The organism is Spirosoma arcticum (assembly GCF_054779955.1).
On sequence record NZ_BAAGXG010000006.1, the window covers coordinates 1 to 230,686 of the forward strand.

At 54.4% G+C, this 230,686-nt stretch carries 201 protein-coding genes (1 of these 201 cut by a window edge); 100 read left to right on the plus strand and 101 right to left on the minus strand.

Annotation, left to right across the window (positions count from 1 at the left end):
* Positions 1-302 precede the first annotated feature (302 nt).
* On the plus strand, positions 303-821 hold the full coding sequence (locus ACYVHB_RS14440) for a GreA/GreB family elongation factor (RefSeq protein WP_461052459.1): 519 nt from the start codon (positions 303-305) through the stop codon (positions 819-821).
* Here the strand turns inward: ACYVHB_RS14440 and ACYVHB_RS14445 are convergent.
* Entirely contained in the window at positions 808-1,914 is a 1,107-nt protein-coding gene (locus ACYVHB_RS14445) for a hypothetical protein (RefSeq protein WP_461052460.1), read from the minus strand. The genes ACYVHB_RS14440 and ACYVHB_RS14445 overlap by 14 nt on opposite strands.
* 112 nt (positions 1,915-2,026) lie before the next feature.
* Between ACYVHB_RS14445 and ACYVHB_RS14450 the strand changes: the two genes are divergently transcribed.
* The 8 genes from ACYVHB_RS14450 to gnd all read left to right on the plus strand — a co-directional run bounded on the left by ACYVHB_RS14450 (position 2,027) and on the right by gnd (position 8,358).
* Positions 2,027-3,145 (plus strand): Gfo/Idh/MocA family protein, encoded by a 1,119-nt coding sequence (locus ACYVHB_RS14450; RefSeq protein ID WP_461052461.1) that lies wholly within the window; start codon positions 2,027-2,029, stop codon positions 3,143-3,145.
* 139 nt (positions 3,146-3,284) lie between these two features.
* A complete protein-coding gene (gene gcvH, locus ACYVHB_RS14455) occupies positions 3,285-3,668 on the plus strand; it encodes a glycine cleavage system protein GcvH (protein ID WP_461052462.1) in 384 nt (127 codons plus the stop codon).
* Between the two features lie 114 nt (positions 3,669-3,782).
* Positions 3,783-5,114: a dihydroorotase gene (locus tag ACYVHB_RS14460; protein WP_461052463.1), complete on the plus strand. Its 1,332-nt coding sequence runs from the start codon at positions 3,783-3,785 to the stop codon at positions 5,112-5,114.
* Complete coding sequence (locus ACYVHB_RS14465) at positions 5,111-5,665, plus strand: DUF4199 domain-containing protein (RefSeq protein WP_461052464.1); 555 nt, start codon at positions 5,111-5,113, stop codon at positions 5,663-5,665. The genes ACYVHB_RS14460 and ACYVHB_RS14465 overlap by 4 nt, the downstream gene beginning before the upstream one ends.
* Positions 5,666-5,678: 13 nt before the next feature.
* Positions 5,679-6,197 carry a DUF4199 domain-containing protein gene (locus tag ACYVHB_RS14470; protein WP_461052465.1) on the plus strand — a complete coding sequence of 173 codons (519 nt, stop codon included), beginning with the start codon at positions 5,679-5,681 and terminating at the stop codon, positions 6,195-6,197.
* Between the two features lie 114 nt (positions 6,198-6,311).
* Positions 6,312-7,031, plus strand: coding sequence for a gliding motility-associated ABC transporter permease subunit GldF (gldF, locus tag ACYVHB_RS14475; protein ID WP_461052466.1), 720 nt, complete (start codon positions 6,312-6,314; stop codon positions 7,029-7,031).
* Positions 7,028-7,393 carry a VanZ family protein gene (locus ACYVHB_RS14480; protein WP_461052467.1) on the plus strand — a complete coding sequence of 122 codons (366 nt, stop codon included), beginning with the start codon at positions 7,028-7,030 and terminating at the stop codon, positions 7,391-7,393. The genes gldF and ACYVHB_RS14480 overlap by 4 nt, the downstream gene beginning before the upstream one ends.
* A 68-nt stretch (positions 7,394-7,461) precedes the next feature.
* On the plus strand, positions 7,462-8,358 hold the full coding sequence (gene gnd / locus ACYVHB_RS14485; RefSeq protein ID WP_461052468.1) for a phosphogluconate dehydrogenase (NAD(+)-dependent, decarboxylating): 897 nt from the start codon (positions 7,462-7,464) through the stop codon (positions 8,356-8,358).
* A 79-nt stretch (positions 8,359-8,437) separates the two neighbouring features.
* On the opposite strand, the gene ACYVHB_RS14490 is transcribed toward gnd, so the two are convergent.
* The gene (locus tag ACYVHB_RS14490; protein ID WP_461052469.1) at positions 8,438-9,346 is read right to left on the minus strand and encodes a DNA/RNA non-specific endonuclease; all 909 of its coding nucleotides are present in this window, start codon (positions 9,344-9,346) and stop codon (positions 8,438-8,440) included.
* A 105-nt stretch (positions 9,347-9,451) separates the two neighbouring features.
* On the opposite strand from ACYVHB_RS14490, the gene ACYVHB_RS14495 reads away from it, so the two are divergent.
* Positions 9,452-11,572 carry a tetratricopeptide repeat protein gene (locus tag ACYVHB_RS14495; protein WP_461052470.1) on the plus strand — a complete coding sequence of 707 codons (2,121 nt, stop codon included), beginning with the start codon at positions 9,452-9,454 and terminating at the stop codon, positions 11,570-11,572.
* A 102-nt stretch (positions 11,573-11,674) separates the two neighbouring features.
* On the opposite strand, the gene ACYVHB_RS14500 is transcribed toward ACYVHB_RS14495, so the two are convergent.
* Both ACYVHB_RS14500 and ACYVHB_RS14505 read right to left on the minus strand, forming a co-directional pair.
* The gene (locus ACYVHB_RS14500) at positions 11,675-12,343 is read right to left on the minus strand and encodes a Uma2 family endonuclease (RefSeq protein WP_461052471.1); all 669 of its coding nucleotides are present in this window, start codon (positions 12,341-12,343) and stop codon (positions 11,675-11,677) included.
* Positions 12,344-12,402: 59 nt separating this feature from the next.
* Entirely contained in the window at positions 12,403-13,326 is a 924-nt protein-coding gene (locus ACYVHB_RS14505; protein ID WP_461052472.1) for an RluA family pseudouridine synthase, read from the minus strand.
* 278 nt (positions 13,327-13,604) lie between these two features.
* Between ACYVHB_RS14505 and ACYVHB_RS14510 the strand changes: the two genes are divergently transcribed.
* From ACYVHB_RS14510 to ACYVHB_RS14525, 4 genes are all read left to right on the plus strand, one after another.
* Positions 13,605-16,769 carry a SusC/RagA family TonB-linked outer membrane protein gene (locus ACYVHB_RS14510; RefSeq protein ID WP_461052473.1) on the plus strand — a complete coding sequence of 1,055 codons (3,165 nt, stop codon included), beginning with the start codon at positions 13,605-13,607 and terminating at the stop codon, positions 16,767-16,769.
* A gap of 14 nt (positions 16,770-16,783) precedes the next feature.
* Entirely contained in the window at positions 16,784-18,271 is a 1,488-nt protein-coding gene (locus ACYVHB_RS14515; protein ID WP_461052474.1) for a SusD/RagB family nutrient-binding outer membrane lipoprotein, read from the plus strand.
* 26 nt (positions 18,272-18,297) lie between these two features.
* The gene (locus ACYVHB_RS14520; RefSeq protein ID WP_461052475.1) at positions 18,298-19,134 is read left to right on the plus strand and encodes a glycerophosphodiester phosphodiesterase; all 837 of its coding nucleotides are present in this window, start codon (positions 18,298-18,300) and stop codon (positions 19,132-19,134) included.
* 95 nt (positions 19,135-19,229) lie between these two features.
* A complete protein-coding gene (locus tag ACYVHB_RS14525) occupies positions 19,230-21,686 on the plus strand; it encodes an alkaline phosphatase family protein (RefSeq protein WP_461052476.1) in 2,457 nt (818 codons plus the stop codon).
* Positions 21,687-21,775: 89 nt separating this feature from the next.
* On the opposite strand, the gene ACYVHB_RS14530 is transcribed toward ACYVHB_RS14525, so the two are convergent.
* The 4 genes from ACYVHB_RS14530 to ACYVHB_RS14545 all read right to left on the minus strand — a co-directional run bounded on the left by ACYVHB_RS14530 (position 21,776) and on the right by ACYVHB_RS14545 (position 26,202).
* Complete coding sequence (locus tag ACYVHB_RS14530; RefSeq protein WP_461052477.1) at positions 21,776-23,701, minus strand: glycoside hydrolase family 3 protein; 1,926 nt, start codon at positions 23,699-23,701, stop codon at positions 21,776-21,778.
* 44 nt (positions 23,702-23,745) lie between these two features.
* Entirely contained in the window at positions 23,746-24,531 is a 786-nt protein-coding gene (locus tag ACYVHB_RS14535; protein ID WP_461052478.1) for a LytR/AlgR family response regulator transcription factor, read from the minus strand.
* Between the two features lie 82 nt (positions 24,532-24,613).
* The gene (locus tag ACYVHB_RS14540) at positions 24,614-25,762 is read right to left on the minus strand and encodes a sensor histidine kinase (RefSeq protein WP_461052479.1); all 1,149 of its coding nucleotides are present in this window, start codon (positions 25,760-25,762) and stop codon (positions 24,614-24,616) included.
* Positions 25,763-25,848: 86 nt separating this feature from the next.
* Positions 25,849-26,202 (minus strand): DUF3244 domain-containing protein, encoded by a 354-nt coding sequence (locus tag ACYVHB_RS14545; protein ID WP_461052480.1) that lies wholly within the window; start codon positions 26,200-26,202, stop codon positions 25,849-25,851.
* A 216-nt stretch (positions 26,203-26,418) separates the two neighbouring features.
* Between ACYVHB_RS14545 and ACYVHB_RS14550 the strand changes: the two genes are divergently transcribed.
* Positions 26,419-27,258: an SdiA-regulated domain-containing protein gene (locus ACYVHB_RS14550; protein ID WP_461052481.1), complete on the plus strand. Its 840-nt coding sequence runs from the start codon at positions 26,419-26,421 to the stop codon at positions 27,256-27,258.
* Between the two features lie 80 nt (positions 27,259-27,338).
* Here the strand turns inward: ACYVHB_RS14550 and ACYVHB_RS14555 are convergent, their stop codons facing one another.
* On the minus strand, positions 27,339-27,701 hold the full coding sequence (locus ACYVHB_RS14555; RefSeq protein WP_461052482.1) for a hypothetical protein: 363 nt from the start codon (positions 27,699-27,701) through the stop codon (positions 27,339-27,341).
* A 134-nt stretch (positions 27,702-27,835) separates the two neighbouring features.
* Here ACYVHB_RS14555 and ACYVHB_RS14560 point away from each other — a divergent pair, with 134 nt between their 5' ends.
* From ACYVHB_RS14560 to ACYVHB_RS14570, 3 genes are all read left to right on the plus strand, one after another.
* Positions 27,836-28,858 (plus strand): S66 peptidase family protein, encoded by a 1,023-nt coding sequence (locus tag ACYVHB_RS14560; RefSeq protein ID WP_461052483.1) that lies wholly within the window; start codon positions 27,836-27,838, stop codon positions 28,856-28,858.
* Between the two features lie 93 nt (positions 28,859-28,951).
* A complete protein-coding gene (locus ACYVHB_RS14565; protein ID WP_461052484.1) occupies positions 28,952-29,404 on the plus strand; it encodes an SRPBCC domain-containing protein in 453 nt (150 codons plus the stop codon).
* A gap of 10 nt (positions 29,405-29,414) precedes the next feature.
* On the plus strand, positions 29,415-29,897 hold the full coding sequence (locus ACYVHB_RS14570; protein ID WP_461052485.1) for a group II truncated hemoglobin: 483 nt from the start codon (positions 29,415-29,417) through the stop codon (positions 29,895-29,897).
* A 17-nt stretch (positions 29,898-29,914) separates the two neighbouring features.
* Here the strand turns inward: ACYVHB_RS14570 and ACYVHB_RS14575 are convergent, their stop codons facing one another.
* Together ACYVHB_RS14575 and ACYVHB_RS14580 are read right to left on the minus strand one after the other, a co-directional pair.
* Positions 29,915-30,241: a GNAT family N-acetyltransferase gene (locus tag ACYVHB_RS14575; RefSeq protein ID WP_461052486.1), complete on the minus strand. Its 327-nt coding sequence runs from the start codon at positions 30,239-30,241 to the stop codon at positions 29,915-29,917.
* A 217-nt stretch (positions 30,242-30,458) separates the two neighbouring features.
* Positions 30,459-33,137 carry an MGH1-like glycoside hydrolase domain-containing protein gene (locus tag ACYVHB_RS14580; protein WP_461052487.1) on the minus strand — a complete coding sequence of 893 codons (2,679 nt, stop codon included), beginning with the start codon at positions 33,135-33,137 and terminating at the stop codon, positions 30,459-30,461.
* Positions 33,138-33,778: 641 nt separating this feature from the next.
* On the opposite strand from ACYVHB_RS14580, the gene ACYVHB_RS14585 reads away from it, so the two are divergent.
* The 4 genes from ACYVHB_RS14585 to ACYVHB_RS14600 all read left to right on the plus strand — a co-directional run bounded on the left by ACYVHB_RS14585 (position 33,779) and on the right by ACYVHB_RS14600 (position 37,124).
* Entirely contained in the window at positions 33,779-35,560 is a 1,782-nt protein-coding gene (locus ACYVHB_RS14585; protein WP_461052488.1) for a tetratricopeptide repeat protein, read from the plus strand.
* 105 nt (positions 35,561-35,665) lie between these two features.
* Positions 35,666-36,112 carry a nuclear transport factor 2 family protein gene (locus ACYVHB_RS14590; protein ID WP_461052489.1) on the plus strand — a complete coding sequence of 149 codons (447 nt, stop codon included), beginning with the start codon at positions 35,666-35,668 and terminating at the stop codon, positions 36,110-36,112.
* A gap of 1 nt (position 36,113) precedes the next feature.
* Positions 36,114-36,221 (plus strand): hypothetical protein, encoded by a 108-nt coding sequence (locus tag ACYVHB_RS14595; protein ID WP_461052490.1) that lies wholly within the window; start codon positions 36,114-36,116, stop codon positions 36,219-36,221.
* Between the two features lie 111 nt (positions 36,222-36,332).
* The gene (locus ACYVHB_RS14600) at positions 36,333-37,124 is read left to right on the plus strand and encodes a hypothetical protein (RefSeq protein ID WP_461052491.1); all 792 of its coding nucleotides are present in this window, start codon (positions 36,333-36,335) and stop codon (positions 37,122-37,124) included.
* Positions 37,125-37,129: 5 nt separating this feature from the next.
* On the opposite strand, the gene ACYVHB_RS14605 is transcribed toward ACYVHB_RS14600, so the two are convergent.
* The 4 genes from ACYVHB_RS14605 to ACYVHB_RS14620 form a co-directional block, all read right to left on the minus strand.
* A complete protein-coding gene (locus tag ACYVHB_RS14605) occupies positions 37,130-38,299 on the minus strand; it encodes a serine hydrolase domain-containing protein (RefSeq protein ID WP_461052492.1) in 1,170 nt (389 codons plus the stop codon).
* Between the two features lie 80 nt (positions 38,300-38,379).
* Complete coding sequence (locus tag ACYVHB_RS14610; protein ID WP_461052493.1) at positions 38,380-39,876, minus strand: M28 family peptidase; 1,497 nt, start codon at positions 39,874-39,876, stop codon at positions 38,380-38,382.
* A 36-nt stretch (positions 39,877-39,912) separates the two neighbouring features.
* Complete coding sequence (locus tag ACYVHB_RS14615) at positions 39,913-40,365, minus strand: hypothetical protein (protein WP_461052494.1); 453 nt, start codon at positions 40,363-40,365, stop codon at positions 39,913-39,915.
* Positions 40,362-40,952, minus strand: a complete 591-nt coding sequence (locus tag ACYVHB_RS14620; protein WP_461052495.1) for an RNA polymerase sigma factor — start codon at positions 40,950-40,952, stop codon at positions 40,362-40,364. Before ACYVHB_RS14620 ends, ACYVHB_RS14615 begins: the two co-directional genes overlap by 4 nt.
* Positions 40,953-41,102: 150 nt before the next feature.
* Between ACYVHB_RS14620 and ACYVHB_RS14625 the strand changes: the two genes are divergently transcribed.
* Positions 41,103-42,254, plus strand: coding sequence for a CaiB/BaiF CoA transferase family protein (locus ACYVHB_RS14625; RefSeq protein ID WP_461052496.1), 1,152 nt, complete (start codon positions 41,103-41,105; stop codon positions 42,252-42,254).
* Positions 42,255-42,260: 6 nt separating this feature from the next.
* Here ACYVHB_RS14625 and ACYVHB_RS14630 read toward each other — a convergent pair whose 3' ends face one another.
* Both ACYVHB_RS14630 and ACYVHB_RS14635 read right to left on the minus strand, forming a co-directional pair.
* Complete coding sequence (locus ACYVHB_RS14630) at positions 42,261-43,349, minus strand: hypothetical protein (protein WP_461052497.1); 1,089 nt, start codon at positions 43,347-43,349, stop codon at positions 42,261-42,263.
* A gap of 8 nt (positions 43,350-43,357) precedes the next feature.
* Positions 43,358-44,803, minus strand: coding sequence for an MBOAT family O-acyltransferase (locus ACYVHB_RS14635; protein WP_461052498.1), 1,446 nt, complete (start codon positions 44,801-44,803; stop codon positions 43,358-43,360).
* 192 nt (positions 44,804-44,995) lie between these two features.
* Between ACYVHB_RS14635 and ACYVHB_RS14640 the strand changes: the two genes are divergently transcribed.
* Positions 44,996-45,277, plus strand: coding sequence for a hypothetical protein (locus tag ACYVHB_RS14640; protein WP_461052499.1), 282 nt, complete (start codon positions 44,996-44,998; stop codon positions 45,275-45,277).
* Between the two features lie 115 nt (positions 45,278-45,392).
* Here the strand turns inward: ACYVHB_RS14640 and ACYVHB_RS14645 are convergent, their stop codons facing one another.
* The 5 genes from ACYVHB_RS14645 to ACYVHB_RS14665 form a co-directional block, all read right to left on the minus strand.
* Positions 45,393-46,574 (minus strand): DUF748 domain-containing protein, encoded by a 1,182-nt coding sequence (locus ACYVHB_RS14645; protein WP_461052500.1) that lies wholly within the window; start codon positions 46,572-46,574, stop codon positions 45,393-45,395.
* Positions 46,575-46,699: 125 nt separating this feature from the next.
* Complete coding sequence (locus ACYVHB_RS14650; protein ID WP_461052501.1) at positions 46,700-47,479, minus strand: pentapeptide repeat-containing protein; 780 nt, start codon at positions 47,477-47,479, stop codon at positions 46,700-46,702.
* 121 nt (positions 47,480-47,600) lie between these two features.
* Positions 47,601-47,948, minus strand: a complete 348-nt coding sequence (locus tag ACYVHB_RS14655) for a hypothetical protein (RefSeq protein ID WP_461052502.1) — start codon at positions 47,946-47,948, stop codon at positions 47,601-47,603.
* Positions 47,949-47,968: 20 nt separating this feature from the next.
* Positions 47,969-48,772 (minus strand): PD-(D/E)XK nuclease-like domain-containing protein, encoded by an 804-nt coding sequence (locus ACYVHB_RS14660; RefSeq protein ID WP_461052503.1) that lies wholly within the window; start codon positions 48,770-48,772, stop codon positions 47,969-47,971.
* Between the two features lie 90 nt (positions 48,773-48,862).
* On the minus strand, positions 48,863-49,552 hold the full coding sequence (locus ACYVHB_RS14665; RefSeq protein ID WP_461052504.1) for a hypothetical protein: 690 nt from the start codon (positions 49,550-49,552) through the stop codon (positions 48,863-48,865).
* 255 nt (positions 49,553-49,807) lie between these two features.
* On the opposite strand from ACYVHB_RS14665, the gene ACYVHB_RS14670 reads away from it, so the two are divergent.
* From ACYVHB_RS14670 to ACYVHB_RS14715, 10 genes are all read left to right on the plus strand, one after another.
* Positions 49,808-50,176 carry an XRE family transcriptional regulator gene (locus ACYVHB_RS14670; protein ID WP_461052505.1) on the plus strand — a complete coding sequence of 123 codons (369 nt, stop codon included), beginning with the start codon at positions 49,808-49,810 and terminating at the stop codon, positions 50,174-50,176.
* 199 nt (positions 50,177-50,375) lie between these two features.
* The gene (locus ACYVHB_RS14675) at positions 50,376-53,573 is read left to right on the plus strand and encodes a SusC/RagA family TonB-linked outer membrane protein (RefSeq protein ID WP_461052506.1); all 3,198 of its coding nucleotides are present in this window, start codon (positions 50,376-50,378) and stop codon (positions 53,571-53,573) included.
* 27 nt (positions 53,574-53,600) lie between these two features.
* Positions 53,601-55,388, plus strand: a complete 1,788-nt coding sequence (locus ACYVHB_RS14680; RefSeq protein WP_461052507.1) for a RagB/SusD family nutrient uptake outer membrane protein — start codon at positions 53,601-53,603, stop codon at positions 55,386-55,388.
* Positions 55,389-55,621: 233 nt separating this feature from the next.
* Positions 55,622-57,121: an outer membrane protein assembly factor BamB family protein gene (locus tag ACYVHB_RS14685; protein WP_461052508.1), complete on the plus strand. Its 1,500-nt coding sequence runs from the start codon at positions 55,622-55,624 to the stop codon at positions 57,119-57,121.
* Positions 57,122-57,225: 104 nt separating this feature from the next.
* Positions 57,226-57,693, plus strand: coding sequence for a hypothetical protein (locus ACYVHB_RS14690; protein WP_461052509.1), 468 nt, complete (start codon positions 57,226-57,228; stop codon positions 57,691-57,693).
* Positions 57,694-57,831: 138 nt separating this feature from the next.
* Positions 57,832-58,827, plus strand: coding sequence for a mevalonate kinase family protein (locus ACYVHB_RS14695; protein ID WP_461052510.1), 996 nt, complete (start codon positions 57,832-57,834; stop codon positions 58,825-58,827).
* A gap of 1 nt (position 58,828) precedes the next feature.
* On the plus strand, positions 58,829-59,695 hold the full coding sequence (gene galU, locus ACYVHB_RS14700) for a UTP--glucose-1-phosphate uridylyltransferase GalU (protein ID WP_461052511.1): 867 nt from the start codon (positions 58,829-58,831) through the stop codon (positions 59,693-59,695).
* A gap of 108 nt (positions 59,696-59,803) precedes the next feature.
* Positions 59,804-60,520 (plus strand): 3-keto-disaccharide hydrolase, encoded by a 717-nt coding sequence (locus ACYVHB_RS14705; protein ID WP_461052512.1) that lies wholly within the window; start codon positions 59,804-59,806, stop codon positions 60,518-60,520.
* 75 nt (positions 60,521-60,595) lie between these two features.
* Positions 60,596-61,465, plus strand: coding sequence for a hydroxypyruvate isomerase family protein (locus tag ACYVHB_RS14710; protein ID WP_461052513.1), 870 nt, complete (start codon positions 60,596-60,598; stop codon positions 61,463-61,465).
* Positions 61,466-61,664: 199 nt separating this feature from the next.
* On the plus strand, positions 61,665-64,952 hold the full coding sequence (locus ACYVHB_RS14715) for a T9SS type A sorting domain-containing protein (RefSeq protein ID WP_461052514.1): 3,288 nt from the start codon (positions 61,665-61,667) through the stop codon (positions 64,950-64,952).
* A gap of 62 nt (positions 64,953-65,014) precedes the next feature.
* Here ACYVHB_RS14715 and ACYVHB_RS14720 read toward each other — a convergent pair whose 3' ends face one another.
* Complete coding sequence (locus ACYVHB_RS14720; protein ID WP_461052515.1) at positions 65,015-65,914, minus strand: glycosyltransferase family 2 protein; 900 nt, start codon at positions 65,912-65,914, stop codon at positions 65,015-65,017.
* Positions 65,915-66,040: 126 nt separating this feature from the next.
* Here ACYVHB_RS14720 and ACYVHB_RS14725 point away from each other — a divergent pair, with 126 nt between their 5' ends.
* Together ACYVHB_RS14725 and ACYVHB_RS14730 are read left to right on the plus strand one after the other, a co-directional pair.
* Positions 66,041-66,310, plus strand: coding sequence for an ArsR/SmtB family transcription factor (locus tag ACYVHB_RS14725; RefSeq protein WP_461052516.1), 270 nt, complete (start codon positions 66,041-66,043; stop codon positions 66,308-66,310).
* Between the two features lie 94 nt (positions 66,311-66,404).
* Positions 66,405-67,511 carry an alkene reductase gene (locus ACYVHB_RS14730; protein ID WP_461052517.1) on the plus strand — a complete coding sequence of 369 codons (1,107 nt, stop codon included), beginning with the start codon at positions 66,405-66,407 and terminating at the stop codon, positions 67,509-67,511.
* A 57-nt stretch (positions 67,512-67,568) separates the two neighbouring features.
* Here ACYVHB_RS14730 and purQ read toward each other — a convergent pair whose 3' ends face one another.
* The 10 genes from purQ to ACYVHB_RS14780 form a co-directional block, all read right to left on the minus strand.
* Entirely contained in the window at positions 67,569-68,255 is a 687-nt protein-coding gene (gene purQ / locus ACYVHB_RS14735) for a phosphoribosylformylglycinamidine synthase subunit PurQ (protein WP_461052518.1), read from the minus strand.
* 56 nt (positions 68,256-68,311) lie between these two features.
* Complete coding sequence (locus tag ACYVHB_RS14740) at positions 68,312-69,229, minus strand: bifunctional metallophosphatase/5'-nucleotidase (protein ID WP_461052519.1); 918 nt, start codon at positions 69,227-69,229, stop codon at positions 68,312-68,314.
* Positions 69,207-69,950 carry a 5'-nucleotidase C-terminal domain-containing protein gene (locus ACYVHB_RS14745; RefSeq protein WP_461052520.1) on the minus strand — a complete coding sequence of 248 codons (744 nt, stop codon included), beginning with the start codon at positions 69,948-69,950 and terminating at the stop codon, positions 69,207-69,209. The genes ACYVHB_RS14740 and ACYVHB_RS14745 overlap by 23 nt, the downstream gene beginning before the upstream one ends.
* A gap of 73 nt (positions 69,951-70,023) precedes the next feature.
* Positions 70,024-71,178 carry a hypothetical protein gene (locus ACYVHB_RS14750; RefSeq protein ID WP_461052521.1) on the minus strand — a complete coding sequence of 385 codons (1,155 nt, stop codon included), beginning with the start codon at positions 71,176-71,178 and terminating at the stop codon, positions 70,024-70,026.
* A 296-nt stretch (positions 71,179-71,474) separates the two neighbouring features.
* Complete coding sequence (locus ACYVHB_RS14755; RefSeq protein ID WP_461052522.1) at positions 71,475-71,906, minus strand: hypothetical protein; 432 nt, start codon at positions 71,904-71,906, stop codon at positions 71,475-71,477.
* Between the two features lie 101 nt (positions 71,907-72,007).
* Positions 72,008-72,529, minus strand: a complete 522-nt coding sequence (locus ACYVHB_RS14760) for a hypothetical protein (protein WP_461052523.1) — start codon at positions 72,527-72,529, stop codon at positions 72,008-72,010.
* A gap of 587 nt (positions 72,530-73,116) precedes the next feature.
* On the minus strand, positions 73,117-74,604 hold the full coding sequence (locus ACYVHB_RS14765; RefSeq protein WP_461052524.1) for a SusD/RagB family nutrient-binding outer membrane lipoprotein: 1,488 nt from the start codon (positions 74,602-74,604) through the stop codon (positions 73,117-73,119).
* Positions 74,605-74,659: 55 nt separating this feature from the next.
* Positions 74,660-77,923 carry a SusC/RagA family TonB-linked outer membrane protein gene (locus tag ACYVHB_RS14770; protein WP_461052525.1) on the minus strand — a complete coding sequence of 1,088 codons (3,264 nt, stop codon included), beginning with the start codon at positions 77,921-77,923 and terminating at the stop codon, positions 74,660-74,662.
* A 478-nt stretch (positions 77,924-78,401) separates the two neighbouring features.
* Positions 78,402-79,883, minus strand: a complete 1,482-nt coding sequence (locus ACYVHB_RS14775) for a glycoside hydrolase family 130 protein (RefSeq protein ID WP_461052526.1) — start codon at positions 79,881-79,883, stop codon at positions 78,402-78,404.
* Positions 79,884-80,060: 177 nt separating this feature from the next.
* The gene (locus ACYVHB_RS14780) at positions 80,061-82,412 is read right to left on the minus strand and encodes a glycosyltransferase family 4 protein (protein WP_461052527.1); all 2,352 of its coding nucleotides are present in this window, start codon (positions 82,410-82,412) and stop codon (positions 80,061-80,063) included.
* A 286-nt stretch (positions 82,413-82,698) separates the two neighbouring features.
* Between ACYVHB_RS14780 and ACYVHB_RS14785 the strand changes: the two genes are divergently transcribed.
* Positions 82,699-85,056: an efflux RND transporter permease subunit gene (locus ACYVHB_RS14785; RefSeq protein ID WP_461052528.1), complete on the plus strand. Its 2,358-nt coding sequence runs from the start codon at positions 82,699-82,701 to the stop codon at positions 85,054-85,056.
* Between the two features lie 43 nt (positions 85,057-85,099).
* On the opposite strand, the gene ACYVHB_RS14790 is transcribed toward ACYVHB_RS14785, so the two are convergent.
* Entirely contained in the window at positions 85,100-85,402 is a 303-nt protein-coding gene (locus ACYVHB_RS14790) for a DUF4286 family protein (RefSeq protein ID WP_461052529.1), read from the minus strand.
* 92 nt (positions 85,403-85,494) lie between these two features.
* Here ACYVHB_RS14790 and ACYVHB_RS14795 point away from each other — a divergent pair, with 92 nt between their 5' ends.
* Both ACYVHB_RS14795 and ACYVHB_RS14800 read left to right on the plus strand, forming a co-directional pair.
* Positions 85,495-85,929 (plus strand): cytochrome B, encoded by a 435-nt coding sequence (locus ACYVHB_RS14795; protein WP_461052530.1) that lies wholly within the window; start codon positions 85,495-85,497, stop codon positions 85,927-85,929.
* Between the two features lie 244 nt (positions 85,930-86,173).
* Positions 86,174-86,710 (plus strand): C40 family peptidase, encoded by a 537-nt coding sequence (locus ACYVHB_RS14800; RefSeq protein WP_461052531.1) that lies wholly within the window; start codon positions 86,174-86,176, stop codon positions 86,708-86,710.
* Between the two features lie 68 nt (positions 86,711-86,778).
* Here the strand turns inward: ACYVHB_RS14800 and argB are convergent, their stop codons facing one another.
* The 3 genes from argB to ahcY all read right to left on the minus strand — a co-directional run bounded on the left by argB (position 86,779) and on the right by ahcY (position 90,068).
* The gene (gene argB, locus ACYVHB_RS14805) at positions 86,779-87,561 is read right to left on the minus strand and encodes an acetylglutamate kinase (protein WP_461052532.1); all 783 of its coding nucleotides are present in this window, start codon (positions 87,559-87,561) and stop codon (positions 86,779-86,781) included.
* A gap of 26 nt (positions 87,562-87,587) precedes the next feature.
* Positions 87,588-88,577, minus strand: coding sequence for a Rossmann-fold NAD(P)-binding domain-containing protein (locus ACYVHB_RS14810; protein WP_461052533.1), 990 nt, complete (start codon positions 88,575-88,577; stop codon positions 87,588-87,590).
* 180 nt (positions 88,578-88,757) lie between these two features.
* Positions 88,758-90,068 (minus strand): adenosylhomocysteinase, encoded by a 1,311-nt coding sequence (gene ahcY, locus ACYVHB_RS14815; RefSeq protein WP_461052534.1) that lies wholly within the window; start codon positions 90,066-90,068, stop codon positions 88,758-88,760.
* Positions 90,069-90,289: 221 nt separating this feature from the next.
* Here ahcY and ACYVHB_RS14820 point away from each other — a divergent pair, with 221 nt between their 5' ends.
* Complete coding sequence (locus ACYVHB_RS14820) at positions 90,290-90,769, plus strand: MarR family winged helix-turn-helix transcriptional regulator (protein ID WP_461052535.1); 480 nt, start codon at positions 90,290-90,292, stop codon at positions 90,767-90,769.
* 82 nt (positions 90,770-90,851) lie between these two features.
* Positions 90,852-91,718 (plus strand): GNAT family N-acetyltransferase, encoded by an 867-nt coding sequence (locus ACYVHB_RS14825; RefSeq protein ID WP_461052536.1) that lies wholly within the window; start codon positions 90,852-90,854, stop codon positions 91,716-91,718.
* A gap of 104 nt (positions 91,719-91,822) precedes the next feature.
* Here ACYVHB_RS14825 and ACYVHB_RS14830 read toward each other — a convergent pair whose 3' ends face one another.
* The 8 genes from ACYVHB_RS14830 to ACYVHB_RS14865 all read right to left on the minus strand — a co-directional run bounded on the left by ACYVHB_RS14830 (position 91,823) and on the right by ACYVHB_RS14865 (position 97,855).
* Positions 91,823-93,094 (minus strand): MFS transporter, encoded by a 1,272-nt coding sequence (locus ACYVHB_RS14830; protein WP_461052537.1) that lies wholly within the window; start codon positions 93,092-93,094, stop codon positions 91,823-91,825.
* A 142-nt stretch (positions 93,095-93,236) separates the two neighbouring features.
* Positions 93,237-94,172: a hypothetical protein gene (locus ACYVHB_RS14835; protein WP_461052538.1), complete on the minus strand. Its 936-nt coding sequence runs from the start codon at positions 94,170-94,172 to the stop codon at positions 93,237-93,239.
* The gene (locus ACYVHB_RS14840; protein WP_461052539.1) at positions 94,172-94,726 is read right to left on the minus strand and encodes an NADH-quinone oxidoreductase subunit B; all 555 of its coding nucleotides are present in this window, start codon (positions 94,724-94,726) and stop codon (positions 94,172-94,174) included. Before ACYVHB_RS14840 ends, ACYVHB_RS14835 begins: the two co-directional genes overlap by 1 nt.
* Positions 94,727-94,759: 33 nt before the next feature.
* On the minus strand, positions 94,760-95,308 hold the full coding sequence (locus ACYVHB_RS14845) for a hypothetical protein (protein WP_461052540.1): 549 nt from the start codon (positions 95,306-95,308) through the stop codon (positions 94,760-94,762).
* A gap of 8 nt (positions 95,309-95,316) precedes the next feature.
* A complete protein-coding gene (locus ACYVHB_RS14850; RefSeq protein WP_461052541.1) occupies positions 95,317-95,784 on the minus strand; it encodes an NADH-quinone oxidoreductase subunit A in 468 nt (155 codons plus the stop codon).
* An 89-nt stretch (positions 95,785-95,873) separates the two neighbouring features.
* Positions 95,874-96,494 carry a porin family protein gene (locus ACYVHB_RS14855; RefSeq protein WP_461052542.1) on the minus strand — a complete coding sequence of 207 codons (621 nt, stop codon included), beginning with the start codon at positions 96,492-96,494 and terminating at the stop codon, positions 95,874-95,876.
* 136 nt (positions 96,495-96,630) lie between these two features.
* A complete protein-coding gene (locus tag ACYVHB_RS14860; RefSeq protein WP_461052543.1) occupies positions 96,631-97,191 on the minus strand; it encodes a YqgE/AlgH family protein in 561 nt (186 codons plus the stop codon).
* A gap of 73 nt (positions 97,192-97,264) precedes the next feature.
* Positions 97,265-97,855 carry a DUF4230 domain-containing protein gene (locus ACYVHB_RS14865; protein ID WP_461052917.1) on the minus strand — a complete coding sequence of 197 codons (591 nt, stop codon included), beginning with the start codon at positions 97,853-97,855 and terminating at the stop codon, positions 97,265-97,267.
* Between the two features lie 196 nt (positions 97,856-98,051).
* On the opposite strand from ACYVHB_RS14865, the gene ACYVHB_RS14870 reads away from it, so the two are divergent.
* Genes ACYVHB_RS14870 through ACYVHB_RS14880 form a run of 3 tightly spaced genes read left to right on the plus strand, consistent with a single transcriptional unit; the run spans position 98,052 to position 101,471 of the window.
* Positions 98,052-99,068, plus strand: coding sequence for a dipeptide epimerase (locus tag ACYVHB_RS14870; RefSeq protein ID WP_461052544.1), 1,017 nt, complete (start codon positions 98,052-98,054; stop codon positions 99,066-99,068).
* An 11-nt stretch (positions 99,069-99,079) separates the two neighbouring features.
* The gene (locus tag ACYVHB_RS14875; protein ID WP_461052545.1) at positions 99,080-100,153 is read left to right on the plus strand and encodes an aminotransferase class I/II-fold pyridoxal phosphate-dependent enzyme; all 1,074 of its coding nucleotides are present in this window, start codon (positions 99,080-99,082) and stop codon (positions 100,151-100,153) included.
* Positions 100,137-101,471 (plus strand): serine hydrolase, encoded by a 1,335-nt coding sequence (locus ACYVHB_RS14880; RefSeq protein ID WP_461052546.1) that lies wholly within the window; start codon positions 100,137-100,139, stop codon positions 101,469-101,471. The genes ACYVHB_RS14875 and ACYVHB_RS14880 overlap by 17 nt, the downstream gene beginning before the upstream one ends.
* Before the next feature lie 65 nt (positions 101,472-101,536).
* Here ACYVHB_RS14880 and ACYVHB_RS14885 read toward each other — a convergent pair whose 3' ends face one another.
* From ACYVHB_RS14885 to ACYVHB_RS14900, 4 genes are all read right to left on the minus strand, one after another.
* Positions 101,537-102,376, minus strand: coding sequence for a sugar phosphate isomerase/epimerase family protein (locus ACYVHB_RS14885; protein ID WP_461052547.1), 840 nt, complete (start codon positions 102,374-102,376; stop codon positions 101,537-101,539).
* Positions 102,377-102,525: 149 nt separating this feature from the next.
* Positions 102,526-103,422 carry a 2-oxoadipate dioxygenase/decarboxylase family protein gene (locus ACYVHB_RS14890; protein WP_461052548.1) on the minus strand — a complete coding sequence of 299 codons (897 nt, stop codon included), beginning with the start codon at positions 103,420-103,422 and terminating at the stop codon, positions 102,526-102,528.
* Positions 103,423-103,561: 139 nt separating this feature from the next.
* On the minus strand, positions 103,562-104,311 hold the full coding sequence (locus ACYVHB_RS14895; RefSeq protein WP_461052549.1) for an acyl-[acyl-carrier-protein] thioesterase: 750 nt from the start codon (positions 104,309-104,311) through the stop codon (positions 103,562-103,564).
* Between the two features lie 101 nt (positions 104,312-104,412).
* A complete protein-coding gene (locus ACYVHB_RS14900) occupies positions 104,413-104,682 on the minus strand; it encodes a type B 50S ribosomal protein L31 (protein ID WP_461052550.1) in 270 nt (89 codons plus the stop codon).
* Positions 104,683-105,201: 519 nt separating this feature from the next.
* On the opposite strand from ACYVHB_RS14900, the gene ACYVHB_RS14905 reads away from it, so the two are divergent.
* The 8 genes from ACYVHB_RS14905 to ACYVHB_RS14940 all read left to right on the plus strand — a co-directional run bounded on the left by ACYVHB_RS14905 (position 105,202) and on the right by ACYVHB_RS14940 (position 111,501).
* The gene (locus ACYVHB_RS14905; RefSeq protein ID WP_461052551.1) at positions 105,202-107,694 is read left to right on the plus strand and encodes a ribonucleoside-diphosphate reductase subunit alpha; all 2,493 of its coding nucleotides are present in this window, start codon (positions 105,202-105,204) and stop codon (positions 107,692-107,694) included.
* A gap of 86 nt (positions 107,695-107,780) precedes the next feature.
* On the plus strand, positions 107,781-108,455 hold the full coding sequence (locus ACYVHB_RS14910; protein ID WP_461052552.1) for a hypothetical protein: 675 nt from the start codon (positions 107,781-107,783) through the stop codon (positions 108,453-108,455).
* Positions 108,456-108,460: 5 nt separating this feature from the next.
* Positions 108,461-108,880 (plus strand): UPF0175 family protein, encoded by a 420-nt coding sequence (locus ACYVHB_RS14915; RefSeq protein WP_461052553.1) that lies wholly within the window; start codon positions 108,461-108,463, stop codon positions 108,878-108,880.
* The gene (locus tag ACYVHB_RS14920) at positions 108,867-109,355 is read left to right on the plus strand and encodes a DUF3368 domain-containing protein (protein ID WP_461052554.1); all 489 of its coding nucleotides are present in this window, start codon (positions 108,867-108,869) and stop codon (positions 109,353-109,355) included. The genes ACYVHB_RS14915 and ACYVHB_RS14920 overlap by 14 nt, the downstream gene beginning before the upstream one ends.
* Positions 109,356-109,435: 80 nt before the next feature.
* On the plus strand, positions 109,436-109,639 hold the full coding sequence (locus tag ACYVHB_RS14925; protein WP_461052555.1) for a hypothetical protein: 204 nt from the start codon (positions 109,436-109,438) through the stop codon (positions 109,637-109,639).
* A gap of 95 nt (positions 109,640-109,734) precedes the next feature.
* The gene (locus ACYVHB_RS14930) at positions 109,735-109,974 is read left to right on the plus strand and encodes a DUF433 domain-containing protein (RefSeq protein WP_461052556.1); all 240 of its coding nucleotides are present in this window, start codon (positions 109,735-109,737) and stop codon (positions 109,972-109,974) included.
* Positions 109,975-110,058: 84 nt separating this feature from the next.
* Positions 110,059-110,319: a DUF5615 family PIN-like protein gene (locus ACYVHB_RS14935; protein WP_461052557.1), complete on the plus strand. Its 261-nt coding sequence runs from the start codon at positions 110,059-110,061 to the stop codon at positions 110,317-110,319.
* Between the two features lie 141 nt (positions 110,320-110,460).
* Positions 110,461-111,501 carry a sugar phosphate isomerase/epimerase family protein gene (locus ACYVHB_RS14940; RefSeq protein WP_461052558.1) on the plus strand — a complete coding sequence of 347 codons (1,041 nt, stop codon included), beginning with the start codon at positions 110,461-110,463 and terminating at the stop codon, positions 111,499-111,501.
* Positions 111,502-111,608: 107 nt separating this feature from the next.
* Here ACYVHB_RS14940 and ACYVHB_RS14945 read toward each other — a convergent pair whose 3' ends face one another.
* On the minus strand, positions 111,609-111,980 hold the full coding sequence (locus ACYVHB_RS14945) for an HPF/RaiA family ribosome-associated protein (protein WP_461052559.1): 372 nt from the start codon (positions 111,978-111,980) through the stop codon (positions 111,609-111,611).
* 147 nt (positions 111,981-112,127) lie between these two features.
* The gene (locus ACYVHB_RS14950; RefSeq protein WP_461052560.1) at positions 112,128-113,279 is read right to left on the minus strand and encodes an acetamidase/formamidase family protein; all 1,152 of its coding nucleotides are present in this window, start codon (positions 113,277-113,279) and stop codon (positions 112,128-112,130) included.
* A 198-nt stretch (positions 113,280-113,477) separates the two neighbouring features.
* Here ACYVHB_RS14950 and ACYVHB_RS14955 point away from each other — a divergent pair, with 198 nt between their 5' ends.
* Positions 113,478-114,434, plus strand: a complete 957-nt coding sequence (locus ACYVHB_RS14955; RefSeq protein WP_461052561.1) for an ABC transporter substrate-binding protein — start codon at positions 113,478-113,480, stop codon at positions 114,432-114,434.
* 92 nt (positions 114,435-114,526) lie between these two features.
* Here the strand turns inward: ACYVHB_RS14955 and moaA are convergent, their stop codons facing one another.
* Entirely contained in the window at positions 114,527-115,507 is a 981-nt protein-coding gene (moaA, locus tag ACYVHB_RS14960; protein WP_461052562.1) for a GTP 3',8-cyclase MoaA, read from the minus strand.
* A 238-nt stretch (positions 115,508-115,745) separates the two neighbouring features.
* On the opposite strand from moaA, the gene ACYVHB_RS14965 reads away from it, so the two are divergent.
* From ACYVHB_RS14965 to ACYVHB_RS14985, 5 genes are all read left to right on the plus strand, one after another.
* Positions 115,746-116,285 carry a hypothetical protein gene (locus ACYVHB_RS14965; RefSeq protein WP_461052563.1) on the plus strand — a complete coding sequence of 180 codons (540 nt, stop codon included), beginning with the start codon at positions 115,746-115,748 and terminating at the stop codon, positions 116,283-116,285.
* Between the two features lie 126 nt (positions 116,286-116,411).
* A complete protein-coding gene (locus tag ACYVHB_RS14970; protein ID WP_461052564.1) occupies positions 116,412-117,533 on the plus strand; it encodes a hypothetical protein in 1,122 nt (373 codons plus the stop codon).
* A gap of 56 nt (positions 117,534-117,589) precedes the next feature.
* Positions 117,590-119,809, plus strand: a complete 2,220-nt coding sequence (locus tag ACYVHB_RS14975; protein ID WP_461052565.1) for a TonB-dependent receptor family protein — start codon at positions 117,590-117,592, stop codon at positions 119,807-119,809.
* A gap of 190 nt (positions 119,810-119,999) precedes the next feature.
* Positions 120,000-120,905 (plus strand): hypothetical protein, encoded by a 906-nt coding sequence (locus ACYVHB_RS14980; RefSeq protein WP_461052566.1) that lies wholly within the window; start codon positions 120,000-120,002, stop codon positions 120,903-120,905.
* A gap of 18 nt (positions 120,906-120,923) precedes the next feature.
* Positions 120,924-122,432 (plus strand): phosphatase PAP2 family protein, encoded by a 1,509-nt coding sequence (locus tag ACYVHB_RS14985; protein ID WP_461052567.1) that lies wholly within the window; start codon positions 120,924-120,926, stop codon positions 122,430-122,432.
* Positions 122,433-122,498: 66 nt separating this feature from the next.
* On the opposite strand, the gene ACYVHB_RS14990 is transcribed toward ACYVHB_RS14985, so the two are convergent.
* The 7 genes from ACYVHB_RS14990 to ACYVHB_RS15020 all read right to left on the minus strand — a co-directional run bounded on the left by ACYVHB_RS14990 (position 122,499) and on the right by ACYVHB_RS15020 (position 130,400).
* Complete coding sequence (locus ACYVHB_RS14990; protein ID WP_461052568.1) at positions 122,499-123,800, minus strand: lanthionine synthetase LanC family protein; 1,302 nt, start codon at positions 123,798-123,800, stop codon at positions 122,499-122,501.
* Positions 123,801-123,861: 61 nt separating this feature from the next.
* The gene (locus tag ACYVHB_RS14995; protein WP_461052569.1) at positions 123,862-124,842 is read right to left on the minus strand and encodes a T3SS effector HopA1 family protein; all 981 of its coding nucleotides are present in this window, start codon (positions 124,840-124,842) and stop codon (positions 123,862-123,864) included.
* A 13-nt stretch (positions 124,843-124,855) separates the two neighbouring features.
* Positions 124,856-125,983: a phosphotransferase gene (locus ACYVHB_RS15000; protein WP_461052570.1), complete on the minus strand. Its 1,128-nt coding sequence runs from the start codon at positions 125,981-125,983 to the stop codon at positions 124,856-124,858.
* Between the two features lie 88 nt (positions 125,984-126,071).
* The gene (locus ACYVHB_RS15005) at positions 126,072-127,082 is read right to left on the minus strand and encodes a hypothetical protein (protein ID WP_461052571.1); all 1,011 of its coding nucleotides are present in this window, start codon (positions 127,080-127,082) and stop codon (positions 126,072-126,074) included.
* Positions 127,083-127,145: 63 nt separating this feature from the next.
* On the minus strand, positions 127,146-128,321 hold the full coding sequence (locus ACYVHB_RS15010) for a hypothetical protein (RefSeq protein ID WP_461052572.1): 1,176 nt from the start codon (positions 128,319-128,321) through the stop codon (positions 127,146-127,148).
* 62 nt (positions 128,322-128,383) lie between these two features.
* Positions 128,384-129,949 (minus strand): S8 family serine peptidase, encoded by a 1,566-nt coding sequence (locus tag ACYVHB_RS15015; protein ID WP_461052573.1) that lies wholly within the window; start codon positions 129,947-129,949, stop codon positions 128,384-128,386.
* A gap of 16 nt (positions 129,950-129,965) precedes the next feature.
* Positions 129,966-130,400, minus strand: a complete 435-nt coding sequence (locus ACYVHB_RS15020; RefSeq protein WP_461052574.1) for a protease pro-enzyme activation domain-containing protein — start codon at positions 130,398-130,400, stop codon at positions 129,966-129,968.
* Positions 130,401-130,733: 333 nt separating this feature from the next.
* Here ACYVHB_RS15020 and ACYVHB_RS15025 point away from each other — a divergent pair, with 333 nt between their 5' ends.
* The 10 genes from ACYVHB_RS15025 to rhaT all read left to right on the plus strand — a co-directional run bounded on the left by ACYVHB_RS15025 (position 130,734) and on the right by rhaT (position 144,204).
* A complete protein-coding gene (locus ACYVHB_RS15025) occupies positions 130,734-132,845 on the plus strand; it encodes an alpha-1,4-glucan--maltose-1-phosphate maltosyltransferase (RefSeq protein WP_461052575.1) in 2,112 nt (703 codons plus the stop codon).
* 130 nt (positions 132,846-132,975) lie between these two features.
* Positions 132,976-135,123: a bifunctional aldolase/short-chain dehydrogenase gene (locus ACYVHB_RS15030; protein ID WP_461052576.1), complete on the plus strand. Its 2,148-nt coding sequence runs from the start codon at positions 132,976-132,978 to the stop codon at positions 135,121-135,123.
* Positions 135,124-135,168: 45 nt separating this feature from the next.
* Positions 135,169-136,443, plus strand: coding sequence for a sugar isomerase (locus ACYVHB_RS15035; protein ID WP_461052577.1), 1,275 nt, complete (start codon positions 135,169-135,171; stop codon positions 136,441-136,443).
* A 65-nt stretch (positions 136,444-136,508) separates the two neighbouring features.
* Positions 136,509-137,942 carry an FGGY-family carbohydrate kinase gene (locus ACYVHB_RS15040; RefSeq protein WP_461052578.1) on the plus strand — a complete coding sequence of 478 codons (1,434 nt, stop codon included), beginning with the start codon at positions 136,509-136,511 and terminating at the stop codon, positions 137,940-137,942.
* A gap of 12 nt (positions 137,943-137,954) precedes the next feature.
* On the plus strand, positions 137,955-138,707 hold the full coding sequence (locus ACYVHB_RS15045; protein ID WP_461052579.1) for a (Fe-S)-binding protein: 753 nt from the start codon (positions 137,955-137,957) through the stop codon (positions 138,705-138,707).
* A 93-nt stretch (positions 138,708-138,800) separates the two neighbouring features.
* Positions 138,801-140,159 (plus strand): lactate utilization protein B, encoded by a 1,359-nt coding sequence (locus tag ACYVHB_RS15050; protein WP_461052580.1) that lies wholly within the window; start codon positions 138,801-138,803, stop codon positions 140,157-140,159.
* Between the two features lie 38 nt (positions 140,160-140,197).
* Positions 140,198-140,653 (plus strand): hypothetical protein, encoded by a 456-nt coding sequence (locus ACYVHB_RS15055; protein WP_461052581.1) that lies wholly within the window; start codon positions 140,198-140,200, stop codon positions 140,651-140,653.
* Between the two features lie 391 nt (positions 140,654-141,044).
* The gene (locus ACYVHB_RS15060; protein WP_461052582.1) at positions 141,045-141,695 is read left to right on the plus strand and encodes a LutC/YkgG family protein; all 651 of its coding nucleotides are present in this window, start codon (positions 141,045-141,047) and stop codon (positions 141,693-141,695) included.
* Between the two features lie 350 nt (positions 141,696-142,045).
* Entirely contained in the window at positions 142,046-143,062 is a 1,017-nt protein-coding gene (locus tag ACYVHB_RS15065) for a GntR family transcriptional regulator (RefSeq protein ID WP_461052583.1), read from the plus strand.
* A 107-nt stretch (positions 143,063-143,169) separates the two neighbouring features.
* Entirely contained in the window at positions 143,170-144,204 is a 1,035-nt protein-coding gene (gene rhaT / locus ACYVHB_RS15070) for an L-rhamnose/proton symporter RhaT (protein WP_461052584.1), read from the plus strand.
* 75 nt (positions 144,205-144,279) lie between these two features.
* On the opposite strand, the gene ACYVHB_RS15075 is transcribed toward rhaT, so the two are convergent.
* Positions 144,280-145,521 carry an ABC transporter permease gene (locus ACYVHB_RS15075; protein ID WP_461052585.1) on the minus strand — a complete coding sequence of 414 codons (1,242 nt, stop codon included), beginning with the start codon at positions 145,519-145,521 and terminating at the stop codon, positions 144,280-144,282.
* A 157-nt stretch (positions 145,522-145,678) separates the two neighbouring features.
* On the opposite strand from ACYVHB_RS15075, the gene ggt reads away from it, so the two are divergent.
* Positions 145,679-147,493 (plus strand): gamma-glutamyltransferase, encoded by a 1,815-nt coding sequence (gene ggt / locus ACYVHB_RS15080; RefSeq protein WP_461052586.1) that lies wholly within the window; start codon positions 145,679-145,681, stop codon positions 147,491-147,493.
* A 76-nt stretch (positions 147,494-147,569) separates the two neighbouring features.
* Here ggt and ACYVHB_RS15085 read toward each other — a convergent pair whose 3' ends face one another.
* From ACYVHB_RS15085 to ACYVHB_RS15160, 16 genes are all read right to left on the minus strand, one after another.
* Positions 147,570-148,169 (minus strand): DUF4142 domain-containing protein, encoded by a 600-nt coding sequence (locus ACYVHB_RS15085; protein WP_461052587.1) that lies wholly within the window; start codon positions 148,167-148,169, stop codon positions 147,570-147,572.
* Between the two features lie 16 nt (positions 148,170-148,185).
* Entirely contained in the window at positions 148,186-148,767 is a 582-nt protein-coding gene (locus tag ACYVHB_RS15090) for a DUF4142 domain-containing protein (RefSeq protein WP_461052588.1), read from the minus strand.
* Positions 148,768-148,870: 103 nt separating this feature from the next.
* On the minus strand, positions 148,871-150,049 hold the full coding sequence (locus tag ACYVHB_RS15095; RefSeq protein WP_461052589.1) for a PA14 domain-containing protein: 1,179 nt from the start codon (positions 150,047-150,049) through the stop codon (positions 148,871-148,873).
* A 142-nt stretch (positions 150,050-150,191) separates the two neighbouring features.
* On the minus strand, positions 150,192-150,926 hold the full coding sequence (locus ACYVHB_RS15100; protein WP_461052590.1) for a DUF72 domain-containing protein: 735 nt from the start codon (positions 150,924-150,926) through the stop codon (positions 150,192-150,194).
* 45 nt (positions 150,927-150,971) lie between these two features.
* Positions 150,972-151,556: a hypothetical protein gene (locus ACYVHB_RS15105; RefSeq protein ID WP_461052591.1), complete on the minus strand. Its 585-nt coding sequence runs from the start codon at positions 151,554-151,556 to the stop codon at positions 150,972-150,974.
* Between the two features lie 98 nt (positions 151,557-151,654).
* Entirely contained in the window at positions 151,655-153,013 is a 1,359-nt protein-coding gene (locus ACYVHB_RS15110; RefSeq protein WP_461052592.1) for an APC family permease, read from the minus strand.
* A gap of 4 nt (positions 153,014-153,017) precedes the next feature.
* Positions 153,018-153,950, minus strand: coding sequence for a heme-dependent oxidative N-demethylase family protein (locus ACYVHB_RS15115; protein WP_461052593.1), 933 nt, complete (start codon positions 153,948-153,950; stop codon positions 153,018-153,020).
* 8 nt (positions 153,951-153,958) lie between these two features.
* Positions 153,959-155,029, minus strand: coding sequence for a mandelate racemase/muconate lactonizing enzyme family protein (locus ACYVHB_RS15120; RefSeq protein ID WP_461052594.1), 1,071 nt, complete (start codon positions 155,027-155,029; stop codon positions 153,959-153,961).
* A complete protein-coding gene (locus tag ACYVHB_RS15125; protein ID WP_461052595.1) occupies positions 155,019-156,083 on the minus strand; it encodes a DUF1611 domain-containing protein in 1,065 nt (354 codons plus the stop codon). Before ACYVHB_RS15125 ends, ACYVHB_RS15120 begins: the two co-directional genes overlap by 11 nt.
* A 94-nt stretch (positions 156,084-156,177) precedes the next feature.
* Positions 156,178-157,293 (minus strand): carboxylate-amine ligase, encoded by a 1,116-nt coding sequence (locus ACYVHB_RS15130; RefSeq protein ID WP_461052596.1) that lies wholly within the window; start codon positions 157,291-157,293, stop codon positions 156,178-156,180.
* Between the two features lie 85 nt (positions 157,294-157,378).
* On the minus strand, positions 157,379-158,287 hold the full coding sequence (locus tag ACYVHB_RS15135; RefSeq protein WP_461052597.1) for a flavin reductase family protein: 909 nt from the start codon (positions 158,285-158,287) through the stop codon (positions 157,379-157,381).
* Positions 158,288-158,339: 52 nt separating this feature from the next.
* Positions 158,340-159,551 (minus strand): fumarylacetoacetase, encoded by a 1,212-nt coding sequence (gene fahA, locus ACYVHB_RS15140; RefSeq protein ID WP_461052598.1) that lies wholly within the window; start codon positions 159,549-159,551, stop codon positions 158,340-158,342.
* Between the two features lie 84 nt (positions 159,552-159,635).
* On the minus strand, positions 159,636-160,073 hold the full coding sequence (locus ACYVHB_RS15145; RefSeq protein WP_461052599.1) for a MarR family winged helix-turn-helix transcriptional regulator: 438 nt from the start codon (positions 160,071-160,073) through the stop codon (positions 159,636-159,638).
* 53 nt (positions 160,074-160,126) lie between these two features.
* The gene (gene phhA, locus ACYVHB_RS15150; RefSeq protein ID WP_461052600.1) at positions 160,127-160,852 is read right to left on the minus strand and encodes a phenylalanine 4-monooxygenase; all 726 of its coding nucleotides are present in this window, start codon (positions 160,850-160,852) and stop codon (positions 160,127-160,129) included.
* A gap of 118 nt (positions 160,853-160,970) precedes the next feature.
* Positions 160,971-162,092 (minus strand): 4-hydroxyphenylpyruvate dioxygenase, encoded by a 1,122-nt coding sequence (gene hppD / locus ACYVHB_RS15155; RefSeq protein WP_461052601.1) that lies wholly within the window; start codon positions 162,090-162,092, stop codon positions 160,971-160,973.
* Positions 162,093-162,173: 81 nt separating this feature from the next.
* Entirely contained in the window at positions 162,174-163,361 is a 1,188-nt protein-coding gene (locus ACYVHB_RS15160) for a homogentisate 1,2-dioxygenase (RefSeq protein WP_461052918.1), read from the minus strand.
* Positions 163,362-163,664: 303 nt separating this feature from the next.
* Between ACYVHB_RS15160 and ACYVHB_RS15165 the strand changes: the two genes are divergently transcribed.
* Positions 163,665-164,582: a nucleotidyltransferase family protein gene (locus ACYVHB_RS15165; RefSeq protein ID WP_461052602.1), complete on the plus strand. Its 918-nt coding sequence runs from the start codon at positions 163,665-163,667 to the stop codon at positions 164,580-164,582.
* 103 nt (positions 164,583-164,685) lie between these two features.
* Here ACYVHB_RS15165 and ACYVHB_RS15170 read toward each other — a convergent pair whose 3' ends face one another.
* Positions 164,686-165,666: a DUF937 domain-containing protein gene (locus tag ACYVHB_RS15170; RefSeq protein WP_461052603.1), complete on the minus strand. Its 981-nt coding sequence runs from the start codon at positions 165,664-165,666 to the stop codon at positions 164,686-164,688.
* 61 nt (positions 165,667-165,727) lie between these two features.
* Complete coding sequence (locus ACYVHB_RS15175) at positions 165,728-166,798, minus strand: Gfo/Idh/MocA family protein (RefSeq protein WP_461052604.1); 1,071 nt, start codon at positions 166,796-166,798, stop codon at positions 165,728-165,730.
* 48 nt (positions 166,799-166,846) lie between these two features.
* On the opposite strand from ACYVHB_RS15175, the gene ACYVHB_RS15180 reads away from it, so the two are divergent.
* On the plus strand, positions 166,847-167,770 hold the full coding sequence (locus ACYVHB_RS15180; protein WP_461052605.1) for a hypothetical protein: 924 nt from the start codon (positions 166,847-166,849) through the stop codon (positions 167,768-167,770).
* A 17-nt stretch (positions 167,771-167,787) separates the two neighbouring features.
* Here ACYVHB_RS15180 and ACYVHB_RS15185 read toward each other — a convergent pair whose 3' ends face one another.
* On the minus strand, positions 167,788-168,003 hold the full coding sequence (locus ACYVHB_RS15185) for a hypothetical protein (protein WP_461052606.1): 216 nt from the start codon (positions 168,001-168,003) through the stop codon (positions 167,788-167,790).
* A gap of 167 nt (positions 168,004-168,170) precedes the next feature.
* On the opposite strand from ACYVHB_RS15185, the gene ACYVHB_RS15190 reads away from it, so the two are divergent.
* From ACYVHB_RS15190 to ACYVHB_RS15205, 4 genes are read left to right on the plus strand one after another with little or no spacing between them, the layout of a single operon-like run.
* Positions 168,171-168,602 carry a hypothetical protein gene (locus tag ACYVHB_RS15190; protein ID WP_461052607.1) on the plus strand — a complete coding sequence of 144 codons (432 nt, stop codon included), beginning with the start codon at positions 168,171-168,173 and terminating at the stop codon, positions 168,600-168,602.
* 10 nt (positions 168,603-168,612) lie between these two features.
* On the plus strand, positions 168,613-169,047 hold the full coding sequence (locus ACYVHB_RS15195) for a hypothetical protein (protein ID WP_461052608.1): 435 nt from the start codon (positions 168,613-168,615) through the stop codon (positions 169,045-169,047).
* Between the two features lies 1 nt (position 169,048).
* Complete coding sequence (locus tag ACYVHB_RS15200; RefSeq protein WP_461052609.1) at positions 169,049-169,408, plus strand: hypothetical protein; 360 nt, start codon at positions 169,049-169,051, stop codon at positions 169,406-169,408.
* A 49-nt stretch (positions 169,409-169,457) separates the two neighbouring features.
* A complete protein-coding gene (locus ACYVHB_RS15205) occupies positions 169,458-169,871 on the plus strand; it encodes a hypothetical protein (protein ID WP_461052610.1) in 414 nt (137 codons plus the stop codon).
* Between the two features lie 10 nt (positions 169,872-169,881).
* Here ACYVHB_RS15205 and ACYVHB_RS15210 read toward each other — a convergent pair whose 3' ends face one another.
* Both ACYVHB_RS15210 and ACYVHB_RS15215 read right to left on the minus strand, forming a co-directional pair.
* Entirely contained in the window at positions 169,882-170,913 is a 1,032-nt protein-coding gene (locus ACYVHB_RS15210; RefSeq protein ID WP_461052611.1) for a galactitol-1-phosphate 5-dehydrogenase, read from the minus strand.
* A gap of 81 nt (positions 170,914-170,994) precedes the next feature.
* Positions 170,995-172,608, minus strand: coding sequence for an McrB family protein (locus tag ACYVHB_RS15215; RefSeq protein WP_461052612.1), 1,614 nt, complete (start codon positions 172,606-172,608; stop codon positions 170,995-170,997).
* Between the two features lie 103 nt (positions 172,609-172,711).
* On the opposite strand from ACYVHB_RS15215, the gene ACYVHB_RS15220 reads away from it, so the two are divergent.
* Both ACYVHB_RS15220 and ACYVHB_RS15225 read left to right on the plus strand, forming a co-directional pair.
* Positions 172,712-173,596, plus strand: coding sequence for a hypothetical protein (locus ACYVHB_RS15220; RefSeq protein WP_461052613.1), 885 nt, complete (start codon positions 172,712-172,714; stop codon positions 173,594-173,596).
* A gap of 161 nt (positions 173,597-173,757) precedes the next feature.
* A complete protein-coding gene (locus ACYVHB_RS15225; RefSeq protein WP_461052614.1) occupies positions 173,758-174,372 on the plus strand; it encodes a hypothetical protein in 615 nt (204 codons plus the stop codon).
* Positions 174,373-174,391: 19 nt separating this feature from the next.
* Here ACYVHB_RS15225 and ACYVHB_RS15230 read toward each other — a convergent pair whose 3' ends face one another.
* Both ACYVHB_RS15230 and ACYVHB_RS15235 read right to left on the minus strand, forming a co-directional pair.
* Positions 174,392-174,856 carry a cupin domain-containing protein gene (locus ACYVHB_RS15230; RefSeq protein WP_461052615.1) on the minus strand — a complete coding sequence of 155 codons (465 nt, stop codon included), beginning with the start codon at positions 174,854-174,856 and terminating at the stop codon, positions 174,392-174,394.
* Between the two features lie 43 nt (positions 174,857-174,899).
* Positions 174,900-175,790, minus strand: coding sequence for an NmrA family NAD(P)-binding protein (locus ACYVHB_RS15235; RefSeq protein WP_461052616.1), 891 nt, complete (start codon positions 175,788-175,790; stop codon positions 174,900-174,902).
* A gap of 198 nt (positions 175,791-175,988) precedes the next feature.
* Here ACYVHB_RS15235 and ACYVHB_RS15240 point away from each other — a divergent pair, with 198 nt between their 5' ends.
* On the plus strand, positions 175,989-176,969 hold the full coding sequence (locus tag ACYVHB_RS15240; protein ID WP_461052617.1) for a helix-turn-helix domain-containing protein: 981 nt from the start codon (positions 175,989-175,991) through the stop codon (positions 176,967-176,969).
* Positions 176,970-176,979: 10 nt separating this feature from the next.
* Here the strand turns inward: ACYVHB_RS15240 and ACYVHB_RS15245 are convergent, their stop codons facing one another.
* The 5 genes from ACYVHB_RS15245 to ACYVHB_RS15265 form a co-directional block, all read right to left on the minus strand.
* Entirely contained in the window at positions 176,980-179,106 is a 2,127-nt protein-coding gene (locus tag ACYVHB_RS15245; protein WP_461052618.1) for a pyrroloquinoline quinone-dependent dehydrogenase, read from the minus strand.
* A 320-nt stretch (positions 179,107-179,426) separates the two neighbouring features.
* Complete coding sequence (gene thrA / locus ACYVHB_RS15250) at positions 179,427-181,898, minus strand: bifunctional aspartate kinase/homoserine dehydrogenase I (protein WP_461052619.1); 2,472 nt, start codon at positions 181,896-181,898, stop codon at positions 179,427-179,429.
* Positions 181,899-182,144: 246 nt separating this feature from the next.
* Complete coding sequence (locus ACYVHB_RS15255) at positions 182,145-182,966, minus strand: SGNH/GDSL hydrolase family protein (protein WP_461052620.1); 822 nt, start codon at positions 182,964-182,966, stop codon at positions 182,145-182,147.
* Between the two features lie 217 nt (positions 182,967-183,183).
* Positions 183,184-184,491, minus strand: a complete 1,308-nt coding sequence (locus tag ACYVHB_RS15260) for an MFS transporter (protein WP_461052621.1) — start codon at positions 184,489-184,491, stop codon at positions 183,184-183,186.
* A gap of 129 nt (positions 184,492-184,620) precedes the next feature.
* Positions 184,621-186,627 carry a glycoside hydrolase family 97 protein gene (locus ACYVHB_RS15265; RefSeq protein WP_461052622.1) on the minus strand — a complete coding sequence of 669 codons (2,007 nt, stop codon included), beginning with the start codon at positions 186,625-186,627 and terminating at the stop codon, positions 184,621-184,623.
* A 296-nt stretch (positions 186,628-186,923) separates the two neighbouring features.
* Between ACYVHB_RS15265 and ACYVHB_RS15270 the strand changes: the two genes are divergently transcribed.
* The 4 genes from ACYVHB_RS15270 (at position 186,924) to ACYVHB_RS15285 (ending at position 190,350) form a co-directional block, all read left to right on the plus strand.
* Entirely contained in the window at positions 186,924-187,643 is a 720-nt protein-coding gene (locus tag ACYVHB_RS15270; RefSeq protein ID WP_461052623.1) for a ferritin-like domain-containing protein, read from the plus strand.
* A 15-nt stretch (positions 187,644-187,658) separates the two neighbouring features.
* Positions 187,659-188,402, plus strand: a complete 744-nt coding sequence (locus ACYVHB_RS15275) for a ferritin-like domain-containing protein (RefSeq protein ID WP_461052624.1) — start codon at positions 187,659-187,661, stop codon at positions 188,400-188,402.
* 190 nt (positions 188,403-188,592) lie between these two features.
* Positions 188,593-189,951 (plus strand): neutral/alkaline non-lysosomal ceramidase N-terminal domain-containing protein, encoded by a 1,359-nt coding sequence (locus tag ACYVHB_RS15280; RefSeq protein WP_461052625.1) that lies wholly within the window; start codon positions 188,593-188,595, stop codon positions 189,949-189,951.
* Positions 189,952-189,957: 6 nt separating this feature from the next.
* On the plus strand, positions 189,958-190,350 hold the full coding sequence (locus ACYVHB_RS15285; protein WP_461052626.1) for a VOC family protein: 393 nt from the start codon (positions 189,958-189,960) through the stop codon (positions 190,348-190,350).
* A gap of 12 nt (positions 190,351-190,362) precedes the next feature.
* On the opposite strand, the gene ACYVHB_RS15290 is transcribed toward ACYVHB_RS15285, so the two are convergent.
* From ACYVHB_RS15290 to ACYVHB_RS15315, 6 genes are all read right to left on the minus strand, one after another.
* The gene (locus ACYVHB_RS15290; protein ID WP_461052627.1) at positions 190,363-191,574 is read right to left on the minus strand and encodes an ATP-grasp domain-containing protein; all 1,212 of its coding nucleotides are present in this window, start codon (positions 191,572-191,574) and stop codon (positions 190,363-190,365) included.
* A gap of 112 nt (positions 191,575-191,686) precedes the next feature.
* Positions 191,687-193,150, minus strand: coding sequence for a leucyl aminopeptidase family protein (locus ACYVHB_RS15295; protein WP_461052628.1), 1,464 nt, complete (start codon positions 193,148-193,150; stop codon positions 191,687-191,689).
* 20 nt (positions 193,151-193,170) lie between these two features.
* The gene (locus tag ACYVHB_RS15300) at positions 193,171-194,262 is read right to left on the minus strand and encodes an alpha/beta hydrolase-fold protein (RefSeq protein ID WP_461052629.1); all 1,092 of its coding nucleotides are present in this window, start codon (positions 194,260-194,262) and stop codon (positions 193,171-193,173) included.
* Positions 194,263-194,294: 32 nt separating this feature from the next.
* A complete protein-coding gene (locus ACYVHB_RS15305) occupies positions 194,295-195,032 on the minus strand; it encodes an HNH endonuclease family protein (protein WP_461052630.1) in 738 nt (245 codons plus the stop codon).
* Positions 195,033-195,038: 6 nt separating this feature from the next.
* Positions 195,039-196,331 carry an AAA family ATPase gene (locus tag ACYVHB_RS15310; protein ID WP_461052631.1) on the minus strand — a complete coding sequence of 431 codons (1,293 nt, stop codon included), beginning with the start codon at positions 196,329-196,331 and terminating at the stop codon, positions 195,039-195,041.
* Between the two features lie 152 nt (positions 196,332-196,483).
* Positions 196,484-198,265 (minus strand): ABC transporter ATP-binding protein, encoded by a 1,782-nt coding sequence (locus ACYVHB_RS15315; RefSeq protein ID WP_461052632.1) that lies wholly within the window; start codon positions 198,263-198,265, stop codon positions 196,484-196,486.
* Between the two features lie 196 nt (positions 198,266-198,461).
* On the opposite strand from ACYVHB_RS15315, the gene nusB reads away from it, so the two are divergent.
* From nusB to ACYVHB_RS15355, 8 genes are all read left to right on the plus strand, one after another.
* A complete protein-coding gene (nusB, locus tag ACYVHB_RS15320; RefSeq protein WP_461052633.1) occupies positions 198,462-199,598 on the plus strand; it encodes a transcription antitermination factor NusB in 1,137 nt (378 codons plus the stop codon).
* 101 nt (positions 199,599-199,699) lie between these two features.
* The gene (locus tag ACYVHB_RS15325) at positions 199,700-200,002 is read left to right on the plus strand and encodes a YtxH domain-containing protein (RefSeq protein ID WP_461052634.1); all 303 of its coding nucleotides are present in this window, start codon (positions 199,700-199,702) and stop codon (positions 200,000-200,002) included.
* A gap of 82 nt (positions 200,003-200,084) precedes the next feature.
* Positions 200,085-200,537 carry a DUF1573 domain-containing protein gene (locus ACYVHB_RS15330; RefSeq protein WP_461052635.1) on the plus strand — a complete coding sequence of 151 codons (453 nt, stop codon included), beginning with the start codon at positions 200,085-200,087 and terminating at the stop codon, positions 200,535-200,537.
* 12 nt (positions 200,538-200,549) lie between these two features.
* A complete protein-coding gene (gene yajC, locus ACYVHB_RS15335; protein WP_461052636.1) occupies positions 200,550-200,858 on the plus strand; it encodes a preprotein translocase subunit YajC in 309 nt (102 codons plus the stop codon).
* Between the two features lie 106 nt (positions 200,859-200,964).
* Entirely contained in the window at positions 200,965-201,669 is a 705-nt protein-coding gene (locus tag ACYVHB_RS15340; RefSeq protein WP_461052637.1) for a hypothetical protein, read from the plus strand.
* A 107-nt stretch (positions 201,670-201,776) separates the two neighbouring features.
* Entirely contained in the window at positions 201,777-202,376 is a 600-nt protein-coding gene (coaE, locus tag ACYVHB_RS15345; protein ID WP_461052638.1) for a dephospho-CoA kinase, read from the plus strand.
* Between the two features lie 51 nt (positions 202,377-202,427).
* The gene (locus ACYVHB_RS15350) at positions 202,428-204,095 is read left to right on the plus strand and encodes an amidase (RefSeq protein ID WP_461052639.1); all 1,668 of its coding nucleotides are present in this window, start codon (positions 202,428-202,430) and stop codon (positions 204,093-204,095) included.
* 63 nt (positions 204,096-204,158) lie between these two features.
* Positions 204,159-206,417 carry a PAS domain-containing sensor histidine kinase gene (locus ACYVHB_RS15355; RefSeq protein ID WP_461052640.1) on the plus strand — a complete coding sequence of 753 codons (2,259 nt, stop codon included), beginning with the start codon at positions 204,159-204,161 and terminating at the stop codon, positions 206,415-206,417.
* Between the two features lie 60 nt (positions 206,418-206,477).
* Here the strand turns inward: ACYVHB_RS15355 and ACYVHB_RS15360 are convergent, their stop codons facing one another.
* Positions 206,478-207,785 (minus strand): RagB/SusD family nutrient uptake outer membrane protein, encoded by a 1,308-nt coding sequence (locus ACYVHB_RS15360; RefSeq protein WP_461052641.1) that lies wholly within the window; start codon positions 207,783-207,785, stop codon positions 206,478-206,480.
* Between the two features lie 18 nt (positions 207,786-207,803).
* Positions 207,804-210,968 carry a SusC/RagA family TonB-linked outer membrane protein gene (locus ACYVHB_RS15365; protein ID WP_461052642.1) on the minus strand — a complete coding sequence of 1,055 codons (3,165 nt, stop codon included), beginning with the start codon at positions 210,966-210,968 and terminating at the stop codon, positions 207,804-207,806.
* A gap of 337 nt (positions 210,969-211,305) precedes the next feature.
* Between ACYVHB_RS15365 and ACYVHB_RS15370 the strand changes: the two genes are divergently transcribed.
* The 3 genes from ACYVHB_RS15370 to ACYVHB_RS15380 all read left to right on the plus strand — a co-directional run bounded on the left by ACYVHB_RS15370 (position 211,306) and on the right by ACYVHB_RS15380 (position 218,541).
* Positions 211,306-214,419 carry a SusC/RagA family TonB-linked outer membrane protein gene (locus ACYVHB_RS15370; protein WP_461052919.1) on the plus strand — a complete coding sequence of 1,038 codons (3,114 nt, stop codon included), beginning with the start codon at positions 211,306-211,308 and terminating at the stop codon, positions 214,417-214,419.
* Between the two features lie 88 nt (positions 214,420-214,507).
* Positions 214,508-216,130, plus strand: coding sequence for a RagB/SusD family nutrient uptake outer membrane protein (locus tag ACYVHB_RS15375; protein ID WP_461052643.1), 1,623 nt, complete (start codon positions 214,508-214,510; stop codon positions 216,128-216,130).
* A 161-nt stretch (positions 216,131-216,291) separates the two neighbouring features.
* Positions 216,292-218,541, plus strand: a complete 2,250-nt coding sequence (locus ACYVHB_RS15380; protein ID WP_461052644.1) for a DPP IV N-terminal domain-containing protein — start codon at positions 216,292-216,294, stop codon at positions 218,539-218,541.
* A 104-nt stretch (positions 218,542-218,645) separates the two neighbouring features.
* On the opposite strand, the gene ACYVHB_RS15385 is transcribed toward ACYVHB_RS15380, so the two are convergent.
* Positions 218,646-219,047 carry a hypothetical protein gene (locus ACYVHB_RS15385; protein ID WP_461052645.1) on the minus strand — a complete coding sequence of 134 codons (402 nt, stop codon included), beginning with the start codon at positions 219,045-219,047 and terminating at the stop codon, positions 218,646-218,648.
* A gap of 27 nt (positions 219,048-219,074) precedes the next feature.
* Positions 219,075-220,016: a tetratricopeptide repeat protein gene (locus ACYVHB_RS15390; protein ID WP_461052646.1), complete on the minus strand. Its 942-nt coding sequence runs from the start codon at positions 220,014-220,016 to the stop codon at positions 219,075-219,077.
* Positions 220,017-220,218: 202 nt separating this feature from the next.
* Here ACYVHB_RS15390 and ACYVHB_RS15395 point away from each other — a divergent pair, with 202 nt between their 5' ends.
* A complete protein-coding gene (locus ACYVHB_RS15395; RefSeq protein WP_461052647.1) occupies positions 220,219-222,711 on the plus strand; it encodes a zinc-dependent metalloprotease in 2,493 nt (830 codons plus the stop codon).
* Positions 222,712-222,802: 91 nt separating this feature from the next.
* On the opposite strand, the gene ACYVHB_RS15400 is transcribed toward ACYVHB_RS15395, so the two are convergent.
* Both ACYVHB_RS15400 and mdh read right to left on the minus strand, forming a co-directional pair.
* Complete coding sequence (locus tag ACYVHB_RS15400; RefSeq protein ID WP_461052648.1) at positions 222,803-223,462, minus strand: hypothetical protein; 660 nt, start codon at positions 223,460-223,462, stop codon at positions 222,803-222,805.
* A gap of 161 nt (positions 223,463-223,623) precedes the next feature.
* Complete coding sequence (gene mdh / locus ACYVHB_RS15405) at positions 223,624-224,559, minus strand: malate dehydrogenase (protein ID WP_461052649.1); 936 nt, start codon at positions 224,557-224,559, stop codon at positions 223,624-223,626.
* A gap of 235 nt (positions 224,560-224,794) precedes the next feature.
* Here mdh and ACYVHB_RS15410 point away from each other — a divergent pair, with 235 nt between their 5' ends.
* The 4 genes from ACYVHB_RS15410 (at position 224,795) to ACYVHB_RS15425 (ending at position 228,932) form a co-directional block, all read left to right on the plus strand.
* Complete coding sequence (locus tag ACYVHB_RS15410; protein WP_461052650.1) at positions 224,795-225,271, plus strand: YkvA family protein; 477 nt, start codon at positions 224,795-224,797, stop codon at positions 225,269-225,271.
* Positions 225,272-225,341: 70 nt separating this feature from the next.
* Entirely contained in the window at positions 225,342-225,551 is a 210-nt protein-coding gene (locus ACYVHB_RS15415; protein ID WP_461052651.1) for a Sec-independent protein translocase subunit TatA/TatB, read from the plus strand.
* A 193-nt stretch (positions 225,552-225,744) separates the two neighbouring features.
* On the plus strand, positions 225,745-227,190 hold the full coding sequence (gene gatA / locus ACYVHB_RS15420; RefSeq protein ID WP_461052652.1) for an Asp-tRNA(Asn)/Glu-tRNA(Gln) amidotransferase subunit GatA: 1,446 nt from the start codon (positions 225,745-225,747) through the stop codon (positions 227,188-227,190).
* A gap of 110 nt (positions 227,191-227,300) precedes the next feature.
* The gene (locus ACYVHB_RS15425; RefSeq protein ID WP_461052653.1) at positions 227,301-228,932 is read left to right on the plus strand and encodes a lytic transglycosylase domain-containing protein; all 1,632 of its coding nucleotides are present in this window, start codon (positions 227,301-227,303) and stop codon (positions 228,930-228,932) included.
* Positions 228,933-229,016: 84 nt separating this feature from the next.
* On the opposite strand, the gene ACYVHB_RS15430 is transcribed toward ACYVHB_RS15425, so the two are convergent.
* Complete coding sequence (locus tag ACYVHB_RS15430) at positions 229,017-229,313, minus strand: antibiotic biosynthesis monooxygenase family protein (protein WP_461052654.1); 297 nt, start codon at positions 229,311-229,313, stop codon at positions 229,017-229,019.
* Between the two features lie 145 nt (positions 229,314-229,458).
* Between ACYVHB_RS15430 and ruvA the strand changes: the two genes are divergently transcribed.
* Positions 229,459-230,046: a Holliday junction branch migration protein RuvA gene (gene ruvA, locus ACYVHB_RS15435; protein ID WP_461052655.1), complete on the plus strand. Its 588-nt coding sequence runs from the start codon at positions 229,459-229,461 to the stop codon at positions 230,044-230,046.
* Positions 230,047-230,178: 132 nt separating this feature from the next.
* Positions 230,179-230,686, plus strand: partial view of a T9SS outer membrane translocon Sov/SprA gene (sov, locus tag ACYVHB_RS15440; protein ID WP_461052920.1) — the start only. 7,106 nt of this gene lie beyond the right edge of the window; the window shows 508 of its 7,614 coding nt (coding positions 1-508); its start codon is at positions 230,179-230,181; the stop codon falls past the right edge of the window.

Here is a 230,686-nt window from a genome sequence, read left to right on the forward strand (position 1 = left end):
TCACCTCTTCCATTTCGAACAGAGCCGTTAAGCCCCGTGCTGCCGATGGTACTGCCGTCAAAGGCGGGAGAGTAGGAAGGTGCCACCTGTTGATATTTAGAAAAGCGAGCCGCTTGTCTCTTGACGAGCGGCTCGCTCTGTTTGTACCCTATTTCACTTATTGAATTTAGTATAATACACAGCCATAAGTAAACTCGACGTGTTTGTGAATTCCTTACATTAGCTGGAGGCATGAACAAGTTGAAAGTGCGCAAGTTTTGGGTATTGTAAGCTTACTTGTACACTTAGAACTCATTACTGATATGAGCAGCGCTTTTCTTAAAAACGAAACTGCCGACGCCCCGGTGGTTATTCCTGCAAGGGCACCCTTGCCGCTGGGCACTACTAATTACGTCACTCCCCGTGGCTTGGCGCTCCTGCGGGATGAATTGACTGAACTGGAAGTTGAACACGCCCGTGTACAGACTAATACTACTGAAGAAAATGAGCGTATGCGGCAATTGGCATTATTGAACGGGCGGATTAGTAATCTCAATCAGCGAATCGCCAGTGCGCGGGTGGTTGACCCGCAACACCAACCCCACAACGAAATACGCTTTGGTGCAACAGTGATCCTGCGTACTCTAACTGGTAAAAAATTGGGTGAGGAACGCCATTTTACACTCGTTGGGGTCGATGAGGCCGATGCGAGCCACGGTCGTATTGCGTTCACCGCCCCCATTGCCCGCGCTATGCAAGGTAAACGTGTTGGCGAAACAGTAAGTCTCCGAACGATACGGGGTGAAGATGTTATGGAAATTACCGCTATCACATATGGGTAGACGGCTCGGATGTTTTTGCTGTTGGACTAAGTGCCACGTTGTTGAGAAAGGTGGTATCTAACCTTTTCAACGTTAGAAGATGAATCTGCGCCGTTTTTAGCTGATTCCAGCCGCGTAAAAATGCCCAGTAAGGGACGCCACGAGCATGGTTTTGCCTTGCTATCCGGGCCAGAACAGACCAGTGGTGTAACACGATTCGATATGCCTGCCAAAGGGAGTTTCCATTGCCATATACATGGTGTGGGGCTGCTCCCGCCCCATTAAATTCGAGAATGGAGAAATTGAGACCCGCTTTAAGATCCTCAAGCGACGCACATTTGATGTCATAACGTCCGAAAAAAAATTGCCCAGTATAGTGGCTCAGCGCATCGAAGACGCCCAGAAGCCGCTCATCTTTCTCGTGGGCAAGACTTACCAATCGACCACCTCTGGTTTGGTTCAAGGCGTTACTAAGGTGATACGCAGTGCCGTCGGGAACGACATAGTCCAAACGATTTGCGTGTTTGGCTCGCATTTCATCTAACCGGAAACTAACCTGTGGGTACTGCTGAATTAACTCCCAAAGCGTTGATCGTCCGTTGCCAACTACCTCCGGAAATTCTTTGCGAACAAATCCAGTGATGGTGCCGGTTGACTCGTTAGGAAACCGGTAATAGAATACGCTAACTTCAATAGGATACACGATTAATTCCTGAACGATATAATCTACCGGCATTTGCGCGTGGTATACTCGTAACTCGTCTGCTGAGTTAATAACCCGGAAAAGCAATCCCATCATCCCTATGTCTGGCTTCACGGCCACTGGGTAGGTATCGAAGTGAGCTGCCACCATCTCTTCTAAGCTGTCAGCGGGTAGTGTTGGTGAAATATACAGACTCTTGGGACATAAGTGGGGCGGTAACTGTTCGTACATTTCCCGCTTGGTTTCTCCCTCGAAACCCCCAAACGTGAGCGTTGGATTAGCGGGCGTGAAGAACCACCACGAACGCGCCCGCAGACAATGCCATAGCCAGATAGGAATTAGTGGAATTAGCTTCACCCGGTAATCCCAGGTCTCCCAATGCGTCAGTCGATACCATATTTTTTTGATCATTATACTACGTAAAGTCGTTGTTGCCCCTGTAGGTTTATGAATCAGGTGAGTAGTCAGCCTGTAAGTTACTTTAGTTGCTTATTTTTACGGCTCAGCGCAACTCAATTTCTTAATGATTACGTCATCTATACCAACTTTGATTGACCCATTGCCACGGCCACAGCATCCACTGCGGGTACTGGTTGTTGGCTGTGGCAATATGGGCGCGTCGCACGCCATCGCTTATCAATCGCTCCGTGAATTTGCCATCTGCGGTATCGTATCAACCGGTGCCAGTAAACACATACTCAACGACCGGCTCGGCGGTGGTTACCCGCTGTTCAACGATTATGTTACGGCTCTTAAAGAAACCCAACCTCACGCCGTCTGCATCTCAACCTATCCTGACACGCATGAGTCGTTTGTGATAAAGGCACTTGAACAGGGATGCCACGTGTTCATCGAAAAACCATTAGCCGACACCGTCGATGGAGCGAAACGCGTGGCGGAAGCTGCTCAAAAAGCGGGCAAGAAGGTGGTAGTGGGCTATATTCTGCGGCATCATCCATCCTGGGAGAAGTTCGTGGCCGTAGCGCGGGAGATGGGCAAACCGCTGGTGATGCGGATGAACTTGAACCAACAGAGCCACGGCCCAATGTGGACCGTGCATCGGAATCTGATGAAATCGCTGAGCCCAATTGTAGATTGCGGGGTGCATTACATCGACGTTATGTGCCAGATGACCCGATCTAAACCCGTGCAGGTCAATGCCATTGGAGCACGGCTCACGGATGACATCCCAACTGATAATTACAACTATGGTCAGCTACAGATTCGCTTTGCCGATGGCTCGGTGGGCTGGTATGAAGCGGGCTGGGGGCCAATGATGAGCGAAACGGCTTTCTTTGTGAAAGATGTGATCGGGCCGAAGGGATGCGTGTCGATTGTGGCCAGAGACGCCGGAGCTACTGGCAAGTCAGACAACGTAGATGCCCACACCAAAACTGAATCCCTGCGAGTGCATTATGCTGACCTTAACCGCAATGATGAGTTCAGTCGACCCGATACCTGGATCGATATGCAGGATGAGCCGGACCATCAGGAACTCTGCAACCGCGAACAACGCTACTTTCTGCGGGCCATTCAGGATGACCTCGACCTGACGGATCACCTCCAGGACGCCATCAGTAGTTTGCAGATTGCTTTCGCCTGCGACGAGTCCGTTCGAACGGGGATGCCCGTGCGGATGTGATGAGCTAACCCGTTTAAAGCATAGCACATAATGCATAGTTAGTTGATACAGCTTGGTTCGCTGGGCAACTGCATTGCCGGGCGCTTGCAAATCCGACCCTGACTACCGTATTTTGCGCGTCTACAATACGCTCCTAACAATGAATTTCCCCGCAGGATTAAGTTATACGCAGGACCACGAATGGATCAGGATGGAAGACGACGGCACGGCCGTAGTTGGGATCACTGATTTTGCTCAGCATGAACTGGGCGATATTGTTTATGTGGACGTTAGCAGCATGGGTCAGTCTCTTTCAAAAGGGGATGTGTTCGGCTCGGTAGAAGCCGTCAAAACCGTGTCAGACCTGTTTTTGCCCATCGACGGCGAGATACTGGAGTTGAATGCGGCCATTGAAAAGTCGCCGGAACTGCTCAACAGCGATCCGTACGGAGAAGGCTGGATTATCCGCTTAAAACTGGCAGATTCGGAAAACACGGATGGATTGTTGACGGCTGATGCGTATCAGGAGTTAGTAGGTGCCTGATTTATTTTCTGACTAAATGTGAGAAGGCTCCAGCAGGCAATTGGCTCGTGGAGCCTTTTTTACGAACAAACTTCACCTCAACCCTCACCTTAACTAAGGCGAAAGGGCAAGGCCATGCAAATTCTGATTCGTTCCGCCCATGTTGTTGATCGTGCTTCGCTATTCGACGGGCAGGTATGCGACATATTAATCGAAAATGGCCTGATACGTCAGATTGGCACGGGCTTAGCGATGAACGAGAACACCCGAGTTGTTGAAGCCAGCAATCTACATCTATCACCAGGTTGGGTCGATATGCGGGTGTCGGCGCAGGATCCCGGCTTTGAGCATAAAGAAGACCTGACGAGCGTTTGTCGGGCGGCTGCCGCCGGGGGCTTCACCGACATCGCCGTGCTGCCCAATACCCAGCCTGTGGTAGATACGAAAGACACGCTCGGTTACGTCCGGCGGCTCAGCGAGGGTCAACCCGTCAGCGTTCATGTCATTGCGGCCATCACCCAAAAGACGGCTGGCGACGATTTTGCTGACATGCTGGACCTGCACCACGCCGGGGCCATTGCCTTCTCTGACGGGCATCATCCGCTCCAGAATCCCGACTTGTTGCTAAAGACATTACAGTACCTGCAACCCATTGACGGTCTATTAATGAACCGCCCCGAGGAAGAACTGCTGACTCGCTTTGGGCAGATGCACGAAGGCGTTCAAAGCACGATGCTGGGGTTGAAGGGAATGCCTTCCTTGGCCGAAGAACTCATGGTTGAGCGCGATCTGCGCTTGCTTGATTATGTAATTGGGAAGGAACAGGGGAGCACAGAAAAAAAGGAAACAGAGAACGGACCTGCTGCTGGCTCTCCTGCTAACTCCCTTCTTCATTTTTCCACCATCTCCTCTGCCCGTTCGGTTGAATTAATCCGGCGGGGCAAGGCGCAGGGAATGCCGGTGAGCTGCGACGTGGCGGCTCATCAACTGATATTCGATGATTCGGCAATGGCTGGATTCGACACAAACCTGAAAGTAAATCCCCCGTTTCGCTCAACCGACGACGTGGCCGGGCTATGGGCAGGACTGGCTGACGACACCATCGACGCCATCGTGTCGGATCATACACCCCAGGATTCCGAAAGCAAGAACCTGGAATTTGATCAGGCCGAATTTGGCATAACTGGATTGGAAACGCTCTTTTCAGCGGTTATTACTCATAATAAGGGTTTGTCGCTGGCGCAGATCGTGGCCAAGCTTACCGCCCGGCCCCGACAGATTTTGCGGTTGCCACCCGTATCGATTGCTGAGGGGCAACCCGCCCGTCTAACGCTCTTCGACCCGGCCGGAACGTGGACGTATGACCGGACGTTATCGAAGTCGAAAAATTCACCATTTCTGGGTCAAACACTCACCGGCCGCGTTGTTGGGACCGTGTATCAGGGTCAGTTTATTTCTGCCGTATGAACACCATAAAGGCTTACTTTAACCATCCACTGCTGAAGTTTCCGTTCCTTGCGGGATTAGCAACGGGGATATTGTGTTTCTTCTATTTTCTGGGCCTTTACGCCCTCGGCGTACCGCCGTTGGGTAACATTCGGGTGCTCGATTATGGCATCCACATCATTATGATTGGAGCTACCATTTGGTACTACCGACGAAAAATTGGTCAGGGGCGGCTCCACCTTTGGGAGGGTCTCACTATTGGTTACGTATTGAACACCGTAGCGGCTTTAGTAACGGGCTGGCTCGTTTACCTGTTTGTGACGCAGGTTGACCCCGGTGTTTTTGCCGAGTACGTTATTAATTCCAAAAAGCTGCTGCTGGAGGGCAAAAAGCAGCTTGTCGATCAGTTTGGACCGGAAACCTTCAACGAGCAGTGGGCCAAGGTGAGCACCATGCAGCCCGGCGTCCTGCTGCCCGACGAACTGACCAAAAAAACGGCGCTCGCCGTGCTGCCGGTGTTGATTATATCGCTCATCTTCCGCAAACAGGATTACGGTGTGTTAAATCCTTAAACTAAAATAAGCCATGAACGACCAAGTTTCCACTGCCCGCGTTGCCCTGAAATGGGGTATCATTCTCGGCGTTGCGCTGATTATTTATTCATTGATCCTGTTTTTAACCGACAGTGTTGGCAACAGCAAACTGGGACTTATCTCCTTCGCGCTCAGTATTGGCGGGCTTGTTCTGGCCATGCGCGACTACCGGACGCTGAACGGCGGGTACATGAGTTATGGCGAAGGCCTGAGCGTAGGTACGCTGACATCGGGTGTGTCGGGCCTGTTATCGAGTTTATTCTCGGTGTTCTACACCACCGTAATCGACACGGGCGTTATGGAACGCATGATCGACCGGACGCGCGACCAATTGGAAGAGAGCGGTTTGTCCGATGAACAGATCGACCAGCAAATAACGTTTGTCGAAATGTTTCAGAGTCCCGGTCTGACGTTTGCATTTGGCGTGATTGGTGCTGTGATCTTTGGGTTGCTGCTGTCGCTAATCATTGCGGCCATCATGCGCCGGAACAAAGCAACTCCGTTCGAGTAAGTACTGGTATGTACGTTTTTGAGTGTGTGCATAGTTAGTAGCCGGTGTGGAATACTCGGACACGCACGGACTCAACTACTAAAACACCAAAACACGTACACACATCGATTTTTCATGCTGGCTATTTTTCGTAAAGAGGTCAATCAGTTCTTCTCGTCGCCCATCGCCTACATCATCATGGCTGTGTTCCTGACGGCGGTGGGCCTGTTACTGTGGGTGTTTCCCGATACGAGCCTGCTCGAAAACGGGTATGCTGACATGGGCGCGTTTTTCAGTCTGACGCCCTACGTCCTGCTATTTATGGTTCCGGCCATCACGATGCGCTCCATCGCCGACGAAGTCCGGGCCGGTACGCTCGAATGGCTGCTAACCAAGCCAGTCAGCCGTTGGGGCGTTGTGGTTGGTAAATTCGGAGCGAGCTGGCTGCTGGTTGTGCTGACGCTCGTGCCCACGCTGCTGTATTACGCAACGCTGTACCGGCTTGGCGCTCCGGTCGGCAATATTGACTCGGCCGGGGTTTTTGGATCATACATCGGGTTAGCGCTGCTGTCGGGGGTGTTTGTAGCCATTGGGTTGTGGGCATCATCGCTCAACGATAATCAGGTGGTGGCCTTTGTGCTGGGTGTATTTTTCTGCTTTCTGTTCTACGTAGGCCTGAGTGCGCTGGCGGGTTTGCTGGCACCGGGTGGCCTGGCCTATTACCTGTCTTATTTCGCCCTCGATGAACAGTACCGTGCGCTCGGCCGGGGCCTAATCGACTCCCGAAACGTTGTGTATCTAAGTAGCCTGATCCTCTTTTTTCTGTTTTTAACTGTCAATCAGCTAAGCCGGTGAATGTATTTGGAATGAAGCGGACAAAGCTGCTGTACTATGCGGCTCTGGCCTGGACGCTGGTCATTTTTGCGGGCTGTTCGATACCCGGTAATGGTTTGCCGCCCAGCCTGACTACTGGAGACAAAGTAATGCATACTCTTATTTTTCTGGGCTTTGGTTTTCTCTGGTCCCAGGCGGGCTATGGGGCGTGGACGGTGTTGCTGGCGGGCGTGGGGTACGGCATGCTGACCGAAATCTGGCAGGGTATCATGCCGATTGATCGTTCGTTCGACTTATACGACGCCCTCGCCGACACAATTGGAACGGTCCTCGGCATTGGATTGGCGTGGGTGATGAAAAAAGTGGTAACTCGTAAGTCGTAATAGTGAACGTTGGTGGAACGGGGTTTGGGAAAAAATCACCAATTTGACCGCTTAAATCATTGATCGTTATGCATATTGGATTCATTGGCTTGGGAAAGATGGGATTTAACCTCGTCGGAAACTTAGTCCGCCACGGCCACACGGTTGTTGGCTATGATATTAATGAGGAGTTAGTCAACGCCGTTCGGGAGACGGGTGCTCAGGGCGTTACGTCGCTGCAGGATATGTATAATGCGTTGCCCGAAAAACGCGTCTTGTGGCTGATGATTCCAGCCGGGCCGCTCATCGACAATGTCATTGAGCAGTTGCTGGTTGTGATGCAGGCCGGTGATGTACTGATCGACGGTGGAAACTCCCACTACCAGGACTCGATCCGGCGGCACGCCTACCTGAAAGAAAAAGGAATTGGCTTTTTGGACTGCGGCACGAGTGGCGGCATCAGCGGTGCCCTCAATGGCGCCTGTACAATGGTTGGGGGCGACGCCGACGTGATTGAGCCGCTGCACGGTGTGTTTAACGATATTTCGGTCGACAATGGCTACCTCTACACAGGGCCGGGGGGCAGCGGGCACTTCACCAAAATGGTGCATAATGGCATTGAATATGGCATGATGCAATCCATTGCCGAAGGGTTCGAGGTGCTCAGTAAAAGCCCGTTTCCGTTCGATTTTGAAGCCGTCGCCCGAATGTGGAGTAATGGCTCGGTCATTCGCGGCTGGCTAATGGAACTGACCGAGAATGCTTTTAAGAAAGACGCGAAGCTGGACGAAATCAAAGGCCGCATGTTCTCATCAGGCGAGGGCAAATGGACCCTCGAAACGGCCCTTGATCTGGGCGTACCGACGCCCGTCATTGCGCTCTCGCTCATCATGCGTTATCGTTCGCTACAGGACGATACCTTCACCGGCAAAGTAGTGGCAGCGCTGCGTAATGAGTTCGGCGGCCACGCTGTGGCTAAGAATTAATTAGTCTGCCAGTCAGTGAGTCGGTCGGTTGATTAGTCTGCCACTCATCAACTGACCGACTCACTGACTGGCAGACTAATCAACTGTTTCCCCCGTCGATTCGCGCTTCAATAACGCGCTGGACCTCGGTCGGTACAGTCGACAGGAAGTCGTAGCCGGTCAGACTTTCCAGGGCGTCGATGCTGGTGACGTAGGCCTGCCAGGGCTTATCGGCGGCTGACTGGGTGTTGGGTATATTTACGGCAATAACGCGGGTGTTGGTCGTAAGCGCAAACGTATCGTCGGCACTGGTTGGAACTACGAGCAAAATCTTCCATAGAGTAGCCGGTACGGTCAGTTTGCCGCCCGCCAATGTTGTTGCGTAACCATTCTGCCCGGTGCCTCCCGTGCCCGACGCACCCGCAATAATGTACACGTCGTTGCCCGCATCCATCAGCTTTCGTTCGTACTCTTCCAAGTTTTTCCAGACTTCCCGATTGTGGCGGGGCGCTTGTGGCACGATGTTGGTTAGGAGAAACGTGGTGGCATTGTCGGCAGGCGTCGCGTCGCGGTCATCGGAGGGGCACAGGTGACCTCTGTCGAAGCCGGTGTTGGTGTAATCGGATGTCCGAACCGGTCCCGTCCCGGCCGGTGCGCCAGTGCGATACCAGCCCGTCGGCAGCAATGGGTCAGGTCGGAAGTCGTTGGTGCGGGGGGCGTTGCCTTTCCAGACCGGGCTAAGGTGCCAGCTTACCCAGTTTGCAATGCCCCGGTCACGGCTATAGGACAGCACATATTGGGGGCGGCTAATGAGGTAATTAGTAGGATCACTACTTGTTGCCCCGCTCGGATTGCCAAGGGCCAGGTTATCAGCCCGTGACAGTGCGGTCCCGGATGCACGGGGCGGAACGGGCCGAATCGACAAACAGCCGGAAAGCCAGAGGGTAACGCTGACTGTGTAGAAAACGGATTTAAACAGATGAAGCACTGGAATTGATTTTACTGACATTCTTAATGAACTTTACAACGAATAAAACGTAACCAGGCTACGTAGTCTATTGAATGACTGAGTAGCCGCAAAATTGACCTAAAATAAATTGAATCATCTGCTGTTATGGCTAAAAAAAAGCAATCAACCGGCGGTCCGTCGTCACGGCCGGGCCACGATAGGCCGGAGCCATCCAGTCGGGGCCACGATAGGCCTGTCCGGCCGGTAGCTCCCAAGCCTTCGCTAACCGCGTCCGGCGTACCCGCCCGACCCGTGTCGGCCCCAACCCGCCCGACCCGCTCTGCCGATACCATCCAGCGCCCGACACCGACAACACCAGCAAGCCCCGCCTTACCCATCGAGTCGCGTCCGGTGGCCTGGTGGCCTCCGCTGGTGTTGGCGTTGCTGGGTGCGTTGTTGTATGTCAATACGTTCGGTCATAAGTACGCACTCGACGACATTGCGGCCATTAGCCAAAATCTGTTTGTTAAAAAAGGTATCGCTGGTATTCCCGATCTGCTCCGTACGGAGTTTTGGCACTTCAGCAACATCTCGCTCGGCTACTACCGGCCGCTCTCACTCATCACGTTCGCACTCGAACAGGAGTATTTCAAAGACAGTCCCAACATCAGCCACATGATTAACGCCGGGCTGTATGGCGTGACGGGTCTGGTCATTGGCGTGTTGCTTCAGAAATGGTTGCCTAAACAAACCATTCCGGCTTTTCTCATCGGTTTGGTATTCATTGCGCACCCGCTGCATACGGAAATTGTCGCCAACATTAAGGGGCGCGACGAGATACTGAGTTTTTTGTTCATCGCGCTGATGCTGCTTTCCTACTGGCGCTACCTGGAAACCAATCGGTGGGGCTGGATCGTGGGGGCCTGTCTGTCGCTTTATCTGGCGTTTTTGTCCAAAGAATCGTCCATTGTGAGTTTGGCCCTGATTCCGGCTATGCAGTACTGGTTTGCCCGTCGCAACGTGTGGCAGTCACTTACCAGTCTGTGGCCGTTTCTAATCGTGGCAGCCCTTTTCTTCTACCAAAAAAAGCTGATGATTGGTACGCTGAGTGGTAATCCACCAATCGACTGGGCTAACTATCCCTACGCGATTCTGGGTACGCAGAAGTCCACCATGTTCAAGTTTGTATTGTATTACCTCCGGCTGCTGGTTCTGCCCCACCCGTTGGTGTACGACTATTCGTACAATGTCATTCCAACGGGTAGTAAGGGCGACCTGATGACGTGGATGGGCTTTTTTACACTGGTCGGGCTTGTCGTTCTTGCTTGGAAAGGGTTTGTTAAACGGACGCTGTGGGGCTTCGGGCTGTTCTGGTTCTTCGTGACAATGGCACCGGGGCTTGGCTTTATCTGGTTCCGGGGCGGCATCTTTGCCGAGCGCTTTACCTATGCCGCTGTCATGGGTTTTGGTTTCGTGCTGGTCTGGGCCGTAAACGCAATTTTTCAGAAACTGAGCGTTCCTAAAGCTGTGAGCAACAGCGTCCACTATGGTCCCGATGGTAAAACGTTGGTAGGGTCGTCTGAGATATTCACCCCGGCTAACAGATACCTTCAATACGGGCCGCTGGCCGTAATTCTGTTGACTGTCGGCTTATATTCGTTCAAAACCGTGGAGCGCAACCGCGACTGGGAGAATAACTTTGTGCTATTCAATTCGGCACTCCCCTACGCCCCCAATAGTTGCCAAGTGCAGCGGCACGTAGCCAACGAGTGGATTGAGAAAGGCTTGAAAGACCGGGCAAGGGCCGATTCGATTGCAACTGCCGTCAACGGAATTAAGCCTAAGCCGTCGCTGGAGCAGGTGAAAAAAGGCCAGATTCTGATTGACACGAACATTGCCCACGCCAACAAACACGGTCGCTGGGCGCTTGATCACCTCCAAGAATCGACGCGCATCTATCGTGACTTCGGCGAAGCATATTTCTCGATGGCTTACGTATTTCAGAAGATCACGCCCAATGTCGACTCGGCGAAGCACTATTACAAGGAAACGATTCGGGCGGCCTCGGCCTACGCCCCAGCTTATAATAACCTCGGCGTGATTTACCAGACGGAAGGTATAGCTCAGAATAACCGGCAAAAATTGGAACTGGCTTCGTACTATTACAACCGGTCGATGGTCGTAAATCCTGCTTACGTCGATGGTCAGAACAACCGCGCCAGCTTAATGAAAGCGACCGGCTTAGACGTGAAATCATTGCCGGATTCGGTGATAAAAAACAACTAATGCGCTACGCGCCACTGTCGTTAAAAAAGCCTGCTTTCCAACGGAAAGCAGGCTTTTTTGCTAAATTGTATTTTTTGCTACGGTGCGTTTTTGGGATCCCTGCTAATCTTTGTTCAGCAGTGCCCGCAGCGTCTCTTCGTTGGCTTCCTGCTCAAAAATGGCCCGAACGGGAATGCTGAAGCCCGGCACAGTTAGGGCAGTTAGTGCGTCGGTGAGGTGGAGGTTACCGACCGCATCGAACGCCATGAATTTCTCATCTAATCGAAACTGCTCGACGGTTTGGCGTATTGGGTCAACCAGCCAATATTCCCGGACCCCATGGGACGCGTAATCCTCGAATTTGATGCCTCTATCCCGCTTGGCGGTGCCTTTGGACAGGATTTCAACCACTAAATCCGGGGCGGGATGCTTCATTGTTTCGTCGTCAAACTCGTCAGCTACTTCTTTACGCCAAAAGCAAATATCCGGTTCGTAGTCGTTGCGGGTGAGTACAACGAGGGCCTTTTCTGTATCAACCTCACCCAAATTATTCACTTGAACATACACGCGTAGCAACGTCGTTAGATTTCCACTCGCCCGTAGATGCCGACGCTTAACGGGTGAGTGCATAATTACTTCGCCGTTGATAAACTCCGCTTTCACATCGTCCTGAAGCCACTCGTAGAATTCCTGACGACGCTTCTTTTCGTCATCAAGCATTCGCTGGACGCGGTTAATAATCAACTGTGCATCAGGCGCATCAAATAGATCGGCAACAAAGTCGCTCATCATGGCGTCAATGGTTTATTCCTTAAAATTACGACGTTTTCGATAGGTACGCAATTTCCCGACTACTCGTCTTGGGGCTGCTTCACCATTGCCAGAAACAACTTCGGTATGGGTGCATCGAACTGTAGTCTTTCGCCCATGATGGGATGCTCAAAGTTCAGCCGCTCAGCGTGCAGACCCAGCCGCCCAATGGGGTTGGTGGTTGCGCCGTATTTAGAATCGCCCGCAATGGGGTGGCCAATGTCCTGCATGTGTACCCGAATCTGATTTTTGCGGCCGGTTTCCAACTCCAGGTCCAGCAACGCGTAATTTTCGTTGGCCTTCAGCACGGCATAGTTCGTGACCGATAGCCGCCCGCTGTCGGGGTTCTGACTCGAATACACAATCAGGGCTTTGCTCTCATGCAGATACGATGAGATGGTGCCGGTTGGCAGTTCCGGTACGCCCTCCACCAGTGCCACGTAAGTCCGCTCTTTGGTCGTGTCGTTCCAGGACTCCTGCATCAGCCGCTGCACCTTTTCGCTCCGGGCAAACATCATCACGCCGGAGGTTTCGCGGTCGAGCCGGTGAATGATGAATACCTTATTGTTGGGGTTCTCCCGCTTGACGTAATTACTCAGAATCCCGTAGGCCGTGCGGTCGCGCTCCTTGTCGGTGGACATGGACAGCAACCCCGCCTGCTTGTTGATGACGATCAGAAACTGGTCTTCAAACAGAATCGTCAGCCCCCGGTACTGACTGATTTCGGGAGCACGGTTGGCCGCTACGGTAACCACCTGACCCGGCTGTAGCGGATGGTTGAACTGCGTATAGACCTTGCCGTCGATCAGAATTTGCTTGTTGCTGAGCAGCGACTTGATGTTGTTCCGGTTTTTGTGGGGCAACTGAGCAGTTAGAAATGCCATCAGCTCGCCAGGTTCGGTAACGGTATGCTGCGTACTTAGGCGCTGACCACGCTGCCGTTTTGGTTTGTCGGTGTTGTCCATTAGTTATCGAGTATCATTGATTTCCTAAGCATTGACGGGAGGCTGGACAAAGGTACGGGTACTGGCTTACTATGGGAAGTTGTTGGGGCCATATCAGTAAACCCGTTCGGTGAAAACAGAAGTTAGGTTAAGCGATTATTACGTTTATGTTGCTTTATCGCTCAGTTCCTCTGCCGATTGCTAACACACAGGTAATTAACTATTTAGTAACAAGACAGAAGACAATTGAACTACAAAGGGCGGATAGTTTTGGGGTGTACAACCCATATTCCATTCGGATGAATCTCAAACTATCTACTTTTCTTTGTGTGTTGTTTATCAGGTTACTGTTGCCACATGACTTGTTTGCGCAGTCAGCGACGCTCAACGGCACCGTCACCGACGACCAGAACCAGGCCCTGCCGGGTGTCAACGTGGTCATTAAAGGCACGACGATCGGCACCCTGACTGACGCCAACGGACTTTTTAGTCTAACGCCCGCTAAACCCCTGTCGTCCGGGGATGCGCTGGTGTTTAGTTTCATCGGCTTCACCAACAGCGAAGTGCCAGTTGGCAGTCAACGCACGTTTACCGTTCAGCTTAAAGCCACCAACCAGACTCTGAACGAAGTAGTCGTAACCGCATTGGGCATCCGGCGGGAAGAAAAATCGCTTGGATTTGCGGCCCAGACCGTCAATGAAAACGCCGTTAAAGACGCTAAATCCAACAACTGGCTCAACACGCTGTCGGGCAAGGTGGCCGGGCTGAACATACAGGGTACCGGAGCGGGTCCGATGGGGTCGTCGCGCATCACGCTCCGGGGCGAATCGTCGCTCAACCTCGACAATAACCAGGCGCTCATTGTGGTGGACGGTATTCCGGTCAGCAGTCGAATCACCGGCACCGGCTACAACTCCCACCTCTCGGCGGACAGCCCTGTCGATTATGGGTCGAGCGTGTCGGACCTTAACCCCGACGACATCGAAACCGTGACGGTGCTCAAAGGGCCGGGGGCCACCGCGCTCTACGGTACCCGCGCGGCCGGGGGCGCACTCATCATTACTACCAAGTCGGGTGCCCGCAAAGACCGGGGCATCGGCATCACCGTCAACAGCAATTTCAACGTCGACCAGGTTAACCGCTGGCCCGACTACCAGTTCGAGTACGGCGAGGGCCGCACCAACGCCTACTTCTCCTACGGCGACAGCCCCGACGGCGTGAACACCGGCACGACGGTAGCCGCCGGGCGGGCCTGGGGTCCCCGATTCAACGGTCAGTCGTATTATCAGTACAACCCGAACTCGCCCGACGGTAAGCCAACTGAGCGAACACCCTGGGTGGCCAACCGCGATTACATCTCCGGCTTTTTCCAGACCGGAACGACCTTTTCCAATAACGTGTCGCTGGAAGGCGGTGACGAAAACGGCTCCGCGCGGCTGTCGCTGACGTACCTCCAGAATAAGTGGATTCTGCCCAACACGGGCTTCAACCGGTTAAATGCCGCCCTGTCGGTGAATCAGAAGGTAGCCGGTCGGCTCAAGCTGAACGGGCGGGCCAACTACAGCAACAAGCGCAGCGACAACCTGCCCGCTGCCGGTTACAACAACCAGTCGATCATGTATTTTCTCATCCTGGGTACCACCCCCAACATCCGCCCGGAGTGGTTCAAACCCTACTGGCAGCCCGGATTGACGAACGTGCAGCAGCGCAACCCGTTCAATCCCACGCCCGACAACCCGTACTTAGACCTGTATGAGATGCTCAACAAAATGAATAAGCACGGGCTGATCGGGAACGTATCGGCCAATTATCAGCTCTCCGACAAGCTGGATTTGCTGGTGCGTAGCGGGCTGGATATGTCGTTTGAGTACCGCTCGCAGCAACGGCCTTTCAGCATGACCCGCTACCCACGCGGCATGTTCCGAGAGCAGAATGTGTTCAGCTACGAGTCGAACACGGACTTTTTGCTGACCTACCGCAATACCCTGCCCCGCCTGTTCAACGTGACGGCCTCGGCGGGGGGCAACGCCATGCGGCAGACCTACGATTTTGCCGGACTCTACGCCGATCAGTTGGCCCAGCCGGGTATCTACCAGATTTCCAACAGCTTGGACCAGGCCGTGGCCGATCCGCAGAAAACCAAACGGGCCATCAACAGCCTGTACGCATCGACCCAGTTTTCCTACGACGAGAAAATATTCTTAGACATTACAGGCCGCAACGACTGGTCGAGTACGCTGCCCGCCGGGAATAACTCGTTCTTCTATCCGTCGGTGAGCAGCAGCTTTCTGCTGAACGAACTCTTCACGCTCCCATCGGTGGTTTCGTTCGCCAAAGTGCGGGCCTCGTGGGCGCAGGTGGGTAATGACACGCGCCCCTACCAGACGGCCAAATACTACGACCGGGTGTACAGCAACAGCTTCACTAATCCGCAGACGCTGTTCAATGCCAACCTGAAACCCGAAATTACGTCGAGCTACGAGATCGGTCTCGACTGGCGGCTGTTCGGCAACCGGTTTGGCGTGGACGTGGCCTACTACGACAACAAGAGCCGCAACCAGATTCTGGCTATCCCCCTCGACCCCGTTTCGGGCTTTGCCAACGCGGTCATCAACGCGGGCCTGATTAACAGCCGGGGCGTTGAGGTGAAGCTGACGGGCAAACCCGTCGTGAGCAAAAACTTTAGCTGGAACACGACGCTGCTCTGGTCGCGCAACCGCAGTTACGTGCGCGAACTGGCCGATGGAATCACCAACCAGGTCATCTACGCCCACAATACCAACGTGTCGATTGAGGCCCGCGTGGGTGGACTCATGGGTGACATGTACGGCCGGGGGTTCCAGCGCGCGCCCGACGGTCAGATTATCTACTCGTCGGTGGGTTTGCCCGCTCCACTCGACCCTACACTCAAGAAGTGGGGTAACGCCTTTGCCGACTGGAAAGCGAGTTTATCCAATGAGTTCATCATCCGTACGGTCCGGGTCAGCGTGTTGCTCGATGGGCAGAAGGGCGGCAGCATGTATTCGCAGACCAGCCACAAAAACAACACGCTGGGCAAAACCCGTGTCACCCTGCCTGGTCGCGATGGCGGCATTGTTGGGGCGGGCGTCGTGCGGCAACCCGACGGCAGTTTCACGCCCAACACGGTGAACGTACCGGCCAGCGCCTACTACGACAACTATTACCAGATTACGAACGCGGAGACCAACATTTTTGACGCGTCGTTTCTCAAGATTCGCGAAGCGCGGGTCGAGTTTAACCTGCCGCCGAGCCTGTTGCGCCGGGTTGGAGTCAGGCAAACCAGTTTAGCCATTTTTGGCCGCGACTTAGTCAACTTCACCCGGTTCCCCGGTTTCGACCCCGAAGGCGGCAACCTCAACAGCGGCACCCTGACGCCGGGCGTCGAGTTGGCTCAATTTCCCTCCACCCGCAGCATGGGAGTGAATCTTACCCTCAAACTGTAATTCAGTCAATTTCCATGAGAATTCATAAACGAATATACAGCCTGCTTTTTCTGGCATTATCCGGTCTTTTTGCCGCCTGCACCGAAGGGTTTGACGAACTAAACACCGATCCCAACCGCCCCAAGGAGATCACGCCGGGCGTTATGCTGGGGCAGTTGCAGTACCGCATCGTCAACGAGTCGGTAAACGCGGCCCGCACCTTTACCCACGAGTTGATGCAGGTTGATGCGCCCCGCGCCAGCACGAGCGGGGCCGGGCTGCACCGCTACGTGGTCAATCCGGGGGCGGCCGTCTGGGGTCGGTTTTACGCCTACCTAACTGACATTGAGGATATCTACGCTATTGCCGACCGCCTGAACGAGAACAATTACAAAGCCATTGCGCTCGTCTACAAAAGCTGGGCCTATTCCATCCTGACCGACCTGTACGGCGACGTACCGTATTCGCAGGCGACCAAAGCCACGGAGGGTAACTTCAAGCCCACCTTCGATAAGCAGAAGGACATCTACGTCCAGATTCTAAAAGACCTTGAAACGGCTAACGGCCTCTTCGACGACACCAAAGCGCTGACCTACGCCGGTGACCTGGTCTACAACGCCAACGCGCTGACCGGTGGGCGGAACCTGGGCATTCAGCGGTGGAAGAAGTTCACGAATTCGCTGCGACTGCGGCTGTTACTCCGCATCTCGAAGCGCGAAGGCGAAGTAGCTGTCAATCAACAGTTAACCGCAATTCTGGCCGACCCGGTCAATAATCCGGTGTTCACCGCCAACGCCGACGACGCGATATTCCGGTATCCCGGTACGTTTCCGTACTATAACCAGTACTTCAACGCGCGGCAGGTGGACTGGCGGGACGGTAATTACTTCACCCGGTTTTTTCTGGGTAAACTGAACGCCGACAATGACCCCCGCCGGGCCATCTGGGTTATTCCCGTCACGGTGAGCGGTGCGCCGGTCTACCAGGGTATCGAGAGCGGGTACGCCACGACGACGGAATACGCCGTGGGCCGCAATTCGAGCTACACCGACGCGCTGAAAACCTTGCCGCAGTTGGGCGTGATGATGACCTTCGCTGAGGTGGAGTTTATTAAAGCCGAGCTAGCCCTGCGGGGTCTGGCGACGGGTAAAACGCCGAAAGTACACTACGAAACGGGTATTGCAGCTTCCATGACGCAGTGGGGCGTAGCAACGCCCGCCGGTTTTCTTCAGCAGCCGGGCGTCGTTTACGATGCGGCCGCTGCCACCGAAAAGCAGTTGGAGCAGATCATGTTGCAAAAATATTACGCCTACTTCTTCGTAGATTACCAGGCCTGGTTCGAGAAACGCCGGACAGGGTATCCGGTGCTGCCGCGCGGGGCGGGTATCCCCGCCGAAAACAAGTTTCCGTACCGGGTGCCGTACCCGACGTATTTGCAATCGCTCAATCCCGAAGGGCTGGCCGGAGCCGTGGCGTCGATGGGTGGCGATAACAGCGACATTAAAGTGTGGTGGGATAAATAAAGGCCGCGTCACCGGGCTACGATATCATGCAACGAATAACCCTGGTTCTACTGATTTCAGCGAGTTTTTTCACTCGCCCAACCCCCGCCCAAACCACTGGAGTCGCCATGCCGAAACAAGGCTTGTGTGCCCACCGGGGCTGTTTGGATTCACATCCCGAAAATACGCTGCCCGCGTTTAAACAGGCTGTCGCGCTGGGTGCCCAAATGATTGAGTTCGACATCCAACTGACCAAAGACAGTGCCTTAGTCATTATGCACGACGAAACCGTTGACCGAACCACCAACGGCACGGGCAAAGTATTCAACCTGACGCTGGCCGAAATTCGCCGATTGGATGCGGGCGTCAAAAAAGGACAGTCCTTTGCCGGAACGCTCATCCCAACGTTTGCCGAGGTGCTGGCGATCATGCCCCGGAACGTGTGGTTAAACTGCCATCTTAAAGGTGGGGCGGCTGTTGGGAAAGCCGCAGCTACCCTTGTCGTGAAGGCCGGACGGGTTCATCAGGCGTTTCTGGCCTGTAGCGAAGATGCGGCTGTCGGAGCACGTCAGGTGAGTCCGACGATTCTGATTTGCAATGCCGACAATCGGTACAGAAAAGACACGCGGACGTACGTTGACGCAACGATTCGCCAGAAAGCCGCATTTATTCAACTGCTGCGCGACGAAGGTGAAGACCGCACAAAGGCTATGGCGGATCTGAAAAAAGCGCAGGTTCGGATCAACTATTATTACGCGAAAGACCCCGCCGAATTGCCTGCTTTGATCAACGCCGGTGTTGATTTTGTGCTGGTTAATAATCTGGAGCAGTTTATTCCCGAAGCCAAGAAATTAGGTATTGAACCCGTGCAGCCCGTGTTTTAATTTTTTGGTGTAATTGTTTGTCATCCCGACCGGCGGACCGGTCGGGATGACAAACAATTACACAGAAGCTCTGCAACTCAAACGACTGACTCATCATGAAGCTATTCCTAACCCTGGTCCTTAGCCTGTTGTGCGCTGCCGGTTTGCGGGCGCAGAAAACTCCTGACCTCAAAAAACTCGACGCGATGCTTGAAGCCCGGCGCGTGATGCTGCCCAACGGCTGGAGCCTGACCCCTGCCGGACGGTCGCTTGAGGTGGGTGATCTGCCGCTGAACATCGCGGTGTCGGCTTCGCAAAAGTTGATGGCTGTGACCAACAACGGGCAGGGCACCCAAACGATTCAGTTGATTGACCCCAAAGCCGAAAAGGTGCTGCACAGCGTCGAAATTGCCAAGTCGTTTTACGGCCTGAAATTCAGCCGCGACGAGAAATTTCTGTATGCATCGGGTGGCAACGACAACCGAATCCTGAAATACGCCATCGCCGACAATAAACTCACGCTGGCCGACAGCCTCGTGTTGGGCAAACCCTGGCCCGAAAAAATTTCGCCCGTGGGCTTAGATATTGACGATGAACGCGGATTGTTGTATGTAGTGACGAAGGAAAATAGTTCGCTGTACGTTTTCGATCTGGCCACGAAAGCCATTGTATATCAGGATAGACTCGGTCACGAAGGCTACACCTGCGTCCTCTCGCCCGACCGCAAAACGCTGTACGTGTCCCTGTGGGGTGGCCGCAAAGTCGGCGTATTCGATACCCAGGCCCGGAGAATGACCCGCACGATTCCCGTGTCATATAATCCCAATGAGCTGATCCTGAACAAAAAGGGAACGTTAATCTTCGTGGCCAACGCGGGCGACAACAGCGTGTCGGTGATCGACGCGAAAGCGGGCAAGGTAATCGAGGTACTCAACGCGGCTCTGTACCCCAACTCACCGGCGGGGTCGATGACCAACGGCGTGGCGCTGTCGGCCGACGAGAAGGCACTGTACATCGCCAACGCCGACAACAACTGCCTGGCCGTGTTCGACGTGAGTAAGCCGGGCAAGAGCGTCTCGAAGGGATTTATTCCGGTGGGCTGGTTCCCAACCAACGTGCGGGTGGTGGGCAAGCGGGTGTTCGTGACCAATGGCAAAGGGTTTACCTCGTTTGCCAATCCGCTGGGGCCGCAGCCGGTAAACCGGGCCGTGCGCTCCGAGTCGCACGTGGGCGAGCAACCGCGCAACAACCGAATGCAGTACATCGGTGCGCTGATGAAAGGCACAATGAGTATTATCGACGAGCCAAACGAGGCCTCACTGGCCCTCTACGCCAAAAAAGTGTACACCAACACCCCGTATAAAAAAGACCGGGAATTATTGACTGAAGGTGAAGTAAACAACCCGGTTCCGATGAAAGTGGGTACTCCCTCACCCATCAAACACATCTTTTACATTATCAAAGAAAACCGCACCTACGATCAGGTTTTTGGTGATATGAAGGGCGGCAACGGCGACTCAACGCTCTGTCTGTTCGGGGAGAAATACACGCCTAATCAGCACAAATTAGCGCGCGAATACACCCTGTTCGATAATTTCTATGTCGATGCCGAAGTCAGTGCCGACGGCCATAACTGGAGCATGGGTGCCCATGCCAACGACTATTTAGAGAAAACCTGGCCCACGGGCTACGGTCGGCGTGGGGGCGTTACCGAGGGCTTGGGTCGGCGGGAAATTGCCAACAATAAAGATGGGTTCATCTGGGATTTTTGCAAACGGGCCGGGGTTAGCTACCGGACCTACGGCGTCTTTGTAGACGGCAATAAGGGCAATATTCCAGCGCTGGACAAGGACCACGTCTGCTCGTATTTCGCAACCTACTACCAGCAGCAGGTAAAAGATACCACCCGCGTCAATCAGTGGAAGCGGGATTTCGACTCGCTCGTCGTCGCCAATGCGGTTCCGACGGTAAACACCATCCGGTTAGGTGCCAACCATACGCAGGGCTTAGCCGTGAATCGACCAACGCCCTACGCCTGCGTTGCCGATAATGACCTGGCCGTCGGGATGTTTGTGGAACACCTTAGCAGGAGTAAAATCTGGAACCAGTCAGCCGTATTTATTCTGGAAGACGACGCCCAGAACGGCCCCGACCACGTCGACGCGCACCGCTCGCCCGCGTTGATTATCAGTCCGTACGTGAAGCGTGGCTTTGTGGACCATACTATGTACTCGACGTCGGGTATGCTGCGCACGATTGAGTTAATTGCGGGTTTGCCACCGATGAGCCAGTACGACGCCGGGGCTACGCCGATGTTTCGCAGTTTTACGGCCATGCCTGACAATACGCCTTACCAGTCGGTGCCGAGCAACGTGGACCTTAGTGCCGTAAACACGGCTTACACGCCCAGCGCGAAGAAATCGGAAGGGCTGGACTTTTCGGACGTGGACAAGATCGACGATAAACTATTCAACGAAATTCTCTGGAAAGGGCTGCGGGGCGAACTGGCGGAAGTGCCTGCTCCCCGGCGCAGTGCCTTTGTGCGCGTCGTGGACAAGGACGGCGACGATTGAACGACAAGGGCGCTACGTAGCATTCGCATCGTAGCGCCCTTGTCCCTTGTTTGTAGCTTGACTTACTGCCCGGCCCGGCTTATGGTGCCTTACTTACCAGAGGTCGATGCGCTGGTCGAACCCGCTGGGTAGCGCAGGCCGTAGCCGAATTTATAGAGCGGGTCCTTTGAGTCGTATGGCAGATCTTCTTTCTGATTCCGAACGGTCTCCATCGACGACGGTAACTCGAATGGTAATTTGCCTTCGGGCTTCGCCCTGCCAAAGATGACGTCCAGCACGGCCGCGTCGCTGGCCCCGTAGTTGGCCAGCAGTGCCTTTGCCCCGGCGCTGATTTCGGGAATGACGGCCGGCCGGTCTAAGTAGATGTCCACAATGGTTGGCACAGTGCGCAACAGCGTCAGGATATCTTCTTTTTCTTTATCCTTGAAGTCAAGATCACCGTGGTGGAAGCCCCTCGCCATTGGGTTTTGCGTGTCAACCGGCACCCAGGGTGTTTTCAGCCGAATAATGGCCACGTCGGCGTCTTCGGGTTTCTCAACCACCGTACCGTATTGAGCGGCCACGGCAGCATCCACGTTTTTAACGAATAGTTTCAGCTTGCCCGCCGTCAACGGCAGCGTTCTTTGCTCATTCTTGAGCAGCGTCATGGCCCGGCGCTGGGCCGCTTCGCCCGCCCGCCGAAATTCGGACTTACCAACAATTTTCGACGCGTTGTCCGCATCCACGTACGGATTGTCGAACAAACCCAACTGAAACTTTTGCCGCAGTAACCGCCGAACGGACTGATCAATCCGGGTTTCGCTCAGCTTGCCACTTTTGACCAAACTGACCACTAATTCCGGGCAGTGTTCGCCCCCAAACTGGTCAACACCCGCGTTAATGGCTTTCAGCACCCGGTCTTCGCGGCTGAGGTTTTCAACGCCCCAGGCGCGGGCGGGCCACGTGACGGGTCCCATTTTGGTGTCGGTAATCAGCCCCCAGTCGGTGCAGACGACGCCGTCAAATTTGTACTTGTCGCGCAGCAGCCGCGTAATAATGTCTTTGTTATAGGACATCGCTACGTTCTCGCCAGTCTGGTCGGTGGGAATACCGTAATAGGGCATGATAGCGGCCGTGTTGGCGGCAAACGCGGCCTCGAATGGAATCAGGTGGTAATTGAAATTTTTACCGGGATAAACCTGGCCTTTCTGAAACTCAAAGTGTGGGTCAAGGCCTTCTTTCTGCGGGCCACCACCCGAAAAGTGCTTGGTCATACAGGCCACGCTGTTCGGGCCGAGTGCCGATTTGTTCCCTTGCGTGGCCTGATAACCCCGTACGTAGGCTTCGACAAGCTTAGCCGACAGCCGGGCATCTTCGCCGAAGGTGCCACTGACGCGTGCCCAGCGCGGTTCGGTGGCGAGGTCGGCCATGGGGTGCAGGGCTTCGCGGATGCCCACGGCCAAATACTCCTGCCGGGCCATGTCGGCGAATTGCTGCATCAGCTTTTCGTCGCCGATGGCCGCAAAACCCAACTGCTCCGGCCACTGCGAAAAGCCGTTGGCCGACATGGCGAAGATGGTGGTGCTAAAATAATGCCGGGGATCGGAGGCAATGGTAACCGGAATTCCTAATCGGGAGCTTTCGGCCAATTTCTGGATGGCATTGTGCCCCATCGCCAACTCCCGCACCCCCGGAACCGTCCAGAGGTTGAAGTGCGTCATTTTGCGCTCGGTTATGTTCTCAATCGCGCTGGGCATCATGGCCGCCGGTCCCTGCCCGCCGGGCTTCTTGTCGATGCTGCCATCGCTGTTGATAATCGTCCCGTTGATAAATAACATACCGGCCTTTTCTTCCACGGTCATCTGCCCGATCAGGTCGGTGATGCGCGTCTCGATGGGTTGTTTCGGGTCTTCGTATGAATCGAGTTTGCCATTTTTGTTCAGGTCGCGCGGGGGAGCGGCCGGTGGCGAAACGGGTCGGCCGCCCGTGAGCGTGAGGGCAAGCCCAACCGTGAATAAAGCGGAAAGTGTATTCATCGTTTTGTTGTGATTGGTTGATAGTCAGCTTTGCTTTTGCAGTTTCATTTTCCCAGCCACTCCTTAAACTCAGTCATACGGTCGCCACTGACAAAGACTTCCTGTCGGGATTTGGGGGTCAGATCGAGTTTGAGTTTACCGGCCGAGAAGGTGTGGATGGTCTGAATGGCGGGCAGCGAGACTAAAAACTGGCGGCTGATGCGGAAAAAACGCCGGGGATTGAGCAGTTGCGTCAGCTTATCCAGACTGTAGTCGACGGGCAGGTTCAACCCGTCTTTGGTAACCAGGAAAACAATCTTCTCTTCTAAATAGAAATAAGCAACTTCAGTCGTTTCGATGCTGCGGATTTTGGTGCCGACCGTAATCATGAACCGTTCTTTATAATCGGTCGATTTGGGTTTGCCGATCAGGCTGAGCAGCGTTTCCAAATCGGGGGCGGGCGGACTTGCCGAAGTCGACTCAAACTGTTTTTTTAGCGCTTTAAACTTCTCAACGGCCGCCACCAACTCGTCGTAATTGATGGGTTTGAGCAGGTAGTCGATGCTGTTGACTTTAAACGCCTGAATCATGTATTCGTCATAGGCCGTCGTGAAAATAACGGGTGTCGTCAGGTTAGCCTGCTCAAAAATACGGAAGCCCAAATCATCTTCGAGGTGAATATCCATAAACACCAAATCGACTATCGGGCGCTCAACCTGACCGAACCAGGCCACTGCATCGGCTACGGACGGAATTCGGGCCAGCACGTTGATGGTGGAGTCGTATTTTTGGAGCATACCTTCCAGTCGTTTGGCCGTCAGGTTCTCGTCTTCGATGATGACTACGTTCATTTTTTAATTAGCGAATGAGTGAATGATGAATGAGTGAATAGCTAAAACCAAACATTCGCTAACCCACTCATTCGCTCATTCACTAATTGAGTAGAGGAATCTTGACCACAAAATCGCCGTCGTTCTCGCTGATAAAAACGGGCCGGTCGGTGAGCAGGGCGTAGCGGTTGATGATGTTTTGCAGCCCGACGCCGGTGGATGCTTCCGACTGCGGGCGGAGTTGCCGGTTATTACAGACTAACAAGCAGTCACCTTCCAGGCCGATTTGCACCCGCAACGGTTCCTTTGCCGACATTCGATTGTGCTTCACCGCGTTTTCGACCAGCAATTGCAGCGTCAACGGGGCAATGCTATAGCGGCTCTGGTCGGCTTCGGGTACGTTGACGACCACGTCGAATTTATTCTCGAAGCGGATATTCAGCAGAAAGCGGTAAGCCTGAATAAATTCCAACTCGGTTTTGAGCGAGACGCGCTCGTTGTCCTTCTGTTCGAGGATGTAACGGTACGCCCGCGACAACTGGTCGATGAATTTTTCCGACAATTCAGCATCAGCATGTACCAGCGACGACAGAATGCTCAGACTGTTGAACAGAAAGTGCGGATTCACCTGACTTTTAAGGGCCGCAAACTGGGCCTGCACATTCTCTTTTTCGAGTCGTTCGGCCCGCAATTGCATATCCTGCAAGCGACGATTTGTCCGGCGGTTGGCCGCTAAGTAGAACGCCGATAGCAGGGCCATAACGGTCAGCCCATTGTTAATGCGTGCCCGTTGTTCGCGGCTGGCCCGCCAGAAATTCTCTTCGGCGGGGGTGGGTTTGGGTTTGGGCGGGCGCTGGGTCTGGATGCGGTAGGTAGGGAATTGCTCCTCCAGAAAATCGTCGAAGGTGCGCCAGAGGGCATAAAAGCCAAAATTGAACGTAAGGGCCATGAAGCTGGCGACAAACAACGTAGCGAGTTGGGCCGGAATCCTGAAGTCTACCAGGAAACCCTCGCCAAACCAGTCGAACAACCGCCGTTGAATCCATTCGGTGATGCTGATCCAGATGTAGAAAAACAATACGGACAGCAGGATTTCCATGACAAAGAATGGAATCCGGCTTACCCGAAACGCCCAACTGGGGTTACTGATGTTCACGTACAGCCGAATGGGCCAGTACACCACGAACACGCTGAGGGCGAGTTGCCATTTCTGCCGGTTCGTCAGGCGGTACGATAGTATCGTGTTGGTCATTTCACAAAACTACGGATTGGCGGGAACCCGTAAAAAAAGAAACCGGTGGAATGCCGGTTTCGGTGGGCGGAATGACGCCATTTGATTTACGAACGAATAGCGACTAATTTCTGAGCGGGCTGTTCATCGACGACAAACGTTTTGACGATGGTGTCTTTGCCAATAGCAACGGCTAACTGATACGTTCCGTTGGCGAGTTGGGCGATGTTAAATTGCTGATACAGACCGTTGCGCAGATCTACGTTGTCACTGTAGAGCACGTGGCCGTCGGCGTCGCGGAGGGTTATGGAGGCCGTGGCTTTTTCACGGGCCACTACTAATTTTACTTTTTGATCGGTGGTGACCGAAATGCTCGTTTCGGGCGTTTTCGAGGGAGTTTCTTGAGCGAACGATGCGGTTCCGGCTACCAGACCCAGCATTAAAAGGAGTGTATTTTTCATGGCTTATTTTGTTTCTGATTCGTTTGAACAGAACAAAGGTGCAGCCCGGCTATCGCTCCCAAAACTAAATTTCGCCGAATGGCGAATTTTTCACTAAGAATCTGATTTTTAGGTGGTTAAGTGCCAAAAATGAAACAGCTCGTTCCAGCAAAATTCATAAAAACTGGCAGAACCGAGTGGAAAGAGCCGTATTTTTGCGCCTAAACGCTACCTGAAGTGAAACATTTCTTACTTGGATTAACCCTCTTGCTGATAGGCTGCGGTCCGTCGTCCACTAAAACGGATCGACAGCCCGAAGCCGGGACCGTTACTCCGCCGTTCAAACTGCCGTATGATCTTACGACGCCGGACGAGACTGTAACCTTGCCCAATAAATTGAAGGAGATATCGGGCCTGACGTATTACAAGGATAACAAATTGCTGTGTGTGCAGGATGAAGAAGCCGTTGTATATGTCTACGACACCAAGGAAAAGAAAGTGGTGCAGGACTTCGGCTTTGGTGGCTACGGCGATTTTGAGGGAATCGAGTACGTCAACGGCGAGGTGTACGTGCTCGAAAGCAACGGCAATTTATTTCGATTTGAGCCAGAATCGACCCAAATCGGTCGTACTAAAACCGATTTGCCCGCTAATACGGAAGTGGAAGGTTTAGGTTACGAACCCAAAACGAAACGGTTGCTTATTGCCGTCAAACAGGGCGGGGGGGCGTCAAGCGACAAGGCCACTTACTCATTCGACCTGCTGAACAAAGCGGTGTTCAAGGATATGCAGTTAAACGACGAGCAACTGAAGGGGGCAGGTATCAACCCCAAAACGTACAAACCGTCAGGGATTGCCGTGCATCCGGTCACGGGCGAGTGGTACGTGCTAAGTTCGGCCGGGAAACGCCTGCTCATTACCAACCGGAAGGCGCAAATCCTGCATTCCGAATCCCTCGATCCGAAGCTATTCCGTCAGCCCGAGGGCATTTGCTTCGCGCCCAACGGCGACCTGTACATTGCCAGCGAAGGCAACGGGAAAAAAGGGTCGGTGATGACGTTCGGGTATAAAAAGTAGAGACCGCACCGGCGGACCGGCATAATTGCGTCTCCTGCCCGGATGGTTTTCTATCGAGCAGGAGACGCAATTATTCGTCTCTACGAAACCAAAAAATCCATTGCCTGCTTCAGTGTCCGTTCGTTGCCCGTGTTGGGGTCGTTGTACGAACGCTCGCCCACTTCAATGTCGAGCTCTTTGCCAATGAGTTGTTTCGTATCTAACTCGGCACCTTCTTTTACATCGATGCCGACCCGTTCGAACAGGTTGACGATGTTTGTCATACCGGCCGGTGACTGATAAAAGCGGTGCGATACGAAACCGTCTTCGTTCTCGAAGCGAACGGCGAAGAACGGAACGCTTTTGTTCTCGCTCGTACCTTCTTCAATGTCCGTAATCGTTACATGTTGCTTACCGTCGGCAAGCAGGGGCTTGTCCTGCCCTTTTTCTACAGCGATTTTCATACCGTTGTGACTATATTTTGTTTGTATTATAAACCATCTATAGTTGTAATTGTTTGGCAGGTTGCTCCAAAAAACGGGTAGTTTTGGTGATTCATAAATCCGGTTAGTCTCCGTCCGTCAACTACCCCTTTCCAATGCCATCCCGCCGTTCGCTGCTCAAAGCTGCCGCCCTTGCGCCGTTCATTTCTGCGCCACAAACGTCACCCGCTGCGCTAAAGCCGCCCCGGCTCAAACCCGGCGATACGGTTGGACTGGCGTGTCCGGCGGCACCGGCCTACAGCCGCGAAACGGTGCGGGTGACTATCGAATCGCTGGAAGCACTGGGCCTGAAAACGAAACTAACTCCGCATTTCTACGACCGCTATGGCTACCTCGCCGGGCGCGACGCCGACCGGGCCGCCGACATCAACGGTCTGTTTGCCGACCCGTCAGTGAAGCTGGTGATGGCTATGCACGGCGGCTGGGGCTGCGCCCGGCTCCTGTCCCTGCTCGACTACGATCTTATTCGCCGGAACCCTAAACTGCTGATCGGCTACAGCGACATTACGGCCCTGCTGCTCGGCATCTACGCCAAAACCGGCCTGACCACGATTCACGGTCCCGAAGGAGCCGCCACCTGGAATACGTATACAGTCGACTGGTTTCGGCGGGTGCTGATGAATGGTGAAGCTGTTCAAATGCGGAACCCAGCTAAAAAAGAGGATACGCTGGTTCAGACGAAGGAACGCATTACGACGTTGCGGCCGGGCACAGCGCGAGGGCAGCTTGTGGGTGGTAATCTGACCGTGCTGTGTCACCTGATCGGTTCGCCGTACCTGCCCGACTGGCGGGGAAAGATCTTGTTCGTGGAAGACGTTCGCGAAGATGTATATAGCGTAGATCGGATGCTAACGCACCTGAAACTGGCGGGTATTCTGGGTCAGGTAGCTGGGTTTGTATTCGGCCAATGCACCAAGTGCGAAGCGGGCAGCGGGGGCTACGGTTCGCTGACGCTCGAAGAAGTCCTGACCGAACACATTGGTTCGCTGAGCGTACCGGCTTACGCAGGAGCCATGATCGGCCATATCCCTGACAAATTCACCGTACCGATTGGTGTCAACGCGGAAATGAACGCTGACGCAGGGACCATTCAGTTATTGGAAAGCGCTGTTGTGTGAAGTAAGATTAGGTAGACTCGGTTGTGGCTGCTGACATAAGGTTGTCACCTGTCACCGCTTATCTTGCCGAATACGATTAACCAAACGTCTAACATGGCAAACCAGTTAGTTATCCAGAACAGCATCACTATCGACGCATTACCAGCAGTGGTGTGGGATGCGCTCACTAACCCCGAACAAACTAAGCAGTATATGTATGGTTGCGAAGCCGTCACTGACTGGAACGTTGGCAGTCCGTTGCTGTGGCGGGGGACGCATGAAGGTCAGGAGATGGTCTTCGTTAAAGGCTATGTCGTCGCTATTGAGCCAGAAAAATTTCTATCATACACCACCATAGACCCCAATTCAACCATTGACGACACGTCGGAAAACTACCTCACCGTAACATATGATCTGGCAGTCGAACAGGGGCAAACTGTCCTGACTGTTACCCAGGGCGATTACACGACCGTGGCCGAGGGCGCACGTCGCTACCAGGAAGCGGTGGCTGAAGGTGGTTGGGCATCCATATTGCTTGCTATCAAAACAGTAATCGAGCAACCATAAACTATTTGTCATGAATGAACGAGTTATCCCCTCGCTGTATACCTGGGCTGGCGAAAACGGTCGGTTGGAGCAGTTGACCGACTTATTCTACAAAAAAGTTGCTCAGGATGAGTTGCTGGCTCCTGTCTTTCGCCACATGTCAACTGAACATGCCCGGCACGTGGCGCATTTCATCGGCGAAGTGTTTGGCGGACCAGCGTCTTATACGCAGGACGATGGAGGAAGTCACGCTCGTATGGTGGAACATCATGTGGGCAAGCACCTCACCGAAACGCAGCGCCGACGCTGGATTGCGCTATTGCTCGACAGTGCCGATGAAGTAGGCCTGCCCGACGACCCGGAGTTCCGTTCGGCCTTAGTCGCGTATTTAGAATGGGGCAGCCGCCTGGCAGTGCTTAATTCGCAGACTACTCAGAATCCGGTAGCTATAAACGAGCCGATGCCCCGTTGGGGTTGGGGTGAACCGGGCGGACCTTATCAGGCTGATACGTAATCGTTGTGTTGGCGATTCTACGACCGGGGTAATTGCCATTGCCAAATTGCCCCGTCGTCCGGGTCTTCAATGGCCTGAACGAAGGCCATGCCGCACTTTTTCAGCACCCCAACCGATGCGTTCTCTTCGGCCAGCGTATGCGCCTGCACAATGTTGACGTCGGGGTGCTCGAACGCCCGGTTAATTAGCCCATTGGCCGCTTCGGTAGCGAGTCCCTGGTTGCGATACGGCTCGTAGATTGATATCCGATTTCTACTATACCCTGCTCGTCGGGTGGACCTTTGTAGCCACCCATACCCACTAAAACTTGATCGGCTGGGTGAACAAACAGGTATAACCACCACGGGCTTTCGTCCGGGCTGTTTTTTACTTTGTTGTACGAATAACGATACGGGTCCATTCCAAATTCAGGATCAAATACAGCCGGAACCTGCACGTTCAAATGGCTCCCCAATTCATTCATACCCGCGAAGAGTAGTTCGTAGGTGGGTAAGTCAATGGGTAGGAGGGTCAGGCGAGGTGTGCTGATAGAAGGCATGATCGATTTATATGATATCAAACTCATTTCCCCGCAGCCAGCACCGCCACGTTCTCGGTCCGGTATTTATGGACGTACTCGATCAGGTCGGCCACCAGGCCCGTCCAGCCCGTTTGGTGGCTGGCTCCCAAGCCCGCACCTACGTCGCCGTGGAAATACTCGTAGAACAGGTATAGGCCCTGAAAATGCGGGTCGTGCTGCATCTTCTTGTCGTTGCCATAGGCCGGAATTAGGCCGTCGACTCCGCGCCGGAAAATGTTAATGAGCCGCTCAGCCACCTGAACCGTCGCTTCCTTCACGCTCATTACCTGTCCTGAATTAGTTGGGTACTCGATCTCGAAATCATCGCCGTAATACTGGTAAAACTTCAGCAGCGAGTCGATGAGTAGAAAATTGACGGGAAACCAGATCGGCCCACGCCAGTTGGAGTTGCCGCCGAACATGCTCATTTCCGACTCGGCCGCCACGTAACGCACCTGAAAAATTTCGCTGTTCAGTTCGAACTGGTAGGGCGTTTTTTCGTGGTATTTGGACAAGGCACGGATGCCGTAGTCAGACAGAAACTCAGTCTCGTCAAACATCCGCTTCAGGATCATTTTCATACGGTGGCCCCGTAGCAGACTCAGCAGGTGCGTTTCGCCCTTGCCCGGCTCGTGCCAGCGCGACACCAGCGACGCCAGATCGGGCCGGTTAGTGAGCACCCACTCCACCCGCCGTTTGAAATCGGGTAGTTTCGAGAGCAGAGCCTCGTCTAAAATCTCAACGGCAAACAACGGAATCAAACCCACCATCGAGCGGATTTTGAGCAGCCGGGCGTTCTGGTCGGGTGTGTGCAGCACGTCGTAATAAAACTGGTCGACCTCGTCCCACAGGCTGATGTTTTGCTTGCCGAGGTTGTTCATGGCCGACGCGATGTGCAGAAAGTGCTCGAAAAACTTGCTGGCCATGTCCTGGTAACTCGGTCGCGTCAGCGAAATCTCGCAGGCAATGCGCAGCATGTTCAGCGTATACATGGCCATCCACCCCGTGCCGTCGGCCTGCTCAATGCGCCCACCCATCGGCAACGGCTGCGAGCGGTCAAACACGCCGATGTTGTCTAAGCCCAGGAAACCCCCGCCAAAAATATTGTTGCCCTCAACGTCTTTGCGGTTTACCCACCACGTGAAGTTCAGGAGCAGTTTATGGAACACCCGCTCCAGAAATGCCACATCGCCCACGCCGTTGCGTTCCTTATCAATCTCGTACACTTTCCACGTCGCCCAGGCGTGAACGGGTGGGTTCACATCGCTGAAATTCCACTCGTAAGCCGGAATCTGGCCGTTGGGGTGCATGTAATATTCGCGCAGAATAACGGCCAACTGCCGCTTGGCAAAGTTGGGGTCGAGCCGGGCGAGGGTGAGCGTATGAAAGGCGAGGTCCCAGGCCGCAAACCACGGGTATTCCCATTTATCGGGCATGCTCAGAATGTTGGCCGTGTACATGTGCTTCCAGCCTTCGTTGCGGGCGTACACGCGTCCCTGAAACGGCACAGGCATTTTGGGGTCACCCTTGAGCCACTCGTTGACGTTGTAGTAGTAAAACTGCTTGTTCCAGAGCATACCGGCATAGGCCTGCCGCTGAATGGCCCGCAGTTCGGAGTCTGTCACGTTTTGCTGTAGGTCGTCGTAAAACGCTTCGGTGTCGGTCAGGCGTTGCTGATAGATGTCGTCGAACTCGGCAAACGGGCGGGTCAGCAGGGTCTGATCGCTGAACCGGAGCCGGATGGTGGTGCTGCCCCCCGCCGGAACCTGACGGGTGTACTGCGCCGACGCTTTGGTGCCGATCTGATTGGGGTTTATGAAGTTCTTTTTGCCACCCGATGTAATGAAGTTATTGATCCCGTCCTTGGGATACTTAGCCACGTTGGGCCGTCCGTAGAGTCGCTCGGTATTAGTGTCGTTGTCGCAAAACAACAGCGCGTCGGCGTCTTCGCAGTAGAGTTTATACTTGCCCAACTGCTTATGATTCACCTCAATTTGACTTTTACCGATGCCGTTGAGCATGGGCCGGTTGTTGTACTGGTCATAGCCCCACGACCACGTATTGCGAAACCAGATGGTGGGCAGCAGCGTCAGCGGGGCGTCCTGCGCCGAGCGGTTATGGGCCGTAACCGTCACCAACCAGTCGTTCTGGTCGGCTTTAGCGTACTCGATGAAAATGTCGAAATACTCGTCTTTATCGAAAATGCCGGTATCGGTCAGTTCAAACTCGGGTTCCTGCCGACCTCGGCGCTTGCTTTCGACCACGAGCCGGTTGTAAGGGTACTCCTGCTGCGGGTATTTGTACAGCATTTTCATGTAGGAATGCGTGGGGGTGCTGTCCAAATAATAGTACAGTTCCTTCACATCTTCCCCGTGGTTACCCTCCGGTCCCGACAGCCCGTAGAGCCGCTCCTTCAGAATGTTGTCTTTATGATTCCAGAACCCCAGCGCAAAACAGATGTGGCCCTTGTTGTCCGAAAAACCACCAATGCCTTCTTCGCCCCAGCGGTAAGCACGGGAGCGGGCCATGTCGTGGGTAACGAAATTCCAGGCGTCGCCGTAGGGGCTATAATCTTCGCGAACAGACCCCCAGGCGCGGTCGGAGAGGTAGGGTCCCCATTTTTTCCAGCCTTTATTATCGGCTCGTTCGTAGATGCGTTCGCGTTCGGCTATGGCGGTCATGTTTGTTGTGGAATGTCAACGGATAAGTCAGATGTGTAGCTTTTAACAAAGCTGACATCAAATATAGGAGGAGTATGTCTTTACCTGAAACTTTACGTGCTATCTGGCTACAACTGCTTTTGCTAACCAGCAGACTACACGGGTTGTTCATGAAACAACGTGTTCGGTTAGGCTGGTGCTGCAGTACATACGGCTAAACTGATTAATGGGTTGTCGGTCAACGGTGAATCAACCGAAAACACCATCGACCCGGTTGCTGAACAGGCACAACTTCTGAGCCAACGGCCGGACGCTTCGTGCTCAAGCGCCAGCATAATCTGATTGACCCATAAAAATCAGTCTGCGTTTCAACGGTCCTGAAAGCGGCATCACTGGCGACGTTCAGACTTCCCGAACCAATCTCGAAGCGTGACTACCAAACAGGTAAGTGCCTGTCCCTGAAATGACCGTTCCCTAAAACGCGTATTTGAGTAGGTAAACAATGGATGATTAACTCGTTACTTCATGGAAAATTAATCATGAATTGATATGCTCAACCCGAAGAGCGAAGCCGGAAAAACAGCATTAGTTAAGCTCAGGCAGAAATAAGGGTCATTTTTTGCTGATTTGTTAGCTGCTTCAACCGATAAACTACCGCGATTGTGAACGTACGTTTTACACTTCCCCTCTTTCTGCTGGGCACGCTTCCCGCCCTGGGTCAGCACGACCACAGTGCGCACGGTACGGGTGCTCAATCGGCTGCGCATTGCCGCCCGCCCGAAATTCGCAAGACTGCGCTGCCACCACCCCGCCTGATGGAGGGCATCGGCAGGAGTCACCTGAAAATCACGACCAAGTCGGACTCGGCGCAGCGGTATTTCGATCAGGGTTTGTCGCTGCTGCACGATTTCTGGGACTTTGAAGCGTACCGGGCTTTCGAGTACGCGGCCAAACTCGATACCACGGCCGCCATGCCGCACTGGGGGATGCACGTGTCCATTCAGCCCTTCGACCAAAAGCGGCAGGGAGACAGGAAAAAGGCGCTGGAACAGGTTAAGAAGCTAAGTAAAAGCGCATCCGAACATGAGCAGTTATACATCAAAGCGATTGAGGCTGAGGCCGGAGCCACCGAAGCCAAGAAAAGTCGGGAGGAGGTAAAACGGGCGTTTATTGCTGAAATGGACAACCTGATTCACCGGTATCCCGACGATGTCGAAGCCAAGTTAATCCTCTGGCTGGGGGCAATCGGTGGTAGTTATTCGGCCGATGGCAAGCCGGAAGAGAACACCATGTATGCGCAACTGATGCTGGAAAAATTGCTCGTCTCGCATCCCGATCACCACGCCGTGCACCATTACTGGATTCACCAAATGGAAAACTGCTGCCCGCAGCAAGCCTTAGCCAGTGCCAACAAACTGGCGTCATTAGCTCCGGCGTCGGGCCATATTGTGCACATGCCGGGACACATCTACTACCGGCTGGGCGATTATAAAAAGGCCCGGCAATCGTTTCTGGCCGCCATGCGGGTCGATTCAAGCTACATGGCCGCGCAGGGTATTCACCGGCTCGATACCTGGAATTACGATCATAACCTTTCTTATTTGATTGCCAACGACGCCGAGGAAGGCCGCTACCGCGAAGCCATGGGCATTCTGAACCGACTGCTCGACAAATCAGGGGTGCAGGATACCGCTCGGGCGCAGGACTTTAAAAAATGGGCGTACCGAAACAGGAGTAACGGTCCGGTGTCGTTGGCCATGCGCTTCGGCAATTTCAGCCAGGCGGCTGAGTACGAACGTCGCCTGATGGCCGATACGGCAGCTCAGCATCAGAGCATGGGCGACAAAGATTACGCCGAGTACCGGAAGAAACCGCAGCGCCGGAACGAAATTGCTTATTTACTGGGTATGGATGCGGTTGAAAAAGGCAATGCGAATCTGGCCCGGCAGTACGCCAACGAACTGGATGCCGACCTGTGGCGATTGGCTAAGCACGACAAAGACCTGAATGGATGGAATGAAAAGATCCAGCATTTAACCTCCGTTGAGTTACAGGGCAATCTGTTCAGTCTCCAGGGCGATACGGCCCAGGCGTTTCGGTTGCTGAAGGAAGCCGTGAAGCTGGAAAAAGAACTTGGGTATAACGAACCGCCCCCATATTATTACCCCACTCAACTGACGTTGGCGAAGGCGTATCAGCGGGCGAAGCAGTGGCAAAAAGCGCGGGATACGTACGGTGAGTTGCTAAAAGATCGGCCTAACAGCGGCTTTGCACTCTTCGGCCTGGCGCAGGCCTGGGAGGATGAAGGCAATAAGTCTGAAGCCACCAAAGCGTACCAAACGTTTCTGACTACCTGGAGCGATGCCGACGCCGATCTGCCGCAGGTGAAAAGGGCCAAAGCTTGGATGCGTGTGAATAGCGGGCAATTATCAACGAGGAAATGATACGACAGAAAAAGGCGGACTTCCGGGTCTTTCGGTGGCACACAGGCTAAAGCAGAGTAGTACCCCGTACTTCCATCCATTCCTACACAACGCATGCAGCCACTCATGAAAATCCTGCTTTCTGGATTAGTCTCGGTCATTACACTCTTCACCCCACTGTACGCGCAAACGACCGCTGATGAAGAACAGGTGAAGAATGTAATCGTTGACGCGTTTCAGGCCCTGGCGGATCTGGATATGGCTAAATTCAGAAGCTATTGCCAACCCGACTTTATGCTGTTGGAAAACGGCGAAATCTGGACGGTGGATACCCTTGAGGCCCGCATGAAGCCACGCATCGGGAGCGGAATGAAACGAATTAACACCGTTGACTTTGAGCGGGTTACGGTGAAGGGTAACGTAGCCTGGGTGACGTATAACAACCAGGCTGATATTGACGCAAAAGGGCAGAAGAGAACCATAAAGTGGCTGGAAAGTGCCGTGCTAGAAAAGGAAAGGAGAGGCTGGAAAATGACGCTGCTTCATTCAACGGTGTTGCTGAGGAAGAACTGAATTGTTCTCACCGCTGTGGCGGCAGCACTTTCGAATAAGCCCGTCTGAATGGGTCTGGCGGTCGCTGACCTCCGGCAAACGGCAGCCCATGCAACGGAGCCAGCCGTAGCCTGACCAAGCCACGCCGGACTTGACAAACGAACTGGTTTGAAACCCCGTTTTTGTTGCAAAAGTCGCATAAGTGGTTAATTTTGATGGCTTATTGACGCCTTCATCACGTATGCACTATTCGATTTCGTTTGTCTTTTTTGTAGCAGTATTATTCGCTTCGGTCGGCTGTAAACCGTTTCTCGATCAGAACGTTTATCCCGCCGATTCGCTCCGGGTTAATCCTGGGAATGGCGTTGTGCTGCGGGGCGACATCACCGGGTTTGTAACGCTATACGACGAGTTTGGTACGATCAAACCCAAAAGCGACAGCATGATTGTGTCGCTCGAAGGGCTGCAAACCGCGTTTCCCGTTCGTACCCGGCCCGAAGGCCGGTTTATTATTGCCAATGCTTTTGCAGGAAACTACAACCTGAGCTACAACAAACCGGGCTATGGCAACTACAAGCAGATTGGCATTGCGCACGCGGGCGGCTCGCCAACGCTCGTTTCTCCGGTCACGATTTGGGAACGGTCCACAACCGCACCGTCGAACCTGACGGTGGCCATCAGCGGCCTCAACTTAACCTTATCGGGGGTGACTGTGCCCGTTCAGCCGGTGGGAACGGCGGAGGTGGAGCAACGGCGGGTGCGGCTGTTTCTCGGTCGCGATGCACAGGTGAGTCATCTCAACTACGTAACGACGATGGGCCAGACCACTGTACCGCCCGGCGGTACGGGTGCGTTTGCCGCCAAACTATTGGCCGACGATCTGCTGGCGTTCAAACCCGGTGAGCGTGTCTACGTCATCGCATACGGCATCACCGCCCTTGAAAACGCCTACGACGACCCCGACACGAAGCGAAAAGTGTACACCGGCATCAACCCAGCGCCCTCGAACGTGGTGAGTTTTGTGTTGCCGTAGGGAGTCTACCTGACTGCTGCCAGCACCCGCTTAATCAGTTCATTTGGATTGCCGTTATGCCAGCGCCACACAATAACGATGTCGTGTTCCAGGTCGACCCAAACGGTGTTTGATCCCGCGCCAAGGGCAGCATAACTGGTCGTTGGTGCGTCGGGCCAGGGCTTCTTGTCCGATTCACCCGTGCCCGTGTTGAGCCACCACAAGTAGCCATAATCCGGTCCGACGGGTCCGGGTGTGGTGGCCTGTTTGACCCAGTTTGCCGAAACAATCTGACGGTCTGCCCACCGGCCCTGCCGCAGAAAGAGGTAGCCGAAGCGAGCCAAATCGCGGGCGCTGATTCGCAGTCCACCGCCCCAGCGGGTGCCGCCACTGACCGAAGGCATCGGTTTGCCGTCAATATCCGCAACGGCCGTTGGGTAGGGAATGTACTGCCAGGTGTCTGATGCGCCGATGGGGTTCATAATCTCGTCGCGGACAACGTCGGGGATGGGTTTTTTCCACAGCCGCAGCAGCGACAGCGCCATCCGGTTAATGCGCACGTCGTTGTATTCGTAGTACGTGCCGGGTGCCTGTAATGTACGAGGCTTGCGTTCGCCCCGGCCAAAAGCCTCTTTGCCAATGAAGTCGCTGTTTTTGCCCCACAGTTCGCCTTCCCATTCGCTGGTCTGGCGGAGGTGATGCTCCCACGTAATGGCCCGGTTCTGCGCCGATTCGTACCCGCCGTCGTGAATCAGCTTCGCGACGGGCTGGTGGATATCGGGTATCAGGCCGCGCTCGTGACTGATGCCAACGACCGTTGAAAGGACGCTTTTGGCTGCACTGTAGGTCGGGTCGGCGCGTTGGGTGTCGCCCCACTCAGCCACAATGTAGCCGTGGCGGAGGATGATACCATTAGTAGCGGCCCGGCTGGTGGGCATGGGACCAAGGAGTTTGCCGAAGATCTCTTCCTGCGTCGAGAAATCCGGTTTCATCTGCGTCGTCTCCTGCGTTTTGGCAAAAGCTACCGCCGAATCGAGCCGGGCCGCATCCATACCGACCTTCGCTGGTTCGCGACGCGCCCAGGCATCGCCCCTCGCTGGGAAATAGGTCGTTGCGGTAGTCGCGGGCCGGTGACAGGCAACTGTCAGGCTCAACAAATAATAAGCGAAAAACAGACGCATAAAAAGTCGTATCATGCTATGATTGGTGTCTGAGTCAGCCTCTGGCTGGCTCGTGTGAAACCGTAAACAGGGTCAGCCAGAGGCTAACCCATACATCACCTTTCCAACTTGAAATCCTTATCCACGGCGGGCCGCTTCGGGCGGTTGGCAATGTCCCAACCGGTGAGGTACATCCAGCGGGTGATGTTGGTCACTTTGCCGGTGTCGATGCGGTCGGGTTCGTCCTTGGGTGTGTGGTAGTCGGGGTGAAGCAGGCTCGTGAACGCAATAGCCGGGATGTTGGCGCGGGCGTAGGGGAGGTGATCTGAGCGGAAATACCAGCCTTCGGGGTGGTCGGGCTTGTCCCAGAGCGTGTCGAGCTTGAATCGCCCCCCGGATGCTGTGTTAGCTGCTAATGCCGCATTCACCAGTTCAGCGGAGTTGCGGTGGGGGGGCTGTTGGCCCAGAATACAGGCGCTGTCGGGCGCATTCCGGCCAATCATCTCGGCATTCAGCACCGCCACAATCGACTCGCGCGGCACCGTCGGCTGGGCCACGTAGTAACGTGATCCCAGCAGCCCCCGTTCTTCAGCTCCGTGGAACACGAACAGCGCCGACCGCCTGGCGGGTTGCTGCACAAATGCCCGCGCCAGAGCCATCGTCGCCACGCAGCCGCTGGCGTTGTCGTCAGCCCCGTTCCAGATCGAATCACCCGCTACCGCCCGCCGAACGCCGTCGTGGTCCTGGTGAGTGCTGAACAGCACGTGTTCATTCTTGAGCGTAGCATCCGTGCCCGGTACTTTAGCGACAATGTTGACCGATGGATAATTGAAACTTTCAACGTTTACCACATTTGTAAACTGCTGGCCGGGTTGTTTGATCCAGTCGATGGCGCTGGCGGGTAGCCAGACGGTGGGAGCCTGCGAAAAAACGCGCGTGTTTGGTCCGCCGGGCAGATCGTAGCGACCCCGTTCGAGACCCGTTGTCCAGCGCTCAAAATAGGACTGTGCAGCCCCATCGGAAACCCACACCACCGCCACTGCACCCGCTTTGATGAGGTCGGTGGCCCGTCGGCTCATGGTTCCGAACAGATGTCGCCGGTAGCTCAGTTCGGGCGGTCCCGTTCCCGAGAACTGGAGCGCTACGGCTTTGCCCCTGATGTCAGCCTTCGCCAATTCATCGGGTGTGCCGATGCCGACAAAAACCAACGGCGCATCGACCGACGCAATGGCCGGGGCCAGCAAAAAAGCATCCTGCCCGTGGGTGAGTTGGTGAGTGCCAATGTTCAGGCGGCTGGTTTCGGTGATGCGCGTCCGCTGAATGTGGAAAAACTGGAAGAACGTGCCATCATCGCCAGCGGGTTGCAAACCCATCGCCCGAAGTTGCTCGGCAATCCAGACCGACGCTTTGAGTTCATCTAACGAGCCTCCTTCGCGGCCCCGGAAGTGGTCGCCCGCCAGCGCGAACAAATCCCGTTTGATGTCGCTTTCGTGGATGGCCGACAGCGCGTTGGCCGATTTGCCCGCACCGGATTTCGATTGTGCGTGTCCGGTAAATGAATTGGCCAAAAACAAAACCAGCAGACTGGTTGACAGGTAACGGTAACGAATCATCGGCGTTCGATCAAAAAGTAGTTGGGTGAAGCAAAGCTACTTCCTGACGGGCGAATGATTGACGTATGCATTGTAAAAAACGGGAATGCACGACGTAGGCTGATAAGTACGCTGCATTGCAGGCTTCGACGGACCGACGGGCGCGGGTTTCGTTGGTTGTTTTGGCGCGAAGTAGATAAAATAGATTGCCATAGCCAGCATGAACAGGATAGCCGCCGTGGTGGTCGCGATCCAGAGGGGCCACAGCCGTTTGCGGTTCGCCGACGCATGAACCCGTTGGTGAAGCGCATCGCGCAGGTCGGCCAACTGGGCGGCAGCGGGTCGGCCCGATGCGTTGGTGGCCGTTTGGTGCATAGCTTCAAGGCCCAACAGAGCATCGGCATAAAACGGGTCTTCGAGCAGGATGCGCTCCACGCGATGCTGCGCCGGGCCGCTCAAAAGGCCCGCCTGATACGCCCGCAGATCGTCGAAGGTGAGTTGGTCGTTCATGGTTGCTGGCTCATGCAAAGTTTCAGATTTCGGCGACCATTTTGCAAATAACTTTTCACTTGTTTCAGGTCGTACCCCGTCAGCCGCGCTACGTCGGTGTAGCTCTTTTTTTCTAAATAAAACAGCGTCAGGCACGTGCGTTGTTCCGTGGGCAGCGTTTGCAGACAGACTTCCATCCGGGTCAGGTCTTCTTCGAGGTCCGGGTCGTCCGACTCGTCGCTGGTCAGTTCAGCGAGGTCGTCGGGCGTGCCATCGCCTGTGTCGTAGGTCAGTAGCGCGGCCGTTGGGTGAGCCTGTTTTTTGCGAAGCTGCATCAGGCAGTAGTTGCGGGCCACGCTGTGCAGCCAGGGCTGAAACTGTTGCACGTCGTGCCGACGCAGGTCCGTTATCAACTGCTCGAAGAGGTGCATAACGGCGTCTTTGGCTTCGTCTTCGTCGCGCAGGTAGTTGTAGCACACTGCATAAACGAGTTCCATGTGTCGTTCATAGAGATCGCCCAGCACCGCCAGATCGCCCGTGGCACGGTAAGCCGCCACGTATTCACTGTCCGTAGTAAGTTTGGGTTTGCGAAACCGTTTCAGAAACATGCGTGGCCGGGCTATCTGGTTCTATGATGCAGTGAATGGCTATATTCCACACGGGAAACGTGTTTAACTGGTTTGTAGTTTGTGGTTTGTAGTTGGCTGACGCACGAACCGGATGCGTCAGCCAACTACAAACCACAAACCTAAACCTTCATGCCCAACCGAAAACCTACCACTGGCCCGCTGCTTGGCCTGCGCATTCTCGACCTCACCCGGCTGTTGCCCGGTCCGCTCGGCACCATGCTCATGGCCGATATGGGCGCTGAGGTTATTAAGATCGAAGACCCGAACGCACCGGATTACGTCCGGGCGTTTCCGCCGTACGTCAACGGCGAGTCGGCTAATTATCTGGCGTACAACCGCTCGAAACGAAGCGTATTGCTGGATTACCAAACACCCGAAGGTCGTGACCAATTCTTGAATCTTGTCAAAACCGCCGATGTTGTAGTCGAGCAGTTCCGGCCGGGTCACCTCAACCGGTTGGGCATTGGTTACGCAGCCGCCCGCGCTGTCAATCCGCGCATTATCTACGTGTCGGTTACGGGTTATGGGCAAAGCGGTCCCTACGCGCATCTGGCGGGTCATGACCTCAACTACATCGCGCTGGCTGGGGTCCTTGACCTGACCGGCGACAGCAACCCCGACGGCGGACCAACGGTGCCGGGTGTCCAGTTAGCCGACATTGCGGGTGGATCGTACATGAGCGTAGTGGGAACACTCTCGGCCCTGTATGCCCGCGAACGCACCGGCGAAGGGCAGCACGTGGACGTGTCCATGACCGATGCGGTGATGCCGCTACTGTCGGTAGCCTACGCAGGTTATGCCGGAACGGGTACGGCTCCCAAACGCGGGACGCTGCCGTTGTCGGGTGGGTTGCCTAACTACGGCGTTTACCGCTGCCGCGACGGGAAGTACGCAGCGCTGGGAACGCTGGAACCGAAATTCTGGCAAAAGTTCTGCACGTTGATTAACAAGCCCGATTGGGTTCGTTTCCTGTTGCCAACCAATCCACTGCAATTAATTGACTTCAAAGCGCAGATACAGGCCGTTTTTCTGGAAAAAGACCGCGACGAGTGGACGCATTTTGGGCTGGCGCACGACCTGCTCATTACGCCGGTGAACACGCTGGACGACCTCGACACTGACCCGCATCTGACGGACCGACAGATGATCGTGACGCAGGATCATCCCGTAGCAGGACCGTTTCGGAGCATCGGTGTCCCACTGAAATTTTCGGGAACGCCCGCCCAACCCGCCTGGCCCGCGCCGGGGTTAGGCGACGACACCGATGATGTATTAGGATAGGGTTATTCAGCCTTCTTTCGACCAGCGGGCCGCTGTTTGGTTGACCTGCCGGAGCCAGAACCGCCTTCCCTGCCGGTTCCAGTGCCCGTCGCCGAGGTGATACCAGTCGGGGTGCTGGCGAACGGAGTCGATGGTTGAAATAACCGGCAACTCCAAGTGCGGGTTGGCTTCGATCCGCTCAATCTGGTGATTATACGTGCCGTAGGTGGGATCTAAAACCGTTACTTTGTTGGGAATCAGGCACAGGTACACTTCATCGAAACCCATCCGCAGGTAGTGTTGCCGTGTGGTATTAAGGTTGTTGACGAGTGTATCCAATCGCTGGTCAGAAATGGGCCGAAACGAGCTGAGTATATAGGCTGAGTCGGCTTCGGGCTGGTAGAACAGGTGTTTGTGGTCTTTCGAGATAACCGCTCCCGTTACTCGCCCAAACAAACTAAGCATCAACTGCGCCTTGGCTTCTTTAAACCGGGTGGCCAGCTCACCGTTGAACAGGATGAACTCGAGCCGCTGGTTAATTTCCTGACCAAACTGAGCTAATAACCACTCCGTTACGCCAGACCGGGCCACCCCCAGCTTATCCACTGGATTGACAGTCTTGCTTGCCACCCGCGTTCCGGCAGGGGTAGCTGGTGTCGCCACAACGATTCCTTCGTCAATGTACATTCGCTGATAGTCAGGCCAGTACATGCGTTCCTGAAGCACCCGCTCAATGTACTGAAGCACTAAAATGTTCTTTTTGGTGGTGTCGAGGGGTTCTACGGCGGGCGGTGGACTGCCGACCCAAACGTGCACGTTGCGGTTACCGGCGTAGTAGCTGGTGTCGATATCGGTGAAGCTGTCGCCGATGGTGTACAGATTCACATCGTGGTAATGTTTGGTGGGTTTGTCGGCATCCGTGAGGGTTTTGTTAACTATGTAGTCAGGTTCTTTGAAAGCCGGTAGGTTGGTCAGATTGTACAGATCGCCGTAGTTGTACTGATTCGGGATGTAGCCCCGATTATCGAGCCACCGCTGTATTTTCGGCGACAAGGCCAACACGAGCAGGCCACCCGAGGCAAATAGAAACGTCCAGCGTAGAACCGTGCTTATCATTGGTGAAGTCAGAACTGGAAGTAAATGAATTGATTGGCCGTGAAAACGCCGAAGAAATAACAAAGCAGGATCAGCAGCGCGAAGGCTGACCAGAACTGCCCATTGTTTACCTGTTTGCTGAACTTGATCCAGCGGGGTTCCAGCAGCAGGCTACCCATCAGTAGCGCACAAAAAGCCAGTTCGGCGGGCTGAACGGGTGTTTGAATAGTGGGTGATCCGTTGACCGTCAGAATTTTGCCAAGAATCAGAAAGGCATCGCTGGTGCTGGCCGCCCGAAAAAATACCCACGTCAGGGTGACTAAGCCGAAGGTCAGCAACTGGTTGAGCCGGTGGCCCGCCAGCCCCAGCCCGTTCAGTTGCGCTTCTTCCCGCACCGTTTCCACCTTTTCGGAGCGACGACGCGACCAGAGCTGCCCCACGACAAGGTAAAAGCCGTGCAGAAGCCCCCAGATGATAAACTTCCAGTCGGCACCGTGCCAGAGTCCGCTCAACCCAAAAACAGCGAAAGTATTCAGATACGTGCGGGCGGGCGTACCCCGGTTGCCCCCCAGCGGGATGTACACGTAGTCGCGAAACCAGGTCGATAGTGAAATATGCCAGCGACGCCAGAAATCGGCAATGGATGCGGCTAAATAGGGGGTGTCGAAGTTTTTCATCATCCGAATCCCCAGCACCTGCCCCGCCCCGATGGCAATGTCGGTGTATCCCGAAAAATCGCAGTAAATCTGGATTGAGTAAAATACAGCCGCCAGCAGCAGCGTCGATCCGTTGCTACTGGCGGCATGACCAAAAGCCGGGTCAACGACCAGCGCCATACGGTCGGCAATGACTACTTTTTTGACGAAACCACCTGCCATCAGCAGCAGACCGTAACGCACACGTGCCCAGTCGAAGGGTTGAAATGCGTGGAACTGGTGGAGTATGTTCTGGGGTCGCTCAATGGGTCCCGCCACCAACTGCGGGTAAAACAGGACGTAAAGTGCGTACACGCCGAGGTTATGTTCGGCTTTCTGGTTGCCCCGGTACACTTCAATCGTGTAGCTGACGGACTGGAACGTATGAAACGACAACCCAATGGGCAGCATAATGCCGGGAATCAGGTCGCCGAGCATGGGAACGGAATTGGTCAGGCCAAAACCGGACAGGACCGCCGTAATCTGCTCGTTGAAGAAATCGTAGTATTTGAAAAAAGCCAGCAGGCCGACATTCGCTATCAGGCTGACGATCAGTAAGAGCCGTCGTCGGGGACCCTGCGCCCGTTCGATGTACAGACCCGCCACGTAGTCGATTCCGATCACCAGCCCCAGAATGAGCAGGTACACCGGAATGAACGCCATGTAGAAATAGCAACTAACTACCAGCAGCAGCACCCATCGTCCGCGCAGTGGCAGACTGAAATAGAGCAGTGTGGTAAAAGCAAAGAAGAGAAGGAAATGGAGCGAATTAAACAGCATTCAGAAAAACTACGGGTGAGCATCTACAAAGTTCTGCCTTAAATTGGTCCGAACCAAATTAGGGTAACTACCTGTGTCTCGATGCCTGTAACTTCCTACAAATATTCTTTGTCCAGAAATTAACGCTTTACCCTATACCGCAACCTTACCCAACCAATAACCGTTTACTGGGTATATCAATAGATCAACGTTATGAAACGTACTGCCTATTTTATCAGTCTACTGAGCATTGGACTTATCATAAATGCTCAGGCTCAAAGCGGCCAGTCGCCAACGATTCAGCAATCGACCTCGACGGTAGACACCCGGCAGGCTAACCCCGCCCGGCCAAAAGTAAAGAAGACGACCCGTCAACAGCGGCAGCGCATGGAAACCGGCCTGGATACCACCCTGCCCAACGGCCACAACCAACGGCCACTACGGCCCGATTCGTTGCGCCGGGGCGGGGCCACGCGCGTTGACACCATCCGGTAGGGTGGTGCGGCCAGGTATCCTGGTGGTGCGGCATACCGACGGCCACGTCCGGGTGTGAAAGTTTCTCTCGCACCCGGACGTGGCCGTCGGTATGCCGCACCACCAGGATACAACACTACGCTTTTTCCCGTTTGCGTTCTTCCCGCTTCTCTTTGCGTTCTTCCTTACGTTCCTCACGCTTCTCCTTTCGCTCGGTTTTCCGCTCGGCACGCTTGGCTTTGAAGTCGTCTTTTATGTCTTTGAGAGCATCCTGTAGCGTGATGTTGTTGTCAAATTCGCCCCGGAACGCTTCAATATAGGCGTTGCGTAACACACCGAACAGGGTTGGCCAAACGGCCGTTTTAATGTTCTCAATCGTGCCGTTGAGCGGAATTCGGGTGGCTACCTGGTCTTTTTTCTGATTTTTCAATACTGCTGTGCCCGCCTGTGCCAGTAACTCGGTGAAGAATTTACCCACTGACCGGCCCTCGTTCTCGTCGAGTTTAAAGATTTTCATTTCCTTCGTCAGTGGCTTCAGGTAACCATTCAGCTTGCCGTTCAGCATGGCCATTTCGCTGAATACGCTCATCGTGCCGCGCTCGAAGTCGAGGTTCGCGTAGGCGCGAGCCAGCGGATTGACTTTCACCAACTGCACATCGGTAAACCGGAGATTGTAATCGAAATCGGGCAACTGCTTGAGCAGGTTCATGTTGGCCGAAAACGTCATCTTGCCGCCGTATCCCGGCACATCACCCGACGCGACTACGGGCGATGGCAGTTTTTTTCCCTGATCGACTACGTTACGGATATTGCGGATTTCGGCGTTGAGGTTTTGCAGCGACAAGTCGGCGCGGGGCTGCGTCACTAAGCTTGTCAGGTTGATTTTACCGTTAATAACCGAAAAGCGGTTGACGTTGATGGGCAGTAGTTTTTTCAGGTATTCCGTCCAGTCCACTTCGGCCCCCGTCTGGTTAGACGCTTCGTCCTCGCTGAAGGCGAAGTTAAGTTCGGGTTCGTAGGCTTCGACTTCACTCACCAATTTGCCTTTGAACAGCGATGCCCACTCAATCGACAGGTCGGTTTTGGGCATGTACAAAAACGGCTTTTTAATGTTGCCGGCCACCTTGCGGATGCGCAGGCCGTCGATCTGGTAAGCTCCCCGGATAAGCTGAATATCAATATCCTCGACCTGACCCGTATAGCCGCCCATGTCGGCCAGTGTTTTGTTGACGTACCGAAGCACGAAATACGGCAGCAATAGCCGGGCAACAATCAGCAGAACGACGAGGGCAATCAGAATTTTGGTGGCGCGTTTCAAAACAGTACATGAATTGGTAATGTACTGATAACGCAAAAAAGAGGGGTTAGAGCCCTCAAACGTTGCCAAAATTTTAACCGGGGGCCGAAGCCTTTAGCAACGTTTGAGGGCTCTGAACCGATCAACTAATTTCCATTCGGGGCAAATTTGCGCCCGCCGAGCGTTGTGTATTTGAAATCGGTTGACCCTTCAAAACGGACATTATCGAAGTTAGTGCCGCGCGGAAAATTGGTGTATTTGAAATCGGCAGTGCTCGAAAAGCGGGCCTGCCGGAAATCGGTGCTCTCGTCAAACTTCGTGTATTTGAAATCGGCGTACCGCTCGAAGTTTACCTTTTCAAAGACTGATAATTCATCGAATTCGGTGTATTTAAAATCAGCATACCCCCGAAAGGTTGACCCGCTGAAGTCGGCCGCGCTGCGGAATTTAGCGTATTTAAACAGCGCGTCGTCGCGGAAGGTATTGCCCGTGACGATAGCCCGCTGCCGGAACGTTGAGTATTTAAAAGCCGCGTCGCGCTCAAACGTGCAGTTTTCAAGGGTTACGGCTTCGGTGAAATCGGCGTTGTAAACGGTATTGCTCATTTTCACTAACCGTCGCTCGTCTGACTCGTCCGTCCGGTAGGCCAGCACGTTGCCGGTGAAGGTGCAGTTTTTAAACGACAGCGGCACGTTGACTACGCTCAGAAACTCCTGCGAGTCACCTTTCCAGCTTCCCTCTCGCCACTCTCGCCGGTTAGCCAGGTTGGTTAGGTCGAGGTCACCGGTGATGGTCGCGTTCTGGTACGAAACAGATTCGTTACGATTGATTTTGGCGATGATGTCGTTGGCGCTGACCGTTGTTTGAGCCAGCACGGGCGCTACGGCGACGAAAGTCAGCAGGAGTGAAGTAAGTAGGGTCTTCATAATTGGTCGTTGGGGTTGTGTTTGGATAAGGATGCAAACCCATACGCGAAGGTTGCCTGCGCCCAAAACAAAAACGCCGAACCCAGCAACAGGTTCGGCGTTCGTACTGACAATTTTCCGGTTAATCCAGCCACATTACCTTGTCGTAGGCAATTTCGTAGTCCATCTCCTGAAGTGGCGTTAGCCCCGCGAAGTGGCCGGTTTCGTCGGTCTGGACGGCATTCCACAGGCCTGACGCGTCGCGCAGCAACAATTTATAGCCGTAGAGGGGATGCAGCGTAGCGCCGTCGGTGCGGTGGTCCCATCCGGTTTGCAGTTCAATGGCAAACGCAATCCGGTCCATTACCTCACCCATCTGACTGGCCAGACTACCGGCCCCGTCTAATTCTTCAATCCACAGTACCAGCCCGTCGGTCCCCCAGTCGAAGTGAAGTTGATCGGGCGTTAGGGTTATGATGGAAGCGTTCATCGTAGTTGAGTTTGTGGTTATTATGCACTCATCGGCCAGGCTGTCGGGGGGGCTATCACCAGACTTTCCTGCTCCTGTTGCCATTTGCGGAGCCAAAACCGATACTTTTTGCGCCCGTACTCCATAAAATTCGGAATCGACGTTGCATCAACCGCGAACAGCTTGTGCGGACGCTGCTTCATCACCCCGATGAACACGAACCGGAATTGCCGCGTCGTAGCCCACTCATCATAATCCGCGTTGCGCAGGCTGTCTACGTAAAAAGCGGCCTGCCGGTCGTAATCATAGGTATAGCACGATTCTAAGAATTGAGCCTGGGTCCGGGCCGAAGTTGTCTTCACATCAATGATTAATGCGTTCCGGCGTTTGGGGCTGGTGTACACCATGTCGAGCCGCGCTTTGCAGGCAACGCCCGTTGTCGGGTCGGTGGAGAGCACGACGCGCTCCCGCTCCGACAGCCGCAGATAACGCCGACAAAACGTATCCTGACGAATCGTTTTCATCAGAGCGTTCAGCTGCCCGGTTCGTTTAGCGTCCAGCGCATCAGAATCAGCAGCCATCGCCAGACCTCCGGGGGTTAAATCCGGCAGAAGTTGCTGCAAGACGGTGCTAATCGTTTCAGGTTCGAGCAGATGCTGGTGAAACGTTCGCCCAAAAACCTTTGCCTTGTCGAGATTGCGCGCCGGAGCACTGCTGATACTGTATCCGAGGTGTTCTTCCTTGAGCCGTGTCAGGTCCGAGTTGGACACGCGCGGTATGGAACGATACTCGTCACCAGGCACAAGGTATGGCGCAGACAAAGGACTGGAAATGGGTGAAATCACAGCGGTTGTGTGTTTAAGTGTCTACGGTGTTTAGGTGCATGAGTTCGCCGGAACCAATGCATCTAAACACACGGAAACGTAAGCCTTGCTTCAGGCCTGTCCTGCTGGCAGCAAAGCCGTCTCTTCGGCGATGTTGGCAAAAGGATTGTAATAATTCATCGCCGTTTTGATGTTAGCAATGTCGGTGAGGGTTTCCTGCCGGAAGATTTTAGCCTCCTGCGCAAACTGCTGCAATTCCTTTGTCTGCTCCACATTGGCCATCTTGTAGGAGAACGTGGCAATGTAATAGACGCCTTTGGGTTGGCTCTTGGTATATTCTTTCTTCTCAGCAATGGCCGTAATCACGACGTCGGCCAGCGTGAGATCGTCGTAGTAGAGCGGTTCGATAAGCCGGAAGATATTGTCGACGGAGTAGCCATGAAACAGCACCGCCGAGACGCAGTTCTTCTCGTCCATAAAGAAAATCTCCGCCCAGTTCTTGGTGCCCATGTTCAGGATATTGTCCGTGAAAATGCGCCAGGCAATGGGTTGGAAGGTGAGTGTACGCCCCATTTTTTCGGTGCCGTTGATGTTGAACACGCCTTCTTTGGCGTCGAAGCGGTACTGACGGGGATGCCCTTCGAGGTACTTGTACTTACTGACCACTTCACCGGTCAGTTCGTGAACCTTTTGGTACGACTTCAGGCGGTCCGGCGATTGATGATCGGAAACCCGTACCTCTGCGGTTCCGGCGGTTTCGCTTTGAATTGTCTCGATTTGGCCGTTGTTTTGCGTGTTCATTAGTATTTGTTGTTTACTGTTCAAGCAGGGGACCCATTTTGAGGTCCCTTTTGCCTTTTTCAGGGGTGCCGTTTACTGGTTTAAATATACACAGTTTCGTGTAATTTACAAAGCCTGTTTTCGCTTTTGTTAGTACCCGGTTCAGTCCACTAAATAATTGCTTGAAGAGCTATATTTCAACGATTTTTCGCCCTAAATTGTTCCGGCGTTTGTCGGTTCCATTCTTTACATAAGTTTGTGTAAACGTAGTCGCCCATGACCATCCATATTCGCCTGCAACAGCTCATTGATGCGCTCGACGTCAGCGTCCTTGAGTTTGCCCGGCAATTGGGCGAACGCCGGGGCGAGAAAGTCTACCATATCCTGCACGGGCGGCTGAAACCCCGCTTCGACACGCTCGAAAAAATAGTGGCTGCTTACCCGCAGGTCAACGCGGACTGGCTGCTGCGGGGCGAAGGATTGATGTTCAAGCAGCTCAACTCCCCGTCGGCCGCGATCACGACCGAGGAGCGGCTCCGAAACGTGGAGTTCCTCCTGTTTCAACTCAATGAGCGGGTAGCACTACTACAGGCCACGAACGATCAGTTGCTGGCCGAATTGATGACGCTTAGAACGGCTCCGTAGGCATTGCTACAGACTGAGTTGCCATTAACTATCTCCTTTGTAGTTGTATTATTTTGTTAACACAACCTGTGTATATACAGGTATAATTTAATTATTCCACTATTTATTTAAATATACTTGATATCACCGAAGAAAATTATTTACCTTACCTATGCAGAATTACATCATATATCTCTAACCTAAATTAATTCCATTATTTATGAGGCACATTTTCTGTTCAACAGCACGGCTGTGGCTATCGATGAGTCTGCTGCTCATCGGTTCAATCGCTTTTGGCCAGGGCGCTCTCCGGACCGGTAAGGTGACCGGACAGTCCGACGGCACGGGTATTCCCGGCGTCAACGTATCGGTGAAAGGAACAACCCGAGGGGTCACAACCAATGCCAGTGGGGAGTACAGCATTCAGGCCGACAACGGGGCCGTGCTGGTTTATTCGTTCATTGGCTACAAAGCACGCGAGGTAACGGTGGGCAACCAGACTACCATCAGCGTGACGCTTACTGAAGACATCTCAACTTTAAACGAAGTTGTTGTGACGGGCTACAGCGCCCAGTCCCGGCGCGACATCACCGGTGCCGTGGCAACCGTTAGTACCAAAGACCTGCTGTCAATTCCTGCCACCGACGTATCCCAGCAGTTGCAGGGCCGCGTGGCCGGTGTAACCGTCACCAACGATGCTACGCCAGGTGGCAGCGCTACGGTGCGGATTCGGGGCTTTGGCACGATTGGCAACAACGACCCGCTCTACATCATCGACGGTGTACCAACGCAGAACCTCGGCACCATCAACCCAAACGACATCGAAACGTTTCAGGTGCTGAAAGACGCATCGGCCTCGTCCATCTACGGGTCGCGTGCGGCCAACGGGGTCGTTATCATCACCACTAAAAAAGGCAAGGCGGGCGTGTCGCAGATCACGTTCAACGCATACTACGGTCAGCAGCAGTGGGCCAAAAAAGGCGAAGTACTCAATGCAACCGAACTGGGCCAATATCTGTACTTAGCCGACGTGAACGCGGGCAAAACACCGTCGCACGGGCAGTACACCTACGGAGCCAATGGTCAGGTGACTATCCCGGCCTACGTATTTCCGAGCCGGGGTGCCGAAGGGTCAGCCGACGTGGACCCGGCTAAGTATTCGCTCACGCCGAGTAACATTTACCCCATTACGCGTTCGGCCAATACCAACTGGTTCGATGAAGTATCGCGGACGGCCCCCATCCAGAGCTACCAGCTTGGCGCAACGGGCGGCTCCGAAACGGGCCGTTATGCGCTGTCGGTCAACTATTTCAATCAGCAGGGGACGGTCAAGTACATTGGCTATGACCGCTACTCCATCCGGGCCAACACGGAGTTCAATGTGAAAAAGCGCATTCGCGTTGGCGAAAACCTGACCGTTGCCTACAGCAGCCGTAAGGGTGGATTCAACAACAACGAAGAGCAGAACGCGGTATCGGGGTCCTACAAGCACCATCCGCTGCTGCCTGTGTACGATATCGCCGGGAATTTCGCCGGTAGTCGGGGGCTGAACTTGGGCAACAACTCGAACCCGGTAGCGACGCTGTTTCGCGAGCGCGACAACCGCCGGAACAGCCTGCGCGTATTCGGCAACGCTTATGCCGAGGTCGACCTGCCCGCTGGCCTGACCGCCCGCACCTCTATCGGGATTGATGCCAACGGCGACCGCAACAAGTTTCTCGGTCGCGCCAATCCAGAGTATATCGAGGGGAATTTTAACATTAACCTCGCCGATGAAAACCGCTACAATTACCAGTGGGTGTGGACCAATACGCTGAGCTACGCTAAGACCTTCAATACGGTCCATAAGATCGACGCGTTCGTTGGTACAGAAGCCATCCGGCAGTATCAAGAATTTTTCAGAGCGGGTCGGAGTGGTTTCTTCAATGAGCAATTAGCCATTCAAAGCTATCTCGATCTCGGGGCGCAGTCGTCGGCAAGCAACGAAGGACGCGTTGAACAGGACTACACGCTGTTCTCGATCTTCGGTAAGGTTAACTACGCCTACGGCGACAAGTACCTGCTCCAGGGTATTCTGCGGCAGGATAAATCGTCGCGTTTTTTGTCGGCTTCCAACAGCGCCCTGTTCCCGGCGGTAAGCGCGGGCTGGCGAATTTCGGAGGAGAACTTCTTCAAGAACAACATCGCGTTTGTTAACGACATGAAGATCAGGGTTGGTTACGGAATAACCGGAAACCAGGCCATTGGGGATTATAACGCCTACACGACCTTCCAGTCAACCACGTTTAACTCGGCTTATCCAATCAACGGCAGCACGGGTACGGCAACGGCGGGCTTCGATATTCGTCGCTTCGGTAACCCCAATGCCAAATGGGAATCAACGGCTTCGACCAATATTGGTTTCGACCTGGCCCTACTGGCGAGCAAATTAGACGTGAATTTCGACGTCTGGAGCCGCAAAACGACGGATATGCTCTTCACTACGCCCTTCACCTTCACGGCGGGTGACGCTGACGTTCCCTCATACAACGTGGGCAGCATGCAAAACCGGGGGGTCGACTTAGCCATTGGGTACAAAGACCGCGCCGGTGCTTTTCGCTACGGGGTGAGCGTTAACGTGGCTACCTACCGCAACAAGGTGCTGAAACTCGACGAAAGTCCAACGACGCGCTACTTTGGCTACAATTCGCGCGTGCAGGGGGGTGGCGTGACGGTTACGCAGGCCGGACTGCCCATCTCGTCGTTCTACGGGTACAAGGTGCTGGGTATTTTCCAAACCGAGGAAGAGGCTAAAGCGTGGGCACCCTACGGTGATTATAACCGGGCGGGTAAATTCAAAATTGCCGACGTAAACGGCGATAACATTATCTCCGACGCTGACCGGACCATCATTGGTAATCCGCACCCTGATTTCACTTACGGTATAAACGTGAACCTCGGCTATAAAAACTTCGATCTGACGCTGTTTGGCAGTGGTTCGCAGGGGAACGATATTTTCAACTACACGCGGTACTTTGCCGATTTCAACACCTTCCAGGGCAACCGGTCCCGGCGGGCGCTCTACGACGCCTGGTCGCCAACGAACACGGGTGGCACCGTGCCTATCCCCGACGCGAACGATGCCGTCAGTAGCCGTCCATCGACCTACTTCATTGAAGACGGGTCGTACTTCCGCCTGAAAAACCTGCAGGTGGGCTACACGCTGCCCGCAGCGCTGCTGTCGCGGATTGGTCTGGGTGCCTGCCAGGTGTACGTGCAGAGCCAGAACCTGCTGACCTTTACTAAGTACACGGGTCTGAACCCGGAGATCAGCATCTCCAACAATACCGAAGCGGACCGCAACCGGAACCTCGGCTTCGATGGGGGTTTCCTACCGGTGTCACGAACCCTTCTGTTTGGCTTAAACCTATCGTTCTAATCAACTCAAGACAACTCGCATATACTTATGCAACCATTTCATAAAAAGTTAACTGTTTCGGCCCTGACGCTCACGGGCCTGCTGGCGCTGAACGCGTGCAACGATAAATTTCTGACTCGCCAGCCGCAGGGTCAGTACAGTCCGGCTTCGCTCACCAACAGCAGCGGCATTGAAGGTCAGTTGATTGGTGCCTACGGAATGCTCGACGGGCAGGGTATTGGTGGTCAGGACCCCTGGAACAACGAAGTGCAGAACTGGGTCTTTGGCGGGCTGACGTCCGACGATGCCTACAAAGGAACCGACGCTGGTGACCAGCCCGAGCAGACGTTCCTCGAACGCTACGACTTCCAGCCGACGAGCAGTCACATTCGCAACAAATGGCGGGGGCTGTATGAAGGCGTTGCCCGAACGAACAACGTGCTCGATAACCTCGTGAACGTGAAGGACATCACCGAAGCCCGCCGGACGCAGATTGCGGCCGAGGCAAAATTCCTGCGCGGTTATTTTCACTTCGAGGCTCGCAAGATTTTCCGCTACGCGCCCTACATCGACGAGACGATCTACGACGTGGGTGACCCGAACTCGACGAAGATACCGAACGACAAAGAGATCTGGCCGAACATTGAAGCAGACTTTACCGCTGCTGCTGCCGGGCTGCCCGAAACCCAGTCGGAACCCGGTCGGCCGACCAAGTTTGCGGCTCAGGCCCACTTAGCCAAGACGTACATGTTTCAGGGCTTCGATGTAGCCACGGGCGCTCCGAATGCGGCCAAGCTGACGGCCGCTAAGGCAGTGCTTGACCAAATTGTGGCCAGCGGTCGATTCAGTTTAATCCCGCAGTACTCGCAGAATTTCGATGCCAATACGCGCAATAATGCAGAGTCGATCTTTGAGGTGCAGTACGCGAAGTCAGCTTCGGACGAAGGGGCAGCTACGGCCGGGATGGGCCTGGCCCACCCGTATGCGTCGCCCTGGGGTTGCTGTGGATTTTATCAGCCTTCGCAAAACTTAGTGAACGCCTACAAAACGGACGCCAACGGGTTGCCACTGCTCGACACGTTTAATGACGTGGACGTGAAAAGCGATCAGGGTGTTGCGCTCGATGCCGCCTACACGCCGGACGCGGGCCGTTTTGATCCACGCCTTGACTGGACGGTGGGTCGCCGTGGGATTTTGTACAAGGATTTTAAGATTCACAACAGCGACTTCATCCGCGATCAGACCTACGCCGGACCGTATTCGCCCAAGAAGCACGTTGCATCTAAAGCGAATACGCTGACGGGCGTTGGCTGGACAAACCTGACGGCCAACAACTACCGCCTGATTCGGTACTCGCATGTGCTGCTGTGGTTAGCCGAAGCGGAGACCGAAGTAGGGAGCTTAGCCCGCGCCCGCGAGTTGGTTAATTTAATCAGAGCACGGGCTGCTAACCCCGCCGACTTCGTGAAAAAAGCCATTCAGGGACCCACCCGCGATGCGTATACGGAAATGGCTGAACCGGCTGCTAACTACGTAATCGCGCCATATCCGGCCACGGCGTTCGCCAGTAAAGAACTGGCCCGCAAGGCTATTCGGTTCGAGACCCGGCTGGAGTTCGCCATGGAAGGTCACCGCTTCTTTGACCTCGTCCGCTGGGGCATTGCTGAGCCGACTCTGAACGCGTATATAGCGAAAGAAGGCGAAAAAAGAGCCTACAAAAAAGGGTCGCGTTTTGTGAAAGGCAAGAACGAGTACTTCCCCGTGCCGCAGGAAGCCATCGACAACGCGTTCAAATCCGGAGCGCCGACGCTGATCCAAAATCCGGCGTATAAGTAAAATCGGTAAGGTGTAAGCAGGTGTAGGGTGTAAGGGTCTCTAACGGGATCACTTGCACCCTACATTTGCTTGTACCAAAGTTGTGTAGGCTTTTGCTTTTAATGCCCATTCGGTCCGGTGCAAGCGTTTATGTATCCTGGGTGGTGGTATCCTGGACGGCCACGTCCGGGCGAGATAAGGTCTATTTACGCCCGGATGTGGCCGTCCAGGATACGCATAAGTTAAATAGTCAAATGAATCAATTGCCCTGGTGCCTGTTCGTTGTCCTTTCCTTGCTGATTGGTTGCACCAGTCGGCCGGATAACTGGCAAACCACGTTAAACGGTGTACTGGCGAGTTCATCACCCCGCGTCGCTGACCTCAACGGCGACGGCGTGCAGGACGTTGTGCTGGGGGGTGGGGGCCAGGAATGGGCGCACTCCGACTCGGCCGTGCTGGCCTTTGATGGCCGGGATGGGCACCTGCTTTGGCATACGGCCGGGAGAAACCAAGTCTTTGGCTCAGCAACATTCCTGGATATAAACCGCGATCAGACACCCGACGTTATCATTGGGGGGCGTTCGGCCGAACTACAGGCCATTGATGGCAAAACGGGTCGCCTGATCTGGGAGTTTTTTAAGACCACCGACTCCATGGCGCATAAACGGGCGGGGTGGTTTAACTTCACCAACGCCCAGCTCATCCCTGACCAGGATGCTGACGGTCTCGACGATCTGCTGATTGCCAACGGGGGAGATGCGAGTATCAACGATGCCAAAATGCCCCGACCTGTTGGCCGATTACTCATTCTAAGCAGCCAGTCGGGAAAAATTCTGCACGACGCGCGCGTTCCCGACGGGCGGGAGACGTACTGTTCGCCGGTGGTGGTGAAACGCGGTTCGGACCCGGCCAACTGGTTACTGCTGTTCGGTACTGGTGGAGAAGCCATTAGCGGCAGTTTCTACAAAGCTACGTTGGGCGATCTGTTCAGAAATGACTTGTCTGGTGCTAAACGGCTGGCTACCGAAGCCAGCAAGGGCGTTGTCGCTCCGCCACTCGTCTGCGATCTGAACCGTGACGGCACACCCGACTACGTCATCAGCACGGTTGCCGCCCGGACGCTGGCCATCGACGGCAAAACGGACCGCGTGCTGTGGACGTTCGCACAACCCGGTGCTGAAACCTACAGTATGCCCGCCATTGGCTACTTCACAGGTAACGATTTCATCCCGGATTTTTTTGTCTGCTACGCCATTGGCAAGTATCCAAATTACGGGCGGGGCATTGAGTTTTTGCTCGATGGGGCTACGGGCCGCCCGGTGGATGAGTTTGCCACGCTGGGTTTCAGCTATGGCTCCCCACTGACGCTCGACATGAATAACGATGGCTACGACGATGTTGTCCTGAACGTTAACGAAGATGCCGACCCGCACGGTCCCCAATCGTACGTAGAAAGCCGGTTAATTGGGTTTGATTTCAAGAATAAGAGCCAGTTACGCATCAGCGACGCCCTGCCGGGGGCCAATTTTGCTATTACTCCGTACATTGGCGACATAGATGGCGATGGTAGCGTGGATGTGTTATACGGGTCGCTGGCCGCTACGACGGTGAGTTACCCCGGTGCACGAGCGAGCCGCATACCGCCCCCACTGACCTATTTCGTGCGCCGAGAACTGAGTGGCCTGCCCCCCAAAGCAATCCGCTGGGGAGCCTACATGGGCGCTAAGGGAGATGCGATTTTTACTGAGCCATAAACCAGAACCGTTTACTGGAGTCTGCTCGGTCCATGCTCAATGCGCCAGTCTTCCCAAACAACCCGCTCGGCTTTCGGGTTATACCTCGAAAAACAACGAACGCCATGGCAACGACATCACCATTCGATCCGGATAAAGTTGATCCTGAGTTTTACTCCCACGATCCTAATCAACATGGCGACTCGGACTACGGCCGCGAGTCGGAAGGCGTTGGCAACGCTCAGTACGGTGCCGTCACGACGAAAGATCGCGGAGAAACGTCGCAGCAACTGGGTAATGCCCGCGAACAGAACGTGAATATTGGCGATCCTGACCTGCCTGAAGGCGAACAATATGGAACCACCCAGGAGTGGGACGTGAACGCCGACGCGGTGCAGACCGACCAGCCGAAAGGCCGGATGATGAGCGACGAAGCGAGTAAAAAGTTGGACGAAGTCGCCGATAATCCATCCGACGATGCGTTGTTTCACCGGGGCGATGCCACCTATCTCGAACCGGGCGACGATCCGAATCAGGGTTATGATCCGCACAACAAAGGCTACGACGGAAAAGATAAAGTAGACCCCAAGTAAATAAGGGTGGGCTAAGAGTGCCCGCAGCGAGCGACCGAATAAATTTTCGGTCGCTCTTTTTATTTTTGTGGGTAGTTAAAATCAGCCGTTTCGCTTTGTTTCGTAAACTTGTCCCAACCTTTCGACCAATCGTAATCCTTGCTCATCGAAACCCGTGCCTACGCCCGGGCGGGCCTGCTCGGCAACCCGTCTGACGGCTTTTTCGGCAAAACCATCGCCATCACCGTCCGCAATTTCGGCGCATCGGTTACGCTGTACCCGTCGCCCGAATTACATATTGAACCCCAGCCCCAGGATACCAACGTGTTTCGGAGTTTGCATCACCTGCGCGACGCCGTCAGTACGCTCGGCTACCACGGAGGTGTTCCGCTGTTGAAGGCGGCCATTAAAAAATTCGCCGAGTACTGCGAGGCTGAGCACATCCGGCTACCCAACCAAAACTTTTCCATCCGCTACAGCACGTCGATTCCCCGGCAGGTGGGTTTGTCCGGTTCCAGCGCCATCATCGTCGCCACGTTCCGGGCGCTGATGCAGTTTTACAACGTCGAGATTCCGCTGCCGGTGCTGCCCAACTTAGTGCTCGCCACCGAAGCCGAAGAATTAGGGATCACGGCCGGGTTGCAGGACCGCGTCATTCAGTGTTACGAAGGCTGCGTGTACATGGATTTCGACCGCCTTACCATGGAGCGGCAGGGGCACGGGCAATACGAACCCCTCGACCCGCGTCTGCTGCCCAAACTTTACATTGCCTACAATACCGACCTGGGCAAGCAGTCGGGGCGGGTGCATAATGACGTTCGGGCGCGGTGGCTTAAAGGCGAGGCACTCGTGGTGGAAACGATGAACGCCATTGCCGACGTAGCCCGCGAAGGGCGCGAAGCCGTACTCCGGCAGGATACCGACGCGCTCAATGAACTCGTGAACCGGAATTTCGACCTGCGCACCCGCATCTACACCATTAGTGACCGCAACCAAAGCCTCATCGACCGGGCGCGGGCCTGCGGAGCGTCGGCCTCGTTCACCGGTTCGGGTGGTTCCATCATCGGTTTCTACCGCGACGATGCGATGCTGAACCGACTCTTCGTTGGACTGAAAAAAATTAATGCCCGCGTTATAAAACCGTACGTTGTCTGACATGATTAAAAAAGCCGTTATTCCCGCTGCCGGACTTGGCACCCGGTTTTTGCCCGCTACCAAGGCGCAACCCAAAGAAATGCTGCCCATCATCGACCGCCCCACCATTCAGTACGTGGTGCAGGAAGCCGTCGATTCGGGCATCGAAGACATCCTGATTATTACGGGCAAGGGCAAGCGGGCCATCGAAGATCATTTTGACCGCAACTTCGAGCTGGAAACCCGGCTCGAAGAGAAAGAAGACCAGTTGCTGCTGGATGAGATGCGCCGACTGTCGGATATGGCCAACCTGCACTACGTTCGGCAGCGCGAGCTGAACGGCCTCGGCGATGCCATTTGCTACGCCCGCCATCACGTTGGTAATGAGCCGTTTGCCGTGCTGCTGGGTGATACCATTATGGATTCGGTGATTCCTGTGACGCAGCAACTGATCGACGCCTACGCCCAGTATGGCGGGTCGGTGATTGCGGTGGAAGAGGTGCCGCACGACAAGGTGAATCGCTACGGCATTGTGGGGGGGAGGTCGCTGAGCGACCGAATTTTGGAGTTGGATACGTTAATTGAGAAACCGGCCCTGGGTGAGGCCCCGTCTAATTTAGCCATTGCGGGCCGCTATATCCTGACGCCCGACATTTTCACGATGCTGGAGCAGACGCCGATGGGGAAAAACAATGAAATCCAGTTAACCGACGCGCTGTTGCTCCTCCTCAAACGCGAGAATCTGTACGCCTACCGTATCGAAGGAAAGCGCCACGACATTGGTAATAAACTCGACTTTTTGAAGACAACCGTCGAGTTTGCGCTCAAACGACCCGAGTTCGCCAAGCCGTTCCGGGCGTTTCTGGAAGAGATTATCGGTCGCCAGTGAGGTAGTTGTGAACCGGCTTCGTCTTTGTTGTATCGGAGGGGTACTTCACGGGATTACCTTTCTTTTTCGTTATCACCCCGTATACATCACGCTAAACAACGCTCGATTATGAACTACCTGCGCGTATCAGCGGCTGCCCTGCTGGCCCTCGCCCTGATTTCCGGCACGAACCCGGCCGAAGCTCGGCCCGAAAAACCCAAAAAGGGTAAGTGGGAAACCCTCTTCGATGGCAAATCCTTTACGGGCTGGCATACCTACCTCAAAATGGGTCAACCCGTTTCAGACAAGTGGTCGGTCGACGATGGGGCGATTCACTTAACAGCCGGTGGGGCAGGCGACCTTGTAACCGACAAAGAGTACGGCGATTTTGAGCTGGAAGTGGACTGGAAAATTGCCGAGGGCGGCAACAGCGGTATCATCTTCCACGTTCACGAAGACCCCAAATTCAAAGCGACCTACAACACGGGTCCTGAAATGCAGGTCCTGGATAACGAACGTCACCCCGACGCTAAGCAGGGCCGCGATGGCAACCGCACGGCCGGAGCGCTTTACGACCTGCAAAAGCCTGTTACGCCAATGGCCGCCAAACCGGCTGGTGAATGGAATAAAGCCCGGTTAGTGATCAGCAAAGGCAAAGCTGAACAGTACCTGAACGGCAAGAAAACCGCCGAATACGCCACGAGTGGCCCGGAATGGGATAAGATGGTGGCCGAAAGTAAATTCAAAGGCTGGGAAGGCTTTGGCAAATACCAAACCGGTCACCTCGCCCTGCAGGACCACGGCAACAAGGTCTGGTATCGCAACATCCGAATAAGGGAACTGTAAAACAATGGGCGAATTGGTGAATGAGCGAATAAATCGCCAGCAACACTCATTCGCTCATCTACTCATTCACTCATTATGATACGCCGAACGGCTCTCAAAACCCTGACCGGCAGCGCACTCACCCTGTCGCTGACCGACTCCCTCGCTACTGCCATGACCCAATCCGAACCGGTGGCTCCACTCCTGAAGGGCCGCATCAACCACTCGGTGTGCCGGTGGTGCTACAGCAAAATTCCGCTGGATGATCTGTGCAAGGCTGCTAAGGAAATAGGTATCAAATCCATTGAACTGACCGGACCGGATGAGTGGGCGACGCTCAAAAAGTACGGCCTCACTTCAGCCCTGCCGAACGGGGCGGGCAAAGGCATCGAGCAGGGCTTCAACGACCCTAAACTGCACGACGAACTCGTGGCCAGTTACGAAGCTATTTTCCCAAAACTCAAAGCCGCAGGTCTGAACACGGTGATCTGCTTTTCGGGTAACCGCCGGGGCATGAGCGACGAAGAAGGGGCGAAAAACTGCGCCGTGGGTTTGAAGCGGCTGATGCCCAGCGCCGAAAAGAACGGTATCACCATCATTATGGAGTTGCTCAACAGTAAGGTTAACCATAAGGATTACATGTGCGACCACACGGCCTGGGGCGCGGATCTGTGCAAGCGCGTCGGCTCGAACAATTTCAAACTGCTGTACGACATTTACCACATGCAGATCATGGAGGGCGATATCATCCGCAACATTCGGGAGTATCAGCAGTACATTGGTCACTACCACACCGGCGGTAATCCCGGCCGAAACGAGATCGACGAGACGCAGGAGATTTACTACCCCGCTGTCATGAAAGCCATCGTCGAGACGGGATTCAAGGGGTATGTGGCGCAGGAGTTCATTCCCAAGCGCGACCCGCTGACGAGCCTGAAAGAAGCCGTGCTACTGTGCGACGTGTAGGGTAGCTAACCGGATAAAAGTAGAGAGGCAGGCCACAACGGTCTGCCTTTTTTTGTGGGTTGTACTGACTATCCATCCATCCTTAATAAATTAATAACACCGATTAGTATATATCTGACTCACCTTTCCAACCTTCATCCTATATAGAAGGGTCAATGCCCGATGGTGGGCATGGTGTTCACTTTTCTAATCCAGTTTTATGAAAAACAAGTATGTACGAATGGATAACCGGTTGTGGTTGGCATTGGTGTGGTTAATGAGCGGAACGCTTGCTACCCAGGCGCAAACGGTGCAGCCCCCCGTCATTGAGTGGCAGCGGGTGGTGGAAGCTAACAGCGCCAACGATGTTAATAGTCCAGAGTCAAGACCCACTATCGTAAAAAATAGTCAGGGTGGCTATTCTGTCCTGACATCGGACCGTCGATTGTTGTCCTTAACGTCTGCTGGTACTATCATCACTGATACGCCAATTACACGCGTTTTCACCAACGTAGGGACATTACTTCCTTTTTCAACGGCTGGACTGGCTCCAACATCGGATGGTGGGGTAGTATTGGGGGTTAATGATAATCTGGACTGGTCACTGCAAAGGCGAGATGCCAACGGAGCACTCGTGTGGGTAACCCGCATGACAGCAAGAAACACAGATAATGTCTTCTATTTGCTGACCAGCATAGTAGCCAGTTCAGATGGTGGCTTTGTGGTATTTGGAACTGCCGGTCCCATAAGAAGAAACGGCACGAACTCGGTGTTTGCTGAGAAATTTGACAGAAACGGGGTCAGTGTGTGGAGCAGGGGAATAAGCTTTAATAATTCCATTAACACGTCTATTAGTCAAGCAATTGCTACCCCAAACGGTGACTATATACTGGTTGGTGGGACTTCCTCCTTTCCTAACTTCGATATGCCTCGTGGCTGGGCTGCTAAACTCGATGGGCAGGGTAACACCGTCTGGCAAAAGCAATACGAAGAGAGAAGGTCACTGAACAATGTGATTCTCAGTCCGTATTCCAACGGATCATTCATCGCTTATGGTGGTGTTGTCAACAATCTTAACGCCAACGTTACGAGTACGCTTAATATTGGTCCCGATGGTGATCCCGGCGGGGGCTTCTTCGGTTCTGTCCCAGTGGTTGGGACCTCATCTAAGCTGGTAGCGGTTCCGGCCAGGAATGGGCAACCTCCTTATCATACCCTCCTGGAAGCCATGTCCCAAAACGCAGGCGATTTTCGGTTGATTAACATCGCCCAATTTGACCAGCCCGTCTGGAACAGAACGCTGGGCGGATCGGGCAACGATACGCCACAGGACATAATCATTACCGATGACGGCGGGTACATTGTGGTTGGCACAACCACCTCAACCGATGGCGACGTGCAGGGTAAAACTAATAATAACCCGGCTACCTGGATTGTGAAGCTGAAAAACGCGGCTCCCGCTAATGCCTTCACGTTGCTTCAACCAACCTACAACTGCCAGACAGGAGCCATTACGTTCAACACCAGCGGGGGCGACGGCTCGGCCATCACTTATAACGCACCAGGCATCAGTCGCTCGTCAGCTACCAGCAACAGCGGTACGGTTGAGCCGGGATTGCGTAACGATCCTAAGCCCATCACCATTACCGCCACGCAGAACGCGCAGACGGCCAGCTATGTGTTTGATTTGAAGGCCTCCTGCTCTGTTGGGGGCAATCCTTTAGCACCGGCTCTTATCACGTCCATTCCCGATTTTACATTCACGGTTGGTGAAGGCGTAAACGAACGGGTGGACCAGTACTTCAATCGAGATCCGCAGGGCAACTTCAGATTTACGGCAGGCGGTCTGCCTCCCGGTTTACTATTCTTCGAAACACCCAGTACTGGAGAAGTTCGTTTGTACAGCACTCCAACCGCCACTGGCGTTTACACTGTGACCGTTACCGTCACTAACCCCAAAATACCATCGCCGAATAACTCAACATCGACCACGTTCAAAATCACCATTGTCGATAAGCCCGTCGTCAATCCACCCACGGGCGGAGCGCTGGCGCTGACTCAGCCTACCTACAATTGCCAGACGGGTGCAATCGTGTTCAACACGAGCGGGGGCGACGGTTCGTCTATCATGTATAATGCGCCGGGGATCAGCCGCTCATCGGCTACCAGTAACACCGGCACCGTTGAGCAAGGATTGCGCAATGATCCCAAACCCATCACCATCACGGCTACCCAAAGCGGCCGTACGGTTAGCTATACGTTTGATTTAACGGCTGCCTGCGGCAACCAGCCTACCATTCTCCCTCCCGTTGTCAACGGGCCTGTTCTTGTCCTGACACGCCGGATCGACAGCGGGAGGCCGATAGAGCCTTTCGTCCTAAGCCAGTACTTCAGCGATCCAACGCCACCCCATGCCGGTTACCGATCCAATCTGCGCTTCAGCGTGGACGAATCTACGCTCGGCTTTTTCTCCAGGTTGCCCCCCGGTTATATCTTCAAGGATTTAAGTGCCGTGGAGTCGCCTTATGCGTTAATCGCCGGTAGGGGAGGGGTTGTTGGCACCTACAACATAATTGTAACCGCCACGAATCTGAATCTGCCACCGCCGAACAATTCGGTTTCGACGACGCTCTCCATTAATATCACTGATAGACCTGAAAGTAACCCGGATAATGAGTTGCGGCTGACGCAACCTGATTACGATTGCCAGACTGGACGGATTGCATTTAGCACGGTATTCCGCACGGATGGTCCCTACGACTCACCCCTTGTGTACAACGCGCCGGGCGTTATTCTCTCGTCGCCGACCAGCGATACCGGAATCGTTGAGCAGTCTTTGCGCAATGACCCCAAACCCATTACCATTACGGCCACGCAGGGTAACCGGACCGCGACGTATGTCTTCGATCTGAAGGCCTACCTCAGTGCATATTGCACCGGTACGCAGCCACCGGTCGATCCACCCACTGGCGGAACGCTGGCGCTGCTGGCTCCCACCTACGACTGCGCAACGGGTGCGCTCACTTTCCGCAGCAGCGGGGGCAATGGCTCTACTATCGAGTACGCGGCAGCGGGTATTACGGGCTGGACCACCAACCCCAACCAGTTCGTGGACAAGGACTCCCGCACGGCCAGCGACGTGAAGCCCTTCACGCTGATGGCCCGCCAGAACGGGGTGATGGTGAGCTACATCTGGGATTTGAAAGCGGCCTGCGGACGGAGTCAGGCACGGGTAGGCACCGGAGAGCGGGTAGCTGAGTTGAGTGTAGTCGTGCTGGGCAACCCGGTGAGTGATGCCGCAACGGTAGAGGTACGGGGGGCGGAAGGCAAGCCGCTGACTTTGCGTCTGATTGACCTACGGGGCCACCTGGTCGAGAGCCGGTTGGTAGAGCAGGCGGGGGCGGTTGAGCGACAGCGGTTCGATGTGTCTCAATCAGGATCGGGCCTGTTGTTGCTCCGGGTAAGCAGCGGCACTCAAAGCCGGACCGTGAAGATTATGAAGCAGTAGAAAGAGCAAATCAGGCAGGTCCGTGTCCCGGATTTAGATCTGCGGGAGACGGACCTGCCTGATTAGATCAGTTTGTAGTTCTTATACTCGCCGATGCGCCGACCGGTTACTTTGTCCAACCAGTAGGCCACGCGTTTTTTCAGCGTCATCTCGCCACTAATCCGGCTGGGGTCGAAGTCGTAATTGCCGGTTGCGATCCAGTCAGCCATTACGGCCGGGTGCGTGCCGGTGAAGGGAACGACCCGTTCAATGGCGTAGTAGTTTACTTCGTGTTGCTGACTCCCGAACTGTTTTTCTACCTGCGCATCATCGTGGTAAAACTTGGCGAAGTAGCGGGCCTTTTGGCTCATTTCTTTCGGGGAACGCACGTAACTGTAGTGGTAAACCGGTATGCCGATGTGCCGAACCCACAACTTATCACCTTTGAAACCGGGTTTCTGAGCAGACTGAGGGGGATGTTTGCGGAAACCCTGCGAATCACGGTAGGAGCGCACGTTTAACCCGCTCCGAAAGATTCGGATCTCCTTTTTATGTTGATAGCGTGTGCCGTTCAGGTAATTGTAGCTGCCGTAGAAATTTAGAAAATCGAACAGAAAACCCTCGGTGCGGCTATCCGCGTCGGCTCCCTCAATAGCTGCCCGGATCGTTGGCAGGTCATTTTCGTGGATGATCTCATCGGCCTGAATATGAAACAACCAATCGCCGGTGCAGGCATCGAGCGCTGTGTTGGCCTGTTGGGCAAAAATCGTTCCTCCCTTTCGCATCTGCTCATCCCAGACGGTGTCGACAATCTTGATTCTGGCATCATTGAGGGCTTCAATAGCCTCCCGCGTACCGTCTGTTGAGTCGCCAACTGCTACAATGAATTCGTCGCAGATGGGTAGAATGGATTGGATGGATTCCAGAAAAGGATATTGATAGGTAAACCCGTTTCGGATGTACGAAAAACCGCTTACTTTCATCAAAAAGAGTGTTAGAGTAGATTGACAAAGGTAGGCGAATCTGCCCGGCAGTTCGCCCCGGCACCATACTGAAACGGATTTTGTTAATTTTGTACGCAGTCGAACCAATATCGTCTGCACAAGTATATGGAAGATCGCTTTGTTGAAAAAGCCACCGGAGCCATCGCCGACAAGTACCGGCTGTCGATCCTGATGGAACTCTCGCGCAGGGGAACGCTCACCTCCACTGACATTCAGGAACTAACGGGTCTTTCGCAGCCCTGCGTGTCGCACCACGTTAAACTCTTAACAGATAGCGGATTAGTTAACGCACAGAAAGAAGGCCGCAACTTGAACTTGACGCTTAATAAAGTGTCGTTGCAACAGCTATCGGGCTTCTTAGAAAAACTCGTTTAAGTTTTTTAATCACAAACATCTAAACTTTTAAATGTTTGGATGCGTTTTCTGAGTGTATTCAACCGCATAAGCCGTTTAAAACGGTCCGAATTTTATGGCACAAAAACTTTTTAGTGAAGCGAAACTTGGCAATCTGACGCTTCAGAACCGCATTGTCATGGCCCCCATGACCCGCGCCCGCGCCCTTAGCCAGGGTGTTCCCAGCGATATTGTCGCTACCTATTATGCCCAGCGTGCTACGGCTGGTCTCATCATTACTGAAGGTACGTCGCCCTCACCCAATGGTCTCGGCTACGCCCGGATTCCGGGTTTGTACAGCCCAGAGCAGATAGCAGGCTGGAAAACCGTAACGGACGCCGTTCATGAAAAAGGGGGCAAAATCTTCGCGCAGTTGATGCACACCGGCCGGATATCGCACCCCGCCAACCTGCCCGCTGGTACCGAAATGGTTGCCCCCTCGGCCATTGCCGCTAAAGGTGATATGTGGACCGATACGCAGGGTATGCAACCCCAGCCTGCGCCCCGTGAACTGACGACGGAGGAGGTAAAGGAATCGATTCAAGAGTATGTGCAGGCTGTTAAAAACGCCATTGAAGCTGGCTTTGATGGCGTCGAACTTCATGGCGCTAATGGTTACCTGATTGAGCAGTTTCTGCACCCGTCCGCCAATCAGCGCACCGATGAGTACGGTGGCAGCGACGAGAACCGCAGCCGATTCTTGCTCGAAGTGGCCCAGGGCGCAGTAGATGCTATTGGGGGCGACAAAGTTGGGGTTCGTCTGTCGCCCTACGGAGTTGCCGGTGATTTGTCCAACTACGACGGCATCGAAACGTTCTACAATCGGTTAGTGGAGCAATTACACACCATCGGGCTGGTTTATGTGCATTTGGTCGACCATGCGGGCATGGGTGCACCGCCGGTGCCGCCGTCGGTTGTGGACGGCATCCGCGAACGGTTCAAAGGAACGCTGATTCTGAGCGGTAGCTACGACGCGGCCCGCGCTGAGGAAGTACTCGAAAGCGGCTTAGCTGACTTAGTGGCGTTTGGTCGCCCGTTCATCGCGAATCCCGACCTGGTAGAGCGCCTGAAAACGGGTGCCGAACTGGCCCAGCCGGACCCTGCTACGTTCTACGCTCCCGGCCCGAACGGTTTCGAGCAGGGTTTCATCGACTACCCGGTGCTGGAAGAAGCGCAAGCGTAAAAATAGTCATAAGTCGAAGGATGGGGCGGCCCCGTCCTTCGACTTATGACTATTTACTCACACTAACACCGCTTTCAAAATCTGATCGAGAATTAGTCGGCCGTCGGTATTGCCAAGGGTGGGGTCGGCGGCCCGTTCGGGGTGGGGCATCATGCCGAAAATGTTTTTGCCTTCATTGGTTACACCCGCGATGTTTTCCAGACTGCCGTTTGGATTGGCTGCATCGGTGATAGCACCAGTTTCGTCGCAGTACCGGAACAGCACCTGCCCGTTGTCGTTGAGTGATTTGAGCGTGTCGGCATCGGCGAAATAGCGACCCTCGCCGTGCGCCATTGGAATTTTGTAAGCCGGACGATCTAATCCGGCTGTCAGCAGGGCGTCGGGCGATTGGGGCGTCAGGTAAATGTTTTTACAGACGTACTGCTGGTTGGCATTCCGCAGCAGCACCCCTGGCACAAGCCGCGCTTCGGCCAGCACCTGAAACCCGTTGCAGATGCCCATTAAATAACCACCCCGGTTAGCGTGGGCAATAACCTCGTTCATAATGGGCGAAAATCGCGCCACGGCCCCCGTGCGAAGGTAATCGCCGTAGGAAAAACCACCAGGCAGAATAATAAAATCGCAGCCCTGCAGGTCGTGGTCTTTGTGCCAGAGTTTAATGACCTCCTGGTCCATCAGGATTAGGGCATCTACTGCGTCCTGATCGCAGTTGGAGCCGGGAAATACAACAACGCCAAATTTCATAATATCCGTTTCTACTGGCTAAGATATCTTTTTTACGCCAAATTTGCCCAATTAGTTCAGGGTTTCACGGCCATCGACTGCCCCGCTACCAATGCTTTGCCGCGCTCGAACGTCAGGTCGATCCTGCCGAGGTTGATGCCCGCAAAACCTACCTGATTGATCCAGACCGGCATCCCATCGGCGTTATTGACCGTAACCGGGGCATCCAGAAAGGTGTGCGTATGACCACCAATGATGCCGTCAATGTTGCGCGTTTTGGTAGCCAGTACGTTATCCGACACAGTCGGGCCATCATACTTGAAACCGAGGTGCGACAGGCAAATGACGTAATCGCATTTCTGCTCATTGCGAAGCCGGGCCGCTACGTCGTTACCCATTTCAATGGGGTCGAGGTATTTCGTTTCCCGGTACGCATCTTTTGGCACTAGGCCTTCCGGTCGAATGCCCAATCCGAAGACGCCTACCCGGATGCCGTCTTTACTGAAAACTTTGTAGGGCGTCGTCCGTCCGTCGAGCACCGTGTTTTTGAAGTCGTAGTTGGCAATCAACAGCGGAAACGTCGCTTTGCCAAACTGCGTGACCATATTGTCAATGCCCCCGTCGAAATCGTGGTTGCCAATGGTTCCGGCGTCGTAGCCGAGTTGATTCATGGCCAGAATTTCGGGTTCGCCTTTGTAGACGTTGAAGTACGGCGTCCCCTGGAATATGTCGCCCGCGTCGAAGAACAGCACGTTTTTCTGGTCCTGCCGAATCTGCCGAACCAGCGTTGCCCGGCGGGCCACCCCGCCCCGGCCCGCGTTCCGGCTGCCGTCCATCGGGAACGGGTCCAGTCGGCTGTGTACGTCGTTGGTGTGCAGAATGGTTAGCGTCGTGGCTTTTTTGGCCGCGAGGGCTTCGGGCATTACCGAGCCGACGACAGCGGCCGTCCCGAAGAGTTTCAAAAATTGGCGTCTATTCGAGACTAATGCGTCCATCGGAAGTGGGAGTGAGCGGTTGACCAGATTTGCCCTGTTGCCGGAAATAGTCAATCAGGGCGTCGCGCATGAGGTAATTGATATTTTCACGCTTAACAGGATTTCGCAGGAAACCGGCGTTGTCGCCCCCGTCGGCCACGTAATCGCTTGTAACGATAGTGTACGTTTGATCGGGCTGGAGGGTCCGGCCGTTTGTGAACGTCACCGACTGCGCTTTGCTGTCGCGCAGTTTAGCCCGCAACCCGCCAACAACCAGCTTATTGCCATTGGCAAAGTGGTCCAGCATCTGCTGAAGCATGTCGCCGGTAACGGTTAGCACCACTAATTGATTATCGAACGGCATGACTTCAAAAATGGAACCGGTCGTGATGTTTCCCTGGGGCAGGTTGTTACGAATCCCGCCGAAATTCAGGTGTGAACAGTCAATAGGTTTGCCGTAGCGTTGGGTGGCCTGTTGCAGGAGCGCGTCGGTGAGCAGGTCGTTGAGCGGACCGTCGGGCTGGCCTTTTTCGATGCGCCCGGTTGAGCGGGTCAGCACCTCGTTCATGGTTTTGTCTAACCCCTGCCGGTACGGCGTCAGAAATCGGGCGACGCTGCTGTCAGCCGGGGCAACTACCGAGTCGACCCCAATGCGGCTGGCGGTGCGGTTGGTGAGGTGGTAGCCCGGATTGCAGGCTGCTCCGACAAAGGCAATCAGCAGGGGCAAAAAGTGCTTTTTCATACGAATGCAAAGATAGCGGAATGCCCTTGCTTAACGATGACCAGATCCTTATTAGGGGGCTGTCCTGTGGCCGCTAAATTGCATTTCCCGGTAGCAGAATCGTGGTGCGTTCGGGTTGATAATACACGCGCCGGGGTCGTCCGAATCCGCCAATGCTAAGCTGAAGATTAATCAAACCACCCGACAGAGGCTTAGGAGCCAACACGGGACTAAGGGATAATTTGGTCCGCACGAACCCGAAACGATCCACCACCCGGTCGGGTCGGTTGGCGTTACCGCCAAACTTAACATCCCATATCAGGCCCGCCGTGGGCATGTGGCCTGTTAGCGAAAACCCTTTATAGCGCTCATCATTGCGGTCGCGGGGCGACAGGTCCAGTAGTCGATAGCCAATAAAAGGAAGCAGTCGGCTGCGGGCACCATCGTAGAGGGTCCGCCCAAACCCAACGTCGGCTAAGGTAGTCCGAACCCGCATGTCGGCCGCCCATTCCTGGTCATGTTCGGTAAAGCCGGTTCGCAGGGTCGTGTTGTGGTGACTTAAGTGGAGCAGCACGGTGGTTCGGCCAATGGCAAGGTCAACGCCGTATACGAGTCCGGTCTGCGTGGGTAGAATCTGGGTTAATGCACCCGTTGGTGCCAGCATGCTCCCGCCAACCAGAACACCCAGGCCTATTTTGGCGGGCCGGAACGTCGTTACTAAGTCCGGCACGTCGTAGAGCCGCTGAATCACTTGCCGCTGCCAGCGCTGTAGGACGCCGAGGTCGTCGCCCCCGCCCGTCTCCGACCGAAACTGGTTTACTTCGGCTCCGAGTTTGGCGTTGGTGAGGTACTCAATCTGTTTGGCCTGCGGCTTAAACCGACGGTCGGCCTTCAGCGCAATGAGTTGAGCTTTCATTTGCCGGGCATAAATCTCGACCAGATCGAACAGGACCTGATTGTAGGCTAATGTTCGCTCATTATTGGCCGTTTCCGACACCCGCGACAGGTTCCGAAACATCAGACAATACGCGTCGATGGCGGGTGGATTACCGGGGATCGTTGGACGCACGTCGTAACCAATCTGGTAGTAAAATTCTGAACCACCCAGACCGGATTGTTTAGGCGCGTGAAAGTCAGATAGTTGCAGCCGACGAGTTGCGCTCCAGTGCAGCGTATCAATCGCCGTCTGCTGCGCCGGGCAGAGCAGGGGCGATAGGATCAGCAGGAGCAGCAACAGCGGGAAACGCATGGACAGAGGTAGTGAAACGAAGGAGGTTAAATGTAGAAAGCGTTTGTGGTTTTACGAAAGTTTTTCGCAAAAAAGCAACAACGCCCGGTCGGAGACAGCCGACTGTTGCTGCTTTTGGAAGCATAAACACGGGTCAGAGCCTGTCGCTTAGGGGTAGTTCAAAATCGGGTAGCACCGTTTCGCCAGTTAGTAGGATGATAAACGGATTGGTTACTTAAATTAGATTGTTCTCAGAGCGCGCACAAAAAAGGCGAATCCACGTGGATTCGCCTTTTTGTGCGCGCTCTGAGAACAGCCTACGAATTGCCCAGCGTCCGGTCTGGCTCGTTAACGCGGGTTGCGGGTATGGCACCTTCGCTCGTACTTCTATTCCAGTCGGCGTCGGCTACTTTGTCGTCTTCCGTCAGCGAATCGGCGGGCTGTCGGTAGGCGATCATCGGGTTATCTTCATCAGTCGATGCATCTTCAGCATCGGCAGGTAACGACGACTGCGTAACCGAAACGCGGCCGCTCGTGTCGTCGTCGGTTTCAGCCGCCAGCGTTTTCGCGTCCGCAGCGTCGCCCGGCACATCGACGCTGCCGCTGTCGGCCACGCGTGAGGGCAGATCGTTTTCTAAGTTTTTATCATTCAACTGCGCCAGTTCGGGATGAATACCCATTGTGCTGTGCATTTGCTGAGCCGCGTTGGACTCAGTACTTTCTTTGCGGGAGTTGCTGCTTACGCTCATAACGTTGATTGGTTTAGATGAGTAATGGTTAATGAAGAATGCAAAATGGATAATGCAGGGAATGTTCATTGCACATTATACATTAACCATTGTTCATTTGATTAGTAAGAAGGCTGGTTGTTGAGGTCTGTTCCGGTTTCGGCGACGTCTTCTTCCCGTTCGATCTGTTCCTTCTCATCCGTAATTGCCTCATCTTCATCGGCGTCATCCTGCTCCTTGGCTGCTTTCTGAGCATTTGGCACACCAACTTTATCGGCCGACGCATAGTCATCGGGTCCGCTGGTGGTTACGTCTACCATGGCAGTTTTCGTCTGACCTTCACTGGCAGCCGCGTTACTGATGGCTTCGTCGGTTACATCCATAGCGCTGTCGTCCTGATCGCCCATGCGTAACACGCCGTTTTTGCCATCCATGTCCATGCCACCAAGGCCCCGGTTGTTGCGGCCGTCCTGCCCGCCCCGCACCTGCACACTGTCAAGGCCGTTGGCCGAGTTCTGGATGACATCCCGGTTCTTATTGTCCTGCACGATCAGGTCAGCATCGGCATCATCGGAGCCAAACGGGCCTTCGGTGCGGCCTATGATCTGCGCGTCCTCGCGCTCTACGTCTTTCTCGTTTTCCATGGGGTTGAGTCGGTTAACTGCATGGAATAACTGTGTTTCCACCAAAAAGTTTGTGGGTAGAAATGGTGCACCATCTCAGCTTCGTCGGCACTTTACTCAGGTGTATCTGTCTTTACAATAGCCCGCGCAAAGGGGTCCTACCTACCGAAAAATCAATTTAACTACCGAATAATATACTTAAGGCAGCCGTGCATCTGACGAAACACTGATTTTGCTGTAATTTGATTTTTAAAAGGATTGTACGTGGGTCCGGCGTAGCGGTTTAGCTCAAGTTTTGGTAAGATTTATTTCCACCCGCTGCCTGTAGTACGTTGCAGCACATCAATTGATTTAATAGAGGTAGCCCGTTCGGCAATCCCATATATAGACCTTTAATAGTTGGATAAAGCGTAATGCAAAAAGCGGGCTGACGATGTTGGCCCGCTTTTTTTATGGATTGCCCAGGGTTACTTAAGTCGCGTAATTCCCGTTGCTCAACGTTCTCCAGCCATTCTGCATAGTCTTACCTGATTTTCTCAAACTGCAATTTTGGACATGAAAATCCCCGCTTCTGTTCGGAAGCGGGGATGAATATATTGGGTATTTTACTATTTATCCCACCACACGCGGGAGTTTGTTTTGTCGCCGTTTTGCAGGCGACCGGCTGCTTCTTCATACGCGCCCGTGTTCAGGGTAGGCTCCGTGTTTGGGTAGCCGTACCGACGGGGAATCTGCTTGCTGTCATTAACGGCATACTGCGTAGGCTTCAGATCGGGGTAGCCCGTCCGGCGCCATTCCGACCAGGCTTCCGTACCGTTTGGATACAGGGCAATCCAGCGCTGGTCGCCAATCTTGGCCAGTATGTCGCCCGCTGTCGGGGCAACAGCCGCACTGGCCGTGTAGGCAGCAAACGCAGCGGCATTATACACGCCCCACTGCTCCCACGATGCCCGGATTGCATCATTATAGGCAGTCGCGGCATCGGCAGAGATCCAGCCACGGGCAGCCGCTTCGGCTTTAGCCAGCAACATCTGAGCCGCCGTAATGACGTAGCTGGGCTGCGTTTTGGCCAGCACTTGTACACTGGGCAGCGCGTAGTCAGGGTTGTCATTGGTATAATTAATCAACAACTCGCGAGTTAAGCCATAGGGCAGCCCTTTATAATCGCCGTTCTCTGATGGGGTAGCGTAGGCGGGCAGACGCGGATCGCTCAGCGCTTTCAGCTTATCCACCAGCACGTCGCTGACGCCATAGTCGCTGCGCCCATCGAACAGAGCGTTGTCGGGGTTACGAAACTGGTTAACGTCTGTGAACTTAATGATTGCGTTATCGGCGTTGGTGCTAATGTAGCCCGCTGCGTCGCCGTAAGCTGCGGTAAATTCGGTTTGCGCCGTAGTCGGGTCAACTTTCGTCAGGCGCATTGCTAGCACCATCCGCAACGAGTTGGCAAACTTTTTCCATTTAGCCGCACTACCCGCAAACACAATGTCGCCATCAAATGCTTTACCCGTGTCGAACTGAGCGCTGGCTTCTTTCAACTCCTTGAACAGATCGGCGTAAATAGCCTGCTGCGGATCATATTTTACCTGTGTATTTTTCTTCAGCGCGTCGAAATACGGCACGTCGCCCCAGCGATCCGTGATGACAGAAAACATGTAGGCTTTCAAAATCCGGGCTACGGCCAACTGGTTGTTGTTGGAGCCAAACTGGGCCACGTATGCCTTCGTAGACTCGTCGGTGTTGTAATCGATAATCGTTTGCAGGTCCTGCAACGTAACCGAGTAATACCGGAACCAGTCAGAAAACGTGGTGGAATACTGAGAACTCTCCGGATACTGACTCTCCGACCAATACTGCACAAACAGACGGGGTTCGGGATCAAGCACCGTCAGCCGACCGCCAATGCCTTCCAGCAGGGCACCCGTGGGCGTCGTGGGTGGAACGCCGAGTATAGCTTCCGTCAGCAGAGCCGACGTCACGGGCGTGACGGCGGAATTGGGGTTGACATTCTGATTTCCAAAATCACTGCAACCCACCATCAAGCTCAATCCTGTCAGCAGACTAAGCGTCAATAATCTATTTCTACTGGTAGTCATTTTGTTTGAATTAGGAGCGTAACCTGATTAATCAGGTTACGCTGACAGGTTTATGTTAGAAACTTAAACGGACGTTGAAACCCAGCGAACGGGTGCCCGGCTGCTGACCATTTTCGCCGAAGCGGTCGGCCAGTTCTGAGGGGTCGATGTTTGGATTGGCTGCGTAGATCAACCACGGATTCCGGGCCACAACGCTTACATTAACCCCCTGAATGTACTTGTTCGGCTTGAGCGGTAGGGTGTAGCCAAGGCTCACCTCGCGCAATTTTACGTACGAAGCACTGAACACCGAGTTGTCGATAATGCTGTTGTTGCCAAACTGGTGGTAGTAGTCGTAAGCAGGGACGTAAGTATCCACCGCTTCGCCAGCTTCGCTGACGCCCCGCACCCGAACACCACCCCCGTCGGCTACGTCGTCGCGGACGTTTTTGCCATTCTCATTAATGGCAGCCGTTTCAGCGTACAGACCCGAGTAGGTACCCCAGAAGTTGGACAGCGAGAAGTACTTACCGCCTTTCTGAAAATCGAGGCTCAGGCCCAGCGCGAAGTTCTTGTACCGCAGTGTGTTTACGAAACCACCGGTGAAATCAGGTAGTACGGAGCCGAAATACTGGTTTGGCGCAAACTGGTACGTACCATCGTCATTCAACACCGGCTGACCGTTGTTATATACGATGCCATTTCCCCGGAGTTGACCCCAGCGGTTGTTACCGCCATTATCCACACCAGTCGAGTGAATAACGTACGAATAGCCGAACTGGTCATTGGTCGAGTACGACTGATTGATAGCGCCAAAGGGCGTCGACGACGTAGCCTGAATCGAGTTAACGCCCGGTGCTAAACTAATGATCCGCGAATTGTTACGGGCAAAGTTCAGCGTCACGTCCCAGTTGAAGTCTTTGCCGACAATGGGCTTACCGTCCAACTGAATCTCGATGCCGTTACGCTCAATCCGGCCCGCGTTAATAACCTGCTGCTGAAAGCCACTGACCGTTGTTACGTCCACGTTCAGAATTTCGTTGATCTTGTTCTCGCGGTAGTATGTAAACGCCAGACCGGCCCGGTTCCGCAGGAAGCGCAGGTCAACCCCAGCTTCAAAAGCCGACGACAACGACGGAATAATGTTGGCGTTGGTCAGCAGGTTGGGGGTCGTAATCAGGCTGTTCGTATTGCCGTATTTGAACTGATTAACCTGGTAGGTAAGGGCTAACTGATACGGACTCAGGTCCGATCCCACCTGCGCCCAACTTCCGCGCAGCTTACCAAACGACAGAAAGGGCAGGGCAGTCCGGGTCAGTTCGGAAAACACAAAGCTGCCCCCCACCGACGGGTAGAAATACGAGTTATTGTCAGCAGGCAGCGCCGAACTCCAGTCGTTACGGCCCGTTACCTCCAAAAACACCAGGTCGCGCCAGCCCAGCGAAGCCCGCCCGTAGATACTGCGTACCGTTTTAGTGTAGCGGTTATTGGTCTGACTGGCCGTTCCAATTGAGTTACCAATCGTGTAGAGATCCGGTACGAACAGGCCGCCTGTTGTAGCCAAAATAACGCTGGTATACCGGTTATCGCGGATATTGCCGCCCACGTTGGCACTCAGCGTGAAGTCGTCGCCAAACGCATCGTCGTAAGACGCCAGAAACTCGTAGTTGTCCTCCCGGTCCGTAATTTGGCCCGTCTCATACTCGGCTTTCAACCCGGTTTGCGCGGCACTAATTTCCAGCACGTTCGGCGTTTTGTTCTCGTAGTTGGTGTTGCGCTGATTCCGGCGCAGCCAGCCCTGCACCCGGAAGTGGTCGTTGAACTTATACGCTAAGTTCACGTCCCCAAAAATCCGGTCGCGGTTGTTTTGGAAATCAATGTTATCCAAATACGAGTACCAGTTATACCAGTAATTACCCCGGTTGAAGTTGAGCGTATTAAAGTTGGTTGTGGCCGTGGGGTTGTTGTGATTCCAACTGGCAAAGGCGCCCGTGGGCGTTTTGAAGCCCCGCAGTTCACGCAGCTTGCTCATGTCCAGGTCGCGGTGGAACCACTGGTTGAACGACCCCGATCCCGACAGGTTCGAGTAAGCATCGTCAAACTCACCGCCCAAGCGCTCGGTTGTGTAGTTCAGGTTCAGACCGGCCGTCAGGTTCTTCCCCAGGTCGAAGGTCGTAGCCGCCGTGATGTAGTTCCGCTTGAGTGAGGTGTTGGGCAGTACGCCCGTTTGATCGAGGTTGTTAAATGACAGCCGCATGTTATACCCCGTACCACCCGCCCGCAGACTGACGCCATTGTTGAGGGTCCGGCCGGTGTTGTAGAAATTGCGAACGTTGTCGGGCTGAGCCGTGTAAGGGGCCGTCTGGAACGAGTAGGGGTTGCCCGGATACCAGGCGTACCAGGGAATGTATTCGCCCCCGTCCATACGCGGTCCCCATGACGCGTCGTCCGAATAATCGTGGTATCGCTTCCCGTTGAGGGCTTGCCATTCGACCGGATTGCCAGCCGCCCACGTAAACGTGCGAAACTCCGCCGAACCTCCTCCGCCATACTCGTTCTGATACTTTGGAATAACGTTTACCTGATCGAAGGTTGTGGTGCTGTTGATGTCCACGCCAATGCCTTTGCGGTTCAATCCTTTTTTGGTCGTAATCACAATTACCCCCGCATCCCCGCGCTGCCCGTAAAGAGCCGTTGCGTTGGGTCCTTTCAGCACCGAAATGTTTTCGATATCGTCGGGATTGATGTCCAGCGAAGGTGGTGTATCCGCATCGCCCGTCATGGGTGTTCCATCCACAACGTACAACGGATTCTTGTCGACCAACGAAGCTGCCCCCCGAATACGAACCACCGCCCCGGAACCCAATTTGGAACCGGCCTGGCTAAGCACCTGCAGACCCGCTATTTTACCAGCCAGCGCATTACCGGCGTCGGGTTGCCGAACTACCTGTAGCTGCTCCTGGTTGATTTGCTGCGTGGCAAACGAAACCGATTTAGCATCCCGTTTGATGCCCAGTGCGGTCACGACAACTTCCTGCAACTGAGCCGCGTCCGTTACCAGCCGCACATCAACCGTTGTCCGGTTACCAGCGGCTACTTCCTGCGTAGTGAAGCCGATGAAACTGAAGACCAGCGTCGAACCCGCTGGAGCGTTAAGTTGGTACGTGCCTTCTGCATTTGTACTGGTGCCGCGCGATGTACCTTTCACTGCGATGTTGACGCCGGGGAGGGCCGACCCGTCTTCTGCCGACGCAACCTTACCCGTGATGGCCACATCCTGAGCCAGCACCGGAATACTGAATAGGAGCAGTAGAAACTGCACCATTAAAAGTTTTTTCATAAATGAGTTTGCGTTGATAAATGTTAGATTAAGAAATAAAACTAATATCAAAATTGTGCAAAAATTTCTATATCGCAAAATTTTGTAGTCTATCTGTTCCACAGAATTATCAGTAGATAATGTAGAAAAGAACAAACTATTCTATCTTCTTGGTTTGTATCACGCTGAAAATCAGCTTTATTGCTTGTATTTGTGTGATTGAGTAGTTTCCCATGACCAACATTTTGTTTCCCGCTCCGCTTACTACTATCTCTGCCTAAACCGTATTTTTGACTAAGACATGAACGCTATCTCTTATGACATCACTTATTAGATTAGTTATATTTACTTAAGTATTCACTGCAATAGTTTGAGTAGTCGTTATTTAATTACTCAACTTTTCATACATCTGCATTACGGATTTCTACTCATAGTTTGGTATAACAAAAAACGCGGCCCGTTAATGGACCGCGTTTTTTGTTATACCAAACTATTTTCGTCACTGTGCCACCAAGTCCGCTGTCTCCTGCTTCCCCGTCAGTTCGGCCAGCAGTTCATCCACATTCACCGTCGCGAAACTGCTGGCATAATCAGCCATGGCGTAAGGTATAATGAGTTCATGGCCGCTCACCAAACCGCCACAACTATACACAACGTTTGGTACGTAGCCCTCGCGTTCATTTTCTTCGGGGCTGAGAATTGGCTCCTTTGTGCGACCAATGACTTTGCTGGGGTCGTTTAAATCGAGCAGAAACGCGCCAATTGCATACTTCCGCATCGGCCCAACGCCGTGGCTGAGCACTAACCAGCCCGCTTCCGTTTCGATGGGCGACCCACAGTTACCTAATTGAACGTATTCCCAGTGGTAGGTTGGTTTCAAGATCAGCTCCTTGGTCTGCCAGAAATACAGATCATCGGAGTACATCAGGTAGATGTTTTCGCCGTCCTGCCGCGAAATCATGGCGTATTTCCCGTTGATCTTGCGCGGGAACATCGCCATACCCTTATTGGATACCTCGGCCCCGTTGAGCGTACTGACACTGAAATGGGTGAAATCCCTGGTTTCGAGCAGTTGCGGAAACGTTACTTTACCGTTGTAGGCCGTGTACGTGGCATAATACGTTACCTCGCCATCGTCGTCGGTAAAACGCACAAACCGGGCGTCTTCGATGCCATTCGTTTCGTTCGGCGAGGTCGGGAAAATGCACCGTTCGTCTAAACTCTGGTCGTCGTCGAAATTGATTTCGTAGTTCGATTTGGCTAACGCCAACAGGCCACTGGCAATGGTTTCGTACTCAGCGTTGTAGCGATACTGAGCCGAAACGCGCTTAATCTGCGCTTCGAGTTCGGTCAGGCTAAACTCCTCGTCCAAACCCGCCATCATTTTCTCCTGAATGCTGTTTTCCAACCGCAGTTCGTACAGTTTGCGCTGAAACTGCGCCCGGCTAAACCGGTGATTCTGAACAATGTCGGGCGCGGTAACGTAGCGCGAGGGCTTGCGAAGTACAATTTTGCCTTCTTCGTCAATGTAGCCCATCCGAAACGAGATGGACGAAACGTGTCCCTCCCCCGTTGCCCGCAAACTCAGAATGAATCGTTTAAACCCCGGCGGCACGTTGGTTTGATCGGGGTGCCAGATCATCGACGGGTTGAACAGCGCGGCCGATTCGAGCGAATATTCCATCGTAAAATACGCCCCCAACAGCAGTTTGCGCTCCACCGTCAGCGGCTCGTCGGTCAGTAAATGGGTTTTAATCTGCTCAAACCGCTGTAGGAGAAACCGTTCGAGTTTGTGGTGACGACCGCCAAACTCGCGAATCACTTCATTGAGTTTTTGGTCAGCTTCGTCGTCGGACATCGAACCAACGCGGGCAATAATCTTCAGGGTGCGGGTTGTGCTGCCGAATTCAAACGGACGGAATAGCACGCGGGTAGGGTCGGGCCGGAGAACAATACCGGTCCGGGTAGCTCTTATACTCATTGGATCTAATTACGGCGTTTTTTAATAACACAAAATAGAACGAACCAAACGCCGAAAGCAAGATAAAAATGGGGTAAGTAGTAAGTGTGTAAGTGGCAAGTGAGTAAGTGGCTGGCGCAAATAGGTCTCGCGCCAGCCACTTACTCACTTGCCACTTACACACTTACTACTTATTTCCTACCCTTCCGCCAGTGACGTAAGTGTTACGTTCACCGCTTTCGTTTCGGTGCGTTGTTTCTGCGTGTTATACAGTTCGGCTAATGCCAGCAGGTAGGACAGGGTTGATTCGGCACCCTGATTTTTGTTGACGCGGTCAATGTGTAGTCCGTCGCGGCAACCGCCCGTTTGCTGGTCGTAGAGCGGCAGGCCGAGGTCGTTCAGGCCAGTGAACCATTTGAAAACACGAATCGCAATGCGGTGCCATTCCGCATCGCCCGTTACGGCCAAAGCGGCTAAACAGGCCGAAATCGTACTCTGTGCTTCCAGCGGCTGCTGATCGAAATAGGCGCGTGCCTTCCCTCTGGGGTAAAACCCGTTAGAGCCAATAGGTTGAAAATGACCGCGCTCAGCCGTTTGCAATTTAACCAACCACCGCAGCGATGTCAGGCTAATCTGCACTAAGCGCTCATCGCCCGACCGGATCAGTACGTGAGCCATTACGGCGTTGTCGTAGGAGAGTGTATCCTCAAACCAGGGCCAATCTTCGGTAGCCGTCTCGGAGTAACGGAACATGAGTTTGTCGAGCAACTGCCGCTGAATGGTTTTGGCCAGCCGGTCGTCGTTAAACTTTTTCTGGTATTCGTAGATACCCAGCAACGCAAACGCCCACGACCGGGGCGACGCCATGTGTACCACGCTGGGCAGCACTTTTTCGAGCAGGCTCATGGCCCAGGTCACCGTATTGCGGTCGGCAGCGCGGCCAATGCAGGTGCCCAGTGCCCAGATTGTTCGGCCGGTGCTGTCGTCGGAGCCGAACTCTTCGAGCCAGCGCCGGTCATAGCTCATGAAATTGCGAAAACGCCGGTGCTCTTCGGTATAGGCGTGATTAATGAACGCACAGTAATTGTCGGCAGCCTGCGCCAGCTTTCGGTCGCCCAGCCCCGTTTCCTGAAGCATCAGGGCCAGAATCAGGGCGCGGGCGTTGTCGTCGGCGCAGTAGCCTTCCTCATAAAACGGCAGGTGGTGCCGGGCGTGCTGCACAATACCCGTCGAGTCGGTTAGGCGAAACAGGTGATCGAGCCGGAGGGTGGGGAGCTTAAATGTCGCACTGCCGTGCCCACCCATGGCGTAGGGCGAATGGCTATTGATGGTGCTCATCCGCTCCTGTCGCGCCTGAGCAAACGAATCGGCATATTGCTGAATGACGTGCTCCCAAATCATCTCACGACCCACTAAGTAGGCCCGTTTGCGCATGGCATGGCGCGTCGGCTCATCCACAAGTAAGTTAATAATCTGGTCGGCCACGGCTTCCGAATTGCTAAACGGCACCAGTACACCCCGCCCGTCGGCCAGCAGTTCTTCGGCGTGCCAGTAGGGCGTGGATACCACCGCTTTGCCGCAGCCGAATGCGTAGGACAGCGTACCGGACGTTATCTGCGCCGGGTTGAGGTAGGGCGTGACGTAAATGTCGGCCGAGCCGAGGTATTCGAGCAGGTCGTCCAGTTCGACAAACTGGTTGTAGAACCGCACGTGATCGCGGACACCACAGTCGGCGGCTAATTTTTTCAGGCTGTCGCGGTATACTTCGCCTTCGTTCTTCAACAGGTTCGGGTGGGTGGCTCCCAGCACCATGTAGACTACGTTCGGGAACTGCTCGACGATGCGCGGCAAGGCACGGATCACATTTTCGATGCCTTTGTTGGGCGAAAGCAGGCCAAACGTCAATAGCGTCTGCTTGCCCTCCATGCCAAACTTATCTTTGTAAAAATGCGGGTCTACAAAGGGCATGTCGGGAATACCGTGCGGTATCAGGTCGATCTTGTCTTCGGGAATTTCGTAGACGTTAATCAAAAAATCCCGGCCTTTCTCCGACATGCAAATCACCCGCGACGATAGATCGGCGATGCTCTTAAGCACCAGCAACTGGTTCTCGTCCGGCGTCTTCAGAATGGTGTGAAACGTGGTAACGATGGGCATTGTCAGATTACGCAGCAGCGTCAGGATGTAGCTCCCGGCCGGTCCGCCATAAATGCCGTATTCGTGTTGCAGGCACACCACATCGGTGTCTTTCGAGTTCAGAAATTCGGCCGCCCGGCGATAGGCTTCCTGATCGTGCTGGTAGAAATCGTACCGAACTTCGGTGGGGTAATCATACCCATCCGGCGTGTCGTTGACGGAGACAACCAGCGCATTCGACTTGGGGATGAACGAGTTATAGGATTTGTAGAGATCGCCGGTGAACGTGGCAATACCGCACTGGCGGGGCAGGTAATCGCCAATGAACGCTACATTTTTAGGATTGTGCGTCCACAGCGCTGTGTCCGGTCCATTATACTCCAGTGATTCGGTAGAGGTGGTTAGTGTCTTCATAGTGCAATGGGCTGTTATTCAATCCCCACCAATGAGCCATTGGCTCCCGTTACTCACTCACCGGTGTTACCTACCATAAGCTAAATTAAGGCAGTTTTGTTTGGTAAAACGATGTAAATCGACAGTATAATAGAGTATTGTTAACTATAAAACGAATTTTATTACATAAAACAGTATTTTAACAATACAATCTGTTGATAAACTACGTATCGTACAAAATTCCCTTCATGCTGCTTGCCCTCTCTTTTTCTCCTAACTTGCGCTTTTATATTGCGCTTGCCGCCCGATGTTCTGGAACCGTGTTGCTTCGTTTATTCTCTCCAATCGAGTTGTTCTGTTGGTCGTTGTGCTGCTCAGTACAGCCTTCATGGGCTACCAGGCCAGTCGGGTTAAACTCTCCTACGAATTAGCCAAAATCCTGCCCGTTACTGATGCCGAATACCAGCGGTACGAAGCCTTTAAGTCCCATTTTGGGCAGGATGGCAATGTGATGGTGCTGGGCATCGAGTCCGATAGTATGTACCGGCTTGGTTTCTTCCGGGACTGGTTCGCCCTAAGCCAGACGATCAAACGCATCGACGGGATCAAAGATGTGGTGGCCAACGCCAACCTGTACGACATCGTCCGCGACGACACCGCGCAGACCTTCCGCATTGTGCCGCTGGTGCCGCGCCCACTCACCACGCAGGCGGGCGTTGACAGTGTCCGGGACCGCATTGCGCGGCTACCGTTTTACCGGGGATTGGTGAGCGACAGCAGTGGCCGGGCGCACCTGATGGCCGTCACCTTCGATCAAAAGCAACTTAACACAAAGAACCGGATTGCCATTGTCCGGCGCGTTGAAGCGGTAGCCGATTCGTTTGGCACGGCGCACCGGTTGCCCGTGCATCTGTCGGGAATGCCCTACATCCGCACCGAGTTTACGGCTAAAGTCAGTCAGGAAATGAGCCTGTTCATGGGTCTGGCGTTTCTGGTTACGGCCCTGATTTTGTTCTACTTCTTCCGGTCGCTGACGGTCGTGCTGATCGCCCTGTCGGTGGTGGCGGTGGGGTGCGTCTGGGCAACGGGCTACTTAGTGCTGCTCGGCTACGACATTACGCTGCTCACCGGCCTGATTCCGCCCCTAATTATTGTCATTGGCGTACCAAACGCCGTTTTCCTGCTCAACCGCTACCACGAAGAACTAAATGCAGGCCGCACCAAAGCCGATGCGCTGACCATTGCAACCAGTAAAGTGGGCGAGACGACATTTTTTGCCAACGTTACGACCAGCATCGGTTTCTTCGTTTTTTACTTCACGGCCAGCCCTCTGCTGCTCCAGTTCGGTTTGGTGGCTGCGTTCGGTATCATGACCACCTTCGTCGTTTCGCTGGTGCTGATTCCCATCATCTTTAATTACTTGCCAACGCCTTCGCCGAAGCAGCGCGGGCATCTGGACCGACGGCAAATAAATGGATTTCTGAGGTGGGTGGACGACCTTGTGCGTCACCGCCGAACCGCCATTTATACCTTTATTGCTGTCGTGACCATACTGGGCGCTGTTGGTGCCCTGCGCATCAACGCCATTGGCTACGTGGTCGATGACCTGCCCAAGAACGACCCGATCTACACGGATCTCAAATTCATCGAAAGCCGGTTTAAGGGGGTAATGCCGTTTGAGGTGAGCATTGATACGAAGCGCCCCGGCCGGGTCCTGACGCCCCAAACGCTGACCAAAATACGACTCCTGGAACGCGAGTTCAGCAAATACGGCGAGTTTACGCGGCCCCTGTCGCTGGTGGAAGCGGTCAAGTTTTTCTACCAGAGCTACCGCGGTGGCGACTCAAAATATTATGCCCTGCCCGGCGCCCTTGAACTGAGCCGGTTAGCGGCTTACCTGCCCAAGCAGCAACCTGGTCAGAACAACAACACAGCCTCCAACTTTAAGGCGTATTTAGACAGCACCCGGCGCTACACCCGCGTCAGCTTTCAAATGCCCGACGTCGGCACCGTGCGCACGACCCAGCTTCTGAATGAACTTCAGCCCAAAGCCGACGAGATTTTCAACGTTGACCGCACCACCGGCAAACGCGTGGCACCCGATGAGGAATACGACGTCAGAATCACGGGCAACAGTGTGGTGTTCACGAAAGGCAATGATTATCTGCTGAAAAACTTAGCGGAGAGCACAGTACTGGCCATTGTGCTGGTGTCAGTTATCCTGGTCATTCTCCTGCGCGACGTCCGGCTGAGCCTGATTGCGATTCTGCCGAGCGTGGTGCCGCTTATTGTCACAGCGGGGATTATGGGGCTGTTCGACATTCATCTCAAACCGTCAACCATCCTTATTTTCAGCATTGCGTTCGGTATCTCGTCCGACGGCACGATTTATTTCATCACCAAATACCGCGATGAACTGCGCTCGGGCAAGCTGACCGTCGACGAAGCTATCTCCCGAACCATCCGCTACACAGGAATCAGCATGTTCTACACGGCCATCATCCTGTTTGCGGGCTTCGCCATCTTCACGGCTTCCACGTTTCAGGGCACCGTAGCGCTGGGTATTTTAGTCTCCATCACATTGCTGATGGGCATGGCCTCCAACCTAATCCTGCTCCCCGCGTTTTTGCTAACAGTCTCTAAGAGAATGATGAATGATGCATGATGCTCCTTCTGGGCGCATTTATCGTTCATCATTCATCATTCCCTTAAACCTCTTCCAGCAGCGTGTCGAACGAAACATACTGCCCACCAAAGCGGTGCTGAATTTGTCGCTGCATGGCATCGGCGTGCTTAGCCTGATACGTTTCATAGTCGGCCATTGTGCCGAAATTTAGCTGTACCGAGTAGGTGACGCCCCCATTATCCAGTTCAGTCAGGAGTCGTAATACTTTGTGGCCAACAAGAAGACCAGTGTCCATCACGGCCGGTAGGTGAATGGTTTTCATCCAATCCAGCCAATTCGGTCCGGCTTCAAGCGCAACGCTGTAGGTTGTGTTGTAAAGAATCATACCGGGCAAACAACCGATTAGCGGTGTAAGTTGGGCATTTGGTTGTTTCTTTGCCCAATAAACCAACTCGTTCGCAAAAAACGTTTTCCCGTATGTATTCTGGATTAGTACACGCTCACTCAGGGTTGCGCTGGGTTGCTCTTATCCTGCTTGTAGTTGCTGTAGTCGTAGCTATTGGCAAATGGCAGGGCCGTAGTGGCTACACCGATGGCAACCGTAAACTGTATCTGTTTACCCTGATTGCTGTTCACACGCAGTTACTCATCGGCTTAGTGTTGTTTTTTATTAGCCCCAAAGTGAATCTTAACTTGCTGAGTGAAAAGCTGTACCGGTTCTATACCGTCGAGCACACCGCCGGGATGCTGATTGCCATTGTGCTGGTTACCATCGGCTACTCCCGGTCAAAACGCGCCACCGACGCCGTAACGAAGCAACGGCTCATCGGCATTTTTTATGGAATTGGCCTGCTGTTGATTCTGGCGTCAATTCCCTGGCCATTCCGCATTGCGGGAGCTGGCTGGTTCTAAATCCGCCGTCGGCTGAAGTCTCTTTAACGACCGTCATCATCGCCTACCTGAACACGCAGGGGCATTGGTGACGGTCTTTTTATTATGTACCAATCCCTATCTTACCGGACTTATTTTCAGTACGTTGACCGGATTGGCACGTGATATCAGCGGAGTTGATCGTGGATTTATTTCCCCATTTGTTTGGCAGCCAACGCCCGAACACCTATTTTTATGGAACCTAACCTGCCTTTAACCCATTTTTATGACGAAGAAAATGCTCCTGACAGCATTTGCTGCTGTTTCGTTTAGCTGCCTTCAAGCTCAGAATGTACCCACCGTAGCAAACACTCAACCCGCCATAACATCCGATGAAGAAAGTTTTTACGCTAAAATTCCGCTCGTAAGTAACGTTATTAATTACGCCCGGAAACACCTCGCCATCCGCTACCGTTCTGGTGGCACCACCACGCACGGTTTCGACTGTTCTGGCTTCACCCGATTTTGTTTCAGTAAGTTTGGCATATCGCTGCCCCATTCGAGCGCGGCACAGGGTCACGTTGGTCAGGCGGTTGATAAAAATGATGCCCAACCCGGCGATCTGATTCTGTTCAAAGGGCACAGCGCCAGCGGGACGCGAATTGGTCACGTTGGGCTAATTACTGAAGTGGTCGGCAACCGGATCAAGTTCATTCATTCGGCCTGGAGCGGGGGCGTCCGCTACGATTATCTCCACGCCGACTATTACCAACGCCGGTTCATGGGTGTCCGACGAGTAGTGACGCTACTGGCAGAGAAGTAAAGCCACAGTAGGCGTAATACGGGCTTCAGCCCGTTTTTTTATGACTTTACTCACGCGTGAAGTCCGCATTACAGCGCCAGCATTGTTCCAGCCCCTTGGGCTACGGCAGCCGTCACTTCATCGGCATGGCATATAATGACCCGCGAAACGCCGTTGCTGAGTGCAGTGAACGCATTGTCTAACTTTGGAATCATGCCTTTATTAATGGTGCCAGCCGATTTTTGTTCAGCGTAGAGGGCAGGTGTCAGTTGGCTAATGACACTGTCGTCGTTGGCTGGGTCGGATAGAACCCCCTTCTTCTCAAAACAGTAGATCAGCGTCACCTCATTGTGGTGTGTCATATCGACCGCAATGGCTGAGGCCATCGTGTCGGCGTTGGTGTTCAGGAGGTCTCCCGCCCGGCTGTACGTAATGGGCGCGAAAACGGGCGTTAATGCCTGCCGTAGAAAAGACTGAATCTGCCCCGAATCAACTTCGTCAATGTCGCCCACCATCCCATAATCAATGTCGCCGACGGGTCGCTTGTGAGCCAGCACCGTACTGGCATCGGCACCGGTCATGCCAATAGCATTGACAGTCAGTGCCTGAAGTTTAGCCACGATCTGCTTATTTACTAGGCCGCCGTACACCATCGTCACCACGTCGAGCATGGGTTGGTCGGTAATGCGCCGACCATCGACCATCGTCGTTGGTATACCCAGCTTTTCGGCCACCTGCGTCGCAATTTTCCCCCCGCCATGAATGAGGATTTTACTGCCCGGCAGTTGGGCGAAGGCCGTGAGAAAACGGTTCAACGAGGCCGGGTTGTCGATGACGTTGCCGCCGATTTTGATAATGGTGAGGTTATTCATCTTCCCCTGCCGGTCCGCCGGTGCGGTTACAAATTTTTCAGGATTTCTTTCAACACTGCCTGCGCTGACCATTCCCGGTTAGCGGCCTGCTCAATGACCAGCGATTGTGGGCTGTCGAGGACGGCGTCGGATACTTTCAGGTTGCGCCGAACGGGCAGGCAGTGCATAAACTTACCGGTATTGGTCCGGTCCATATCATCCATCGTGACGGCCCAGGCCGGGTCCTGCGTCAACACCTGACCATACTCTCTGTAGGACGACCAGTTTTTGCCGTAGATAAAGTCGGCTCCGTCAAAAGCTTCGTTCCGGTCATAAATCACGCGGGCGTTGCCGATGAATTCGGGCGCAAGTTCGTAGCCTTCGGGGTGAGTCACAACGAATTCTACATGGCCCGAACTGGCGCGGGCGTTCATCCACTCGCAAAACGAGTTGGCTACGGCCTGCGGCAACGGCTTAAAATGCGGCAACCACGTCAGCACCACTTTTGGCCGACCCGGAGCGCCGGACAGTACCGTTTTCGCTTCGTCAATAGTGATGCAGTCCGCCAACGACTGAAGCGGGTGACGCGTCGCTGATTCGAGGTTAACGATAGGGACCGGACGGCGTTCCCGGGCTGCGTACTTAGCGAACTGATGCATAACCTGCTCCCGGTAGTCCAGGTCACGGTCTTTGAGTTCGGCAAACGCACGGATACCAATGATATCGCAGTAGCGGCCAATGACAGCGGCTGCTTCGCGGACGTGTTCAGCTTTGTCGCCGTTCATCAACACGCCTTCTTCCATTTCCAGTCCCCAGCTATCCTGACCAACATTCATCATCATCACGTTCAGACCGAGGTTCTGGGCCGCTTTCTGGGTACTCAGCCGAGTGCGCAGGCTGGAATTGAAGAAAATCAGACCGATGGTTTTGTTTTTACCGAGGTGCTGATCGGCGAAGGGATTGGCTTTGGCGTCGCGGCCGGACTGAATCAGGGCGTCGAGGTCAGCGACGTCGGCGAGGGATAGGAAATTAGTCATTTAAACCGCACCGGCGGACCGGTAGAGATAGGAGCGAATTTTACAGAGAGCACTTTCGGGTGGTCAAATTTAATGGAAAGATTATGATCGAGCCGTTTGGCTGTTCAATACCAATAACTATAACAAAAAGCGCGGCTCCGTTTTAGGGAGCCGCGCTATATATCATACATCTTACATTTATCAATACCGGTACATCTCTGATTTAAACGGCCCTTCGACCGTTACGCCGATGTAGTCGGCCTGTTCCTGCTCCAGCGGTTCAAGCCGGGCACCCACGTGGGCTAAGTGCATGGCCGCTACTTTTTCGTCTAACTTCTTGGGCAGTACGTACACTTTGTTTTCGTACTTGTCCGAGTTGGCCCATAGTTCGAGTTGCGCCAAGGTCTGGTTGGCAAACGAACACGACATCACGAACGAGGGGTGGCCCATGGCGCAGCCGAGGTTCACTAACCGCCCTTCGGCCAGCACGATGATTTCTTTGCCGTCAATTTCGTACATGTCCACCTGCGGTTTGATCTGACTCTTGCTGTGGCCGTAGTTCTCGTTCAGCCATGCCATGTCAATCTCATTGTCGAAGTGGCCGATGTTGCAGACAATCGCTTTATCTTTCATGGCCCGGAAGTGTCGGTCTTTGATAATGCGGACGTTACCCGTTGCAGTCACGAAGATCTGCGCACGGAGTACGGCCTCATCCATCGGAATCACCTCGAAGCCGTCCATGGCCGCCTGCAACGCGCAGATCGGGTCAATTTCCGTTACCAGCACCCGGCACCCCGCTCCCCGCAGCGACTCGGCTGAGCCTTTGCCCACGTCGCCGTAGCCCGCTACAACGGCTACCTTTCCCGCCAGCATCAGGTCCGTTGCCCGGCGAATGGCGTCGACCAGCGACTCGCGGCAACCATATTTGTTGTCGAATTTCGATTTTGTTACTGAATCGTTGACATTAATGGCGGGTAGGTGTAAGGTGCCGTTTTTCATGCGCTCATACAGGCGATGAACGCCCGTCGTCGTCTCTTCCGACAGGCCCCGGATGTTCTGAATCAGTTCAGGATACGTGTCAAACACCATGTTGGTCAGGTCGCCACCGTCGTCCAGAATCATGTTGAGCGGCTGGCGGTCTTCGCCGAAGAACAGCGTTTGCTCAATGCACCAGTTGAATTCTTCTTCGGTCATGCCTTTCCAGGCGTACACCGGAATTCCGGCGGCAGCAATGGCGGCAGCAGCGTGGTCCTGCGTCGAGAAAATGTTACACGACGACCAGGTTACGTCGGCACCCAATTCAACAAGCGTTTCGATAAGCACCGCCGTTTGAATAGTCATGTGCAGACAACCGGCCACGCGGGCACCTTTAAGCGGCTGTTGAGGGCCAAACTCGGCGCGGAGTGCCATCAGACCCGGCATTTCCGCTTCGGCGAGCCGAATTTCTTTGCGGCCCCACTCAGCGAGGGCAATGTCTTTAACCTTGTAGGGGACGTACGTGGAAGTTTGCATTCGATAGCTTTTAGATGTATTGGCCTACGCTTACCGGATAAAAGCGCATAAGCCAACTTGATTTCTTAGTAAAGTACAAAACTACGGAACTCCGGCAAAAATGCCTATTCAAATTGTAAGAGTTTACTGAGCAGGCGTTCATAAAAAATAGTGTGTGCTGTGACGAGCGTATTAATTTTTGTCTTAACTATGTAAGTACTTACGTAATAACTTACCTGTTTATGGATTTTATGGCTGAAATGGCCGAACTGGCCCTTGCCAGTCGGCTCCGGCGACTAAGTGACACCTACTGGCAAGGCGTCACGGCAATGTATCGGCAGTTTGGGGTAGACTTTGATGTCCGCTGGGCTACCATTTTCGTACTTATTGCCCGGCAGGGGCCGGTGGCCGTCATGGAAATTGCCGACCGATTAGGTATTTCGCATCCGGCGGTAATCCAGGTTATCAACGAACTCGAGAAGCGGGAGTTGATTGTCTCGGCCAAATCGGAACAGGATGGTCGGAAGCGATTGCTGACGTTAAGCGAAACCGGACAGGCAATGCTGCCTACCCTGCAACCGCTTTGGGATGCGTTCATCGTGGTTAACCGGGAAATGATGGCCCACCAGACGCACAATCTGCTACTGTCGCTCGGCGAAATGGAAGCGCAATTAGCCGAGCGGAGTTTCTTCGACCGTGTTCAGCATCAGTTAAATAAGTGATAAAAGTTTGTGGTTTGTGAGTTTGTGGTTCATGCGTCAGCAACTACAAACTCACAGACCACAAACTATAAACCCAATTCTAATGAACGACGTATCCATAATTCCCTACAAACCCCGCTACCAACCCGATTTTAAACGCCTGAACGTCGAATGGATTTCACAGTTTTTTACTGTTGAACAGCACGACCTCGAACAACTTGACCAGCCCGAAACGCACGTTTTACCTAACGACGGACAGATTTTTTTTGCCCTGATCGATGGTGAAGTTGTTGGCTGCGTGGCGATGGTTAATATGGGCGCAACCGGTTTTGAACTGGCTAAAATGGCTGTTTCTCCAAACGTTCAGGGTCAGGGTATTGGTAAAAAACTGTGCTTAGCAGCTATCGATTATGCCCGGCAACTCGGCGTTAAAACCGTCTGGCTCGAATCCAACCGGGTGCTGACACCTGCCCTGACGATGTACGAGCGCGTGGGGTTTCGGGAAGTGCCCCGCGTTGAAACACCCTACGCCCGGGCTGATATTCGGATGGAAATTAACATGCAGGAGTTTGTCAAAATGGCTTTTATCATTGCGGATGACTTGCCGGTTGGTTTGGCAATTAACACCGGTGCATTGCTGGGAGCAACGCTGGGTAATAAACTGCCCTACATGATTGCTGAGGGCTTACCGGATGGTTCTGGTGTGATGCATTTGGGATTGTCGTGGTTGCCCATGCCCATCTTAAAAGCTGATCGCACGGCGATTAAAGCAATTGCTGACAGTGCGCGAAACGCCGGTTTACTTGTTACAAACGTATCGGAGCCAGCACAAACGGCCCGGACATTCGAGGACTACCGGCAGCAGTTAGCCGATGTTGCCAATGATGAGTTGGTGTATTTAGGCGTGGGTTTGTACGGTGACAAAAAAGTGGTGAACAAACTGGTTGGAAAGCTGACATTGTACCGGTGAAGAGTTATGGAGTTTGTAGTTTTTGGGTTTGTGGTTTGTAGTTGGCTGACGCATCCAGTGTTCGCGTCAGCCAACTACAAACCACAAACCCAAAAACTACAAATTCATTCTTCTAAGTAATCCAGGTCTTTGCCGTGCGTTTCGGGAATGGTCAGAATGGAATAAAAGCCGATGGCGAAGCAGACCAAGCCTACTATGGCTCCGGCGTTGACGATATCCACGGATGGTTTCAGGGCCTGGTACGAGAGTGTCATCGGAATGACTAAGCCCCGCACCATGTTCGGAACGGTGGTAGCGGCCGTGGCGCGGATGTTGGTGCCGAACTGCTCGGCCCCGATGGTCACAAACATGGCCCAGTAACCGATGCCAACCCCCATGGCTAAGCACAGTCCGTAGAGCATCGTTGCGCTCGTGATGCCGACGAACAGATAAACTAAGCTGAATAGCAGGGCAATGCCCATGAGCAGTGCCACGCCCTTTTTGCGTGATTCCAGCGCTTGACTGATGAACCCGCTGGCGAGGTCACCCACGGCCAGCCCAACGTAGCACCACATGATAGCCAGCCCCGGCTGAATTTCCTCGGCGATACCCAGTGCTTTGCCAAATTCATTGCTGAACGTTGCCAGAATGCCAATGACGAACCATGTAGGCAGACCGATGCCGATGCATTTGATGTAGCGGCTAAACCGGTCGGCGTTGGTGAAGAACGAGAAGAAATTACCCCGGCTGACGCCCGTTTGCTCAGTTACGTTTTTGAACATGCCCGATTCAACCACGCCCACCCGCAATAGCAACAGGCCGAATCCTAATCCGCCACCCACGAAAAACGCCGTTTGCCAATCGAAGAGTTTGACGGTAAAATAAGCCACTACGGCCCCGAATAGACCAACGCCCGCCACCAGCGACGTACCAATGGCGCGTTTCTCCTTCGGCAGTACTTCGCTCACGAGCGTTATGCCCGCCCCCAGTTCGCCCGCCAGCCCAATGCCCGCCACGAACCGCATCAGGGCGTAGTACGTCGTTGGTTCCATGAAGGTTACGTGGCTGACGAACCCACAGGCGATGTTGGCAATGGAGTAGGTAATGATGCTGCCAAACAGTACCGACAGCCGTCCGCGTTTGTCGCCCAAAATTCCCCACAGCACGCCACCAATGAGCAGACCGCCCATTTGCCAGTTCATGATGGAGGTGCCAACCGTCGAGATCTGATCGGGCGAGAGGCCGAGGTCTTTGAGACTCGGCACCCGGACAATGCCGAAGAGCAGCAGGTCGTAGATGTCGACAAAGTAACCGAGCGCGGCCACGATCACGGGTAAGCTAAACAAGCCGGTCGGCGCTGTTTGCGGTTCGGACGAAGAAAGGGTAGGGACGGCCATGTGACAAATTAAAGGAAACAGTACAATAATACGAAACCCACGTCTGAAGGCGTGGGCTGATACAGACGTGACCGTGAATCGCTTGAGAACAGGGCTGATACAGATCCTGAACTGATACCGGCTGATTAACCGGCGATCTATATCAGCTCACGCCTTCAGACGTGGGCAGCGTTTCAAATGTTGGCGTCACTCGCGCAACCGGCGCGGGTTTGGGCAGTGTTTCATAGACCTGATAAGCCGTTCCCAGCGACCAGACTTTCAGGCCAACGCGGGCGAAAACCAACGCCTGCTGCACCACGAGCATAATCAGGATTGTGGGCCAGTTGCGCATGGTAATGAGGTCATCGACCAAAAAGTAGATGCCGAACAGGCCCGTTCCGATTCCGATGAGCAGCCAGTAGCGGCCGTAGGTTTCGCCCAGATTTCGCCACACGAGCCGCCCGGCCCGCCCAAACGCCCGAAATGCGTTCTGCTCATCTTCCCGAAACATCAGCACTTTGGCGTAATCACCAATGCAAAGCAGCAATGTAGCCGTCAGCACGAACAGTCCGAAAAATACCAGACCGATCCAGAACAGACCCCGCTCAGTCAGCGTGTCGCTGAGTAGGGTGCCGATCAGCGAACCAGCAACGAGCCAGATGCCCGCTCCAACCAGCACGAAGAGAAACGTAACGCCGAAAAGCCGTAGAAATCGACCGGCGTACTGACTACAGGCAGCCCAGAACGTAGTCATGTGGAACGGAACGGCCCTGGGAAGCCCCGGCGACTGCGCAAACTGAGACAGGATGCCACCCGCCACGAACACACTCAGAAATACGTACAGAACACCCAGCCAGCGTCCCACGCTCATCAGCGGACTAATGGCCCGTGCGCTGCGGTGCATAAAGTCCGAAAAAACGGTGTAGTCGAAACCGGTTAACAAATTCAGAAACGCCGGTGAATTCTGGTCCTCCACCTTCAGCGTATTATAAAGCGGCAACGCGGCCAGCAGCACCAGCACGAGCGTGATGCCGTAGAGCAGCCCAACGAGCCGAAGCAAGCCAAGCGTTTGGCGAAAGGAAGCGGACAGAATAGCCATCAGAAGGGTGACGACGCCTTGTCAAAATCGGGCTTGTCATCGGCCGAAGCTACAACTTCTTTGTTACCCAGCAACGGGTGCTCGGTCCGAATTTTTTCCTGTAGCTTCAAAAAGCCGTCGATCAGAGCTTCGGGGCGGGGTGGACATCCGGGCACGTAGACGTCGACGGGGATGATGCGGTCAACGCCTTTTACCACATGGTAGCCGTGCTGCCAGTAGGGGCCACCGCAGTTGGAACACGACCCCATCGAAATCACGTAGCGCGGTTCGGGCATCTGCTCGTAGAGCCGCCGGATGCGGTCGGCCATTTTGTAAGTCACCGTGCCGGACACGATCATGATGTCGGACTGCCGGGGAGAGGGGCGTGGAAAAATGCCGAACCGCTCCAGGTCGTAATTGGCCGCGAAGGCCTGCATCATCTCAATGGCGCAGCAAGCCAGCCCGAAGCTCATGGGCCACAGCGATTTCTCCCGCGACCAGTTCAGGAGTTCTTCAGACCGCATCAACAGGACGCTGGCTTCACCGGATTTGTCAGATGCGCTGACTGAGTTCATAAGCGTATAATATGGATACGGTAGGCCAACGTTTCATTGCGGCACGCGGTTCAGCACGTCATTCTGATATTCGTAGGTAAACGGTTGGAGTTGACGGCGCAGACTTTCCGCCCTTTCGTTGGGTGTTTGTCCGAAGGGTCGAATCATTCGGCGGCTGATTGGCCCAATTTTTCGCCCGATGAGCGCTCCTATTCCGGCTCCGGCACCAACGACTATCGCTAAATTAAGGCCGTACACAATTGGGCTACGAAACCCATTCTTCTTACTGGACCGAATCGTTGCGAAACCAGCAAGCCCGCCACCAATAATTGCTCCTTCGAGGGTACTCTTGCGTCGGTTATAACGAACAGTCACTTTACGGATACCAGCGAGCGGAAATCTCGCGGTACGGTTCTGGGGTATTGGATTTGCGTGTTCTACGTAAAGATACTGATCCGTCACATCGTCAAGCACCCCGCTGAACCGATTTCCTGCCTGCGTGACGATCCGTACTTTGTAGGTTTCGACTGAGAACTTTTGAGCAGCTACAGTAGCGGAGCAGGACAGAATCAGCGTAACTATCAGCACCGGGCAACGTAGCATAAGCAGTCTCACCGCTGGTAGCGGTCGTTTACGGACTGGTATAAAGCGGGGGGCACCTTTGTCTCCATAGTCGGTAGTTTCGGTTGGGGTCTTACCCAGTCGAGGTAGCCTTTGGCCCAGACGTAGGCCAGTCCCAGCGCCAGCACCGCCACGAACAAAATGGCTTCGGTCAGGGCGAACCAGCCCCACAGCCCGCCCGTTTCGCGAATGAGCCGCTCTTGCCCGAACACCGTAGCCCACGGAAACAGAAACACCAGCTCAACGTCGAACAGCACAAACACGAGCGCCACTACGTAGAACCGGATGTTAAACTGCACATTGGCGTTGCCCACCGGCTCCTCCCCCGACTCATAGGTGCTGTTTTTCTCGACGTTCGGGCGGTGCGGGCGCAGCAATCGGGCCACAAACAGCACGACGCCGATGAACGCAAACGCGGCCAGGATAAACAGCAGAATAATGCCGAAGTGGGAGAGCATAGGAGAGGTAGTTTTTGAATTTGTGGTTTGTAGTTGGCTGACGCATCCAGTGTTCGCGTCAGCCAACTACAAACCACAAACTCAAAAACTCATTTTTTCTTTTTCTTATACAAATTGTAAACAATTGATGCCTGCAACGCCCGGTTTTTGTAGGTAGCCAGCGGCTCCGGCGACACGTTGGTGAGACCATGCATGTACCGGACGTGCAGACTGAATTTGTCGAGCATGTCCAGGAAGTCGTAGTGCGCTCCAACGGCAAGGCCAAGGTCGTTTTTGGCACCGGGGCCGCCCGGTTTTCCCGCGTTGATCGCGTAGCTGAACTCCGGCCCGGCCTGAAACGTCAGGCCCTCGGTGGGGATGTAGCCCAGCATCACCGGCACACTAATGTAGTAATACTTGTTCTTCCGGGTGTCCCGGTCTTTCCGATCAGAGGTTCCGATGCGCTGGGTTTGGAGCGACCCCCCTTTAACGGCAAACAGCACCTCCGGCTGAATTACGAAGCGTTGAAGGCGGTAGCGGTACATGACGCCGGTAAGGGGTTCTAAACCTCGCTTCGGAATATTGGGCGTGATGCCCGAAACGTTCAGCGAACTGAGTGCCCCCCCAACTTTAAGACCAAAATGCCCGCCAGTGGGGTTGTTGCTTTGCGCCCGAACGAGCAGAGACGAGGTTAACAGACAGGCAATAAAGAGTAGTCGATACGTGTGCATACGAAAACGGATGGAAAGAAATGATGACCACCCTATAACGGCTGATTCATAGGTCGGCGTTGCCGAATTAACCACAAAATTGGTTAAAAAAAGTTAAGATGTGGCCTGCCCCACGAATGCGCCCACCGGATCATGGTCAGTTCAGGCGTGGGTCGACGGGGTAGTGGGCAATGGACTTGTATTCGCCCCCCATGCGTTTGAGAACCCCGCGCCAAAACTCGCCGGTGGGCGTGTCGAAGAGAAAATCGGCGTCGGTACGGCTAACAATCCAGGCTTTCTGCGTCAGTTCGTCGGCGAGTTGGCCCTCACTCCAGCCTGAATAGCCAATGAAAAAACGGGCGTCGCGCTCGGTGAGCGTTCCCACATTGACGGCCTGCTTGATCTGCTCAAAATCGCCACTCCAGTACAGCCCGTCGAGGATGCGAATCGAGTTGTCGATCAGGTCGGGTCGGCGGTGAATAAAATGCAGGGTGTTTTGCTGCACCGGACCACCCACGAACAGGGGCAGATCGGCGCGGATTTCGTCGATAACGTCGCTTAGGTGAACGTCCGTCAGTTGGTTGAGCACTAACCCAAACGTACCGGCATCGCTGTGTTCGCAAACCAGTACCACACTACGCTCAAAATTGGTATCGCCCATGAAAGGCTCGGCGATCAGCAGGTTGCCGTTGGTGACGGATGGGAGATTTGCATTCATGAGCGTGACGTAAATAAGCGTGATTCGTTAAAAACGACGTACGGGCAATGATGTTACTAAAATCAGGCCAAATTTATTGCCGAAAAACCAGACCCACCCGCCGACCCGAAATTCGCGTCAGCAGGGGCCGCAACATCCGGTCAGCGTTTTGGCGGGTCTGTTCCAAAATGCCCCCGCTCAGGGCCGACTGCCGAATCTGACGTTCGGCCTGCCGGTAGGCGTCGCTGACCAACTGCGAGTTGTCTAAAAACGCAAATCGCGTATCGTACACTCTGGAGCGGTCGTGGTTGATTTTCCAGCTACAAAGTTCGGGATCAGGCAACCGCACCGTAACGGAGTCGCCGGTGGTGGTGATGTCGGCCATCGAAATTTTGGTCAGGTCAATGCAGCCCGTAGCTTCTCCTTCCACAATCAACAGGGCGTTAGCGTTGGGCAGAAAGGTGTTTAGCTGCTCATGTTCGACAATATCCTTGAAGGTGTACCGAACCAGTTCGAGTTTTCCCAGCGCCTTTACTTCCCGCAAAACAATGCCTTGCGCGGGGTCCTCGCGCCGAAAACGGCTTAACGCATTGCTTCCGCGAACCTGCTCCCAGATGGCAATCAGGCCCGCTACCACCAGAACGAGCAGGAACAGACGAATAAGGGTAGTGACGATCCGGGACATGGGCGGGGTGGGCTCCGGTTGGTTAAACTGCGCAAACGGGCGTGAAACTGGACACATTGGTAACGTCAGGATCAACAGCGAGCGTATTACGAACGTGCCGCTTAGGCAATCGTGGTGAGTATTTTGCAGTCTGCTGCGTCACCCTAAACTTTGCACAACGTCATCATACAGGCTGCATCGTTTCTACCTTTGCCTCATGCAACTACGTTTTCACCGCGTTGATCTTCGCCTGAAACACACCTTTACCATTGCCCACGACAGCCGCGAGGTGCAGCCAACGCTGATCGTTGAACTGCGTAACGAGCTATATCGTGGGTACGGCGAAGCAACGGCTACTCCGTACTATGGCGTTACGATAGACGGTATGGTGGCCGCTCTGGAAACAGTGCGGTCACTTATCGAAGCCCACGACCTGACTGATCCTGAAGCATTCTGGGCGGACATGCAGCCGCACCTGTCCCAAAATCCATTCGCGCTCTGTGCGCTCGATCAGGCGGTCTGGGATTTATGGGCGAAGCAGCAGCAACAGCCGTTGCACAAACTGTGGAACCTCAATACAGCTAACAATCCAATTACCAATTACACTATTGGTCTCGATACGCCCGACCGAATGATCGGCAAGATGCAGGAATGGCCGTGGCCGCTCTACAAAATCAAACTCGGTCGCCCGCAAACCGACATCGCGACCGTTCGGGCGATGCGTCAGCATACGAACGCAGTGTTCCGGGTGGATGCTAACTGCGGCTGGACGGCTGACCAAACGATTAGCTTCGCGTCGGAACTGGCGAAATTAGACGTTGAATTTATCGAGCAACCCCTGCCCGCCGACGATTGGGCCGGGGCGAAGCGCATTTATGAGCAAAGTGCGCTCCCCATTATCGCCGACGAGAGCTGCATTACGGAGAACGACGTAGACCGGTGCGCGGGCTATTTTCACGGTGTCAACATTAAGCTAATGAAGTGTGGCGGATTGACGCCCGCCCGGCGGATGATTGCCCGCGCCCGCGAACTTGGGCTGCGCGTGATGGTTGGGTGCATGACCGAGTCGAGCGTGGGCATTTCGGCCATTGCGCAACTGCTGCCCCTGCTCGACTACGCCGATCTGGACGGATCGCTGCTGATTGCCAACGACCCCGCCACGGGCGTTACTTTCAACAACGGGCGCGTTGTGTACGCGCCCGAAAACGGAACCGGGGCACAGATGAATAGTTAAAAAGCGAAAGAGTGAAAGAACGAAAGAGCGACCCGTTCACCATTGACCACTTACCCAGCCGGACCATTAGCCATGAGAGTAGGCCATACCTATTTTTCAGCGGTACGGCTTACCTCGGCCTGCCACAGCATCCGACTTTTCAGCAGTTGCTGATGGAGAGCGTAGCCCGCTATGGGACAACCTACGGGAGTTCGCGCAACGGCAACCTGCGCCTGACTATTTACGAAGAAGCCGAAGCCAGATTAGCCGCAATGGTGGGTGCGCCCCACGCGCTGACGATCTCATCGGGGATGCTGGCGGGACAGGTGGTTGTTAACTATTTGCGGGCGCAACAGATGACGTTTATCTATGGTCCCGGTACGCATCCGGCCCTTTGGGAAGGCCCGATTGTTGACCTGCCAACGGGTTCATTTGCCGACTGGACTGCGCACTTGTCCGGGAAATTCAAAATGCTGCCAACCGGCCCAAACGCTGTTTTAATCAATTCCGTTGACGCGGTTCACTCCAACTATTATGATTTCGACTGGATTCGCAAATTGTCCGATGACCAGCCGATTACGCTTATCATCGACGATTCGCATGGGCTGGGCGTGTTGAATGGGGGACAGGGAATCTGGCCGCAGATTGAGCCGAAACCCAACGTCAACCTGATTGTGACGGGGTCGCTGGCGAAGGGAATGGGGTTGCCCGGCGGGGTGATCTTCGGTGATGCCAATACCCTGAAAGCGCTACGCCAGACAGCATTTTTTGGAGCCTGCTCGCCCATGCCGCCTGCCTATTTAGATGCGTTCGCCAAAGCGGATGCGCTTTATGCCGAAGGCCGTGAACGGCTCCGGCAAAACCTGCTGCTGGCCGAGAAATTGCTACTGCCGACGGGCCTGTTCAGCCATGCCACGGGTTACCCGCTCTTTTTCACCGAGCAGAATGACCTGTATCTTTTCCTGCTGGAACGGGGCATTTTTGTGTATTCGTTCTCCTATCCAACCCCTGCCGACCGGGCCAATACCCGCATTATAATCAGCGCTTTTCATACCTTTAGTGATATTCAAACCTTAGCCAACGCGGTCTATGAGTACGTTTTTTGAACCGCATCGGCTGGTAGGTGGGACCGGCAGAGACCCAAAGAACATGGGTAAGAGAAACGTAGTCTATGCGCTCTGTGCTGTCCTCTGTGTATCCGTGTTTAGTTCTTTCGCTCAACCAAAGACCGACAAACTCCTCCGCGACCTGCTCAAAAAAAGCCCCGAACTGTTCGGGCCAATCCTGCGCGACCCGGCTAAATACGATGTGCAGGTGCTGTATACCCAGATCAACCGCGATCCTCAGAATCGGCCGTCGTTCAAGACGTATCGCTACCGGGTCGATAAAAACCGCTATTTCTACCCGGCCAGTACTGTTAAACTGCCCGCCGTACTGTTGGCATTAGAAAAGCTGAACGAGCTGAAAACGGGCCGCGAAAGCCCTAATCGAAACATGACGATGCTCACTGATTCGGCTGAGGCTGGACAAACTGCCGTCAGCCGTGATTCGACGGCCCAAAATGGGTTGCCATCCATCGCGCATTATGCAAAGAAAATATTGTTGGTGAGTGATAACGATGCGTTCAACCGGCTCTACGAGCTTATGGGGCAGTGCGACATGAACGAGCGGCTCTACGCGAAAGGATACCGCAATCTGCGCATTGTTCACCGGCTGTCGGTGCCGTTGACCACCGACCAGAATCGGCGGACCAACCCCGTGCGTCTCTTAGACAGCGCTGGCAAGGTTCAGTATGAGCAAGCAGGGAAAACGTGTGAGCAAACCCCCAGGCCTGACAGTAGCATTCGGCGGGGGGTGGGGTACATGACGCGGGGCCGGGCGGGTGATTCGCTGGTTCGGCAACCGTTCGATTTTACGGAGAAAAACTATTTTGCGCTCGATGATCAGCAGGAGATGCTAAAAGTCGTGCTGTTTCCCAACGAGGTCCCCGCCCGGCGACGGTTCAACCTTACCCCGGACGATTATCGTTTTCTGTATCAGTACCTCTCGCAATTACCTCGTGAAACAACGTACCCCCGCTATGACTCTACCTATTACGACAGCTACTGCAAATTTTTGTTCACGGGCGATCAGAAAACCATTTTCCCGCGCAACATCCGCATTTTCAATAAAGTTGGCGATGCGTATGGCTACCTGATTGACAACGCCTATATCGTCGATTTTGAGAAGGGTATTGAGTTTATGCTGTCGGCGGTAATCTACGTCAATGCTGATGGAATCTTCAACGATGATAAATACGAATACGACGCCATTGGCCTGCCGTTTATGGGGAATCTCGGCCGCGTCATTTATGATTACGAATCCAGACGAAAGCGCCCTAATAAGCCAGATTTGAACCGGTTTCGGGCGAACTATGACAAATGAGTGAAAGAGCGAATGAGCGAAAGAAGATGCGTCAGCCACTCTTTCACTGGAACGCCAGCCCGGTCTTATTTTAGTCCCGACAAAAACACTAAGCTTTGGGGCATCTGCTCCATCGAGCGCGACGATTCATCTTCAATGAAGAAGTGCTTTACGCCCGACTTTTTGGCTTGTTTCATAATGGCCGCAATACCCACGTCGCCCTGCCCGAGTGTCACGTTCGATTCCACGTCGGCTTTGCCGGTGTTGCTGTCGGGCGTACCAGGCTTGCGGTCTTTGAGGTGCATGAGCGGGAAACGTTTGGGGTATTTCTGCAACAGCGCTACCGGGTCGTAGCCGGGTGATTTTACCCAGAACACGTCCATCTCGAAATTAACGGATTTAGGGTCGAAGTTCTCCGCTAAGTAATCAAAAAACGTACCGTCGTTGTAAGTTTGAAATTCGTAGCCATGGGTGTGGTAGCAGAGTGAAATACCATTTTGAGCCAGCAGGCTACCGGCCGTGTTAAACACGTCGACGGCCTGTTCCGCGTTCTGGATCGTAAACGCATCGCCCGTGTGAGGGATCCAGAAGCAGACCACGTACTTAGCACCTAACGCCTTTGCTTCGGCCAGTACTTTGGGCACATTCCGGTCTAAATCTTCAAAACTGGCTCCCGTTCCAATGGCTTTAAGGTTGTTCTGGTCGAGTAATTTGCGGAAATCGCCGGTGCTCAGTCCGTACGTTCCCGCGACTTCAACCTCGCGGAATCCCATCTGCTTTACTTTCGCCATCGTGCTGGGTACGTCCTTGGCAAACTGGTCGCGAAAACTATACAGTTCGAGACCCACCGGAGCCGCTTTTTGCGCTAAGGTGATGCCACCGGACAGAAGTAATCCGGTGAGTAGGAGCGCGTAGTTGATTTTCATATCGGTTTGTGATTAGTTATTTGTCCTGAACAGCCTCCGGCTGTTTGAGCCGAAGGCCAATTGAACGAGTATCGTTTAGTCTTCGGTTCAAACAGCCGGAGGCTGTTTGGGACAAGGGTCATCCGGTTCAGTCACTCAAGAACTACATACTATCTCCCCGTCTGCGTCGTGAATGTGCTCTCAAAAATTTTGTCGGCGTTGCCCGTCTCGAAGCCTTCGCGCCGGTGTTGCCGTTCAATCTGATGAGCGGGCAGTTGCTGAAATTCGGGCAGCACCCGCCGTTCGGCAAACTCTACGTACGACCCGGCAATGCGGAATACGTCGCCCCCGGCAAACTTAGCGTCGATCATCTGCGCCACGGTTGAGGCCTGCCGCAAGCCACCGTCCGGACTGACTTTGATGGTGCCGCCCGCCGAGTTGAGCCGGAAACCCCGGTTTTCCAGAAACGCCACAAACTCGTCAATGGTGTTATACCCCGGCTTGAGGTTGTGTACGCTGATGGTGAAGTGATTGAGGTAATACCGGTTGTAGATCACCCAAGCTGCGTATTCGCTTTCGGCCAGTAATACCCGGTAGTCCGCCAGCGTTGGTGTTTGCCAGAGGGGTTGGTGCAGGAACTGGTCAACGGCGTCAGCGTCATCTAAATTCAGCGCATCGGCCGGGTCGCCCGTGACCGTATCCGTGTACTTGTGGATGATTCGTTGCGCTTCGTTAGAAAGTTCGTTTACCCGTAATTCGCTGGCGAAGATGCGGGGCAGATTTTCGCCGGTTGGCGGACTATACCAGTAAGCGGTCAGTTTCTTTTCAATGAAATTGAACGGGTCACGTTTCTCGTAACCGTAATGCATGAAAATCTTCTCGAACGAAGCCAAACCGAGATTCGAGACGCCCATCGTTCGGAACGCAATGTGATCGTTCTCTATCTCATTTGGCGACTGGATAATGCCTGCGTCGAGCATCGCATTGATGATGTTCCGTACGTCGGGGACGCGTTCGCTGTACCGGCGCATCAGCCCGGCCAATACGGCGTTGAGGGTTTGATTCATAGTTGATTAGTCGGTCAGTTAGTATGTTGATGAGTCGATGGGTTAGTGAGTTGATGAGTTGATTTGCGTCAGTCCCGGTCGGTACGCCGGTGCGGGGAATCGCACTCACAACTGACTAACCCATCGACTCACCAACTGGTTAACTATCTCGCCACCGGCTCCGCGCCAGCAGCACATCTTTATCAGGTTCTCCCTGGACAATCCGGTGCAGAAAGGCGTTCGGTCCTTCCCGCACTGATTGTACCCGAAGCTGGTCTTGCCAGTGGCTTTCGGTCCGGTAAACTAAATCAATTTCGGCTAATTCCCGCGTTCGTAGCGTTTCCGAATCCATCGCTTCGATGAGCCACTGCACGTAAGCTACGTTGTTAACGTGCTGATTCTGGTCAATGCTAAACCAGCTAACTTCCACCTGCTTCTCGTCGGTCGCTTGCCAACTGACGGTTTGAAAGTCAGGTTTAGACGGCAGTTTGGATAATGGTTCAATACCCGTCGGCACCGACAGCGTGTGGATGAAATCGGGCAGCGGCACCATTGCCCGTTTCTCCATGCTGAAAACAAGCCACGTACTGGCGGCATCGGCCAGCAGTGTACTATCGTCGGCCAGTACGCGAAAATCGCGGTGAATAAAGTATTTCTCCACCACGGTCGGATACGTCAGCAACCGGATGGATTGACCGTAGCGCGGGTACTGGTGCATCCGTAGGTTGAAGCGCATCAGCATCCACCCGAAACCTTGGCTGGCCAGATCGGTAATACCGATGCCATACTCGGTTGCGTTGCGGTTTGCTGACTCTTGCATCAGGTTCATCAGGGCCGGAATACTCAGCCGTCCTGTTGCGTCGCACTCGTAGCCGCGCAGGGTAAAGGTGTCGGTTTGGATAAAAGCCATGTGGGTAAAGATAGTGGGCGGGTTACAAAGAAACGTCCCCAATCCGGCTATCGGATTGGGGACGTTTTCCTGGGATTCTATAAAGAAAAACGCTGGTAAACTTACGACTGCGAGGTCGGTACGGCGTTGTCTTTTGTGCCGTAGCGCTTGCGGAACTTGTCCACGCGACCGGCCGTATCGAGCAGTACGTTCTTGCCCGTGTAGAACGGGTGCGACTGCGAGCTTACTTCGATTTTAACGAGTGGATAGGTCTGGCCTTCGTACTCGATGGTGTCCTTGGTCTGAACCGTGGAGCGCGTCAGAAATTTATAGTCGCTCGACAGGTCGTGGAATACCACATCGCGGTAGTCCGGGTGAATGCCTTTTTTCATGGTCTGCTATTCAGTTTCTTGTCATCTTCTCGGTTTCCGTCCGAAAAGGATTGCAAAGGTACGGCGTTGGTTTTGGTTTGACAAGGATTTTTGCCCGTTCTTTTCAGGTCTGATTGTCAATCAGATAAAGTGGGGCCGTTTACTAAATATGAGGTAATATTGACTTGTTACTATTCTTCTTTTTCCATAGATTTCGCTACGAAGTCACTTCCTCTCAAGGTTCGCCCGGTTAGTCATGCTCCTGCGAATCGATCCTGAAATCGCTCTTTTTTATTTTTTAAGACTATGTCTGTAATAGGATATTGGTAAGTCGCTAAGACTGACAGCTTAACAATTCGGTAATCTATTAACAGCATTTTGTTTTTCCGGGAATGAGTAAAATCCCCGAACCTTCGGGGTTGCTTTTCCGTCTAATTCAGAACATCTTCGACATCCTTTTTCACCCTGACCCTTGCTATAGGGGATGTATGCGCTTACTCTATTCAACATTTTTTATATATTAACAAACCCCAGACAATTATGTACGTAATCAAACGCGACGGACGCCACGAGTCGGTTAAATTCGACAAAATCACCGCCCGAATCGAGAAATTATGCTACGGCTTAGACCCTGCCTACGTTCAGCCTGTACAGGTCGCCCTGAAAGTCGTTAGCGGCTTGTATGACGGCGTGAAGACCACCGAACTTGACAACTTAGCCGCTGAGACAGCCGCTTCGATGACGACTACGCACCCCGACTACGCCATCCTGGCCGCCCGAATCGCCATCTCGAACCTGCACAAAGAAACCAACAAGTCGTTCTCCAGCACAATCAAACGACTGTACACCTACGAAGATCCAAAGACCGGCGAAAACGCGTCCCTGATAGCTAAGGAAGTGTACGAAGTGGTGCGCAATAACGCGGCCCTGCTCGACTCGACCATCATCTACGACCGCGATTACGGCTACGATTATTTCGGCTACAAAACCCTCGAAAAGTCGTATCTGCTCAAGTTAGACGGCCGCATTGCCGAACGCCCCCAGCACATGCTCATGCGCGTAGCCGTCGGCATTCACATGGAGGACGTTGACGCGGCCATTGAAACGTATAATCTGCTCTCCGAAAAGTGGTTCACCCACGCCACCCCGACGCTGTTCAACGCCGGAACGCCCAAGCCACAAATGTCGAGTTGCTTCCTGATTCAGATGAAGGACGACTCTATCGACGGCATCTACGACACGCTGAAGCAAACCGCCAAAATCTCGCAGTCGGCGGGGGGTATTGGCCTGAGCATTCACAACGTCCGCGCGACGGGTACGTATATCAAAGGCACCAACGGCACCTCGAACGGGATTGTGCCGATGCTGCGCGTCTTCAACGACACGGCCCGCTACGTCGATCAGGGCGGTGGCAAGCGCAAAGGTTCGTTCGCCATTTACTTGGAACCGTGGCACGCCGATATTTTCGATTTCTTAGACCTGAAAAAGAACTCCGGTAAAGAAGAAGGCCGCGCCCGCGATCTGTTCTATGCCCTCTGGACGCCCGATTTGTTCATGAAGCGCGTGGAGGACAACGACGTCTGGTCGCTGATGTGCCCGCACGAGTGCCCCGGCCTGTCCGACTGCCACGGCGACGAATTCGAAGCGTTGTACGAGCGCTATGAACGCGAAGGTCGTGCTCGCAAAACCATCAAAGCGCAGGAATTATGGTACAAAATTCTGGAGTCGCAGACCGAGACTGGCACGCCCTATATGCTGTTCAAAGATGCGGCCAACAAGAAATCGAACCAGAAAAACCTCGGCACCATCAAGTCAAGTAATCTCTGTACTGAGATCATCGAATACACCGCCCCCGACGAAGTGGCGGTGTGTAACCTCGCGTCCATTGCCCTGCCCAAATTCCTGACGCGCGGCACGGACGGGGTGCTGCGGTTCGATCACCAGAAATTGTACGAAGTGACCCGGACGGCGACTCGTAACCTCAACAAGATCATCGACGTCAACTACTACCCCGTTGAGGAGGCCCGCCGGAGCAACATGCGCCACCGGCCCATCGGCATTGGGGTGCAGGGACTGGCCGATGCGTTTATTATGCTGCGGATGCCGTTCGAGTCGGACGAAGCGCGTCGGTTGAACGAAGATATTTTCGAGACGATCTACTTCGGGGCGATGACCTCGTCGATGGAGCAGGCTAAAGAATCCGGCCCGTATGAGACGTGGAAGGGCTCACCGATTTCGCAGGGTATTTTCCAGTTCGACATGTGGGAACGCGACGGTCAGCCGGTGAAACCAAAGTCGGGACGTTGGGATTGGGAAACGCTGCGTAAAGACGTGGTGGAGCACGGTGTACGCAACTCGCTGCTGCTGGCCCCCATGCCGACCGCATCGACGTCGCAAATTCTGGGCAACAACGAGTGTTTTGAGCCATACACGAGCAATATCTACACCCGGCGTGTGCTGTCGGGCGAGTTTGTGGTCGTGAACAAGCACCTGCTCAAAGACCTCGTAAAGCTGGGCCTGTGGAACGACACGATGAAGAACAACCTGATTCGGGCCAACGGCTCGGTGCAGGCGATTCCGGGCATTCCGCAGAACATCAAAGACCTTTATAAAACGGTTTGGGAGATCAAGCAGAAGCACATCATCGACATGGCCGCCGACCGGGGCGCGTACATCTGTCAGTCGCAGTCGCTGAACATTCACATTCAGGACTCGAACTTCGGCAAGCTAACGTCCATGCACTTTTACGCCTGGAAAGCGGGCCTGAAAACGGGCATGTACTACCTCCGCACTAAAGCCGCTTCCGACGCGATTCAGTTTACGGTGGAGCCACAAGCTGAACCGCAGCTACAGCCGGTGCTGTCCGAAACCGCCCCCGTCGAGAAACCGCTCGACTATGTGCAGTACGCGAAGGAACACGCCACCAGCGCGGGTCCGGTGCCCGTGCCGATGGTCACCGACTTGGAGCAGCAATATGCCGCCATGACTTGCTCGATTGATAACAAGGACGATTGCGAGGCTTGCGGAAGTTGAATAGATTGAGAATTCGAGAATTTCAAGCTCCCGGCTGTGGTTGACATGGCCGGGAGTTGTGTTTCAACACCTGATACATTAGTGGTATGGTACCTATTAGAATTTTAAGAAACGGATCGATAGAAGACTTAAGAAATAACAGTGCTTATCAAGTAATCATAGATATTTGCAATGATCACAAAGATGAGCAGAGAGCTTTAGCATTTGCATTTATAATTCATAATCATATGAGTCCTCAGTTGAACAAAGTTTTAGCTGACGGGGATTACTGGAATTCTCTTGACAAAATATCTGGCCATTTATTAACAGTATTTTATTTGCCTTCTCGTGCGGAAAATTTCGGAGAAGATTTACTGAAGTCAACAGGGGGTGAGAAAAGAAGTATGTATGGAATCACTGTTGAAGAATCTAACGATATGATTGTCCCTATGATTAAGAGTTACATTCAATATGATCGCCCAATCAAGCTACCTACTATCCTATTTTTTCAAACAAATGGTCGTTTGGTGCAAGACTTTTTCTTTGTAGAACTATCCGAACAGAGAATCGAAGAAAGTTTTATTGAGGTAAGAACATATATCAATGGAGCTGTCGACGAGTTAAAACGCGTCAAGTCAGAGTATTACGGGAATAACCAAGAAATTTTCAGTCTTCTCAAAAACGGAGTGGATGCCGTTAGTTTTAAACGAAAAGTGACTGAGGTGACCGGAAATTTTCCATTCCAACAATTCGTTGGATGGCTAATTGGTATGGCCTCTTGAACTTTATGATAACTATATCAAAGAGTAACTCTACGGTTACGGTGCCTACGTTGACTGGTTGCATTACCCACAGCGAGACGGTCGATAAGTGCATTGCCAATGCCAAAGCCAAAGAAGTGGTTGAACCATTTTTTTTATCTTTAACGATAGATACGCAGACCCAAGCCATGACTATAACCGACGATATTCTGCAAGAAGCCAACATGACCGAAGCAGAGCTTAAAATGGAACTGGCAGTTTTGCTGTATCAAAAACAAAAACTGTCGATGGGACTGGCGGCCCGGCTGGCGGATATGGATCGAATTCACTTTCAACTCCTGCTGGGTAGCCGTCAGATTTTGGTTAATTATGACGAAGCCGCATTTGAAGAGGACTTGCAAACGATTGAGCGGCTAAAGGTCACCTCTCCCGATGGTGGTCGTTAGCGACACGACAACGTTGAGCAATCTGCTCCTTATTGGCCACATTGACTTGCTTCAAAAGTTGTACGGGTCGATTAGTATTCCAACAGCGGTTAGAGATGAGTTACGTAATTTGGTTAGTTATCGGACGCAGGTTGACGAGTTTTTAGATCAGCCGTGGGTAGCCGTTCACAGTGTTAGACAGGGAGAATACCCGTTACTGCTACGTCAGCAGTTAGACATCGGCGAAGCGGAAGCCATCGCCTTAGCCGTCGAGATGAATGCTGGTCTGCTTATCGTTGACGAACTTAAAGGTCGTGCGGTCGCTAAATCGCTTGGGTTGGTAGTCATCGGTACGTTAGGCATTCTGGTTACTGCCAAGCGCGAAGGACTGATTAGTCAAGTAGGACCTGTTTTAAATCAGCTAAGGTCGAATGCTGGCTTTTGGGTGAGTGACTCATTACAAAGGCAGGTGTTAGAATCAGTTAATGAGTCGTAAGGTAACCGATAAGATTGACGACTTGGAATTAGATATTTCTCACGCTAAATTTAGGATAGAGAATCTAAGTCGGGATAGCGATGACGAATAATAATGAGCTGAAGGTTGACGAAGCGGCCCGTAAAGGCGAAGCAATGGAACAGGAGGCATTAGCCAAAGCGGATAAGTTGTTGGTCAAGACCGCCAGCCTGCGGCATCAAGTTAACAAACTTAAGGACGAGTTAGCCGAGAGGATTGCGCTTACGAAGCAAAAGAAGCAGGCTGCTCAGAAAGCAGGTAAGTGAACCAGCGGCTCGTAGCAATTCGTTAAACTCACTTGCTATGTCTCGCTGTATTTAAGGGAGACCGTTTAGTATGTTTACCCAAAACCAATGTCATCATGGAACAGTCGTTGCTAATTCGCATCACGCTTAACCCCCATGTCGGGCACGGTAAACCCACTATTCGCAACAAGCGGTATCTGGTCGAGTCAATGCTGGAGTACTTAGCCGGGGGTGATACCATTGACGATTTGCTGGAAACGTTTCCCGATTTGGAACGCGAAGACCTGCTGGCCTGTCTGCAATTTGCGGTTGAAACAATTCGCGTAAAGAGTGCTAACCTGGCCGTAGCGGTATGAAGTTCATCATTGACGCTCAATTCCAACGCTCAAACACTTCTTCCTGTACGGGGTCATGACGCCATCCATACGCTTGACTTGCCGATGCAGAACGACACGCCAGATCAGGATATACGGCAAGTCTCTATTGAGGAAGGGCGTATTGTTATTACCAAAGACGCTGATTTCTACTATTCTTTCGTGATGAGTCGGCAACCACCTAAGTTGGTAGTCGTTAAAACGGGAAATATTAGCACAAAAGCGCTTATCAATGTATTCGCCCGTCAGATTGATGAATTGCTCCAACTGCTCGAAGAGCGTGACTTCGTTGTCGTGCTGACAGACAAATTATCGTCGCAACCTTAACAATTCATCAAAATGTAGAATTGGTCAGCCGCTGATTCGGACAAAGTCTACAGTCAATGCGGTAGTTGAACGTAGGTGTTTGCTTACTAATCAGTGTTCTTCGTATTCCTATAATCCAATCAAACCTACAGCAGCGAAATCATGAAAAATCAGCCAACACGCCGTCAGTTTTTGGGAGCTACGGCGGCTCTCGCATCGGGGGCCTTCGTGGGTAGCCACCCGCTTTTTGGGGCACCCGCCATCGTCCGTAGCGTAGGTGATAAACCGAACTCGTTGATCGATGGGGTACAGATTGGGGTCATTACCTACTCGTTTCGGGACATGCCCGACCAAAGCGCCGAAGCTACCTTACAGTACGTGCTGGATTCTGGAGTCAGTGCCATCGAGTTGATGGGCGGCCCGGCTGAATCGTTTGCAGGTGCTCCAAAAAATTCGGTTGATATGCGGACTGTGTTTCCCCTGATGCGGAAGCGACGCGAGAAGCAGGAGTTGACCGATGACGAAAAGAAAACGTTGGCGGACGCAGATGCGCAGATGAAAGCGTACCGGGAAGAGATCACTAAATGGCGGCTATCAGCACCGATGGCGAAGTTCGAGCAGATGCGCAAAATGTACAATCAGGCGGGCGTCCGGATTTATGGGTTCAAGCCCGATGCGTTTGGGATGCAGAGTTCAGACGCCGAGATCGAATATGGTATGCGGGCAGCCAAAACGCTGGGGGCCAATCAGGTCACGCTCGAACATCCGGCCAATGATGCTCATACCCTTAAATTAGGCACAATAGCCCAAAAGCAGGGCATTAGGGTGGGTTATCACGGGCACGAACAGCAAACGCCAACCTTCTGGGATACGGCCCTGTCTCAATCACCGGGCAATGCCATGAACTTCGATTTAGGGCATTACGTAGCTGCGGGCAACCCCGATCCGCTGGCATTAATTCGGCAAAAACATGACCGCATTTCGAGTATGCACATCAAAGACCGCCAAACGGCCGACCACGGCAAAGGTAATCTGCCCTGGGGACAAGGTGATACGCCGTTGCTCCCGGTGCTGAAACTGATGCGCGAGCAGAAATACACCTTCCCGGCCACGGTCGAACTGGAATACCAAATACCAGGGGGTTCAAACGCGGTTGCTGAAGTAAAGAAATGCGTAGCTTTTTGTCGGAATGCCTTGAGTTAGCGATAGCCGACAAACATTGGGCATGGTGTCAAAAATAGCCATTACACCAAACCGCCCGGCCAGTGATTACTGGCCGGGCGGTTTAGTATGTACTGAATAGGGTCAAGCTAAGCCAAACTGGCCGGGTCAATTTCATCAATGTTGCCTCGGTTGCTGCTGGTCAGGTTACCGAACCGCTTGTCTAACTGATGGTGCAGTTTGGACGCCACATTGTTGAGCAGGGTGTACCAATTGTCGCCGTTATCGTCGGCAAAAGCGTCGTTGCCGGGCACACCATATTTGATGCCGACGTGCTTATCGTTGCTGCGCTGATTCGGCTCCAGTTTCATGTATACTTCGGCCGTAATGAGATCGCCCTTGTAAAAACGCCGTAGCTTGGTCAGCGCGTCTAACACCGACGCCTGCAAATCGTCGTCCAGCGTAAAACCGACCGACTGAATATCTAACCGTACATTATCCAAATTTTCCCTGTCTTCCATTGTTGTGCTGTTTTTCCGTTGAGAACGGCCGCCCATCATGCAAAGGCGTCCTTTCCTGATAAAAGCACGAGACCGGAATTTTGTTTGCAGATGGGCAAAGCAAACATACCTAATTGAACGGGCCTGCTACTCGCTTAAATCTCCTGCTCACCAATACGCAAACTTCTTCCTGGTAAAAATCGACTTCGGAATCATCGCGTGGACGCCCAACACCTGATCGACCACCTGACTGACTTCAAAATCAACGCCCGTGCTGGCAATAGATAAGGCCTGATTGAAGGTGAAACCCAACTCCGTCTGAATGAACTGAACGGCTTCGGCGAGGGCCTGCTTCATGGCTTTGTCTAAGTCGCGGTCCAGCCCGACGGCGATAAAGTGCGTAGGTGTTTCGGCGCGGGGAATTTTCAGCGCACTGTTTTTATGGACAATAAACTGCGCCGTGAGCGTCACCGCCGTTTCGATGGCGACCCCGCTAACTTCACCGTTACCCTGGGCCGCGTGGCCGTCGCCGGTGGTGAACAGGCCGCCCGGCACTGATACGGGCAGGTGCAGTGTTGAGTGTTTGGTCAGGTGTTTGATGTCTAAGTTGCCGCCGAAGAAACCCGGCGGAATTGAACTGACGTGTCCCGTTTGGGGTGGGGGTGACAGCGCCATAACGCCCATAAACGGCCGCAGGGGTATCTCGACGCCGTCCACAAACGTCCCCGTCCGGCGTTTGGCATCGTAGCGGTACACAAACGTTTCGCGCTGTTTGACAGAATCAGGAATGCCACCCCCGCCCGGCCAAACGCTGTTGACGCCGAAATCAGCGGGCAGCGTTAAGTCTAAAACGCGAATTTCAATGTGATCGCCCGGCTCGGCTCCCTCGATGAAAATCGGACCGGTGAGCATGTGCCCCCGAATGCCCGACGGCTCTGGTTTAACGGTTTTCAAAATCGCAATCACCTCCCGTGCGTGCTCGTCGATGGACAGGTTGTTGGTCTTGTAAAACGCTTCGGGGTCAGTGCGGCTCACCCCCGATGGGTTAACGGTCTGAATCTCAACGATGGCCCCGTCTTTCACCCGGTTCACGGGCGGCACGTCGGCTCCAAAGTACCCCCAGACCATGTTCTCGGGCAGCGACCGCACCACAATGTCGGGTTTAATACGACCTGATGGGCTGGCAACAAGCCCGGTATTTGGCTGTGCGGGTTCGGCCGACAGCGCCTGAGCTATGTTAGGAGCAAGAGTGCTCACGGAAAGTGCCGCCATGCCCCGCTGGGCGGACTGACGGAGAAAACGGCGTCGGGATGTACTCATAAGTTTGTACTCGTTGATGACTGCACTTACACAGCCCTCTAAACTAACGCATTTACGTCAGCACCTCAACTCTTTCCCCCAATCGATCCGAAAATAGTACTTTTTGGTTAATTTATACAAACGATCAATGGCCTTCCGCGAGTAAAAAAACCTTCCGGGAGTCAGCCGGTTAAGATACCCGTATCAGCATTATATCGCATGAATACCCCAATTCGTTTAGCGCTTGACTGGACCCCTAATACCATCCACACCGGTTTCTACGTCGCCCTCGCCAAAGGGCTTTACAAGCAGACCGATCTCGACGTACAGATTATTCTTCCCGACGAAGATAATTATGAACTGACGCCCGCCAAACGGGTAGCGTCGGGGCAGGCTGATCTGGCCATTACACCCTCCGAAAGTGTTATTAGTTTCCAGACAAACGGCATCCCTCTCGTGGCCATAGCGGCCGTTTTGGCTCGTGACGCCAGTGCCATTGTCACCCTCAAACAAAGCGGTATCGACCGGCCGCAGCAGTTGGATGGTAAGGTGTATGCCTCGTATGGAGCGCGGTATGAAGACGACATTATCCGGCAGATAATACAGAACGACGGGGGGCGCGGGCAGTTCGTTTCGCACCAGCCCGCGCGGCTGAACATCTGGAACGCGCTGCTCACCAACGAAGCCGACGCGACGTGGATTTTTCTGCCGTGGGAGGGCGTCGAAGCCGATATTAAAGGGGTTGAGCTTAACCAGTTCCTGCTGGACGACTACGAAATTCCGTACGGGTACAGCCCCGTGCTAACGGCTCACCGCGACTGGACCGAGCAGAACGCCGATGTCCTCCACCGGTTTATGGATGCTACGTCGGCTGGGTTTCGCTTTGCCGTGGAAGACCCCGACGAGGCCGCCCGGCTGTTGATGGAAACGGCTAAACACCCAACCCTGGCCGACCGAAACTTTGTGGAACAGAGTCAACAGATGATATCCGGCTACTATCTGGACGGCGAAGGGCAGTGGGGTTTCATGCACCGCAACGTATGGATGTCATTTACTAACTGGCTCATCCGCAACCACCTTTTGGTCGATACCGACGGCGAGCTGGTTCAGCACATTGATGTGGGCACGTTGTTTACGAATGAGTTCTTGTCCGAAGTACCGGTGCTAAGTCGGTAATGAGAGAAGATTTTGACAGGATTACAGGATTTACAGGTTCTCCAAAAGCAGAAATAGCAGACAGCCGTAAATCCTGTAATCCTGTCAAAAAATTACCCCCCAATCGTAGCCATTGACTCCACAATTGTATCCCGGCTCTGTTCGGCGTCGAAGCCGGTAGCGGGTCGGTGGGCAAATGCACGGAGGAAGGCGGCTGTCAACTCCTCGTCGGTGTTACCCCGGCGTAGCAGTGCCCGCACGTCGAGTACGCCATCGTCATACAGGCAGGTTTTGAGGGTTCCCTGGGCCGTTAGCCGGATGCGGTTGCAGGTGCCGCAGAACGTCCGGCTAAAGGCGGCAATGATGCCAATGGTACCCTGATGACCCGGAACCTGGTAATTGGCCGAGGTTGAGAACGGCGGGTCGGGGAGTTTTTGTAAGTCGGGAAAGTGCGCCCGCAGTTCATCGACAATGCGCCGGTGGGTCCAGTACAGCACCGGGTAGTGGCTTCCTTCGCCGTTGAACGGCATCTCCTCGATGAATCGCACATCAACGGGCATGGTCCGGGCCAGGTTGGCCAATGGAAGCAGGTCCTGTGTATTCTGTCCGTCCATCACGACCGCGTTGATCTTGGTCTGAATACCCGCTTTCAGCAGCGCGTCGAGGGTATGGAGCACGGCGGGTAGCTCGTCGCGTCGGGTAATCTTGTGGAATCGCTCCCGGTCGAGCGTATCTAAGCTCAAGTTAACGGCTTTCACACCCAGTGCGGCTAAATCGGTCACGTGCGGAGCCGTCAACACCCCGTTCGTCGTCATCGAAATATCGGTCAGGCCATCCACGCCCGACAGTCGGTGCATGAAGTTCATTAAGCCCGCCCGCACGAACGGTTCCCCGCCCGTGATTCTCACTTTTGAGACACCCAACCGCGCCAATACCCGCACGAGCCGTTCCATTTCTTCGTAGGTCAGCAACTGCTGTTTGGGCATGTACTTAATGCCTTCTTCGGGCATGCAATAAAAGCACCGCAGGTTGCAGCGGTCCGTTACAGCGAGCCGGAGATACGTGATGGGGCGGTTGTGGTTGTCGAAAATCATGGGGTATCAGCCTAACACAAATGTACGAATTTTGATTGCAACGGCTGTGCGTTTGCTTGGTGACACTGCCCTTATCCGTTTCTGTCACAGGATTCCTATCACGACATAGTCTTAATTCTTTGCCATCAATTTCTATTCAGCAGCTATCTGATGACGGCGAAAATTTTTCCTCAACCGGTTAATGTTCTTATTGTTTGAGATTTTAGTATTATTTTTGGGGTGAATCTATATTGCTCTCGTGAAAAAAGTAGTTTCCATCGGTCTCTCTCTGCTGTTGCTCTACCACACGCTGGCCTACGTGCTGGTGTGCATTGGTGCGTGGTGGCAGGCGGAGCATGATCTTTCGGAGAAACTGCTGGTGTACCGATCAGTCGATAGTATTGTGGAGTTTCAGGTGCCGCTGACCGACACCCATAATATGGGCGAACTGACCAACACGACTACCGGCGGCTTTGGTTACCGGGGACACTACTACGAGGTGGTCAGCATGAATGTCCGGGGTGATACGCTTTTTATTGCTGGGTTGGAGTCCCAAAATGGCTCATTCTGGCAAAGTGACCTGCTGTCGTTCCTGAACGATCACATCGCGGGTGCTACCGAGCCTTACAAAAAAGTCAACCAATTTCTGAAATTTCTGCTGAAGGAGTACTCGCCTAGTCCACGTAACCCGTTTACGTTCGCCTTTCCCCAATGGCGCGAAGCTGTCTGCATCCCCGGTATTTTCGTCGCGATGCTGACCCGCTCGTTGCCCGTTTACTCGCCCCCGCCCCGAGCTTGAAGTGAGATTTTCGGTCGCTTAGTGGATGCCAGTAGCGCACTGGAGTAGCTAATGCGCCTATGCCACATGCTGCGCCTGCGTAGCTTGCGGTAATTGTCTTATCGTCTCACTTCAGACAGTTCAAAAATGAAAACGATTACATCCATCGTGCTGGCGGTAGCCTGCATTGTTATTTCCTACACATCAGTTTCCGCGCAGGGCTGCGTGGCCGTTCGCCACATGAGTAGCGGGGCTCCGGTGGGCGCAAATTCTGCTGACTTTTTCAAACAGCGAAATGGACACTGGCAGGTTAACGCCGGTTATCGCTACTTTCGGTCGTTCCGGCATTTCAAAGGCGATGCTGAACAGCACGAGCGGCTGGAACAGAACACAGAGGTTATCAACGTTTCGCACGCGCTCGATCTGGGCATTACCTACATGCCTTCGCTCCGGTGGTCGGTATCCGTTAATTTGCCCGTTCAGTACAACGACCGCTCGTCGCTCTACGAACACTACGGCAATGCGCTCACGGCCAATCCAGCGCAGAAGCGGTTTGCCACCGGCTCGCAGGGTATTGGCGATCTGCGCATTTCGAGCAGCTACTGGCTCGTTAATCCGGTCAAACTACCCAAAGCGAATCTGGCCGTGGGACTGGGCGTGAAACTGCCCACTGGCAACTACCGCGTCACGGACGATTTCCATAAGCTGACGAAGGAGAAAAACGACTACGTTATCAATAAACCCGTTGACCAGTCCATTCAACTGGGCGACGGGGGCGTAGGGGCCAGTGTTGAACTTCAGGGATACGCGCAACTAACCAAGGGTCTGACGGCCTACGCCAACGGGTTCTACCTGTTTAACCCCCGCGAAACAAACGGTGTGGTCCGCAGCCCCGAAGTCACCCCCGTCGATCCAATTGCGGGCCGGTTTTCCGTAGCTGATCAGTTTGCGGCCCGCGTAGGCCTGAGTCAGTCGTTGCGGCTCGTGCCGGGGCTGGCCGTGATGCTGGGTGGGCGGGTTGAGGGCGTTCCGGCATACGATGCGTTCGGAGGCAGCAAAGGATTCCGGCGACCGGGTTACATCGTGTCGGTGGAGCCGGGACTGGCCTATATGCGGGGCAAATTCTCGGCCGCCCTGACGGTGCCCGTGGCGGTGTATCGGAACCGTATCAAGAGTTATGCGGATCGTCAGGACCCCACCGGCGTTCGGCACGGCGACGCGGCTTTTGCCGACTACTTAGTATCAGCCAACGTATCGCGTTGGTTTTGAACGGGTCTTGGATGCTGGAGCAATGCCCTGGCACCCGTTTTGTTACGAGACGGCTTATGAAAAACAACCAGAATATAGCGTGGATTATCGGGTTCAGTGTGCTTTCGGCAGGATGCCTGTTGGCTCAATCCGCTCCCCGACGGGTCAGCGGCCAATCGCAACCGACCGACTCACTACCGACCCGAACCCTGAACCAGGTGACGGTGAAAGCAGCCAGGTCGGTTATTGTGGAGTCGCTGCCCGACATACACGGTACGTATCTATTGGGCGGCAAACGGAGCGAAGCAATTCGACTGTCGGATATTGACGTGAACGTGGCCGAGAAAACGCCCCGTCAGGTATTTGCCCGAATTCCCGGCGTGTTTGTGTATGACATGGATGGCACGGGTAACCAGATCAACGTCTCGACGCGCGGTCTGGACCCGCACCGGTCGTGGGAAAACAACATCCGCCAGAACGGGGTCATTACCAACTCCGACATGTATGGCTACCCGGCCAGCCACTACTCGCCCCCGATGGAAAGCATGGAGCGGGTCGAATTAGTGCGCGGCACGGCTTCGCTGCAATACGGTGCCCAGTTTGGTGGTATGCTGAACTACATCACGAAAGGGGCCGATACATCCCGTCAGTTTGGTTTCGAGACGATCAATTCGCTGGGGTCATTTGGTCTGGTAAGTACGTACAACGCCATTGGCGGCCGCGTTGGCAAATGGACGTATTACGCCTACTACCACCGTCGGCATTCGGAGGGATACCGGCAAAACAGCCGCTCCGATGCGGAGGCCGAGTTTGGGCGTTTGCACTACCAGGCCACCGGGCGGCTGGGCATCACCGCCGAACTGGGCCGTTCAACCTACCGCTACCAGGTGCCCGGCCAGTTAACCGATGCCCAGTTTGCGCAGGACCCCCGCCAGTCGACCCGGAGCCGCAACTATTTCAACCCGGATATTTACGTGCCATCGGTAAAGGTTAACTGGCAGCTATCGGCCCGGACCCGGTTCCTGTGGACTACATCGGCGGTGCTGGGTGCCCGAAACAGCGTACTCTTCGACCGGTTGGCTACCGTCCGGGATACCATCAGCCGGGTGACGGGCCAGTACACTCCCCGTCAGGTTGACATTGACAATTTCCACAGCTACACCTCCGAATTCCGGTTAATACACCGCTATACCCTGGGAAATATAAGGGCTGCGGTAGCGGCTGGTATTCAGCTAATCAGCACCGACCTGCACCGTCGGCAGTTAGGGGGCGGCACTACCGGGACGGATTTTGACTTATCGCTGACCAGCCCATTCCGGCGAGATATGCATTTCCGGAGCAATAACGTGGCGGTGTTTGTGGAAAACCAGTTTTCGCTGACCAACCGGCTGACCGTTTCGCCCGGTATTCGGGTTGAAAACGGGAAAACTGAGTTCAGGGGCACTATTGATTACTACGATCCGGTCAGTCTGCCGACCGACATTAACCATAAATTTGTGTTGCTGGGCATTAACGGACAGTATCGAATCAACGAAGCCATAAAGGTGTACGGGGGCTGGTCGCAGGCGTACCGACCGGTGATTTTCAAGGACATCATTCCAACCTCAGTATATGAGCGAATTGACAAAAACCTGAAAGATGCCTACGGTCATAACGCTGAGATCGGCATTGATGGTCGATGGCATGGATTTCACCTGAATATTACCGTGTTTGACTTACTCTACCGCAATCGGTTAGGGACGCTGCTGCTCACTAACCCCGACGGAACGAACTACATCTTCCGAACGAACATTGGTGACAGCCGGAACACGGGCGTGGAAGCACTCATTGAAACCCAATTACTGCGGACCGCAACCGTGTTGATCAGCGGATTCACATCGACGGCTTTCAACAGTGCCCGTTACATCAGTGGCCGCGTTGCTGCCGGTACAGAAAACCGAACCGTTACCGGCAATCAGGTAGAATCGGCTCCCCGCTGGACAAGCCGCAATGGGCTGACAGCCCGTTATGGGGTCGCCAGTCTGACGTTGCAATTCAGCTACGTTGCCAAAACGTTTTCGGACGCTCTCAACACCCCCGTACCCCCGGCCAATGGCGCGGTTGGCCCCGTTCCTGCCTATAGTCTGTGGGATTTGAACGGCACCTGGCGGATTAAACGGGGCCTGGTAGTACGCGGCAGTATCAACAACCTGCTCAACCGGCACTACTTTACCAAACGCCCGACTTTTTATCCGGGACCGGGCATCTGGCCATCCGACGGACGGGGTGCGGTGCTGACAGTTGGCCTCACTATTTAGAATTATACCCACTGAGTAGCTAATGAAAACAAGTTTAAACTACGCCTGCCCGACCGACGATTGCGTCGGTACTACGAATAAGGTAAGGGGCTCTTGCCGAACGCAGAAGCCGGACCGGTTGCGCAGAATCTTTTGCTTTCCATACGATTCAGCGAAACTGAATAGTTAACTTTACTCAACCGAACTTGACATGATGCGCTCACGGTCACTCTTCATTATTTATTTGATTGCAGTCTGCTCCGCTTCAACTGGCTTCGCGCAGGGTTTGGTCGATGGCTTCATGAAGGGCCAGCGCAAGGCCAGTTTCGCCGTGACGTATGCGCAGGAATCGTATGATACATACTACGTCGGCACGACCGAAACGCGCAATCCCAACCTCGGCACGATCTCGACCCAATCGCTGAACCTCTACGGCAGCTACGGCCTGGGCTACGATCTGGACCTGATCGTGTCGGTGCCTTACGTTCGGGCCGAAGCCAGTGCGGGCTACTGGCAGAAGCAGGAAGGGTTGCAGGACCTGGCGGCTGCGCTCCGCTGGGAAGCGTTCGATTATAAGATTGGGAGCGCCCGGCTATCGTGGTTGTTTTCAGCCGGATACTCGTTTCCGCTCCAGAACTACGTGATCGACTCGCCCGTGGCTATCGGCCACGGTGCCCGCAGCCTCGACGGACGAACGCTGCTGCACTTCAAGGCGGGCGCATTTTTCCTGACCGGCCAGTTTGGCTACGTCCGGCGCGGCCAGGTTACGCTTGACCGGATCGCGAATTACTATGATCCTGATAACCTGAATCCCAACAGCGGCTCCAAAGTGAACGTGCCCGACGTAACCGACGCCGTTGTCCGGGGGGGCATTGCCGCGAAGCATTTTTACGTCGATGGCTGGGTTCAACGGCAAACACCCTACAGTAAAGGTACTAACATCGGTCCTGGTATTCCTTTTCCAACCAATGCCGTTGGCTTCACCAGGGCGGGGGCTAACATCTACGTACCAGTTATCAAAAAGTTTGGGATAAATGCTGGATACAGCACCACGCTCAGTGGTCAGAACGTCGGCAAAGCCACGCGGTTTAATGGTGGTTTGGTCATTGGTATTTAGTATAATCTTCGTAACGACATGAAAACGAACACCTTAGGTTTTATAGTTGCCTGCCTGGCTTTGTGGTTGGGAAGTTGCAAAGAGCCAACCATCAACGAAGGCATTTTACCACTTAGTGAACCCGCTACAGTAGATGCCGGTGGGGGCAACTGGCGGACCATTACGCTGAGGTCAGGCGCTGATATTACTGTGCCGCAGCCAGCGGCCATAACGTCGGATGCGTACGTGGGCGAATTGACCGAGGTGAAAAATGGACTGCTGGGCGTCAATCCTGAGCGCAACACCGCCATTAATTACTGGGCGGCCGGTGGCGTACATCGCTGGAATCAGATTGCCCGTCAGTTGGTCGCCAAATACAACGTCGCACCCCTTTATAACGAAGCGACCGGAGCCTTCGCACCGTTCGATGCCACCAATCCATTTGCCAATCCGCCTTACGCTGCCCGGCTCTACGCGCTGCTGAGCGTGGCGCAGTATGATGCCTTAGTGGTTGCATGGCGGGCCAAGTACCAGTACAATCGGCCATCGCTGACCCGCCAGGGCATCAACGGATTAGTGCCGGTGCTCGATGTACCCTCGTATCCGTCGGAAGATGCGGCCATTGCCGAGGCTTCCGCTCAGATGCTGACATTCTTTTTTCCGAAGGAAGCCGATTTTATCAAAGCCAAAGCCGCCGAACATAAGCAAAGCCGCATTTGGGCCGGAGCCAACGTAGCCAGCGACCTGAAAGCCGGGGAAGAACTCGCTGCTGCTGTGACCGCTAAAGTCCTGGCCCGTGCCAGAACGGACCGCTTCGGCGCGGCCCGCGACGCCAACAGCACCTGGCAAACGGCCATTGCCAACGCGCCTTACGACGTGAAGTGGACCAGTTTGGAAATTCCGGCGCGGCCACCAATGCTGCCATTGGGCGGTAACGTGAAAACGTGGTACGACTCGACTTCGGTCTTCCGGGCTACGCCGGGTCCACCACCGGCTACCACTTCGCCTGAATTCCAGAAAGCCCTGGCCGAGGTGCGTACCATTGCCGACACCCGCACCCGCGAGCAGTGGCGCATCGCCGATTTCTGGGCTGATGGTGCCGGTACCTACACGCCCCCCGGCCACTGGAACCTGATCGCTGAAGACCTCATCCGGCAGGATCGCCAGAACGAACTGCGGGCGGCCCGCACGTATGCGCTTATGAACCGGGCCATGCAGGACGGTGGAACGGCCTGCTGGTATACCAAGTACAAATATTTTGTGCCGCGCCCCTCGCAGATGGATCCGGCCATCAAAACCGCCACCGGTATCCCGAACTTTCCCAGCTACACCTCCGGCCACGCTACGTTCTCGTCGGCAGCGGCTACGGTCCTGGGCCATTTGTTCCCCAGTGAGGCCGCCAACCTGACTGCGCAAGCCGAGGAAGCCGCTCTGTCGCGGCTGCTGGGCGGAATCCACTACCGGTTCGACAATGAAGAAGGGGCTAAATGCGGAACTGCCGTGGGTAAAATAGCTGTCGACTGGGCTAAAACCGACGGAGCGCAGTAGGTTGAGGAAGCTTTGGCGAAGCCTGCGCGGCCCGGTTAAACTTTGCCAAAGCTTCTTCAACCTACTTCAGCGCAGCAACAATACGGACCGGTACTTTTCAGAGTTTGCCAGCCGCAGGTAGAAATAGCCCGTTCCAGACAAGCCAAGCATGAAGTCGGGTAACTGATAGCCATTGTATAGCCCGTTGGCCCACAACCCCGTTTTCTGGTACTGGTCCTGACCCACGCGGCCAATGGCTTCGGCCTGACTACGCCAGTCCGGAGCGTTCAATATATCGGCAGCTTCGAGCAGCACGTCGGCATTACCGGCCAATCCGTGGCAGAGTGAAAAATTCGCCTGATGGCCCCACGTCAACTGACTCGCCGTTGTCTGGACAGCCGTCGTCGCTTCGTTCTTCAGGGCCGGGTGTTGGGTTAGTTCGTAGCCGCGCAGTCGGGCCAGGGCAATGCCCGGCGCACCGTGGCACCAGGCGCACGAGCAGGCCGGACCCGCCGGTGCGCCGTCAGCGGAGTAGGAGGGAGGCTGATCGCTCACCCGAAAATCAGGCCAGTTCTGCTGCTGCTGGTCGAAATAGCTGTTTTCGTACCGCAGCCCGCCGAAAGCGGCTTCCTGATAGGCCGGATTTTTTGTGAACGTAAAAGCTTCCAGCAGGGCGTTGACCATGCCCGCCACGCCGTGGGCAAAACCGGTTAAATTGGGATGATTCGCGCCGGGTATCGTCCGCCACGACCAGCCCCGCGCCGACTGCTCGGCTTTAGCAACCAACTGGTCGGCTAACTGCGTTACCAGTGCCCGCAACGCTGGCGATGGGTCCTGGTCCGCTAACCGAATCAGCGCCGGAATCGCCCCCGCAGCTCCGTCGATTACGTCAAGGCCGGTTTGGTCTACATCTACGCGCATCACGTCGTTGAGGAGCCGACGGCCTTCCGCTGATAGTTCGTCGTCGTTCAGCCACGCCCCCGCCCGGATGGATGCGTAGGCAATGCCCGTCCAGCCCGAAAAGAAACCCAGTGTGGCGTGGGGCGGAATGCGCCGGGCCGTGGCGAGGGCGTTCCGTAGGGTGCCCAAGGCCGTTTGGCGAACCAGCGCATCGCCGGTGGCGTCATAGAGCGCGGCCAGAAAGTAACCCACGCCCGCCGAACCCGCGTAAAAATCGGCTTCGAGGGCTTTGAAATAAGGCTTGGGCTGCTCGAAGGCCGGGTCGTTAGTCGACGTTAGAAAATTGCACCGGCCGCCGTTGATACGGTCACCGGACCAGATGGCATCGCGGCAAATCGACCGGCCAATGTCGGCGGCCGTTTCAACGAACGCATTCGTATCGGACATAATGGTCAAGGCAACGGGTGTGGGCAACACGGTGGTTTCCATGGGGAAGGTAAGGAATTTTTTAGACGAGTCGGCACGTGAAAGGGGATAGGGACGAATCAGGTTACGCAAACGCTGCCGGAAACTGATATGGGTAAAACGAGCGCGGATTCAGATACGGCCGGTCCAGCGACAAACCAATCTGCTCGAACACCCGGCGCACGGAACCGGCGTACTGGTCGGCGGGTTGCCCGGCGGTCACGGCGTCGGCGATACCCTGCGCCAGCAGCGCACAGCGGCTCGTACCAAAGCTCTCGGCCGGATTGGGCGGACTTTCGGCGAACGCCAGACCAGGTGCCAAACGCCGGGTAAATACCGGTACGGAGGGCTTCAAATACGGTTCGAGCTGGGGCAGGTCGTCGGCCAGCCGGTGCAGCAAGAAGCTGACGAAGGGCTTTTGCAGGTACAGCACCGCCGAATCGTTCCGGCCGTAGAGGTCGGGGTGATTGAGGCATTTGAACTGGAACGGCACCCGATAGGCGTTGAGCGTCCGGGTCAGCCAGGCCACTAAAGGCGCGGCTCCATTGGGCGTCAGGTGAAAATACAAGCGCGTTTGCAGTGCCGCCGAATCGTCGCCGGGTGTCTGTCCAAACACGTAATAAAAGCCGCTCTGAGCCTCGCGCTGTTCGGCCCGGACCAGCAGCCGGAGGGCATCGCCCGGCTGCGCGGGGCCGCGTTTGGGCCGGTCGTATACATATTCGCCCGCGTACAGCATTCGTTTTTGGTTACCCTTGGTGGCGTAGGCCACGCCTGCCTGGTCGACTGCTTCCACGGTCCAGGGCAGGTCGAACCCCTCGGTCGACGCATTGTTTCGGCTCAGTTCCGCTTCGAACGATGCATCGGGTGTAAAATTGGTCGCTGCTGGCCGGTCCTCGACGGCGTTGTAGAAATACTGATATAACACGCCCGTCAGCGTTGAGCGCAGCGTATCGGGCTGGTAGTCGATGGGGTTCTGTTCGCGCAGCACGGTAATTTGCCGCCGGGCCGGGTCAAGACGTAAACCACTCAGGATGGTATCGAGCTGGCGCTGGTAATCAGTTGTCATGGTAGGAGTGGATTTAGAGACCGAGGACTTGCCCGATGGCGTCGTCGGGTGAGCGGAGCATGTTCAAACTCAGTTGCAGCATCCGGGCGCTGTAGGGCGGCATCACCGGGGCCTGCTGAATACTTTCGTAGCAGGTATGAATCAGTTTGAGGGCGCAGTAGCCCACCGTTTTTTGCAGGTTTTTGCGAATCTCGTCGGCCGACCAGCTCATCCGCTTTGTATATACCTGCCAGAACTGACGCATCGACGGTTGCGTGGCCTCCAGCGGAAAACCGTAGGAACGCCAGTCTTCGGGGGTCGCCTGCCCATTGAACGGTTCGTGCAGCACCCAGTAAAACAGATAGCTTTGAAATACGGCCGCTACGTCCCAGCAGGGGTCACCAATGTCGGCCGTTTCCCAGTCAATAAGCCGCAGGTCGTAACGGTTAGTTTGCAGCGCATCGGCGTTGATGAGAAAATTAGCCGGTTTAATATCGCCGTGAATCAGGCTGGTGGTTTGCCACTGTTCGCGCACGGCTTGCATCCGCTGCATGTAGTCGCCGTTTTGCGTAATGAGCTGCACCATTTGCCGCTCGGCTTCGCTCCGTTGGGCACCGTAGCTCGGAAAACCCGACGCGCTCCAGATAAACATCATGGGCTGCTGCCGCCCGAACAGCCGTAAACTCGGCGCTTTCTGTTCGTCGGTGGTGATGGGCTGGTGAAACGAACTGAGCAACTCGGCCTGCCGCGTGGCCAGCGCGGGCGGAAACTGGCGCTGCTGAACGTAAAAATCGTGTAGGTTGACGGCTCCCGGTACGGCTTCGGTAATGAGAATGTGATTGGGATGGTCGAACTCGACGAAGCGGGGCAAAAACGTTTTCAGTTGGGCGTAGGCCGCTTCATTGTTGGCTAACCAGTAGCAGGTCGCTTCGGTGCGAAGCGTCGTGATTTTCTCCTGGTCCCAGGCCTGCACCTGCTTAACGAATAACGCGTCATGTTTGTTACCCGACGAGTCGGTGGCCAGTACGTCGCGATTAATCAGGTAATTGGCGTTGCGGCTGGACGTTTGGTGGGCCGTGAACGTTCCGTCCAAAATGGATTCGTGCGCGAGATAACCCTTGTCTAATAGATAATGGGCGATATTAAAACCAGTCAGCAGCATGGGCGAGGGAAGGCGTTGAGGTTTAGTAGGGCAAAGGACGTAGCGACTTGGTCAACCGAATGAATGTCGTACGTCCTTTGCCCCGAAATTACATCATGTAGGGATTAAACGTACCGTAGTAGCCGCCCATCATTGTCGTATCAGGCTGACCCATGAAACCACCGGGTTGGATGATGGTCCCGCCGGGTCCGGTTGGACCCGTGATGGTCTCCGTTAAGATCGTGCGAGTCGTCGTGATGGGAACGGTGACCGAGCCAAACTGACAGGGTATCCCGCCACATATCGGCAAGCGAGTTTGCAGCCCGCAAATCGTCTGGAAACATGTGTTCCACGAGCATCGGGTCCTGACAAAGGATGCGATTGGACATCTAACAAACGGAATCGATACAGGACAGTTGGCTACGGGAGCGGACCGGATGATCGTGCAATTCGCCACCAGAGCCGAAACGGGCGGCCCGCACTGAATGGCCGGAAAAGTCGCCATAAACTGACCTCCTGCATCGCCCATGTAAGGCGGACAGATACCCGCTTCCGTCGACAGAGCGGGGCAATTTGGTCCGGCAATGGTTATGTACTGGCCACATTCCGTAGCCATAGTACACATACCATTTTCCGTGGGTTGATTGCTCCAGCCACCTGCTCCTTGGGGGCATACGCGCGTCTGCGGATTACAAATGACCGGATTTACCGTTGGGCACCGCACCGATGCGATTGGCCTGAATGGCTGGGCGAAGTTGCCAAACGCACCGTATTGCTGCATCAGATCACCTTCGAGGAAAGTGGTCCTGGGCCGATTAACCGACTTAGGATCGCCGTAGACGATAACCGCGTCGGAACGCAACCATAATTTACTGCCGCCGAGCGATGACTCCGACGGACTCAACTGCTGGGCGTGAACGATGGCGTCTTCGGGTACTTCAACGAAATCGTTGAGCGACTCATCCGAGTAGACCCGGATGTGACCGCTCTCGGAGGATTGACCGATGTAGCCCTGCATGAGGGTCAGCGGGTCGATGTTGCGCGGGTCGGGGCGCACCTGCCCCACCCAGTCGTCATAAGCGTACTTACCCTGATTCGGAGAATTACTTTGCTTTGCCATGATAAAACGAGGAGTTTAGAATAAAAGGGAGCCTTACCATTGGCAAGGCTCCCGGTCGCATTGTTAATACATCGTCGTGTACGGGTTAAACGTACCGTAGTAGCCACCCATCATCGTCGTATCGGGCTGACCGCCGAAGCCACCGATCTGGCCGGGATTGATTACATCGGTAATTCTATCTGTTGGTAAAATTACTGACCCGCCAAAACAACCCGGAATCCTGGTTCCGCCGAAACAACCCGGAATCCTGGTTCCGCCAAAACAACCCGGAATCCTGGTTCCAAATTGACACGTTTGGAAAGGCGGGCAATCGATACCGGGTATCGTCCGAAGACAGGTGCGTATTGCGCACCGGGTCGCTGCGAACGTCTGTAGAATTGGACAGTTGGCAACTTGAATCGTAAACGGCTGTGCTTGACATTGAATCTGTGCAATGGTCGCCATAAACTGACCCCCCATACCACCGGTCGTGTCGAAGCCCCCGGCGTACTGCGTCGTATCGGGCTGACCCCCAAAACCCCCAGGCTGAATGACCTGGCCGCCGGGATTAATCACGTCGGTGATGTTGCCATTAGGCAGACACCCCACCCATGATGGACATGCAAAGCCCGTTGGCATGGGACAAGCAGGACCTGGTTTTGTTATCTGGCAAATGATTGGTTTTGTCAGCAAAGGGGGGCACTGAGTTACAAAAATTGATCGGGGAAATTTACAGTTAGGACCTACAGCCGTCTGAAAGATGATCGGGCAATTGGGCTTGGTTAGTGTAACCTGAGGCTGGCACTGTACTACCAAAACGGACGGGCAGTTTACCTGCGCTACCGATGCCATAAACTGACCGCCCTGCCCTGCTGGCTGAGCACCGTAAGCCCCCATGCCGCCGGTTGGGTCGTAGCCTCCGCCGTACTGCGTGGTGTACTGCTGCATTAAATCCCCTTCGAGGAAGGTGGTCTTGGGGCGGTTGGCCGACTTGGGGTCGCCATACGTGATCACCACGTCCGAACGCAGCCACAGTTTACTGCCCCCCAGCGATGACTCCGATGGGCTTAACTGCTGGGCGTGAACGATGGCGTCTTCGGGCACTTCCACGAAATCGTTGAGCGACTCATCGGAATAAACCCGGATGTGACCGCTCTCGGAGGATTGACCAATGTATCCCTGCACGAGGGTGAGCTGGTCGGTGTTACGCGGGTCGGGGCGCACCTGCCCCACCCAGTCGTCATAAGCGTACTCTGCCATGATAGAAATTGGTTAAAAGGTGATTGGATATAATCCACGTCAGTATGGATTCGGAGGAAGGATTAACGGGGCAGGTCCAGCAGCATGTCCTCAAACGCCTGGTATTCGTCGGGTGAGAGCGTGCCGTTGTTCAGCAGGGCCTGCGAAACTGGTTCGACGGTGGCCACAGCGGGCGGAACACCGCTGCCCGCTGGTGCAATAACCGACCGTAGCCGGGCTACCATCGTTGCCTTGTAGGCGTCGGCTAAACCCGCGCCGGTGGCTAAGTCAGGGCCGGTACCGGCGATACCCCCCGTGCGCGGATTGCCCGCGCCGATGGTGACGTCGACGGCCGTACGCTGCAGAATGGCCCGTACGTCGGCGGGGGTCAGTCGACCGTTGGCCTGCTTCATCAGGGCGCATATACCAGCTAACTGCGGGGCCGCAGCCGACGTGCCGCTGAAAGCTGCCCAGCCGTCATACGACAGGGTTTCGTCTTTTGTGGGATGCGTACCACCGGCCGCGCCCGTGTCGATTTCGGCCCTCGGCTGCACCGGTAGCATGATGTAAGCCGCGCTGGGCCGCGCGCCAACCAGCCCCGATACGTCGGGTACGTTGCGGCCGGGAAAAATCTGACTGGCAAACCCGCTGGCATAGTCGCTGGCCATCAGCGAACCGTCGGGCTTCATAAACACGCCCCCCGCCGAGATCACGTCCGGGTGCTGGCCCGGAAATCCGAATTGGCCATTCCCCGCCGAGAACACGACGACGATGCCCCGCCGAACGGCATTGGCTACGGCCGCAGCCAGCACATTGTCATCGGACCGGAGCGGACCGGTCTGGATGTCGGAACCCCAGCTACAGGAAATGACGTGCGGGTTGAGGGCAACGGCCGCGTTGAAGGCCCCGGCCGAATCGACGAAGCTCATTTTAATCATCGTGAACGTTACGTCCGGCGCGATGGCCAGCAGGTTCGCCGATTCGCCCGTGCCGTGGCCGTTTTCGTCGTGTTCGGGAGCCGTCGTGCCGGGACCGAGGATAACGGGCGTGGTGCGGTAACCCCGGCCCACGAAGTACGGATGCCGGTACCAACCCGAATCAACCATGACGGCGCGGATGCCCCGGCCCGTGAAACCGGCGCGGTGGGCGCGGTCGGCGTTAAGACCCAGCGATACGTCGCCGGGAACGGTCAGATGCCAGTAGTCGGTAACCGGGGCGAATCGGCTGGCGAAATAATAGATGGGGCGGTTCAGCGATACGCCTTCCAGCACGTTGGCGAAGGCGCTCTGGCGGGTGTCAATCAGGCCCGGTACGTCTGAGCCGGGGGCGTCGAACATTTCGGCGGTGGTTTCCTCCCCGTTCTCCTTCACGACCGGTTCTTCGTGGCTGGTGATTTTGGTGTTAAACGCCTTTTCGTACGTCTCGGCGGGGGCGGCAATCGAGATGGTCGTTTCATTGACCTGCAATACCTCAAAGCCACTCGTTCGGAGCTGCTGTACCGCTTCGTCAGTCAATTGCTGATCGGACCGGAAGGCCTGCACAGTATTGGGTCGGATGTCGTCCGGGCGAACGCTGAACAACGATTGGCCACCCACCGAATGCACCGATGCGTGAGCGAACAGAATTTTACGTTTGGCTACTTTGCTCATGTCGATAAAGGAAGATTCAGTTGAAATACTGACGCGGTTCGGCGAAGACAATTGCATCGACCGTGGCCTGCATCGACGCCGGAATCGTCGCGGGTTTATCAGTACGGTAATACGTCTCTCCCCCCTGCTTGTAGGCAGTAAGGCGAATCTGAAAAATGGATTCAAACCGTTGCTTCGGACCGGACACCGACAACGTAACGCCCGGTTGCTCAATCCGAAATCCAGCGTTCTCTAAGGCGACCGTTGCCTGCGCCACCGTCGTGCTGTCAGGCTGCAGCGTATTCATCTGGTCGGCCGTGGCCGTGGTTTTGGTGATTGACTGGCTCGTCGGCGCTTTAAGCACGACCTGCGCATACATACGTTCGGTGGTTTCCATAGTCGACCGGAAAAACGGACGGCTGCCGCCACAAGCCGTTAGCAGCAACAGTCCCAATAAGAAGTAATGATTCATGCACTTGGCAGCCTGACCAACATGACCTCAAAAACAGACAACGGAAAGCGATTTAAACAGACTCGACCTTTAGTCGTCACCGAAACGATCTGAGGGAACAAAACGCAGCCAGAAGCAAAAGTAAAATGGTAGCGTTCAGGCATTTAGCGTAGAAATACGCAATTGGAATAAACAAGTAGTTCGCGCAACGTATTATATAATTATACGGTATTGAGCGAGAGAAAACGGGTTCGTAAACGGTCTGAAACGGGCCAATCGCCATTTTTTTGTAACATTGTTTGCCAATTGCATACGCATCAATCTGTAAATTATCGGCCTCAACGGCCAACAAGTATGGTTACAACCAATCCCAAGATTGATTCGATGGGCACGTCTGTGTCGGTCAATACCGTCGATGCTTTATCTGGTTCGGCCAACCCAGTTGCCGGTGTCGGTGATGGTCAAATCCGCGTCGTTATCGAGAATGTCTCGCCCGAACTCAACGGCGGTCGATTTCCCGTTAAAGCCGTACCTGGTGATGTGATTGCTGTTGAGGCCGATATTTTTTTAGACGGCCACGACTTCATTGCTGCCCGGCTCCTCCACAAGCACGCCGATGAGGCAACGTGGACGGAAACGGCCCTGGCGTCGTTCGGCAACGACCGTTGGGGGGCGTCGTTCACTGTGGACAGGCCCGGCCGTTACCTCTACACCATCGACGCGTGGGTCGACCATCTGGCTTCATGGCAGCACGAAGTACATTTGAAAGTGGCCGACGGACAGCGGATTACCAGCGAACTGCTGGCCGGAGCGCAGTACGTAGACAGACTGATTAACCGGGCCGGGGGAACAACCGGTGGAAAGGAAAAAAAGAGTAAAAAGAAGGTTGAGGAAAGCCCCGACGTGACGGCGTTGCGGGCGATGGCCGCGCTGTTCCGGGCAGGGGCCAACGAGGCTGCTAACCGCTACGACGAAGCCATATCCGTAGCCCAAAGTGAGCAGTTTACGATTTATGCCAACCGCTATCCCGAACGTCAACACCCGGCCCGCTACGCCGGTCACTCGCAGAATCCGTTGAGCGTGGAGGTGGACCGGACCGCGGCCGCGTTCAGCACGTGGTACTGCCTGTTTCCGCGTTCGGCCGCGCGAGAGGAGGGAGCACATGGTACGTTTCGGGATGTGGAAGCGCTGCTGCCGCGCATTGCCGGTATGGGGTTCGACGTGCTGTACCTGCCGCCGATTCATCCCATTGGCACCGCCCACCGGAAAGGTAAAAACAATTCGGTGGTCAGCCAGCCGGGCGATCCGGGTGTTCCCTATGGTATTGGTTCTGAACTGGGCGGGCACGACGCGATTCATCCTGAACTCGGTACCGTCGACGACTTCAAGCACCTGATTGCCATTGCGGCTAATTACGGCATGGAAGTAGCGATGGACCTCGCCATTCAATGCTCGCCCGACCACCCGTGGGCTGCCGAGCACCCCGAATGGTTTAAAAAACGACCCGACGGCACGATTCAGTACGCCGAAAATCCGCCCAAGAAATACCAGGATATCTACCCGGTTTACTTCGAGACCGACGACTGGCAAAACCTGTGGAATGAACTGAAGCGGGTGTTGCTGGTATGGGCGTCGTGGGGCGTCAGGACCGTGCGGGTCGACAATCCGCACACCAAGCCGTTTGGCTTTTGGGAGTGGGTCATTGCCGAGGTGAAGCGGGAGTTCCCCGATATGCTGTTTCTGGCCGAAGCCTTCACCAAGCCCAAAGTAATGCAGCAATTGGCCAAACGTGGGTTCGCCTATTCGTATACGTACTTCACTTGGCGCAACAGCAAAGCCGAATTGCAGGAGTACATGACCGAACTGACTAAGAGCGAGATGCGTCATTATTTTCGCCCGCATTTCTGGCCCACTACCCACGATATTAACCCGCCGAGCCTGCAAACCGGCCACGAACCGCAGTTTCTGATCCGTTATTTTCTGGCCGCTACGCTATCGAGCAATTACGGTATTTACGGGCCATCGTTCGAACTGATGGAGCACGAGCCTTTTCCGGGTAAGGAAGAGTTTTTGAACTCCGAGAAGTACGAGATTCGGTATTGGAACTGGGAAAAAACCAACAAACTGACGTACCTGATCTCGTTAGTCAACCGAATCCGACGGGAAAACGCGGCTCTGCAAACGACGAATAACCTGACGTTCTGTTCCGTCAAGGACGACGCTATAATGGCGTATTTGAAGGTGACCGGGAGCAATCGGCTGCTCATCGTAGTCAATACGGATGCCTACCAGCGCCGGGCCGCCTGGGTGCAGGTACCCATTTGGCAGTTGGGCATTGGTCCCGACCAGTCTTACACGGCGCATGACCTGCTCACGGGGGCCTATTACACCTGGCGGGGCGAACGGAACTACGTAGATCTGGACCCCTACGTGCTGCCGATGCACCTGCTGCGAATCGAGGTGTAAGCTGAGCGGAGATGGAGGTGGATAGTAGGTAAGTGTATGAAACGCGGACGCTTTGATGCGTATAGATTTGTGTATAAATTAGGAAAAATAGTCCTGAACCGGGTTGTTTACTCTTCTCAACCAGTACCCTATGCTCCCCCAAACCAATACCTTCCGCCACGTCAGTTACCTCTGGGACGACGCTAAAGCGGCCCAGTTCGACCAACTGCCCCAACCCGACCGGGAAGTTGCGTTGCTTATCTACCGCTCGAACCTGCTGGGTGCCGACCTGCGGCTGACCAACTACGGGGGCGGCAACACGTCGTGCAAGGCGATGGCTCCTGATCCGTTGACGGGCCAGCCCACCGAGGTGATGTGGGTGAAAGGCTCCGGGGGCGACATTGGCACGCTGACCCGCTCCGGATTAGCTGCGTTGTACGTGGACCGGCTGCGGAGTTTGCAGGGCATTTATCGGGGCATCGAACAGGAAGACGAGATGGTTGAGCTGTTCAATCACTGCATTTTCGACTTGGCCTCCAAAGCGCCATCCATCGACACGCCCCTGCACGGTTTTTTACCGTTCAAGCACATCGACCACCTGCACCCCGACGCGGCCATTGCCATTGCAGCCGCCAAAGACGGGCAACGCATCACGCAGGAACTCTTCGACGGGCAGATTGGCTGGGTCGGCTGGCAGAAACCGGGTTTCGACCTGGGTCTGCAATTGAAGCAGTGCCTGGACGAAAATGCGGCTAACGGCATTCAGCTTCGGGGCATCATGCTCGGTTCACACGGCCTGTTCACCTGGGGCGACACTGCTTATGAAAGCTACGTGAACACGCTCGAAGTCATTGAGCGGTGCGCGGAGTATCTGGAAGATAACTTTGGGAAGACCCGCTCAGTGTTTGGAGGATCTAAAATAGAGCCTTTGCCGAGCGAATCCCGGCAAACGCAGGCGGCTCAATTGGCGCCTATTCTCCGCGGTCTATGTTCGAGCGAACGGCATATGATTGGTCATTTTACTGACGACGAGCGGGTGATGGAATTTATCAACTCGAACGATCTCGACCGGCTGGCCCCGATGGGTACGTCCTGCCCCGACCACTTTCTGCGGACCAAAATCAGTCCGCTTGTGCTGGACCTTACCCCGGATCAGGACGTGACCGATACCGGTGCCATTCGGGACAAACTGACTCCCCATTATGAGGCTTACCGGGCTATGTATCAGGCCTATTACGATAGCTGTAAACACCCAAACTCGCCTGCTATTCGCGACAAGAATCCGGTGGTAATTTTGTGGCCGGGGGTGGGTATGTTCACGTTTGCTAAGGACAAGCAAACGGCGCGGGTGGCGGCTGAGTTCTACATCAACGCCATCAACGTGATGAAGGGAGCCGAAGCCATTTCGGAGTACACCTCACTGCCGCGTCAGGAAGCGTTCAACATCGAATACTGGCTGCTCGAAGAGGCCAAACTTCAGCGGATGCCCAAACCCAAGCCACTATCGGGTAAGATTGCGCTCATCACGGGCAGCGCGGGCGGCATCGGCAAAGCTATTGCTAAGAAATTCGCGCAGGAAGGAGCCTGCGTGGTGCTCAACGATATCAATCAGGAGCGGCTCGACGGGGCAAAAGATGAGTTTGTCAGCCAGTTTGGCAAGGACTCGGTGGCAACAACGACGCTGAACGTAACTAATTCTGCCAGTATCGACGAAGCGTACAAGGCTGCCTGTTTGGCTTTTGGTGGGGTCGATATTGTCGTTAACAACGCCGGTATCAGCATCTCCCGGCCCATTGCCGAGCACTCCATCGAAGAGTGGGACAAACTGTACGACATTCTGGTGAAGGGCCAGTTTATGGTTACTAAAGCGGCCGTGTCGGTCCTGCGCAAACAGGCGCTGGGGGGCGATATCATCAATATTGTCTCGAAAAACGCCCTGGTAGCCGGACCCAACAACGCGGGCTATGGCTCAGCCAAGGCGGCCCAACTGCACCTGAGTCGCCTGAATGCGGCCGAACTCGGTGGCGACCATATCCGGGTCAACACGGTCAACCCCGATGCGGTTATTTCGGACTCCAACATCTGGGCGGGCGGCTGGGCTGAAGGTCGCGCCAAGGCCTACGGTATCACCGTCGCTGAACTGCCCGCTTATTATGCCAAACGGACCCTGCTAAACGAGGTCATCCTGCCCGACGATATTGCCAATGCCTGCTTTGCTTTCGTCGGCGGCTTGCTGAACAAGTCGACGGGCAACGTTCTGAACGTAGACGGGGGCGTGGCCATGGCGTTTGTACGATAATAATATGATTTCCCACCGCTTTAGCGTTGGGATAATAATATCCCTATGAACCTAACCCACAATCTCATTGCCGACCACAACGCGGCTGGCCAAATGCAACACCAGCGCAAACTATCGCCCTGGACCGATTTAGTTGAGCAGGCCGAAGTTGTGATTCAAAAGCTGGTCGATTTTCAGATTGCCATTCCGAGTTGGGCGCTCGGTACGGGTGGCACCCGCTTCGGCCGGTTTCCGGGCGGGGGCGAGCCGCGTTCATTAGAGGAGAAGATCGCCGATGTCGGTCTCCTCCACGCGCTGAACCAGGCCAGCGGGGCCATCTCACTGCATATTCCGTGGGACATTCCGACCGACGCGAACGCCACGAAGCAATTAGCCGCTAACTACGGTCTGACCTTCGACGCGGTGAACTCGAACACATTTCAGGATCAACCAGAGCAGGCGTTGAGTTATAAATTTGGCTCGTTGCAGCACGTCGATCCGGCGGTGCGTCGGCAGGCGGTGGAGCATAACATTGAGGTGATTCGGCACGGCGTGGCGCTGGGTTCCAATGCGCTGACGGTCTGGCTCTCCGATGGGTCGTGCTTCCCCGGTCAGCTAAATTTCAGAAAGGCGTTCGAGCGGACGCTGGACAGTTTGCAGGAAATCTACGCGGCCCTGCCCGACGACTGGAGGGTGTTTGTTGAGTACAAAGCCTACGAGCCGAATTTCTATTCGACGACCGTGGGCGACTGGGGCAGCAGTTACCTCTACGCCAGCAAACTTGGGCCTAAAGCCTACACGCTGGTTGATCTTGGCCATCACCTGCCCAACGCCAACATCGAGCAGATTGTGGCCATCCTGCTCAATGAGGGTAAACTCGGCGGCTTCCACTTCAACGACTCCAAATACGGCGACGACGACTTGACAGCGGGCAGCATAAAACCCTACCAACTGTTCCTGATTTTCAACGAACTGATCGACGGCATGGACGCCCGCAAAATGAACCACGCGCAGGATTTGGGCTGGATGATCGACGCGAGTCACAATGTCAAAGACCCGCTCGAAGACCTGCTACAGAGTGTCGAAGCGATTCAGTTAGCCTACGCTCAGGCCCTGCTGGTTGACCGCGTTGCCTTAGACGAAGCCCGCGAGTCGAACGATGTGGTGCGGGCGCAGGAGATCTTGCAGGACGCCTTTCGCACCGACGTGCGTCCGTTAGTGGCCGAAGCCCGGCTGCGGGCGGGTGGTGCGCTTAACCCGCTGGCCCTGTTCCGCCAACTCAACGTCCGGCAGCAACTCATTAGCGAGCGGGGCGCAAAAACGGTCGCAACGGGACTTTAAGAGAATGATGAATGATAAACGGTGAATACCTACTGGCGTAAATCATTCATCATTCATCATTCAATATGAAGGTTATCGCTATCATCGACGTCGGCAAGACGAACAAAAAGCTGTTTCTGTTCGATCAGCAGTACCAGATTGTGTGGGAACGAGCCGAGCAATTTGCCGAGATGACTGATGATGACGGCGACCCCTGCGAAGACCTCGACCGGCTGAGTGAGTGGATGCTGTCGGCCGTGCAGGAAGTGCTGGCGTTGCCAGAGTTCGACGTTCAGGCCGTAAATTTTACGGCGTACGGAGCCAGTTTCGTGTATGTAGATGCCGAAGGCCATCCGGTAGGGTATCTCTACAACTACCTTAAATCGTTTCCTGATTCCATCCGTAAACAGTTTTACCGCCAATACGGTCCGGCGGATGCATTGGCAGTGCAAACGGCCTCGCCCGCGCTCGATAGTCTGAATTCAGGGCTGATGCTTTACCGCATCAAGTACGACAAACCGCAGTTGTTTCAGCGCATCCGCTACGCTCTGCACCTGCCTCAATTTCTGAGCTATCTGGTAACGCGGCAACTGCTGAGCGACATCACCAGCATTGGGTGCCACACGATGCTCTGGGATTTTACCAAAAACCAGTACCACGATTGGGTAGTCGCTGAGGGTCTCGATACCCGGATGGGCGACCTGTTTCCCGCCGACGAAGCAATGAATGCGTTCGTAGCAGGCGAATCGGTTGGTAGTGAAAAGCCGCGCCAGTTGCTCGCTGGCGTGGGACTGCATGACTCGTCGGCGGCTTTGATTCCGTATCTGGCGAGCTTTCAGGAGCCGTTCGTGTTAATTTCGACCGGAACGTGGTGCATCAGCATGAATCCGTTTAATACGCAGCCCGGTCCGACGCTTCGGTTGACAGCCGAAGAGCTACAGTACGATTGCCTGTGCTTCCTGACCTACAAAGGTGAACCGGTGAAGGCTTCCCGCCTGTTTGCGGGCTACGAACACGAGCAGCAAACGAAACGATTAGCTGACCATTTCGGTGTTGCGCTGGACCACTACAAACAGATTCGTTACGATGCCGCCCTAATCCAGAAATTACGACAGACCACGTCAGACACTCAACCGACCGAAGGATTGATTCCGCCAGTGACAATGCCTTCGCTGGCCGGGTCGGTCTTTAGGCAACGGAACTTAGCTGACTTTACCGATTACAGAACGGCTTATCACCAGCTAATGCTCGACCTGATGGCCGGACAACTTATCTCGACCGCGTTGGTACTGCCACCCCAGGAACCGGGCGTGCCTACTGCCATTACGCGCATTTTTGTGGATGGTGGGTTCAGTCAGAATCCCATTTACATGAATTTACTGGCAGCGGCATTTCCAGACATCGGCGTATGGGCGGCTTCGGTGGCCCAGGCTACAGCGCTGGGTGCGGCTCTGGCGTTCCATGACGAGTGGAATCCGTTGACTGTACCACCAAATTTGATTACCTTAACGAAGTATTGAAATCAGCACTCCATGACCGTAGGCTTGTTCATTCCCTGTTACGTCGATCAGTTTTATCCGCAGGTGGCCATTGCGACATTGGAACTGCTGGAAAAACTGGGGCAGACCGTTGTGTTTCCCAAAGGCCAGACCTGCTGCGGTCAGCCGATGGCCAATTCGGGATTTGCCCACCTGACTGGGCCGCTGAATGAGCGGTTTGTGGAACAGTTCGGAGCGGTCGATTATGTAGTTTGTCCGTCGGGGAGCTGCACGTTACATCTGAAAGAACACCTCCACAGCGACACGAATGAATTGGGTGCCATGGGTATCCGGCAACACGTTTACGAACTGACCGAGTTTATCACCGACGTGCTAAAAGTCGATCATATATCGGCGAGTTTTCCGTCGCAACGGCGCACCGTCCGCGTGGGGATGCACCAAAGCTGTCACGGGCAGCGGGGGCTGCACCTCTCGCAGATGAGCGAACTGAACGCCCCGGCTTTTTCCAAACCGGTTCGGTTGCTAAGTCAAGTGGCTGGTCTTGAATTGGTTGAATTAGATCGGCCCGACGAGTGTTGTGGGTTTGGCGGCACGTTCTGCGTGCTGGAAGAAGCCGTGTCGGCCAAGATGGGTAAAGATCGCGTGGCCGACCACTTGCGGCACGGAGCCGACTATATTACCGGCGTCGATATGTCGTGTTTGATGCACATGGAGGGCATTTTACGACGGCAGGGCAGCAGGACGAAAGTGGTTCACATTGCGGAGATACTAAATAACAGTTTGTAGTTCGTAGTTTGTGGTTGCGGTTCCCCGCCGGGACTGACCGCACCGGGGGACCGGCATCCACAAACTACGAACTACAAACCACAAACCTAAAAAATGCAACACCCCGAATTAGCCGAACGCTTCAACCGGGACGAGGACCGGGTGAACTGGCACGACGAAACGCTTTGGTTTGTTCGTCAGAAGCGCGATAAAGCCGCCCACACCCTGCCCGAATGGGAGCAACTGCGCGAAACGGCTTCGCAGATCAAGAATAATGTGCTCAGTGAGTTGGATACATACCTGACGCAGTTCGAAACCAACGCGCTGGCCAACGGGGTGCAGGTGCACTGGGCCGCCGATGCCGCCGAACACAACCAGATTGTCCTGGATATTCTCAGGGAGAATGGGGTTACCGAGATGGTCAAGAGCAAGTCGATGCTCACCGAAGAATGCCACCTCAATGGGTATTTGGAAGAGAACGGCATTGAGGTGATCGACTCCGATCTCGGCGAACGGATTGTGCAGTTAGCGGGCGAAACGCCGAGCCATATCGTGCTGCCCTGCATCCACTGGAAAAAAGATGAAATCGGCGTTCTGTTCCATAAGCACATGGGCACCGAAGAGGGCTGCGCCGACCCGCAAATTCTGACCGGCGCGGCTCGCCTGCACTTGCGCGATACTTTCCTGACCCGGCGCGTGGCCCTGACGGGCGTGAATTTCGCCATTGCCGAAACGGGTGAGTTTGTGGTGTGTACCAACGAAGGCAACGCCGACATGGGCGTTCACTTAGCCGATGTTCACATTGCGAGTATGGGCATCGAGAAAATCATTCCCCGGCGCGAACACCTCAGCGTCTTTCTGCGGTTGCTGGCCCGCTCGGCCACCGGTCAACCCGTCACGACCTATTCGAGTCACTTTCGGCAACCGAGGGTAGGTCAGACCATGCACGTGATCTTGGTCGATAATGGCCGGACGGTACAGTTGGGCCGCGAAGATTTCCGCAATTCGTTAAAGTGCATCCGGTGCGGGGCCTGCATGAACACCTGCCCCGTATACCGCCGGAGCGGGGGCCACAGTTACCACAGCGCCATCAGTGGACCCATCGGGTCGATTCTGGCCCCGAACTTGGACATGAAAAAACACGCCGACCTGCCGTTTGCGTCTACGCTCTGCGGGTCGTGTACCAACGTGTGCCCGGTCAAGATCGACATTCACCAGCAACTCTATAAATGGCGGCAGGTGCTGATGCAGGAAGGGCAGGCCACCACTGCCAAAACGGTGAGTATGCAGGCTATGAACACGGTGCTGAGTAACCGGGGACTATATGCATGGGGCGGACGCATCGGCCGGACACTGATGCGCTGGTTTCCGGGTTTGGTGAGCAACAAACTCAATCCGTGGTACAAGCACCGCAACATGCCCGAACCGCCCAAACAGTCCTTCGGTGAGTGGTATGCCGAAAATCGGAAATGAGCATGGTTAGTCCGGTGGAGGACTAATCGGAGACGATAGTGCTCAAGGAACTTAATACAACGTTCGATTATATAACAACATTAGTTGCTTCACTAATGGGTTACTCTATAAAAAACGAACCTTTCCTAAAGAGAATTTTATGGCTTGATACTCTCGCAGGAGGGGCAACCTCGGGTATAGGCTTTCTATGTTATGTACCTCTAACAACAACATTGGGCGTGACCGCTTCTTTCATTCTGGTTGTTGCAGCCATCAACCTAATCTATGCCCTATTGGCTTTGACCGTTGCTACTCAAAAGCCCACCTCGGTTCGATTAGTTAGACTGCTGATTTATGCCAATTGGGGATGGACTGCTATCAGTGTAGGGATGATTTTCATTCATTTCGGTCATGTTACCAAGATCGGAGATGTCCTCTTACTCATCCAGCCGATTCTGGTCGGCGGGCTCGCTTATTTAGAAGCGAATCAGGTAGTCGCTAAACGAACAACGTGATTCGCGTATCCTGTCAACATAATTCGACTTATAGAACAAGGATATGAGATTCGTTTTAATCATTATCGCTGTCATACTGGGCGGGGCTCTGTTTCGCCACTTTGATTTTCAGACGCAACAATTTGAAAAGCCAGGGCTAGACATTCTGTATGCGATAGTATTCATAGTCGCAGTATTTCTCTTGCTAAGAAATGTAAAGAAGATAGGCCGCTTTGATAATTAGACTTTCCTAAGATGCCAGCTTCAAATGATAAACTTGCTCTTTATGGGTTCTGTCCCTTAACATATGTTTAGTTATAGAAAAGATGTACGAAAAGCACCATAACCGGCCACCACTTATGAGTAGTCAACTCTGGTACTTTTCTCAAAAGCTTGTGCTTCCCCTAAACCCATGACAACCCGCGAAAAAATCTTACAGGCCGTCCGGCAGAATAAGCCCGAATCAACGCCCCTGCCGGACCTGACTGCGTTGGCGCAAGTCGCGTCGGCGAACTTTGCCGATGACCGGGCGCAACGGTTCGGCGATGTGCTGACAAGCATTGGCGGGCAAGTGGTGCCGGTTGAGACTTGGGCTGAGATCGAGGCCCACATTCGGCAGAACTACACCATTGGGCAGCACCGGATCATTAGCACCTTGCCCCAATTGGCGGGCGTGGCCGACATGCACTGGCGCAGTGATGCTGCATTAGCTGATCGGGAAAGTGCCGTGCTGCCTCATTCGCTGGCCGACGTCGAGCTGGCCATCATTACGGCTCATTTCGGGGTGGCTGAAAACGGGGCGGTCTGGGTGACGGAGCCGCTGCTGGGGAGCATTCAGAACCGGCCCCTGCGGGCTATTCCGTTCATCGCGCAACATCTGGCGGTGGTGTTAGACGTGGTGGATCTGGTGCCGACGATGCACGACGCCTATGCCCGCATCGGGGCCGACGATTACACGTTCGGCGTCTTCATTGCCGGACCGAGCAAAACCGCCGATATCGAGCAGTCCTTAGTGCTGGGTGCCCACGGTCCGAAAACGATGACGGTTTTTTTGGTGAATTGATAAGTTGCTTAACAGTTGTCCATGTAACTCCGTAGGGGTTTAACAGCGTAGCGTCGGTAGCAGGCAGGTCGCACGTTTTTGCGTCGTCCCATAGGGACGCAACAGCGCAGCGTCGGTAGAAAAAGACAAGTTTGGCATGTTTCGTCGTGCCGTAGGCACGTGACAGCAAAGCGTCGGTTGAAGACACCACATTAATACCGACGCTTTGCTGTCACGTGCCTACGGCACGACGAAACATGGGGATTGGTAATTCCTGCCTGCTACCGACGCTGCGCTGTTGCGTACCTACGGGACGACCGTCTACGGAGCGGTTCGTTAACCCAAGTCAACGTTGAACTAACCCAATACCCATGCTCCAGCGAATCGCGATTAATGACTTTTCGAGTACACCCAAATACCTCCAGATCTATAATTCCATCGTTGAGGGGATCCGAAACAAAGATATTACGCCGGGCGATAAACTGCCGTCGATCTTCGAAGTGTGCGTGGAGTTCGACGTGTCGAAGCGGACGGTGGAGCGGGCGTATGATCTGCTCAAAGAAAAGAAAGTAATCGAGTCGACCAAGGGCAAGGGCTACTACATCAGCGACGCCGAAATTGACCGGCAACTCAAGGTTTTTCTCCTGTTTAATAAACTCAGCACCCACAAAAAACTCATTTACGACGCCTTCACGGATGCACTGGGGCTGGACGTACCGATTGATTTTTTCGTGTATCACAACGACTTCCGCCTGTTCAAAAACATCCTGCTCAACCACGCCCACGGCTACACGCACTACGTCATCATTGCCCACTTTTTCGACGGGGGCGAACGTGCCCTTGACCTTATCAATGCCCTGCCCAAGCACAAACTGGTCGTGATGGACAAATTCATCGACGGGCTGACGGGCAAGTACTCGGCGGTGTATCAGGACTTTGAAAACGACCTGCACCGGTCGCTTACGGAAGCGCTCCCGCTGCTTCGCAAATACACGACGCTCAATATTCTGTTCCCGGCCAACACGTATCACCCGGAAGCGATTCTGGACGGATTTCGCCGATTTTGTGCCCGGTATGAATTTGGAGCGCGGGTTATTGATGACATCAACACGGTGGCTATCGAGCCGGGAAATGCCTTTATCAACCTCATGGAAGAAGATTTGGTGATGCTCATCAAGCGTATCAAAGACACAGCGTTGCACGTGGGCCGGGAGGTGGGTATTCTATCGTATAATGAAACGTTAGTGAAGGAGTTGCTGCTGGACGGCATCACGGTTATCTCCACCGATTTTGAGCAAATGGGGCGCACGGCGGCTCAGATGGTACTGGGAAACACAATTGAGCAAGTGCGAAATCCCTTCCGGCTCATCGTCCGGCAGTCGTTGTAGGGAAGTGCAGGCAAGTATCTAAACGGGGTAATTTATCTTTACCACTCACCAATTCACCGCTATGGCGGACCATTCTTTTGCTCACTCACTCCTTCGCTATTTAATGTATGGCTGCAATTCTCGGGGTTTTCTTTCATGCGCTGGGGGGCTATGCCTCCGGTACGTTCTATATTCCGTTTCGGCGCGTTAAAGGCTGGTCGTGGGAGAGTGCGTGGATTGTGGGGGGCGTGGCCTCCTGGATTATCGTGCCCTGGCTCATGGGCTGGCTCACGGTCAGCAACCCCATTGGGGCTATTTCGGCGGCTGAACCGGCCACGCTGGGCTGGACGTTTCTGTTCGGTCTGCTGTGGGGTATCGGTGGTTTGACCTTCGGCCTGTCGATGCGCTACCTCGGCATTTCGCTGGGCATGGCCGTAGCGCTGGGCTACTGTTCAGCCTTTGGAACGCTCATTCCACCGCTGTATGAGGGCCGGTTTGATGAGTTGCTCAGCACCCGGTCGGGCCTGTTCACCCTGGCGGGGGTAGCCGTGTGTCTGATTGGTATTGCCGTGTGTGGCCGGGCGGGGTTCATGAAAGAAAACGAATTAGACGCCGAACAGCAGAAAGCGACCATTGCCGAGTTCAATCTGCGCAAGGGCATTGCCGTGGCCACCGTGTCGGGCATATTGAGCGCCTGCTTCGCCTTTGGCCTGACGGCCGGAAAACCCATTGCCGAGTTGGCCGTGCAGGGCGGTACCAACCCGCTGTTTCAGAACAACGCCATTTACCCGGTGCTGCTGCTGGGTGGCTTCACCACCAATTTCATCTGGTGCATGATCCTGAACCGGCGCAACCGGAGCTTCGGCGACTACACGGCTTCGGGGACGCCCCTGCGTAGTAATTACCTGTGGGCGATTCTGGCGGGCACGACCTGGTATTTCCAGTTCTTTTTCTACGGCATGGGCGACACCTACCTCGGCGACGAGTTCCGATTTGCGGGCTGGACGTTGCACATGGCCTTCATCATCACCTTCAGCACCCTTTGGGGCCTGGCCCTGCACGAGTGGAAAGGAGCCAGCCCAGCTACTTACCGGGTCGTCTACGCCGGGTTGGGACTGATCATATTCTCTACGGTGCTGATCGGGATGGGGAGTCAGTTTTAGAGCTACCTCACCGCATCGGCGGCCCGGCCCCTCGCCCCAAGGAGAGGGGCCGGGCCGCCGATGCGGTGAGGTAGCTCATTTGGCCCGAATGGCGGTGACCGGATCGAGCCGGGCGGCCGAGAAGGCGGGAATGATACCCGACAGTACGCCGATGATGCTCGATACGCCCACCCCCAGAATGATGTTAGCCGTTGAAAGCTGCAAGTCCAGACTTCCCAACTGGGCAAACGACAGCAGATAAACCAAGAGAATACCCGCCAACCCACCGACCAAACTTAGCAGAACGGCCTCGAACAGAAACTGGAACAAAATGAAGTAGTTCTTGGCCCCCAGCGATTTCTGAATACCGATAATACTGGTGCGTTCTTTAACGCTGACAAACATGATGTTGGCAATGCCGAAGCCGCCGATCAGGATCGAGAAGCCGCCGATGACCCAACCCGCCAGCGTCAGCACCACGAAAATGCCGCTGATGGCCTGCGCCAGCGCTTCGGGACGGTTAATGGCGAAGTTGTCGTCCTGCGATGGACGCAGACTGCGCCGGGTGCGCATAAGCCCCCGGATTTCGCTTTCGAGTTCAACCATTCCCGGATCGTCGTCGTAGGCTTTAACGGCAATGCTGATGCTGGGGTTGATGGAGTGAAACATCTTGGCAAAGGCCCCCATTGGAATGATGCATTTGGTATCGGGATTGCCGCCTACGTTGAGCAAACTCTCGCCTTTGCGCTCCTGAACACCGATAACGTTGAAGTTCAGACTGTTAAGTTTGAATGTTTTGCCAACGGGGTCCTGTCCTGGAAACAGATTCTCGGCCACGTCGGCGCCAATAATGGCCACGTTGCGGGATACGTCGATTTCCTGCTGCGTGAAGTAGCGGCCCCGCTCAATCGGCACGTCCGAAATCTTGTTGTAGTCGAACGTCGTTCCCTGAATCAGCGACGTCATGCTGTTGTTGCCCTGCTTAACCGTCACGCGTCCTTTAAAATCCATGGCGACAACGGCCTGCGCGGTTTCGAGCCGGTCCTGCAAAAAGCGGAATTCGGTCAGTGACGCTTCGGGTCGTTGGAAAAACTTCCACCACGGGTATTCACTGCCAAAAGACCACGGCCATTTCTCCACATATACCACCTTGTCGCCAATGAACGACAGGCTGGTTTTGATGTTCCGCTCCAGCGAATCGACCAGGGTGAAAACGGCGATGATGGCGAAAATGCCAATCGTGACGCCAAGCAGAGAAAGCGTGGTGCGGAGGAGATTGGACCGAAGCGCCTGCCAGGCGAAGCGAAAACTTTCAAATATCTGACGAATGAAGCGCACGTTGCAAAGAGTGAAAGCGTGAAAGAGCAAATGAAGATACGGTGCTTTCAGGGCATCAGCAACGCTTTTCGGACAGACGTATGGCTTTAGCGGATAATCGGTGGACGTTTGGTCAATTTTCGTAGCTTAGTGGTTTCTGACAACAACCTGACTTCCTATGAAACGAAAATTCCGTGTAGTGCCGCTGCTGGCAATTACGCTGTTCGCTGCCTGTAAAACCCAGCCGCCAACGACCACCGCTGACACTAAAGTCCGCCAGAGTCAGGGCGTTTACCAGTACCGAGACGAAGAACCAACGCAGGCGGGCACTTCATCGAATGGCTTCTTCTCAGACCGGCAGGGCGTCACCGGTCGCAACGGCATGGTGGCGTCGGCGCACCCCGAAGCTTCGCAGGTGGGCTTGAACATTCTGAAAGCAGGCGGTAACGCAGTCGATGCAGCCGTGGCCGTGCAGTTCGCACTGGCGGTGGTCTATCCCGGCGCAGGCAACATCGGCGGGGGCGGTTTTATGGTCTATCGGGCTGGCGACGGCAAGGCCTACACGCTCGACTACCGCGAGAAAGCGCCCGGACGCGCCACCCAAAATATGTACCTCGACTCACTCGGTAATGTCCGGCCGGGGTTGAGCATCAGCGGGCACTTGGCCAGTGGCGTGCCGGGGTCGGTCGATGGAATGGTCGAGGCCCACAAACGATTCGGTAGGTTACCGTGGGCGCAGGTGCTGCAGCCCGCTATCGACTTAGCCGCCAACGGGTTTGCCCTCACCGACCGCGATGCCCTGGGACTAAACCGTATCAAAAACGACCTTACCACGATTAATCCCGGCAAAACGTATTTTTTGAAAAACACGAATCCGGCTGATACGCTCAAGTGGCAAAAGGGCGAGTTATTTGTGCAGGTTGACTTAGCCAAAACGCTGCAACGCATTCAGCAGCAAGGCCGGGTGGGATTTTACGAGGGCGAAACGGCGCGGCTGCTGGCCGAGGAGATGAAGCGCGGTAGCGGTTTCATTACCGAAGAAGACCTTAAAAATTACCATTCCGTCTGGCGCGAACCGATTCAGGCTACGTATAAAAACTACAACGTGATCACCATGCCGCCCACCTCCAGCGGGGGCGTGGCGCTGGTGCAGTTGATGCGCTTCACCGAGCCGTACCCACTGCGCCGGTGGGGCTGGAATAGTGACAGTACCGTGCAGGTCATGATCGAAGCTGAACGGCGCGTTTACGCCGACCGCGCCAAGTTCCTCGGTGACCCCGACTTCGTGAAGGTGCCAACCGACACGTTGATGAGTGCTGACTATTTAAAAAGCCGCTGGATGGACTTCGCCTTCGCTAAAGCCACCGACAGCAAAGCCGTTAAGGGTGGTCAGATTCCGGGCTACGAAAGTCTGGAAACGACGCATTTCTCGGTCGTCGATAAGGACGGCAACGCAGTTAGTATTACCACAACGCTCAATGGTGGTTATGGCAGCCGCGTGGTTGTGGGCGGGGCAGGATTCTTTATGAATAACGAAATGGACGACTTCAGCGTGAAGCCGGGCGTTCCGAATATGTTCGGGCTGATTGGTAATCAGGCAAACGCCATTGCGCCGGGTAAGCGGATGCTGTCGAGCATGACGCCAACGATTCTGGAGAAAGACGGGAAATTGTTCATGGTCGTTGGAACGCCGGGCGGCTCTACCATCATCACGTCAGTTTACCAGACGGTTCTGAACGTGATTGAACACGGCATGACGATGCAGCAGGCCGTCAACGCGCTGAAATTTCACCACCAGTGGCTGCCCGACAAAACAATTTTTGAGAACGGCGCTTTCTCCGACGCCACCGTCACTACACTGCAAAACCGGGGCTACATCCTCGAAAAACTCACCAACACGCTCGGTCGCATGGACTGCGTGCTGATCCGTCCCGACGGCTCTTACGAAGGCGCTTCCGACCCACGGGCAGACAACACAGCGCGGGGTTATTAAATTTAATGTAGAATGGATAATGCACAATGAATAATGTCAGTAGCGGCATTATTCATTGTGCATTATCCATTCTACATCATAGATTATTCATTAATTTATCCGCGTCATTCATCTGCTTTTCGTCGTCGGCTGAGATCGTCAGGGCGAGGCTTTTAACGGTGGGGCTATCGGCATTATCGACTAATTTCTTGGTCTTGCTGATGGCCTGATCGTTAATATCGACCATGTAACGCAGGTAAGCTTTGTCGAAGTCGGAACCCGCTTTTTCGTCGCGCAGGCGGTTCACCCTGGTTTCGTTATCGGTCGAAAGCGCTCTGGGCAATACGATTTTATAGGTTTGGGCAACATCAGCCAGACTACTTTCGTGTTCGCGTTGTTGGTCGAGTGCCTGCTGCGCAAATGCCTTAACGGCCGGATTGGTAGCCCGTTCGACGCCCAACTGGCTGAGCGCTCCGAGCGTATGCCCGGCATCGGCGACGGCAACCATGAACTCGGCCACATCTTTGGCGTTGGCTTTTGAATCGGCAGCCAATCGCTCAGCCTGGACGGGCGTGGCCTGTTCAACCAAACTGTCGTTTGTCTCTTCGGCAATTTTGGTGCTGTCCGGTTTTGGTGAGCAGCCGTAGCTGACGAATAGTGTGGTAACGATCAGGAGCGATAAAATTAATCTGTTCATAGCGAGTGCTGCTTATTTAGTTCAGCACGTTTCGTAACTGTTTCGCCTGATCCCGGTGTTTCTTGTCGCCCTCTTCGAGTTTGCGGGCGAAGGTTTTGACGGCGTCGTTGGGGGCGTTGTCGGCGAGGTCATCAGCGGCTTCGGTCGCTTTGTCGTTCACGTTCGTCATTTCTTTGAGGTACTGCGTGTCGAAGGCGGTGCCGGGTTTCTCTTCCTGTAAATCTTCGAGCCGGTCCTTTCCGTCTTTGGCCATGCTGGTGGGCAGGGTAATATTCATAGTGCGGGCCATGTCGCGGAGTTGTTTCTCGCCCTGCTGATGCTCGTTCATGGTGCGTTGCGCGTAGGCTCTGACTTCAGGATTGGTTGCTTTTTGCTGGGCCACTTTGCTGAGTTCGTACTCGGTCATGCCCATGCTGAACAACTCGATCATGTTATCAACTACTTTCTTGGCGTCGACTTTTGCATCGTCGCTGATGGCGGTGGCCTGCTGGTCGATCCGTTTCTCGTTCTGCTCTTTGGCCTTGTCCTTGCTATCCTGACCGCAGCCGCCAAGCAGAAGTCCGGCGGCAATGACGGTGCTTAGTACACTCGTTTTCATAACGTTTCCTTAGTTCGTTGTGCAGTAAGAACACAGTAGCGCGGGGGTTGTTTGCCGATAATAACGAAACCGACTGCAAGCCAGCAGGTGCCGCTAAGTCCCGCTACTCGGTGACGACGAATTCGACCCGGCGGTTTTGCGCCCGCTGCTCTTCGCTGGCATTGTCGATAATGGGTCGGGAGCCGCCGTAACCCTTGTGCGTGATTCGGGTAGCGGCAATGTCATGCCGGATGAGGTAACTGGCCACTACTTTAGCCCGGAATTCCGACAAGGTCTGATTGAGCCGCTTGTCGCCGACGTTGTCAGTGTGGCCACTGATCTGGACGTTGAGGGCTGGATTGGTTTGCAGCACCCGCACTAATCGGTTCAGTTCCGGGTATGATTCCGGTAATAGTGTGTACTCGCTCTGGGTAAATACAACATGTTGAAGAACAACGGTTTTTCCCGCCTTGAGCGTACCGAATGGCTCTACTTCGGGCGTCACCGGCGTGGGTTTAACTGCTTCGGGCACAACCGCTGCAAGAACGGGTTTAGGAGACGATGTGGGTACGATAGGAGGAAGGGGCGTAAGCGCGGCTTTGCTTTTGGTGCGAGTTGCTACTGGTTTGAGCGCGGTTAAATCGGACGTAGCCCGTTTGTCGGCAGGGCGGCTGGTTGCTTTTAGCGCTACTGGCGTTCGGACAGTTGCTGGCTCCCGTCTGGCTACGGCGGGCGGGGAAGCCAACGGCTGAACGGGTCGGCTGAAAAGGTATTTTGCGGGGATCAACTGGCGGGGCGTCGACGCAAAACTGAGTAGCCGCCGATCTTCGGGCGACTCCCAAAAGACCGAAATTACACTGCCTTTCCAGTCATTGTAGTATTCAATTCGCAGATCGTACAATTGCTTGCCGTTCAGCGAAATCTCCCCGACGAAGCGGCTGTCGTCCTGCTTGCGCCATTCGTCGATCACTTTTTTGCCGCCAACCCAAACGCGCACGCCATCGTCCACCGTCGCACTAAACCGGTACGTACCCGACGTTGGCGCGTAGAGTTTACCCGTCCACCGTGCCGAGAAGTATTCACGCGGCACACCGGGTCCGGGCGACTCCCAGTTCCAGTTGAAATCAACTTGCGCATCGGTGCGGGTCAGTACTTTTCGCTCGAAGTTTGGCCCGCTGAAATACTCGCCTTTCAAACCAGCCCCTAAGCCAGACTTCTGGCCCCTTGCCGATTTAGTCTGCGCGAACGTGCTGCTGCTAACCAACCACAAACCAATCAGTCCCATCACCCATACCGTTCTCATACGACATCTAATTAAGCCGTAGAGAAGTTACGAAGTTTATCTACCCGGACTCACATTTCAGGGCAGTCAATTCGGTTATGATTTCAATAATTTAGCGTAGGGGAAAATAAGAAGTGTATGACGATTTCATTCGGCTCGTCACCTACTCATATTGCCCGGTTAGCCAGCGTAGCGTTTGGGCGTTGCGCACCGCGTTGCCGCCACCGTCGTTGTTGAAGTACACGTACACGTCCTTACCCATGCTGACCCACTCCCGAATGCGGTCGGCCCACCAGCGCAGATCTGTTTCGGAGTACGAACCTCCGTACAGATGCTGCGCATCCAGTCCGTGCAGTCGGACGTAGACGAAGGGAGCGGTGGTTCGCAGGATGCAGGGGAGATGCGCACCACTCATAATACAATAGGCGGCTTGAAACTGCTCTAACAGACGGAAAATGGCTTCGTTGTGCCAACTAAGATGGCGAAATTCCACGGTCACCCGCATCCAGGGAGGAACCTGAGCCAGAAAGTACGCCAGCCGGTCGTAATCGCAGGTATGCTGGGGTGCGAGTTGTACCAACAATACCGCCCGCTTGTGCTGCAACTGATGCCAGCAGGCCTTGATCCGCTCCATCCACGTTTCAGGGGCGTACAGTTTCTTGGCGTGGGTAAGACCACGGGGCGCTTTGACGCTCAGTTGAAATGAATGGGGCAGACGTTCCCGCCACGATGTGAAGGTGGCTTGCTTGGGCCATCGGTAGAAGCTGCTGTTGAGTTCGACCGTCTCGAAGTGCTGCACATAGTAACCCAATCGGTCATGAACCGGGGTAGGATACGGGTACAAAATGCCCTGCCAGTGATCGTAGCTCCAGCCCGAAGTGCCGATGTGAATGCCCATACAACAGTTGGATTTTCGTCAGGATGCGTGGTTGAAGCAGCCGCGTTAATGATTCCAGCGTAGGTCAGCCGTTCGGAACTCAATCTGCCGCGTCGGTTGGCCGTCGAATATTACCTGAACCACCATGTTTTTGGCACCTTTGATCTGGTTGATAAGACTGCGTTCCCCATCGAAGAAGACAATGTTGGCCCGGCCGTTTGCCGCTGCCACTAACGAGTACGTAACGGGCGGTTTACCATCGAAACGAATGCGGGCGCTGCCGTTTTGGAAACTTCGGTTAAACTGCCCGTTTGCTACCTCAATGTACGCCTGATCACTGCCGTCTTTTTCGCGAATGACCAGCGTGGCAGTCGATCCACCCGTGTACGGGTAGGCAAACTGGAGCAAATTAGACGAAGTAACAGATGCGTTATAAACAGTAACGCCGGTTTTATCAACCGTTTTTTCGTACGTCCACATACCCGCCCGCGCACCGGAGCGATTGCTACCCTCATTGACTGAATCGTTGTCCGGCGTGCGTATGGCGGCTACAGGAGAAGAGACGGTGTCGGTGCGGATCGACCGGTCGCCCTTCTTGCCGGAGCAATTGACAAGGATGAGTACGCCAATGACAGAAAGGAAAAGCTTCATGTCGGACTGAATTTTTACTGGTTCATAACCCAATATCACATTCGTCTTAACCGCGTGGTAGTCGGTCTGTTTTGCCGACTACACTATTTCGCCGGATTTTACGGTGCCACTCGGGCATTTTGTCGGTGCCAGATCCAGTAAAACGGCAGGCCCGTTGCCATCAGGCCCAGACCGGTGAGGGCTTCACGGGGCTGGCTTACGAGCGTCATAATGACCAGCAATGCGCAAAAGATGCAGAACAGAATTGGTACGGCCGGATAGCCGACAACGCGGTACGGACGGGGCAGGTCAGGGTATCTTCGGCGGAGCAGCAACACTCCAAAAGTCGTTGATCCGTAGAAAATAAACGACGCAAAAATCAACATATCGGTCAGTTGATCGAAGCTTCCCGACCAAACCAGGATAACCGACCAAATGCCCTGTAGCACAATAGCGACCGTGGGTGTTTGGTATGTTTCGTGGATGCGGGCGGCCGACCGGAAAAATAAACCGTCGCGGGCCATGGCATAAAAGATGCGGGCCGACATCAGAATCGACGCATTAGTCGAATTGAAGGTTGTCACTAAGATCAGGCCCGAAATAAAAGCGGCTCCAATCCAGCCACTTGCATGCCTGATTACCTCGACGGCGGCAATTTTTTCGGGCGTGGCAGCTAACCGGGCCAGTGCGTCAATTGGCAGCACGTACAGGTACACAACGTTGAGCAGTAGGTATAAACCGATGACGATGCCCGTACCGATACCCAGCGCCAAGGGTAAATTGCGTTGCGGATTCTTGACTTCATCACCGATATAACCAATGTAATTCCAGCCTTCATACCCCCAGAATGCACCCAGCAAGGCCACCGTGACTACCTTCCACAAATCGCCATCGGTGTGAGTGCTGACTGCCTGAGCAGGTTGAGTCAGATTCGCCAGACTGCCGGAATCGGCCTGAAAACCAAGTACGGCAATAACCGCTACCGCCCCGAACATCAGGTACGTCAGGTTTCGGCTCAGGCTCTCCGCCAGCCCAACGCCCCGGTAGTTTACCCAGCTTAGTCCGGCAATGAGCAGCGAGGCCACGCACTTGACCGACAGCCCCGCCGACGCATCGGACAAGCCCAGAACCGGAATCAGCGATTGGCCGAAAACGTGCGCCAGTGCCGCGATGGTAGCCGTTTTCACGACCATGAAGGCACCCCAGCCGTACAGAAAAGCAAACAACCGACCGTACGTCTTTTGAAAATAGACGTATTCACCCCCCGATTGTGGAAACATCCCCGCCATTTCGGCATTGCTCAGCGCCCCCGCTAAACTCACCAGACCGGCCACGAGCCAGCATCCCAGCACCAGCAGGGGCGACTCCAGTTCGGCGGCCATCGGCGCAACTTTCTTGAAAACCCCGGAGCCAACAATGCTGCTGACAACCAGCAGCATGGCCGAGCGAAGTCCGATGGTGCGAGCGAGTTTGGTCATGGTCTTAGTGGCGGGGTGAGCGGGTCAGATACGCCAGTAACGGGGGCAGCAAGTGGGTCATGCCTTTGTAAGCGAGCATGGCGGGGGGCGCGGTGCTGAATACCCGCGCCATCCGTTCAGCGCCGTCGGGTCGGGTGGCTACTTCGTTCGCCAGCAGATTCTGGTAGGTGTGAATGCCGAACAAAATGGCTTCTGACCGGGGTAGTCGCGTCAGGGTTTGCCGTTCTATGCGGATGTACAGGTTATCGCCAATCGTGTCGGGCGTGAGATCGGGCAGGAGTTGATCGAGGGCAGGGGTGTGGCGACTGGTCATGTCCAACTGATTGCTCACCTTCACGCTCCAGTTCACGCGCCACACCGCCCGGCCCACGGGCAGCCGTTCCATAAGCTTCTGCGCGGCCCGGATCATGGGTTCCACAATTGGCACAATGGGGGCGTGAATCTGCCAGAAGGGTAATCCAAGTTTTTCGTTTAAGCACCAGCCATTGCCAAAACAAAGCTGCCCGGCCACTAACGGGACGGTGTCGGCGTACGGATCAGCACCGGCGAGTATTGTCAAATCTTCCTGCACCTGCCGACCTACCCAATCGAGCGGCTGAAGCGGCAGCGTCCCCGAATCACCGAAGGTAAACATTGTTTCTTCGCTCAGCAGGCGGTTGTGCCAGTGCCAGCGATCCCGCGCCTGCCGAAGCGTGAACTGATCGGGATGGAACCGCGCCATGTTTTGCAAAACCACTTCCACTACTTCCCATTGGGCGGTTTCATGGCCTGGTAATGCCTGATAATAGTAGTTCGGCAGTTTGGTCAGCAGTTGCCGTTTCAGCGCAATTTCGTCTAAATAATGCCTATCTACTTCAACGAGCCGGTCGCTTTCGGGTAGGGGATACGTCCCCATTTTATCGTTAAACTGCTGACCGAAAGGGAAGTAAGGAAGCATGGCGGGAATTATGGGTTACGGTGCAAACCTAAGCCTGTTCCGGTGGTGGGTCGCATAAAACCGTTTTCGAGGACGAAACCACCCGAAACGATGTCCTCAGCTAAGTCAAGACTGCCGTCAAGATCGAGGTAGCGCGTGTTGGAGCAGGCGAAGGCGGCATGGAGCGCAGCCGTGATACTGACCCGGCTTTCGTCGTTACAGCCCCAAAATAGGGATATGTGAGCGGTTTGGGCAATGGTGGCAATGGCGAGTGCGGCCCGAATGCCGCCACATTTCATCAGTTTGACGTTAAAAATACCAAACGGCTGTGGGTGATGCGACAAGGCCAGGGCCGCTTCGGGGCCTTTCAGCGATTCGTCAGCGGCCAGCAAGTGCCGGGTTTCCTCCCGTAAGCTCAGCAACTCATGTTCGTGTCCGACGGCTAAAGGCTGTTCGATCAACTCAATGGTACAGGTGTGCGTTGCCGATAGAAATCGCTGCAACTGAGTTAGTGTATAGCCCTGATTGGCATCGACGCGGATTGTCAGTTGTTGGCCGTATCGCTCCCGAAGCTTCATTACCCGTTCAATGTCCTCATCAACCGCCAATCCGGTTTTGATCTTCAGTGCCCGGAATCCCAGTTGGTAATAGTCAGCCGCTTCAGCCAGCGTATCAGCCACGTTCATAATGCCAATGGTAACAGACGTCGGCAGCGACCGGATTTTCTGACCGTAAAACTGCACCACCGAAACACCCAGATACTGCCCAAACGCATCGTGCAAGGCAATATCGAGGGCGGCCAACGTGCCCGGCGCGTTGGGAAACTGTTGACCCGCTTCGTTAGTGATCGACTGAAAAAGCCGGATGTCACGACCGATCAAACCCGTTACCCACTCGCTTTGTAGGTTCTGGAACGCCTGTTCGGGCGACTCACCGACGACGTCCGGGTCGGGGTTAGCCCCCCCCAGACCAACCATGCCGTTGTTGAGTTGAATCTCCAGAAAGATATTTTCAACGGTCGATATGGTTTGGTACGCGATGGTGTACGGCTTAGTCAGGGCGAGATTTTGGCGGTACGACCGCAGCGATTTAATGCGCATGAGCTGTAACAGTTAACCGCTGAATAAGGGGCAAAACGGCTCCCACGCCCTCCTCCAGTGGCAACAGAGCCGGAATGCCAAACTGGTCAGCGTAGTGTTTTTGATACGCCACCGCTTCTTCCCGGCTACAGCCTTCGGTGTTGAGGGCCAGCGCGATAACCGTCGAACCGTAACCCCGAATCAGCGTAATTTCGGATTCGACAGACGGGATTTGGCCCCAGGCCGGGTTATGATCGTAATGGGTTCGTTTGGGGGCATGGACCAGCACGACATACCGCGCATTGCCCGACACCAAAAACTCTGAGCCGCATGGGCCGCTCGGATTTCGCAACGACGCCTGACCTTCGATGAGCAGCACATCGGCCCTGGTATCGCGCCAGCACGACACCAGGGCGTGTTCCAGTTCGCCCGAAACAAAGTCGTTCAGCGTCGAATCAACAATAAATCCGTATCGCCCGCCCTGTAACCAGCCCGTTTGTCCGGTGTAAATCATCTGAGCATTCAGGCCATGCTGCTGACAGGTCTCCTGAATCAGGCGGGCGGTGGTGCGTTTGCCAAGCGCACAGTCAGTGCCCAGAATGGCAATAATCGGGCACGTAATCTGATAAACCTCGCCCGTCCAGAAGTGCAGTTCGTGGCGGGGTTTGGGTCGTCGTACGTCGATAAGTTGCCCACCGTGCCGTCGGGATAGGGCGACTAACTCGGGTTTATCGTTTAAGAATTCATGCAGGCCATTGACAACTGAAAGGCCGTGTTGAAGAGTCTCTTTTATGTCCGTCAGCATGTTGGGTGGTAGTACCCCACCAACCGTTGCTACGGCTACAATGGCACACGCGATTGGCCCGACCTGCATCAGCGCGTCACTGACCGACGCAAAAATCGGGATGCTTCGAGGGTGACCGTCCAGAAGTGTACCCGCATCGTGCCCGGTATTGGATGCGTCCACTACGCCCACGACGGTATAGCGGTCCGTACCGCGAATCAGGCCGTGTGCGGTTTTGGCGTCGGACGTGGTCAACAAGCCGTCGGTGAGTAGAATAGCCCGGTCATTCATGCGGAGAAGGGCGTTTACAGTGACGAGACGCCTATTTTTCGCAGTAATATGGCTATTTAATCCAAATAAACCGCTGGTATCGCTACGTGCCAGCCTACTTTCCCGCCTTAGCTGTTTCGGCGATAATGAGATCGACTACGTCCTGTAGGTTCTCATTTTTAGCGTATATTTTTCGCTGTCGTGCCGCGCCCGTGCCGTGTTTAAGTACAGCCTTCACTAAACTGGAAACTTCTTCCCACTCGCTGTACTCCTCCAACGCTGGGCGGACAAACGTCAGCAGCTTCTCAATCAGTTCACGGGCGGGGACGGATCGACCCGCCGAGGTGTCAATCAACGCATCGTCAAGTCCGAAACGGGCTGCCTGCCAGTGCGCGGCCCGCAACACCTCCGGGCGAACGGGGCTACTTTCAACGAATCGCTCGGCTTCGTCGGCGCAGGTTCGGGCTAAGGCCCGGATCAAACCGGCAATCATCACGGCCTCGTCTACCGTCAGACATACGTCGGTAACCCGAAACTCCAGCGTGTTGTAATGCGAGGAAGGGCGCACATCCCAGTAAATTTTGGAGGAATCGGAGATACTACCCACCGCAACCAACTGAGCGATCACACCTTCGTATTCAGCCCATGAGTTAAAGGTCTGCGGTATACCAGCGGTTGGCCAGCGCCCCCAGATTTCGGTGCGGAAACTGGCGTAACCCGTGTCGACGCCCAGCCAGAAAGGCGAGTTGCAGGCCAGCGCCAGCAGCGACGCCAGCCAGGGCCGCGACCGGTTCATGACCTGAATGGCCAACTCCCGATTTGGAATGCCCACGTGTACGTGACAACCGAAAATTAACTGCTCCCGCGCTAATTGCTGGTAGCTGGTGGCGATTTCGGCGTAGCGCTTTTTGGCCGTTAGTTTTTGCTCATCCCAGTGCGAGAAGGGATGTGTTCCGCTGGCGGCAATCAGGCTGCCTTCTTTGTCGGCCGCTGCGATTACCTGACGACGTAAGTGCGACAACTCCTGCCGAACTTCGGTCAATTGATGACAAACGGCGGTGCCAATCTCGATCTGCGACCGGTATAATTCGGGCGTTACCTGATCGCCCAGCACGGCCTGCGCCTGGGGCAAAATGGCCTGGACGCGGGAGCGTAACTCACGGGTATCGGGGTGAATGATCTGGTATTCTTCTTCAACCCCAAGGGTAAACTCTTTGCTTTCGCTGGCCACAGGATGAGCGTAGTAAGTGATGTGATCAAACAACGGATGCGATACTGACCGGAGTGCAAGCCTGTTACACACCGCCAACCATTAGTTAGCGTACCTGTAATAACGTCAACCAGGCTTCCCGCACGTTGTTTTTGGATAAAAACTGCTTTGCTCTGAGGTGCAGCAGATCGGGCAGGTACTGGCAGCCGTTCTGCGCTTCGTCGAACAGGGTTTTCAATACACCCGAGTCTTGATAGGCACTGATGTCGGCAGGTGAGGGGAGGGTGTCGGCACTGCCTAATTTACCTAAGTCATTACCCGTCAGAATGGCGCTGTTGCGGATGGTAGCTGGAATTTGGTCGACGCCGATGCCGGTTTTGGGTCGTCCTACGGCAAACAGCGCGTCGCCGTGGGCACGGGCGTACCAGTCGCCCCCCAACCGGCCAATGAGGTCAACGCGGTGCGGATCAATCGTTCCTTTTTCATCAAAAATAGCGTTGTCCAGGTGCGCCATCACGACTTCGCAAATGACTAAATGCCCCGCGCCGGGTCGGAATGTCGGACCATCGTCGTCGGGATTAGTGGCGATAATTTGCTTCACAATGCACTCATAGGCGGCTGGTGACTCGGCGACGCGTGGCGGCCGAATCTTGTCCGAGGCCACGGCCGTAAACCCTGCTTTGCTGAACTCATTGACGCCCCGCTCAAACTCGGCACTTGCCAGCGACATCTGCTCCACCATCGCGTAATTGACCACGTTGATGACCACTTCACCCACTTCTTCAACATTGAGCAGTGTGTGTTTTTTGTGGCCGTGCCGGTTAATGCTCGGCGCGAATACCAGCGTTGGTGGGTTGTAGCCGAACACGTTGAAGAAACTGAACGGGCTAAGGTTGACATTGCCCTGCGCGTCGATGGTGCTGGCAAACGCGATGGGACGCGGGCCGATGGTGCCGATCATGAATTTGTAAAACTCGTTCGGCGTCAGATCGGCGGGGTCAATGATTTTAGTCATTACATGAATGTGTTTTGGCGAGAGTGTCTGTCGGAAGGGTGAATTACAACTGTCAACGCGAAGGCATCACTGCCCCCGAAACGTTGCCCAAATCAACGCGCTGACCGTCTGATTCGCCCCAGCCCCGCAAGGTCACCGTGTCGCCGTCCTGCAAAAACGTTCGTTGGGTCGGCCGATCCGCCGATGCGGTTCCGGTCGAGCCGTTGAGCAAGGTAAGCGGCCGGGTGCCGTTCCAGCTCAGTTCCAGCAGTGAGCCGCAGGCGTCAAGTTCTGGGCCGGAAATAGTGCCCGTGGCCAGCACGTCGCTCACGTTTAGGTTACAGCCGTTGACGGTATGATGCGCAATCATTTGCGCGAAACTCCAGTACAAATATCGGGCATTCGAGCGGCTGATGACCTGTTCCGGCCCATCGTTTGGCTGAAGAACAACCTCCAGCGGTAAGTCAAAGTGGCCCGGTTTGGTTGCTTGCAAATAGGGTAGGAGCGACGGTTCCTGCATCGGCCCGGCCACGCGAAACGGCTCCAGATCGGCAAACGGGACGATCCAGGCTGACATGCTGGACCCAAAATTTTTCCCCAAAAACGGCCCCAATGGTTGGTATTCCCACCGCTGAATGTCCCGCGCCGACCAGTCGTTGAACAGCGTGACGCCAAAAATATAATCCTCGGCTTCATCGACCGGTACGGGTTCGCCCAGAGGGTTGCTCTTACCAATTATCAGACCCAGTTCTAACTCGAAATCCAGCGCCCGTGACGGACCGAACACCGGCTGATTATCGGGTCCCAGCCTCTGCCCGTTTGGTCGGCGAATCGGCGTTCCCGACACGACGATGCTCGATGCCCGCCCGTGATACGCTACTGGCATGTGGCGGTAGTTGGGCAACAGCGGGTCGCCATCCGGTCGAAACATGCGCCCCACATTTTTGGCATGGTGAATACCCGCGTAAAAATCAGTGTAATCACTGATGCGGACGGGCAGGTGCAGGGTCACCCCGGATAGGGGCACGAATACAAACGACGGGAAAGCGTATAATTCGCTGTCGGCACTGTCGATGAGGTCAGCCAAGCGTTGGCGCACGGCCCGGTGCGTGGATTTGTCCAACGAAATGAAATCGTTCAGCGTGGACTGCTCAAAAATGTCGCTGGGTAAATCAATCGGATGAAACAGGTCAAAATTATGCGCCACGGCCAGATCGATGACCTGATCGCCCACGCGAAAGCCCGCGCGGGGTGGCGTATCGGCAGTGCTGAAAATTCCGTACATAATAGGTTAATGGATAATGAGTAATACACAATGAATAATGTCAGTGGCGGCATTATTCATTGTGTATTACTCATTATCCATTTTTTACTCACTTACATTGGTATAAATCGAGTCCATAATTCGGACAAAATGCTGATAGTCATCGTCGCTCAGACTGCCCCAGCCTTTGCGTCGCATTGCCGATACCACGGGCAGCACTTCGCCGTATTTTGCTTCACCCGCTTCGGTTAGGTACACCAAAAACTTGCGCCGGTCGGTGTCGGCCATACGCCGTTCGGTCAGGCCTTTCTGGCTCAGCAGGTCGATGATGCGCGTCACGGTCGGCGCATCTTTGGTGGTCATCTCCGAAATGGTATTCTGACTGATGCCGGGGTTGCGGTAGAGATGGTCGATAACCACCCACTGGTCGACGGTCAGGTCGAAACCCGCGTCGGAGAACTGTTTTTGGAGGGCGTTACGAATTTTCTTGATCGTCGTGTCAATTTTGAAGAAGTAGGCACGGGTGTCAGCGGGATGGGTCATTCGCAATGAACGGGATGCAGTTGGCAGCAGGATTACGGACAAAAATAACCAAACTAACTGACTAATAGCCCTTCTAACGTTGCCTCGATTTCCGGGACCGATTCGTATAATTGCTCGTAGGAGTCGATCACAAAATACCGCTCCTGGAAATGGTCGATGATGTAGGGCGTTTGTAGCAGCGTCGCCACGTCGTACGGAATACGCCTGGGCACCTCACTTTCCAGACTGTAAATCGTCTCGCCGGGCGATGACAGGATTCCCCCTCCGTAGATGCGCAAACCTTCAGCTTCCTGAATCAGCCCGAACTCGACCGTGTACCAGTACAGCCGCGAAATCATGTCAATAGCTTCTTCGTGATCCACAAACCGCAACGCGATCCGGCTTAGCGCGGCCAGAAAATCGCAGAACGACTGGTTAGTCAGCACCGGTACGTGTCCAAACGTGTCATGGAACATATCGGGTTCGGGCAGGTAGTCCAACTGATCGCGGGGACGAAGCCAGGTCGTAGCCGGAAACTGTCGGTCGGCCATCAACTCGAAGAACTCGCGGTTGTCAATCAGGCCTGGAACGGCCACGACACGCCAGCCCGTTAGCGGCAGTAGCCGGGGGTTGAGGTCCCGCTCGAAATCGGGGATTTTGGTGTTCGGAAAACCCGTCGCCACGATCCCGTCCATGTACGCCTGACTCGCCCGCCCCGGCAGTTGCGTCATCTGCCGCTCGAACAGCAGTTTCCAAACCGCCTGCTCATCGGGCGTGTATTTTTGATAATCCTGGTTCATAGTTTAATGTAGAATGAATAATGCAAAATGAATAATGTAGCGTCTGGGTAACATCAAATTTACAACAAGCGGCCTTGAAGGCATTTTGCATTATTCAATCTATATTATTCATTCTTTTTTATAGCGTTCCTCTTAACTCCTGTTCGCGTTCGATGGCTTCAAAAAGGGCTTTAAAATTGCCTTTTCCGAACGATTTGGCTCCTTTGCGCTGGATAATCTCGAAAAATAACGTAGGGCGGGGGCAAATGGGCTTTGTGAATATCTGAAGCAAATAACCCTCCTCGTCCCGGTCGACCAGCACGCCCAGTGGGCGCAGCGTCGCAATTTCTTCGTCAATTGGTCCAACGCGGCTTTGCAGCGTGTCGTAGTAAGTATCGGGCACGGTCAGGAATTCAACGCCCCGGTCGCGCAGGGCCAGTACCGTTTCCACGATGTTGTCCGTGGCCACGGCGATGTGCTGAATGCCCGGACCGCCGTAAAAGTCGAGGTATTCCTCAATCTGTGATTTCTTTTTGCCTTCGGCGGGTTCGTTGATCGGGAACTTCACGCGTCCATTACCGTTGCTCATTACCTTGCTCATCAAGGCCGTGTAGTCGGTCGAGATGTCTTTATCGTCGAACGAAACGAGTTGCTGAAACCCCATTACGTCGGCGTAAAACTGCATCCAGACGTTCATCTCGTTCCAGCCGACGTTACCAACCATGTGATCGACGTATTTCAAGCCCGCATTGGCCGGGCGATACGTTGGGTTCCAAGCCTGATAGCCGGGCAGGAATAGTCCGGTGTAGTCGGTACGCTCTACAAAAATGTGCACCGTATCGCCGTAGGTATGAATGCCGGACCGCACCACGTAGCCGGTAGCGTCTTCTTCGCGGGTTGGCTCCAGATACGGTTTGGCTCCCCGGCTCACGGTCTCGTCAAACGCCCGCGTAGCATCATCAACCCAAAGCGCCACCACCCGAACGCCGTCGCCATGCTGGTCAATGTGCCGCCCAATTTCGGTATCGCCGTGCAGGGGCGAGGTGAGCACAAGCCGGATTTTACCCTGTTGCAACACGTAGGATTCGCGGTCGCGCAGACCCGTTGCCAGGCCCGCGTGGGCCAGCGGCTGGAAGCCAAATGCCGTCTGGAAATAATGCGCCGACTGCCGGGCATTGCCCACGTACAGTTCAAGGTAATCTGTGCCGTTGAGGGGCAGGAAGTCGGTAATCGTTGGTTGTTCTAATTCGAGTGTTTCCATAGTTGTGTTTGTTGGTGTTTCCCTCACCCCAGGGCGGTCCGCCGTTGCGGGAGGGGACGGGGCGTTCCGGCGAGGAGGTGTTTATTCAAGCCATGATTTATAATACTTCCCATCGTCAATTGCCACGGCCTGCTCCGTCAGCATCAGGGGGCGGAAGGTGTCGACCATAACGGCGTATTCGACAGTTTCTTTTTTGCCGATGCTCCGCTCCATCGCGCCGGGGGCGGGGCCGTGCGGAATGCCGCCGGGGTGCAGCGTGATGTGGCCCGGTGCAATGTCATTGCGCGACATAAAATCACCGTCGACGTAGTAAATTACCTCGTCGGAGTCCACATTCGAGTGGTTATACGGGGCCGGAATCGCCAGCGGGTGATAGTCATACAGGCGCGGTACGAATGAGCAAACCACAAACGCATCGGTTTGGAAGGTTTGGTGTACCGTGGGTGGCTGATGCACCCGCCCCGTGATCGGCTCAAAGTTTTGGATGTTGAACGCGTACGGGTAATTGTAACCATCCCAGCCCACCACATCGAACGGGTGACTGGCGTATACCAGCGAATGCAGCGATCCCTGTTTCTTGATTTTGATCAGAAAGTCGCCGGTTTCGTCGTGCGTTTCGAGATCTTGCGGACGCCGGATATCGCGTTCGCAGAAAGGCGAGTGTTCGAGCAGTTGCCCGAAGTGATTCCGGTAGCGTTTGGGTGTGTAAATCGGTGTGCCTGACTCGACGTAAAGCAGGCGTGTGCCCGGTCCATCGAATTCGATCTGATAAATTGTCCCGCGCGGAATGACGAGGTAGTCGCCGTAGCCGAATGAGATTGTGCCGAACAGTGTACGGAGCTTGCCCGACCCGCGATGCACAAACAGCAGTTCGTCGGAGTCGGCGTTTTTGTAAAAATAAGTACTGGGTGATGGGCCTGGAGCCGCCAGACCAAAAATCAGATCGTTGTTGACTAACAGTGGTGTGCGGCTGTCGAGGAAATCAGCCCGTTCCGCCGAAACTATGTTGAAACCGATCATCTTCCGCGCCAGCATATTCTTTTCCACCGCCAATTTCGGCGTCATGTCCACGCTGTCGAGCACTTCGCGCACCATCGTCGGGCGGTGAACGTGATACAGCAGTGACGACATGCCGTCGAAGCCAACCGTGCCGAACAGTTGCTCGTAGTACAGCGACCCCGGTTGGCCCGGTCGGCCGTCGCCATTGGCCTTCGCAAATTGCGTGTGCCGTTTTGGGGGAATTTGACCGAGTGTATGATAAAATGGCATAATGGTGGTGCCGACGCGCCCAGCCTGATGAGGTGGGTATGTCGGACTTTTCATTGATGAAGCATACTAATTGTTAAAACAACTATTGTTGTGCGTAAAGTTATAAAGACAACAATATAAATTGTACGTTGGTTAGATTAAATTTTAAGAAAAGGTGATTTATCGGTCGTGTTTTTGCCGTATAGCGTATGGACTACGCTCGTATTTCAGTCTCGTTTTAGAAACCAAACCAACCTTTTCTTATTTTTGACCACGATGCGTCGGCAGTGGCTGATTGCCAATTATTTACCGAAAATTAAACGAATGCAACCTACTCTCCTGATTTTGGCGGCTGGCATGGGTAGCCGCTATGGTGGTATTAAACAACTCGATCAGTTTGGGCCGCACGGCGAAACCATTATCGACTACTCCCTCTTCGACGCCATCCGGGCCGGGTTTGGCAAGGTCGTATTCATCATCCGCGAGGAACTGCGCGATGATTTTGACGAAGTATTTGCCAAGAAACTAACTGGCAAAATTGAGGTGGATTACGCTATTCAGGCGCTCGATTCCTACGTTCCGGCTGAATTAGGCACGGTCAAACGCACGAAGCCTTGGGGAACGGGTCATGCCATGCTATGCGCCAAAGACCATACGCATTCGCCCTTCGCCGTTATCAATGCCGACGATTTCTATGGGCTGGAAGCGTTTCAACTCATCAGCGATTTTCTACGCACGGATACGGATGATAACCTCCACGCAATGGTAGGTTACGAAGTTAAGAATACACTATCAGAAAATGGCTCGGTGTCGCGCGGGGTGTGCGCCGTTGACGCTTACGGTCACCTGACATCGGTGATTGAGCGGACAAAAATTTACGAGCAGGCGGAGAGTGGACCGGCGGGGGAACCGCGAATTGTATTTGAAGAGGGCGAGGGGGTGACGCCCATTGCGCCCGACACGCCGGTTTCGATGAACTTCTGGGGCTTCAAGCCCAGTGTGTTCCCGCTGCTGCAGCATCAGTTCGAGAGCTACGCCATTGCCAACATCGACTCGCCCAAAGCCGAATTCTACATCCCGACGGTGATGACGAACCTGATCCAGACCGACACGGGTCGCTGCAAAGTGTTCCGCAGTAAATCGGCCTGGTTCGGCGTCACCTACCCCGACGATAAACCAACCGTTCAGGCGGCCCTCAGCCAACTGCACGAAACGGGTGAGTATCCGGCGGAGTTGTGGTAAAAGAAGTCGTGAGTCTGATAGTCGTAAGTCGTAAGTGGCTGCCGCGAAAGCAAAACTCGCGGCAGCCACTTACGACTTACGACTATCAGACTCACGACTTCTTTTACCGTTTTTGTGCCGAGTCCAGCGTAGCTTTTGCCGCCGAGCTAATCGAGTCGATGGCTGGTCCTATTTTGGTGTCCGTGTTGGCATCTGACGCGACGTTGGCAGTATCGGCCATGGGGTTATCTTTATCCGTATTCGCTCCCGACCGGTCGCTGCTACACCCCATCAGAAAATAGAGTAGCGCGGCTACGCCCAGGGCCAGCAGCAGCCACGGCAGCCAGCGACTGCCGCCACCCGAGGTGTGGTCATTGCTGAACGCCGGAATCCCTGCTACGGGCTGGTCAACGTCGCCTACTGCCACGGGCGATGTGGTTGAGGGCGCAACCGGTGGCGTCACGCGTAGGGTGGTGCTGTCTGGTTCCACACGGGCTGAGGGGCTGTTCAGATTTTCCGTCGTAGCCATTTCCGGCGTACCACCCAGCCGTGATGCTAATCCCGACGGCAGAGCTGTCTGCACACTACCGGCCTGACTGCTCAGTAACCCAGCCAGCCCGGACAGACCGCTGCCATCGGCCTCTATTCGTTTGCCCAAAACGCCCAGCAACACGGGCGTTACTAAACTCATCAGCGACGAAGCCGACGTTTGTTTAATGCCACTATGAGCCGATAACGCGCTGGCTATGCCTTCTGCTTTGTCACCGAACAGGCTCGTTACCAACCCCGACCCCATCGACATAAAGCTGCTCATCTGGGTGCCGTCATTTCCGTCGAATAGGCTACCCAACTGACTGAACACGCCCCCTTCCGGCGTAATGACCTCCCCGCCCGCCCGGTTAGGCGTTATTACCTGGGCAACCATGTCCATAATACCACCAATGCCGCCCGGCTCAGCCGATTTCTGAATGAGTCCGCCCAGCACCGTCGGCAGTGCCCCATTGATGGCTGTTTGTGTGTTCTGCGGGGTTTCGCCAAGCGTCGTGCTGACTTGTTCAACGACATCATTGCTGATGTAGCTATTCGCCAATTCCAACAGATTCATAGACATAGAATTCGTTCGTTTAGGGATGGAATAAATGCAAAAGCGGACTGTTGGACTGTTACTAAAGCCGCACCGGTAAACCCGTCCGGGTCGATTCGTAAATGGCCTGGAACAGCGCCACCACCCGGCGGCCATCGTCGCCGGTGACCATCGGGGGGCGACCCTCCCGGATGGCGTCGCGGAAGTCGGCGATCTGCAAGCCAAAGAAATAGACCGTTGCGTCGATCTGTTTGAAAAACGCCGTGTCTTCAGCGACGAATGCCGACAGCTTATCTTCCTGGCCGGGCACCATCCAGATGTCGTTGACGGGTGGATCAGTAATGCCCGACATACCGGCAACGAACATAGAGCCGCCATCCGTCTGCACACCGACCGACGCGCCGTTCTCGCCGTGAACGTGTACTTTGCCGTAAAGCCCCGGCTTCTGACTGTTGCTAACCACTAAATTACCCAGCCCGCCATTTTTAAATTTCACAATGGCCACGGCGGTGTCGTCTACTTCAATGTACGGGTGATTTAGGTTACGCCAGATACCGAAGACTTCTTCGGCCTCGCCCATGTACCAGAGCAGCAGATCGAGTTGATGCGGGGCCTGATTGACCAGCACACCCCCGCCCTCGCCCGCCCATGAGCCGCGCCACGGATCGCTCTGGTAATACGCTTCGCCCCGCCAGCCGAGCATCTGAACCATGCCCAGCACGGGCTTTCCAATCTGCCCTGTGTCGATGGCCTGCCGAATTCGCATAGAAGGCGCGTAGAACCGGCGCTGACTGATAGTACCTAAATAGCGACCGTTCCGGCGGGCGGCTTCGAGCATGGCATCACAGTCTTCCAGCGACGACGCCAACGGTTTCTCCACCAGCACGTGCGCCCCCGCATCCAGGGCGGCTACGGTCGGATCGCGGTGGGCGGGATGGGGCGTCGTGACGATGCAGAGGTCTACGTCTTCGCGGTCGACCATATCGTTAATGTCGCTGTATGCCCGAATGCCGTACTCGTTGGCAAAGTCTTCGGCTTTCTGATACGTCCGGCCATAGACGGCGACTAATGTGGTATCAGGCGTTTGTAAAACGGCTTTGGCGTGCAGATGCGCCACTTTACCGGGGCCAATGATGGCGATGCGTGTTGACATTATACGTTCTCTATTTTATCTTGGCGCTACAAAATAACAATTATAAAAATGCTATTTAATAACTTACTTGAAGAAAAAGAAAACTTATTGGCTCCTGCCTTTGATCAACTATTTGAAATGGCTAAAAGTAATCAAGCTCACAATGGCGACTTACTTCTAGTTTGCACAAACGGATTATACAAACCAGAAGTGAAAAATTGGACGGGCTTGGATATAGAATTAAGTCCTTACTCGATTGGCCCTGATTCAGAAGGACACTCTGAATCTTTGCATAAAAATTTTATCAACACGTACATTCAAGCGGCTACGAGTCAAATTTCTTATGAGACCTACCTAAAAGATGTCGAGTGGTCAGAGGAGAGACAAGAAGAAATTGAAAAATTAACTAGTCACGAAGAATTCTCGGTTCAAGTTGAAATGCTTTCATATCTCAAAATTTGGGAGGCAGACAGTTTTATAAAAAAGTTTTATCAATTAGTAAGGTTAATTAACAGTGAACCATACGACTGGCATTTTAAATTATCTGAAAGTGGGCGTGACAAACTTGCAACTGGAACTCGGCAAGAAATTATTAGAAAAGATGTAAGAAATCGGTTTCAGTACAAAATACCTGTATTATATGACGCGTTTCAAATGGCTTACAAAACACAAATAAGAAACTCAATAGCACATTCGAACTATTCATTCTTACAAAGGAATATTCATTTGAATAACTATATAGAAGCAGACGAATATGCTCAATTGAAGAATCTACCCTTTGATGAATGGGTAGATATTTTCCACACAACAATTATGATTTACATTCTTTACTCGCAGCTAAACAATAGAATTAATTCATATTATGTGAATCTGGTTAATCAAAATAACGGACAAGTTGAGGTAATAATTAACCGAAAAGACCCTCATGTTCAACAAGAAATCAAGAGATTAGAACACGTTCATGAACACTATTGGAATTGGCACAGAGAATAAATTTGTCAATGAGAGAATCAGTGATTGATGAACCTGTGCTTATTTTGCTGCCACCAGTTGGCGTTAATTTCCTCGCCTAACGCCAGTATTGAGTCATCTAAATCTATCTTGTTCGCTAATTGCTCCAACTGTAAACGCTCCAGCAGTTCGAGCATAAACTCTTGACTGACAGCTTTCTTGTTGATGCTGATAATGTAGTGATCCGGTTGATTCTGAATATCTATAGCGTTCATAACCTGTTTTTTGCACAAGTTACGATAAAATCATTTTTTGATTGTACAAGACCAGATTAGGTTGCCGAGGTCAACGATAGCAATGCCGAGGGGCTGTGCCTATTTTTTGCGTGTATTCCAACGAAATGGCAGATGGATTGGTCATCTACTCAAAAACGGACGAAATCATGAAATGGTTAACCTTGTACCTGGTGCTCGCAATAACGATTTCGAGCTGCCGTGATGATGGCTTAGCGCCGAGGCAAAAACGCCAACTTCACAAAACGTGGTTACAAACACAGTCCTTGCGGGACGGCCGGGATGTTATACTCAATAGGGCGTATGCCTTGCGAGTTGAGTTTCTGCGGAACGGTCAGTTGCTTTACGGCACGGCGAAGGAATCAGGTGGGTGTTGCAAGCCCAGCCTCTTTGACATTGAAGGCGAATCAATCACGTTCACAATTGACGCATCCGACCCTACTCTGTTCTGCGCCCAATCGCTTTGTAGCTCTTCCTCCGAACTTACAACTGGTGTACGGTGGCAGGTAACAGCCCTAACCGATGATAAGCTCATTCTCACCAATGAGCAAACAACGCTGATTTTTGAACCGGCACCCTGACGTGAAAAGTATGAGAAAATTATTCCCACTTGCCAGTTTACTGGTCTTGTTGTTCGGAGCCTGCCAGAAAGATGGGGACGTTGGACCAGCCGGTCCATTGTACCAAACGTGGCGATTAGTCCAGACGCAGGTTGGCAAGCGTGCTCCACAAGTAATCGATTCGGCCGAACGAATCATCATCGAGTTTCAGCCAGGTGGTAGAATTCTTTATGACCATAATGGTCGGGACGGTGCCTGTTGTGTACCCCGGCGATTTGAGAAGAAGGACCAGATTCTATTTGTGAACAGCTCAGCCGATCAGCCAGAATATTGCAACTACGTTGATTTGCTCTGTGCGTCTCAGTACGCCTTCACTTCTCCTGAATGGATTGTGGTTCACATAGACACCAACCAGTTAGTGCTTCAAATTGGTGATAGACTGTTAACGCATCAACCGTATCCCTGATATGAAAACAACTTTCCTGTTTGTGATATTGACCGCTTCATCTATCGCTTGTCAGAAAGATGAAGACGTTGGCCCCTACGCCGACAGCGTCGTTTGCGGTGTCCGAAATCCTGCCCAACGCATCCCCTGGCTGCGTTCCCGCATTGAGCAGTCGAAGGCCGACATTGTTACGGTGGCAACGTACAAGGGCGAAACGTACATTGACCTGTATGCCTATCATTGGTCGTGCCTAAGTTGCCACGTGTACCGATGCGACGGCAGCTTGGCCAATATCAACCAATTATCGCCCACCGATCAGCAGGAAGTACGCAGTCGTTTGTGGGCGCAGGAGCCGGTGGTTATCTACAAGCGAAATCAGTAGGCCAATACCAACCCAAACTTTTTCGGCACGTTTCAATAGTACTCATGATATGAAAAACATTCTTCTGTTTCTGATAATGTTGGCCTCGTCCATCGCTTGCCAAAAAGATGATAACATCGGACCACCCGAGTTACTATACCAGCGCTGGGATGTGTTTCAGACGAAAAAGATTGGCGATAATGCGTGGATCTCGTATGATACGGATGCTCAGTATGACACAGAATACCGTTCGGATGGTATGTTGCTTTACCGGCGAAACGGGGTGTTAATTCCAGCCAACTGCTGTAAACCGACTCAATTTAGCCTCAACAAGACAACCATTAGCTATAACGATCCTAACCATTGCCCGTTCTCGTTGTGTGCCGGTATTCCTAAGACAAAGGAGACGATTGAACAACTAACTGGTGATTTGCTCGAATTGAATGACGGGACGTACATTACTCAATACCGGTCTGTCAAATAACAAAAAGTATTTACGGCTTTAGCACCACTTTGATCAATCCTTTCTCCCGGTCGTAGAGCCGTTTAAACCAGTCGGCACCCTCGCTCAGCGGCACTTCGGCGCTCAGAATGGCTTCGACGTTGATGCGGCCGGATGAGATCAAACTGAGCGACGCTTCGTACTCACCGTTGATGGCGCAGGAACCCTGTAGCCGCAATTGCCGCGTCACCACCGCCTGTAACGGTATCTCCACCGTTGGCGCCAGATTGCCCACCAGCGTAACGGTTGCGCCCTTCCGGACACAGTCGATGGCGGTTTTGACAGTCGGTCCTGCCCCAACTACCTCGAACGAAACATCCGCTCCGCGCCCGTGCGTAAGCGCCTGCACCTGCGCCGGTACGTTTTCTGACTTAGCATTGATGATGTGCGTGGCTCCCAACTTCTGAGCCAGTGCAAGCCGGTCGTCGTCTAAGTCGATGGCGATGATGGCACCGCATCCAGCAAGTTTCAGCGCCTGAATCACGAACAGCCCAATCATGCCCGCGCCAACGACCACCGCCGAATCATTAACCTGAATGGGTGTCAGACTCACCGCGTGCAGCGCCACGGCCACCGGCTCCACCAGCGCGGCCTGTGTGAAGGTGACGTTGTCGGGAATGGCGTAGAGAATGTGTTGCGGAATGGCCACGAACTCGGCAAAGGCACCCTGTCGTTTGAAATCGGGCGTGGAGACACCCACCACCTCGCGGCCATCGCTAAGGTTGTACATTCCACGTCGGCTGTACCAGTCGTCGAGCGCGTACACTGTTGAGTCGAATGTAACGCGGTCGCCGGTGGCCCAGTTGCGCACGTCGGCCCCAACTTCGGCGATGATACCGCTGGCCTCGTGACCCATCGTAATGGGCGGAATGCGCCGACCGCTACTGCCGTCCATGCCGTGAACGTCGGAGCCGCAGATGCCCACGGCCTGCACCCGAACCAGCACCTCGTTGGGCCGGATGGTTGGTTTGGCTACGTCCTGTAGCTCAAAATGGTTGTATTCGGTGAGAACGAGTGCTTTCATGGTTCGTATCCTGGACGGCCACGTCCGGGCGGAATGCTATTTACGCCCGGACGTGGCCGTCCAGGATACCATATCACCAGGTTACTTCTGATAAATCCTCACAAACGCGTCGACTGGTACCTGCTCATAGTCGCCCCGTTGCAGGTTGGGGTTTATTTCGTACGTAACGACCTCATCCATCGAGTCGGGCGTTTCACCGAACAACGAGTTAGAAACGGAAACGGTGTACTTCTTTTTGGTCCAGATCAGGCGCTGATTAGGGTCTTTACCCCAGGCTGGATTGTCACCCAGTATTAACTGAATTTTGGTCCAATCGGTAAAGAAATACTCCTGTAAGAGCGGAATAATCCGGTCCCGAAAAGCGCAGCAGAGATCAGCGTGGCTTTGCACAGTGGTCAGGTAAGCGTGGCCAATCTGGTGGTCGCGGTCGAGCAGGTACTCAATGCGCTCATTGATCGTCCGCAGCAACTGGGGCAGATCGACACCGGCCACGACGGACAGCACGGATGGGTCGGGCAGCATTTCGCGGAACGAAAACCGCCGTCGCAGGGCAATATCCAGCAGCGCAATCGACCGGTCGGTGGTGTTCATCGTGCCCACGACGTAGAGGTTTATGGGTACGCCGAAACGCTCCTGAGAGTAGGGGAGGGTGAGCCAAAGTTCGTGTTCGGCACCAAGCCGTTTGTCGGTTTCGAGCAGCGTAATCAGGTCGCCAAACACGCTGGCGACGTTGGCGCGGTTTACCTCGTCGATGAGCAAATAGTACGCCGGGGCTTTCTGGAGCTTTCGGGCGCGGTTGTCGGCTGTGTCGTGCAAACAGTCGGCCAGCGTTCCGTAGCCCGCCTGCTGAACGGCCGACACGCAGGCCTGATGGAAAATGCCCTTGCGAACGCGGTAACTTACCTGCCCGCCAACGACTTCCGGCCGAATGCCTTCCACGAATTCCTCGTAGCTGTAAGCCGGGTGAAACGTGATCAGGCTGGCCCGGTCGGACGGCCCCCCGGAAGGCGCATTTTGATTATGCAGATACGGCTGTAAAGCAAACGTTTTGCCCGTACCCGGTGGCCCAAACAGGATAAGGTTATGGGGTTGGTCGGGCCGTTCAGGAGCGGCTTCATAGTCGGCCTCCGGTTCTTCCACGGCGTAGCCATTTAGTGTACGCTCGGCTAAGGTGGGATCGTCGGCGAGCCGGAGCAGGTCGCTCAAAAATGCTTCGTCTTCGGCGGCCTGGTAAATGTCGGCGTTGTGGCGGGCTGAGTGCGGTCCCCGTTTGGCGGTTTCGGCGAGTTCGGGCAGGCAGTCTTCCCAGCATTTACGGATAACCGGGTGGTGGAGCAAGTGCGCGTCGGAGTGCCCGATGACTACCGAAACGTAATCTGATTTGTCAGTTAAGGGGACAAACTCGATTTCGCGGATGCCGTTCAGTTGATCCTGACAGCTTTTCTTAATGGTGAGCCAATACTCAACCTCACTGCGATTAGGTTTCGTAAGGCGCAGTGCCAGAAAGAAATTAATGTTGGCCGTAATTGATTTCTGGTCTTTCCGAGCCGTAAACGCCAGCCGGGCGTCGCCGTTGGGCAGGTTAATGATGTCGATGAGTTCTTTCAGCAGGCTAAAGAACCGCCGGACGGCTTCGGGGTGCCCGATGTCGCGAATGCGGTCGATGAGGAGTTGCTGGTGAGTATCCGTTAGCACAATAAGATAAAAATAGATGGGACGAAACTACGAAAATTTGGCGTTACGCTGTGCTTTAGTCTACACCTTCGGTGTACATTTACTGGTTGTGATTCAACTGCGTATGAAACCCAGATCGCTATTAATTCACCTGTCCGTGCCCGTGCTGCTGATGGGCATCTTCGCCTGTAAACGCCAGCCCGACCCGATGCCTGCCGCTTGCCGACTGATTAGTGTGACCGATCAGATCCTGGATGGTAACGGTCGGCTGACCGACGAGATGCAGCGCACGTTTACGTACGATAAGACCCTGCTGACGTCCGTTGCTGAGCGCTCCACGAATCAGGAGTCGGTTTTTTCGGTTGAGCGGGCCGACCAGCGCGTGGTACGGGCAACCGGCGTACCGGCAACGAGCGGAACAATGGCCGTGACCTTTGGCTATCCGTCGGCAACAACGCCACCCAACAGCGCTACGTTTAGCCGGGGCGGCAGCGTGGCGTCGACGTTCGCCCTGGAATATAATCCGGCCGGGCGCATGAGCCGCATCGTGGAGAACCGGGCCGTGCTGCCCGCCAACTCACGGACCATCGAGCGGGCTTACACGTTTACCTACGACAATGCCGGAAACCTCATAACCGAACGCGTCCGGTCCACGCTCGTCGGTGGCGCGGTGGTGGAACAGGAAACGGAGTACACCGTGGCCACGAAACCGTCGCCCTACGTGCATTTCTCCGAGCGGACCTTGCTTACGGTATTGGCCTTGAGCCAGGCAGTCGAAACCAGACCGGGCCGTTTCTGGCACCTCAACGCGCCCACTGCCCACAAATCGTACTTCCTGACCAGCAGCGGCAGCCGGGGTAACCTCAGTGAGTCGTCAACGTTTGTGGCGACCTACGATGCCGATAGTAAGCTGATGAGTCAGGAGCAAAACGCGCTATTGTATCAGTTGAGCGTTCCCGATCCAATTACGAAAAAGAACCGGCAGGCGTTTGTGTATCAGTGCGATTGACGGCGCGGTTACCTGCTACGGCCCGCTTCGCCTGCCTGACATCGTTTTCGATTTTCGTTCGATTTTGATACATTAGGCTCCGATTCGACCGAGTCATGAGGTCAGCGGCAGCAAACGTGGGCGTTGACCAGCATGAATGTCCGGCGAATGCAGTAACCCTAATGACGACTCCAACTCAACCAAACACCAGTACCAGCTTATCCTTAACCGATTCCACGGGGCGCCAGTTGCTCCAGTCAACCCTATCCGACTATGTGACCTTTCTGCGTCGGCAACCAGCGGTGTGTGGTACGGCCGAGCAACAGGAAGCCCTCATTCAGCATGTCGCCCAGGGACAGGAGCTGATAAAACTCGTTGCGGCTGAGCGGCTCAAGATCACCCGCGAACTGGACCACGAAAAACACGAGTGGATGGAGGTGGAAAAACAGATGACGGCCCCGATTGTAGCCGCTATGCAACCCCTGAAGGAAGCAGTTGAACATTATAACCGCGAACTGATGCGGGTGCGTGAGCATCACCTGAGCGAAGCCGCCGAACGGGCATCCCTCGCCATCCATTCCGACGAAACCAACTGGCTCACGCCTGAAATCGCTGCGTTGGCCAAACCCAAAGGTGTGCAGTTGAAGTGGACGTTTGAGATTGTCGACCGCAATCAGGTGCCTAATGGATACTGGATTATTGACGAGGGCGCCATCAAGGCCGACATTGCCAGAGGGGTGCGGGAGATACCCGGTGTACGGATTTACGAGGAGGCTATCACGACGTTTCGCCGGTAATTGGCGTAATTTCCAGTTCCTAAACGATATGCATGCCGATCTCCTTAAAAAGCGTCATCATCTGCGGCTGGTTTATAGCCATATCCAATCCTTTCGGGGGTAGTGTAAACGCTTCGGCAGGCAGGCCCCCGGCCATGATGACCTGCTCGAAGCCCGCCGGTGTGTACAGATTCAGCAGTGTTGCCGTCTCACTGTCGACCCGGAAGCTGTGGACTGTACCCCTGGGAATCCAGACGAATGACCCTTGCTTGGCCACAATTTGCTCGCCACCCGCGATGTAGGTAATCTGCCCTTCGTTGACAAAAAAACCTTCATCCTGATCGTGGTAATGGGGACCGGGGCCAGAGCCTTCGGGACATAACTGCCACATCATGGAAAAGGCGCCGTTCGTGGTAGCTCGTTCCGCTAATACCACCCAGAGGATGTCAACCATCCAGTAGGGCTGGCCTTGTTGGTAATTGAGTTCAAATGGTTTGTTTGGCATACTACGGATGATAGGGATTACCCTTTTTCGGGTTGAAGGTTTTTTATTGGCGGGATGCCAGCACGTCGTGGGCATTGGTCCAGGTTAAGTCCGGATAACGCGCGTTATCCAACGGGTTGTTCTGAACGTTGAACATGCTGTAGATGTACTGGCTCTGTTGCCAGCTCGAATAGAGTTGCTGTTCGCCTTCCGGATGAGCCGCCCGTTCGCGCTGAATATAGGCTAACAAGTCTGCCCGGCTGCCAAGCCGGGTCACGTCGAACGGGGTTCCACTGACCTGCCCGGCTACGGCAGCCAATTCGTTGGGACTAATCTGGAAGCTGGCCGTGCGTAAGAATCGGGGCGTAGTGGAGTCAAAGGCTGCGGCTGCGGTGAAGGCGGCCGTGTCGTCCATCGTCGTGAAATCAATGCGCCAGTCGGCATCATCCCAATAGCCCACCTGCTTCGTTTTAAAATTCAATAAGGGCATGTCGTAAGTCAACAGGTCGGCAAAGGCTCCGTTCAGAATGGAGGTGGCCTGAATGGGGGCTTTTTCGAGGTACGCTTTGAATTCCCGGCGCAAATCGAAATTGCGGTTCTCGCCCGCCGTGAGTTTGGTAAAGTCGCTGGAAAAGTCGGACGCAATGAAGCGGGGTACGCCAGCCGCCACGGCCGCATCCAGCACAACAGACTGGGTGTCGACAATAACGTCGCGCAGACCCTGCACCGCCGACACAACGACGGTGGCTCCGTCAAAAGCTGGGGCTAATTCCTGGGCATCCGTCATCTCAGACTGGATAACCGTTACCCCTTTTTGCCTAAGCTCGTCGAGTTTAGCGGGGTCGCTGCTGGGACGGACTACCGCGACTACATCAGCGCCTTTAGTTAACAGGGCCGTGACGATTCGTCCGCCCAGATTGCCGGTAGCACCGACCATTACAATGGGATTTTTCATTTTCTCTGTGTTTGTGCTGAATCACGTTGTGTAAAGAGTTCACTTTCGGAGCGGCTTTCGCTATGTCAATTGAACAGGACAAAGGTCCTCCCATAAATAAGATTAAAATAGTTCGGATGAGGGCTAAAATAGTCCTATCGGCCAAAGTAGACTATCCAGTACGTAGCTCTTTTACTACTGATTTACCCGGTGATTTTTATGGTGTTTGACTTCGCTCCCAGTGAACAGTTCAATTTTTTAGCCGCTTTTGCCCAACGAATTGGTGCTTCCCTGCAAGACAACACACTCACCCTGCCTCACTCGTTGGGCGTTGGGTCGGTTAAACGAGTCCGGCTGGCACCGGATTTCTCGCTGCTGATTCATCAGTATGTTCTGACCGAAGAACTAATCTTGAAACGAACGGCGGCCGGCAACACGGCGGATCGGGTTAATGTGCTGTTTCAACTTCACGCGGGGCCGGAAGAGCAAGCTCGCTTCGACAAGGCTGCACCCACCAACCGGCGAGCCGAGTACACGATTCGCATTACTTCGCCTGACATCAATTCTGAGCTTCACTTTCCTGCCAACCGCGCCCTATTTTTTACGGTGCTTAGCATGGCCCGGCCCGCTCTTCGCAACCTGCTCAGGCTCAACAAAATGAACAATGTCGTTGAGCAAATTCTGGTTGGCAAGCAAGGGTTTTTGTTCTATGAAACGATGAGCGCGGACGCGCAGAAAATTCTGAAGACACTCGCTGCCGTGGATACGCAACCCGAATTGGGCGAACTCCGCATCTGGATTCAGGTGCAAGAGCTACTTTGCTGGTTGTTCGACCGTTTGCTGGCGCGGGAACTGGTAAAACACCGACCCATTCATCGCCTGGATGCCGATCAATTAGGCCGGGTCAGGGCAGCGGTTGTCGCAGACTTAAGTGTGCCTCCCCAACTGCCTGAACTGGCCAAAGTAGCGGGTATGAGCATCTCCAAACTGACGGACCTGTACAAGCAGGTATTTGGCGATAGCATTTATGACTATTTTCAGAAAGCGCGAATGGAGGAAGCGGGCTATTTATTAAGGCAGGCAGGCTATTCCGTATCCGAAACCGGCCACCGATTAGGGTTCAGCAATTTAAGTCATTTTAGCCGGTTGTTTGAAAAGCACTATGGCATTACCCCCAAACGGTACACAACGGATCGGTAAGCCGCTGACGCTACCGGGCCAGCGCGTAAGCCACGTACCGGTCGCCCGATTTTGATTTTAGTTTGCCGCCCCCGCAGGCGATGACGATGTACTGCTTTCCGCCCACGGCATAGGTGGTTGGCGAGGCATAACCAGCGGTGGGCAAGGCGGTTTGCCAGAGGGTTTTACCCGTTTTTTTGTCGATGGCCCGCAACTGCCCGTCTTTGCTGGCGGCAATGAACAGCAGCCCACTACCCGTTACCAGCGGTCCACCGTAGTTGTCGGTGCCGGTGGGTGCAATGCCGTTGGCCGTCAGTTCGGGGTATTCGCCCAGCGGCACCTGCCAGCGGTGCTCACCGGTGTTGAGGTCGATAGCCGTCAGCGTACCCCAGGGGGGCGCACTCACTGGGTATCCTTTGCTGTCGTACCAGCGGTTATAACCCGTATGCTGGTAGGGTAACCCGCCCTTTTTAGCGCTGATGGCCTGTGTCTGGGCCGGGGTGGTTTTATTCTGGAGAAATTCGACAATGGCGTTGCGCTCGGCATTGGGCAGGTGCGCAAACGACGGCATCATCCCCCGTCCTTTCGCCAGCACCTGATGAATAGCCAGCGTCGACAGCCGGGCCTCTACACCCAGCAACGACGGGTAAGAACCATCATGGTTGCCCTGCCGGTCGGCCCCGTGGCAGGCTTTGCAATTCAAGGCGTATAAGTTGGCACCCGTCACCGCAGCCTTGCCCGCCGTTGGTTGCTCGCTGGGAATTAGGGTCGAATAACATGGGTTTTGCTTGGCTGGAATGTAAATCGTCCCATCGGGGTCGGTAGCGGCCCCGCCCCATTGCGCCCCGCCATCGGTGCCGGGGAAGAAAATAGTCATGGCCGAGTTGAGCGGAATGTAGGCGCTGCCGGTGCGGGCTTTTCGCAGGGTGGCCACGATCTCTTTCCTGTTGCTGGCCCACGGGTTGATGTCTTTTTCGGTAAATGTCTGCTGGGTAAACGGGGCCGGTTTCAATGGAATGGGCTGCGTCCGGCTGGGCTGTTCACCCGCTACGCCATCGGTCGGAAACGCCCGCTCGACCACCGGAAACAGCGGCTTGCCCGTTACCCGGTCAAAGATAAACACGTGCCCCTGCTTCGTAATCTGGGCCACCGCATCAATCTTTTTGTCGGCTTGGGTAACCGTCAGCAGGTTGGGCGGAGCGGGCGGGTCGCGGTCCCAGATGTCGTGGTGCACGAACTGAAAATGCCAGAGCCGTTTACCGGTGGCCGCATCCAGCGCGATCAGGCAGTTGGCGTAGAGATTGTCGCCTTTGCGGTTGCCGCCGTAAAAGTCAAAGGCGGCCGAGCCGGTGGGGATGTAGACAATGCCGCGCCCCCGGTCAATGGCCATGCCCGCCCAGGCATTGGCTCCCCCCAACCGTTCGCGCGGGTTGGCCGGTGACCAGGTCGCGTAGCCGGGTTCGCCGGGTTGGGGGATGGTATGAAACGTCCAAACCTTCCGGCCTGTCCGTACGTCGTAGGCCCGAATGTCGCCCAGCAGGGCCGTTTCGCCTTCCGAGACCCTCGCGCCCACAATAAGCAGGTTTTTGTAGATGGTGTTGGGTGTGTTGGCCCGCACGTACTGATCGGCACCGGGCCGGGTAATGCCGTCCAGCAGATTGATGCGGCCGTTCTGACCAAACTCGTTGATTACTTCGCCCGTCGTCGCGTTGAGCGCATATAATCCGTTGCCCGCACCAAAAAAAATGCGGCTTTCTGTGCCATCAGTCCAGTGCGTTACGCCCCGGCTGGTGGTACCGTCAGTATCGGGCAGGTTGGTTTTCCAGCGTTCTTTCCCCGTGGCGGCATCGACCGCAAACGCCTGTGTGTTCGCCGAAACGCCGTACAGAACTCCGCCAATGACGATTGGATTGCATTGCATTTGGGTACTATTGCGAACCGTATCGGCCCCGCCCGACGCGTAGGTCCACGCCACCTTGAGCTGCTGTATATTATTGGCCGTGATCTGGTTGAGGGGCGAGTAATGACTGCGCCCGCCATCGCCATTGTACTCCGCCCAATCGGTATTAGGGAGGGGCTCCCGAACCATCAGGCCCACCGATACCAGCAGGGCTAATGCTCCAAAAATAAATTGTTGAAATGGCGTTGTGTTACGCATTCAGACTTGAAAGTTTTTACTGTAACATGACAGATGTCGTTGCCGCATTCCACGCACTCAGCGTTAACACTGTCGATGGGTTTAACTCCCGTCACAACACGTAAACGGTAATCCCTTTAGTTTCTCCCGTGCTAGATAGGTAAAAGTATCGGTGGCATAAAACGTCCGCTTTGCCCCGGTAATGTCAGGTTGCGTCATGAACGAAGGCACGATGCCCGTTGTGGTTTACCCGCACCCCCGTCGATGTCGCTCAATATCCTATTACTGAGCTTAGTTCAGGTTGACTAACGAAGATAACGCGACAGACTCGGCCGCGCAATTTATGCCAAATAACTACCGATGCTGACCACGTCGGCGAATACGCCCGAGGCCGTTACTTCGGCACCCGCGCCGGGGCCTTTTACCACCAATGGCCGGTCTTTGTAGCGCTCGGTGGTGAACGAGACGATGTTGTCGGCACCCGTCAGTTGGTAGAAGGGATGCTCTGCATTCACCGACCGCAGTTCGACTACGGCTTTGTTGTTTTCAAAACTGGCCACGAACCGGAGCTTTTCGCCTTTCGCTTCGGCGTTGGTGAGCAGCGTTTCAAAGTAGGCGTTGTTGCGGGTCAGCTCCTCGAAAAAGGCGGGTATCGTGGGAGCCGACAGGCACGATTCGGGCAGCAGCCTGTTGATGGTGACGTCCTCGGGTTCGAGCGGGAAACCAGCTTCGCGGGCCAGGATCAGGATTTTTCGGGCTACGTCCTGTCCGCTCAGGTCATCGCGCGGGTCAGGCTCGGTGTAGCCTTTTTCTTTGGCTTCGCGCACTACATCGGCGAAGGATGAACCGGGTCGGAAGGTGTTGAAAATGAACGATAACGTACCCGACAGAATCGCTTCAATTTTCAGGAACCGGTCGCCCGACGTCATCAGGCCCTGCACGGTGTTAATGATCGGTAAACCCGCCCCGACGTTGGTTTCGTAGAGAAACTTGACGCCCCGGTTCAGGGCTGTGCGCTGGAGCCGCCGGTACTCGCTGTATGGCCCGGAGTTGGCCACTTTGTTCGGCGTTACCACGGCGATGTTGGCATCTAACAGTGACTCGTAGAACTGAACGATCTCCTTGTCCGACGTGCAGTCGATGAATACCGAGTTAGGCAGGTTATACTCTTTTATTTTCTCCACAAAAGCGGGTAGCGACGTCGTAACGCCCCCCGTCAGCAGCCGCTCGTGCCAAGTGTCGAGCGTAATGCCCCGTGGTTCGAGCAGCATTTTTCGGGTGTTGCTCATGCCCACGACGCAGATCTTCAGCAGCTTTTCGGTACGCAAAAATTCGTTCTGATCGAAAATCTGTTTCAGCAGCGTTTTGCCAATCAGCCCCGTCCCAACCAAGTACAGATTCAGCACTCGTGCTTCGGACTGGAAAAAAATATTATGCAGGGCATTGAGGGCTTTGGAGAGGTTGTTTTTGTTGATGACCACCGAGATGTTAATCTCCGACGATCCTTGCGCTACGGCCACGATGTTGACCCCATTTTTGCCCAATACCGAAAACAGCTTACCGGCAATACCCGAACTTTTACGCATTCCTTCGCCCACCGTGGCAATCACCGACAGATCCCGCTCGATGGCGATGTTGTCAATGTGACCGTGGGCAATTTCGGTAGCGAACTCGGCATCCAGAACAGCTTTCACGTTCTCGGCCCCGCGCGGGTCGATGGCAAAGCAGATGGAGTGTTCCGACGACGCCTGCGAGATCAGAATAACGCTGATTTTATGAGCCGCCAGCACGCCGAATAACTTAGCTGAAACGCCCGCCACGCCAATCATGCCGGAACCCTGCACGTTCACAAGCGCGATGTCGTCGATGCTCGAAATACCCGTGATCGTGTATTGCCGCCGTTCGGCCGTGCGGCTGACGAGCGTACCCTCGTGCACCGGGTTGAAGGTGTTCAGCACCCGAATCGGAATGTTGCGGGCAAAGGCGGGCTGCAAACTCGGCGGGTAAATAACTTTGGCCCCGAAATGGCTCAACTCCATCGCTTCGGCGTAGGTGATGGTTGGAATGTTGAAGGCGTTAGGCACCTTGCGCGGGTCGGCGGTCATCATCCCATCAACGTCGGTCCAGATGTCGATAATCTGGGCGTTCAGGGCCGCGCCGATGATGCTGGCTGTGTAGTCGGAGCCGCCCCGGCCGAGGGTGGTGGTCTCGTTCTTTTCGGTTGAGCCGATGAAACCCGTAATCAACTGCACGGGCGTACCCGGCAAGCCCGCCACTTTGTCGAAATGCGCTTTTACCAGTTCGTTCGTCAGGGCGTAGTTGACTGCCGCCTGCCCAAACTGAGCATCCGTTTTGATGACCGTGCGGGCATCCAGAAACTGAGCGGTAATGCCCGCGCTTTTTACACATTCGGCGATAATGGTGGTCGACAGGCGTTCGCCGAAACTGGTGATGAGGTCGTGGGTGCGGAGCGTCAGTTCACGAATCAGTGAGACGCCCCGCAGCAGGTCTTCGAGTTCGTTGATAATGCCCCGCACGTGGGCCACGACTTTTCCCTGCTCTTTGACGGGAATCAGGGCCTTAACGACGTTGAAATGGCGGTCTTCAATGCGCCGGACCAGTTCCATATAATCCGTCTCGCCAGTGATCGCCATGCGCCCGATTTCGATCAGTTGGTTGGTGACGCCCCCCATCGCCGAGAGGACCACGGCTATTTCATCGCCATTCTGCCGGTGATTTTCAAGGATAGCAATGACTTGTTTGATACTCTCGACCGAGCCAACCGACGTACCACCAAACTTAAGAATGTGCATGAAAGGGGAAATGTAAAATGAATAATGGGTAGTGAAGAATGAATAATGAAGCCCATTGTACATTATTCATTCTTCATTGTGCATTAACAGGAACAGGAAGGTGTTGATGAAGGAACCAGGGGAAGCAAAGATAAGACAAAACGACTGTCGGGCCGATGCGTTCGCCGTTTCAACCCAGCAAAAACGGGGTCTGCTACGTTGAGCAGACCCCGTTTTTGCTGGGTTGGACAGTCGTACTGGTCTTGTTCAGGTGAGCATCGGCATCGTCGCTTGCTCAACCGAACGGATAAGGCCCTGTTGCTGGCATTGGCTAAGCACCGCTTCGGCTAATTGCGCGTGGCCCAGGCTGTTGAGGTGACACCCATCCGGTAGCAGCACCGACTCGTGCGGGTGCAGTGCGGCAAATGAATCGACAAACGCTATCTCCGCCCGTTCGGTTTGGTGCCGAAGTTCGTCCCGTACTAACCGACGCAACTGACACACGAACGGATCGCGGCCGGGCATGGGTGATACGAAAACCACCCGATTTCGGACGGGCTCTAGCTGAGGCAGCACGTCGGCCATTACTTGGGTAATGTAGTTGAGCCGCGTTACCCAGCCGCGTTGGTGCGCCTGCCTGATAACCGCTTGTTTGATCCCGTTGCGAAGGTTGTCAGCCCAGCGGTTGGCTGGCGGCTGACTGTCGACCCGTTCATTGCCGACCTGCCGCAGGTTTTGGTGAAACACGTGAACCGCTGCGGGTTTCGCCTGCTGATCAATCACTAGGGTATGACCAGCTTCGGCATCGGCTGGTTCGAGGGTGGCAACCGGCTCAAACAACTGCTGAAATCGGGTATGGAGCAACTCGAAGTGGGCCGGTTGCAGCAGAATCAGATCATACTCGGGAAGCTGGTCGGCAAGTCGGTGGAGCAGGGGCTTCAACCGGCCCAGTTTGAGCGGTGCATAGTAGTCGATGGTGGCGTCGGTATGGTCCTGAGCCAGTCTCAAGGCAACCTGTCGCACAAAACCGTGTTCAAAACTGACGCCGAAGCCATAGGTATGGCATCCGCCAATAGCTAAAAGTTTCATTCGATGAGCGTTTAATAGTTAGATGAGGAAATCAGTAAAATCTGCCCAATCGATGCGTAACCGGAACGTAGGCCGGTTCACGTACATCGACCTGGCAGCCACAAAAGAACGATCAGGTAGATACCTGTCAGATTAAATGTCGTGAAAATTTAGTGTGTGGATAACAAGAGGTACGTGAAAGGCTACGTTTCGTGCTGTTAGTTACCTATCCAGAAATTTAGGCTCTATCTTCAACCGGTGGCGCTTGGTCCGGTTGCCCGCTCTCCTGATTATTGTCAGGCTGATCAGCTTCGATTCGGTCGCTGTATTCTCTGGCTTCGTCGGGCAGGCGCATGGCCCACCACACGATGGCTACGGAGCTAATGGCGCAGAAGATGAATGGAGCAATCATGCTCACGCCCGACAGCAAACTGTTGACTAAGGCCGTGGCAAAACTGGCCAGCCCGCCCAATGCCTGAATGTTACCAAACATTTCGCCCTGACCACCGCCCTCCTTGGTTACCACCGAGAGGATACCCCCAAGCAGACCACCGATGAGCGAAACGGTAATGGCGTCGACTCCAGCCACAATATAAAGCAGCGTTACAGATGATTCGGAAAACATGTAGCCGATCTGTAAGCAAATGCTGAGCAGGGTAATCCCGATTACGACTTTGCGCTTATTGACGTGCGTAACGATGTACCGGAAGAAGATCAAGTTGGCCAGACTGGCTATTGTTCCAAAATACAGGAAAAAATAAGCGACGTCCAGCGGTCCCATGTTCAGGTCGCTCTGCGTTAGGAACGCCACAAAAAAAGCGTAATAACCGAAACCAAGCGTGGCCAGCATGTTTAGAATAAACAGCGGCTTAATACCTGGTATCTCCCTGTCCGACTCGGATAGCTGCTTCCAGAGGGTTATCACTTTCAGCGCGTTGAGGGCTTTATCCCTTAGTTCGTTGAACTCGATTTTCTCTTTGGGCTTATCATTCGTTTCGGTAAAAAGCAGCGCCAGGCCAACGTTGATGACGCCCAGCCCGATTAACAAAATGACCGTTGGCAGCGGATCAATCCGGGCTTCGTTGGAAACAATCAGCAGCACCGCCGTAATCATAGGGCCAAGGACGGCCCCGCCCCCAACCATGAAACTTAGTATGCCCGACTGCTTAATCAATTCCTCACCCTCGGTAATGTCGGCGACTGACGAACGCATGACGGCGTAAAGACCATTGGTGCCCCCCTTCGACACGCGGTTGGCCACGTAGCCCCACGCCTGAACCGGCAACAACAAAAACGAGGAGAGCAGCGACGCAATGGCCGCACCAATCGCTACGGGCCGACGGCCAACTTTGTCGGACCAGTGACCAATGGCGGGCGAGAGGGCCAACTGAATGCCCAGCATGAGGGCCGTGCCTCCCGTGAGCCAGATTGGTTTAGCTGGTAGATTGACAACATAATTGGTGAGCAGTGCGCCTAACCCATTAGCAGCAATAACATCAATGAAAACAATGGCAAAAATTAAAAGCAGGCGTCGGTCCTTCGTCATAACGTTGGTACGTGATGCCGCAACTACGCAGGCACCTACCTATTACGTGCTGACTAAGCAAAATGATTGATTAGGTTGGCGGTATTTCTGTTTAATTGACTGTGTGGGTCGTTTTGTTTTCCCACCGCTTCAGCGTTGGGAAACCGGTCGCAGTCGCATCACCTGCCCGCCCCCCGCTGCCAGTTTAAGCGTCAGCACGTCGGTTCGGGTCACGGTGCGCGTCTGCTGAGTCAGGTGGTTGGGATTCTGGTCCACGTCGGGTGCGTCGGCGTAGAGGTCGGCGGTGTATTGGCCTTCGGGCAGGAAATCTAACTTGAGTGCAATATCCCGCACCGATGAATCGGTGATGCTGCCCACGAACCAGTCTGTTCCCTTACGCCGGGCGATGGTTATAAACTGACCGACCTCAGCAGCTGGCACACGGGTTTCGTCCCAGGTGGTGGGCACCTGAGTCAGGAAATCGAAGCCCGGCTGCCCTTTATAGGCATCGGGGTAGTCGGCGACAATGTGCAGGTAGCTCTCCAAAACAACGTACATGGCTAACTGGTGGCAGCGCGTCCCGTGCATGAGCGGCCGCGTGTACTGAACCCTGAACTTGTCCTTAGGCACCGCCCGGAAGCCGCCAAGGTGCATGTCGGTAGGTCCGGCCAGCATCCGCGTAAATGGAAACGAAATATCGTGTTCGGGCGTGTCGAGGCCATTCCATTTGTTGGTTTCGTAGTTGAGCGTTCCCTCGCGGGTGAACTCATTGGGGTAGGTACGGTGGCGGCCGGTGGGTTTATAGGCCCCATGAAACTGAATGTGCAGCTTATGCCGGGCCGCCGAGCGCAGAATTTCGTTCTGAATGTTGACCATCTCCTGATCGTCGCGGTCCATAAAATCGACCATCAGGCCGCTCATACCCCATTTCTCATATTGTGCAAACGCTTCTTCCAGCTTCGGATACAGCGCCGACCAGTAGACCCACGCCCGGATGCCCACGCCCCGCTGCCGACCGTAGTCGCAAATCTGCTGCATGTCCAGACCCGGAATAGGCTTCATCACGTTGGCATTTGGTCCCGGCACGTAGTTGACGCCATCGCTGACGTACCACTCGTGACCGCCGTATTCTACCACTGAATGGTATTCGATGTAGTTATCGGCGCAGAAGTCGATGTAATATTTGTTGGTCTCGAAATTGTTGCCGGGCGCAAATGTCGTGTCGGGCGTTACGTTGCCATTCCACCACGGGAAGGTCGTTTTGCCGGGTTTTATCCACGACGTATCGGCGATCTGGTTCGGCTCGTTCAGACTCGTGATAATGTTCGACTCGATGAGCGTTCCGGCGCGGTCGCCAATGAGCAGCACCCGCCAGGGCGTTTGGTGGGGCAGCGTGGCCTTTACTTTAACGCCCCGCTGATTCGGCAGCGGAGACAGTTGACTCGTCAGTAGCGGTTCGGCCGATGTTCCGGCGGCTGGTGTGCGGGTGCTGTCGGACTTCTTGCTCAGGTACATCCCCGCGTAATCGACCAGCGCGGCTTCGGTAATGGCGAGGTAGGTTTTGTCCGGAAACTCGAACAGTGCGGGCATGTCCATCAGGGTGTCGTTGCGGATGGAATCGAGTGGAATCGTTGTGTACTGACCTTCGTGCGAGGTGGTGAAATTGGGCAGGAACAGGGCGCGTACCGTCGGGTTCTGGGTAAGCCGGAAAGTGGTGTTCTCGTCGGTCAGCACGTAGCTCGTCCAGTTCACCTGCTTCGGAAACTCGTAACGAAACGCCACACCATCGTCAAACACCCGCACGGCCAGGTTAATTTGCCGTTTCGCACCGGTCCGTTCCACCAGCGGAATAACGGCTTCCCGGCACTGGTTTCGCGCTGTTCTGACTTTCCCGACAATTAAGTCATATGTCTCATCGATGGTCCGCGTCACCGGCTTTTGCTGAGTAAGATTCGGGCCGAAGGTTCCGCCTGACTGAAATACTAAACTTAACGGTGAAGCATCAATCAATACTGTTTTGTCGAAGGTAACGCGGTAAGTTGGGGCGGCTTTGGTGAGTGTAAACGCAAAAACAATCCGGCCATTGGGCGACGCTACCCGGATGGGCCGGTTCACGCGCTGCGCTAATGCGAGTGCCGTGGTGCTAAGCGTAATCATGAAAAGTAGTGCAATTCGCTTCATCTGGCTGGTAAACGGGTAGTTTAATTTTTTTAGATAAATATTAGTAACCAAACATCCGTGGTTCAGTCAAAAGGTTCGCTGTAGCTGCTTTTACCGTTTTGTTGCAATAGGTGACTATGTTGTCAGGCAGTGGAGTGGAATTGTCCCGACTGATTCGGTTAATTTTTCGACTTGCATAAAAAAAGAAATCCAGACCAAACTCATTTCCGTACATGGTGCAGGTCGTCTGATTAAAACAGCGGGCAAACTACTACACAATACTGAATTCTGATATGAGCAAACAACAGCAATCATCGGGCCTGACAACGCTGCCTGGTGGAATGGAGCCGGTTATGGAAGGACGTCGGCTATTCCTGCGGTATGCAGGAGCTTTTGTGGCCGGTGGTGCCCTGATGGCTTCCTGCAAGAACGCGGAGGAAAATCCAACCACTGTTCCCTTAACTGTCGATTTAGGCACCGGCGATATTGGCATCCTGAACTACGCCTACGCGCTGGAACAATTGGAAGCCGCTTTTTACACGCAGGTTGTTGCTACCCCCTATAGCGGTATGCCAGCGGCTGAGTTGGCCATTCTGACCGACATTCGTGACCATGAGATCATTCACCGCGAGTTTTTCAAAGCGGCCCTTGGTACGATGGCGATTGGTGGACTAACGCCGGATTTCAGTAAAGTGACGTTTACCGACCGGGCCAGTGTGCTGGGTACGGCCAAAGCGTTTGAGGACCTGGGCGTGTCGGCTTATAACGGAGCGGGTAACCTGATCAAGAGTGCTGATTATTTGCTGTTAGCTGGAAAGATTGTGTCGGTCGAAGCGCGTCACGCAGCCGTCATCCGCGACTTGCTGAACCCTAAATCGGCTGACTTTGCGGGCGACGACGTGGTGACACCGGCCAACGGATTGGACGTAGTCAACAAGCCGGCTGCCGTGCTGCCTATCGCGCAGACGTTCGTGAAAACGCCGATCTCCGGGGCCAATCTTCCAACCGTATAAACCTGACAACGCATTATGAATCTGTTTAAGATAATTTCTGACATTGAAAAAGTCGATCCCGAAGCGGGCGAGCGTTACAGCTTTTATTCGCGCCGGAGTCTGCTTAATAAAATAGGGGTCAATTTAGCGGCTGCCGGAATACCGGCATTGGTGGCTTCTACGCTCAATAAAGCATACGCTCAGGCGGCTGCTCCGTCGGCGGCTGCGGTTGCTGTGTTGCAATACGCACTGACGCTCGAATACTTAGAGGATGAGTTCTACCGGCTTGGTCTGGCCGCTGCTGGCCTAATTCCGGCGGCCGACCGTACCATCATGACCCAAATCGGCAAGCATGAAGCGGCTCACGTGGCGCTGCTGAGAGGTGCGCTGGGAACCAGTGCTCAGGCGAAACCGACGTTTAAGTTGCCGGCCGGTGCCCTCACCAATTACCAGACATTTTTGGGACTGGCGCAGGCACTCGAAGACACGGGTGTGGCAGCTTACAAAGGTCAGGCGGGTGCGCTCATTAATGACAAAGGCATTTTACAGGTGGCTTTGCAAATCCACTCTGTTGAAGCCCGTCACGCGGCTGAAATACGGCGGCTGCTGGGGCTGAAGGGATGGGTGTCTAACCCAATGCAGACGACGTTCACCCAGGGAGGAGTCAATCTAAAGACCCTGCCAAACGTGACCGGCATTGGCGACAACGCATTCCGCGAGGCATTTGATGAGCCACTGACAATGGCTCAGGTGCTGGCCATTGCGGCACCGTTTTTATAGAAGAACAGCCATCGGATGGCTTAACGTCATCCGATGACTCATATAGTCAATCGTTAGTTTGAGGAGCCGGGCAACCGGCAGAAGACCAAAAAGCGCCGGGAAATTTTCTTGGCGCTTTTTTGTTTGCTTTTGATCCGGCCATTTTTTCGTTGATTGCGGCTCAATACACCCCTCCTGGCATGTGTGCCGTATGAAAGTCGTTCGTATTTTCGGAAAAGTCCTGCTCGGGCTTATCCTTTTTATTGCCTTGTTCCTATCTGTTAGCCTCGCTCCGGTCGATGATACGCCGTACCGTCAGATGCCGTATTACAAGGAGACGAAGCAGCGGCTGGCGCAACTGCCCGCACCAGCACCCGCGAAGGGAATGATCCGGGCGGGGTGGTCAAAAGCCAACATTACTCCGCCTTACACCACGCCCACCGGTGGCTACGGTGCACGGCGCGGTAAGCACTGGCGCATTGTCAGCGACTCGATTTTTGCGCGGGCCATCGTCCTCGACAATGGTGGCACGCGCGTCGCCATCGTGGGTCTGGATTTGCTTATCACGCCCCCTACGGTGACTGAAGCGCTCAAAAAAAGATTGCCCGAAGTGGGACTGCGCTGGGAAAACGTGTACACGGGCGCCATTCACTCGCACAACAGCGTGGGTGGCTGGGCACCGGGCTTGGTGGGTCAATTGATTGCGGGGGAGTACGACGAGAAAATCGTGACGCGCATCACCGACGGTGTGCTGACCGCCATCCGCAACGCTCAGGCCGACATGGCTCCGGTGCAGGTTGGTTACGGCCAAACGGACGCGTCCGACCATATTACCAACCGCATCGCCCGTTCTGGTCCGACGCAACCGCTCGACGGACAGATTCGGCTGCTGAAGCTCAAAAAAAACACGGGTGAGTCGGCGTTACTGTGCACATTTGCGGGTCACGCCACGCTGTTTAACGGCGACAACGGCGGCTACCTCAGCCGCGACTATCCAGGGTCGCTGGTGGATCGGTTAGAGAAAAAATCGGCCGATTTTGCCCTGTTCATGGCGGGTGCGGTGGGTAGTACGGGACCACGGGCGCGGGGCACCACCGATTTTCAGGAGATTCGCAACTACGCCGGAGATCTGGCCCTGCGCATCGAACGCACCCTACCCCAAATTCAGACCCGCCCCGACAGTGCGTTGACTATACTGACGCTGCCGCTGGGTCTGCGCGAGCCGCACCCTCGCGTAATTGGCAACTGGCGGGTGCGGCCGTGGCTGTTCCACGCCATCTACGGTGACTATCCATCAGACCTGAAAGCACTGCGCATCGGCAAGACGGTATTGCTGGGAACGCCTTGCGATTTCTCCGGCGAGTTCATGGCTGATTTCCTGCCGCTGGCTGCGCAAATAGGCATTAACCTGATGATTACCAGCTTCAACGGTGGCTACATCGGCTACGTCACCCCCGACCGTTATTATGAGCGGGCCACCTACGAAACCCGCGACATGAACTGGTTCGGACCGTATAACGGCGCGTATTTCGAGGAGATGATGATGGGATTGCTGGAGAAGATAAATTGACGAAAAATGAACCAACGAATTGTACACCTTGCTCTTGTCGTCGATGATTATGACGACGCCATTCGGTTCTACATCGAAAAGCTGAATTTTGTGTTGCTGGAAGATACTGCCCTGAGCGCAACCAAACGGTGGGTTCGGGTAGCTCCGCCGGGCGATGGGTCGTGTGCATTGCTGTTGGCCAAAGCCGACGGTGATGAGCAGCGCAGCCGCGTTGGTAACCAGACCGGCGGGCGGGTTTTCCTGTTCCTGCATACCGACGATTTCTGGCGCGACTACCATGCCATGACTGCAAACGGCGTCCGTTTCGTCCGAGGACCTGTCGAAGAACCCTACGGCATCGTAGCCGTTTTCGAAGATCTGTACGGCAATCTATGGGATTTTATCGAGCCTAAATCCTGACCAAACCGGGCGCTAACTCGTTGCTTTGTTGGGCACCGGAGCCGACGCGTGGAATCCTTCGTAAATCCGGCTCATGTACTCGTCTAACAACGTCAGGATTCGCGTCCGGTCAGTGGAGCGAACGATCAGCCCAACGTGGTACTCTTTGTTCATCCGCCAGCAAATTTCTTCCTCCACAAACGCGGACAGATCCGGCCATTGCTGCCGGGCCAATGACACAATCAGGCCCGCGTGATACGGCTCGTCGACGGGTGGAACGTAGTGTTCTTTGCGGGCCAGGGCCGTTTCGAGCTTGGCCCACTCGCGCCAGAGGTTCACGCCCGACGCGGCTTCGACCATCTCGGCAATGTGCGCCCCACCCACGCGGGAAGCCGTTTCCAGAAAATACAGTTCGCCGTCGTGGTCGCCCCGGATGTACTCGGAGTGAGAAGCACTGTGACGCATTCCAAAGGCCTCCAGCACTCGGTTGTTGAACTGCTGAATTTCGGCCACTTCGGGCAGGTCGTCGGGTAGGGTTCCCGTGCGAAACACCCCGCCCCCGTGCGACACCTCCATCGGCGTAGCTAAATACTGGCTCACGCGGGTAAACACCGCCTTCCCCTCCAGCGATAGTGAATCAACATGGTAAACGCGCCCCGGCTTGAAGCACTCAATCAGATATTGATGTCGGCTGTTGCCCAACGAATGAATCACTGCCCACGCTTCGTCTAACGAGTGCACTTTGCGGATGCCGGTTGCAGAGGCTTCCGAGCGCGGTTTAATGAGCCACGGCGCTTCGGTCGTTTTGAGGAAGTTCGTAATGGTTTCGTCGTGGAAAATGGCGCTGAAGGCAGGTATGCGAATGCCAGCCGCTGCCGCCCGCGTTCGCATGGCCAGTTTATCGCGGAAGTAGCGGGCGGTGGTTTGCCCCATGCCGTCGATGCGGAACGTTTCGCGGATGAGCGCTCCCTTTTCAACGTCAAAATCGTCCAGCGCCACCACCCGGTCAATCTGGCGCGACCGCATCACATGGGCCAGTCCCGTCAGCATTTTCTCTAAATCTTCCGGTGTGTTGCTCGGCGACGACAGGTAAAAAATCTCGTCGATGGAGTCGCGGGGCCAGTCGGCGTCGGCTAATTTCTGATCGGTTAGCAGATAAACAGTGTTGCCCAACGCCTTACAGGCTCTCAGGAATTCCTGTCCTTTGTGGAACGTGGCAATGCAGAGAAATGATAGTTGGCTCATGTGGAAGGCAGTTTTGGAGATTGGGTTAGTTTGTGGTTTGTAGTGGGCTGACGCGTATAGCTTATGCCGGTCTGCCGGTGCAGTCAGCCAACCACAAACTACGAACGACAAACTAACTCACCGTCCGCAAATAATCAACTAATAATCGGATTCCAAAGCCTGCTGCGTTCTTTTGCGAGCCAAATTCGGTATCGGCAAAGGCCATGCCTGCAATGTCCAGATGCGCCCAGGCGGGGTGGCTTTCCGTGAAAAATTCCAGGAATTTAGCCGCGCTGATGGACCCGGCGATGGGCTTACCGCTAAAGTTCTTTACATCGGCCACGTCCGACTCGATGTCTTCTTTGTAGTCATCCCAAAGCGGCATTCGCCATATCCGCTCACCAGTGCGGGTGCCTGACTCCGCAAGTTGAGTAGCCAGTTCGTCGTTTTGCGTGAACAGTCCGGCTGCGTGATAACCCAGCGCGGCAATGACGCTGCCCGTGAGCGTGGCAAGGTCAATAAGCACGTCGGGTTGAAAATTGCGAAGCATGTATCCCAGGCCATCGGCCAGAATCACGCGCCCCTCGGCGTCGGTGTCGATGATTTCGATGGTCTTGCCACTGTAGGCCGTAATGACGTCGCCAGGTTTGGTAGAGCGGCCGTCGGTCGAATTTTCCGTACTCGGAACAATCCCGATCAAGTGCACCGGCAGCTTTAGTTTTGCGGCTACTTCGAGGGTGCCGAGTACGGCTGCGGCCCCGCCCATGTCGCTTTTCATCAGGTGCATATTCGCCGATGCTTTAATCGAAACCCCACCGGTGTCGAAGGTCACGCCTTTACCAACTAATCCTACCTTTCGCGGATTCTCGACGCCTTTGGGTTTGTACTCGGCCACGATCAGCACCGGGGGTACGTCACTCCCCTGGCTCACACTTAGCAACGCTCCGAGTCCCTGCCGTTCCAGTTCGGCTTTGTCCAGAATCGTCACCTCGTAGCCGTGTTGTTGGCCCGAGCGCACCGCCCAGTCGGCCAGTGTTTGCGGGGTTTTGTAGTTGGCGGGTGCGTTCATCAGATCCATCATCTCGCGCTGGGTCTGGGCCAATGCTTCGGCCCGTGCCAGCGCGTCGAGTGCAGCTTGTTGCTGATCGACGTTTACATGAAGCGTCAGTTGCGCATCGTCTCCGTAGAATGCAGCCGTGTCGGTTTTATCGGTTTTGTATAGTCGGAGATCATAACTTCCGCCCAAAACGCCCAGCACGACCGGCTCGATGAGCGCACCGTCGAATGCCGACAGATCAATGTCAACTTGGTTCGAGAACTTACTCTTCTGACTGAAAAAGAACTTTCGGAACGTCCTCAGCCAGTCCATCGCTTTTGGGTTAGCGCCTAACCCCAGCAGAAACATCCGTTGTCCGTCCGGGCCATAAATTGGTAGTGATTCACTGGCCTCCGCCAAGAAATCACGTTGCAGCACCGGCAGAGGTACATTCAGCCGTTTTCCAATGCCAATCAATTGATCGGGCAATGCATCGGACTGGACGGCAGGAATGATAAGATCGCCCTTAGGCGCGGGTTGGGTTGCTATCGAAATCAGCATTCAAATCAGGTTTATGCAGGTTACGCCACATGTTCCCCGTAAAACAGCCACTCGACCGCACGGGGAAATTCGCGGCTCCAGTGTACTTCCTCGTGTGTGCCGTCGGGGTAAATTGACAGATGCACGTCGATTGGATTGCCCCCGTATTGCTGCCTGACGAGTGCCTCTTTGAAACGTTCGAGGTTGGGAACCATGTACTTCGATTCGGCCGCTCCGCCGTAAGCAAAGACCCGCATCGGCACGGGCGCGTGGAACCGAATGGCATCGAAGTAAATTTTGGGTGAAATCCAGAGCGATGGCGAAAACACCATCAGCCGTCCAAAGGTGTCGGGGTGCATCATGCCCGCGTACACGCTGATCAGTCCGCCCAGCGAACTCCCGCCAATGCCCGTGTTTTCGGCGTCGGGCAGCGTTCGCAGGTTGGTGTCGATGATTGGCTTGAGCGTTTCGCGGATAAACTTCAGGTACTCGCGCCCCCGTCCGCGTCCGGCCGCGCGGGTTTTCTCGATGGTATATTCCTGAATGCGTTGCTCCTCCCCGTGGTCGATGGTCACAATTATCAGCTCGTGATGCCCGCGACTGGCTAAGATCGCCATTTTTTCGTCTACGCGCCAGCTTCCATATCCGGCTCCTTCGCCCAGCAGATTCTGACCGTCGTTCATGTAAAGCACCGGATAGCGCTTTTCGGAATGAATTTCGTAATCGTACGGCAACAGCACGGTCACCCGGCGATTGGTGTCGAGTTGGGGCAGGTGAAACTCTTCGCCGACTGATTTAGGCAGAAACTCAGCGTTGAACGGCTGACCGAACCAACGCCAGTGCGGCACAATATCGGGTTCGTCGTGTGGCTTGGAGCCGATGCTGCGGTTGGGAATTGGTTCCCCCGCCGAACTCAGCTCGACGTGGTCCCAGCCCCCTTTGCTGTATTTATACTCGACAACATCGGGCAGCGACAAATCGGCGGGAAACGTGAACGAGTATTGCCCCGGCCCGACGGGTTGCATCTGAAAAGCATCCAGATTGGGCGACCAGTCACAGAAGTTCCCTGTAACGAACACTGGCCGGTCGTCGATTACGGGCGTAAATAATTCTAAACGTAGCGATGAAGACATACGACTAACAACCGCCCGGACAGAACTTGGTTTCAGATCAGGTCGGGAAAGTTAGCGCGGACCATGGCGGAGTATAGGTCTTCCGGCTGGCTATATTCTTTAAAGTAAGCCCGGTATTCGTCAGCGTCGGGGTCACCGCTGCGGGCCACTTTAGCCAATGCACGCAGCTTCTTTAGGTGCGAAAACCGTTCTTCTAAAAGTGAAGTGCGATTAAGCCCGGTTCGTTTGATCGTTTCAGCTCCCTTGAGCGAACCGTTTTTCGGTTTAATAATTTCAGCGTCAAATACCAGATGCTCATCAATGGCATCAAACTCCGGGTGCAGAATCAGGCTTTCTTCCAATTGGTAATCATCGTGGTGTGAGTTAGCCCGTTTGCTCTCATCCGCCAGTGGAAAGTAGTTTTTCTTGTATACCTGATTACAAATCTGACAGCAGAAAAATAGATTAGAGAAGTCGTACGCCAACCAGTAGTAACCCGGCTTAATCAGTGCCTGATCATCGTCAATCTGGTATCCTGCTTTAGGTCGGAAGTGCTCAACATCGCCGTGGGAAATATGATTGATTCGGGCTTCGCAGAAACAGCACTTATTGTGCTGAACAGATCGTAGTAGTTCCTTTACGGATTTGTGGGCGTAAATGGATTTATCGAATGAAAAGACGGTTTGCCCCTGATCAGCGGCCAATCTGAATTTCTCTGCTTCTTTTTCTCCTCTGCCCTGAGTTGCTAAAATTGCCGGTACGCTTACCGTGGATTTGTCAATCTTAATCACGGTTCGCTATTGGCTCAATGATTTACCAATCAATTCAAATGCCTTTAGCGCTTCTTTTGACTCCGAAGCAGTCAGCATACCAAGTTCTTCTTCCAAGTGTTCTAACTCCTGATTTTCATCGTTGGTCCGTTCGTCTTTTAATAATAACGCCCGTCGGCGTTGCATTTTAGTCTCTGTCTCAGGTGGCAGGACACTTACCCCACCAAACAGATCGCTGCTTAGAATTTGGTCAATGCGCCAGCTATGTACATCGATGCCTTCGGCTACGTGTGTTTCGTTGCCTTCGCGTTTGAGCAGAATAATGTTTGCGTCTTCTGCCGACTGCACAATCAGCGGGCTATGCGCTGTTACAATAAACTGCGTATTCGGGAACGTCTCGGTAAGAAACTTGATGATGCTCCGCTGAAACTTTGGATGCAGGTGTAGATCAATTTCATCGACCAAACAAACGGCGGGTTCAGCAAGCGGGTCTTCGCTGCCGGGGTAGTGGTCGAGTAAACCTTTTGCAAAGTCCACCATCCACGCGATCAGAGTTTTGTAACCAAGGCTTAGTTCGTGAAGGCGGACATCGCCGTAGTGGGTAACAAGAAACACTTTAGGGATGCCAGTGCTGGTATCAATTCGTAAATCATTTACTTCTTCGCGAAGAACTTTAAGAATTATTTTATTGACTAAGTCGTATCTACTGCGCAGGTTGACATTCTTATATGCGATATAATCAGCTTGAACCAACCATTCTTCAGTGTTAATCAAACTCTCTTCGTCATCAAATAAGGTAATAAAAGATCCTTCGTGGTCTTCTGATAAACCAGATTCTCCAATTCGACGGGACGCTCCATATGCATATATGGTTGGCTTTGCTTCGTCTTGCGCCAGCGTATTGAATGGCGTACCATCTACGTAATTAACACCAGAGTATACGACTGGGTGCGTTCGATAATCTGCTCGATAATCCGCTTCAGCTTCCTCGCTGACGAACAAAGTTAATAAGGCGTCTCTCGTCGTTTTTTTTTCTGACCATTCTTCCGTTTCCGCAATAATATTTGCAACTAAATCATCTTGTCTTAATAAGGAATAAAAGTCAAATGCGTAACGACTAAGATTGTATTTCTCGTTAGCTGCTAAAAATAATCCTCTCAATGCCGTCGTTTTTCCCGTCCCGTTGTCGCCCAAGATCACATTCCAGCGGGCGGCATTACCGTCCTTGTCAGTGAAGTTGATCGTCTGCTTTGTGCCAAACGAGCGGACGTTTTCGAGCGAGATGCTTTTGAACCAGACGCGAGGATTTTCGGTAGCCATTGCTTTTTTTGCTAAGCCTGATTAGTTGTCAGCGTACCGCTGACCCCGGACGTGACCGTCCATCTACTATAAACAACTTGGGCGAAGATACCGAAATATCTCCGCCCACTGTCCCACAGCTGAAGCCGTGGGCTGATAATTTGCTCACTGAATTACACCTCTTCCGTCTGCAACTGCTTATCGTACAACTCGCGGTAGGCACCGTTCCGGTCCATTAGCTCATCGTGGGTTCCCTGCTCCACAATCTCCCCCTCGTCGAGCATGATGATGTGATCGGCTAACTTGGCCGACGAAACGCGGTGCGAAATCACCACCGACGTGCGGTCGGCCATGATGCGCCGGAGGTTGTTGAGAATGATGTTTTCGGTGTTCGTATCCACCGCCGACAGGCAGTCGTCTAAAATCAGAATCTTCGGATCGCGGGCGATAGCGCGGGCAATGCTCAACCGCTGTTTCTGCCCGCCCGACAACGTAACGCCCCGCTCGCCAACGCGCGTCTCGAAGCCTTCCGAGAAGTCTATTACGTTCTGGTACAGATCAGCGTCGCGGACGGCCTGGTCTACGCGGGCCTGCGGCAGGTCGGGCTTGCCGAAGCGGACATTGTTACTGATCGTTTCGGAGAACAAAAACACGTCCTGCGGCACGTAGCCCATCTGCTCCCGAATGCTCGTCAGGTTGTAGTCTTTCAGCGGAATGCCATCTACTTTAATTTCGCCCGACGTTACATCGTACATGCGTGTGAGCAGGTTGGCGAGGGTGCTTTTGCCCGATCCGGTGGTGCCCAGGATGGCTACCGTTTCGCCCGCCCGAACGTGCATGGAAAAGTTTTTGACGGCCACTATGCCTGAGTCGGGGTACACGAACCGCACGTTTTTGAACTCAATTTCGCCGTTGATGGTCCGTTGCAGGTTCTTCTGCGAAACGATGTCGGTTTTGATGTTTAGAAATTCGTTGATGCGCTCCTGCGAAGCCGCTGCCCGCTGGGTCTGGCTCGTGGTCCAGCCGAGGGCCATCACTGGCCACGTCAGCATGTTTACGTAGAGAATAAACTCGGTGATGTTGCCCGGCGTCAGTCGCCCGGCCAGAATCTCCTGCCCACCCACGTACACGACCAGCACGTTGCTCAGCCCCACCAAAATGGCCACGATGGGGAAAAACAGCGAATCGACCCGCGTCAGCCCCAGTGATTTCTGGCGGTACTCGTCGCTTTCCAGTTCAAACTTCGCGGCCGAATTACTCTCCTGCACGAATGATTTTAATACCCGAATTCCCGAAAACGCTTCCTGTACGTAGGTCGACAGCCGCGACAAACTCCGCTGGATTTCCTCGGATCGCTGGATAATAATGCTGTTAACAATATAGATCGCCACCGACAAAATGGGCAACGGCAACAGCACGTATAGCGACAACCGAGCGTTGATGCTCACCATATAGCTAATGACCAGGATGAACAGTACAATCAGGTTTAGCCCGTACATAATGCTCGGCCCAACGTACATCCGCACTTTGCTGACGTCTTCGGAGATCCGGGCCATCAGGTCACCGGTGTTTTGCTGGCGGTAGAAACTGAGCGGCAGGGTCTGGTAGTGGTTATAAATCTCGTTTTTGAGATCGTACTCAATGTGCCGCGACATCACAATGAGCGTTTGCCGGACTAAGAACAGAAAAAACCCTTTCAGCAGCGCCAGCACCAGCGTCAGCACCCCGAATAGCAGTAAACTGGCCGCAAAAACGTCGTAGAGCGAAGGCTGTAACGGCGATTTGTCGTAGAGATAATAGATGTCAAGCGTTTCGCGCACCAGGTCGAGCGCGTACCGGACTAACTGCGCCGGAAATATGCCGAAGAGGTTGGAGGCAACGGTAAAAACAGTCCCCCAAATCAGGTACCATTTATACTTGAGGAAGTATTTATTGAGGTAGGAAAGTGCTTTCACGAAGGACCGAATGGCGTTTTGTTCAAAACCGCCCCGCCCGTTGAAAAGTTGCAGCGTAGGGTCTACGTGCGGATTGATTGGGTATTTAGGGGATTAAGCCGTATTTTTGCACCTGATTTCAAGCAGTTCTTTTTCATAACGATAGTTACTCAGACGCAGGCGAATGCTCAACAGGCGATTACTCAGAATAAAGGTTATGCAGGCGCTGTACGCACTCCGGCAGGCTGAATCCTCGAACCGGCAGATGGCCCTCGACGGTGTCACGGACCTCTTCCAGCCTGACCTGAACTCCATGCAGCCGCAGGACAAACGCCAGCTCGAAGGCTACCGCAAACTCGCCCATTTGCTTTTTGACGAAGCGATCAACACGAATCAGCCCGCTCAGGATGACGACGCGCCGACGAAGGTGCTCAAAGCAGCCAACGACGGCTTTCTGTTTTACCAGATCCGGGGCAAGAAAGACCGGCAGCACCTCGCTCAGATGATGATCAAGCAGGTGAACGGCATTTACGACGATTACCTGCGCGTGCTGACGCTCTTGGTCGAACTGGGCAACGTGGCCCGCGCCGACAGCGAACGAGTTCACCGCAACGTGGATGAGGAGCCGTTTCCGTTCGACTCCAATCTGAATAACAATACGATTATTCAGGCGTTGGCTGCTCATCAACCCTTACAGAACGAAGCGGTGCGGCATGGCATTTCCTGGACCGACGACCTGGGTTTCGTGCGTAAGGCCCTGCGTGAAGCTCTGAAAACCGACGATACGTACCGCGCCTATTGCGAACAGCGAACCCACACTGCCGATGAGGATCAGGCACTGGCCCAGTACGTGCTGCGAACGCTGGTGTTCAAGCACGAAGTTATCCGTGATCATCTGGCCGAAATCGACCTGAGCTGGGCTGAAAACAGCGAGGTGGTGCGGGGGCTGGTAATCAAAACGCTCAAATCGGTGCAAAGCCCAACCGGCCTGAAACTCGAACCGTTAACTGACGACTGGGAAGAAGACGAGCGCTTTTTGAACACGCTGTTTGAGCAGGCGATTGAGAACGATGCTGACTATGAGCAACTCTTGGCCGATCAACTCCAGAACTGGGACGTGGAACGGGTGGCTATGCTGGATAAGATTATACTGAAACTGGCCGTTTGTGAGTTACTAAGTTTTCCAAACATTCCGGTCAAGGTGACCATTAATGAATATATCGAGTTGGCAAAAGCCTACAGTACGCCCAAAAGCGGTAAATTTGTCAACGGAATTTTAGACAACCTGTCCGAGAAATTACAGACTTCGGGACGCCTGCGCAAAAGCGGGCGCGGGTTGCTGGACAATAAGTAAAAAATAGTTTGTGGTTCGTGGTTTGTGGTTGGCTGACGCACGGGTGCTGGCGCGTCAGCCAACCACAAACCACGAACCACAAACCACAAACTCGTCTTATCATGAGCAGAACTGGCCGTGATTTACTTTTTCTTCTAACGGGTGCCGTCGCTGGCACCACGATTGGAATGCTGTATGCGCCCGATAAGGGCATTGCTACCCGGTATCGCGTGTCGTTTCGGTTGTCGAAATACCGGGAGCAGATCGAGCAGTTAATGGCGCAGCTCGCCAAGTCGGCGGAACTGCCCGAAAATCTGTCGAAAAACGAAGGTCAGCGCGTGGTAAACGACGCCCGCGAGAAAGCCGAACGGCTACTCGAAGACGTGGATCGTCTGATGGCCCAAATCAAAAAGCAAAATACGTAATGCTAAGTAGTCAGTTCAGTTAGTCGGTGAGTCAGTCAGTGGCTGACTCACCGACTAACTGAACTGAAACCTAATTTCATACATGCAGGTCAGGACTTTTTTAGTAGCTGCTACATTGATAAGCGTTGGTTTTGGGCAGCTTAGCTGCGATAATCGACAGCAGGCCGAAACATCGAAGGCGGTGGTGTCACAGAAGCTGCCAAAGATTACGTTTACCGAAAAGGGTATTTATGATTTTGGCGATCTTACCGAGGGCGACACCGTTGAGCATGCATTTGCGTTCACGAACACCGGCGAGTTTCCCCTTATCATCAATAATATTACGGCTTCGTGCGGGTGCACCACACCCGAATGGCCCCGCGAACCGGTTGCTCCCGGTGCCAAATCATCCATTCGCGTTCGGTTTAATAGCCGGGGCAAGGTAGGGCAACAGAACAAAACTATTACGGTATTTGCTAACACCGATCCGTCCATGACCGATCTTCAATTTAAGGCGCTGGTTAATCCCAAACCCGATTCAACTGAGAAATCGTAATCACTCCAAGGTATGTATTCTATTCTGTTACAGGCTGCGCCAACCGGCAGCACCCCCATGATCTACAATGTATTGCTGTGGGTGGCCATCATCGGCGTGTTTTATTTTTTCATGATCCGGCCCCAGCAGAAAAAACAGAAAGACCAGAAAACCTTCGTAGAAAACCTCAAGAAAGGAGACAACGTCGTTACGGTTGGTGGTCTGCACGGTCGCATTGTATCGGTCGATGGGGCTACCATTACGCTTGAAGTAGATCGGGGTGTGAAGATGACCTTTGAAAAGTCGTCTATTGCACGGGAGGTCAGTGCCAAACCCGAGTAGAGACCGGTCGGAATCGCTCCGGCGAACCGGCCGCACCACCCCCGGTGCGGCAACCCTTTACGTCTGATTGACAAAGAAAGAGACGCAATACGTGCGTCTAACCTCTGTGACATCCCCCCAACCGCATCCCCGCCCGTTTCTGCCCGCCAAAGCGTTGCTTTGTCTGGGGGCCGCTGCGCTGTTCTGGTTCTTGAATGCACTCAACAAAAATGGGTACACGCTGAATGTTGAGTATCCGGTGCGGTTCGTTTATAACGACTCGCTTTTTGTGCCGACGACACCGCTGCCCCGCACGATTATGGTCAACGTGTCGAGCGATGGCTGGGGATTGCTGCGTCACTCGTGGCTGCCGTTTCGGATTGAGCCGGTCGATTACGTGGTGAAAGATCCAATTCGGGCCTCCGTTATTAATACGGCCTCGCTGGCGGCTTCGCTGGCCGAGCAGGTTAAGAAATTACGGGTTAACTACGTCGTGGCCGACACGCTGGAAATGGGTTTCGACCGGCGCACAACCAAAACAGTTCGGTTAGTGGCCGACAGTCTGCACATCAATCTGGCACCCCGCTTCATGGTGTCGAGCCTCATCAACTTAACGCCCCGCACAATCCAGGTTACCGGGCCGGATCGGCTGGTTCGTGGTTTGGCAGACACCCTGCTGGTGAAGATTCCCCGCAAACGCATCGCCGACAACTACGACGAAGAGATCGTACTAAACCAGTTTCGGCACCCGCAGTTACGCGTCACCACCGACCGCGTGACTGTTAGCTTTGAAGTTGGCGAACTATTGTCGCCTTTGCCGCTTAATGAGTAATGTGAAATGGATAATGCAGTCGACGTAGCCATTAGTTGATTTGCGTCATACATTTAGTGCTTCCCACACGGTTCATTATTCATTCTACATCATACATTATCCATTAAATGAAGCAAGTTGGCGTAACGGGTGGTATCGGCTCTGGTAAAAGTACGGTGTGCCGCGTGTTTGCCACGCTCGGTGTTCCCGTGTACTACGCCGACGAGCGCGCCAAATGGCTCACCGAACACGACCCCATTCTGAAGGCCGATATCACGCGGGCGTTGGGACCACAGGCCTACGATGTGCTTGGAAAATACAATCGGACGTGGGTGGCCTCGCAGGTGTTTGCCGACCCAGTATTGTTAGACCAACTCAACGCCGTTATTCATCCCCGCGTATTGGCCGACACAGCGCTGTGGGTGAATCAACACGCCGACAAGCCGTACGTTATTAAAGAAGCTGCCCTGATGCGGGCGGCTGGCGATGGCAACGCGCTCGACAAGGTCATTGTCGTTCAGGCTCCGGCCACGCTGCGCATCGAACGTATTCGTACCCGCGATCCGCACCGGTCTCTACAGGAAATTCAGCACATCATCGACCGGCAAGTGAGCGACGACGAACGGTTGCAAATAGCCGACTACGTGTTGCACAACGACGAACAGCAGTTGCTGCTACCGCAGATCGTGGCCCTGCACGCGGAATTTTCGCGGGAGTCAGTGGTTTAAACCATTCGCTGTCGTACTTTGGGTTGATACTCCGTTAACAATCCAAATCGAATGAAACGTACGATTACATGGCTGGCCGTTTGTGCCGGTAGCTTCCTGCTGGGCGCATTCATCACAGCCCCCGATGACCCCAAAAAGCCACTGACCAGCGATATGGTCGAGGTCGCTTCACGAATTTTTGGGCTGGACTTTACGCCCGCCGAGCGCGACTCGATGCTCGACAATGTTAACAACGCCCGCACCAATTACGAAGCGCTGCGTAACATTGACTTGCCCAATGACGTAGCGCCAGCCCTGTATTTTAATCCACTCCCGGCAGGCTTTGTCATGCCGACCGGCCCATCGTCGTTCAAAGCGTCGTCTTCGGGCAAGATTACGCTCCCGGCAAATCGCGATGAGTTAGCCTACTACACCGTTGGGCAGTTGGGTGAATTGATCCGGACAAAACAGATTTCATCGGTCGATCTCACCCAGTTTTTCCTGAATCGGCTCAAAACGAATGATCCCAAATTGCACTGTGTCATCACGTTAACCGAAGAACTGGCCCTGAGTCAGGCCAAACGGGCCGACGCTGAACTAAAATCGGGTAAATACCGGGGACCATTGCACGGTATTCCGTACGGTGCCAAAGATTTATTGGCGAAAAAAGGCTACAAAACAACCTGGGGAGCCGCTCCATACAAAGACCAGACGCTTGACCTCGATGCAACCGTTGTCCGGAAGCTTGAAGAAGCCGGGGCTGTGTTGTGCGCCAAAATGACGCTGGGTGCCCTGGCTATGGGCGACGTTTGGTTCGGCGGCATGACGCGCAACCCCTGGAATACCGAGGCCGGTTCTAGTGGTTCATCAGCAGGGTCGGCATCGAGTGTGTCGGCGGGGTTACTACCTTTTGCCATTGGTACCGAAACCCTGGGATCAATTGTTTCGCCGTCAACGGTTTGCGGCACCACCGGTCTTCGGCCAACCTTCGGGCGGGTGAGTCGGCACGGGGCCATGGCTCTGAGCTGGAGTATGGATAAAATTGGCCCCATTGCCCGGTCGGTCGAAGATTGTGCGCTGGTGTTCAATGCCATCTACGGTCCCGATGGCAATGACCCCACGGTTATGGCGGCTCCGTTCCGTTATGCACCGCTCAAGACTCTGAAAGGACTACGAATTGGCTACCTTAAAAAAGGGTTCGAAAGCAATTATCCCAACCGGGCAAATGACTCTCTGACGCTTCAGACGTTACGGACGTTAGGGGCCGAGTTGGTGCCGTTTGATTTGCCAACGGGTGTACCCGCTGGCAGAATTTCGTTCCTGCTCACAGTGGAAGCCGCTGCGTCGTTCGATGAGCTAACCCGTTCAGGACGCGATGACCTGATGGTTCGACAGGGGAAAAATGCCTGGCCTAATTCTTTTCGTTCGGCCCGGTTCGTGCCCGCTGTCGAGTACATTCAGGCAAACCGCGCCCGCACCAAACTCATTAACGACATGGCTACTCAACTGAAAGTGGCAAAACTCGACGTGTACATCAGCCCAACCTACGCCGGTGGCAATCTGACGCTCACCAACTTAACTGGCCATCCGTGCGTGGTGCTGCCCAATGGATTCACGACGAAGAATCTGCCCACCAGTATTACGTTTATGGGGCAGTTATTCGAGGAAGGAAAAGTGCTGGCGGTGGCGAAAGCGTATCAGGATGCTACCGACTGGCACAAAAAACACCCGACTCTGTAAGGCTTACCTATAGATGCATTCTGTCGGCATCTGTTATCTTCGTGCGTTACCTTCCTCATCCATATGCCCTCCGTACCGCCGTCCTTGTTTACAACAATTGCTGAACGGCTCTTTCAGGCCTCTCCCAACGGGGTGATGGTGTATCAGTTTGTTTCGGATGATAGTGCAACTGCCGAGCCGGAGTTGGTGCTGGTTAACGCCATGGCGGAGCGGAGTCTCGGCCCATTGCCAGACCCAGCCAAGCAGCCAACTGCCGATGTGCTGAAGCAGGTATTCCAAACGGGCGAAACGTACCGAACCGAACTGGAGGTAGCCTCATCAGACCGGGCCAAACCGATTGTCTACGATGTATCGGTCGTCCGAATGGACGGGTACGTGGCGGTGTTTTACGTCGACGTCACCGACCGCCGACGGGCACAGCAAGCGGAGCAGGAGCACGCTGAGCGCACAAAGTTTATCCTCGACAATGCCCTCACCGCCATCGCAACCCTCGACGCCGTGCGCGACGACTCGGGCCGGATTGTGAATTTTACCTACACGATGGTCAACCGCGTGGTTGAGCAACTGTCGGGCCTGCCAGCCGCGCAACTCGTTGGTCAGCGGCTGCTCACGCTCTTCCCCGGAACGCGGGCCAGTGGCCTGTTCGATAAGTGGGTGGCCGTGGTTGAAACGGGGGAGCCGCTGCATTTTTTTGAACATTTCCAGCAGGGCAACAAAAACGTTTGGTACGAGACGCGGGCGGTGCGGTTGGGAGATGGATTAATTGAGTCGTTCAGCGACGTAACCGAACTCCGGCGGGTGCAGGCGACCCAACAGGAGCAGGCCGAATTGCTCAAAACAATTGTTGAGAACGGAAAAGTAGGCATGACCCTGTTCGACGTCATTCGCGATGATTCCGGCGTCATCGTTGACTTTGAGTACGTCTTTACCAACTCCGTCAATGCCGCCAACACCGGCCGGACGGTGGCCGAAATGACCGGTAATCGCCTGTTGCAGTTATTCCCCGGCATTGTCGATACGCCTTTTTTCAGCACCATTGTCGAAGCGGCCAACACGGGTGAAGCCCGGCAGGTGGTAATTCCTTATTTCGCCGACGGTGTTTCGGGCTGGTACGACATTACGTTTGTAGGCATGGGCAACCGGGTTCTCTTCACCGATCTCGACGTAACGAAAAACAAACAGGCCGAACTCGAACAGCAACGACAGGCGGCTTTTCTGACCCAGTTGGTCGATACGTCAATGAGCGGTATTGCCGTTTACAAAGCCACTCGGGACGAGCAGCATCAACTTGTCGACTTTCAGCCGATCTTGTTCAATCCGGCTGCTGCGGCCATTATGCAGGCAACAGGCGACGAGTTGTATGGACAGACCCTGCGCCAGCGATTTTCGGATGAGGCTTACCCCGGTTTGTTCGCTAAACTGGTGGCGATGATGAAAGACGATGCATCGTTTCGGAGTGAGTTCTACTACATCGGTGTCGACAAGTGGCTCGACCTGCTGGGCACCCGGCTCGACGACGGATTTTTACTCTTGTTCAACGACATCACCGAGCAGCACCAGCGTCGGCGGCAACTCGAACAGGCTAATCTGGAACTCCAGCGCTCCAACGACAATCTCCAGCAGTTTGCTTACGTAGCGAGCCACGATTTGCAGGAGCCACTGCGCAAGATCAGAGCCTTTGGCGATCTGCTTTTGGGTCAGTACGGCCCGGTGCTGGGGCACGACGGGGCCGATATGATCGGACGGATGCAGTCGGCCGCCGGGCGGATGTCGACTCTGATTATTGATCTGCTGGCCTACTCGCGCATCAGCACCCACCGCGACCCGTTCCAGCGGTTGTCCTTAACTAACCTGCTGACCGACGTATGCGACGACCTGAGTTTAGTTATCAGCGAAACGCAGGCTGAGGTGAAAATAGAAACCTTGCCCGACGTATTGGGTGGTACGATTCAACTCCGGCAGTTGTTTCAGAACATGCTGAGCAACGCCCTGAAATTCCGCCAGCCGGATCGTCAGCCGATAATACAAATCACCAGCCGATTCATTTTTGCCAACGAACTGCCCTCGGGTCTCATGCCAGCGCCGGGGGATGCTCCCCGGTTTCTGGAGATCAGCTTCACCGATAACGGCATCGGCTTCGATGATAAGTACCGCGACCGCATCTTCCAGGTTTTCCAGCGGCTGCATACCAAAAGTCAGTACACCGGCACGGGCGTTGGGCTGGCCATCTGCCGCAAAGTTGTGGAGAATCACGGCGGAACCATCGGCGTCACCAGTCGGGTAGGGGAGGGCAGCACTTTCCGGGTGTACTTGCCGGGATGAGAAAGGTTGGCAGTTTGTAGTTGGCTGACGCGTCAGCCAACTACAAACTGCCAACCACGTTTAAATCACCACATTCTTCGGCGTACTCGGGTTGTTGTCGCTTTCGTTGAACGGATACGGCAGGAAATTGCGGTTGCGCTCGGCGGCCGTGGCGGGCGTAGTGCCCGGTCCCGGACGCTCAAACCGGCGGCTGTCCTCCAACCGGAATCCCTGAAACGCCAGTTCGATCTGGCGGTTGCGGTAAATTTCCGTCAGCACCGCAGCGGCCGTCTGCGCTCCGGCATAGGCGGGTAGGCCCGCGCCTAAACCAAACGCGTCGGTGGTCTTGGTCAGTACCTTGTTCAGTTCAGCAATGGCGTTGGTCAGGTCATTTTTGCGGGCGTAGGCTTCGGCCCGAATCAGCAGCATCTCGCCCGGCAAGTACACCGGCACGGGCGCATTATTGGCCGTGTAGAATCCCGTGCCTAAGTTTTGCGAGGCCGTCGCGTTGGTGCGGAGGTACACCGATAAACGACGATCAGCCGCAGTGGGAGCGAGGTCGGCGGGTAGCCCCAGCGTGGCATTTTGCGGAGCAAAGACATTGACGTTGCTGAACGCCGTCTCGAAAATAGGGTTGCGGCTGTTGTCGTCAAACGTAAACACCGACCGTTTTGTCAGATCGACCCGACCGGCTGCGGCAATGGCCTTGTCATAATCGCCCACCAGCAAGCTGTAGCGGGCAATCAGCGCCTGAAGCGTGTTGGTAATATCGATACCTGGCACAATGGCCCCGGTAAACGTGGCCGGTGGCGGAGTGGCGCCAATCAGCGTGGCTGCCGCTTCTAACTGCTGAATAGCCTGCTGTAAGGCCTGCACACGCGGCACGAACGGGGCATTACTGCCGGTGGTGATGGGCGTCTGCTCGAAGAACTGCGCCAGTGTTCCCAGCGATAATGCCTTGAAAATTGATGCGTACGCAATAACACCACTTTTGGTGCCCGCATCCTGAATGACTCGGTCGGCGTTGGCCAGAATCACGTCGGCGTTGGAGCGGACCAACTGGCTTGATGCCCAGAGATTACGGACCACGGCGTTGCCGCCCTGCACGCTGGCACCGCCCTGTTCCAGAAACAGTTCATCGGTGTTGCCCGCGTTCAGTACGCGCAGTTCGCGGGTGGTCAGACCACCGGCCGCTACGGCGTTGTAAATGACACCGAGCCGCCCAACGGTGTAGCGAAATTGTAACCCGTTGGCCAGCGTGATCAGCCCATCGGTCGAGTTAACGACCTGCTGCTCGGTGGCTACGCTGGGGTTTAGATATTCCTCCTGACAGGCATTCTGAGTGAACAGCACGGTGAGCAGGGCAGTCGTAAGGATGTATCTTTTCATGAATGTGTGTCTTGTCAATTAAAACGAAGCAGTCAGTTGAAGGCGGTAGGTGCGCGGAATGGGGACGTTGCCAAAATCGACGCCCCGCAGCCGGTCGGTGGTGCCGCCCGCGTTGGTTTCCGGGTCAAAACCGTTGTAGTTGTCCCACGAGATCAGGTTGCGCCCAATCAGCGACAGGTTCAGCCCGCTGATGGCCTTCGTAAATTTCGGAAACTGGTAGCTCAGCGCTACTTCGCGCAGCTTCACGAATGAGCCGTTGTCGACCCTAAATTCTTCGATGGGGCCGATGGCGAAGATGTAGCCGCGCGTCAGCGTTCCACGCATTTCCTGTTCGGTCAGCGGACCAATACCCACGTTCTCCCGCGTCCGCTTGTCGGCGTTGAATACTTCTAAACCCTGCACTGCATCGAGCAGCACGCGCAGGCCCAGCCCTTTATAGGTCATGCTGCTGCTGAACGAGCCGGTCCAGTCAGGATTAGGATCGCCAATAACCGTTCGGACAAACGTGCCCGTGGGCTGCCCTTCGGGCGTGCGCTGCGGGGTGAAATTCACCAAACCGTCCTGCGTACCCCGTTCGCGCTGCGGCAGTCCCTGCGGTGTCAGCAGCAGGGAGCCGTCGGTGTTGCGGGCGTAGGGGAAACCGTAGAAGACACTGGCGGGCTGGCCTTCGAGCAGTGCCACCGGTGCGCCGGCCACGTTGCTGATGTCGATGCGCGGACTGCCCAGCGACAGGACCTTGTTCCGGTTGCGATTGAAAATAAATGTCATGTCCCAGGTCAGGTCCTTCGTGCGCACCGGCACTACGTCGAGCATAATTTCGACGCCTTTGTTTTCCATCGTACCGACGTTCGTCACTAAGCTGAATCCACCCGTCGACGGAGCCACGACGCGGTCGACGGTCAGGTCGGTGATACGCTGGCGATAAGCCGTGATGCCGAGGTTGATTCGGTCTTTGATGAACGAGAGGTCCGCCCCAAATTCGAGTTCGCGCATCCGCTCGGGGCGTACGGCCGGGTTGGCCAGCGATGACGACGGCGTGATGGTGCCCTTGCCCAGAAACGCAATCGGCAGGTACTGATAGAAACGGTCCGTTGGGCTAAGCGCCGTCAGTCCACCTGCATCGCCGAACGACGCCCGCAGTTTAGCTGCGCTGAAAGCCTTGTTGAACGACCCCTTCTGCCAGAAATCCAGATCCGACAGCACTAATGAGCCGCTTACTTTCGGGTACAACTGGTTGGATTCGGACGGTGAAAAAATCGTGGACCGGTCGCGCCGGATGGCTCCGGTAATGAACGCTAAATTCCGGTAGCCGACGGTAGCCTGGGCAAACTCACCGCTCAGGTTAAAACGGGTCAGGCCGTAACCTGCCCGGACGGTCGTAGTGGCTCCGCTGACAGTTTCAATAAATGGGGCCAGATTTTGCCCGTTCGCCTGGCTGAAATCCTGCTGGTTGTACTGGTAGTTGAAACCGGCAATGACTTTCAGGCTGAAATCCTTTGTCAGTTCGCGCTGGTAAGTGGCGTTGACGTCGGCATTGAGTTGCAGCACCGTGTTGGTCGCCGAAGCGGCAAAGCCAAACGGGTAGCGTTCGAGCGGCAGACCGGCCGCTGCCTGATACGGATACGGCCGAATGTAGCTGCGGCCCACCTGCCCGTAGGTATCAACGCCAAGGATGGCGTCGATGGTCAGGCCGCGCAGGGGCGTCAGGTTCAGTTGCACGTCGTTGATGGTCCGGCTAACGGCCTGCGTGAAGTTCATGTCTTCGACCGTTGACAGCGGATTGACGCGCGTTGGCTCCACGGCCCTCAGGTTTCCGGCGGGGTCGCGCTGGGTGATATCGTAGATGTTGTTGGTGATGTTGACCGAGTTAATCGGGCTGTAGAACACGTTGCCGTTTGCTTTCTCATTGGCGAAACTGTTCACGTAGCTCAGCCCCACCGACAGTTTGGCCCAGTTAGTGAGTCGCTGGTCAAGGCGGGCGCGGAGGTTGTAGCGGGTGAAGTCCGTGTTTTTGAGAATGCCTTCGTTCTTCAGATACCCAAACGAGACGTAGTAGCTGGTATTTTCGCGTCCGCCCGACACCGAAATGGTATTATCGGTGCCGTAGCCGGTTCGGAATATCTGGTCGAAGTAATTGTAGCGCGTCACGTCGACCAAGTTCGTGGCTAAAGGCGTAGTAGCGCCATCGCGAACAATACCCACCGTCGTGACGCCGGGGTTAGCCGCAATCTGAGCCGCCGAAACGCCCCCAATCGGGTGGAGCCGTAAGCCTGCAAAACCAAACTGCTTACCATACGTAGTAATCGGAACGCTTTTGCGTAGTTCGTTCACGCTGGCGCTGGCCGTAAACGTAACGCGCGGTGCGCCCGTCTGCCCGCGCTTGGTGGTAATAAGCACTACGCCATTCGACGCCCGCGAGCCGTACTGCGCTGCCGCTGCCGCGCCGTTGATAACGTTGATGCTGGCAATGTCGGCGGGGTTGAGATCGGCCAAGCGGTTCGTACCAGCGTTGGCAATACCCACCTGATCCGAAACGGCCTGCTGCGATACGTTCGGGCTGGCGTTGCTGACGATGACGCCGTCGATGACGAACAGCGGGTCCGACGAGCCCGACAGCGACTTGATGCCCCGGAGCCGGACACTGATACCCCCCCCCGGGTCGCCGGAGTTCTGGGTAATCTGCGCCCCTGGCACTTTGCCCTGGAGCGAGTTGAGCAGCCCACCCGAACCGGATTCGGCTAAGGCCTGGGCTTTGATGGTGCTAATGGCGTTGCCGAGTTCGCGTTTGGGAGCCGACAGCGTCGACCCGATAATGACGACTTCGTCGAGCGTCTGGTTGTCTTCGGTCAGGGCCACGTCGGTCGTGACCGTCTCCTGCGAACCGAGACTAATGGCGCGATTGGCCGCTGCGTACCCAATGGACGAAAAGGCCAGTGTGTAGGAGCCGGGCGCAACGGTGACGCCGAGCGAATAGGTGCCGTCGGCCACGGTTGTCGTACCTTGGGTTGTCCCTCTGAGCAGCACCGTGACACCGGGAACACTGGCTCCGTTAGCGTCGGTAGCGCGGCCTTTGAGCGTGTAGCGGTTGCCCTGTGCGAGGGCATTGCCGCAGATTAGAAGCATGAGTCCCAGCAGCCAGAGAGGCCGGATGTGGTGAGTAAGCGGTGTGTATTTGTGGGTCATAAGCCAGTATAAAGTAAGTAGATGAGGGATTTATAAGCATCGTAGCCGAAATATACACATCAAAAAATTTAGCTCACTACTCAGTTTTTCCGGATACCGGCCTGGTATCGTCGCCGGTGCAACTCAAACTAATCAAATAGCTGGCAATCCTGGATTAGCCTATGACGAGCTCCTTCACAAATTCTTTATTTATAATTAAAGAAAAGAATAATTATAATTGTGCGCCTTGTGCCTTTAAGAGGCAATGCCTTTGTTTTATTATCAACCTTATGCGTGTCAAATTAACCTTACTATGAAAAACGTTTTACGACGAATGTATCGCACTACGCCCCTGCTCATGCTGAGTTGGCTGCTGTGCGTGAGCGCGTTTGCTCAGGATCGCCGGATCACCGGCCGCGTCAACGATGAAACCGGTACGGGTCTGCCGGGGGTGAGTGTCGTTTTGAAAGGCAGTCAGCAGGGTACGACCACCGACGCAGAAGGTAAATATAATGTTGCCGTCACCGGTGGCAGTCCAACACTCGTTTTTTCGTATGTCGGGTATTTATCCCGTGAAGTAGCGGTTGGCAATCAGACAGCCGTCAACGTAGCACTTCAAACGGACAATCAAACACTGGACGAGATTGTGGTTATTGGTTACGGTACCGCCCGAAAATCAGATTTAACAGGTTCCGTTGCGTCCGTCAAACAATCGGAGTTGCAGGAACGCCCTGCGCCTTCGCTGAACCAGGCCCTACAGGGCCGGATGCCGGGTGTGCAGGTAAACAACAACTCGGGCCGTCCGGGTGGACGAACCACAGTCCGCATCCGGGGCTTTAGCTCCATCAACACGTCGAACAACCCACTGTACGTAGTCGACGGCGTCATCCTGCCACAGGGTAACCAGAACCAGTTTTCAAACGCCATCGATTACATCAACCCCAACGACATTGTCTCGGTTGAGGTGTTGAAAGACGCTTCGTCCACGGCTATTTACGGTGCGCGGGGTGCCAACGGTGTTATTCTGGTGACGACCAAGAAAGGCAAAGCCGGTCAGAGCTTGGTAACCTACAACGCCGACTTCAGCGTGAATACGATTGGCCCCAACCGGCCGCGGGTGTTGAACGCCCAACAGTATTTAGATACCGAGGAATTGGCTTACGCCAACATTCAAAAGTATGACAAGGTAGGGTGGGACGCCGGGCGGTACACCTACTTAGACCCGATTGCCCGTCGGAAATCCTACAGCGCCCGATATCCGGGTGTTTTTGACGCCAACCTGAACCCGCTTCACGACACCGACTGGTTTAAGGAAGCAACGCAGAATAAGCTGTCGCAGAACCATCAGTTGGGTTTCAGTGGCGGAAGCGAGCGGACGCAGTATTCGCTATCACTCGGCTACCGGAATGATGAGGGTTTGATCAAAACGTCATATATGAAACGGTACTCGGGCCGCTTCACGGTGGACGACCAAATCAAAAAATGGCTGAAAGTAGGCGGTACGCTGGCCTACAACAGCCAGAGTGAGAACATTGTAGACCAAGGCGACGCCGTAGCCCGGCAGATCGTGGAGGATTTTCCGTTCCTGCCCGTTACGTACCAGGACGGCACATACGCCAGCAATCGCGACTACCCGAGTGCCGAAGGAACGTTTAGTTCATACGCCCGCCTGATGGGCCGCCGGTACATCCTCAACACGCAGACCACGCAGGGTAGCTTGTACGCGAACATTGCCTTAGCCAAAGGCCTGGAGTTTCGGTCAGTACTGGGAGTCAACATTGTGACGCAGGAGCAAAATAACTCGGAGAGCCGGACGCTGAACATTGGTGGCAGCGGAACGGGAGAATCTCGAAATCAAAAAGAAGCGTTCTGGTCGCTGTCGAATACCCTAACGTATAACCGGCAGTTCGGTCAGGACCACTCGGTTACGGGTTTGCTGGGTATTGAGTGGCAGGAGAACCGATTTTTCAGAGTTGCGGCTTTGGTTAACGGCTTCGCCACCGATTACTTCGGCTTTAACAACTTAGCCGCGGGTGCCATAAATCCTCGTGTTGAATCGGATGCATCGCGGTTCGCGTTTAACTCCTACTTCGGGCGGCTCAATTACGGTTTTAGAAATAAATACCTTTTCACCCTGACGGGCCGGGCTGATGGTTCCTCGCGCTTCGGGGAAAACAACAAGTTTGCCTTTTTCCCATCGGCGGCTTTGGCGTGGCGCGTATCGGAAGAAGATTTTTTGAAAACCAATCCGATCATCTCGAACCTGAAGGTGCGGACCAGCTACGGATTGACCGGTAACGCCGAAATTCCAAACTACCAGTCGCTGGCCACGCTAAGTTCGGCCTACGGCACCATTTATAACGACACGCGGGTCGGCGGAACGGGCATTAACCGCTTAGCCAACCCCGATCTGCGCTGGGAAAAAACCGCTCAGTATGACGCCGGATTAGAAATCAGCTTCTTCAAAGGCCGGATTAACCTCGAAGCCGACTACTACTACCGGCTCACGACCGACATGCTGTTAGATGCGCCGGTTCCCCGCACCAGCGGCTACGCCACTATTCGTCAGAACGTGGGGTCGATGGAAAACAAGGGTTTCGAGTTTGGCCTGAACACGGTAAACATCAGCCGGGGCGATTTCACCTGGAACACGACGTTCAACATTTCGCTCAACCGCAACAAGGTGCTTTCGCTGGCCACGCCGTCGGACATCTTTAACGTAGGCGGTCCAAACTTCACCAACCCCACCAACGTCATCCGCGTGGGTGAGCCAGTAGGTGCGTTCTGGGGTCTGACCCGGCTGGGTACCTGGAGCGAGGCCGAGCGCGAAGAAGCCGCCAAGTTTACCAGCTATCGAAACAACCTGACGGTGTTGCCCGGCGACATCAAATACCTGGACGTAAACGGCGACCGGGCCATTACGGACGCTGACCGGAGTATCATCGGCAACGGCAGTCCGAAAGGCTGGGGCTCGTTGATCAATAATTTCCGGTTCAAAAACTTCGACGTTACGTTTGATCTTCAGTTCTCGTACGGCAATGACGTGATGCTGATGAACCTGCACTCGAGCGAAGACCGGCAGGGGCTGGCCAACAGCTACACGTCGGTGCTGAACGCCTGGACGCCGACGAACCAGAACACGCCCATTGCCGAAATTCGGGAAACCCGCGCGGGCTACGTAACCAACGTGGATACCCAATGGATCAAGGACGGTTCATTCCTGCGTGGTCGGAACGCCTTAATCGGTTACACCCTACCGACGCAGTTAACGAACCGGCTGAAACTGAACCGGGTGCGATTCTACGCCACCGTGCAGAACTTCTTCCTGCTGGTCGACGATCCCATCATTGGCGATCCCGAAGTGACGCCTACCAACCAAGGCAACGGCAACAGCGCCTTTTCACAGGGTATGATCTGGCACAATTATCCGAAGCCGACTACCTACCTGGCTGGTCTGCAAATCAGTTTGTAAACGTAAAATTATCGCCATCCGGTGGTTGTTGCTCATAGCATAACCAATGACCACCGGATGACAAAACACCAAAACTCCTGAATTCACCATGCGATATACCGTAGTAAAGACCATTACTAAGGCCCTGCTGTGCGGCACCGTTCTGCTCGGCCCCGTTGGCTGTTCCGATTTCTTAGACGAGCAGCCACCGGCAAACCTGACCACTGACAATTTTTACACTATTCCCGACCACGCCGAAGCCGCGCTGGCTTCCGTGTACGCCGATGCGCGCTTCTTCGGCGGTGGAGCCGGTATCTTTTCGTCCAACTGGCAGTTGCTGGAAGCTATGACTGGCACGTCGACGACGGAAACTGCCCAAAACTCGGACCTCAATAACCTGTATAGCTTGTCGCACGACGGCAACACGGCTCACGTCGTTAACTGGTGGAACGGCTTATACCGCGTCATTGCGCAGGCTAATCAGGTTATCGCCCTGGTTCCGGCTATTCCGTCTTTGCCTGAAACCAGAAAGGCTGAAATTGACGCTCAGAAAACCAAGATTCTTGGCGAAGCCCGGTTCCTGCGGGCCTGGGCGTATTTCTATGCCGTTCGATTATACGGTGACATTCCGCTCATCACTACCCCCCAAACCGATGCCTATGCTGCTGATTTCCGGCCTGCTCGTGCTCCGCAGGAAGAAATCTACAAGCTGATTGTGGAAGATTTAACGGCAGCCGAGGCCGCTGGGTTGAATTGGACGGAAGTCAACGGTCGGGTGAATCTGGCTGCCGTGAAAACGCAGTTGGCGAAGGTGTACCTGACGATGGCCGGTTTTCCCCTGAGCAAAGGCGCGTCGCATTACACGCTGGCCGCCAACAAAGCGCTGGAAGTAATTACGTATGCCAACGCCAACCCGACGGTGATCAATCTGTTCACGAACTACGAGGACGTACACCGAGAACAAACCGAAAACCGGCTGGAGCACCTGTTCATGCTTCAGTACAACACAGTCGTGCCAGGAATAAACGTGTCGGGAGTAGATGTACCAGGGGGGGGCAATCCGATGGATAATTTCTACGGGAACTTTAAGCCGATCAACTTCAACGGTCCCACGGGTACGGGCAGCTCGATTCCGACGCTGGATTTTTATAATTCCTTCGAAGCGGGCGACCGTCGGACCAAAGACCAAGAAGGATATTTTTACACGACCTATTTCACCAACGGCACCGGCGCTCGGTTTGAGCTGGGCCGCCCGTACGTGTTCAAGCATTTCAACCGAACCTCCAATGGCACATCCGGTACGCCGGGTACGCGCCAAAACAACTTGAACGTACCACAGATTCGCTTTGCCGAAACGTTGCTTATCTACGCGGAAGCGCAGAATGAAGTGGGTGGCCCGACGTCGGGGACGATTGATGCCCTGAAGCGCATCCGCGACCGGGCGCAACTGACGACGCCCGCTTTAGGTGGCTTCACGCAGGCTACTTTCCGGGATGCCGTGCTGCGGGAGCGCACGTATGAGTTTTGCTACGAACAAATCACGTGGTTCGACATGGTGCGCACCCGCAAGGTATTTAACGAAAAGACCAAAGGCTTCGACAACTTCGTGGGTCACGTGAACCTGAACACCAATAAGGCCTTGGAAGCGAAGCATCTGTTGCTGCCCATTCCGCGGCAGGAACTGCTGAATAACCCAAACTTGAAAACCCAGAATCCGGGTTACCCGCTCTGAAATTAATCAGGAGATACGCAGAAACTTGATTCAAACGCCGAACCGCACTAATCTGTGGTTCGGCGTTTATCATTAGGGTGTAAACGGAACGACCGTCGTTGGCCAGACTGGTACAGAATGCCATTTTTCGGTAGTTTTGTCAACGCTAAAGTCACCAAATTATGATCCATCGCATCGTTTTCATCTGGTTTACCCTTGCCAGCCTGATTGCCCATTTGTCAACCGCCCAGACGACTGTATCTGCTTTCGCTAAACAGCGTTACGCTACCCTACCGCAGGCTTTAGCCGCAACCGGGCAACTTACCGGCTCGACGGGTCCGCGCAGCGTGAACTGGATTGAGGGCGGCAGTAAGTTTTCCTACATCGACGGGCAGCGGGTTATTAAAACCCTGTCGCCAAAAGATCAGTCGGAGATCGTCGTGTTCGATGGCAGTCAGCTCAAATTTCCTGGCACGGATAAGCCGTTCACCTACGGCTCGTTTCAGTGGTCGAAAGACTCGAAGAACATCCTATTTCAAACCAACTTTCGGCCCGTTTACCGCCGGTCGGGCGTGTCGGATTACTACGTGTATTCAGTAGCCGATAAGGGCCTGAAACTTGTTGCCAAAGACGCCCAGACCGCCGAACTTGCCCCCGACGGTAGTAAGATCGGCTACGAGCGGGGCGGCAACCTGTTCACATTCGACTTCGGAACACAACGCGAGACCCAACTGACCGACGACGCTAAACCCGCTTTTTACAACGGTCGCTTTGGCTGGGCCTACGAGGAAGAGTTCGGCCTGGCGCAGGCCTGGGAATGGTCGCCCGACAGTAAATTCATTGCCTTCTGGCAGTCTGACGAGCGGCAGGTACCTATCTACAAACTGACGGATTACAAGGGGTTCGACGAGAAATACGATTCGCTGCCGTACCCGCGCGTCGGCGACCAAAACCCGACCGTTCGCATTGGTGTGATTGAACTGGCTAACCGCAGGAAAGAGTGGATGAAAGTAGACTTGGGCCGCGACGGCGGACCGGACGGTTATATTCCGCGCATCTACTGGACCTCGCAGGCCGGGCAATTGGCGTTGGTGCACCTCAACCGTAAACAGAATCACCTGCGGCTGTTTATGGCCGATGGTCGCACGGGTAATACGAAACAGATTATGGAGGAGAAATCCAGTACCTGGGTCGACGTGTTTGATTTCTTCGCGGGTATCAACCACCTGCTCTACTTTCCGGCTGGTACCAACGAGTTTTACTGGGTATCGGACCGGGACGGTTTCGCGCACCTCTACCGCTACGATTATTCGGGTAAGCTGCTCAATCCCGTCACAACGGGTAAGTGGGAGGTGACTTTCGTGCACCACATCGACCCCAAAGCGAAAAAGGTTTACTTCACATCCACAGAAGCATCGCCATTGGAGCGGCACCTGTTCGTAGCCGACCTCGACGGCAAAAATAAGCGTCGGCTGACGACGGTGGCCGGGCGGCACACGGTCAACCTCTCACCGAACGGCCAGTATTTCATTGATCGCTACTCGAACGTGCAAACGCCCACGCAGGTTGAACTGCGCGACACGCAGGGCAAACTTATCAAAGCGCTGGAAACCAACGCCACCGTAACTAACTACGTAACCAGCCATGCCTACGCGCCGAAAGAACTAATCAGTTTCACTACTTCCGATGGGCAAAAAATTGACATTTCCATCATCAAACCGCTGGGGTTTGTGCCTACCCAGAAGTACCCCGTCGTGCTGGATATTTACGGCGGACCGGGCGCTCAATCGGTTTATAATGAATGGACTACGACGGGCTGGCATCAATGGTTAGCGCAGTCGGGCTACGTGGTCGTGAGTGTCAACAATCGGGGCAGCGGGGGATACGGCCGCGATTTTGAGAAGGTCGTGTATGAAAAATTAGGCAAGTTTGAGAGCCTGGACTTTGCTGAAACGGCGAAGTACTTAGCCACCCAACCGTGGGCTGACGCCAGCCACATGGCCATTCGGGGCCACAGCTACGGCGGCTACATGAGCAGCTACACCATGCTTACCCATCCCGGCGTTTTTAAAGTGTCACTGGTAGGTGCACCCGTCACCGACTGGCGGCTGTACGACAGCATATACACCGAGCGATACATGGGACTGCTGCCCGAAAACGACGCGAAATACACGGTCAGCGCCGTATCGCCTTACGCCAAAAACCTGGCTGGTAAGATGTTCATTGCGCACTCAACGATGGACGAGAACGTACACGTCCGTAACACGTTCCAGTTAATGAACGCGCTCGAAGACGCGGGCAAGGACGCTGACCTGCGCATCTACCCGCCCGGTGCACACGGCGTATCGTATAATTCAGCGAGTTACCAGCTTCTCTATCAGCAGTATACAGCGTATTTAGAGCGTAATTTGAAAGGTGAGGTGGCGAATTGAAGAAGCGATTCGTTTCTTACGTGTCTCTATCGCGTGTAGAATGCACCTTTGGCAATCGTCGATTCGTATTCGTAGTTAATCGTTTCCAGAAATTTTCCCGTCACTCAGCCGATGTCGGCGTTGCGGATGAACACGAATCGCCGAACGCCGTAATTTACCGTGTAGCTCTTCACAACGGCGTCGAGCCAGAGCGCAGCCGCCACCAATTGCTTTTCGTTGAGCTTGTCCTGAATGGTTTGCAGGTTTTTCTCCGCTTTGCCCCGAACCGCCACATCAGCAATGCCGGAGAGGTCGGGCCGGGTCAGACGTGGGTAGTCACTCCGCGCTAATTGACGAAACCGACTTACGTCAGCAATCGTGATAGGAACGGCGGTTGTTGCGGCTTTTTCGGGGTACAGATACGTTGCCAGCGATTCGACGGCATCCCCCGCCACGCCAATTACCCGGCGTTCGCGCAAACCAGGTGGAGCTTCAGCGAGCCGGGGCGTCAGGAACGTGTTGGCCATCGCCTGGACCAGCCGCTGCGCTTCTTTTCAATAGGCGTTCATGATCATCGACGGCTGATTGTCGATCCGGCTTACCAGCAAGTTGGTGTCAACGGGCAACGTAAGTTCATGGAACGTCCGGGGTATTTTGGGGGTAAGTTGTTCGATGTAACCCCCGGTTGTGCCATTAGCTCCCAGATTGAGCGACGAAGTACTTGTCCATACTTTACGCGGGATGGCACCAATCGTGAACAGTTCGGCTTCGCGGCTCGCACTCAGCGTCGTGTCGATGCGCAGGTTGTCGGTTGGCAGCGTCTGCATCAACTGATTATAAAGGGATTGCTTACCCGCTGCTGACCGCACAAAATTGTCCTGAATGTCACTGCTGAATACGACGAAAATACGCTCGTTGGCAATGTTGTAGTGCCGAATGGAATCCAGGCCGACGACCGGCGCATTTTGACTAAACCGCAACGAGCGGGATGCATCGGCTACCGGTTCGCCGTTAGGAATGTAGAAGTTCGACCGAACGTCTTTCTCGTAGAAATCACTTTCGTACCTGGTCTTGAAAATGGCAACCCGCACCCCCGACGTTCCGATCTGAATGCCCACGTAAAGGTTCTTTCCGGTAATGTCGCGTACGACTTCGTTAACGGCCCAGCCACTGGCCACGTACTTCAGTTTGCCGTACCGCGCCCGTGCCAGTTCGAGATAATACACCGCATTGTCGGGTTGATTGACATCACTGTAAGCCAGGCCGAGGTTTTCGTTGGTCACGGCCGTCCAATAGCGGCTGGTTTTACGCACCATTGGCAAGGCCCGGTTGAGCAGGTTGATCGACTCTTCCGATTTATTGACGGCCCGGAGCGTACCGGCCAGTCTAATGTAGTGAATGGCCTGCGTAAGACTGGTGGCCGTTTGAGCTAAAGCTGACTGGAGCGGACCCGCCATGGGCCAGGACCAGCCCAACCAGCAGACTGGTGGGAACAAGACGTTTCATAAAAATAGGTTAGGTTGTATCGTTGATAAGACCACCGGCGGGACACTAAGTCATTATACTGGCCAAATTTTAGCTTTGTGTGAATTATAACGATATTGTTTAGGTAGTCCCCGTTCCGGATAGGTGGTACGGATGATACGGGCGTTTCGTTTTCGACGTATCTTGAGCGGAAATACAACCAGTTTCCGATTCATGATCCATCGTCTATCTCTCCTCGCCGGTTTACTACTAACTGGCGGTCTGCTTCAGGCGCAAACGCCTGTCTCCTCCTCACCCGGCATTGGTGCGTTCACCACCGGCATGGTCCGTAATGCGGGTTTCATGACGTACTACTGGGACACCCGGAAGGGTAAAATCTGGCTCGAAATCGACAAATTCGATACCGAGTTTCTGTACTACCCGACGCTGGCACAAGGCGTCGGCTCCAACGACATTGGGCTGGACCGGGGGCGGCTGGGGCAGGAGCACGTGGTCAAATTCCAGCGGAGTGGCAATAAAGTGCTGCTCATCGAACCTAACTATGCCTACCGCGCTCTGACAAACGATCCATTAGAACGGCGGGCGGTAGAAGAATCCTTCGCGCAGTCGGTGCATGCCGGTTTTGAAATTGCCGCCGAAAGTGAAAACAAGGTATTGGTTGACCTCACGCCATTTCTACTACAGGATGCCGTGGGAGCCGCGCAGGCCATCGCTCAAATCAAGCAGGGCACCTACAAATTCGATCCCATGCGGAGCGCAATGCACATGCCCGGTACGAAGGCATTCCCCCAAAATACGGAATTCGAGACGATCATCACGCTCACCGGCGAGGGAGCCGGTTCGTACCTGCGCGAGGTGGTGCCAACGCCTGCCGCCGTGACCATGCATCAGCATCATTCATTCGTTGAACTTCCCCCGGCGGATGGGCCTGGCAGCTACAAGCCCCGCCTGTTCGATCCACGCATCGGTTACGGTGGCATCGAATTTTATGATTATGCCACGCCCGTCAGCCAGCCCATCACGAAACGCTTTATTTCGCGGCATCGGCTGGAGAAGCGCGACCCGTCGGCGGTTGTTAGTGAGGCCGTTAAGCCGATTATCTATTACCTCGACCCCGGCACACCTGAACCCATCCGCACGGCCCTGATGGAGGGCACGGCCTGGTGGAATCAGGCGTTTGAAGCGGCCGGGTTCAAAAATGCGTTTCAGGTGAAACTGCTCCCGGCTGACGCCGACCCGATGGATATTCGCTACAACGTCATTCAGTGGGTGCACCGCTCCACGCGCGGCTGGAGCTACGGAGCCAGCATCATCGACCCGCGCACGGGCGAAATTCTCAAAGGGAAAGTTACGCTGGGGTCACTGCGCGTTCGGCAGGATTATTTGATTGCACAGGGCTTGGTTGGAGAGTTCAACACGTCTACCGACCCGGCCGCACCGGATAACTCACCGATGCTGCAAATGTCGCTCGACCGGCTCCGGCAGTTGGCCGCGCACGAGGTTGGCCATACGCTGGGTTTGCCGCACAACTATTTAGCCAGCATACAGGGGAGGGCGTCGGTTATGGATTACCCGACGATGGTTGCCAAAGTTAAAGGCGCAGCCATCGACTTGTCGGACGCGTATGCCAAAGGGATTGGGGTATACGATAAATGGAGCATTCGGTATGGCTACGAACAATTCGCCAACGGCGCTGACGAGAAGAAAGAGCTGGATAAGATCGTGATGCAGATGCAGGCGGCCGGATTATCGTTCCTAACCGATCAGGACGCCCGGCCCGAAGGATCGGTGCATCCGGCCACGCACCTTTGGGACAATGGAACCAATGCCGTAGATGAACTTCAGCGCGTGATGGCCGTACGGACGGTAGCACTGAGTAATTTTAGTGAAGCCAAGATTCCGGTTGGGATGCCGATGGCGACGCTCGAAGAAGTATTCGTGCCGATGTACATGTTCCACCGCTACCAGGTCGAAGCAGCCGCCAAAGTACTCGGTGGGCAGACGTATACCAACGCGTTACGTGGTGACCAGCAGGCCGTGATGTCAATCGTTCCGGCGGCTGAGCAAAACCGGGCACTGACGGCGTTACTGACGACGCTGGACCCGACTTTTCTGGCCGTGCCGAACCGGGTATTGAGCCTAATTCCGCCCCGCCCGTTCCGTTTCGACCCAAATCCGCGCGAAGTGTTCAAACGCCATACGGGACTGGCCTTCGATGCCATGGCCCCGCCCGAAGCCGCCGTTGGCCTCACACTGCGCATGATTCTCAACCCCGAACGCTGCGCCCGGCTGGCCGGGCAAAAGGTACGTGATCTCCGGCTGCCCGATCTGAACGATGTATTTGACCAATTGCACGGGGCGATAGTGAAGTCGTCCCCGCTGAAAAAAGCGAACTACACGGGCGAAATCGCCCGAATGACCGAACGGATGTACATTGACCAGCTTATCCGTTTAGCCACCAACAAAGACGCTGACGGTAGCGTGCGGGCAGCGACCCACGAAGCGATTGTTAAGGTTTACAACACTAAGTCGAAGGAGATTGCCCCCTACCGCAATGCCTACAATGCCTACCTCCTATGGATTATTAGCCAGTACCTGAGTGATCCCGACCGGACGGTATCGGCACCACCGGTGTCACCACCCGATGGCGCACCCATCGACCCCGGTCAGGAATGGCTCAGCCCCGACTGCGACTGGCAACGGTAGACACTCATGCTGACTAACCGTTGCTAACCTACAGCAAGAAGGCCCGTTATCGCGCGATAACGGGCCTTCTTGCTGTAGGTTAGCAACCCGATTAATCCCGATAATCCTTGTCGTAGGGAAACTGCCGGGACGCTTTCCGCATGATGGTCGTTATAATGCTGCCGGTGTCGCTGCCAAAGCCGCGCGACAGCGTTTTGTCGTATTTCCACAGCAGTTCGCCCGTTTTGCCGTCGTTGATGCTGATAACGGTTTTGCCGGTGTTCGTAGCACCCCCAAATCCCACAAGTGCGCTCATGGCAATGGCGGCTCCGTTGGACATAGGCTGGGTGCTTTCAAAGGTGCCCGACACGATACCATCAACGTTCAGAATTTTAGCTAACTCTTCGGGCGTAAAACCCGCCAGCGTTTCGTACGTAACGGCGTTGCGTTCCAGCATGGCGTTTGTGCGGGCCACATCCTGAATGTCGACGGTGAGGTCGTTGCTTTCCTTGCGTTTCAGAAAGTACGAATGAATGGCGCTTTGTACGGCCAGCCCTTCGCGCTTTTCGAGAACTGCTACACCGGCCGGACCGCCGTTTTTCTCGACTTCTTTTGGGCGAAGCTGCAACGTGGTCTTAATCGGCAGAATGGCCAGCGTTTTGTGAGTTTTAGCCAGTGTTTTGAAGTTGGCATTGGTGTAAATCTCCCGCGTCTGCGCGACACTGGTGATTGCCACGCTCAAGAGTAATACGGTGGTAAGAATGTGTTTCATGAAAGAAGTAAGAGTTTGAAAAACGATGCATATTACGAAGAACGCGCGTGGTGCACCAGCAAGTTGTTACGAAACGGTATTATTCCGGGATGAACTGCGTAAACAAAAAAACCAGTCGTAGTGACCGGTTTTTCGTTTACGTCAGTACGTCTTGACTAAATCTACACCTCCAGCGTACTCAGCACCCCATTCATACCTCTGACGGCATCGGCCGATTTGCTGAAAGCGGCCTGCTCCTCGTCGGTCAGTTTATAGTCGATGATTTCTTCCCAGCCGTTTCGACCTAGCACCACTGGTACGCCCAGACAAATGTCCGACTGACCATATTCGCCTTCCAGCAGCACACAGGACGGAATAACACGCTTCTGATCGCGCACAATACTCTCGACCATCATGGCCCCGGCCGCGCCCGGTGCATACCAGGCTGACGTGCCGATGAGTCCCGTCAGCGTGGCTCCACCAACCATAGTGTCGGCGGCTACTTTTTTCAGGGTCTCTTCATCCAGAAACTGGCTTACCGGCACCCCGCCTTTGGTGGCTAAGCGCGTCAGCGGAATCATGGTTGTATCGCCGTGCCCACCAATCACCGACGCCTGGATGTCGTGGGGGGAGCAATTCATGGCCAGCGACAAGTAGGTCTTGAACCGGGCCGAATCCAGCGCACCACCCAACCCGATCACGCGGTTTTTTGGCAGCCCCGATGACTTCAGCGCGAGGTACGTCATGGTGTCCATCGGGTTGGAAATAATGATGAAAATAGCGTCGGGGGAGTGTTTCAAGATGTTTTCTGTCACCCCCTTCACAATGCCTGCGTTAATGCCAATGAGGTCTTCGCGGGTCATGCCCGGCTTGCGCGGCAGACCCGATGTGATGACGACAACATCTGAACCGGCCGTTTTTTCGTAGTTATTGGTAGACCCTGTCAGGTTGATGTCGCAGTCGAGTAGCGTCGATGCCTGGAGCATATCGAGGGATTTTCCTTCGCTGATGCCTTCTTTAATGTCTAATAGGACAACTTCGTGGGCAAGCTCCCGGCGGGCAATGTTGTCGGCGCAGGTAGCTCCAACGGCCCCGGCACCTACTACAGTAACTTTCATACGGTATTCGAAATTAAAAGGTTAAAAAGCGACTGCAAAAGTACGGTCCCATGCCGCCACAAACCAATAGGGGCTGGATTAAACTTCTACCCCCATTATTCCGTTTATGAACTATTCATGATGTTAATTTTGCTAAAGGCCTTTCAGTAAGAGATACCCAATTTTGGACACTTATTTTGGTTCGTTAAACAAAGTCCCTCAGTTGGCATCTAATGACTAAAGTCCACGAAAACAAATGGCAACCAAAGGTTTAGTGACGCGCATTCTAACATCTATCTTTTTTAAACGGGCCAATATTGGTGCGCTCAAGTACGCCCGTAACAGTAAAAGCCTGTTTAATTTAATCCGGGATGCCGTTAATAAAAGCGGGGGGCTGTCGGGCGCGAACGTAGCGGCCTTTCGAGAGCAGTTGAGCGTCGTTACGCGGCTGCTGAAAGCCTACGCATCCGGCACGTACCGTCAGTTGCCGTGGAAAACATTAATTCGGATCATTGCGGTGCTGATTTACTTTGTGTCACCAATTGATATTTTACCCGATTTTCTGCCCATCATCGGTCTCACCGACGACATTGCCCTGATGCTGTGGCTGTTTAGTGGCATGGGCGACGATATTGAGAAGTTCCGCCAGTGGGAGACCCACGCAACAACCCCGGAGCAGCAGGCCCCCCAACGGACCGGTCAGCAGCCCCTCAAAACGATCAGGATTGGGTAAGTTTCACCCATTTATGATACATTGTACCACAGAGTTTTCTATTTTTGCATACATTCAAATCCCGGGAATCATGATTAACACAAGCATTTTAGCATTTATGGGTTTGGGCGGTCAGGAAATGATCTTCATTTTCGTGGCATTGCTCCTGCTGTTCGGCGCGAAAAAGATTCCCGAACTCGCACGGGGACTTGGTAAAGGCATTCGTGAATTCAAAGACGCCACGAAAGACGTTCGCGAAAACATTGAAGATGGCCTGAAAGAATCAGATCCGACGAAGTAATCTCAATTAATAAACAGCCAATCGGGCAGCGCCAATCTGACGCTGCCCGATTGGCTGTTTTTAGGTGTTTGGGAGATTTATCATTCCGACCGGTCCGCCGGTGCGGAACGATAAATCTCAACTTTGACTGTCGCGTAAGATTCCTCCTTCCGCACCGGCGGACCGGTCGGAATGATAAATCTCTCCTCTCGTTTTGACCTCCTACCGTACCTTCTCCGCTGTTCAGGCCGACCTTGCTGTCGGCACCATTACCTGCCATAAGTTGGTAGAACACTACCTCGACCGCATCGACAAACATCGTCACCTGAACGCATTCACCGAAGTCTACGCCGACGAGAGCCGGTCGCGGGCCACCAGTATCGATCAGAAACTGGCGGACGGCACTGCTGGCCGATTGGCCGGGATGGTCATTGGTATCAAAGACGTGCTGAATTATGCCGGGCACGGCGTTCGGGCGGGGAGCCGGATTTTAGACAATTTCACGGCTCAGTTTACGGCTACGGCGGTGCAACGACTCCTCGATGAGGACGTCATTATCATCGGGCGGCAAAACTGCGACGAGTTCGCGATGGGATCATCGAACGAGAATTCGGCGTTTGGTCCGGTGCGTAACGCGGCCGATACAAGCCGGGTGCCGGGTGGGTCGAGTGGCGGGTCGGCGGTGGCGGTGCAGGCGGGGCTTTGTTTGGCCAGTATCGGGTCCGACACGGGCGGATCGGTCCGGCAGCCAGCCGCGTTTTGTGGGGTCGTGGGCCTGAAACCGACCTATGGGCGCATTAGCCGATGGGGACTGATCGCCTACGCATCCTCCTTCGATTGCATTGGTCCGATTGCCAACACCGTCGCCGATGCGGCTTTGCTGCTCGAAATTATGGCTGGTCCCGACGAGTTTGACAGCACTGTATCAAGCCAGCCCGTAGGCGCTTATTCCCAGGCGCAATTACCTTCGCACCCCCTCCGCATTGCGTATCTGCGCGACGGCGTTGAAAGCGCGGGCGTCGATGCAACCATTCGTGAGACTACCCAACGCCGGATTAATCAACTGCAACGGATAGGTCACACAGTAGAATCTGTGGATTTCCCCTTACTAAAGTATCTGCTGCCAACGTATTATGTGCTGACAACGGCCGAAGCTTCCTCCAATCTGTCGCGATTCGATGGGGTTCGCTATGGTCATCGGCACATATCATCGACTGACCTTTTATCGTTGTACAAAAAAACCAGGACGGAGGGCTTTGGGGCTGAGGTACGTCGGCGTATTCTGATTGGTACGTTTGTGCTGAGTGCCAGTTACTACGACGCCTATTACACCAAAGCCCAGCAGGTACGGCGGCTGATTCGGCAGGAGACCGAACGTATCTTTGCGCAGTACGACTTTTTGCTGTCGCCTACCACCCCCACGTCGGCGTTTCGACTGGGTGAGAAGGTGGGTCGGCGTTCCGGGGACGATCCGCTGCAAATGTACCTCGCCGACTTATTTACGGTGCAGGCCAACGTGGTTGGGTACCCGGCCATTTCGATTCCCAACGGCACCGATAACACAAATCTGCCGATTGGATTGCAGTTGATGGCCCGGCCTTTTGCCGAGGGTGCATTGGTGGCGCTGGCCAGAAGCTTAGAAATTTATAGTGAAAAATGAACAATGAATAATGGCTAACCCAACGCATAGCTGAAATAAATTACAGGCTGGGTAGCCGTACGTTCATTGTGCATTATACAGTCTGTATTAGTCATTAAAACTTAACCTGTATGGCGTTCCTGAATCGAAACGTATTGAGAATTGGGCTGCTGATTGCCGTGATGCGTATAACAACAGTTGTCCATGCCAATCCAGATTGGGACGAAACGACCATTCAGTTCAGTGACAGCACCATCGCTCGAAAAGACACCGTTGCCGCCCTGCCGACCGTGCCGGACAGTTTGCTGCGGGAGCGGTTAGCTAAACTTCAGAAGGACGTTCCGCTGAACTACCATAAGGCCGTGCATGCGTATGTGGATCTGTTTACCTTCCGCAGGCCGGGCCGGACCAAGTTGGCAATGGAGCGGATTCCGCTGTTTTTCCCGCTCTACGAACGGATGCTGGCCGAGTACGGTCTGCCCGACGAACTAAAATATTTGTCCATTGTCGAGTCAGACCTGACGCCACGGGCCGTTTCCCACGCTGGGGCGGGTGGACTCTGGCAAATTATGCCCGGCACCGGCCGCGACCTCAAACTCTACCAGGACGAATACGTAGACGAGCGGATGGACCCCGTTAAAGCCACCGAAGCGGCCTGCAAATACCTCCGCGATCTGTACAACATCTTCGGCGACTGGGAACTGGCCATGGCCGGGTACAACTGTGGACCGGGAGCCGTGAAACGGGCCATGCGCCGGTCGGGGGGTGACACGTTCTACACAATTTACGACGCCTTGCCCAAAGAGACCCGGGGCTACGTGCCGCAGTTCGTGGCGTTCACCTACCTGATGAACCACGGCAATGACCACGGTATTTTTGCCGAGAACTACCAGTATCCAATCCCGCACGATACTATTCAGGTGTCGGGTTACTTCAACCTCGAAACCTTCGCCAAACACAGCACTATGCCGCTGGCCGATCTGCAAAAAATGAACCCGGCCATTACCACCCATATCCTGCCCGAATACACCCGCCAATACCCGCTGCGGGTGCCGCGCCAGCAGTACGCCTACTTTGCCAGCCGTCGCCGGGCGGTTATGGATTCGGCGAGCCAACTGCCCGCCACGATGGCGCATACTTTGCTGGCCCACGCCGAACCCGTTCGCTACGGAGACGATTCAATAGGGACTTGGGCCGCTTTGAGCAGCAATCCCCTGGCTCACCTGCATCTGGATGCGTTCCCGGCCAGCGAATCAGGAGCGCTATCGGAACGGGTAGATGCATCGTCGGCGAAAGTAGCGGCTCAATCAGCGTTGGCCGAATCGGCCGGTGAACCCGACGACGAGAGTGAAACGGCACCCGCCCGCAAGCCCCGCAAACAAACGTACGTAGTGAAGCAGGGCGACAACCTCGGTGATATTGCCGACCAGTATGGCGTGGCGTTGTACGACCTCAAAAAATGGAATGACCTGCACTCGTCCGCTATTCGTCGGGGTCAGCAGTTAATGATTTTGACGGACGTTATCGAAACCCCCACCGCCACCGAGCGACTGTCTGATCAGGGTATCGCCAAAGCCGCGAAAAAAACCCAGGTTATCGCCCAGACGAAGCAGTTCAAACCGCGCTACCACCGGGTGCAGGATGGCGATACACTCTGGAATATTGTTCAGCGGTACAGCGGCCTGACCATTGACCAGCTCAAGAAAATGAACCACATTCGTGGTAATGCCCTGCGGCCGGGTCAGAAGTTGATTGTGGGGTAGACTGTATCGTGATTTTGATAGTTGCCCCAGCACCAGCGCCATCCGTAATCACGGACTACCCTTTATGCTGGAGCAACGGCCGAATTAAACAACCTGCACCGCCACATCATAATAGTCGATGGTGGGCTGACCGGCAAAATGCGGTTTCATCTTTTGCAGAACACCCTGCAAAAAACCATTAGTCTCGGCTTCGGTTCGGGCTTCAGCCGATTCCCAGAGCGTGACCATCAGACAGCGGTTATTCTCATTGTCGACCAAGAAGCGGCTGTTCAAAAAACCAGCGTGTTCTTTGAGCGCTGGCCCGACTGAATCGCGGAAGTAACTGGTGGCCTCGGTGGCCGCACCGGGCTGAAGCGGAACCTGAACAATGCGTGCATACATGGTAGTAGGGGTTAGCGTTGAAAATAAACGGATCGGGTGTTGGTGAGGGTTTGGTGTTCACCGTGGATCGCAGCCCAAAACTCGTAAAAATTTCGTATCTTTATTCCTCATTAATAAGCTGATAACCGGCTTTTTTTACGACTGAATGATTGCTTATTTAGACGGGTTGCTGACCTACAAAGAGCCAACCTACGTCATCATCGACGTAAACGGCGTGGGCTACTCAGTTCATATATCCATCCAAACCTACGCCACCCTGCCCGGCGGGGGCGACCGGGTCAAATTGTTTATCCACCACCTGTTTCGCGAAGATGCCCAGATACTCTACGGCTTTGCCGTGGCCGATGAAAAGTCGCTGTTTCTGGATTTAATCGGGGTGTCGGGCGTGGGGCCGAACACGGCGTTGGGCATGTTGTCGGCCATGCAGCCCGGCGACCTGCGGCTGGCTATTCTGGGCGAGAATGTTCGCGCCGTGCAGGCTATCAAAGGCATTGGTGCCAAAACAGCCCAGCGAATTATCCTCGAACTGCGCGATAAAATGAAAAAGTCGGGTGTGGTATCGGGCGGACCCACCTATCGCCAGAGCGAAACCAACCCCGTTCGGGAAGAGTCGCTGGCCGCGCTCATGGCCCTGGGCTTTCCCAAAGCCACCGCCGAGAAGAGCGTGGACGATGCGCTCAAGGCCGATGCCACCCTAAGCGTAGAAGACGTTATTCGGCGGGCCTTGCGATAAGCAGGGCATTCCCATACGTCATCAGCCTACCGTTTAAAAAATCTGCTGACTTAGTAGACGATTGGCCTGATTTTGGCCGTTTGAAAGAAAGACGTACCGTACGCTACCTACTTGAACCTGATAGTCTCCACAATGGTGAACTCCTACGTTGTTCACAGTTTTTCTGCCCTTTGCCATTTCCTCACTACCGTTCGCCGATTTCTGTCTGTTTCGGATGGCTGGCTGGTGCTGGGCGTTTGGCTGGCTGTTGGACTGGGAACCGCTATCGGCCAGGACCAGCCCACGCCAACACCAGCCCGACGCGGACGGACCGGGCAGCGCCAGCAGGTAGCCGCCGATTCGGCCAGGGCGGAGTCGCGCCGACGCGCCACCATGCGGGCCGACTCGGTGAAGCAGGCCGTTAAAGACCGTACCGACAGCATCCGGGCCGTGCGCTCCGCCAACCGCCGACCCACCGTCAACTGGCCCGACCGCCGGGCTACCCGCTTTTCGGAGCGGACCTCGCAGTCGCCATTTATTCTGCGCGATCCCAAAGGCGTTTCGACCGATTTTCGGCTTGGTCCCGATGGGCGCATTGCCGTCACGGAACGGGTTCGGTCGGGCGTGTCGCTGTCGGGAGCACCCGCTCTCAATAACGTGC

Coding starts and splice junctions, on each gene's coding strand:
- ACYVHB_RS14765 (WP_461052524.1), bottom strand. CDS start 74,604: ATGACTACCAGTAGAAATAGATTATTGACGCTTAGTCTGCTGACAGGA.
- ACYVHB_RS14555 (WP_461052482.1), bottom strand. CDS start 27,701: ATGAAAATCGCTGTAGAAAAAGGGCAGGACAAGCCCCTGCTTGCCGAC.
- ACYVHB_RS15000 (WP_461052570.1), bottom strand. CDS start 125,983: ATGCTGCTGACTGGTTTTAATATCGCCCATTATCTATTAGACAAGGGT.
- ACYVHB_RS14845 (WP_461052540.1), bottom strand. CDS start 95,308: ATGCTACGTTGCCCGGTGCTGATAGTTACGCTGATTCTGTCCTGCTCC.
- ACYVHB_RS15160 (WP_461052918.1), bottom strand. CDS start 163,361: ATGCCATTTTATCATACACTCGGTCAAATTCCCCCAAAACGGCACACG.
- ACYVHB_RS15310 (WP_461052631.1), bottom strand. CDS start 196,331: ATGGCTACCGAAAATCCTCGCGTCTGGTTCAAAAGCATCTCGCTCGAA.
- ACYVHB_RS14560 (WP_461052483.1), top strand. CDS start 27,836: ATGCCATCCCGCCGTTCGCTGCTCAAAGCTGCCGCCCTTGCGCCGTTC.
- ACYVHB_RS14990 (WP_461052568.1), bottom strand. CDS start 123,800: ATGGAAACCACCGTGTTGCCCACACCCGTTGCCTTGACCATTATGTCC.
- ACYVHB_RS15285 (WP_461052626.1), top strand. CDS start 189,958: ATGAACCAACGAATTGTACACCTTGCTCTTGTCGTCGATGATTATGAC.
- ACYVHB_RS14685 (WP_461052508.1), top strand. CDS start 55,622: ATGAATCAATTGCCCTGGTGCCTGTTCGTTGTCCTTTCCTTGCTGATT.
- ACYVHB_RS14995 (WP_461052569.1), bottom strand. CDS start 124,842: ATGACAACTGATTACCAGCGCCAGCTCGATACCATCCTGAGTGGTTTA.
- yajC (WP_461052636.1), top strand. CDS start 200,550: ATGTATTCTATTCTGTTACAGGCTGCGCCAACCGGCAGCACCCCCATG.
- ACYVHB_RS14925 (WP_461052555.1), top strand. CDS start 109,436: ATGACGAATAATAATGAGCTGAAGGTTGACGAAGCGGCCCGTAAAGGC.
- ACYVHB_RS14540 (WP_461052479.1), bottom strand. CDS start 25,762: ATGACCAACACGATACTATCGTACCGCCTGACGAACCGGCAGAAATGG.
- ACYVHB_RS15280 (WP_461052625.1), top strand. CDS start 188,593: ATGAAAGTCGTTCGTATTTTCGGAAAAGTCCTGCTCGGGCTTATCCTT.
- ACYVHB_RS14880 (WP_461052546.1), top strand. CDS start 100,137: ATGAGTACGTTTTTTGAACCGCATCGGCTGGTAGGTGGGACCGGCAGA.
- ACYVHB_RS14800 (WP_461052531.1), top strand. CDS start 86,174: ATGACGAAGAAAATGCTCCTGACAGCATTTGCTGCTGTTTCGTTTAGC.
- ggt (WP_461052586.1), top strand. CDS start 145,679: ATGAAACGAAAATTCCGTGTAGTGCCGCTGCTGGCAATTACGCTGTTC.
- ACYVHB_RS14810 (WP_461052533.1), bottom strand. CDS start 88,577: ATGACTAATTTCCTATCCCTCGCCGACGTCGCTGACCTCGACGCCCTG.
- ACYVHB_RS14850 (WP_461052541.1), bottom strand. CDS start 95,784: ATGCTCTCCCACTTCGGCATTATTCTGCTGTTTATCCTGGCCGCGTTT.
- fahA (WP_461052598.1), bottom strand. CDS start 159,551: ATGTACGGAATTTTCAGCACTGCCGATACGCCACCCCGCGCGGGCTTT.
- ACYVHB_RS15295 (WP_461052628.1), bottom strand. CDS start 193,150: ATGCTGATTTCGATAGCAACCCAACCCGCGCCTAAGGGCGATCTTATC.
- ACYVHB_RS15430 (WP_461052654.1), bottom strand. CDS start 229,313: ATGTATGCACGCATTGTTCAGGTTCCGCTTCAGCCCGGTGCGGCCACC.
- argB (WP_461052532.1), bottom strand. CDS start 87,561: ATGAATAACCTCACCATTATCAAAATCGGCGGCAACGTCATCGACAAC.
- ACYVHB_RS15005 (WP_461052571.1), bottom strand. CDS start 127,082: ATGGCAAAGCAAAGTAATTCTCCGAATCAGGGTAAGTACGCTTATGAC.
- ACYVHB_RS14460 (WP_461052463.1), top strand. CDS start 3,783: ATGCAAATTCTGATTCGTTCCGCCCATGTTGTTGATCGTGCTTCGCTA.
- ACYVHB_RS15270 (WP_461052623.1), top strand. CDS start 186,924: ATGAGCAAACAACAGCAATCATCGGGCCTGACAACGCTGCCTGGTGGA.
- ACYVHB_RS14680 (WP_461052507.1), top strand. CDS start 53,601: ATGCAACCATTTCATAAAAAGTTAACTGTTTCGGCCCTGACGCTCACG.
- ruvA (WP_461052655.1), top strand. CDS start 229,459: ATGATTGCTTATTTAGACGGGTTGCTGACCTACAAAGAGCCAACCTAC.
- ACYVHB_RS14510 (WP_461052473.1), top strand. CDS start 13,605: ATGAATCTCAAACTATCTACTTTTCTTTGTGTGTTGTTTATCAGGTTA.
- ACYVHB_RS15205 (WP_461052610.1), top strand. CDS start 169,458: ATGAAAAACATTCTTCTGTTTCTGATAATGTTGGCCTCGTCCATCGCT.
- ACYVHB_RS14730 (WP_461052517.1), top strand. CDS start 66,405: ATGGCACAAAAACTTTTTAGTGAAGCGAAACTTGGCAATCTGACGCTT.
- ACYVHB_RS14465 (WP_461052464.1), top strand. CDS start 5,111: ATGAACACCATAAAGGCTTACTTTAACCATCCACTGCTGAAGTTTCCG.
- ACYVHB_RS14755 (WP_461052522.1), bottom strand. CDS start 71,906: ATGAGCGTAAGCAGCAACTCCCGCAAAGAAAGTACTGAGTCCAACGCG.
- ACYVHB_RS14775 (WP_461052526.1), bottom strand. CDS start 79,883: ATGAGTATAAGAGCTACCCGGACCGGTATTGTTCTCCGGCCCGACCCT.
- ACYVHB_RS15030 (WP_461052576.1), top strand. CDS start 132,976: ATGCTCCCCCAAACCAATACCTTCCGCCACGTCAGTTACCTCTGGGAC.
- ACYVHB_RS15015 (WP_461052573.1), bottom strand. CDS start 129,949: ATGAGCAAAGTAGCCAAACGTAAAATTCTGTTCGCTCACGCATCGGTG.
- ACYVHB_RS14600 (WP_461052491.1), top strand. CDS start 36,333: ATGCACTATTCGATTTCGTTTGTCTTTTTTGTAGCAGTATTATTCGCT.
- ACYVHB_RS15035 (WP_461052577.1), top strand. CDS start 135,169: ATGAACCTAACCCACAATCTCATTGCCGACCACAACGCGGCTGGCCAA.
- ACYVHB_RS14605 (WP_461052492.1), bottom strand. CDS start 38,299: ATGATACGACTTTTTATGCGTCTGTTTTTCGCTTATTATTTGTTGAGC.
- ACYVHB_RS15225 (WP_461052614.1), top strand. CDS start 173,758: ATGACGACTCCAACTCAACCAAACACCAGTACCAGCTTATCCTTAACC.
- ACYVHB_RS14720 (WP_461052515.1), bottom strand. CDS start 65,914: ATGAAAGTAAGCGGTTTTTCGTACATCCGAAACGGGTTTACCTATCAA.
- ACYVHB_RS15355 (WP_461052640.1), top strand. CDS start 204,159: ATGCCCTCCGTACCGCCGTCCTTGTTTACAACAATTGCTGAACGGCTC.
- ACYVHB_RS15255 (WP_461052620.1), bottom strand. CDS start 182,966: ATGAAACTTTTAGCTATTGGCGGATGCCATACCTATGGCTTCGGCGTC.
- ACYVHB_RS15300 (WP_461052629.1), bottom strand. CDS start 194,262: ATGTCTTCATCGCTACGTTTAGAATTATTTACGCCCGTAATCGACGAC.
- ACYVHB_RS15210 (WP_461052611.1), bottom strand. CDS start 170,913: ATGAAAGCACTCGTTCTCACCGAATACAACCATTTTGAGCTACAGGAC.
- purQ (WP_461052518.1), bottom strand. CDS start 68,255: ATGAAATTTGGCGTTGTTGTATTTCCCGGCTCCAACTGCGATCAGGAC.
- ACYVHB_RS14950 (WP_461052560.1), bottom strand. CDS start 113,279: ATGAGTACATCCCGACGCCGTTTTCTCCGTCAGTCCGCCCAGCGGGGC.
- ACYVHB_RS14825 (WP_461052536.1), top strand. CDS start 90,852: ATGAACGACGTATCCATAATTCCCTACAAACCCCGCTACCAACCCGAT.
- ACYVHB_RS14705 (WP_461052512.1), top strand. CDS start 59,804: ATGAACTACCTGCGCGTATCAGCGGCTGCCCTGCTGGCCCTCGCCCTG.
- ACYVHB_RS15100 (WP_461052590.1), bottom strand. CDS start 150,926: ATGGGCATTCACATCGGCACTTCGGGCTGGAGCTACGATCACTGGCAG.
- ACYVHB_RS14780 (WP_461052527.1), bottom strand. CDS start 82,412: ATGAAGACACTAACCACCTCTACCGAATCACTGGAGTATAATGGACCG.
- ACYVHB_RS14940 (WP_461052558.1), top strand. CDS start 110,461: ATGAAAAATCAGCCAACACGCCGTCAGTTTTTGGGAGCTACGGCGGCT.
- ACYVHB_RS14495 (WP_461052470.1), top strand. CDS start 9,452: ATGGCTAAAAAAAAGCAATCAACCGGCGGTCCGTCGTCACGGCCGGGC.
- gcvH (WP_461052462.1), top strand. CDS start 3,285: ATGAATTTCCCCGCAGGATTAAGTTATACGCAGGACCACGAATGGATC.
- ACYVHB_RS15425 (WP_461052653.1), top strand. CDS start 227,301: ATGGCGTTCCTGAATCGAAACGTATTGAGAATTGGGCTGCTGATTGCC.
- ACYVHB_RS14895 (WP_461052549.1), bottom strand. CDS start 104,311: ATGGCTTTTATCCAAACCGACACCTTTACCCTGCGCGGCTACGAGTGC.
- ACYVHB_RS14830 (WP_461052537.1), bottom strand. CDS start 93,094: ATGGCCGTCCCTACCCTTTCTTCGTCCGAACCGCAAACAGCGCCGACC.
- ACYVHB_RS14500 (WP_461052471.1), bottom strand. CDS start 12,343: ATGATGAGCGACTTTGTTGCCGATCTATTTGATGCGCCTGATGCACAG.
- ACYVHB_RS14515 (WP_461052474.1), top strand. CDS start 16,784: ATGAGAATTCATAAACGAATATACAGCCTGCTTTTTCTGGCATTATCC.
- ACYVHB_RS15265 (WP_461052622.1), bottom strand. CDS start 186,627: ATGATTACGCTTAGCACCACGGCACTCGCATTAGCGCAGCGCGTGAAC.
- ACYVHB_RS15350 (WP_461052639.1), top strand. CDS start 202,428: ATGAAACGTACGATTACATGGCTGGCCGTTTGTGCCGGTAGCTTCCTG.
- ACYVHB_RS14445 (WP_461052460.1), bottom strand. CDS start 1,914: ATGATCAAAAAAATATGGTATCGACTGACGCATTGGGAGACCTGGGAT.
- ACYVHB_RS15410 (WP_461052650.1), top strand. CDS start 224,795: ATGGCAACCAAAGGTTTAGTGACGCGCATTCTAACATCTATCTTTTTT.
- ACYVHB_RS14640 (WP_461052499.1), top strand. CDS start 44,996: ATGAAACGTACTGCCTATTTTATCAGTCTACTGAGCATTGGACTTATC.
- ACYVHB_RS14885 (WP_461052547.1), bottom strand. CDS start 102,376: ATGAAAATCAACTACGCGCTCCTACTCACCGGATTACTTCTGTCCGGT.
- ACYVHB_RS14870 (WP_461052544.1), top strand. CDS start 98,052: ATGCAACTACGTTTTCACCGCGTTGATCTTCGCCTGAAACACACCTTT.
- ACYVHB_RS15175 (WP_461052604.1), bottom strand. CDS start 166,798: ATGTCAACACGCATCGCCATCATTGGCCCCGGTAAAGTGGCGCATCTG.
- ACYVHB_RS15360 (WP_461052641.1), bottom strand. CDS start 207,785: ATGAAAAGATACATCCTTACGACTGCCCTGCTCACCGTGCTGTTCACT.
- ACYVHB_RS14920 (WP_461052554.1), top strand. CDS start 108,867: ATGGTGGTCGTTAGCGACACGACAACGTTGAGCAATCTGCTCCTTATT.
- ACYVHB_RS15105 (WP_461052591.1), bottom strand. CDS start 151,556: ATGAAGCTTTTCCTTTCTGTCATTGGCGTACTCATCCTTGTCAATTGC.
- ACYVHB_RS14865 (WP_461052917.1), bottom strand. CDS start 97,855: ATGTCCCGGATCGTCACTACCCTTATTCGTCTGTTCCTGCTCGTTCTG.
- ACYVHB_RS14535 (WP_461052478.1), bottom strand. CDS start 24,531: ATGAACGTAGTCATCATCGAAGACGAGAACCTGACGGCCAAACGACTG.
- ACYVHB_RS14770 (WP_461052525.1), bottom strand. CDS start 77,923: ATGAAAAAACTTTTAATGGTGCAGTTTCTACTGCTCCTATTCAGTATT.
- galU (WP_461052511.1), top strand. CDS start 58,829: ATGATTAAAAAAGCCGTTATTCCCGCTGCCGGACTTGGCACCCGGTTT.
- ACYVHB_RS14635 (WP_461052498.1), bottom strand. CDS start 44,803: ATGCTGTTTAATTCGCTCCATTTCCTTCTCTTCTTTGCTTTTACCACA.
- ACYVHB_RS15060 (WP_461052582.1), top strand. CDS start 141,045: ATGACAACCCGCGAAAAAATCTTACAGGCCGTCCGGCAGAATAAGCCC.
- ACYVHB_RS14630 (WP_461052497.1), bottom strand. CDS start 43,349: ATGATAAGCACGGTTCTACGCTGGACGTTTCTATTTGCCTCGGGTGGC.
- ACYVHB_RS15275 (WP_461052624.1), top strand. CDS start 187,659: ATGAATCTGTTTAAGATAATTTCTGACATTGAAAAAGTCGATCCCGAA.
- hppD (WP_461052601.1), bottom strand. CDS start 162,092: ATGGAAACACTCGAATTAGAACAACCAACGATTACCGACTTCCTGCCC.
- ACYVHB_RS14760 (WP_461052523.1), bottom strand. CDS start 72,529: ATGGAAAACGAGAAAGACGTAGAGCGCGAGGACGCGCAGATCATAGGC.
- ACYVHB_RS15235 (WP_461052616.1), bottom strand. CDS start 175,790: ATGAAAAATCCCATTGTAATGGTCGGTGCTACCGGCAATCTGGGCGGA.
- ahcY (WP_461052534.1), bottom strand. CDS start 90,068: ATGCAAACTTCCACGTACGTCCCCTACAAGGTTAAAGACATTGCCCTC.
- ACYVHB_RS15095 (WP_461052589.1), bottom strand. CDS start 150,049: ATGAGAACGGTATGGGTGATGGGACTGATTGGTTTGTGGTTGGTTAGC.
- nusB (WP_461052633.1), top strand. CDS start 198,462: ATGCAGGCGCTGTACGCACTCCGGCAGGCTGAATCCTCGAACCGGCAG.
- ACYVHB_RS14450 (WP_461052461.1), top strand. CDS start 2,027: ATGATTACGTCATCTATACCAACTTTGATTGACCCATTGCCACGGCCA.
- ACYVHB_RS14795 (WP_461052530.1), top strand. CDS start 85,495: ATGTATTCTGGATTAGTACACGCTCACTCAGGGTTGCGCTGGGTTGCT.
- ACYVHB_RS14975 (WP_461052565.1), top strand. CDS start 117,590: ATGAAAAACAACCAGAATATAGCGTGGATTATCGGGTTCAGTGTGCTT.
- ACYVHB_RS15125 (WP_461052595.1), bottom strand. CDS start 156,083: ATGAATGACCGGGCTATTCTACTCACCGACGGCTTGTTGACCACGTCC.
- ACYVHB_RS14750 (WP_461052521.1), bottom strand. CDS start 71,178: ATGCGTTTCCCGCTGTTGCTGCTCCTGCTGATCCTATCGCCCCTGCTC.
- ACYVHB_RS14840 (WP_461052539.1), bottom strand. CDS start 94,726: ATGAACTCAGTCAGCGCATCTGACAAATCCGGTGAAGCCAGCGTCCTG.
- thrA (WP_461052619.1), bottom strand. CDS start 181,898: ATGCACATTCTTAAGTTTGGTGGTACGTCGGTTGGCTCGGTCGAGAGT.
- ACYVHB_RS15010 (WP_461052572.1), bottom strand. CDS start 128,321: ATGGCAGAGTACGCTTATGACGACTGGGTGGGGCAGGTGCGCCCCGAC.
- ACYVHB_RS15245 (WP_461052618.1), bottom strand. CDS start 179,106: ATGCGTAACACAACGCCATTTCAACAATTTATTTTTGGAGCATTAGCC.
- ACYVHB_RS14505 (WP_461052472.1), bottom strand. CDS start 13,326: ATGGACAACACCGACAAACCAAAACGGCAGCGTGGTCAGCGCCTAAGT.
- ACYVHB_RS14650 (WP_461052501.1), bottom strand. CDS start 47,479: ATGAAGACCCTACTTACTTCACTCCTGCTGACTTTCGTCGCCGTAGCG.
- ACYVHB_RS15415 (WP_461052651.1), top strand. CDS start 225,342: ATGATTAACACAAGCATTTTAGCATTTATGGGTTTGGGCGGTCAGGAA.
- ACYVHB_RS14670 (WP_461052505.1), top strand. CDS start 49,808: ATGACCATCCATATTCGCCTGCAACAGCTCATTGATGCGCTCGACGTC.
- ACYVHB_RS14860 (WP_461052543.1), bottom strand. CDS start 97,191: ATGAATGCAAATCTCCCATCCGTCACCAACGGCAACCTGCTGATCGCC.
- gnd (WP_461052468.1), top strand. CDS start 7,462: ATGCATATTGGATTCATTGGCTTGGGAAAGATGGGATTTAACCTCGTC.
- ACYVHB_RS15365 (WP_461052642.1), bottom strand. CDS start 210,968: ATGACCCACAAATACACACCGCTTACTCACCACATCCGGCCTCTCTGG.
- ACYVHB_RS14570 (WP_461052485.1), top strand. CDS start 29,415: ATGAATGAACGAGTTATCCCCTCGCTGTATACCTGGGCTGGCGAAAAC.
- ACYVHB_RS14935 (WP_461052557.1), top strand. CDS start 110,059: ATGCAGAACGACACGCCAGATCAGGATATACGGCAAGTCTCTATTGAG.
- ACYVHB_RS14675 (WP_461052506.1), top strand. CDS start 50,376: ATGAGGCACATTTTCTGTTCAACAGCACGGCTGTGGCTATCGATGAGT.
- moaA (WP_461052562.1), bottom strand. CDS start 115,507: ATGATTTTCGACAACCACAACCGCCCCATCACGTATCTCCGGCTCGCT.
- ACYVHB_RS14545 (WP_461052480.1), bottom strand. CDS start 26,202: ATGAAAAATACACTCCTTTTAATGCTGGGTCTGGTAGCCGGAACCGCA.
- ACYVHB_RS15380 (WP_461052644.1), top strand. CDS start 216,292: ATGATCCATCGCATCGTTTTCATCTGGTTTACCCTTGCCAGCCTGATT.
- coaE (WP_461052638.1), top strand. CDS start 201,777: ATGAAGCAAGTTGGCGTAACGGGTGGTATCGGCTCTGGTAAAAGTACG.
- ACYVHB_RS14580 (WP_461052487.1), bottom strand. CDS start 33,137: ATGACCGCCATAGCCGAACGCGAACGCATCTACGAACGAGCCGATAAT.
- ACYVHB_RS15145 (WP_461052599.1), bottom strand. CDS start 160,073: ATGACCCATCCCGCTGACACCCGTGCCTACTTCTTCAAAATTGACACG.
- ACYVHB_RS15020 (WP_461052574.1), bottom strand. CDS start 130,400: ATGAATCATTACTTCTTATTGGGACTGTTGCTGCTAACGGCTTGTGGC.
- ACYVHB_RS14970 (WP_461052564.1), top strand. CDS start 116,412: ATGAAAACGATTACATCCATCGTGCTGGCGGTAGCCTGCATTGTTATT.
- phhA (WP_461052600.1), bottom strand. CDS start 160,852: ATGAACCAGGATTATCAAAAATACACGCCCGATGAGCAGGCGGTTTGG.
- ACYVHB_RS14785 (WP_461052528.1), top strand. CDS start 82,699: ATGTTCTGGAACCGTGTTGCTTCGTTTATTCTCTCCAATCGAGTTGTT.
- ACYVHB_RS15370 (WP_461052919.1), top strand. CDS start 211,306: ATGCTGAGTTGGCTGCTGTGCGTGAGCGCGTTTGCTCAGGATCGCCGG.
- ACYVHB_RS15195 (WP_461052608.1), top strand. CDS start 168,613: ATGAGAAAATTATTCCCACTTGCCAGTTTACTGGTCTTGTTGTTCGGA.
- ACYVHB_RS15110 (WP_461052592.1), bottom strand. CDS start 153,013: ATGACCAAACTCGCTCGCACCATCGGACTTCGCTCGGCCATGCTGCTG.
- ACYVHB_RS15115 (WP_461052593.1), bottom strand. CDS start 153,950: ATGCTTCCTTACTTCCCTTTCGGTCAGCAGTTTAACGATAAAATGGGG.
- ACYVHB_RS14655 (WP_461052502.1), bottom strand. CDS start 47,948: ATGAACGCTTCCATCATAACCCTAACGCCCGATCAACTTCACTTCGAC.
- ACYVHB_RS15050 (WP_461052580.1), top strand. CDS start 138,801: ATGCAACACCCCGAATTAGCCGAACGCTTCAACCGGGACGAGGACCGG.
- ACYVHB_RS15385 (WP_461052645.1), bottom strand. CDS start 219,047: ATGGCCAACACGTTCCTGACGCCCCGGCTCGCTGAAGCTCCACCTGGT.
- ACYVHB_RS14900 (WP_461052550.1), bottom strand. CDS start 104,682: ATGAAAAAAGGCATTCACCCGGACTACCGCGATGTGGTATTCCACGAC.
- ACYVHB_RS15330 (WP_461052635.1), top strand. CDS start 200,085: ATGCAGGTCAGGACTTTTTTAGTAGCTGCTACATTGATAAGCGTTGGT.
- ACYVHB_RS14590 (WP_461052489.1), top strand. CDS start 35,666: ATGAAAATCCTGCTTTCTGGATTAGTCTCGGTCATTACACTCTTCACC.
- ACYVHB_RS14915 (WP_461052553.1), top strand. CDS start 108,461: ATGATAACTATATCAAAGAGTAACTCTACGGTTACGGTGCCTACGTTG.
- ACYVHB_RS15395 (WP_461052647.1), top strand. CDS start 220,219: ATGATCCATCGTCTATCTCTCCTCGCCGGTTTACTACTAACTGGCGGT.
- ACYVHB_RS14615 (WP_461052494.1), bottom strand. CDS start 40,365: ATGAACGACCAACTCACCTTCGACGATCTGCGGGCGTATCAGGCGGGC.
- ACYVHB_RS15180 (WP_461052605.1), top strand. CDS start 166,847: ATGCTATTTAATAACTTACTTGAAGAAAAAGAAAACTTATTGGCTCCT.
- ACYVHB_RS15040 (WP_461052578.1), top strand. CDS start 136,509: ATGAAGGTTATCGCTATCATCGACGTCGGCAAGACGAACAAAAAGCTG.
- mdh (WP_461052649.1), bottom strand. CDS start 224,559: ATGAAAGTTACTGTAGTAGGTGCCGGGGCCGTTGGAGCTACCTGCGCC.
- rhaT (WP_461052584.1), top strand. CDS start 143,170: ATGGCTGCAATTCTCGGGGTTTTCTTTCATGCGCTGGGGGGCTATGCC.
- ACYVHB_RS15200 (WP_461052609.1), top strand. CDS start 169,049: ATGAAAACAACTTTCCTGTTTGTGATATTGACCGCTTCATCTATCGCT.
- ACYVHB_RS14690 (WP_461052509.1), top strand. CDS start 57,226: ATGGCAACGACATCACCATTCGATCCGGATAAAGTTGATCCTGAGTTT.
- ACYVHB_RS14525 (WP_461052476.1), top strand. CDS start 19,230: ATGAAGCTATTCCTAACCCTGGTCCTTAGCCTGTTGTGCGCTGCCGGT.
- ACYVHB_RS15090 (WP_461052588.1), bottom strand. CDS start 148,767: ATGAAAACGAGTGTACTAAGCACCGTCATTGCCGCCGGACTTCTGCTT.
- ACYVHB_RS15400 (WP_461052648.1), bottom strand. CDS start 223,462: ATGAAACACATTCTTACCACCGTATTACTCTTGAGCGTGGCAATCACC.
- ACYVHB_RS15165 (WP_461052602.1), top strand. CDS start 163,665: ATGCAACCTACTCTCCTGATTTTGGCGGCTGGCATGGGTAGCCGCTAT.
- ACYVHB_RS14820 (WP_461052535.1), top strand. CDS start 90,290: ATGGATTTTATGGCTGAAATGGCCGAACTGGCCCTTGCCAGTCGGCTC.
- ACYVHB_RS14985 (WP_461052567.1), top strand. CDS start 120,924: ATGAAAACGAACACCTTAGGTTTTATAGTTGCCTGCCTGGCTTTGTGG.
- ACYVHB_RS14440 (WP_461052459.1), top strand. CDS start 303: ATGAGCAGCGCTTTTCTTAAAAACGAAACTGCCGACGCCCCGGTGGTT.
- ACYVHB_RS14745 (WP_461052520.1), bottom strand. CDS start 69,950: ATGAAAAAGCACTTTTTGCCCCTGCTGATTGCCTTTGTCGGAGCAGCC.
- ACYVHB_RS14610 (WP_461052493.1), bottom strand. CDS start 39,876: ATGATTCGTTACCGTTACCTGTCAACCAGTCTGCTGGTTTTGTTTTTG.
- ACYVHB_RS14565 (WP_461052484.1), top strand. CDS start 28,952: ATGGCAAACCAGTTAGTTATCCAGAACAGCATCACTATCGACGCATTA.
- ACYVHB_RS14470 (WP_461052465.1), top strand. CDS start 5,679: ATGAACGACCAAGTTTCCACTGCCCGCGTTGCCCTGAAATGGGGTATC.
- ACYVHB_RS14625 (WP_461052496.1), top strand. CDS start 41,103: ATGCCCAACCGAAAACCTACCACTGGCCCGCTGCTTGGCCTGCGCATT.
- ACYVHB_RS14530 (WP_461052477.1), bottom strand. CDS start 23,701: ATGAATACACTTTCCGCTTTATTCACGGTTGGGCTTGCCCTCACGCTC.
- ACYVHB_RS14945 (WP_461052559.1), bottom strand. CDS start 111,980: ATGGAAGACAGGGAAAATTTGGATAATGTACGGTTAGATATTCAGTCG.
- ACYVHB_RS14905 (WP_461052551.1), top strand. CDS start 105,202: ATGTACGTAATCAAACGCGACGGACGCCACGAGTCGGTTAAATTCGAC.
- ACYVHB_RS14890 (WP_461052548.1), bottom strand. CDS start 103,422: ATGAATCAAACCCTCAACGCCGTATTGGCCGGGCTGATGCGCCGGTAC.
- ACYVHB_RS15120 (WP_461052594.1), bottom strand. CDS start 155,029: ATGCGCATTAAATCGCTGCGGTCGTACCGCCAAAATCTCGCCCTGACT.
- ACYVHB_RS14710 (WP_461052513.1), top strand. CDS start 60,596: ATGATACGCCGAACGGCTCTCAAAACCCTGACCGGCAGCGCACTCACC.
- ACYVHB_RS14665 (WP_461052504.1), bottom strand. CDS start 49,552: ATGAACACGCAAAACAACGGCCAAATCGAGACAATTCAAAGCGAAACC.
- ACYVHB_RS15045 (WP_461052579.1), top strand. CDS start 137,955: ATGACCGTAGGCTTGTTCATTCCCTGTTACGTCGATCAGTTTTATCCG.
- ACYVHB_RS14620 (WP_461052495.1), bottom strand. CDS start 40,952: ATGTTTCTGAAACGGTTTCGCAAACCCAAACTTACTACGGACAGTGAA.
- ACYVHB_RS15230 (WP_461052615.1), bottom strand. CDS start 174,856: ATGCCAAACAAACCATTTGAACTCAATTACCAACAAGGCCAGCCCTAC.
- ACYVHB_RS15135 (WP_461052597.1), bottom strand. CDS start 158,287: ATGACTAAAATCATTGACCCCGCCGATCTGACGCCGAACGAGTTTTAC.
- ACYVHB_RS14930 (WP_461052556.1), top strand. CDS start 109,735: ATGGAACAGTCGTTGCTAATTCGCATCACGCTTAACCCCCATGTCGGG.
- ACYVHB_RS15170 (WP_461052603.1), bottom strand. CDS start 165,666: ATGAATCTGTTGGAATTGGCGAATAGCTACATCAGCAATGATGTCGTT.
- ACYVHB_RS14790 (WP_461052529.1), bottom strand. CDS start 85,402: ATGATTCTTTACAACACAACCTACAGCGTTGCGCTTGAAGCCGGACCG.
- ACYVHB_RS15065 (WP_461052583.1), top strand. CDS start 142,046: ATGCTCCAGCGAATCGCGATTAATGACTTTTCGAGTACACCCAAATAC.
- ACYVHB_RS15375 (WP_461052643.1), top strand. CDS start 214,508: ATGCGATATACCGTAGTAAAGACCATTACTAAGGCCCTGCTGTGCGGC.
- ACYVHB_RS15260 (WP_461052621.1), bottom strand. CDS start 184,491: ATGACGAAGGACCGACGCCTGCTTTTAATTTTTGCCATTGTTTTCATT.
- ACYVHB_RS14910 (WP_461052552.1), top strand. CDS start 107,781: ATGGTACCTATTAGAATTTTAAGAAACGGATCGATAGAAGACTTAAGA.
- ACYVHB_RS14520 (WP_461052475.1), top strand. CDS start 18,298: ATGCAACGAATAACCCTGGTTCTACTGATTTCAGCGAGTTTTTTCACT.
- ACYVHB_RS14490 (WP_461052469.1), bottom strand. CDS start 9,346: ATGTCAGTAAAATCAATTCCAGTGCTTCATCTGTTTAAATCCGTTTTC.
- gldF (WP_461052466.1), top strand. CDS start 6,312: ATGCTGGCTATTTTTCGTAAAGAGGTCAATCAGTTCTTCTCGTCGCCC.
- ACYVHB_RS15240 (WP_461052617.1), top strand. CDS start 175,989: ATGGTGTTTGACTTCGCTCCCAGTGAACAGTTCAATTTTTTAGCCGCT.
- ACYVHB_RS14715 (WP_461052514.1), top strand. CDS start 61,665: ATGAAAAACAAGTATGTACGAATGGATAACCGGTTGTGGTTGGCATTG.
- ACYVHB_RS15185 (WP_461052606.1), bottom strand. CDS start 168,003: ATGAACGCTATAGATATTCAGAATCAACCGGATCACTACATTATCAGC.
- ACYVHB_RS14740 (WP_461052519.1), bottom strand. CDS start 69,229: ATGGACGCATTAGTCTCGAATAGACGCCAATTTTTGAAACTCTTCGGG.
- ACYVHB_RS14725 (WP_461052516.1), top strand. CDS start 66,041: ATGGAAGATCGCTTTGTTGAAAAAGCCACCGGAGCCATCGCCGACAAG.
- ACYVHB_RS14835 (WP_461052538.1), bottom strand. CDS start 94,172: ATGGCTATTCTGTCCGCTTCCTTTCGCCAAACGCTTGGCTTGCTTCGG.
- ACYVHB_RS15025 (WP_461052575.1), top strand. CDS start 130,734: ATGGTTACAACCAATCCCAAGATTGATTCGATGGGCACGTCTGTGTCG.
- ACYVHB_RS15325 (WP_461052634.1), top strand. CDS start 199,700: ATGAGCAGAACTGGCCGTGATTTACTTTTTCTTCTAACGGGTGCCGTC.
- ACYVHB_RS15085 (WP_461052587.1), bottom strand. CDS start 148,169: ATGAACAGATTAATTTTATCGCTCCTGATCGTTACCACACTATTCGTC.
- ACYVHB_RS14955 (WP_461052561.1), top strand. CDS start 113,478: ATGAATACCCCAATTCGTTTAGCGCTTGACTGGACCCCTAATACCATC.
- ACYVHB_RS15220 (WP_461052613.1), top strand. CDS start 172,712: ATGAAACCCAGATCGCTATTAATTCACCTGTCCGTGCCCGTGCTGCTG.
- ACYVHB_RS14980 (WP_461052566.1), top strand. CDS start 120,000: ATGATGCGCTCACGGTCACTCTTCATTATTTATTTGATTGCAGTCTGC.
- ACYVHB_RS14855 (WP_461052542.1), bottom strand. CDS start 96,494: ATGCACACGTATCGACTACTCTTTATTGCCTGTCTGTTAACCTCGTCT.
- ACYVHB_RS15290 (WP_461052627.1), bottom strand. CDS start 191,574: ATGAGCCAACTATCATTTCTCTGCATTGCCACGTTCCACAAAGGACAG.
- ACYVHB_RS15190 (WP_461052607.1), top strand. CDS start 168,171: ATGAAATGGTTAACCTTGTACCTGGTGCTCGCAATAACGATTTCGAGC.